At 57.6% G+C, this 230,686-nt stretch carries 204 protein-coding genes and 1 tRNA gene (2 of these 205 only partly in view); 116 read left to right on the forward strand and 89 right to left on the reverse strand.

The window, feature by feature from the left end:
- From choV to OQ273_RS01855, 3 genes are all read right to left on the reverse strand, one after another.
- Positions 1-499 carry the start of a choline ABC transporter ATP-binding protein gene (gene choV / locus OQ273_RS01845; RefSeq protein ID WP_267988768.1) on the reverse strand. It extends 563 nt beyond the left edge of the window, so the window shows 499 of its 1,062 coding nt (coding positions 1-499); the start codon lies at positions 497-499; its stop codon lies off the left edge, out of view.
- Complete coding sequence (gene choW, locus OQ273_RS01850) at positions 496-1,335, reverse strand: choline ABC transporter permease subunit (RefSeq protein WP_267988769.1); 840 nt, start codon at positions 1,333-1,335, stop codon at positions 496-498. The genes choV and choW overlap by 4 nt, the downstream gene beginning before the upstream one ends.
- 129 nt (positions 1,336-1,464) lie before the next feature.
- Positions 1,465-2,409 (reverse strand): choline ABC transporter substrate-binding protein, encoded by a 945-nt coding sequence (locus OQ273_RS01855; protein ID WP_425493323.1) that lies wholly within the window; start codon positions 2,407-2,409, stop codon positions 1,465-1,467.
- A 159-nt stretch (positions 2,410-2,568) separates the two neighbouring features.
- Here OQ273_RS01855 and betI point away from each other — a divergent pair, with 159 nt between their 5' ends.
- The 8 genes from betI to OQ273_RS01895 all read left to right on the forward strand — a co-directional run bounded on the left by betI (position 2,569) and on the right by OQ273_RS01895 (position 11,265).
- Positions 2,569-3,147 carry a choline-binding transcriptional repressor BetI gene (gene betI / locus OQ273_RS01860; protein ID WP_267988770.1) on the forward strand — a complete coding sequence of 193 codons (579 nt, stop codon included), beginning with the start codon at positions 2,569-2,571 and terminating at the stop codon, positions 3,145-3,147.
- A gap of 71 nt (positions 3,148-3,218) precedes the next feature.
- Entirely contained in the window at positions 3,219-3,821 is a 603-nt protein-coding gene (locus tag OQ273_RS01865; RefSeq protein WP_267988771.1) for a thymidine kinase, read from the forward strand.
- A 98-nt stretch (positions 3,822-3,919) separates the two neighbouring features.
- Positions 3,920-4,339 (forward strand): c-type cytochrome, encoded by a 420-nt coding sequence (locus tag OQ273_RS01870; protein ID WP_267988772.1) that lies wholly within the window; start codon positions 3,920-3,922, stop codon positions 4,337-4,339.
- Between the two features lie 343 nt (positions 4,340-4,682).
- Positions 4,683-5,771: a hypothetical protein gene (locus tag OQ273_RS01875; RefSeq protein WP_267988773.1), complete on the forward strand. Its 1,089-nt coding sequence runs from the start codon at positions 4,683-4,685 to the stop codon at positions 5,769-5,771.
- A 10-nt stretch (positions 5,772-5,781) separates the two neighbouring features.
- A complete protein-coding gene (locus OQ273_RS01880) occupies positions 5,782-6,927 on the forward strand; it encodes a hypothetical protein (RefSeq protein ID WP_267988774.1) in 1,146 nt (381 codons plus the stop codon).
- 3 nt (positions 6,928-6,930) lie between these two features.
- Positions 6,931-8,847, forward strand: a complete 1,917-nt coding sequence (locus tag OQ273_RS01885; protein WP_267988775.1) for an AAA family ATPase — start codon at positions 6,931-6,933, stop codon at positions 8,845-8,847.
- Positions 8,847-10,148, forward strand: coding sequence for a DUF6638 family protein (locus tag OQ273_RS01890; protein WP_267988776.1), 1,302 nt, complete (start codon positions 8,847-8,849; stop codon positions 10,146-10,148). The genes OQ273_RS01885 and OQ273_RS01890 overlap by 1 nt, the downstream gene beginning before the upstream one ends.
- Complete coding sequence (locus OQ273_RS01895; RefSeq protein ID WP_267988777.1) at positions 10,141-11,265, forward strand: DUF2333 family protein; 1,125 nt, start codon at positions 10,141-10,143, stop codon at positions 11,263-11,265. Before OQ273_RS01890 ends, OQ273_RS01895 begins: the two co-directional genes overlap by 8 nt.
- 11 nt (positions 11,266-11,276) lie before the next feature.
- Here OQ273_RS01895 and OQ273_RS01900 read toward each other — a convergent pair whose 3' ends face one another.
- Positions 11,277-11,738, reverse strand: a complete 462-nt coding sequence (locus tag OQ273_RS01900) for an Lrp/AsnC ligand binding domain-containing protein (protein ID WP_267988778.1) — start codon at positions 11,736-11,738, stop codon at positions 11,277-11,279.
- A gap of 112 nt (positions 11,739-11,850) precedes the next feature.
- Between OQ273_RS01900 and putA the strand changes: the two genes are divergently transcribed.
- Positions 11,851-14,958 carry a bifunctional proline dehydrogenase/L-glutamate gamma-semialdehyde dehydrogenase PutA gene (gene putA, locus OQ273_RS01905; protein WP_267988779.1) on the forward strand — a complete coding sequence of 1,036 codons (3,108 nt, stop codon included), beginning with the start codon at positions 11,851-11,853 and terminating at the stop codon, positions 14,956-14,958.
- A gap of 6 nt (positions 14,959-14,964) precedes the next feature.
- On the opposite strand, the gene OQ273_RS01910 is transcribed toward putA, so the two are convergent.
- The 3 genes from OQ273_RS01910 to OQ273_RS01920 form a co-directional block, all read right to left on the reverse strand.
- Complete coding sequence (locus OQ273_RS01910; protein WP_267988780.1) at positions 14,965-15,174, reverse strand: hypothetical protein; 210 nt, start codon at positions 15,172-15,174, stop codon at positions 14,965-14,967.
- Positions 15,174-15,464 (reverse strand): putative quinol monooxygenase, encoded by a 291-nt coding sequence (locus tag OQ273_RS01915; protein ID WP_267988781.1) that lies wholly within the window; start codon positions 15,462-15,464, stop codon positions 15,174-15,176. The genes OQ273_RS01910 and OQ273_RS01915 overlap by 1 nt, the downstream gene beginning before the upstream one ends.
- 90 nt (positions 15,465-15,554) lie before the next feature.
- Positions 15,555-16,718 (reverse strand): adenosylhomocysteinase, encoded by a 1,164-nt coding sequence (locus tag OQ273_RS01920; RefSeq protein ID WP_267988782.1) that lies wholly within the window; start codon positions 16,716-16,718, stop codon positions 15,555-15,557.
- A 62-nt stretch (positions 16,719-16,780) separates the two neighbouring features.
- Between OQ273_RS01920 and OQ273_RS01925 the strand changes: the two genes are divergently transcribed.
- The 3 genes from OQ273_RS01925 to leuA all read left to right on the forward strand — a co-directional run bounded on the left by OQ273_RS01925 (position 16,781) and on the right by leuA (position 21,402).
- Positions 16,781-16,990 (forward strand): hypothetical protein, encoded by a 210-nt coding sequence (locus OQ273_RS01925; protein ID WP_267988783.1) that lies wholly within the window; start codon positions 16,781-16,783, stop codon positions 16,988-16,990.
- A gap of 202 nt (positions 16,991-17,192) precedes the next feature.
- Entirely contained in the window at positions 17,193-19,370 is a 2,178-nt protein-coding gene (locus OQ273_RS01930) for an anthranilate synthase (RefSeq protein WP_267988784.1), read from the forward strand.
- A gap of 316 nt (positions 19,371-19,686) precedes the next feature.
- Positions 19,687-21,402, forward strand: coding sequence for a 2-isopropylmalate synthase (leuA, locus tag OQ273_RS01935; RefSeq protein WP_425493324.1), 1,716 nt, complete (start codon positions 19,687-19,689; stop codon positions 21,400-21,402).
- A 586-nt stretch (positions 21,403-21,988) separates the two neighbouring features.
- Here leuA and OQ273_RS01940 read toward each other — a convergent pair.
- Both OQ273_RS01940 and OQ273_RS01945 read right to left on the reverse strand, forming a co-directional pair.
- On the reverse strand, positions 21,989-22,888 hold the full coding sequence (locus tag OQ273_RS01940) for a metallophosphoesterase family protein (RefSeq protein WP_267988785.1): 900 nt from the start codon (positions 22,886-22,888) through the stop codon (positions 21,989-21,991).
- An 80-nt stretch (positions 22,889-22,968) separates the two neighbouring features.
- Positions 22,969-23,952 (reverse strand): glutathione S-transferase family protein, encoded by a 984-nt coding sequence (locus OQ273_RS01945; RefSeq protein WP_267988786.1) that lies wholly within the window; start codon positions 23,950-23,952, stop codon positions 22,969-22,971.
- Positions 23,953-24,186: 234 nt separating this feature from the next.
- Between OQ273_RS01945 and OQ273_RS01950 the strand changes: the two genes are divergently transcribed.
- Positions 24,187-24,726 carry a GNAT family N-acetyltransferase gene (locus tag OQ273_RS01950; protein WP_267988787.1) on the forward strand — a complete coding sequence of 180 codons (540 nt, stop codon included), beginning with the start codon at positions 24,187-24,189 and terminating at the stop codon, positions 24,724-24,726.
- A gap of 12 nt (positions 24,727-24,738) precedes the next feature.
- On the opposite strand, the gene OQ273_RS01955 is transcribed toward OQ273_RS01950, so the two are convergent.
- The 4 genes from OQ273_RS01955 to OQ273_RS01970 are packed head-to-tail and all read right to left on the reverse strand — an operon-like array spanning position 24,739 to position 31,559.
- Positions 24,739-26,805 carry a hypothetical protein gene (locus OQ273_RS01955; protein ID WP_267988788.1) on the reverse strand — a complete coding sequence of 689 codons (2,067 nt, stop codon included), beginning with the start codon at positions 26,803-26,805 and terminating at the stop codon, positions 24,739-24,741.
- Positions 26,806-29,619, reverse strand: a complete 2,814-nt coding sequence (locus OQ273_RS01960; RefSeq protein ID WP_267988789.1) for a DUF4159 domain-containing protein — start codon at positions 29,617-29,619, stop codon at positions 26,806-26,808.
- On the reverse strand, positions 29,616-30,536 hold the full coding sequence (locus tag OQ273_RS01965) for a DUF58 domain-containing protein (protein WP_267988790.1): 921 nt from the start codon (positions 30,534-30,536) through the stop codon (positions 29,616-29,618). The genes OQ273_RS01960 and OQ273_RS01965 overlap by 4 nt, the downstream gene beginning before the upstream one ends.
- Positions 30,537-30,542: 6 nt before the next feature.
- Positions 30,543-31,559 carry an AAA family ATPase gene (locus tag OQ273_RS01970; protein WP_267988791.1) on the reverse strand — a complete coding sequence of 339 codons (1,017 nt, stop codon included), beginning with the start codon at positions 31,557-31,559 and terminating at the stop codon, positions 30,543-30,545.
- A gap of 180 nt (positions 31,560-31,739) precedes the next feature.
- Here OQ273_RS01970 and OQ273_RS01975 point away from each other — a divergent pair, with 180 nt between their 5' ends.
- From OQ273_RS01975 to OQ273_RS01985, 3 genes are read left to right on the forward strand one after another with little or no spacing between them, the layout of a single operon-like run.
- Positions 31,740-32,354 (forward strand): DUF1285 domain-containing protein, encoded by a 615-nt coding sequence (locus OQ273_RS01975; protein WP_267988792.1) that lies wholly within the window; start codon positions 31,740-31,742, stop codon positions 32,352-32,354.
- Positions 32,347-32,979: a CoA pyrophosphatase gene (locus OQ273_RS01980; RefSeq protein WP_267988793.1), complete on the forward strand. Its 633-nt coding sequence runs from the start codon at positions 32,347-32,349 to the stop codon at positions 32,977-32,979. The genes OQ273_RS01975 and OQ273_RS01980 overlap by 8 nt, the downstream gene beginning before the upstream one ends.
- Complete coding sequence (locus OQ273_RS01985; protein WP_267988794.1) at positions 32,976-34,256, forward strand: CCA tRNA nucleotidyltransferase; 1,281 nt, start codon at positions 32,976-32,978, stop codon at positions 34,254-34,256. Before OQ273_RS01980 ends, OQ273_RS01985 begins: the two co-directional genes overlap by 4 nt.
- Positions 34,257-34,275: 19 nt before the next feature.
- Here OQ273_RS01985 and OQ273_RS01990 read toward each other — a convergent pair whose 3' ends face one another.
- Positions 34,276-34,698 carry a PaaI family thioesterase gene (locus OQ273_RS01990; protein WP_267988795.1) on the reverse strand — a complete coding sequence of 141 codons (423 nt, stop codon included), beginning with the start codon at positions 34,696-34,698 and terminating at the stop codon, positions 34,276-34,278.
- Positions 34,699-34,783: 85 nt separating this feature from the next.
- Positions 34,784-35,695, reverse strand: a complete 912-nt coding sequence (gene hemF / locus OQ273_RS01995) for an oxygen-dependent coproporphyrinogen oxidase (RefSeq protein WP_267988796.1) — start codon at positions 35,693-35,695, stop codon at positions 34,784-34,786.
- 166 nt (positions 35,696-35,861) lie between these two features.
- On the opposite strand from hemF, the gene OQ273_RS02000 reads away from it, so the two are divergent.
- Positions 35,862-36,122, forward strand: coding sequence for a hypothetical protein (locus tag OQ273_RS02000; RefSeq protein ID WP_267988797.1), 261 nt, complete (start codon positions 35,862-35,864; stop codon positions 36,120-36,122).
- Here the strand turns inward: OQ273_RS02000 and OQ273_RS02005 are convergent.
- Positions 36,119-36,586, reverse strand: coding sequence for a tRNA (cytidine(34)-2'-O)-methyltransferase (locus tag OQ273_RS02005; protein WP_267988798.1), 468 nt, complete (start codon positions 36,584-36,586; stop codon positions 36,119-36,121). The two genes, OQ273_RS02000 and OQ273_RS02005, sit on opposite strands and share 4 nt — an antisense overlap.
- A gap of 448 nt (positions 36,587-37,034) precedes the next feature.
- Between OQ273_RS02005 and OQ273_RS02010 the strand changes: the two genes are divergently transcribed.
- The 8 genes from OQ273_RS02010 to OQ273_RS02045 all read left to right on the forward strand — a co-directional run bounded on the left by OQ273_RS02010 (position 37,035) and on the right by OQ273_RS02045 (position 48,115).
- Entirely contained in the window at positions 37,035-38,894 is a 1,860-nt protein-coding gene (locus OQ273_RS02010) for an ABC transporter ATP-binding protein (RefSeq protein WP_267988799.1), read from the forward strand.
- A gap of 180 nt (positions 38,895-39,074) precedes the next feature.
- Positions 39,075-41,375, forward strand: a complete 2,301-nt coding sequence (locus OQ273_RS02015) for a mechanosensitive ion channel family protein (RefSeq protein ID WP_267988800.1) — start codon at positions 39,075-39,077, stop codon at positions 41,373-41,375.
- A gap of 74 nt (positions 41,376-41,449) precedes the next feature.
- Entirely contained in the window at positions 41,450-43,321 is a 1,872-nt protein-coding gene (locus tag OQ273_RS02020) for an ABC transporter ATP-binding protein (protein ID WP_267988801.1), read from the forward strand.
- 196 nt (positions 43,322-43,517) lie between these two features.
- The gene (petA, locus tag OQ273_RS02025) at positions 43,518-44,084 is read left to right on the forward strand and encodes a ubiquinol-cytochrome c reductase iron-sulfur subunit (RefSeq protein ID WP_267988802.1); all 567 of its coding nucleotides are present in this window, start codon (positions 43,518-43,520) and stop codon (positions 44,082-44,084) included.
- Positions 44,085-44,098: 14 nt separating this feature from the next.
- A complete protein-coding gene (locus tag OQ273_RS02030; RefSeq protein WP_267988803.1) occupies positions 44,099-45,394 on the forward strand; it encodes a cytochrome b in 1,296 nt (431 codons plus the stop codon).
- Positions 45,395-45,419: 25 nt separating this feature from the next.
- The gene (locus tag OQ273_RS02035; protein WP_267988804.1) at positions 45,420-46,253 is read left to right on the forward strand and encodes a cytochrome c1; all 834 of its coding nucleotides are present in this window, start codon (positions 45,420-45,422) and stop codon (positions 46,251-46,253) included.
- A 99-nt stretch (positions 46,254-46,352) separates the two neighbouring features.
- Complete coding sequence (locus OQ273_RS02040; protein ID WP_267988805.1) at positions 46,353-46,898, forward strand: adenine phosphoribosyltransferase; 546 nt, start codon at positions 46,353-46,355, stop codon at positions 46,896-46,898.
- A 146-nt stretch (positions 46,899-47,044) separates the two neighbouring features.
- Positions 47,045-48,115: a serine hydrolase domain-containing protein gene (locus OQ273_RS02045; RefSeq protein ID WP_267988806.1), complete on the forward strand. Its 1,071-nt coding sequence runs from the start codon at positions 47,045-47,047 to the stop codon at positions 48,113-48,115.
- Between the two features lie 71 nt (positions 48,116-48,186).
- On the opposite strand, the gene OQ273_RS02050 is transcribed toward OQ273_RS02045, so the two are convergent.
- The 7 genes from OQ273_RS02050 to OQ273_RS02080 form a co-directional block, all read right to left on the reverse strand.
- Positions 48,187-48,654, reverse strand: a complete 468-nt coding sequence (locus OQ273_RS02050) for a MaoC family dehydratase (protein WP_267988807.1) — start codon at positions 48,652-48,654, stop codon at positions 48,187-48,189.
- The gene (locus OQ273_RS02055; RefSeq protein WP_267993010.1) at positions 48,651-49,118 is read right to left on the reverse strand and encodes a MaoC family dehydratase; all 468 of its coding nucleotides are present in this window, start codon (positions 49,116-49,118) and stop codon (positions 48,651-48,653) included. The genes OQ273_RS02050 and OQ273_RS02055 overlap by 4 nt, the downstream gene beginning before the upstream one ends.
- 47 nt (positions 49,119-49,165) lie before the next feature.
- Positions 49,166-49,753, reverse strand: a complete 588-nt coding sequence (locus OQ273_RS02060) for a hypothetical protein (RefSeq protein ID WP_267988808.1) — start codon at positions 49,751-49,753, stop codon at positions 49,166-49,168.
- A gap of 43 nt (positions 49,754-49,796) precedes the next feature.
- Complete coding sequence (ychF, locus tag OQ273_RS02065) at positions 49,797-50,900, reverse strand: redox-regulated ATPase YchF (protein ID WP_267988809.1); 1,104 nt, start codon at positions 50,898-50,900, stop codon at positions 49,797-49,799.
- 3 nt (positions 50,901-50,903) lie between these two features.
- Positions 50,904-51,617 carry an aminoacyl-tRNA hydrolase gene (pth, locus tag OQ273_RS02070; protein ID WP_267988810.1) on the reverse strand — a complete coding sequence of 238 codons (714 nt, stop codon included), beginning with the start codon at positions 51,615-51,617 and terminating at the stop codon, positions 50,904-50,906.
- A gap of 32 nt (positions 51,618-51,649) precedes the next feature.
- Positions 51,650-52,318: a 50S ribosomal protein L25/general stress protein Ctc gene (locus tag OQ273_RS02075; RefSeq protein WP_267988811.1), complete on the reverse strand. Its 669-nt coding sequence runs from the start codon at positions 52,316-52,318 to the stop codon at positions 51,650-51,652.
- 231 nt (positions 52,319-52,549) lie between these two features.
- Positions 52,550-53,029 carry a YHS domain-containing (seleno)protein gene (locus tag OQ273_RS02080; protein ID WP_267988812.1) on the reverse strand — a complete coding sequence of 160 codons (480 nt, stop codon included), beginning with the start codon at positions 53,027-53,029 and terminating at the stop codon, positions 52,550-52,552.
- A gap of 223 nt (positions 53,030-53,252) precedes the next feature.
- Here OQ273_RS02080 and OQ273_RS02085 point away from each other — a divergent pair, with 223 nt between their 5' ends.
- Positions 53,253-53,831, forward strand: coding sequence for a TetR/AcrR family transcriptional regulator (locus OQ273_RS02085; protein ID WP_267988813.1), 579 nt, complete (start codon positions 53,253-53,255; stop codon positions 53,829-53,831).
- Positions 53,832-53,850: 19 nt separating this feature from the next.
- Here the strand turns inward: OQ273_RS02085 and OQ273_RS02090 are convergent, their stop codons facing one another.
- From OQ273_RS02090 to lgt, 6 genes are all read right to left on the reverse strand, one after another.
- On the reverse strand, positions 53,851-54,783 hold the full coding sequence (locus OQ273_RS02090) for a ribose-phosphate pyrophosphokinase (protein WP_267988814.1): 933 nt from the start codon (positions 54,781-54,783) through the stop codon (positions 53,851-53,853).
- 99 nt (positions 54,784-54,882) lie between these two features.
- Positions 54,883-55,563 carry a hypothetical protein gene (locus OQ273_RS02095; RefSeq protein ID WP_267988815.1) on the reverse strand — a complete coding sequence of 227 codons (681 nt, stop codon included), beginning with the start codon at positions 55,561-55,563 and terminating at the stop codon, positions 54,883-54,885.
- Between the two features lie 26 nt (positions 55,564-55,589).
- The gene (locus OQ273_RS02100) at positions 55,590-56,741 is read right to left on the reverse strand and encodes a M24 family metallopeptidase (RefSeq protein ID WP_267988816.1); all 1,152 of its coding nucleotides are present in this window, start codon (positions 56,739-56,741) and stop codon (positions 55,590-55,592) included.
- Positions 56,725-57,543, reverse strand: coding sequence for a peptidoglycan editing factor PgeF (gene pgeF, locus OQ273_RS02105; RefSeq protein ID WP_267988817.1), 819 nt, complete (start codon positions 57,541-57,543; stop codon positions 56,725-56,727). The genes OQ273_RS02100 and pgeF overlap by 17 nt, the downstream gene beginning before the upstream one ends.
- 55 nt (positions 57,544-57,598) lie before the next feature.
- Positions 57,599-58,735, reverse strand: coding sequence for a class I SAM-dependent methyltransferase (locus OQ273_RS02110; RefSeq protein WP_267988818.1), 1,137 nt, complete (start codon positions 58,733-58,735; stop codon positions 57,599-57,601).
- On the reverse strand, positions 58,732-59,592 hold the full coding sequence (gene lgt / locus OQ273_RS02115; protein ID WP_267988819.1) for a prolipoprotein diacylglyceryl transferase: 861 nt from the start codon (positions 59,590-59,592) through the stop codon (positions 58,732-58,734). The genes OQ273_RS02110 and lgt overlap by 4 nt, the downstream gene beginning before the upstream one ends.
- A 139-nt stretch (positions 59,593-59,731) precedes the next feature.
- Between lgt and OQ273_RS02120 the strand changes: the two genes are divergently transcribed.
- From OQ273_RS02120 to OQ273_RS02135, 4 genes are all read left to right on the forward strand, one after another.
- Positions 59,732-60,046: an accessory factor UbiK family protein gene (locus OQ273_RS02120; RefSeq protein WP_267988820.1), complete on the forward strand. Its 315-nt coding sequence runs from the start codon at positions 59,732-59,734 to the stop codon at positions 60,044-60,046.
- Positions 60,047-60,374: 328 nt separating this feature from the next.
- Entirely contained in the window at positions 60,375-60,875 is a 501-nt protein-coding gene (locus OQ273_RS02125) for a type III secretion system chaperone family protein (protein ID WP_267988821.1), read from the forward strand.
- Between the two features lie 23 nt (positions 60,876-60,898).
- Complete coding sequence (proC, locus tag OQ273_RS02130) at positions 60,899-61,714, forward strand: pyrroline-5-carboxylate reductase (protein ID WP_267988822.1); 816 nt, start codon at positions 60,899-60,901, stop codon at positions 61,712-61,714.
- A 3-nt stretch (positions 61,715-61,717) separates the two neighbouring features.
- The gene (locus tag OQ273_RS02135) at positions 61,718-62,059 is read left to right on the forward strand and encodes a tRNA-binding protein (protein ID WP_267988823.1); all 342 of its coding nucleotides are present in this window, start codon (positions 61,718-61,720) and stop codon (positions 62,057-62,059) included.
- A gap of 44 nt (positions 62,060-62,103) precedes the next feature.
- Here OQ273_RS02135 and OQ273_RS02140 read toward each other — a convergent pair whose 3' ends face one another.
- Positions 62,104-64,068, reverse strand: a complete 1,965-nt coding sequence (locus tag OQ273_RS02140; protein WP_267988824.1) for an alpha/beta hydrolase family protein — start codon at positions 64,066-64,068, stop codon at positions 62,104-62,106.
- Between the two features lie 464 nt (positions 64,069-64,532).
- Between OQ273_RS02140 and fabI the strand changes: the two genes are divergently transcribed.
- The 4 genes from fabI to OQ273_RS02160 all read left to right on the forward strand — a co-directional run bounded on the left by fabI (position 64,533) and on the right by OQ273_RS02160 (position 67,459).
- Positions 64,533-65,306, forward strand: a complete 774-nt coding sequence (gene fabI / locus OQ273_RS02145) for an enoyl-ACP reductase FabI (protein ID WP_267988825.1) — start codon at positions 64,533-64,535, stop codon at positions 65,304-65,306.
- A complete protein-coding gene (locus tag OQ273_RS02150; protein ID WP_267988826.1) occupies positions 65,299-65,571 on the forward strand; it encodes a hypothetical protein in 273 nt (90 codons plus the stop codon). The genes fabI and OQ273_RS02150 overlap by 8 nt, the downstream gene beginning before the upstream one ends.
- Positions 65,571-66,761, forward strand: coding sequence for an acetate/propionate family kinase (locus OQ273_RS02155; protein ID WP_267988827.1), 1,191 nt, complete (start codon positions 65,571-65,573; stop codon positions 66,759-66,761). Before OQ273_RS02150 ends, OQ273_RS02155 begins: the two co-directional genes overlap by 1 nt.
- Before the next feature lie 194 nt (positions 66,762-66,955).
- The gene (locus tag OQ273_RS02160) at positions 66,956-67,459 is read left to right on the forward strand and encodes a P-loop nucleotide/nucleoside kinase family protein (protein WP_267988828.1); all 504 of its coding nucleotides are present in this window, start codon (positions 66,956-66,958) and stop codon (positions 67,457-67,459) included.
- A 63-nt stretch (positions 67,460-67,522) separates the two neighbouring features.
- Here OQ273_RS02160 and OQ273_RS02165 read toward each other — a convergent pair whose 3' ends face one another.
- The 3 genes from OQ273_RS02165 to OQ273_RS02175 form a co-directional block, all read right to left on the reverse strand.
- Complete coding sequence (locus tag OQ273_RS02165) at positions 67,523-68,905, reverse strand: ATP-binding protein (RefSeq protein ID WP_267988829.1); 1,383 nt, start codon at positions 68,903-68,905, stop codon at positions 67,523-67,525.
- A gap of 138 nt (positions 68,906-69,043) precedes the next feature.
- Positions 69,044-69,742: a response regulator gene (locus tag OQ273_RS02170; RefSeq protein ID WP_267988830.1), complete on the reverse strand. Its 699-nt coding sequence runs from the start codon at positions 69,740-69,742 to the stop codon at positions 69,044-69,046.
- Between the two features lie 37 nt (positions 69,743-69,779).
- A complete protein-coding gene (locus OQ273_RS02175; RefSeq protein WP_425493403.1) occupies positions 69,780-70,169 on the reverse strand; it encodes a MarR family winged helix-turn-helix transcriptional regulator in 390 nt (129 codons plus the stop codon).
- A gap of 342 nt (positions 70,170-70,511) precedes the next feature.
- Here OQ273_RS02175 and OQ273_RS02180 point away from each other — a divergent pair, with 342 nt between their 5' ends.
- Both OQ273_RS02180 and OQ273_RS02185 read left to right on the forward strand, forming a co-directional pair.
- A complete protein-coding gene (locus tag OQ273_RS02180; protein ID WP_267988832.1) occupies positions 70,512-71,402 on the forward strand; it encodes a branched-chain amino acid aminotransferase in 891 nt (296 codons plus the stop codon).
- Between the two features lie 108 nt (positions 71,403-71,510).
- A complete protein-coding gene (locus tag OQ273_RS02185; RefSeq protein ID WP_267988833.1) occupies positions 71,511-72,158 on the forward strand; it encodes an MBL fold metallo-hydrolase in 648 nt (215 codons plus the stop codon).
- Here OQ273_RS02185 and OQ273_RS02190 read toward each other — a convergent pair.
- The 8 genes from OQ273_RS02190 to OQ273_RS02225 form a co-directional block, all read right to left on the reverse strand.
- Entirely contained in the window at positions 72,155-72,673 is a 519-nt protein-coding gene (locus OQ273_RS02190; protein WP_267988834.1) for a BA14K family protein, read from the reverse strand. The genes OQ273_RS02185 and OQ273_RS02190 overlap by 4 nt on opposite strands.
- Positions 72,674-72,827: 154 nt before the next feature.
- A complete protein-coding gene (locus OQ273_RS02195; RefSeq protein ID WP_267988835.1) occupies positions 72,828-73,124 on the reverse strand; it encodes a hypothetical protein in 297 nt (98 codons plus the stop codon).
- Between the two features lie 187 nt (positions 73,125-73,311).
- On the reverse strand, positions 73,312-73,527 hold the full coding sequence (locus tag OQ273_RS02200) for a cold-shock protein (protein WP_267988836.1): 216 nt from the start codon (positions 73,525-73,527) through the stop codon (positions 73,312-73,314).
- Positions 73,528-73,920: 393 nt separating this feature from the next.
- Positions 73,921-74,841: a DMT family transporter gene (locus OQ273_RS02205; RefSeq protein WP_267988837.1), complete on the reverse strand. Its 921-nt coding sequence runs from the start codon at positions 74,839-74,841 to the stop codon at positions 73,921-73,923.
- Between the two features lie 100 nt (positions 74,842-74,941).
- Entirely contained in the window at positions 74,942-75,442 is a 501-nt protein-coding gene (locus OQ273_RS02210; protein WP_267988838.1) for a DUF1499 domain-containing protein, read from the reverse strand.
- 23 nt (positions 75,443-75,465) lie between these two features.
- Positions 75,466-76,599 (reverse strand): PQQ-dependent sugar dehydrogenase, encoded by a 1,134-nt coding sequence (locus tag OQ273_RS02215; RefSeq protein WP_267988839.1) that lies wholly within the window; start codon positions 76,597-76,599, stop codon positions 75,466-75,468.
- A gap of 73 nt (positions 76,600-76,672) precedes the next feature.
- Positions 76,673-76,897: a hypothetical protein gene (locus tag OQ273_RS02220; RefSeq protein ID WP_267988840.1), complete on the reverse strand. Its 225-nt coding sequence runs from the start codon at positions 76,895-76,897 to the stop codon at positions 76,673-76,675.
- Between the two features lie 167 nt (positions 76,898-77,064).
- Complete coding sequence (locus tag OQ273_RS02225; protein ID WP_267988841.1) at positions 77,065-77,871, reverse strand: EAL domain-containing protein; 807 nt, start codon at positions 77,869-77,871, stop codon at positions 77,065-77,067.
- A 153-nt stretch (positions 77,872-78,024) separates the two neighbouring features.
- Between OQ273_RS02225 and OQ273_RS02230 the strand changes: the two genes are divergently transcribed.
- Together OQ273_RS02230 and msrP are read left to right on the forward strand one after the other, a co-directional pair.
- Positions 78,025-79,227: a pyridoxal phosphate-dependent aminotransferase gene (locus OQ273_RS02230; protein ID WP_267988842.1), complete on the forward strand. Its 1,203-nt coding sequence runs from the start codon at positions 78,025-78,027 to the stop codon at positions 79,225-79,227.
- Between the two features lie 134 nt (positions 79,228-79,361).
- Complete coding sequence (gene msrP, locus OQ273_RS02235) at positions 79,362-80,333, forward strand: protein-methionine-sulfoxide reductase catalytic subunit MsrP (RefSeq protein WP_267988843.1); 972 nt, start codon at positions 79,362-79,364, stop codon at positions 80,331-80,333.
- Between the two features lie 385 nt (positions 80,334-80,718).
- Here msrP and OQ273_RS02240 read toward each other — a convergent pair whose 3' ends face one another.
- Positions 80,719-81,615 (reverse strand): LysR family transcriptional regulator, encoded by an 897-nt coding sequence (locus OQ273_RS02240; protein WP_267988844.1) that lies wholly within the window; start codon positions 81,613-81,615, stop codon positions 80,719-80,721.
- Positions 81,616-81,660: 45 nt separating this feature from the next.
- Entirely contained in the window at positions 81,661-82,626 is a 966-nt protein-coding gene (gene trxB, locus OQ273_RS02245) for a thioredoxin-disulfide reductase (RefSeq protein ID WP_267988845.1), read from the reverse strand.
- A gap of 272 nt (positions 82,627-82,898) precedes the next feature.
- Here trxB and OQ273_RS02250 point away from each other — a divergent pair, with 272 nt between their 5' ends.
- Positions 82,899-83,387, forward strand: coding sequence for an Lrp/AsnC family transcriptional regulator (locus OQ273_RS02250; protein ID WP_267988846.1), 489 nt, complete (start codon positions 82,899-82,901; stop codon positions 83,385-83,387).
- A gap of 6 nt (positions 83,388-83,393) precedes the next feature.
- On the opposite strand, the gene OQ273_RS02255 is transcribed toward OQ273_RS02250, so the two are convergent.
- The 4 genes from OQ273_RS02255 to OQ273_RS02270 all read right to left on the reverse strand — a co-directional run bounded on the left by OQ273_RS02255 (position 83,394) and on the right by OQ273_RS02270 (position 89,068).
- A complete protein-coding gene (locus OQ273_RS02255) occupies positions 83,394-84,446 on the reverse strand; it encodes a glycosyltransferase family 4 protein (protein WP_267988847.1) in 1,053 nt (350 codons plus the stop codon).
- Positions 84,447-84,513: 67 nt separating this feature from the next.
- Positions 84,514-84,990 (reverse strand): transcription elongation factor GreA, encoded by a 477-nt coding sequence (gene greA / locus OQ273_RS02260; RefSeq protein WP_267988848.1) that lies wholly within the window; start codon positions 84,988-84,990, stop codon positions 84,514-84,516.
- A 213-nt stretch (positions 84,991-85,203) separates the two neighbouring features.
- A complete protein-coding gene (gene carB / locus OQ273_RS02265; RefSeq protein WP_267988849.1) occupies positions 85,204-88,692 on the reverse strand; it encodes a carbamoyl-phosphate synthase large subunit in 3,489 nt (1,162 codons plus the stop codon).
- Between the two features lie 130 nt (positions 88,693-88,822).
- Positions 88,823-89,068: a helix-turn-helix domain-containing protein gene (locus OQ273_RS02270; protein WP_267988850.1), complete on the reverse strand. Its 246-nt coding sequence runs from the start codon at positions 89,066-89,068 to the stop codon at positions 88,823-88,825.
- Between the two features lie 140 nt (positions 89,069-89,208).
- Between OQ273_RS02270 and ypfJ the strand changes: the two genes are divergently transcribed.
- Positions 89,209-90,129 carry a KPN_02809 family neutral zinc metallopeptidase gene (gene ypfJ, locus OQ273_RS02275; RefSeq protein ID WP_267988851.1) on the forward strand — a complete coding sequence of 307 codons (921 nt, stop codon included), beginning with the start codon at positions 89,209-89,211 and terminating at the stop codon, positions 90,127-90,129.
- 12 nt (positions 90,130-90,141) lie between these two features.
- Here ypfJ and carA read toward each other — a convergent pair whose 3' ends face one another.
- Positions 90,142-91,344 (reverse strand): glutamine-hydrolyzing carbamoyl-phosphate synthase small subunit, encoded by a 1,203-nt coding sequence (carA, locus tag OQ273_RS02280; RefSeq protein ID WP_267988852.1) that lies wholly within the window; start codon positions 91,342-91,344, stop codon positions 90,142-90,144.
- Between the two features lie 299 nt (positions 91,345-91,643).
- On the opposite strand from carA, the gene OQ273_RS02285 reads away from it, so the two are divergent.
- The 8 genes from OQ273_RS02285 (at position 91,644) to OQ273_RS02320 (ending at position 100,128) form a co-directional block, all read left to right on the forward strand.
- Positions 91,644-92,099, forward strand: a complete 456-nt coding sequence (locus tag OQ273_RS02285) for a GatB/YqeY domain-containing protein (RefSeq protein ID WP_267988853.1) — start codon at positions 91,644-91,646, stop codon at positions 92,097-92,099.
- A 410-nt stretch (positions 92,100-92,509) separates the two neighbouring features.
- On the forward strand, positions 92,510-93,229 hold the full coding sequence (locus OQ273_RS02290) for a helix-turn-helix transcriptional regulator (RefSeq protein ID WP_267988854.1): 720 nt from the start codon (positions 92,510-92,512) through the stop codon (positions 93,227-93,229).
- A 198-nt stretch (positions 93,230-93,427) separates the two neighbouring features.
- Positions 93,428-95,401 carry a DNA primase gene (dnaG, locus tag OQ273_RS02295; RefSeq protein WP_267988855.1) on the forward strand — a complete coding sequence of 658 codons (1,974 nt, stop codon included), beginning with the start codon at positions 93,428-93,430 and terminating at the stop codon, positions 95,399-95,401.
- A 509-nt stretch (positions 95,402-95,910) separates the two neighbouring features.
- Entirely contained in the window at positions 95,911-97,941 is a 2,031-nt protein-coding gene (rpoD, locus tag OQ273_RS02300) for an RNA polymerase sigma factor RpoD (protein WP_267988856.1), read from the forward strand.
- 58 nt (positions 97,942-97,999) lie between these two features.
- Positions 98,000-98,407 carry a secondary thiamine-phosphate synthase enzyme YjbQ gene (locus tag OQ273_RS02305; protein ID WP_267988857.1) on the forward strand — a complete coding sequence of 136 codons (408 nt, stop codon included), beginning with the start codon at positions 98,000-98,002 and terminating at the stop codon, positions 98,405-98,407.
- Complete coding sequence (locus tag OQ273_RS02310) at positions 98,404-99,051, forward strand: glutathione S-transferase (RefSeq protein WP_267988858.1); 648 nt, start codon at positions 98,404-98,406, stop codon at positions 99,049-99,051. The genes OQ273_RS02305 and OQ273_RS02310 overlap by 4 nt, the downstream gene beginning before the upstream one ends.
- A gap of 62 nt (positions 99,052-99,113) precedes the next feature.
- Positions 99,114-99,533, forward strand: a complete 420-nt coding sequence (locus tag OQ273_RS02315; RefSeq protein WP_267988859.1) for a ketosteroid isomerase-related protein — start codon at positions 99,114-99,116, stop codon at positions 99,531-99,533.
- Positions 99,526-100,128: a GNAT family N-acetyltransferase gene (locus OQ273_RS02320; protein WP_267988860.1), complete on the forward strand. Its 603-nt coding sequence runs from the start codon at positions 99,526-99,528 to the stop codon at positions 100,126-100,128. The genes OQ273_RS02315 and OQ273_RS02320 overlap by 8 nt, the downstream gene beginning before the upstream one ends.
- 729 nt (positions 100,129-100,857) lie before the next feature.
- Here OQ273_RS02320 and OQ273_RS02325 read toward each other — a convergent pair.
- Both OQ273_RS02325 and OQ273_RS02330 read right to left on the reverse strand, forming a co-directional pair.
- Positions 100,858-101,070: a helix-turn-helix domain-containing protein gene (locus OQ273_RS02325; RefSeq protein WP_267988861.1), complete on the reverse strand. Its 213-nt coding sequence runs from the start codon at positions 101,068-101,070 to the stop codon at positions 100,858-100,860.
- Positions 101,071-101,075: 5 nt separating this feature from the next.
- The gene (locus tag OQ273_RS02330; RefSeq protein ID WP_267988862.1) at positions 101,076-101,636 is read right to left on the reverse strand and encodes a DUF2975 domain-containing protein; all 561 of its coding nucleotides are present in this window, start codon (positions 101,634-101,636) and stop codon (positions 101,076-101,078) included.
- Positions 101,637-101,708: 72 nt separating this feature from the next.
- Here OQ273_RS02330 and OQ273_RS02335 point away from each other — a divergent pair, with 72 nt between their 5' ends.
- Entirely contained in the window at positions 101,709-102,281 is a 573-nt protein-coding gene (locus tag OQ273_RS02335; protein ID WP_267988863.1) for a hypothetical protein, read from the forward strand.
- A gap of 389 nt (positions 102,282-102,670) precedes the next feature.
- Positions 102,671-103,381, forward strand: a complete 711-nt coding sequence (locus OQ273_RS02340) for a hypothetical protein (RefSeq protein WP_267988864.1) — start codon at positions 102,671-102,673, stop codon at positions 103,379-103,381.
- A 22-nt stretch (positions 103,382-103,403) separates the two neighbouring features.
- On the opposite strand, the gene OQ273_RS02345 is transcribed toward OQ273_RS02340, so the two are convergent.
- Positions 103,404-103,919, reverse strand: coding sequence for a DUF4329 domain-containing protein (locus tag OQ273_RS02345; RefSeq protein WP_267988865.1), 516 nt, complete (start codon positions 103,917-103,919; stop codon positions 103,404-103,406).
- A gap of 294 nt (positions 103,920-104,213) precedes the next feature.
- On the opposite strand from OQ273_RS02345, the gene OQ273_RS02350 reads away from it, so the two are divergent.
- Positions 104,214-104,573, forward strand: a complete 360-nt coding sequence (locus OQ273_RS02350) for a hypothetical protein (RefSeq protein ID WP_267988866.1) — start codon at positions 104,214-104,216, stop codon at positions 104,571-104,573.
- Between the two features lie 76 nt (positions 104,574-104,649).
- On the opposite strand, the gene OQ273_RS02355 is transcribed toward OQ273_RS02350, so the two are convergent.
- On the reverse strand, positions 104,650-105,381 hold the full coding sequence (locus OQ273_RS02355; RefSeq protein ID WP_267988867.1) for an SIMPL domain-containing protein: 732 nt from the start codon (positions 105,379-105,381) through the stop codon (positions 104,650-104,652).
- Positions 105,382-105,535: 154 nt separating this feature from the next.
- Between OQ273_RS02355 and OQ273_RS02360 the strand changes: the two genes are divergently transcribed.
- From OQ273_RS02360 to OQ273_RS02435, 16 genes are all read left to right on the forward strand, one after another.
- Positions 105,536-105,612, forward strand: a tRNA-Ile gene (locus OQ273_RS02360).
- Between the two features lie 278 nt (positions 105,613-105,890).
- On the forward strand, positions 105,891-107,309 hold the full coding sequence (locus OQ273_RS02365) for an amidase (protein ID WP_267988868.1): 1,419 nt from the start codon (positions 105,891-105,893) through the stop codon (positions 107,307-107,309).
- Positions 107,310-107,354: 45 nt separating this feature from the next.
- Entirely contained in the window at positions 107,355-108,929 is a 1,575-nt protein-coding gene (locus OQ273_RS02370; RefSeq protein ID WP_267988869.1) for an ABC transporter substrate-binding protein, read from the forward strand.
- 69 nt (positions 108,930-108,998) lie between these two features.
- On the forward strand, positions 108,999-109,979 hold the full coding sequence (locus OQ273_RS02375) for an ABC transporter permease (RefSeq protein ID WP_267988870.1): 981 nt from the start codon (positions 108,999-109,001) through the stop codon (positions 109,977-109,979).
- A gap of 1 nt (position 109,980) precedes the next feature.
- The gene (locus tag OQ273_RS02380; RefSeq protein WP_267988871.1) at positions 109,981-110,907 is read left to right on the forward strand and encodes an ABC transporter permease; all 927 of its coding nucleotides are present in this window, start codon (positions 109,981-109,983) and stop codon (positions 110,905-110,907) included.
- Positions 110,907-112,733, forward strand: a complete 1,827-nt coding sequence (locus OQ273_RS02385; RefSeq protein ID WP_425493326.1) for a dipeptide ABC transporter ATP-binding protein — start codon at positions 110,907-110,909, stop codon at positions 112,731-112,733. The genes OQ273_RS02380 and OQ273_RS02385 overlap by 1 nt, the downstream gene beginning before the upstream one ends.
- Entirely contained in the window at positions 112,730-113,512 is a 783-nt protein-coding gene (locus OQ273_RS02390; protein WP_267988873.1) for a DeoR/GlpR family DNA-binding transcription regulator, read from the forward strand. The genes OQ273_RS02385 and OQ273_RS02390 overlap by 4 nt, the downstream gene beginning before the upstream one ends.
- Positions 113,505-114,794 carry a Zn-dependent hydrolase gene (locus OQ273_RS02395; RefSeq protein ID WP_267988874.1) on the forward strand — a complete coding sequence of 430 codons (1,290 nt, stop codon included), beginning with the start codon at positions 113,505-113,507 and terminating at the stop codon, positions 114,792-114,794. The genes OQ273_RS02390 and OQ273_RS02395 overlap by 8 nt, the downstream gene beginning before the upstream one ends.
- Positions 114,794-115,753 carry a phosphotransferase gene (locus OQ273_RS02400; RefSeq protein ID WP_267988875.1) on the forward strand — a complete coding sequence of 320 codons (960 nt, stop codon included), beginning with the start codon at positions 114,794-114,796 and terminating at the stop codon, positions 115,751-115,753. The genes OQ273_RS02395 and OQ273_RS02400 overlap by 1 nt, the downstream gene beginning before the upstream one ends.
- A gap of 13 nt (positions 115,754-115,766) precedes the next feature.
- The gene (locus OQ273_RS02405) at positions 115,767-116,708 is read left to right on the forward strand and encodes a choline kinase family protein (protein WP_267988876.1); all 942 of its coding nucleotides are present in this window, start codon (positions 115,767-115,769) and stop codon (positions 116,706-116,708) included.
- Positions 116,709-116,783: 75 nt separating this feature from the next.
- On the forward strand, positions 116,784-117,563 hold the full coding sequence (locus tag OQ273_RS02410) for an inositol monophosphatase family protein (protein ID WP_271292084.1): 780 nt from the start codon (positions 116,784-116,786) through the stop codon (positions 117,561-117,563).
- Between the two features lie 300 nt (positions 117,564-117,863).
- Positions 117,864-118,874: a LacI family DNA-binding transcriptional regulator gene (locus OQ273_RS02415; protein WP_267988878.1), complete on the forward strand. Its 1,011-nt coding sequence runs from the start codon at positions 117,864-117,866 to the stop codon at positions 118,872-118,874.
- A gap of 359 nt (positions 118,875-119,233) precedes the next feature.
- The gene (locus OQ273_RS02420) at positions 119,234-120,442 is read left to right on the forward strand and encodes an ABC transporter substrate-binding protein (RefSeq protein WP_267988879.1); all 1,209 of its coding nucleotides are present in this window, start codon (positions 119,234-119,236) and stop codon (positions 120,440-120,442) included.
- A gap of 149 nt (positions 120,443-120,591) precedes the next feature.
- Positions 120,592-121,437, forward strand: coding sequence for a carbohydrate ABC transporter permease (locus tag OQ273_RS02425; RefSeq protein ID WP_267988880.1), 846 nt, complete (start codon positions 120,592-120,594; stop codon positions 121,435-121,437).
- A complete protein-coding gene (locus OQ273_RS02430) occupies positions 121,434-122,273 on the forward strand; it encodes a carbohydrate ABC transporter permease (RefSeq protein ID WP_267988881.1) in 840 nt (279 codons plus the stop codon). The genes OQ273_RS02425 and OQ273_RS02430 overlap by 4 nt, the downstream gene beginning before the upstream one ends.
- A gap of 49 nt (positions 122,274-122,322) precedes the next feature.
- Positions 122,323-123,369, forward strand: a complete 1,047-nt coding sequence (locus OQ273_RS02435; protein WP_267988882.1) for an ABC transporter ATP-binding protein — start codon at positions 122,323-122,325, stop codon at positions 123,367-123,369.
- Between the two features lie 55 nt (positions 123,370-123,424).
- Here OQ273_RS02435 and OQ273_RS02440 read toward each other — a convergent pair whose 3' ends face one another.
- Complete coding sequence (locus tag OQ273_RS02440; RefSeq protein ID WP_267988883.1) at positions 123,425-124,291, reverse strand: helix-turn-helix domain-containing protein; 867 nt, start codon at positions 124,289-124,291, stop codon at positions 123,425-123,427.
- A 187-nt stretch (positions 124,292-124,478) separates the two neighbouring features.
- Here OQ273_RS02440 and OQ273_RS02445 point away from each other — a divergent pair, with 187 nt between their 5' ends.
- From OQ273_RS02445 to OQ273_RS02465, 5 genes are all read left to right on the forward strand, one after another.
- Entirely contained in the window at positions 124,479-125,549 is a 1,071-nt protein-coding gene (locus OQ273_RS02445) for a fatty acid desaturase family protein (protein WP_267993011.1), read from the forward strand.
- A gap of 10 nt (positions 125,550-125,559) precedes the next feature.
- Positions 125,560-125,877, forward strand: a complete 318-nt coding sequence (locus OQ273_RS02450; protein ID WP_267988884.1) for a MocE family 2Fe-2S type ferredoxin — start codon at positions 125,560-125,562, stop codon at positions 125,875-125,877.
- Positions 125,864-127,066, forward strand: coding sequence for an NAD(P)/FAD-dependent oxidoreductase (locus OQ273_RS02455; RefSeq protein WP_267988885.1), 1,203 nt, complete (start codon positions 125,864-125,866; stop codon positions 127,064-127,066). The genes OQ273_RS02450 and OQ273_RS02455 overlap by 14 nt, the downstream gene beginning before the upstream one ends.
- A 10-nt stretch (positions 127,067-127,076) precedes the next feature.
- Positions 127,077-127,868 carry a 3-methyl-2-oxobutanoate hydroxymethyltransferase gene (locus OQ273_RS02460; RefSeq protein WP_267988886.1) on the forward strand — a complete coding sequence of 264 codons (792 nt, stop codon included), beginning with the start codon at positions 127,077-127,079 and terminating at the stop codon, positions 127,866-127,868.
- A gap of 368 nt (positions 127,869-128,236) precedes the next feature.
- Entirely contained in the window at positions 128,237-130,339 is a 2,103-nt protein-coding gene (locus OQ273_RS02465) for a glycoside hydrolase family 31 protein (RefSeq protein WP_267988887.1), read from the forward strand.
- A 388-nt stretch (positions 130,340-130,727) separates the two neighbouring features.
- Here OQ273_RS02465 and OQ273_RS02470 read toward each other — a convergent pair whose 3' ends face one another.
- Together OQ273_RS02470 and OQ273_RS02475 are read right to left on the reverse strand one after the other, a co-directional pair.
- Entirely contained in the window at positions 130,728-132,059 is a 1,332-nt protein-coding gene (locus tag OQ273_RS02470; RefSeq protein WP_267988888.1) for an HlyD family type I secretion periplasmic adaptor subunit, read from the reverse strand.
- Positions 132,056-133,930: a type I secretion system permease/ATPase gene (locus OQ273_RS02475; RefSeq protein WP_267988889.1), complete on the reverse strand. Its 1,875-nt coding sequence runs from the start codon at positions 133,928-133,930 to the stop codon at positions 132,056-132,058. Before OQ273_RS02475 ends, OQ273_RS02470 begins: the two co-directional genes overlap by 4 nt.
- 307 nt (positions 133,931-134,237) lie before the next feature.
- Between OQ273_RS02475 and OQ273_RS02480 the strand changes: the two genes are divergently transcribed.
- The 3 genes from OQ273_RS02480 to OQ273_RS02490 are packed head-to-tail and all read left to right on the forward strand — an operon-like array spanning position 134,238 to position 138,780.
- Complete coding sequence (locus tag OQ273_RS02480; RefSeq protein ID WP_267988890.1) at positions 134,238-135,383, forward strand: FIST signal transduction protein; 1,146 nt, start codon at positions 134,238-134,240, stop codon at positions 135,381-135,383.
- 18 nt (positions 135,384-135,401) lie between these two features.
- Positions 135,402-138,164 carry a PAS domain-containing protein gene (locus OQ273_RS02485; protein WP_267988891.1) on the forward strand — a complete coding sequence of 921 codons (2,763 nt, stop codon included), beginning with the start codon at positions 135,402-135,404 and terminating at the stop codon, positions 138,162-138,164.
- Between the two features lies 1 nt (position 138,165).
- Positions 138,166-138,780, forward strand: a complete 615-nt coding sequence (locus OQ273_RS02490; protein ID WP_267988892.1) for a response regulator transcription factor — start codon at positions 138,166-138,168, stop codon at positions 138,778-138,780.
- 46 nt (positions 138,781-138,826) lie between these two features.
- Here the strand turns inward: OQ273_RS02490 and OQ273_RS02495 are convergent, their stop codons facing one another.
- The 5 genes from OQ273_RS02495 to OQ273_RS02515 form a co-directional block, all read right to left on the reverse strand.
- Positions 138,827-141,406 carry a calcium-binding protein gene (locus tag OQ273_RS02495; RefSeq protein ID WP_267988893.1) on the reverse strand — a complete coding sequence of 860 codons (2,580 nt, stop codon included), beginning with the start codon at positions 141,404-141,406 and terminating at the stop codon, positions 138,827-138,829.
- Positions 141,407-141,454: 48 nt separating this feature from the next.
- The gene (locus OQ273_RS02500) at positions 141,455-142,864 is read right to left on the reverse strand and encodes a nucleotide sugar dehydrogenase (RefSeq protein WP_267988894.1); all 1,410 of its coding nucleotides are present in this window, start codon (positions 142,862-142,864) and stop codon (positions 141,455-141,457) included.
- 270 nt (positions 142,865-143,134) lie between these two features.
- On the reverse strand, positions 143,135-144,562 hold the full coding sequence (locus OQ273_RS02505) for a mannose-1-phosphate guanylyltransferase/mannose-6-phosphate isomerase (RefSeq protein WP_267988895.1): 1,428 nt from the start codon (positions 144,560-144,562) through the stop codon (positions 143,135-143,137).
- A gap of 131 nt (positions 144,563-144,693) precedes the next feature.
- Entirely contained in the window at positions 144,694-146,280 is a 1,587-nt protein-coding gene (locus tag OQ273_RS02510; protein WP_267988896.1) for a glycosyltransferase, read from the reverse strand.
- Positions 146,277-147,728 carry an HlyD family secretion protein gene (locus OQ273_RS02515; RefSeq protein WP_267988897.1) on the reverse strand — a complete coding sequence of 484 codons (1,452 nt, stop codon included), beginning with the start codon at positions 147,726-147,728 and terminating at the stop codon, positions 146,277-146,279. The genes OQ273_RS02510 and OQ273_RS02515 overlap by 4 nt, the downstream gene beginning before the upstream one ends.
- A 1,269-nt stretch (positions 147,729-148,997) precedes the next feature.
- Here OQ273_RS02515 and OQ273_RS02520 point away from each other — a divergent pair.
- From OQ273_RS02520 to OQ273_RS02550, 7 genes are all read left to right on the forward strand, one after another.
- Positions 148,998-150,293 (forward strand): ABC transporter substrate-binding protein, encoded by a 1,296-nt coding sequence (locus OQ273_RS02520; RefSeq protein ID WP_267988898.1) that lies wholly within the window; start codon positions 148,998-149,000, stop codon positions 150,291-150,293.
- 72 nt (positions 150,294-150,365) lie between these two features.
- Positions 150,366-151,271 (forward strand): branched-chain amino acid ABC transporter permease, encoded by a 906-nt coding sequence (locus OQ273_RS02525; protein WP_267988899.1) that lies wholly within the window; start codon positions 150,366-150,368, stop codon positions 151,269-151,271.
- Positions 151,243-152,250, forward strand: a complete 1,008-nt coding sequence (locus tag OQ273_RS02530; protein WP_267988900.1) for a branched-chain amino acid ABC transporter permease — start codon at positions 151,243-151,245, stop codon at positions 152,248-152,250. The genes OQ273_RS02525 and OQ273_RS02530 overlap by 29 nt, the downstream gene beginning before the upstream one ends.
- On the forward strand, positions 152,247-152,999 hold the full coding sequence (locus tag OQ273_RS02535; RefSeq protein WP_267988901.1) for an ABC transporter ATP-binding protein: 753 nt from the start codon (positions 152,247-152,249) through the stop codon (positions 152,997-152,999). The genes OQ273_RS02530 and OQ273_RS02535 overlap by 4 nt, the downstream gene beginning before the upstream one ends.
- A complete protein-coding gene (locus OQ273_RS02540) occupies positions 152,999-153,658 on the forward strand; it encodes an ABC transporter ATP-binding protein (protein WP_267988902.1) in 660 nt (219 codons plus the stop codon). The genes OQ273_RS02535 and OQ273_RS02540 overlap by 1 nt, the downstream gene beginning before the upstream one ends.
- Before the next feature lie 206 nt (positions 153,659-153,864).
- Complete coding sequence (locus OQ273_RS02545; RefSeq protein WP_267988903.1) at positions 153,865-155,397, forward strand: citrate lyase subunit alpha; 1,533 nt, start codon at positions 153,865-153,867, stop codon at positions 155,395-155,397.
- Between the two features lie 4 nt (positions 155,398-155,401).
- A complete protein-coding gene (locus tag OQ273_RS02550) occupies positions 155,402-156,238 on the forward strand; it encodes an HpcH/HpaI aldolase/citrate lyase family protein (protein ID WP_267988904.1) in 837 nt (278 codons plus the stop codon).
- Between the two features lie 100 nt (positions 156,239-156,338).
- Here OQ273_RS02550 and OQ273_RS02555 read toward each other — a convergent pair whose 3' ends face one another.
- The 5 genes from OQ273_RS02555 to OQ273_RS02575 all read right to left on the reverse strand — a co-directional run bounded on the left by OQ273_RS02555 (position 156,339) and on the right by OQ273_RS02575 (position 162,062).
- Positions 156,339-156,755 carry a c-type cytochrome gene (locus OQ273_RS02555; protein ID WP_267988905.1) on the reverse strand — a complete coding sequence of 139 codons (417 nt, stop codon included), beginning with the start codon at positions 156,753-156,755 and terminating at the stop codon, positions 156,339-156,341.
- A 112-nt stretch (positions 156,756-156,867) separates the two neighbouring features.
- Entirely contained in the window at positions 156,868-158,583 is a 1,716-nt protein-coding gene (locus tag OQ273_RS02560; protein WP_267988906.1) for a GMC family oxidoreductase, read from the reverse strand.
- Between the two features lie 167 nt (positions 158,584-158,750).
- Positions 158,751-159,500 carry an SDR family oxidoreductase gene (locus OQ273_RS02565; protein ID WP_267988907.1) on the reverse strand — a complete coding sequence of 250 codons (750 nt, stop codon included), beginning with the start codon at positions 159,498-159,500 and terminating at the stop codon, positions 158,751-158,753.
- An 18-nt stretch (positions 159,501-159,518) separates the two neighbouring features.
- The gene (locus OQ273_RS02570; RefSeq protein WP_425493404.1) at positions 159,519-160,982 is read right to left on the reverse strand and encodes an aldehyde dehydrogenase family protein; all 1,464 of its coding nucleotides are present in this window, start codon (positions 160,980-160,982) and stop codon (positions 159,519-159,521) included.
- Between the two features lie 141 nt (positions 160,983-161,123).
- On the reverse strand, positions 161,124-162,062 hold the full coding sequence (locus tag OQ273_RS02575) for a LysR family transcriptional regulator (RefSeq protein ID WP_267988909.1): 939 nt from the start codon (positions 162,060-162,062) through the stop codon (positions 161,124-161,126).
- Between the two features lie 118 nt (positions 162,063-162,180).
- On the opposite strand from OQ273_RS02575, the gene OQ273_RS02580 reads away from it, so the two are divergent.
- The 8 genes from OQ273_RS02580 to OQ273_RS02615 all read left to right on the forward strand — a co-directional run bounded on the left by OQ273_RS02580 (position 162,181) and on the right by OQ273_RS02615 (position 170,988).
- On the forward strand, positions 162,181-163,305 hold the full coding sequence (locus OQ273_RS02580) for a CaiB/BaiF CoA transferase family protein (RefSeq protein WP_267988910.1): 1,125 nt from the start codon (positions 162,181-162,183) through the stop codon (positions 163,303-163,305).
- A gap of 12 nt (positions 163,306-163,317) precedes the next feature.
- Positions 163,318-163,803: a hypothetical protein gene (locus OQ273_RS02585; protein ID WP_267988911.1), complete on the forward strand. Its 486-nt coding sequence runs from the start codon at positions 163,318-163,320 to the stop codon at positions 163,801-163,803.
- A gap of 281 nt (positions 163,804-164,084) precedes the next feature.
- Positions 164,085-165,239: an ABC transporter substrate-binding protein gene (locus OQ273_RS02590; protein ID WP_267988912.1), complete on the forward strand. Its 1,155-nt coding sequence runs from the start codon at positions 164,085-164,087 to the stop codon at positions 165,237-165,239.
- A gap of 100 nt (positions 165,240-165,339) precedes the next feature.
- Positions 165,340-166,881, forward strand: a complete 1,542-nt coding sequence (locus tag OQ273_RS02595; RefSeq protein ID WP_267988913.1) for a sugar ABC transporter ATP-binding protein — start codon at positions 165,340-165,342, stop codon at positions 166,879-166,881.
- The gene (locus OQ273_RS02600) at positions 166,878-167,852 is read left to right on the forward strand and encodes an ABC transporter permease (RefSeq protein ID WP_267988914.1); all 975 of its coding nucleotides are present in this window, start codon (positions 166,878-166,880) and stop codon (positions 167,850-167,852) included. The genes OQ273_RS02595 and OQ273_RS02600 overlap by 4 nt, the downstream gene beginning before the upstream one ends.
- Positions 167,853-167,862: 10 nt before the next feature.
- Entirely contained in the window at positions 167,863-168,867 is a 1,005-nt protein-coding gene (locus tag OQ273_RS02605) for an ABC transporter permease (protein WP_267988915.1), read from the forward strand.
- Positions 168,868-168,887: 20 nt separating this feature from the next.
- A complete protein-coding gene (locus OQ273_RS02610) occupies positions 168,888-170,342 on the forward strand; it encodes an aldehyde dehydrogenase family protein (RefSeq protein WP_267988916.1) in 1,455 nt (484 codons plus the stop codon).
- A gap of 196 nt (positions 170,343-170,538) precedes the next feature.
- On the forward strand, positions 170,539-170,988 hold the full coding sequence (locus tag OQ273_RS02615) for a pyridoxamine 5'-phosphate oxidase family protein (protein ID WP_267988917.1): 450 nt from the start codon (positions 170,539-170,541) through the stop codon (positions 170,986-170,988).
- Between the two features lie 58 nt (positions 170,989-171,046).
- Here the strand turns inward: OQ273_RS02615 and OQ273_RS02620 are convergent, their stop codons facing one another.
- From OQ273_RS02620 to OQ273_RS02635, 4 genes are all read right to left on the reverse strand, one after another.
- The gene (locus tag OQ273_RS02620) at positions 171,047-171,880 is read right to left on the reverse strand and encodes a universal stress protein (RefSeq protein ID WP_267988918.1); all 834 of its coding nucleotides are present in this window, start codon (positions 171,878-171,880) and stop codon (positions 171,047-171,049) included.
- Positions 171,881-172,027: 147 nt separating this feature from the next.
- Positions 172,028-172,453 carry a DUF2267 domain-containing protein gene (locus OQ273_RS02625; RefSeq protein ID WP_267988919.1) on the reverse strand — a complete coding sequence of 142 codons (426 nt, stop codon included), beginning with the start codon at positions 172,451-172,453 and terminating at the stop codon, positions 172,028-172,030.
- 197 nt (positions 172,454-172,650) lie between these two features.
- On the reverse strand, positions 172,651-172,968 hold the full coding sequence (locus tag OQ273_RS02630; RefSeq protein ID WP_267988920.1) for a TraR/DksA family transcriptional regulator: 318 nt from the start codon (positions 172,966-172,968) through the stop codon (positions 172,651-172,653).
- Between the two features lie 128 nt (positions 172,969-173,096).
- A complete protein-coding gene (locus tag OQ273_RS02635; protein WP_267988921.1) occupies positions 173,097-173,777 on the reverse strand; it encodes a helix-turn-helix domain-containing protein in 681 nt (226 codons plus the stop codon).
- Between the two features lie 187 nt (positions 173,778-173,964).
- Here OQ273_RS02635 and OQ273_RS02640 point away from each other — a divergent pair, with 187 nt between their 5' ends.
- Positions 173,965-174,729 (forward strand): response regulator, encoded by a 765-nt coding sequence (locus OQ273_RS02640; RefSeq protein WP_267988922.1) that lies wholly within the window; start codon positions 173,965-173,967, stop codon positions 174,727-174,729.
- Here the strand turns inward: OQ273_RS02640 and OQ273_RS02645 are convergent.
- Entirely contained in the window at positions 174,726-176,267 is a 1,542-nt protein-coding gene (locus OQ273_RS02645) for a PAS domain S-box protein (RefSeq protein ID WP_267988923.1), read from the reverse strand. The genes OQ273_RS02640 and OQ273_RS02645 overlap by 4 nt on opposite strands.
- A gap of 110 nt (positions 176,268-176,377) precedes the next feature.
- Here OQ273_RS02645 and OQ273_RS02650 point away from each other — a divergent pair, with 110 nt between their 5' ends.
- Complete coding sequence (locus tag OQ273_RS02650; protein ID WP_267988924.1) at positions 176,378-177,034, forward strand: BON domain-containing protein; 657 nt, start codon at positions 176,378-176,380, stop codon at positions 177,032-177,034.
- Between the two features lie 169 nt (positions 177,035-177,203).
- On the forward strand, positions 177,204-177,641 hold the full coding sequence (locus OQ273_RS02655; RefSeq protein ID WP_267988925.1) for a host attachment protein: 438 nt from the start codon (positions 177,204-177,206) through the stop codon (positions 177,639-177,641).
- A 45-nt stretch (positions 177,642-177,686) separates the two neighbouring features.
- On the opposite strand, the gene OQ273_RS02660 is transcribed toward OQ273_RS02655, so the two are convergent.
- A complete protein-coding gene (locus OQ273_RS02660; protein ID WP_267988926.1) occupies positions 177,687-178,850 on the reverse strand; it encodes a site-2 protease family protein in 1,164 nt (387 codons plus the stop codon).
- 333 nt (positions 178,851-179,183) lie between these two features.
- Here OQ273_RS02660 and ppsA point away from each other — a divergent pair, with 333 nt between their 5' ends.
- The 6 genes from ppsA (at position 179,184) to OQ273_RS02690 (ending at position 193,890) form a co-directional block, all read left to right on the forward strand.
- On the forward strand, positions 179,184-181,577 hold the full coding sequence (ppsA, locus tag OQ273_RS02665; protein WP_267993012.1) for a phosphoenolpyruvate synthase: 2,394 nt from the start codon (positions 179,184-179,186) through the stop codon (positions 181,575-181,577).
- 60 nt (positions 181,578-181,637) lie between these two features.
- Positions 181,638-182,555, forward strand: coding sequence for a 1-phosphofructokinase family hexose kinase (locus OQ273_RS02670; protein WP_267988927.1), 918 nt, complete (start codon positions 181,638-181,640; stop codon positions 182,553-182,555).
- Between the two features lie 184 nt (positions 182,556-182,739).
- Positions 182,740-183,774, forward strand: coding sequence for a universal stress protein (locus OQ273_RS02675; RefSeq protein WP_267988928.1), 1,035 nt, complete (start codon positions 182,740-182,742; stop codon positions 183,772-183,774).
- A complete protein-coding gene (locus tag OQ273_RS02680; RefSeq protein WP_267988929.1) occupies positions 183,771-192,179 on the forward strand; it encodes a glycoside hydrolase family 94 protein in 8,409 nt (2,802 codons plus the stop codon). Before OQ273_RS02675 ends, OQ273_RS02680 begins: the two co-directional genes overlap by 4 nt.
- A 102-nt stretch (positions 192,180-192,281) precedes the next feature.
- Positions 192,282-192,932 (forward strand): BON domain-containing protein, encoded by a 651-nt coding sequence (locus tag OQ273_RS02685; protein ID WP_267988930.1) that lies wholly within the window; start codon positions 192,282-192,284, stop codon positions 192,930-192,932.
- Positions 192,933-193,059: 127 nt separating this feature from the next.
- Entirely contained in the window at positions 193,060-193,890 is an 831-nt protein-coding gene (locus OQ273_RS02690) for a universal stress protein (protein ID WP_267988931.1), read from the forward strand.
- Positions 193,891-193,895: 5 nt separating this feature from the next.
- On the opposite strand, the gene ftsH is transcribed toward OQ273_RS02690, so the two are convergent.
- Positions 193,896-195,737 carry an ATP-dependent zinc metalloprotease FtsH gene (ftsH, locus tag OQ273_RS02695; RefSeq protein ID WP_267988932.1) on the reverse strand — a complete coding sequence of 614 codons (1,842 nt, stop codon included), beginning with the start codon at positions 195,735-195,737 and terminating at the stop codon, positions 193,896-193,898.
- A gap of 431 nt (positions 195,738-196,168) precedes the next feature.
- Between ftsH and OQ273_RS02700 the strand changes: the two genes are divergently transcribed.
- Positions 196,169-196,669: a flavodoxin family protein gene (locus OQ273_RS02700; protein WP_267988933.1), complete on the forward strand. Its 501-nt coding sequence runs from the start codon at positions 196,169-196,171 to the stop codon at positions 196,667-196,669.
- 100 nt (positions 196,670-196,769) lie between these two features.
- On the opposite strand, the gene OQ273_RS02705 is transcribed toward OQ273_RS02700, so the two are convergent.
- Positions 196,770-199,484: a cation-translocating P-type ATPase gene (locus OQ273_RS02705; protein ID WP_267988934.1), complete on the reverse strand. Its 2,715-nt coding sequence runs from the start codon at positions 199,482-199,484 to the stop codon at positions 196,770-196,772.
- Between the two features lie 453 nt (positions 199,485-199,937).
- Here OQ273_RS02705 and bfr point away from each other — a divergent pair, with 453 nt between their 5' ends.
- Positions 199,938-200,423: a bacterioferritin gene (bfr, locus tag OQ273_RS02710; RefSeq protein ID WP_267988935.1), complete on the forward strand. Its 486-nt coding sequence runs from the start codon at positions 199,938-199,940 to the stop codon at positions 200,421-200,423.
- 27 nt (positions 200,424-200,450) lie between these two features.
- Here the strand turns inward: bfr and OQ273_RS02715 are convergent, their stop codons facing one another.
- Genes OQ273_RS02715 through hemP form a run of 5 tightly spaced genes read right to left on the reverse strand, consistent with a single transcriptional unit; the run spans position 200,451 to position 204,605 of the window.
- Positions 200,451-201,278, reverse strand: coding sequence for a heme ABC transporter ATP-binding protein (locus tag OQ273_RS02715; RefSeq protein WP_267988936.1), 828 nt, complete (start codon positions 201,276-201,278; stop codon positions 200,451-200,453).
- Positions 201,279-201,294: 16 nt separating this feature from the next.
- On the reverse strand, positions 201,295-202,401 hold the full coding sequence (locus tag OQ273_RS02720) for a FecCD family ABC transporter permease (RefSeq protein ID WP_267988937.1): 1,107 nt from the start codon (positions 202,399-202,401) through the stop codon (positions 201,295-201,297).
- Between the two features lie 2 nt (positions 202,402-202,403).
- Positions 202,404-203,270 carry a heme/hemin ABC transporter substrate-binding protein gene (locus tag OQ273_RS02725; RefSeq protein WP_267988938.1) on the reverse strand — a complete coding sequence of 289 codons (867 nt, stop codon included), beginning with the start codon at positions 203,268-203,270 and terminating at the stop codon, positions 202,404-202,406.
- Between the two features lie 31 nt (positions 203,271-203,301).
- Positions 203,302-204,387, reverse strand: coding sequence for a hemin-degrading factor (locus OQ273_RS02730; RefSeq protein WP_267988939.1), 1,086 nt, complete (start codon positions 204,385-204,387; stop codon positions 203,302-203,304).
- 32 nt (positions 204,388-204,419) lie between these two features.
- Positions 204,420-204,605 (reverse strand): hemin uptake protein HemP, encoded by a 186-nt coding sequence (hemP, locus tag OQ273_RS02735; protein WP_267988940.1) that lies wholly within the window; start codon positions 204,603-204,605, stop codon positions 204,420-204,422.
- A 211-nt stretch (positions 204,606-204,816) separates the two neighbouring features.
- On the opposite strand from hemP, the gene OQ273_RS02740 reads away from it, so the two are divergent.
- The 9 genes from OQ273_RS02740 to OQ273_RS02780 all read left to right on the forward strand — a co-directional run bounded on the left by OQ273_RS02740 (position 204,817) and on the right by OQ273_RS02780 (position 212,043).
- Complete coding sequence (locus OQ273_RS02740; protein ID WP_267988941.1) at positions 204,817-206,913, forward strand: TonB-dependent receptor domain-containing protein; 2,097 nt, start codon at positions 204,817-204,819, stop codon at positions 206,911-206,913.
- 185 nt (positions 206,914-207,098) lie between these two features.
- Positions 207,099-207,521 (forward strand): hypothetical protein, encoded by a 423-nt coding sequence (locus tag OQ273_RS02745; RefSeq protein ID WP_267988942.1) that lies wholly within the window; start codon positions 207,099-207,101, stop codon positions 207,519-207,521.
- Between the two features lie 11 nt (positions 207,522-207,532).
- The gene (locus OQ273_RS02750) at positions 207,533-208,237 is read left to right on the forward strand and encodes a MotA/TolQ/ExbB proton channel family protein (RefSeq protein WP_267988943.1); all 705 of its coding nucleotides are present in this window, start codon (positions 207,533-207,535) and stop codon (positions 208,235-208,237) included.
- Complete coding sequence (locus tag OQ273_RS02755; RefSeq protein ID WP_267988944.1) at positions 208,227-208,616, forward strand: biopolymer transporter ExbD; 390 nt, start codon at positions 208,227-208,229, stop codon at positions 208,614-208,616. The genes OQ273_RS02750 and OQ273_RS02755 overlap by 11 nt, the downstream gene beginning before the upstream one ends.
- A gap of 7 nt (positions 208,617-208,623) precedes the next feature.
- Positions 208,624-209,067 (forward strand): ExbD/TolR family protein, encoded by a 444-nt coding sequence (locus tag OQ273_RS02760; protein ID WP_267988945.1) that lies wholly within the window; start codon positions 208,624-208,626, stop codon positions 209,065-209,067.
- A gap of 233 nt (positions 209,068-209,300) precedes the next feature.
- Positions 209,301-210,215, forward strand: coding sequence for an energy transducer TonB family protein (locus tag OQ273_RS02765; RefSeq protein ID WP_267988946.1), 915 nt, complete (start codon positions 209,301-209,303; stop codon positions 210,213-210,215).
- A 13-nt stretch (positions 210,216-210,228) separates the two neighbouring features.
- Positions 210,229-210,564 carry a heme-degrading protein HmuQ gene (hmuQ, locus tag OQ273_RS02770; protein WP_267988947.1) on the forward strand — a complete coding sequence of 112 codons (336 nt, stop codon included), beginning with the start codon at positions 210,229-210,231 and terminating at the stop codon, positions 210,562-210,564.
- Complete coding sequence (locus OQ273_RS02775) at positions 210,561-210,965, forward strand: hypothetical protein (RefSeq protein ID WP_267988948.1); 405 nt, start codon at positions 210,561-210,563, stop codon at positions 210,963-210,965. Before hmuQ ends, OQ273_RS02775 begins: the two co-directional genes overlap by 4 nt.
- 322 nt (positions 210,966-211,287) lie before the next feature.
- Positions 211,288-212,043 carry an HpcH/HpaI aldolase family protein gene (locus tag OQ273_RS02780; protein WP_267988949.1) on the forward strand — a complete coding sequence of 252 codons (756 nt, stop codon included), beginning with the start codon at positions 211,288-211,290 and terminating at the stop codon, positions 212,041-212,043.
- 75 nt (positions 212,044-212,118) lie between these two features.
- On the opposite strand, the gene OQ273_RS02785 is transcribed toward OQ273_RS02780, so the two are convergent.
- Positions 212,119-212,529, reverse strand: a complete 411-nt coding sequence (locus tag OQ273_RS02785; protein WP_267988950.1) for a RidA family protein — start codon at positions 212,527-212,529, stop codon at positions 212,119-212,121.
- A gap of 91 nt (positions 212,530-212,620) precedes the next feature.
- On the opposite strand from OQ273_RS02785, the gene OQ273_RS02790 reads away from it, so the two are divergent.
- Together OQ273_RS02790 and OQ273_RS02795 are read left to right on the forward strand one after the other, a co-directional pair.
- On the forward strand, positions 212,621-213,799 hold the full coding sequence (locus OQ273_RS02790; RefSeq protein ID WP_267988951.1) for a TAXI family TRAP transporter solute-binding subunit: 1,179 nt from the start codon (positions 212,621-212,623) through the stop codon (positions 213,797-213,799).
- Between the two features lie 69 nt (positions 213,800-213,868).
- On the forward strand, positions 213,869-215,833 hold the full coding sequence (locus OQ273_RS02795; RefSeq protein WP_267988952.1) for a TRAP transporter permease: 1,965 nt from the start codon (positions 213,869-213,871) through the stop codon (positions 215,831-215,833).
- Here OQ273_RS02795 and OQ273_RS02800 read toward each other — a convergent pair.
- Both OQ273_RS02800 and OQ273_RS02805 read right to left on the reverse strand, forming a co-directional pair.
- Positions 215,830-216,951, reverse strand: a complete 1,122-nt coding sequence (locus OQ273_RS02800) for an NAD/NADP octopine/nopaline dehydrogenase family protein (protein ID WP_267988953.1) — start codon at positions 216,949-216,951, stop codon at positions 215,830-215,832. The two genes, OQ273_RS02795 and OQ273_RS02800, sit on opposite strands and share 4 nt — an antisense overlap.
- The gene (locus OQ273_RS02805; protein WP_267988954.1) at positions 216,948-217,961 is read right to left on the reverse strand and encodes a LacI family DNA-binding transcriptional regulator; all 1,014 of its coding nucleotides are present in this window, start codon (positions 217,959-217,961) and stop codon (positions 216,948-216,950) included. Before OQ273_RS02805 ends, OQ273_RS02800 begins: the two co-directional genes overlap by 4 nt.
- 116 nt (positions 217,962-218,077) lie before the next feature.
- Between OQ273_RS02805 and OQ273_RS02810 the strand changes: the two genes are divergently transcribed.
- The 3 genes from OQ273_RS02810 to OQ273_RS02820 are packed head-to-tail and all read left to right on the forward strand — an operon-like array spanning position 218,078 to position 221,390.
- Entirely contained in the window at positions 218,078-219,259 is a 1,182-nt protein-coding gene (locus OQ273_RS02810; RefSeq protein ID WP_267988955.1) for an NAD(P)/FAD-dependent oxidoreductase, read from the forward strand.
- Positions 219,256-220,161 carry an amidohydrolase family protein gene (locus tag OQ273_RS02815; protein WP_267988956.1) on the forward strand — a complete coding sequence of 302 codons (906 nt, stop codon included), beginning with the start codon at positions 219,256-219,258 and terminating at the stop codon, positions 220,159-220,161. Before OQ273_RS02810 ends, OQ273_RS02815 begins: the two co-directional genes overlap by 4 nt.
- The gene (locus tag OQ273_RS02820) at positions 220,092-221,390 is read left to right on the forward strand and encodes an NAD(P)/FAD-dependent oxidoreductase (RefSeq protein WP_267988957.1); all 1,299 of its coding nucleotides are present in this window, start codon (positions 220,092-220,094) and stop codon (positions 221,388-221,390) included. The genes OQ273_RS02815 and OQ273_RS02820 overlap by 70 nt, the downstream gene beginning before the upstream one ends.
- 77 nt (positions 221,391-221,467) lie before the next feature.
- On the opposite strand, the gene OQ273_RS02825 is transcribed toward OQ273_RS02820, so the two are convergent.
- Together OQ273_RS02825 and OQ273_RS02830 are read right to left on the reverse strand one after the other, a co-directional pair.
- Positions 221,468-222,232 carry an SDR family NAD(P)-dependent oxidoreductase gene (locus tag OQ273_RS02825; protein ID WP_267988958.1) on the reverse strand — a complete coding sequence of 255 codons (765 nt, stop codon included), beginning with the start codon at positions 222,230-222,232 and terminating at the stop codon, positions 221,468-221,470.
- Positions 222,233-222,301: 69 nt separating this feature from the next.
- The gene (locus tag OQ273_RS02830; RefSeq protein ID WP_267988959.1) at positions 222,302-223,684 is read right to left on the reverse strand and encodes an FAD-binding oxidoreductase; all 1,383 of its coding nucleotides are present in this window, start codon (positions 223,682-223,684) and stop codon (positions 222,302-222,304) included.
- A 163-nt stretch (positions 223,685-223,847) separates the two neighbouring features.
- On the opposite strand from OQ273_RS02830, the gene OQ273_RS02835 reads away from it, so the two are divergent.
- Positions 223,848-224,546 (forward strand): class I SAM-dependent DNA methyltransferase, encoded by a 699-nt coding sequence (locus OQ273_RS02835; protein WP_267988960.1) that lies wholly within the window; start codon positions 223,848-223,850, stop codon positions 224,544-224,546.
- 72 nt (positions 224,547-224,618) lie between these two features.
- On the opposite strand, the gene OQ273_RS02840 is transcribed toward OQ273_RS02835, so the two are convergent.
- The 6 genes in view from OQ273_RS02840 to OQ273_RS02865 are tightly spaced (at most 31 nt apart) and all read right to left on the reverse strand, a layout consistent with a single transcriptional unit that may run on beyond the window.
- Positions 224,619-225,764: a thiolase C-terminal domain-containing protein gene (locus OQ273_RS02840; RefSeq protein ID WP_267988961.1), complete on the reverse strand. Its 1,146-nt coding sequence runs from the start codon at positions 225,762-225,764 to the stop codon at positions 224,619-224,621.
- Positions 225,761-226,168 carry a Zn-ribbon domain-containing OB-fold protein gene (locus tag OQ273_RS02845; RefSeq protein WP_267988962.1) on the reverse strand — a complete coding sequence of 136 codons (408 nt, stop codon included), beginning with the start codon at positions 226,166-226,168 and terminating at the stop codon, positions 225,761-225,763. Before OQ273_RS02845 ends, OQ273_RS02840 begins: the two co-directional genes overlap by 4 nt.
- A gap of 10 nt (positions 226,169-226,178) precedes the next feature.
- On the reverse strand, positions 226,179-227,039 hold the full coding sequence (locus OQ273_RS02850) for a MaoC/PaaZ C-terminal domain-containing protein (RefSeq protein WP_267988963.1): 861 nt from the start codon (positions 227,037-227,039) through the stop codon (positions 226,179-226,181).
- A 31-nt stretch (positions 227,040-227,070) separates the two neighbouring features.
- Positions 227,071-228,639, reverse strand: coding sequence for an AMP-binding protein (locus OQ273_RS02855; protein ID WP_267988964.1), 1,569 nt, complete (start codon positions 228,637-228,639; stop codon positions 227,071-227,073).
- Positions 228,640-228,648: 9 nt separating this feature from the next.
- Positions 228,649-229,446 carry an enoyl-CoA hydratase/isomerase family protein gene (locus OQ273_RS02860; protein ID WP_267988965.1) on the reverse strand — a complete coding sequence of 266 codons (798 nt, stop codon included), beginning with the start codon at positions 229,444-229,446 and terminating at the stop codon, positions 228,649-228,651.
- On the reverse strand, positions 229,439-230,686 hold the 3' portion of the coding sequence (locus OQ273_RS02865) for a long-chain-fatty-acid--CoA ligase (RefSeq protein ID WP_267988966.1). The gene runs 333 nt beyond the window's last position; the window shows 1,248 of its 1,581 coding nt (coding positions 334-1,581); the start codon falls outside the window, past its right edge — the gene reads right to left on this strand; its stop codon occupies positions 229,439-229,441. The genes OQ273_RS02860 and OQ273_RS02865 overlap by 8 nt, the downstream gene beginning before the upstream one ends.

The raw sequence follows: 230,686 nt of genomic DNA on the forward strand, positions 1-230,686 counted from the left end.
CCCGGCGGTCGGCCCATTGCGACAGGCCGACGAGTTCAAGCTGTTCGGCAACCCGCGCCTTGCGTTTCGCAATCGACATGCCGGAGAGTTCCAACCCGAAACCGACATTGTCGGAAACAGAGCGCCACGGCAAAAGCCCGAACTGCTGGAAGACCATGGCAACCCGTTCCATCCGCAGCTGGCGAAGCTCGCGCGGCGAGCAGCGTTGCGGATCCACGTGGGTTTCGCCGTTGTCGACGTGGGTCTCGCCGCGGATAACCGGATTGAGGCCGTTCACAGCGCGCAGCAGGGTGGATTTGCCTGAACCGGAAAGGCCCATCAGCACGATAATCTCGCCCTCGCGGACGTCGAGGTTGGCGCCTGCGACACCCAGGACCTGACCGGTTTCCCTTTGAATGGTCTCGCGGCTTTCGCCCTTGTCGATGAGCGGCAGCGCGGATTCAGGGTCCGGACCAAAGACAATGTCCACATCCTTGAAACTGACGATCGGATTGCTCATTGCTCTTTCTCCTCGGCACGGAACATGCGGTCGAGGACAATCGCAACGACAACGATTACAAAACCGGCTTCAAATCCGAGCGCCGTGTTGACCGAATTGAGTGCCCGAACAACCGGCACGCCGAGGCCATCCGCCCCGACGAGGGCGGCAATCACCACCATGGAAAGCGACAGCATGATGGTTTGTGTCAGGCCGGCCATGATCTGCGGCATGGCATAGGGCAGTTCGACCTTCCAAAGGAGCTGGTGCTTGGTCGCCCCGAAAGCCTGACCCGCCTCAATCAAAGACTGCGGCGTCGATGAAATGCCGAGATGGGTCAGTCTGATAGGGGCGGGGACAACAAAGATGGCTGTTGCAATCAGCCCGGGCACCATACCGATGCCGAAGAAAACGATAGCCGGGATCAGATAAACGAATGTCGGCAAGGTCTGCATGAGATCGAGGATCGGCCGGATTGCCGTGAACAGCCGCGGCCTGTGTGCGGCGGCTATGCCGATCGGCACGCCGAGGGCCATACAGACAAGGCACGCTGAAAGAACCAGTGTCAGCGTTTCGGTGGTTTGTTCCCAGTAACCCTGATTGACGATGAAGAGCAGACCTATACCCACCAGCGCGGCGGTTGATGCCGACCGGCGCAAGGCATAGGCGATGGCCACAAACACCAGGATGACGATGAGCGTTGGTGGCGTTTGCAGGACCCACAGGATCGCCTCGATGGCGGCCTCGAGCCCGTTTGCCAGCCCATCGAAGAACCAGCCGCCATAATCGGTCAGCCAGTCAACGACGGCCTTTGATACTTTGCCGACCGGTATCTTGTATTCCGTCAGCCATTCCATTGCTGATCCCCCGCACAGTTAGGCTTCTTGTCGTTCAGTTTGGAATCTTGCGTACGGCCTCCGCAAGCCCCCACTTGCGGTACTAAAAAACCGCCCCGTTTTGGCGGGGCGGTTCTTGTTTGTTCAGACCTACATGCCGAGATTTGACTTGACGGCGGCCAGTCCGTCGGCGCCGTCAAAGGTCGTGACGCCCGCGACCCATGTCTCAATCATCTCAGGATGCTGCTTGAGCCATGCCTTGGCGGCCTCTGACGGCTCTTGGCCATCATCAAGGATCGCGCCCATGATCTCGTTTTCCATCTCGAGCGAGAATTTCAGGTTCTTCAGCATCATGCCGACATTTGCGCATTCGTCGACATAGCCCTTGCGTACATTGGTATAAACCGTCGCGCCGCCGAAATCCGCACCGAAATAGTCGTCACCGCCGGAAAGGTAGGTCAGTTCGAAATTGGCGTTCATCGGATGCGGCGCCCAGCCGAGGAAGACGACCGGCTTGTCTCGCTTGTCGTTGCGCGCGACCTGAGCAAGCATGCCCTGTTCGGAGGATTCAACCAGTTCGAAATCCTTCAGGCCGAAAGCATCGGAGGAGATCATGTCGAGAATGATGCGGTTGCCGTCATTGCCCGGCTCGATGCCGTAGATCTTGCCGTCGAGTGCATCCATGCTGGTTGCGATTTTGCTGAAATCGTCGATGCCCAGCTTTGCGCCTGCCGCATTGGTTGCCAGCGTATATTTGGCGCCCTCAAGGTTTTCGCGCACTGTCTCGACGGACCCGTCTTCGCGGTAGGGCGCGATGTCGGCCTCCATGGTCGGCATCCAGTTGCCGAGAAAGACGTCGATGTCGCCATTCTTGAGCGACGTGTAGGTCACCGGTACCGAAAGCACCTTGATGTCGGTGTCGTATCCGAGTGCGTCGAGAACCACCGTGGTTGCTGCGGTGGTTGCAGTGATGTCTGTCCAGCCGACATCGGAGAAGCGAACGGTCTTGCAACTTTCCGGTTCGGCGGCGGTGGCCTGCGCCGAGATGGCGACGGAGAAGCCCAGTGCCAGCATTGCGGTTTTTACGGATGTCATTTTCGGACCTCCCAAAGTCAAAACAAGGTTATAGTGGGGTGCATCGCGCCACAAAGTCGGCTGTTTTGCAAGCTTTTATTGAATGATTGTTCAAAATAAATTGGTTTTTACGGGACACATGCACATAATGTCTTCAGGCATGAGAACACAGGAGCGCGAATGCCAAAAGTAGGCATGGAGCCCATCCGGCGTAAGTCCCTGGTCGAGGCCGCGATTTCGGCCATCCACGCGCGGGGGTCGCTCGACATTACGATCCGCGATATAGCGCTGCGTGCGGGTGTGTCACAAGGGCTGGCGCATCACTATTTCGGCAGCAAGGATGCATTGATTGCTTCCGCCATGCGTCACCTGCTGACCGAATACGGCCGTCAGGTGCGAAGGGAGATGAAGAAGGCGCACGATCCGCGCAGCCGTGTCTCCGCCATCATTCACGCCAGCCTGGGCAGTGAGCAGTTCAGGCCGGAAACCGTGTCGGTCTGGCTGGTCTTTTATGTTCATGCTCAAGAATCGGACGAGGCGCATGCATTGCTTTCGGTCTATTCACGGCGGCTGAGGTCGAACCTCGTCCATGGCCTTGTACCTCTTGCCGGTGAACGGGCGCACCGCATCGCCGAAGGCATCGCGTCGCTGATCGACGGTCTTTACATCCGCAAGGCGCTTGGAAGTCTCGCCGGTGAGATCAGGGCGGAGCAACTGGTCGAAGACTATGTGGACAGAGAGCTAGAAGTTCGGGGATAACGCGGCCGGGCTGATGCAAAAAGCTGTCTTGCGGCGCTATGGTCCGGCCGGAACCATCAGCAGGCCGGGACGTGTCAAAACTCTACTTCAGCTATTCGGCGATGAACGCCGGAAAATCCACACTTTTACTGCAGGCTTCCTATAATTACCGGGAACGCGGCATGCATACGCTGCTTTTCATCGCCGCGCTCGACGATCGTGCGGGCAGGGGCAGGATCGGATCGAGGATCGGCCTTGAATGCGATGCAACGCCGTTTTCGGTAACCGATGACCTTTATGAAATGATAGAAAGGGAGCATCGCATCAAACCGGTTGCCTGCGTCTTTGTCGACGAGGCGCAGTTCATGAGCGAGGAACAGGTCTGGCAACTGGCCCGAACGGCCGACAGGCTGGACATTCCCGTGATGACTTATGGTTTGAGGACGGACTTCCAGGGGAGGCTGTTTCCCGGTTCGCAGGCTTTGCTTGCGGTTGCCGATACGCTCAGGGAAATCCGAACCATCTGTGAGTGCGGCCGCAAGGCCACGATGGTTTTGCGGCTTGGCGCCGATGGCAAACCCGTCCGGGACGGGGAACAAATTGTTGTGGGTGGGAACGAAACCTATGTTTCGCTATGCCGGCGGCATTGGCAAGAAAAAATGGGTTTTTCCAGTAATCAAAGCAATTCAACTTGAGCCGAAAAGTATAGATTCCCGGTCTGCGGCATATTGCCAGCCCCCGCGATTTCGACGGGATTGACCGTTGCATCCCCGCGTGCGGCGGCGTTATTGGTATGCCCGATCTCAGTGACGGAGGCATGTATATGCGATTTGGAGTGTTTACCGCTGCGGCTGTGGGCTTGGCAGTTCTCGCCACACCGGCGCTTGCCGATGGCGATGCGAAGAAGGGTGCAAAAGTATTCCGCAAGTGTAAAGCCTGCCATGTGGCGGATGAAGAGAAGAACAAGGTCGGCCCGCATCTGGTCGGGATTATCGACCGGCCGGTCGCAACCGTGGACGGCTTCAAATATTCGGCAGCCATGGTCGAGTTCGGCGCTGACGGCAAAGTCTGGGATATCGAGACGTTGACGGTCTATCTGAAAAAGCCAAAAGACCTCGTCAAGAAAACGAGCATGGCGTTTGCCGGCATCAAAAAAGATTCCGACATGGAAAACCTGATTGCTTATCTTCAGGACCCGTCCGCAGCAAAATAAGTTCTGCGCAGTCTGTACCGAATAAACGCGCCTTTGCGGCGCGTTTTTCTTTTTTGATGGTTTAACTGTCCCATTATATGTTTAATTTACAGTATATTGCATTTATATCTTAACGTCATTTCGAGTACTCTAAGGGGTGTTATTTTCCCGTTGCAAGCATGATCGATACTTGTAGACACGGGGCTCAGCACCAACATTAATCCTTGCCGCAGATTGGGAACCGGTGTGCAAACCGCTGTTGCCCCGAGGATCGATTTGGGTTTCAAGTACGTAGCCGCATCCGGTCATGATACCGTCGGACAAACGTGCCGGTCAGCGGTCGTGCGAACCATTGGGGACTTACATGGCGACACTGCAAAATCTCGATTCAGAAATCGAAAAGACAAAGGGAATTGTTGAGGAGATGCGCTCGAAGATCGAGCAGTCCGGCTCGGTGCTGGAACAATTCTCCAAAGCGGAAACAAAGCTCGGTGATGCGGAATTCGACATCGAGAATGCACGCATCGAGGATGTACTGCGCCAGCAAAAGGTGATGGAAGCCAACATTGCCGACCTGATCATCGGGCTTGAGGACGCGACGAATGTATTCGGCGCCGAATTTGAAAGCATGAAGAATTTCTCCGGCTGGGAGAAATTCATTGGGATCTTTTCCAAGCAACGCATGCAACGGATGCGTACAGACCGTGTGCGCAATATGTCCCTTGCGGGCAATCTTCAGGAACTGTTGTCCAAGTCCGATGCGATTGTCGGCATCCTGAAGGAGCAAAAGAGCATTCTCGACGAGCGGTACAAGACGTCGGAGGCCAGTCTCGTCAGCGTCATAGACCGGCGCAAGGATGCGATGTCGCAGATGGAAGCGGTGCAAAAGCGCATCGACGAGCTCAATCCGATATTGATGGATATCGAAAACAAGATCGCCGCTTCGACCGACCAGAAGGAACGGACCGAACTGGAAGGTGAGCGCTCAAACCTTGCCAACGAGTATAATGAAGCCCAGGCCAAGGAGCAGGAACTCCTGGCTGAAAGCCAGACGCTTGAACGCTATACCTCGATGTTCCAGACTTTCGTGGATTCCCTCAACAATCAGATCGCCGCGCAAAATACGCTGATCAACAAGCTGACCATCGATACCGAGCAGCGCATCGTTCTTTACAAGGCGCTGGAAGATTCACTGAAAACCGCGGCGCAACAGGACGTGGCCCACAAGATCAACACACTTGGCAGCCAGGTCGATACCGCGGCGGAGGAAACGATGGCCGGGATCGGTTCGGCGGCACAGCGCCATATTGGCGATCTCCTTGAAATGCACGAAAAGAACATGCTGGCGACCCAGGATATCCAGCGCCGCAAGAAACTTGCCGATGACGCCTTTGCACGCCGGTTCTCCGATGTGATGGAAAAGCACAACGCGGCGGATTACGTACGGGCCTGACGGCGTTTTGATGAAAAACAGTACCGGGCAGGCGGCGCAGTATTTCGACGCCATGGACAGCGCCCTTCGCGGGCTCGACACGTTTCTTGGCGACGCCAACTCGCCGCTTTACAAACATCCGCTCATCGGCCGCGTTGTTGTTGCCTATGTCGAGCGGCTCCAGCAGACCTTCGCATGCTGGCGCAATCGTATCGGCTTTACCGAGACGTTCCGCATCTCACGTGCCGAAAGCGGATTTCCGGTTTTCCAGAACGTGCTGGAGCTCGATAATGACCGCAAAACTGCAGAAAAGAGGCTCGCCGCCCTAGCATCAGGCGATGAGTTGCGGCGTGAGATGGTCGATTTCATTTTGCGGCAACGGGCCTTTCCAAAGGCGCTTCAGTCGCGCATGGCCGAGCGGTCCTATCTGGAGACGATCCAGAAGGGTGACGTTTTCATCCCGTTCATTCTGCCCGAGACCATTCGTGTGTCGGTCAACGCGAAGACGCGGCGGCCCTATTATGTGGTACATTGGGGTGTCTTTGACGGCAGTCAGTCCTTGCCGATGGTCTATATGGCGACGATTGAGGATTCCAGCGCCGAACTCAATGAGATGCTGGTTCTGCCGAGCGGCAAGATGAACCCGAAGATCACCATACCATTGCCGGTGGAGGGGCTGCTCAATCCTGACCTGGCACACCGCTTTGATGAGTTTGCGGAGAAAAACAGCGCCTATTCGCTGACGCCGGTGACGATTGCCGGCAATCTGGACAAGGATTTCGAAGAGCTTCACCCCAAGCAGCTTCGGCGATTTGTGCTCGGGCCCTTCTATTCGGCAGGCGTTACCGAGCACAATGACCGGGTTTCCGACATCCTGTCGAAGGTTCGCAAGGCGGATAATGCCTGGATGTTGACCTGGACGGTTCAGGAAGTCGTCGCGACCAGCGAACGCGCCGCCAAACGGGGATTGTGGCGGTCGACGCCGGCGCGCCAGGAGTTTCATATCGAGACCAGCGATCTTGAGGCCACACGCCAGGGCGTGAGCTTTTATGAAAAACATGCACTCGTGCCGCACGATGCCTACCAGGCGCTTTTTGCCGACGGGGATGCGGATGCGATTTTCCGGGACTACAAGGTCCATGTCATTTCCGGTAACCACATCACCAGCGGGGTCTGACCTATGAGCCAGAATGCGGGATTGACCACGATCCACGAGGAAGATATTGCGCGGCATCTTTCGACAGCGCAGGGGATGATTTCACGGCTGGTGGTTCTTGAACGCGGTAGCGGACGATCCGGAACCGGGCTTGCCGGCACCGGCCGGCGGTTTGTTTCAACGGTTTCGACCGGATCGGTAAAGCGCACGCGCGAGGTGGAACTTGCCAAGACCGTTGCAGCCATCCGTCCGGACGATCCGATGCTGTCCATTTCTCAGCATACGTTGCTGTTCAGGGTCCGGCGCGGCCTTGCCGTTGCCCTGGCGCTGTCAGACAGTTTTGCCAAGCAGAGCGCCCTTGAGGCGCTTCAGGCGAAAAACTCGGCGGCACCGCTTTCAGGTGAAGCGGCAACTGAGTTCAAGGCGCTGCTTTCGGCCTCGGCCTATGTCGCGGCCTTTGCCTTTGCCGCCTACCTTCTGCAACTCATCGGCAGCGAGAGCGAACCGGTCAACGATGTGGACGAGCCGGATTTTCTCTTCGACACGCCGCAGGATGCCTTGAAATCGATGCTTGCGGGGCTCGATGCGGCGCTTGCCGAGGCGCGCGACGACGAAGCCCTGACAGCAAGGGCGAGAGCTTTTGCGCGCTCGGCAATCGAAGGGTTGCTGCAGCGCCGGTCCCGGTTTTCCGGACTGGCCGATTTTGCCGAGGTGCATATTCGTATCGAACAGGACGATTTCACGCTGGACGGTTTCGAAGTTACGCCAGGCGAACGCCGTAAACCGCTTTCGATGAGCTTCAAGAAGCCGGAGGAAATCATCGGCAACCACATTGCCAAATATCAGGCGATGAAACTTGCCAAGATGCTGGTTTCCTACGATTTCGACCGGCAGATGAACCCGTTTGTCGAACTGGGCGGTTTTCTGTTCACCTTCATCGGCGACGGCATGCCGGGGACAGGCAAGACGATCCTGATCCAGATGATTGCCGGGCTGATCAACGACTACTGCAAGATTGCCGGTTACCCGTTTCACTACGAGAATTTCGGCGTCGATCAAATTTCGTCCTACCAGGGCAAGTCCGGCCAGAACTGCAAAGCATTCGTCGACAATGTGATCAGCCCGCGAGCGATCGGTTTCGGCACCGTCGACGATATAGACCAGGTCGCTGCGAAACGGTCCGACGACCGCGCCTCCGCCGGACAGCATGAGGTGACGGCAGTGCTGATGGAGAGTTTTGCCGGTGCATCGACGGTGGTGCGCGGCAATTGCGCCTTCGGAATGTTTTCCAACTATCCGGAAAATGTCGATGACGCTCTGCGTCAGCGGGCCGGGGCGCGTTGGCTGGTCGATGGGCCGCAAAGCCGCGAAGACTATATCGATATCTTCGTTCTGCTTGCCGGACGCAACCACGACATTCCGCTTGGCAGGCACGATCTTTATGCCGGTCAGGAAATCAAAAACGCCGTTGCGACATCCTATTCCGGCCATGACGAGCCGAAGGAAGATGGCCTTGTTGCCGTCTGGGAGACCTTTCGAAAGGAGCGCGGCGATATCAAAACCATGGCGGATGTCGGCGAATATCTTTACCGGATCAAGCGGGCCGAACCGCGATTTACCGGCCGTGCCATCAAGAACATCACCGACGCCATCAAGATGAGGGCCATGGATATCGACCTGCCCGACGAATGGTTCGAGACGCCGGATGCTTTCATGCACAAACCCTACGATGCGAAAAAGGCGATGATCGAAGAGCTGCGCGGGCCGTTCTCGATCGAGATGGTGCTGCAGGAAATCAACCGGTATGGGGATTCGGAGTTCCGCTATACGGACAAGTCCGATGATGCGGCCGTCCAGGATATTATCCGCCGCGAGCGACAGCGCGAAAAGGCCGTGCGGGAAATTGAAGCCATGAAACGTGACGGGCATTGGGAGAACTGATGCAGCGCCTCGCCGAACACGATCTGATTCATGGACGATTGCTTGAGATCAGCGAGCCGCATCTGGTTGAGCGCTACAACAGGGCGCTGAAGGCCTTCGGGTTGCCGGCAACGCAGCTGGAACTCCTTCGCATCGATATGACGGGATATTCGCCGGAAGTGGCCGAAGAGCTTGGTGATCCGCTTTATCTTGATCCCAACGCTGTCAACCGGCGCTTCATCATCCTGTCGCCGGCGCAGGAAGGCCTGCCGGTGGTACACACGGCTTTTTCCAACACCGCATCGCTCATGCACGGATTTTTCGACGCCAACCGGCGGGCCATTCATGCGGTGACGATCCGCGATGTGCTCTATGGCGAGATCGAGGAGGATATTGTCGAGGTTCAGGACGTTGAGGACCTGCTGTCAATCCAGGAGGTGCGTTTTAATGTTCTTGCCGCCGACGACATGTTGGGCAAGGCGGAAGAGCTGCGCGAGCTCTCGGACCGGTTGCTCAGCGTGCCGGAAGCATGGCGCGATGATGCAATGATTGAACGCATGGTAGAGCTGGCGCAGCAGACGGGCGATATCCGCAAGAATACACTTGTGCCGGATAAGGTCATCTTCCGCCATGAGGCGTTCTGGTCCGGCCATTTCGGCGGCATATTCGTGTTTCTGGATGGCCGGAACACAACAGTGATCTGCGATCCGAATGCTCCCGGTTTCCGGCGCTCGCGGCCATGGCAGGTCGGCTATATCGCGCTTGACGATCACGCGCGGATTTTCGAGTTTCTTCAGCGCACCGGCCGTATCGAACTGCCGCGTGCCTCCTGGATCGATAAATCCGGATATTTGAGCCACAGGACCGATATGGTCTTGCATGACCTGATCCGCAGGAACGATGCCGAGGCCCGCTTCGACCGGATCGATGCCATCTGGCTGCAGACCTGGATTCACCGTCACGCCGGAGCCGTCGCCGAGGACGGTGTCTATCCGTTCCTGCAGGCGGCCAGCCGCCGGATCGCCGCCGATGGCGAATTTCCGCTTGACGAGGCCGATGCCACGCATCGTTTCCTGTTGGTGCGGGCGCGTGCCGATCACGCCGATCGTTGGCTGGTCAACCGCCTGATCAGCGTGCTCGTGCCGGCGGATTTTGTTTCACGGTTTGTCTTTGACAAGCAGGGGTTCTACAGCGCTTATGAGAGCTATTCCGACGGCTACAAGGACCATGTCGTCAAAACACTGAGCGACACCTATCTGCGGAACAAGAGGGCGTTCCGCGCCCGGCTTTACGGACTAGAAGAGGACAGAAGCGATGTTTGACCCGATCATTGCGTTTTTCGAACGGGTGTTCACCCTGATCGGCCACGGCATCGGCGTCGTGATTGCCTGGATTCTGTGGCCGTTCATGGTTGCCGGGCGCTGGTACCGCAGCAAGGGGTTTATCCTGAAAGCCATTGTCGGCGCCGCCGTGGTCGGGCTCGTTGTTCTTTATGCGATCTTCATTTGGCGTACGTTGTGGATTCGCGATTTCAACCCGGATTACGTGGCCGTCTACAATCTTGATGAGGCCGGCGTAAAAGCCGGCGATCAGCCGTCGATCGAAAACAGCAGCGCGACGACGCGCACCTGCTCGCGCTCGGTGATCGTTGATGTAACGGCGGATCTGATCGATTTCAATGTCGATCAGAATGCCTGGATTTCGTCGACTTTGCTCTACAAGGCGGGTTTCTTCGGTGTGCCCTGGGATTCGACACCTTTTCTGGACAACAAGGCATCCTTTCAGCGCGGTGTTCATCAGGCGGTTCAGCGCACGGCCATTGAGCTGGTGGATACGCTGGGCCGTGTGCGCGGCACGTCGCAGGTGGACCCGGATCTCGACCGCGCGCGCGGACGCATCCAGTACGACCAGTATACTTGGTATTTCAGCCTTTCGCCGTTCGGCCCGCTCGCACCGACGCCCGCCGCTTTCCGGGAGGGGCGCGACAAGCTTCGCGCCTTCAATGACAGGCTGGAGAGCTGCGATGCCGTGTTCGATGCGCGCGCCGACAATCTGATCAGCTTCATCGACCGGATCGCGAAGGATATCGGCTCTACGTCGGCCGCCCTGCGCGACCGATCGGCCGCCAGCAACGCCGGATGGTTCGATACGCGGGCCGACAACCAGTTCTGGTTCACATACGGGCAGCTTTACGCCTATTACGGTATCCTGAAAGCGGCCCATGCCGATTTTGCCGACGTTATCGAGAGCCGGCAGCTCGAGGATGTTTGGACGACGATGGAAGATCAGCTTCGCAAGACGCTGGATCTCAATCCGGTGATCGTCTCCAATGGCAGGGAGGATGGCTGGATCATGCCGTCGCATCTGGCAACGGTCGGCTTCTACCTGCTGCGGGTTCGCTCAAACCTCGTTGAGGTGCGCTCCATTTTGGATCGCTAGGCGGTGTTGCACTAAACCGGCAGGAACGAGGACGATTTGACCTCTTCCATCACCGCATAGGTGTGGGTCTCCCTGATGCCGGGCAGGGGCAGGATGACTTCGGACAGGAAGGCGCGGTAAGCGGCCATGCCGCCGACACGCGCCTTGACGAGGTAATCGAAGCCGCCGGCGACCATGTGGCATTCCATGACGTCATCGGAGCGTTTGACGGCCTCGGCGAAGGCCTCGAAGACATCGTCCGTCGTGCGATCGAGCTTGACTTCCACGAAGACCAGCAGGCCGCGTCCGAGCTTTTCAGGTGACAGGCGGGCCGAATAGCCTTCGACAAACCCCTCGCGAACCAAACGTTTGACCCTTTCCGCCGTAGCTGTCGGCGAAAGATGAACTTTTTCGGCCAGTTCCAGATTCGACAGCCTGCCCTGGCGCTGGAGCAGGCGGAGTATCTTGCGGTCGGTTTGGTCGATGGATTTCATGATTCTCTACTAACTTCATATAAGGTAGTGAATTTCGCTGAATATTTTTTCAACAATAGACACATACGCACATCAAGTCGAGCTAGAATGGGAAAAACACGGGAGAGACGCGATGAATGCCCCGCTATCCACGGTCGTGCCGCAGTTCTTGGCGCCCTATGCCGATGATGATGACACTTTGATCAGGCGCTTTGCCGAGCAATTGCAGCTTGATGACAGGCAGAACGCCGAGATCGACCGGCGTGCAACACGCTATATCCAGGCTATTCGCGACCGATCCGGCTCCATTGGCGGTGTCGAGGATTTCCTGCGCGAATACGGGCTGTCCACTCCGGAGGGGCTGGCCATGATGGTGCTCGCCGAAGCGCTGCTGCGCGTGCCCGATGCCGGTACCCAGGACAAGCTGATTGAAGACAAGCTGAAAGAAGGAAACTGGAGCGCGCAGGACGGGCAGGGCGATACCTGGTTTGTCGCGGCCTCAGCCTGGGCGCTTGGCATGACGGCGCGGGTGATCAAGCCGGGCGAGACGCCGGAATCGCTGCTGCAGGGGCTTGTCAAACGGCTTGGACTTCCAACCGTACGCACGGCGACCAAGCAGGCCATGCGGTTTCTCGGACATCATTTTGTGCTTGGAGAAACGATCACGGCTGCTCTCGGCCGTGCTGAAAAGAGCGAGGAGCGCGGCTTTCGCCATTCCTTCGATATGCTGGGCGAGGGCGCCCGCACCGCGGCCGACGCTCAACGCTACTGGCAGTCCTATGCGGATGCCATCGAGGCGATCGGCAAGGCGGCGGGCAAGACGACATTACCCGATCGTATGGGCATTTCCGTCAAACTGTCGGCTTTGCATCCGCGCTATCACGCGACCCATCGCGAGAGGGTGATGGGAGAACTTGTCCCAAGTGTTCTGAGACTTGCACAGAGCGCCAAGGCGTATGATCTCAACTTCACCATCGACGCCGAAGAGGCGGACCGGCTCGAATTGTCGCTGGAGGTAATGGCGCAGGTCTTCAGCGATCCCTCGCTCGAAGGATGGGACGGGTTTGGTCTTGCCGTTCAGGCCTACCAGAAGCGCGCGCCGCAGGTGCTCGATTTTGTCGATGCGCTTTGCCGTCAAACCGGCCGGCGCATGATGGTGCGGTTGGTCAAGGGCGCCTATTGGGACACGGAAGTCAAGCTGGCGCAGGAACGCGGGCTGGACGACTATCCGGTCTATACGCGCAAGGCGGCGACGGATGTCTCCTACCTTGCCTGCGCCCGGCAGATGCTGGATATGCGCGAACGCGTTTATGCCCAGTTTGCCACGCACAACGCGCTGACCGTCGCCATGATCCTGGAAATGGCAGGCGAGGACCGCAGCGGTTTCGAGTTTCAGCGGCTGCATGGCATGGGCGAGTCGCTTTACGACGCGGTGGCTGAAAACAATATTCCGGTTCCGTGTCGGATTTATGCGCCTGTCGGCGGCTATCGCGATCTGCTTGCTTATCTCGTGCGCCGGCTTCTGGAAAACGGCGCAAATTCATCATTCGTTGCTGTCGCGGGTGATGCCAGCGTGCCCATCGGTGAATTGCTTGAACGTCCGCTCGACCAGCTCGGAACGGCGAACGGGAAAAGCGCCCGGCACAGCGACATTCCGTTGCCGCGCAATATCTACAGGGACCGGCCCAACAGTTCGGGGCTTGAGTTCGGCCACCGCGCCCAACTTCGGCAATTGTGCGAGGGCATGGCCGGCGCTGACACCCTGGTTGCCGCAAAGCCGCTCATTCCGAGCGTCAAGGTACATGGCGGCAGCGTCGATGTGCGCGCGCCGGCTGAACCCGGGCGTGTTGTCGGAACGATTTCTCAGGCGCGGGTGGCGGATGTCGAGGCTGCCATGAAAGCCGCGCGAAAAGGCTTTGAGCGCTGGTCGCGCATGCCGGCCGATGAGCGCGGCGCGGTGCTGGGCACCGCCGGTGACCGGCTTGAGGCCGAACGCGACCGGTTTATGGCGCTGTTGTCGCTGGAAGCAGGAAAGACCCTCGATGACGGCATTGCCGAAGTGCGCGAGGCGGTGGATTTTTGCCGCTACTATGGACATCAGGCGGAGCTGCTGTTCTCAGAACCCCGGCTCATGCCGGGGCCGACGGGCGAGGAAAACCGCTATGGCTGGCGCGGGCGCGGCGTTTTTGCCTGCATCAGTCCATGGAACTTCCCGCTGGCGATCTTTCTCGGTCAGGTGACCGCCGCGCTGGCGGCCGGCAATGCGGTGATCGCAAAGCCGGCGGAACAGACGCCGCTTGTTGCCCATGAGGCGATAAAGTTGCTGCATGCGTGCGGCGTGCCTGAGGATGTCCTGATCTATCTGCCGGGTGACGGTGAAATCGGCGCGGCGCTTGTTTCCCACCCGCATATCGACGGCGTGGCATTTACCGGGTCGACGGCGACGGCGCGGGCAATCAACCGCACGCTTGCCGCCAAGGACGGACCCATCGTTCCCCTCGTAGCGGAAACCGGCGGTCTCAATGCAATGATCGTTGATGCGACGGCTCTGCCGGAGCAGGTCACCGACGATGTCATCATGTCCGCCTTCCGCTCCGCCGGTCAGCGTTGTTCGGCCCTGCGTATCCTGTTTCTTCAGGAGGACGTTGCCGACCGTGTGCTCGAGATGATCGAGGGTGCGACCCGGGAACTGCATCTCGGCCTGCCGCAGAACCCCGACACCGATGTCGGCCCGATTATCGATGAAGGCCAGAGGTCGATGCTCGCCGCACATATCGAGGACATGAAACGGACCCAGACGGTCAGGTTTTCGGGCAACCCACCGGATGAGGGGACCTTTTTTGCCCCGCATATCGTGGAACTGGACAAGGCCTCGGCCCTGCGTGAGGAAGTGTTCGGTCCCGTCCTGCATGTGGTGCGATGGGCGGCGGGAACTCTTGACCGCGTACTCGATGACATTGATGCCAGTGGTTACGGCCTGACGCTTGGTGTACACACACGCATTGAATCGCGTGTTGCCAAGGTGATTGACCGTCTTGATACCGGAAATGTCTATGTGAACCGCAACACGATCGGCGCCGTTGTCGGAACGCAGCCATTTGGCGGTTCGGGGCTTTCCGGCACAGGTTTTAAAGCGGGCGGGCCGCATTATCTTTACCGCTACGCGCAGGAGCAGGTGGTATCGGTCAATACGGCTGCCGCCGGCGGCAATGCAAGCCTCATGGCGATCGATGACGACTGACGTGTTCTAGCTCTTTATCCGCTCCAGATCCCGGCGCACCCACTGCTCAAACGCGTAAGCACCATGGGATTCGGCGATCTCCAGCGTACGGGTCAGGCGTTCGCGCCTGATATCCTGCGCCTTGCTGTCGCCGGTTGCGGATGTCCCGGCTGAGATGTCGGCGTCGGCACAAGAGTGAGGTTCCAGCCACACAGGCTCCGCAGAAACCCCGCTCATCAGCCGATATACGTCATTTCGTGCAAGGTGAAGTCCGCGACAGCGCCTTCCGTGGCTTGCGAATAGGCGGCAAGATGCGGGGCGTTCATGTGGGCTTGCCACAGGTCCCGCGAGGTCCAGTTCTCGTAAAACATGAAATGCGCCGGATTGTCATTGTCCTGATGCAGGTCGTATTGGAGGCAGCCATCCTCGACGCGGGTCGGCGCCACAAGTTTTTCCAGTTCCGACTTTATCAGGTCGATCTTGTCTGGCTGGGCGTAGATATGCGCGACGATGGTCAGCTTTGTCATGTCTGGTCTCCTTATTGTGTTTGGTCCCGATTTAGCCTGTTACGTCAGCGGGATAAACAGGCGTGAGACAATTATCCGTCCGGACTGTTTCTAGCGGTGACGGTCCAGATAGGCCTCGGCGATTTCGGCGTCGATCGCTGGGGGGACCGGAACCACGCAGTCGTCTTTGCTCGCCTTTCCCGATGCGATGTGCTCCAGGCAGCGGGCCTGAAGGGCAAAACCGAGATCCATGGATTCGATGGAATTGCCCAGCGGGCGCGGCCCGGCGAGGTTGGCCATATGGCCACCGGCCAGAATGTGGACCGTGCGCCCGCCTTTCAGATGCAGGGTTTCGATGTCCTGCTCTTCGAAGCGATCCCGTGCCACAACCTGCGGGCTGTGCAAAAGGTCCGAGACGGCGATTTCGGTGGGGAAATGACCGCCATTCATCAAGACGGCTCCGTCCTTCATTGCACCAAGGTCATCGGCCGTAATGACATTGACCGCTCCGGTTTCCGTCACAATCACATCCGCGGTTCGGATGGCATGGTCGCGGGGTGGTGTCAGAAACCCGTCAAAATGAGCCTCTAGCGTTGTGACGGGATCTGCATCGACGACGCTGACATTGGCGCTGGCATTCCTGAAATTGGCCGCGACGCCGCGGCCGCAGGCGCCATAGCCGAACACGGTGACCCGTTTGCCGTTGGTCGACCGGTTGGTCAGGCGCATATAGCTCTCAAACATGCTTTGTCCGACGGCATGACGGTTCTCGGCAAATTGCTTGATGGGGCTGTCATTGATGACGAGGATCGGCCTTTGCAACTGTTCGCGCATGGGGGCCAGACGCATGCGCCCTGAAGTCGTTTCCTCCGTTCCGCCGAGCAGCTCCGGATAGGGTGCCTCCGCGTAGATGGCGAAGAGATCTCCTCCGTTGTCGAGGATCAGATCGGGCTTTTCGGCAATGACGCGGTTGAGTGAAAGATCATGCACCGACTGGTCCATGGTCTGTTCGGCGATCACCTCGATCCCGTGCTGATGCAGATAGTCCACCGTGTCGGGCTGCGTGCTGTTGAGATTGCCTGTTGCGACGATCCTGGCGCCGCCGGCATGGAGCGTGCGAAGCAGGATTGCCGTCTTCGGCTCAAGGTGAATGCCTGTCCCGATTGTCATGTCCCGAAAGGGTTTTGTGCGGGCAAATTCCGCTTCTATGCCCGTTAGCAAGTGGCAGCCTGCCTTGACCCAATCGATGCGCGATCCTTCTTTTCCGGTACTCATGGCGATAACCTGCAATCCGTGATCTTGAACCATGTCTGCGTGTGGTCGCAGCTTAACGGAATGTGCCGGTCAGACAAATCTTCAAGGGCACGCATGGGACGGAGGCCGGCCCGGGGCCTCGGGCCGGTCAGGCGGCGACGCGCGATGCGGATGGGATGAAGGCTGCCGTCGAAGCAGAGTTTGCTGAACGGTTCAATCCGGCGGAGTTTGCGGAGTTGCGCCGGCTGCGCAAGCGGATTGCCGAAGACGCAGGGTCCTCCGGCCCGGTTTGATGAATCGGAAAACACGGCTTGCGCCGGGCGGCGTTGGGCGTTAACACATGGGCATGAACTGCGCACGGAACATCAATGCAAACTGGTGGTGGGCTCGCTTGTAGCGGCCTTTGCCAAGTTGTGCGCAACACTTGCCAAGCCGCTGAGGATAACCCCGGCGGTTTTTTTGTGGCCGGGGCTCAGTTTTTGAGGAACAGACGAGATGACGGCAGCAAAGACCGATGAAACAAGCGACATCATTGTCACACGTGGCGGAGTGGAGATCAGTCGCACGCGCACGGGCATATCCTATGCGGGCGCGATCGATGCCTATATTGACGGACTCGACAGCCGGCGCGGCGCCGTCTTTTCTTCCAACTACGAATACCCGGGGCGCTATACACGCTGGGATACGGCGATCATCGATCCGCCGCTTTCCGTTGTCGCAAAGGGCCGCGGCATGCGGTTCGAGGCGCATAACGAGCGCGGCGAGGCGCTTCTGGATATGGTGGAGCGGCGGTTGGGGCGGCTCTCGGAAGTCACGGTTGATGAGCGCAAGCGCCGTCACATTGCCCTGACCGTTGCCGCTCCCGACCGGTCCTTTACCGAGGAAGAACGCTCACGGGTGCCGACGGTTTTTACCGTGCTTCGCGCGATCACCGATCTGTTCTTCACCGAGGAGGACAGCAATCTCGGGCTCTATGGTGCTTTCGGATATGATCTGGCCTTCCAGTTTGACCATGTTCCGCTTCATCTGGACCGGCCTGAGGATCAGCGCGATCTTGTGCTTTTCCTTCCAGATGAGATTTTGGTGGTTGATCACTATTCTGCCCGCGCCTGGGTCGACCGCTACGACTTTGCCCGCCGGGGGTTCACAACCGCGGACAAGTCGCGGGAGGTGGAAGCACGGCCCTTTGAACCCTCAACGCAAGACCCGCCGCGAGCCGACCACAGGCCCGGTGAATACGCCGAACTTGTGCGCAAGGCCAAGGAAAGCTTCAAGCGTGGCGATCTTTTCGAAGTGGTTCCGGGGCAGATGTTCTTTGAACGCTGCGCAAGCCCGCCATCGGCCATATCCCGCCGGCTGAAAGACACCAATCCGTCGCCCTATTCCTTTTTCATCAATCTCGGCGAAGGAGAATATCTCGTCGGCGCATCGCCAGAGATGTTCGTGCGGGTCAATGGCCGCCGGGTGGAAACCTGCCCGATCTCCGGCACGATCAAGCGCGGGGACGATGCCATCTCCGATTCGGAGCAGATCCTCAAGCTTCTCAACTCAAAGAAGGACGAATCCGAACTGACCATGTGTTCCGATGTCGACCGGAACGACAAGAGCCGCGTGTGCGTGCCGGGTTCGGTCCGGGTTATCGGCCGGCGTCAGATCGAGATGTATTCGCGCCTCATCCATACGGTCGATCATGTCGAGGGCCGGCTGCGTGACGGCATGGACGCTTTCGATGCATTCTTGAGCCATGCGTGGGCCGTCACGGTGACCGGTGCTCCCAAACTGTGGGCGATGCGGTTCATCGAGGAACATGAGAAGAGCCCGCGCGCCTGGTATGGCGGGGCAGTCGGCATGGTCAATTTCAACGGCGATATGAACACCGGGCTGACGCTTCGCACGATCCGTATCAAGGACGGTATCGCGGAGGTCAGGGCCGGTGCGACGCTGCTGTTCGATTCCGTGCCGGAAGAGGAAGAGGCCGAAACCGAGTTAAAGGCATCGGCGATGCTGGCGGCGATCCGGGATGCGGGCCAAAGCAACGAGGCTGCGGCCTCGCGCAGCGCCAGCAAGGTCGGCGAAGGTGTAAAAATCCTGCTCGTCGATCACGAAGATTCCTTCGTTCACACGCTTGCCAACTATTTCCGCCAGACCGGCGCCGATGTGACGACCGTACGCACGCCGGTTGCCGATGCCGTCTTCGACGAGGTCGATCCGGATCTCGTTGTCCTGTCGCCGGGGCCCGGAAGCCCAAAGGATTTCAACTGCAAGGCAACGATCAGGAAGGTCAAGGAACGCAAGCTGCCACTGTTCGGCGTGTGCCTCGGATTGCAGGCGATCACCGAGGCCTATGGCGGCGAGTTGCGGACACTGGCCGTGCCGATGCACGGCAAACCTTCGCGCATCAGGATCAATGAGCCGGGTATCGTCTTTTCCGGTCTCGGCAGGGAAGCGACCGTCGGGCGATACCACTCGATCTTCGCTGATCCGGCAACGTTGTCGAAGGATTTTTCAATCACCGCGGAAAGTGAGGACGGGACAATCATGGGGATCGAACACCGCACCGATCCGGTTGCGGCCGTCCAGTTTCATCCTGAATCCATCATGACCCTTGGCCAGGATGCCGGCATGCGTATGATCGAAAATGTCGTGGCGCATATGGCGCGCCGTAAGGATTAGTCAGCCCGCCGCATTTGCCGCAGGTGATTTGTTTGTTGCCGTCGGCGGGTGAGGCGTCTATAACGCTCGCCATGAAATTGGTACCGGTCAGAGCATTGATGAAGTCTGCTGAAGGTCGCGCTGTCGAGCCGCCTGCGGATTTGCATGGCCTATCGCTTCTTCTTCTCGGCCTTAGTGGCGATCGCCGGGCTCGTTAGAGGAGCGTCCGGCGGTCGATACGCCACCGGCACACGCTCCTTTTCTCAACAGAAATAATGATCAATTCCAGCCCGGCTCAAGGTGCCGAGGTCAGGATGACAGACGAACGAGAGAAAACATGACAGCCACCGATCCGTCGATGAACAACAATGCAAAGAGCGGCATGTCGCATGCGCCGCGAAAATATCAACCCTATCCGCTGACCGGTCTTGACGACCGCACATGGCCGTCAAAGCGTATCGAGAAGGCGCCGATCTGGTGCTCGGTCGATTTGCGTGACGGCAACCAGGCCCTCGTCAATCCGATGGGTCACGACCGCAAATGGCGCATGTTCCAGCTCCTGCTCGATATGGGCTTCAAGGAAATCGAGATCGGGTTTCCGTCTGCGTCCCAAACGGATTTTGATTTTGCGCGCTGGTGCATCGAGGAACATGACGTTCCCGAGGATGTCTCGCTTCAGGTGCTGGTGCAATGCCGCCCCGAGTTGATCACGCGCACCTTCGAGGCGCTTCAGGGCGCCCACAAGCCGATTGTGCATTTTTACAATTCCACCAGCGAGCTGCAGCGACGGGTGGTCTTTGCAAAGGATGTTGCCGGGATCAAGCAGATTGCGGTCGACGCCGCCAAAATGATCACCGATATGGCTGCCGATGCCGGCGGCGGGTTCCGCTTCCAGTATTCGCCGGAGAGCTTTACCGGGACCGAGCTGGAAGTGGCGCTCGAGATCTGCAATGCGGTGACCGAGGTCGTTCAGCCGACACCGGATAACAAGCTGATCATCAACCTGCCGTCGACGGTGGAAATGTCGACACCCAACATCTATGCCGATCAGATCGAATGGATGTGCCGCAACCTTGACCAGCGTGAAAACCTGATCATCTCGCTGCATCCGCATAACGATCGCGGCACCGGAATCGCCGCCACGGAACTGGGTCTCATGGCGGGCGCCGACCGGGTGGAAGGCACGCTGTTCGGCAATGGCGAGCGCACCGGCAATGTCGATGTCGTGACGCTGGCGCTCAACATGTACACGCAAGGGGTGGACCCCAAACTCGACTGCTCGGACATAGAGCGGATCAAGAAGGTCTACGAATACTCCAACCAGATGGTTATCCCGGAGCGCCATCCTTATGTCGGTGAACTCGTCTATACGGCGTTTTCCGGCTCGCACCAGGACGCCATCAACAAGGGTATGAAGGCGATCAGGGCTGCCAATACCGAGACTTGGGAGGTTCCCTACCTGCCGATCGATCCTCAGGATGTGGGGCGGACCTATGAGGCGATCATTCGCATCAACTCCCAGTCGGGCAAGGGCGGTATCGCCTATGTCCTGCATGAGGATTACGGCTTCAACCTGCCGCGTGGTCTACAGGTCGAATTCCAGGGCGATATCCAGCGCATCACCGATGAGCGGGAAGAGGAAATGCCATCCCAGGCGATCTATGAGCGTTTTATGGAGCGTTATGTCGACCAGCCCGGTGGACGGATAACCTATGTCGATCACCACACTTTCCCTTCGCTGGAAACCAAGGGCGTGCGTGAGGTCGAGGCTGTGATCAAGGATCGCGGTAAGGAGATCAAGATTACCGGGCAGGGGACCGGCCCCATCGACGGCTTTGTGCATGCCCTGTCGCTTCACACGGGGCTCGATCTGACCGTCGCGGACTATTCCGAGCACTCGTTGCAGCACGGCGCGAATGCCGCTGCTGTCTGCTACATGGAAATCGAACATCCGGGCGGCCGGCTCTTTGGCGTCGGCATCAGCACCAACATTGTCGCGGCCTCGCTCGAGGCTGTTGTGTCGGCGGCAAACCGGCTGCTTGGTGGTGACTAGACGCGAATCCGCTTGGCGCATGTCCTAGGTCAGGTTGTTTCCACCTGACGTGCGCTTGCAACCAGACCCGACGACTTCACTCCGATGCAGACGCTTTTGCGGGTTTGCCTAGGGGCTGACGGTCGTCGGAGTTGATGTCTCGTGAACAGCCCACACCGGCCTTAAAACTGTTCAGCGGCTATCCGAAGTACTTCAGCGTTGCGCTAAGTGCCAATACTGACAGGACAAGGAGTATCCATATGCCGAAACCCAATAGGGCGGCTGCGTAAGCGCTGCAAACAAGCTGTCCGTTCGGGTCTCTTTTGTATCCGAACGGATTGAAACCTGTTTCGTGTGAATGGAACGAGACGATCCTGATTCTCCCAAGGCTTACCGCTGGAACCACTGCTCTCGCGGTAATGTACCCAAAGAACATAAGAATATACTCGAAGAGCACTTGGAGCAGGATAAGTATCCCTCGAAGCAGAAAACCCGCGATCCTTGTTGTTGCTTCTTCAGACATTTTTCTCCCATGACGTGTATGGAGGTTATGTCGTTACCTTTAATTGAGAGTTCAAGACAGTTTCCGGTAATCATCGGAGTTTGGTTAAAGCTCTTCTGAACGAAAGACTTCAAAACTCCGGCTGTCGGCATCAAGGCCATACCGGTCAAGCCTGCAGGACCATGCGCCCGGCGCGCCGCTGATTGTAAAGAGATTGTATCCGGAGGCCGGCCGATGCCCGCCGAGTGCTTCGCTGGCCGAGGGGACGCCGACCACGGGAACGTCCGCGTCCTTGCCGGGCAGCCGGTAGAGCGTGTCGAGATGGGTGTGACCGTGGAGAACAAGCTCTGCCCCGGCTGACCGCATCACTGCTCCGAAGCGGCGAATTCCAAGCATGCGTTTATAGGTTTTTGCCGCGCCCCGGACCGGCGGGTGGTGGATCATGACAACCCGGAACAGCCCTTCATTCTCCGCTTCAACGAGGTGCTGGCGCAAGGCCAGTGCCTGGCGGCGTCCGAAAATGCCGTTGGCGGAAAAGGGCGGTGTCGCGCTTGCCGTTGAGACACCGATCAGGGCGACGTTGCCGCGCACGCGGCAATAGGGGAACAGGTTGTCTCCGCTGGTTGAAAGGGCTTCATCATCGCCCAGCATGTAGGGCCGCCATGCGTGGGAAAGCGCTTCGAATGCGCCCGGCACATAGGCGTCGTGATTGCCGGGCACCACCGATACGTCCTGCGGATCACCTGTTTCGACGAGCCACTGCGTCGCCGCCATGATCTCCGCCTTGGTCGCCAGATTGACGAGGTCCCCGGTGACGGCAAGATGGTCCGGATCGGCCGCTCTGATATCGTCCAGCAGGGATTCCAGAATATTGCCGAACAGGCGTTTGCCGCGGTTTCGGTGCCAGTTGATATAGCCGGTGATTCGCTTGGAGGCGAGTTCACGCGCCGAAAGACGGGGCAGCGGGCCGAGATGAATATCCGATATGTGGGCGAGACGGAACATGGCGCAGGACATAGCTGCCCGTCGACCGATGGGCAAGAAGTCCGTCGGTTTGACGTTTCCGCCTCAACGCTTTCAGGAAACTACACCGCCTCGCGCCCGTGCGGGGCCATCAGATCAATCTCGGGTCCGACGGGAACGATGCGGGTCGGGTTCACGCTCTCATGGCTGCGATAGTAATGCTGCTTGATGTGAAACATGTTAACCGTCTCGGCAATGCCGGGCATCTGGTAAAGCTCCCGCAGATAGCCTGACAGGGCCGGGTAATCCTGAATGCGTCGCTTGTTGCATTTGAAATGACTGACATAAACGGGATCAAATCGGACCAGCGTGGTAAAGAGCCGCCAGTCAGCCTCCGTCAGGCGGTCTCCCATCAGGTAGCGATTGGCTGCCAGCTTTTCCTCGACCATGTCGAGCGTGTCGAAAAGGGCGTTGAACGCCTCTTCATAGGCTTCTTGCGTCGTGGCGAAGCCGCTTTTGTAAACGCCGTTGTTGATGTTGTGATAGATCGGCTCGTTGATGGCGTCGATCTCGGCCCTCAGCTCCTCGGGATAAAAATCCAGTTGCGCATCAACGCCTTCAAGCGCGTTGAACGCCGTGTTGAACATGCGGATGATCTCGGACGATTCATTCGAGACGATGGTGTTTTCCTGCTTGTCCCACAGAACCGGCACGGTAACACGCCCGCTATAGGACGGATCGGCGGTCGTGTAGACCTGCCACATGAAGGATGACCCGTTGATGGCGTCCGTCGTGCCGCCGTCCCTGTCATGGAACTCCCAGCCGTTCGTTCCCATGAAGTGATCAACGATCGAGAGCCCGATATGCGGCTCGAGGCCCTTGAGCTTCCTGAAGATCACGGTGCGGTGCGCCCACGGGCAGGCATGGGAGATATAGAGGTGATAACGTCCGGCTTCGGCGGCAAAGCCGCTGCGACCGCTTGGACCCGCACTGCCGTCCGGCGTGACCCAGTTGCGAAACTGCGCTTCGGACCGTTTGAAGCGGCCCTTGTTTTCCTTGGTGTTGTACCAGACATCCTTCCAGACGCCGTCAATCAGCATTCCCATACATTTTCTCCAGGTTTACTGCGCAAGATAGGGTTCTGCCTCGGCCAAGCGAAGGCGGATTGATTGAACAGTGTGTTTTACATTGCAATCGCTGCCGGCTTTGTGCTATCCGCCTTCAACGCAAAAAAGGTCAGACCATGAATATTGCCGGAGAACTGCGACGACGCTGAAGCTTTTACGCCCGACAAAGGGTGTGTTTTGCCGTGTCCAGCCGCCAGTCTCCCGGATGAAATCATGTCTGCGATAAAGCCAGCCTATCTGACCGAAAATCCGTCTCACGACGCCATCATCGATATCATCAACGAAGAAGCCTTTGGACCGGGACGTTTTGCGCGTGCCGCTGAACGTGTGCGTGAGCAAGGTCCCCACGACCGGCATCTGTCTTTTGTCGCCGCAGTCGATGAGCAGATCGTAGGCTCCGTTCGCATGACGCCGATTTTGGCCGGAGAGGTTGCCGGTCACTTGCTCGGGCCGCTTGCGGTACGCCCGCAATTCAAGAATCTCGGCATCGGCCGGCAACTGGTGCGTATCAGCGTTGATGCGGTGCTTGCATCCGGAAGCGACGCCGTCATCCTGGTTGGCGACGCGCCCTACTACCGGCCCCTCGGTTTTGAACCGGTGCAGGCAAAATTGCGTTTTCCGGGACCGGTCGACCCCGACCGTATTCTGGTCGCGCCGAAAACCGTAGCAATCCATGCGGGTCTGGATGGCGAAATCCGCTGGCGGCGCGTTGAAGAGCAGGCAAGCGAACTGCCGGCTGCCGAGGGTCTCTAAACCGGACCTGCCCTAGCGGCCTTCGCGGTACCAGGTGCTTCCCAGCGTAAGGAACAGAAGCGCCAGACCGAAGAAACCGGCAAAAAGCGGCAGGCGGTTCACGCCCTTCAGTTCCGTTTCATCTGTGATCTTCAGGACCAGACGGTCCGGTGAGGGGCGAACGCTTCCCTTCACCGGCAGGACCGTCGGCATTGAAAGCTCCGTGCCACCGGCCGACACACGGCGGGCTATTCCGCCGGTTTCCTCGACAAGCGGACGCAGAATTTCCGTTGTCGACACGGTCGCGGCGAATTCCGGAGCGTTGACGGCACCGACATGCACAAGGGCGCGCATATCCGCATTGGCTATGTCGAACAGTCCGTTTTCCTCGACAGGCAGTTCGGCTTCGAAAAGTCCGTCGGCGGATTCTATCAGCGGAACCGTCAGGGTTTCACCGGTGGGCGTCGTGATCACCGCGTCGGGCACTTCTTCGGACATAGTCTGGCGGGTGATGGTCAAAAGATTGCCGCGGGATGTGGCGCGCAGGGACTCTTCCTCCAGCGACGGCTCCTTCATCAGCCAGTGGGCGATGCGCCGATAGAGCGGCACATGTGGCCCTCCGCCCTCAAAGCCGCGGGCCCAAAGCCAGCCGTGATCCGACATCAGCATGGCCACGCGTCCGTCGCCGACACGGTTGAGGATCAGCAGCGGCGCGCCATCGGGACCTTCCAGGATTGTATCGTCCTGCGGCGCATCCACGGCGATCGCCCGGAACCAGCGGCCCCATTGCGGCGGTTCTTCCCCGGAGCCGGGCAGCTCACGTGTGACCGGGTGGCGGCGTCCGGCATCGCTCAGGCGCGGGTAGAACCCGACTTCGGAGATTTCGCCGGTTGGTGTTGCCGGTAGCACCGGCGCCAGCGGTGTCGTGGCGATGGAATCGCGTCCGGCATGCTCCGGCCCGGCGGCTATGAGCAGAGCGCCACCGGCTTCGACATACTGGGTGATGTAGTCGTAATAGAGCACGGGCAGCACGCCGCGGCGCTGATAGCGGTCAAAGACGATCAGATCGAACTCGTTGATCTTCTCCACGAACAATTCGCGTGTCGGAAAGGCGATCAGCGACAATTCGTCGATCGGCGTTCCATCCTGCTTTTCCGGCGGGCGTAATATGGTGAAATGCACCAGATCGACGGAGGTGTCGGATTTAAGCAGATTGCGCCAGGCGCGTTCACCGGCATGCGGCTCACCGGAGACCAGCAGAACCCGCAGGTTTTCCCTGATACCTTCGAGAACGGCAACCGCCCGGTTGTTTGTCAGACTGACCTCGCCGGGAAGAGATCCGACCTCAAGTTCTATGATGTTGTCGCCGGCCCGGTCGATCTCGATAAAGAGCGGCATGGTCTGCCCGACGGGCGCAAGTTCGGTGCTGTAGATTTCGCCATTGACCCGCACCGTGACGTCCGTCACTCCGCGCGTCTCGGCGCCTTCCTCGCTGACCCGGTAGGAGATCTCCTGCGGCTCGCCGACAATTCCGAAGCGAGGCGCATCGACCAGTTCGATGCGGCGGTCGATCTCGCCGGGCGCTCCGGTGATCAGACCATGGACCGGGGCATTGAAGCCGAGTTCCGATGCCGATGAGGGAACATCGTGAACCTGACCGTCGGTGATCATGACGGCACCGGCAATACGCGATGTCGGAACATCCTCCAGTGCGGACGACAGAGCTTCAAAGAGACGGGTCGACGGCGTTTCGGTAAAGGTGTCGTTGCCGACTTCGACAACACGCACATCCATTCTCGTAAAGCCTGCAAGCTGGGTCTGAAGCTGTTCCAGCGCCGCGTCCGTCATGGCGGTGCGTTCCGCTGATGCCTGGCTTTGGCTCCTGTCGACGACAACGGCAACCACGCTATCAAGCGGTTCGCGCTCGGTCTGCAGAACAACCGGGTTGAGTAGCGCAAGGCAAAGGGCTGCGAGCGCCGCAACACGGAACAGAGCGCCGCGCACCCGCTGCCAAGCCGAAAAGACTGACAGAACCGCTGCGGCCGCGGCCAGCAGTCCGATATAAAGGAGCGGGATCAGGGGTGAAAATTCAACCGACATCTACTGACCCAGCCTTTCCAGAAGAGCAGGGACATGGACCTGATCCGCCTTGTAGTTGCCCGTCAGCATATACATCATGATGTTGACGCCGGAGCGGTAGGCATGTTCGCGCTGCACCGGGTCGGGCGGGACGGTCGGGTAGACCGGAATGTTGTTTTCATCGATTGCCCATGCGCCGGCAAGGTCGTTTCCGGTGATGATGATGGACGACACGCCATCGCCACCGCGTGCAGGCCTGTTGCCTGCGGTTTCGGCATCCATCAGCGCTTCCACCCAAAGCGGGCTGCCGCGATAGCGGCCCGGGAATTCGTTGAGGATGTAGAATGCCTTTGTGAGCACATGATCCTGCGGCACCGGCTCTAGCGCCGGAACATCAAGCTCAGCCAATATGGCGCGCAACCGCGCCGTTTCGGGTGAAACGACACCGGCCTGGCCGAGTCCCGCCAGCGCATCGCGGGTGTCGAACAGAACCGTTCCGCCGTTTTTCATGAAGGCGTCAACCCGGCTGATCGCCTCACGCGAGGGGGGTTCTGCATTGACGGTGATCGGCCAGTAAAGCATCGAATAAAGCGCCAGCGGGTCGGTTTCGATATCGACGCCGACGGGTTCGCCGGGCTCAAGCGAGGTCCGATAGGTCAGGAACCGTGTCATCCCGTTTAGGCCTTGCAGGCTTGTCCCATCTGTGCGCCGGTCTCCGGTGATCACATAGGCCAGGTGGGTCCGGTCCAGCGATGCAAGGATGTCGGCGTCTCCCGGTTTTTCGTCCGCTGCACTGGCCTTGTCGGATGTTAAGGTCACGGCAAGCGTGGCAGCAACCAACAGAGCTCCCGTAGCGCTTTGGGCGCGGCGCAAGGAAAGCCGCGAAAAGGCACCGGCCATGAAGAGAACGATCAGGGTGTCGGCCAAAAGCAGCAGCATGGCGGTGGTCAGAAGATAGGGCGCCAGATCGACGCTGCTGCTGCGCACATATTCCGACTGCGTGAGCGGCCCGGAATAGGCAGGCAATGCGAATGGGACAAGCGTATCGCCCTGCGCCATCAGGTTGAGTGCGACAAAGCCGCTTTCCGTGCCGTAGAGACCTGGTGGGTTATCAAAACTTACCGGCGGCAAGGTCCCGGAAAGGATTTTCAGCGGCTGCACCGCGCCCGATGGTGTTGTCACCGAACCGCTTGCCGATAACAGCCGGTAGGGCGGCAGGACCACTTCATCGGTCACACCCTGCTGGCCGACGCTCGAGCGTGACAGGAGGATCGAACGGCGCAACATCTCAACGAAGTGACCGGAGATTGGCAGGTTGGACCACGTTGCCTCGGCGGTAACGTGAAAGAGCACAATGCGCCCGTCACCGAAGGTCCGGCTTGTCACCAGCGGCGTACCGTCGGCAAGGCTTGCCCAGGTTCTTGCTCCAAGGTCCGGCGATGGTTCCGCGAGGACCTGCCGATTGACGGTGACATCGTCAGGTCGGCTCATGCCGGCAAAGGCTCCGCTTTCGGAAAATGCCGCCAGCGGCTGCGGTTCGCTCCACGACAGGGCACCACCCAGCGCACGTTCTCCGCGGCGCAAATCCACCGGCACGAATGGATCGCCGCTGTCGCCCCCGGCAAGACGGGGGCCGGCAAAACGCAGGAGCAATCCGCCCCTGTTGATCCAGCCTGTCAGTGTCTCCTCGACATCTTCCGGCACGGTTCCGATATCAGCCATCACGATGACGGAGGGGCGTTGTTCGACAAGCTCCCTAATGGCGCCGGAAAGTTCCTCGTTTTCAGGAACCATGAGGTCGGCGAACGGGTCCAGCGCGCGCGTCAGATAGTAAAGCGGCGAAAGCAGTGGTTGCGACAGGTCGAGCGGCTCGGCGGACAACAGGCCGACGCGACGCCGGCGGGCGCTCTCATCAAGAAGATAACGGGCACCGGCATTGGCAACGCCGTCGATCGAGATGCTGGCAAATTCATTTCGCAGTTCGAACGGCACGCTGAAAAGCGCTGTACCGGTGGTTGCGCCCGCTTCAAAGCTGAGCTGCCCATTGGCGATGGGGCGTCCCTGGGCATCGTTTGCGGTGACGAAATGCGTTTCCGCATGATCGTCGTCACGCCGCTCCGCGACCACGGAAAATCCGTTGGCCTCGTTGCTGGCAGATGCCAGCGCGATGAGCTGCGTGGTGTCGTTGTCAAACAGGAGAATATCCCGAGGTGCCTTGGTGACCAGGCTTTCCCAGGCGGAACCGGCCTTGTCCGCAGATAGCCCGGATGAAAGCGCGGCAAGTGTGCCGATCTGCGTATCCTGCAACGCCGTAAGAATGGCGGCAATTGCCGCACTGTGATCGCCGTGAAGCGGTCTTGGCGCAATGGCCTGAAGCCGTTCGCGCGCACGGGCCGGTGTGTCGAGCGTCGCGTCATGGGCCTGCTCAGCGGTAAAGACAATCGAGACGGGCAGGTTTTGCGCCTCGGCATCGTCGATCAGTTCCGACGCCACCGACTGACGGTCCTGCCAGTCGCCTGTTGTGGACCAGCCATTGTCCATAACGATGACAAGCGGTCCGCCATCGCTGATGCGGATTTCGCGCGGGTTCATGACCGGCTGGGCAAGGGCGATAACGATCAGTGCGGCAATCAGCAGCCTGAGAGCCGTCAGCCACCAGGGGCTTTTGGACGGCGTTTCCTCTTTTTTCAGGACACGCGCCAGGATCCGCAACGGCGGAAAGACTTCCGTCCTCGGACGCGGCGGGGTTAGACGCAGCAGCCACCAGATGATCGGCAGGGCGAGAAGACCGAACAGGAGCGCCGGTGCGCCGAAGATGATGGGAAGCGCGCTCACGAGGACACCTCGCGCACGCCGCCGCCGGGGACGCCCGACAAATGCGTATGAAGGGCCACCAGGGCGGTCGAGGCCGGCTGATCGGTGTGGTGGGTAATGAAGTTCCAGCCGAGACGGCGCAGGCTGTCGGCAATGCTCTCGCGGCGCGCAAGATAAGTCCGCCGGTACTCCTCATGCAGGGACTCGGCTCGACCGGCGGTCAGTTTTACACCGTCCTCCGGGTCGACGAACTCGGTGCGGCCGCGATAGGGGAAAACCTCTTCCACCGGATCGCAAATCTCCAGCACATGGCCCCTTATGCCGCGCTTGGCGATCGGGGCGAGCTTTTCAAGCACGTCTTCGGCCGGGTCGAGGAAATCGGAGATCAACACAAGATCGCTGTGGCGGTTGATCTGCGATACATCCGGGAATACGGCCCTGTCGCGATGCAGGTCGATGGCCGTTGCCAGGCGCTCGGCAGCGTTGCGCGCCGAGACCGGGTCAAGGACCCCGGGGGAGGCAATGCGTTCACCGGACCGGGCGAGAATTTCCGCAAGCGCCAGCAGGATCACCAGCGCCCGGCTTTGTTTTGAAACCGGCGCGAGCGTCGACTGGAACAGCATCGAGGCCGATGAGTCGCTCCACAGCCAGACGGTGTGGGCCGCTTCCCATTCGCGGTCGCGCACATAGGTGTTGTCGTCCCGGGCCGAACGGCGCCAATCGATGCGTGAAAGGCTCTCGCCCTCAACGTAGGGACGGAACTGCCAGAAATTTTCCCCGATGCCGCGTTTGCGGCGGCCGTGCCAGCCGGCGATGACGGTGTTGGCGACACGGTGCGCCTCGACAAGCAGATCGGGCACATAGGCTGCCCGTTGCCGGGCACGCGCCAGCGCTGAAGTTGTCGAAACGGCTTGTGTTGCCTGTCCGATCGTGGCCAAGGGCGATCAGTCTCCGCCGACTTTCTTGACCAGCGCCGCGATCACGTCCCGGACATGCATACCCTCAGCGCGGGCCGCAAATGTCAGCGCCATGCGGTGCTGCAAGACCGGTTCGGCAAGGGCAAGAACATCGTCCACGGAGGGCGCAAGGCGACCGTCATAGAGCGCTCTTGCGCGCACGCACAGCATCATCGCCTGTCCGGCGCGCGGACCCGGACCCCAGGCCACATGCCGGTCCGTTTCTTCGTTGCCGTTGCCCGGCCGGGCGGCGCGGACCAGCTCGAGGATGGTGTCGATCACCTTTTCGCTCACGGGCATGCGGCGAACCAGAGCCTGGATTTCCTGAAGGCGTGAAGCTGTCAGCACGGCTGCGGCTCGCTTTTCATCGACGCCAGTCGTTTCAAGCAGAACCTGACGTTCGGCTTCCAGTTCGGGATAGGGAACGTCCACCTGCATAAGGAAGCGGTCAAGCTGCGCCTCGGGCAGCGGGTAGGTGCCTTCCTGTTCGAGCGGGTTCTGCGTTGCCAGCACGTGGAACGGCTCGGGCATATCGTGCCGGGAGCCGGCGACGGTCACATGATATTCCTGCATGGCCTGGAGAAGCGCCGACTGGGTGCGCGGCGATGCGCGGTTGATTTCATCGGCCATCAGCAATTGTGTGAAGATCGGGCCGGGGACAAAGCGGAACGAACGCTTGCCGTCGCCGTCCTGATCCATGACCTCCGAGCCCAATATGTCCGAAGGCATCAGGTCCGGTGTGAATTGAATGCGATTGTCGCTGAGGCCAAGAACGGTGCCAAGCGTTGCAACCAGCTTGGTCTTTGCCAGTCCGGGCACGCCAACGAGCAACGCATGCCCGCCCGACAGAACCGCGAGAATGGTCTGTTCCACGACATTGTGCTGGCCGAAAATGACCGAGCCGATTTCACGCCTGACGGCGGCAATGTCCTTGAGGGCCGCTTCGGCCGCCTCGACCACTGCTTTTTCGTCCAGCGCAGGATCGGCATTTTCAACGATGCCCATATGGCAAACTCCGTATCTTTGAACCGGGGACTCGGCTCGCTATATCTCTCATTATCCACTATTTGGCGCGGATCGGATAACCATCAATGGAAAATACTGTGCTTTATCCCTATGAATCGCATGATCTCTTTGAAGCTCTAAGTGATAATATTGTGAATAGGAAAGAAGCTGGACCACACAATGGCAAAGGGTGAGATAGCGGCTGCGGGCAATGCGGCAAGCCTTGAAGCCCTCATTTCCAGGGCTGCGCCGGTTGGAAAGGGGCTTCCGCCCGTCGAGCGCTGGAATCCGCACATTACCGGTGATCTGGATATGGAAATCCGCTCTGACGGCTCCTGGTTGTATCAGGCAACGCCGATCACACGCCCGGCTCTCGTGCGCCTTTTTTCGACCGTGCTGCGTAAGGATGAGGACGGCAAGACCTATCTGGTCACACCGGTCGAGAAGGTGGCCATCCGTGTCGAAGATGCACCATTTACCGCTGTTGAAATGAGTGCCGGAACACGCGACGGCGAGCAGGTTTTGACCTTCCGGACCAATGTTGGCGACATCGTTGAAGCCGGACCGGATCATCCCCTGCGCTTCGAGATTGCTGGCGAAAATGACGAACTGAAGCCCTATTTGCTTGTGCGCGGCCGGCTTGAAGCACTTTTGACGCGCGCCCTTGTCTACGATCTTGTTGAACTGGCCCAAAGCCGCATGATCGAAGGTGCCGAGACTTTCTCGATCAGCTCCGGCGGCGAAGTTTTCGCGATCATGCCGACGGACCGGCTGGAGGCCTTGTCGCATGAGTGATTTTAAGGAGACGGCATTCAGCGCCGAGGCTTTTCGCGCAAGGGCGGCGCGGGAATACGGTGATGCGGATGAGCGCAGATATGGCGATCACATTCTCAATGCGGACGTCATCGAGCACCTTTCGAAGAAGCCGCTGCGCGAGGCGGCTGTACTTGTCCCGCTGGTCGACCACGGTGCGCAATCGAACATTCTTCTGACGCAACGCACCCAATCAATGCGTACGCATTCAGGGCAGGTTGCCTTTCCGGGCGGCGCGATCGATCCGGAGGATGGCTCTCCGGAGATCGCGGCAATGCGTGAAGCGGAAGAAGAAATCGGACTGCCCCGGTCCTATGTGGAGCCGGTCGGGCGGTTGCCGCATTACCTGACCGTCTCCGGTTTTCGCATCACGCCGGTCCTTGCCGTGATACGCGAAGACTATCCGATGACCATCAACCGCCACGAGGTGGATGACGCATTCGAGGTGCCGTTTTCCTTCCTGATGAATCCGACCAACCACATTCGCGAAAGCCGGATCTGGGAAGGCAAGGAGCGCCATTTCTACACAATGCCCTATGGCGAGCGGTATATCTGGGGTGTGACCGCCGGAATCTTGCGCACACTCTATGAAAGGCTCTACGCATGACCGCGACAGGTGAGGCCGCATCGGTCGCGCAGGAGGACTGGTTTCAGGACAAGCGTCTGCATCATGTGCTTGATCTTCTGAACCGTGATGGCGGCGAGGCGCGCATTGTCGGCGGCGCTGTGCGCAATGCGCTCCTGGGCATGAAAGTCGGCGATATCGATATCGCAACCACGCTGCATCCGCAGGACGTCGTGGAGCGGGCGGGTGAAGCGGACATCAAATGTGTGCCGACCGGCATCGACCACGGAACGGTGACGCTGATTGCGGGCGGTACGCCCTTTGAAGTGACAACCTTGCGTGCCGATGTCGCCTCGGACGGGCGCCGCGCAACGGTTGCCTATGGCGCCGACTGGTCCGTCGATGCCCATCGTCGGGATTTGACGATCAACGGGCTCTATGCCGATGCCGATGGCAAGGTGATCGACCTCGTAGACGGGTTGGCCGATATCGAGAGCCGTACGGTGCGGTTTATCGGTGATCCGCAGACCAGGATCAAAGAGGATTATCTTCGTATTCTGCGCTTCTTCCGGTTTTTCGCCTGGTATGGCGGTGGCCGCCCGGACGCAGATGGGCTGCGGGCATGCGCGCGGCTTAAATCGGGGCTATCCGGCCTGTCAGCGGAACGTGTCTGGTCCGAGCTTAAACGGCTCTTTGCCGCGCCGGACCCATCTCGCGCGATGCTTTGGATGCGTCAGAGCGGGGTTCTGAGCGCCATACTGCCTGAATCCGAGAAATGGGGAATCGATGCCATATTCGGCATGATCGAGACGGGCGCGGCGCTTGACTGGACGCCCGATCCGCTTTTGCGTCTGATGGCTGTTGTACCGGACGATCCGGACCGCGTTGATGCCATGGCGCGCCGCCTGCGCATGTCAAACAATGAGCGCGGGCGTCTTGTTGCATGGGCCAAACAGCCACAGATTGTGGAAGGAATAGCCGATGCGGTCTTGCGGCGTCAGCTTTACCGCGGAAACAGCCGCGCGGTGGAAGACCGTCTGCGCATCAGGCTCGCAGCTTTACGCAAGGCGGCGCAGGGCGACGATGCGGCGCTGATCGGGGCAGGAGCCTGTTCGCGCCTTTTGCAGATTGCACAGGAATGGACGCGGCCGGAATTTCCGATAAGCGGAAAAGACCTGCTCAAGCTTGGTGTTGAACCCGGACCCGGGGTTGGCGGCGTGTTGACCACGCTGGAGGATGCCTGGATCGACAGCGGCTTTATCCTGACGCGCGACGAGCTTCTCAAACGTGCTGGCGACCTGTCAGGCGATTTGCTCTAGGTCCGGCCTGCATCCTTCATCAGCCCATATAGGCATAAGCGCAGGTTGCGCCTGCACAGACCTTCGGGCTTCCCACCTGACGAATATCGATGCGCGCAGTCGCCATGCGCCGGCCGTTGGACAGGATCGTGACCGTCGCTTCAATGTCGCCGGTCGATACGGGCCGCATGAAATGGGTGGTCATATCGACCGTCGTCATGATCCGGCCGTCATCGTTGATGCCGATCAGTGTCAAAACGCCGACCGTATCGGCTATGGCGGAAAGGGCCTGACCGCAGACGATACCGCCCGTACGGGCAAGGTTGTCACCGGCTGGAATGCGGAAAACGGCGCCGGCTTCAGATACATCGACCGGTTCAATGTTCAACGCCTTGACCCAGGGGGCAAAAGCTTCCGCAAGAAACGTCTTCATGGCATCAAGTCTGGACTGGTCTGCGCTCATGCCGTTGTTCTCCCATACTGTGTTGCATCCTTTGAAAGGGAGTGGCCTAAAACAGTCAAGAGATCAGGCTTTTGCCCAGTGGATGCTAAGGCCAGCGAACCGCCGGCGGCATTGATGAGAGGATCGAATCGACGTTGCCACCCGTCTTGAGTCCGAAAATCGTGCCGCGATCATAGAGCAGGTTGAACTCCACATAGCGGCCGCGCCGGATGAGCTGTTCGTTGCGGTCGTTCTCGTCCCAGTGGGTATTGAAATTCTTGGTCACCAGTTTGGGATAGGCCACGGTAAAGGCCCGCCCGACATCCTGCACGAAGGCGAAATCGGCATCCCAGCCGCCATCGGCGTCCGACGAGCGCAGCCAGTCGAAAAAGATGCCGCCAACACCGCGCGGTTCGTTGCGGTGCTTGAGGAAGAAATAGTCGTCGCACCATTTTTTGTAGAGCGGATAATCGGCAACCTTGTGCCGCGCACAGGCCACTTCCATCGCCTTGTGGAAGAGTTGCGTGTCGGGGTCTTCCTGAACCCGGCGCCTGTCGAGGACGGGTGTCAGGTCGGCTCCGCCGCCGAACCACTGCGTGGTCGTGACGACCATGCGCGTGTTCATATGCACCGCCGGCACATGCGGGTTGACCGGATGGGCAATGAGCGAAATCCCCGAGGCCCAGAACCGCGGGTCGATTTCGGCGCCCGGGATCTGCTGGCGGAACTCGGAGGAAAATTCACCGTGCACGGTTGATGTGTGAACGCCGACTTTTTCAAACACCCGGCCGGACATCATCGACATGACGCCACCGCCGCCCTTGCCGTCGTCCCGGTGCCATTCGGTCCGTGTAAAACGGCCCGGCTGGTCTTCCGACAACGGGCCGGTGACCGCGTCCTCAAGCTGCTCGAAGGCCGAGCAGATCGCATCGCGCAAGGTCTCGAACCAGATGCGCGATTTCGCTTTTTTTTCCTCCAGAGCAGGCGGATGCCCGAGCGGAAGGTTAGGCCTTTCCATCAACCAGTGTCCCCATTAGTCCCCGGCCCTCATTAGCAGGTCGGATTGAGCGATGCCATAGTCGCTCGGGCGATATTACGAACATAGTGTCGCGTCCGGGTTGTTTCATCTCCCGGACTCGCCAAGTGCGCCAATCAGGCCTATTATCTGGGCTAGGGTGCTGATTATGAAGCGTGTTCCTAAAGTTCCGCCCATGGAGGGGCTTCGCCGCCAGATTCGAAAGAGTCGTGAGGCGAAAGGCGCCTCGGCAGGTGATTCGTTCATCCGCGAGACCTTCCGTCTTCCGCGCAGCGCGGCACGCGCCAAGGCGCGCGAATGGTTCCACGCATGGCCGAAGGCAGCCTACTGGACGGAGGTGGAGAGCTGGCGGCAATTGCCGGGTGATGAGATCGAGTTCACCATGCGCCGCTTGCCGAGCGCGGACTAGTCGGAAATCTCAAGTTGCCGGATTGCCTCGCCCGCCACCATGGCGGCCGCAATGGCGATATTGAGCGAGCGACGGTCAGGCTGCATCGGGATCAGGATGCGGGCGTCGGCCTCGTCATGGACACGCGCCGGGACGCCTGAGCTCTCGCGGCCGAAGAGGAGTATGTCGCCGTCCTTGAAATCAAACCGTCGATAGGAACCTTCGGCCTGCGTTGAAGAAAGAACCAGCCGGCGATCCTCAGTCCTTGCCCAATGCAGAAATGTCTTCCAGTTTGCATGCCGTGTCAGCGTTGCCTGTTCGACATAATCCATCCCGGCGCGCCGCAGCGCCCGATCGGAGATATCGAAGCCTGCCGGTTCAACAAGATCGACGGGCAGTCCGAGGCATGCGGACATGCGCAGGATTGTGCCGGTGTTGCCGGGAATGTCCGGCTGGAAAAGCGCTATTCGTAAATCACTGCTCATGGCCCTCTCTTAGGCAAGTGGCATTGAAACGCAATGGCTGACGCGAGGCCGTGACCGAATTGCAACACAATGGTGCATGATTTGAAATGCACCTGTTGGCACTGGAAAGCCGATTCGAATCGGTGTACTTGTCTGCACCGTGGACCAATTCGAGACAAAGGAGGGGCCATTGGCAGATACAATACGGCAACTCCCACCATCGGCGCGAATGCGCGATGGCTTTGGCTCGGTCTGACGGCGTCCACGTCTTAATCTGACGATCCGCTTCCCAGACTTTCGCTGACCCGCTTTTCGATGCGCACCGCTGTGCGCTGGGTCATATTGTTTTTGGACAGTGACGGTTCGACATCTTTTGTAGCGCTATGCAACGGCGAGGGCCTGCTGGTCCCGTTTCTCATTATCCGGCGCGCACACCGATCACTTTCCGGGCTTGCACAGAGGCTGAATCATGTTTGGCTGGTTTGAAAGACGTTTGAATCCCTATCCCGAGGTGCCTTCCGGACAGCCGCCCCGGCAGCTCCTGGCGTTCTGTTGGCACTATTCCAGGGAAGCTGCCCCCTGGCTCATCATCATGTCGGTGCTGACCGCATTGATTGCGATTGGCGAGGTGTTCCTGTTCAGCTTCCTCGGCGACATCGTCAATTGGCTGTCAGCATCCTCGCGGGAAGAATTTCTTGCAACGGAAGGCGCCAAATTGTTCTGGATGTCGGTCCTGGTGCTTTTTGTGTTGCCCGGCATCGTGTGGGTTCAGTCGATGCTGACGCACCAGACGCTGCTTGGCAACTACCCGATGATCGGGCGCTGGCAGATGCACCGCTATCTGCTGCGGCACAGCCTGGCTTTCTTTGCCGACGAGTTCGCCGGGCGCGTTGCCACGCGCGTCATGCAGACCTCGCTTGCCGTGCGTGAAGCCGTCATGAAGGTTCTGGATGTCCTCGTCTATGTGGTCGTCTTCTTCCTGACGATGCTTGTCATGGTTGCCGCGGCCGATCTGCGCCTCGCCGCGCCGATGCTCATTTGGGTTGCAGTTTATGTGGCCATGATCGCCTATTTCGTGCCGCGAATGAAACGCATCTCGCGCGAGCAGGCCGATGCCCGCTCGATGATGACCGGACGGGTAGTCGACAGCTACACAAATATCGCAACGGTCAAGCTGTTCTCCCATGCCGGACGCGAGGAGGTCTATGCCCGCTCGGCCATGTCGGACTTCCTTGAAACGGTGCACCGGCAGATGCGTCTGGTGACGCTGTTTCACGGCATTGTCTATTTCAACAACGCGCTGCTGCTTTTTGCGATCGGTGCATTGTCGATCAATCTGTGGCTGGCCGATTCGGTCTCCGTGGGCGTGATTGCCGCTTCAATCGCGCTCGCTTTGCGCATATCCAGCATGTCCCACTGGATCATGTGGGAGGTGTCGGCGCTGTTCGAGAATATCGGCGTGGTGATCGACGGCATGTCCATGCTTTCGAAGCCGCATGGCGTGACCGATGAGAAGGCGGCAAACCAGCTTGTCGCCGATCGCGGCAGGATCGAGTTCGACCATATCCGGTTCCACTACGGCAAGGAGGGCGGCGTGATCAACGATCTGTCGTTGACGATCCAGCCTGGTGAGAAGATCGGTCTGGTTGGCCGGTCGGGTGCCGGCAAGACCACGCTGACAAATGTCCTGTTGCGTTTCTACGACCTTGAGGCCGGACGGATCCTCATCGACGGGCAGGATATTTCGGGTGTCTCGCAGGACAGCCTGCGCTCGCGCATCGGTGTTGTCACACAGGATACGTCGCTCCTGCACCGGTCGATCCGTGACAATATCGGCTACAGCAAGCCGGATGCCAGCGATGAGGAGATCATCGAAGCGGCCAGGCGCGCCAATGCCTGGGACTTCATCCAGGGCCTTGAAGACCTCAAGGGGCGCAAGGGTCTTGATGCCCATGTCGGCGAGCGTGGCGTAAAACTCTCGGGCGGCCAGCGCCAGCGTATCGCGATTGCCCGGGTATTCCTGAAAGACGCCCCGATCCTGGTGCTGGACGAGGCAACATCGGCGCTCGATTCGGAAGTCGAGGCGGCAATCCAGGAAAACCTCTTTGCCCTGATGGAGGGCAAGACCGTGATCGCGATTGCGCACCGGCTTTCGACAATCGCCGAACTGGACCGCCTGATCGTTCTGGATTGCGGCGATATCGTCCAGTCCGGCACCCATGCGCAGCTGGTCAAGGCTGAAGGGCTCTATGCGGAGTTGTGGTCGCGCCAGTCGGGCGGCTTCATCGATGCGGAGCCGGAGGCCGCGGACAACGCTGCCGCCGAATAGCCGCCAGCTTCAATTTGTTAATAATGCCCATCCCGGAACACTTCGGGATGGGCTTTTATATGGGCTCCCGCCGGTGTTTCGTGCCCTTTAGGCTGGGCGGTTTGCGGGTGGACAGAATGCGGGTATGGTCGCGTTGGGGAAATGGCATGGGAGCGGGCGGTTTGCGGCCGTAAGAACAATATGAAATCAGCATCTTGCGTTCTCAGGATTCTGCTCCTGGCGATTGCGGTTCTCCTTGGAACCGGAGCCGGTTTCGCCCAGACAGGCATGACTGCGGTCACCGGCGGGAATGAGGAACAGGCACCGGCCACCGTTACGCTGCCGAAAGATCTGACACCGGAAACGGTGCGGGAGCTTGTGTCCAAGCTCAGTGATCAGCAGGTGCGGCAATTGCTTCTGGAGCGGCTCGATGCGGTGGCCCGGCAGGATGAAGCCAAGCCGGAGCCGGGACGCGATGTGCTCGCGTTCCTCGGCAGCTCCTTTGCGGCGGTTGGTGGCCTGGTCGTCAATGCGGTAACTGGACTGCCCGAAGTGTTCTCGGGCCTCAAATCGGCGTCCGGCGAGTTTGCCGACAAGCGCGGCGCCGGCGGTATTTTCTGGACCTTTGCCATCATGGGTGTCGCCATGGCCGTCGGGTTTGCCGCGGAAATGGCGGTGACGCGTTTTGCAAGCAAATGGCGTGAGCAGATAGAGAATGTACAGGCGCCTGAGAGCCTTCAGGAAACACTTGAAGTGCTGGGCAAACGATTGTTCCTGGAGCTTGTCGGTCTGCTTGCCTTCTTTGCTGTGACCCGGCTGATGATCCAGATTCTTGCGCCGGAAAACGACCGGCCGCTTCTGCCGTTGCTCATGGTCAATCTGATCGTCATGCCGCGATTGTCGATCGCCATTACACGCTTCCTTTTTGCACCCACACGGCCCAAACTCAGGCTTGTGCATACGGATGATTGGACCGCACGCTTTATCTTCAGACATCAACTTGGGGTCATACTCCTGATCGGAACGGCCAATGTCATCGTCGGTTTCCAGGAACTTCAGGGTATCTCGTTTTCAGAATCCTCCATCGGCTTCTGGCTGGTGGTCATCTCGGTCTGCTGGCTTGTCTACGTGCTTTATCGCGCGCGCCACGGTTTGACGTCGATCATTCTCGGTTCGGAAGACGACGCAACACGAGGCGAGCGGTTGCTGGCCATGGCCTATCCATGGCTTGCGATCGTCATGGTGCTGCTGACATGGCTGATCATCGAGATGATCCTGGCGGCCGGCCGCGTCGATCTCATTGACGACGGACAGGGTTACATCACTGTCTGTCTGTTCCTGCTTACGCCGATCTTCGACACGATGGTTCGCGGCCTGGTCAAGCATTTGGTTCCGCCTATGCGCGGTGAGGGGGTGTTGGCGGAAGCCGCCTACAGATCGACCAAGCGCAGCTATATTCGCATCGGCCGCGCGCTGCTGACGGCGGTTGTCATCGTGGTGATCGCCAGGGTCTGGGATATCGACTATTCCAATCTCGCCTCCGCCGGACTGGGTGTGCGTATCGCCGCCTCGATGTTTGAAATCCTGTTCATCCTGGCGGCAGGCTATCTCGTATGGGAAGTCGTCACACTGTGGCTGAACCGCAAGCTGGCCGATGAGAGGACAGCTGCGGGTATCGATCTGGAATCCGAAGAGCCGGGTGGCGGTGAGGGGGGCGGTGTTGGCGGCACACGCATGTCTACCGTTTTGCCGCTGGTCAAGATGGTGGCGCAGATTTCCATCATCACGATCACCATTCTCATCGCACTCGGAAATATGGGCGTCGACATCACGCCGCTGCTTGCCGGTGCCGGTATAGTCGGGCTCGCCATCGGCTTCGGCGCGCAGACTCTTGTCAAGGACATCGTCTCGGGGCTGTTTTTCCTGGTCGACGATGCATTTCGCGTCGGTGAATATCTTGAGATCGACGGGACTGTCGGCACGGTTGAGAAGATCTCTGTGCGCTCCCTGCAATTGCGCCATCACCAGGGGCCGGTTCATACAATTCCCTATGGCGAGATACCGAAAATCACCAACAACTCCCGCGACTGGGTGATCGTCAAACTGAAGTTCACCGTTCCGTTCGACACCGATGTGAACAAGGTAAAGAAATTGTTCAAGCAGATCGGAAAGGACATTATGGAAGCGCCCTATGCAGATGATATTATTCAGACTTTCAAGTCGCAGGGTGTCTATGATGTCAATGATGTGGGCATTGTGGTGCGCGGCAAATTCATGGCCAAGCCGGGCAAGCAGTGGATGATCCGCAAGGACGTTTATGCCCGCGTTCAGAAGATTTTTGCCGAAAACGGTATCGAGTTCGCCCGCCGTGAGGTCCGGGTAAAGATGCCCGAAACGGAGGACGGCGCGGAAGCCGGGGACCAGAACACAGCGGCGGCAGCCGCCGAGGCGGCGATCGCGCAGCAGGAAGAGGAAATGCAGGCGGCTGCCAAGCCGACCTGACCGGCGCCTGTCGCGCAGACAATTCCTGCCATGAAACATTGCTGCGGTGAGCGTGCGGTTCTATGTTCGCCGTCATGATCCTTCAACGCGTATTCCAGCTTTTCGAGCGCTGGATCGATCCGTTTTCACCGCAGCAGGAGTTGACCGCCTCAGGCAGTGCGATCGGTTTCTTGTGGCAATTCGTCAGACAGGCAAGGTGGCCGTTCTTCGCCATGCTGGTGCTAGGCGGGGCGGTTGCCCTGCTTGAGGTGGCGCTTTTTTATTTCGTCGGGCGGCTTGTCGATCTGCTGGAAAGCGCTGACCGGGCAACGGGCTGGCAGGGACTTGTCGATCAGCACGGGCCGGAACTCCTCTTCATGCTGGCGGTGGTGCTCATCGGCCGCATGGTGGTGGCGCCGCTTGTTACGCTGGTTGAGGAGCAGACGGTTGTTCCCGGCTTTTTCAATCTTGTGCGCTGGCAGGCCTATTCGAGGATCGCGCGCCAGAGCCTTTCGTTCTTCCAGGATGATTTTGCCGGGCGGGTGGTCACCAAGGTCTGGCAATCCGGTCAGGCTGTCGGCGATTTCATGACGTCGCTTTTTCAGGTCGTCTGGTTTATCGCCATTTATGCGGTCACCACGCTGGCGCTCGTCGCCCAGCTCGACTGGCGGCTGGCGGCGGTGGTCGCGGTCTGGATTGTCGCGTTCGGTTTGATCGCCCGATACTTCGTGCCGCGTATCCGGCGCATGTCGAAGGAAACGGCGGAGGCCGCGTCTCTGCTTAACGGCCGGCTGGTCGACAGCTATTCGAATGTCCAGACGTTGAAGCTCTTCGGCCGCGAGGACGAGAACGACCGCTATATCAGAAACGGTTTTGACAGTTTCATTGCGGCCGTCATTCCCTTTACCCGCAATCTGACGGGCGTGCGGGTCTCGCTCGCCGCTCTGTCAGGCATCATGATCGCGACAATCGGCTATCTGACCATCGATCTGTGGCTGCGCGGCCAGATCAGCATCGGCGCGGTGGCCTTCACCTTGTCGCTGGTCCTGCGCCTCAGTCTGCTTCTCGGGCGGCTGATGACGCAATTCAACGGGTTGATGCGCAATTTCGGCACAATCCAGAACTCCATGGACATGCTCAACAAGCCCATCATGCTTGAGGACAGGCCGGATGCAGCCGAACTTGAGGTGAGCGAAAGCAAAATCCGTTTCGACAAAGTCAATTTTCACTACAGCGGGCAAAGTGCGGTCATCAACGATATCAGCCTGACGGTCGAGCCCGGCCAGAAGGTGGGACTTGTCGGTCTCTCGGGAGCCGGCAAATCGACACTGGTCAATCTTCTCCTCAGATTCTTCGATCTTGATTCCGGCCGCATCACCATAGATGCTCAGGATATCTCCGAGGTGACACAAAGTTCGCTGCGGGCGCATATCAGCGTTGTTACTCAAGACACGTCGCTGATGCATCGGTCCGTTCGTGAAAACATCGCCCTTGGGCGCCTCAACGCCGGCGAGGCCGATATCATCAACGCCGCCCGGCAGGCAGAGGCCTGGCCGTTTATCGAGGGGCTCAAGGATCAACTCGGACGGGCGGGGCTGGACGCCCATGTGGGCGAGCGCGGCGTCAAGCTTTCGGGGGGGCAGCGTCAGCGCATCGCGATCGCGCGGGTTATGCTGAAAAACGCGCCGATCCTCGTGCTTGACGAGGCAACGTCTGCTCTCGATTCAGAGATCGAGGCGGCGATCCAGGAAAACCTGACGCAGCTCATGGAGGGCAAGACGGTGATTGCCATTGCCCACAGGCTTTCCACCATCGCCCGAATGGACCGGCTGGTGGTCATGCATGAGGGCAGGATTGTGGAAGATGGCAGCCACGAAGAACTGCTGCGGGCCGATGGACTTTACGCTCGTCTCTGGACACGCCAATCCGGCGGTTTCATCAGCGATTCACTGGTGGCCGATCGGTAATACACAGGCTTGCCTGCGTACAAAGGGTTAAAAACTTGCGGCAATGTGCCTCTGTGCCGGTCAGCAGGCTGGACATATTCTAATAAGAGGCATAGAACCCGGCAAAATATGGGGACAGTGCCTTGCCTGAGGGGTGAATTGCGGCAAGACGGTGCTCCTCCATGTAAGTCAGTCTGCGCAGAGGATGGTTAAAACCGTGAGCGAACACGATACAACAGCCGAACCGAACCGCCGTGATTTTCTCTATCTGACAACCGGCATGGCCGGTGTCGTGGGCGCTGGAGCCGTTGCCTGGCCCTTTATCGATCAGATGCGGCCGGACGCCACGACGCTTGCCCTTTCGACAATCGAAGTCGATGTCTCCTCGCTTGAGGAGGGCATGTCGATTACCGTGAAATGGCGCGGGAAGCCGGTTTTCATCCGTAACCGGACGCAGAAGGAAATCGAAGAGGCGAATGCCGTTCCGCTGGAAGATCTGAAGGATCCCGATTCGCGCAATGCCAATCTTCCCCCGGATACACCGGCGCTTGACGTAGACCGTTCAGCGGGCGAAGAGCGGGAAAACTGGATCGTGATGATCGGTTCGTGCACCCATCTGGGCTGTGTGCCGCTTGGTCAGGCAGGCGATTATGGCGGCTGGTTCTGCCCGTGCCACGGTTCGCACTATGATACGGCAGGCCGTATCCGCAGCGGCCCGGCGCCGGAAAACCTGTGGATTCCGCCGTTCGAATTTATCTCCGATACAAGAATCAAGATCGGGTAACAGGGGACGTTACGATGAGTGGTGGTCATTCTTCATATGAGCCAACAAGCGGTCTCGGCAGGTGGGTCGATTCGCGCCTACCGCTTCCAAGGTTGGTGTACGATTCCTTTGTCGCCTATCCGACGCCGCGCAATCTGAATTACGCCTATACATTCGGCGCAATCCTGTCGATCATGCTTGTGGCGCAGATCCTGACGGGTATCGTGCTGGCGATGCATTATGCATCGACCACGGCGGGTGCGTTCTCGTCGGTCGAGAACATCATGCGTGACGTCAACTCCGGCTGGCTGCTGCGTTACATGCACTCCAACGGCGCTTCGTTCTTCTTTATCGCGGTCTACCTCCACATTTTCCGCGGCATGTACTACGGCTCGTACAAGGCACCGCGCGAGATTCTTTGGATCCTCGGTGTGATCATCTACCTGCTGATGATGGCGACCGGCTTCATGGGTTACGTTCTGCCTTGGGGGCAGATGTCTTTCTGGGGCGCGACGGTTATCACCGGCTTCTTCAGCGCGTTCCCGGTCATCGGCGAGCCGATCCAGCAATGGCTGCTCGGCGGTTTCGCGGTCGACAATCCGACCCTGAACCGCTTCTTCTCCCTGCACTATCTCCTGCCGTTCATGATTGCCGGCGTGGTGATCCTGCACGTGTGGGCATTGCATGTGACCGGTCAGACCAATCCGACCGGCGTGGAGGTCAAATCGAAGACAGACACGGTTCCCTTTACGCCCTACGCAACCGTTAAGGATGCGTTCGCGACCGTCGTCTTCCTGCTGGTGTTTGCCTACTTCGTCTTCTACATGCCCAACTATCTGGGGCATCCGGACAACTATATCGAAGCCAACCCGCTGGTGACCCCGGCGCATATCGTTCCGGAATGGTACTATCTGCCGTTCTACGCGATCCTGCGCGCCATTACCTTCAATATCGGGCCGATCGACTCGAAGCTCGGTGGGGTTCTGGCCATGTTCGCCTCGATCGCCATCCTCTTCCTGCTGCCATGGCTCGACACGTCCAAGATCCGTTCGGCGGTCTATCGTCCCTGGTACAAGCTGTTCTTCTGGCTGTTCGTTGCCAATGCCATCTTCCTTGGATGGCTGGGCGCGAAACCGGCTGAAGGTGCTTATGTGGTGATGGCTCAGATCGGCACCGCCTACTACTTCCTGTTCTTCTTCCCGATCCTGCCCATTCTGGGACTGGTGGAAAAACCGAGACAGGTGCCGAACTCGATCACTGAATCCGTGCTAGCCAAGCAAGGCAGCGGCAAACCCGAGGCGGCGACAGCCGCACCGGAAGACCGCGCGTAACCCGGCGTCAGAAAGGACAAGAAAGATGAAAAAACTCGTCTCTACGCTTCTGTCGCTGGCTCTGGCTTCGGGCATCGGAACGGCCGCCATGGCGGCAGGCGACAGTGAGTACTCAAAAAAGCCGCGCGAGCAGAGCTGGTCGTTTTCGGGGCCCTTCGGCACCTACGACAAAGGACAGTTGCAACGCGGGCTGAAAGTTTACGTCGAGGTTTGTGCTGCTTGCCATTCGCTTGATCGCATCGCATTCCGCAACTTTACCGATCTCGGTTACACGGAGGATCAGGTCAAGACGCTGGCCGCCGATTATGACGTGACCGATGGTCCGAACGAAGAAGGGGAAATGTTCGACCGTCCGGCCATTCTGGCCGACTATTTTCCTAATCCGTTTCCCAATCCCGAAGCAGCGGCATGGGCCAATAACGGGGCCGCGCCGCCCGATCTGTCGCTGATGGCCAAGGCACGCGCGGCAACCCGTGGTTTCCCGCAATTCGTGTTCGATATCTTCACGATGTACAATGAGGGCGGCCCTGACTACCTCTATTCATTGCTGACCGGATATCAGGATGCACCGAGCGGCGTCGAGATTACCGAGGGGACCTACTATAATCCGTATTTCCTCAACGGCATCTCGCTTGCCATGGCCCCGCCTCTGTCCGACGAGATCGTCACCTATGACGATGGCGCGCCGGAGACAGTTGATCAATATGCCAAGGATGTCACAGCGTTCATGATGTGGGCCGCGGAACCGAAGATGGAAGAGCGCAAATCGCTCGGTTTCAGGGTGATGATCTTCATCCTGATCTTCAGCTGCCTGCTCTATCTGACCAAGAAGTCTGTGTGGTCCCGCGTGGACCATTGACCTGCGGGTAATTACGGATAAAAAATGTCTTTAGGCGGCCCCGGGCCGCCTTTTGCATGTCCGGTGAGGGCCGGAGGGGATACAGGCGGGGACGAAGCCATGGATCAAACGCTAAAACAAACCCTGTTGGATGCGATCAGAACAATTCCGGACTATCCGAAACCGGGAATTCAGTTCCGCGATATCACCACACTGCTTGGCAATCCGAAGGCCTTCCGGCGGTCGGTGGATGAGCTGGTGCATCCTTATGCCGGCACCAATATCGATCAGATTGCCGGCATCGAGGCACGCGGCTTCATTCTCGGCGGGGCCATCGCTCATCAGCTATCGGCGGGTTTTGTCCCGATCCGCAAGAAGGGGAAACTGCCCTATGACACGGTGCGGGTTGCCTACAGCCTCGAATACGGTGTCGACGAAATGGAGATGCACAAGGATGCGGTTTCATCGGGCGAAAAGGTCATCCTTGTCGACGATCTGATTGCGACCGGAGGAACAGCCGAGGGAGCTGTCAAGCTCCTGAGGCAGATGGGCGCCGAAATCGTCGCGGCCTGTTTTGTCATCGATCTGCCCGATCTTGGCGGACGCAAGAAGCTGGAAGATCTCGGGGTCACAGTCCGCACCCTGGTGGAATTCGAGGGCGATTGAGCGCCGAACGGTCCGATACTATCGTCAAATCTGATGTGGCCGCCTGAACGCCATTGTCTGGCGCAGGTTTCATACCCACCTGTACACCCGGAGTTCATGGTTTGCCGCTGGCAAATGGCTTCTGATATGTGGGACAAGGTGGAAAGATGCTGGGAAACCTACAAGCCCTGATACCGGCTTTCGTATTGGCCGGTGTGTTGACGGCCGCTCCGGCCCTTGCGCAGACGCTTGCCGAAAGGCTGCAATCCGAATTTGACGCCGGCGGATTGCCGGGCCTGCATGGCACGATCATCGATCTTGGTGATCAAAGACTGGCAGAGGTCTATTTCGCCGGGCCGGACGAACGCTGGGGCATGCCGCTCGGCAAGGTGCAGCACAATCCTGAAAGCCTGCATGATCTGCGCTCGGTCACGAAGTCGGTCGTCGGGCTTCTCTACGGGATCGCGCTGGCCGAGGACAAGGTTCCTTCGCCCGACGCGCCTCTCTACGCACAGTTCCCTGAATATGAGGATCTCCAGGCGCAGGACGGCCGGGACAAGATCCTGGTGTCCCATGCGCTTTCCATGCAAATGGGTCTACGATGGAACGAGGACCTGCCCTATACCGATCCCAGAAACAGCGAAATTGCCATGGAACAGGCACCGGATCGCTACCGCTATGCGCTGGAACAGGACATCATCGAGGCCCCGGGGACCAACTGGATCTATAGCGGTGGGGCGGTTGCTCTTCTTGGCAAGCTGATCGCCGACGGAACCGGCATGCCGCTGGACGCATTCGCCAGAGAAAAGCTGTTCGCACCCCTCGGCATAACCGAATTCGAATGGATTGCCGGTACGGACGGCGTGCCTTCGGCCGCGTCCGGCCTCAGGCTGAAGATGCCCGATCTGGCCAAGATAGGCAGGCTGGTTGCGCAAGACGGCGTCCATGAGGGCAAAGAGGTTGTGCCCGCGGACTGGTTGAATCAGTCGTTTCAGCCGCGCGCGACCGTCAATGAGTTCACCAAATACGGCTACCTTTGGTATCTGGCGGGTGAGCAACCCAATATTGTCGTCATTGCCGTTGGCAATGGTGGCCAGCGACTGACCGTGCAGCCGGCCGTGGATTTATCCGTTGCGACCTTCGCCGGCCGGTACAATGACCGCGATGCATGGCGGACATCGCTCAAGGTCGTGCTCGACATCGCTGTCCCGGAAGCAAAACGTATTCTTGGCAGGTGAGGCGCTACGTCACCGGCTCGCAGTACCGATCAGCCGCTGTCGGGACAGTAGACAGTGCCGTAAGGTCCAGTTCAGATCCGCACCAGAACGGCGCTATCGAAGCTGATGACCTGTTCACCGTCCTGGTTAAAGCCCTCGGAATGCAATTCGACGATGCCCCATTCGGGTTTTCGTTGGCGTTGCCTTGCCGAACGGTAGGTATTGAAAAACTGAATCGTATCACCGGCATAGACCGGTTTGTGCCATCTCAGGTTCCGGAAGCCGGGCGAGGGACCCATTTGGGGCGGGGATACGCCCTTTTCCTCGAGTTCCCGATGCCATGCATCTCTAAACTCGAGGTTTTTCTTCATCCACACGGCTGTCGTGTGCCATCCGGAGGCGCATAGTGCGCCGAACATGGATTTGCGCGCCGCTTCCGCGTCGATGTGAAACGGCTGAGGGTCGAATTTGCGGGCAAATGTTATGATGTCCTCGGGAGTGAATGTATGCGTCCCAAGGTCATGACGACGGCCGAGTTCGAAGGCGTCAAGGCCACTCATGTGCCGGCCTCCTTGCTGCGCAGGCCAAAAAACCCGGAGTTCTCGCAGGTGCAGACGGTTTCGCCTTTCTGATTGACGATCTCGTGGCGAAGCTCAACCGCACCAAGCCCCGGTTTCGACTGCAGGGCACGCGCCGAGACGACCGTGGACGTTCCGCTAAGCGTATCGCCTGCAAGGACGGGCCGTAACCACTTACAGGAATCCACACCCGGTGCGCCCTGTGAGGTTGAGTTGCCGATATAGCCATCGATGAACATGCGCATGATGATCGCGCAGGTGTGCCAGCCGGATGCTGAAAGGCCGCCAAGGATACTGGCCTTGCCGGCTTCTTCATCAAGGTGCATGGGCTGAGGGTCGAATTCGCTGGCGAAGGCGATGATGTCCTCAGCGCTGACAGGATAGGGGCCGAGAGGGAATTGCCGCCCGGGTTCAAAATCCTCAAAAGCCAGTCTGTCCGATGGGATTATTTGATTGTTCATGGTTGATCTTATGCCGTGAAGCGGGTGCATGATCAATGGTTCGTGTGCATCTCGAAGTAGATCGGCGGACCGAGATAGGCGACAATTGCCAGGAAGAGCAGTGCACGGACCCATTTTGCCTGAAATCTGCGCCACAGAATGAGGCTGAGGGCGATGCCGAGACCCACCTCCAAAACAGAAAAGACGCCGCCGTTGTGGTCGGGATTCCAGTAGGAGACCGGCGAGCGGAAGCGCCAATCGGAGAAGGGCCATAGATGGGCGTGGGCGTCATCGACATGGACGGGAAAATCAGTCACCAGATGAAGCAGTGCGGCAAGGGCAAAGAAAATCAGCGCTGTTGCCGGGCGAAGCCAGCGACTTGCCAGAAGTGCGACGAGTAGAATCAGGACATAAAGCGGCGCGGAGTTGCCGACCGTAACAGCCTCGGACCAAGGCGGCTGAAAATAGAGTTCCGACCACACGCGCTGTTCGGGAACAGCGGCAATCTTGGACCAGACGAACAGCGTATAGATGGCAAGGTCGGGCACCAGGGCTCCGGCAATTACAGCCACATTGCGGGCCGGCTCGCCCTGCCTTGTCAGGATCGCCGCCGCCAGCAGCACGTGGGTCTGGGTATTCATCGCCGCAGACTGCAACAGCCCGTCGCGGCTTGCAATGGCCCGGTCAGGTGTTGAACTTGAACAGCATCACGTCGCCGTCCTGAACGACATATTCCTTGCCTTCGTCCCGGGCCTTGCCGGCATCGCGGGCCGCGACTTCTCCGCCGAGGGAGGCGTAGTCATCGTAAGCGATGGTCTGGGCGCGGATAAAGCCGCGCTCGAAATCCGTGTGGATCACGCCCGCTGCCTGCGGCGCCTTGGCCCCGCGCTTGACGGTCCAGGCACGCGCTTCCTTCGGGCCGGCCGTAAAATAGGTGATCAGGTCGAGGAGCGTGTATCCGGCGCGGATGAGCTTGTCGAGGCCGGGTTCGTCGAGGCCGAGTTCGGACAGGAACTCAGCGGCTTCCTCGGCGTCCAACTGAGCGATCTGGGCTTCGATTTCCGCGGAGATGATCACATGTTGCGCGTTCTGGGCCGCGGCCATCGTGGCGACGGCCTTTGTCTTCTCATTGCCGTTTGCCGCATCCGCCTCGTCAACATTGCACACGTAGAGAACAGGCTTGGACGTCAGCAGATTGAGCGCGTTGAGCAGTCTCAGATCCTCGGCGGCAATCCCGTCCAGCAGCAGCCGGACCGGCTTGCCGTTCTGAAGCAGGTCGAGCGCCTTTTCCATCATGGGAAGGATCAGGATCGCTTCCTTTTCCTTGCCGGTTGCCCGCTTGCGGGTCTGTTCGGCGCGCCGCTCGAGGCTTTCAAGGTCGGCAAGCATCAACTCCGTCTCGATTGTGTCGGCATCGGCAACCGGGTCAATCCGGCCCTCGACATGGGTGATGTCATCATCGTCGAAGCATCGCAGCACATGCACGATGGCATCGACTTCGCGAATATTGGCCAGGAACTGGTTGCCGAGACCTTCACCCTTCGATGCACCACGCACAAGGCCGGCGATGTCGACAAAGGAGATGCGTGTCGGAACGACCTCCTTGGACTGGGCGATCTTGGCGATTGTCTGCAGCCGGCTGTCCGGAACGGCAACCTCACCCGTGTTCGGTTCAATCGTACAGAAGGGGTAATTGGCAGCCTGTGCCGCGGCTGTCTTGGTCAGAGCGTTAAACAGGGTCGACTTGCCGACATTGGGCAGTCCTACGATGCCGCACTTGAAGCCCATTTTCTATTCCTTGTTTCCGAAGAGCTTTTTCAACATACCCGCCATGGGTCCGCTGGCAGGAGGCGCTGCCGGTTTGGATGGCCGCGCCGCGCGGATATGCGACTTGCCTTTGCCTGTCTTTTTGTTTCCCGTTGGCTTGGGGTGGGCGCCATTCCCGGTGGCGAGCGAAATTTTGTTCAAGAAACCGGCGTCGTCACCCGATATCAGCATGGTGACATTATCGGCCACGGCATCCAGCAGCGGGTCTACCCAATCGCCGTCCGCCTTGGCGAAATCGCCAAGCACATGTCCGCTCACCCGTTCCTTTGCGCCGGGATGGCCGATCCCCAGTCGCAGCCTTCGATAGTCCTTGCCGCAATGGGCATCAATCGATTTGATGCCGTTGTGACCGCCGGCCCCGCCTCCGGTCTTGATGCGCACCTTGCCGGGCTGAAGGTCCAACTCGTCATAGATGACGATCAGATCTGAAGGTGAGAGTTTGTAAAAGCGCATGGCTTCGCCGACACTCTCGCCGGACAGGTTCATGAATGTCTGCGGCTTGATGATGAGGATTTTTTCGTCGGCAATCGTGCCTTCCGAAATCTCACCCTTGAATTTTTTCGACCATCCGGAAAACGAATGGCGGCGGGCAATCGCGTCCGCCGCCATAAAACCAATATTGTGGCGTTGCTTCGCGTAGCGGGGTCCGGGATTGCCAAGGCCTGCGATTACCAACATCGCACCGGTCTCCGTGTCGCGAAGGGTGGCGGTTATTCTTCGCCGTCGCCTTCTTCGGTTTCTGCTTCTGCGCCTTCAGCATCTGCCGCTTCTTCTTCGGCGCCTTCGGCTTCTTCCTGCTCTTCACTCTTCAGACCAGCCGGTGCGGCGATCGTAGCGATGGTGAAGTCACGATCGGTGATCGTCGGCTCAACATCCTCGGGCAGGGTGATCTTGGAAATGTGGATACCGTCGCCGAGATCAAGGCCGGTCAGATCGGCAACGAAATTCTCCGGGATGCTGTCGGCCGGGCAGATCACCTCAACGGCGTGGCGCACCACGTTCAGAACGCCGCCGCGCTTGATGCCGGGCGATTCTTCCTCATTGATGAACTGTACAGGCACTTCAACCGTCACGACCGTGTCCTTCGAGATACGAAGGAAATCGACATGCATGGTGAAGTCGCGTACCGGATCGAGCTGATAATCCTTTGGCAGAACGCGGACTTTCTTACCGTCCACATCAATCGTGGCAATGGTCGTCAGAAATCCACCACTGTGGATCTTCAGCGTCACGTCCTTGTAGGGAAGCGCGATTGAAACCGGGGGTTCCTTGCCACCGTAAATAACGGCGGGAATCTTTCCGTTGCGGCGAAGTTCTCGGGCGGACCCCTTACCAACCCGTTCGCGCGCCTCGGCTACAAGCTCATAGCTATTGCTCATGGCTTTTCCTTTCGAGGTTCGACTTTGGAGTGTCTTACGGACTGTTGTGTCCAAAAACATTGAGCGGCCATCGGCCGCCCATCCGCGTTGCCTCCAAGGGTGTCTACGCGGACGCGCGCTATATAGCGAAGGTCTGTGCACTACGCAAGCGCGTTGAAGGCGCTGTGAGGAATAGAAACGGCCGGGCTCTTGGGAGGAGCCCGGCCGATCCCTGTCTGAAAGAGTAAATGCTTACTGAGACTGAAGTTCCTCAGGGGATTTGTCGGCGATATCCGTCCACTTGTCATTGGCGGCGGTGATCAGATTGGCGCGGTCTGCTTCCCAGCGTTCCTGGATGCCGGGGGCAAGATTGAGATAGAGCTTGTTATCGACGATGCGCCACAGATGCGGGTCGCCGTCAAACTTGAAGCCCATTGCCGTTCCAAAGGCGCAATAGCCGCCATAGGCCGGAGCATAGGCTTCGGGATTGGCGACGAAGAGAGCCTTGTTCTCTTCAGTTTCGAAGCGATAGGTGGCGCCGTTATGTTCAGCAGTAATCTGGAAGTCACCCGGGGTCGGTTCGCCCTTGGTGTGGTAGGCGACGGGATCGAAGCCGCGCAGAGCAAGACCGGTGGATGTGGCATTTACATCAACTCCTGCAGCCAGAGCGGATGTCAGCAGTGCAAGGGACAGGGCTGCGCCTGCAATCGTTGTCTTGAGTACGTTGAGCATAATCGTCTCCTCGGTTCGAGCATTTAAAAATCTGAGCGGGGCCAGGCCACCGCGGCCACCGGGTTGATGTCTCGCGTCCGGCTTGAACAGAGTTGTATAATTAGGAACCAATTGGTACAAAACAAATGAATGTGAGCGAAACTTGATTGAAAAACCAAGCTGAGCTCTTATGACATTCAAGGTCAGCCTCGTTCTGCCAAAACAGATCCGGGATAGAGAAAGAATGGCCAGACCACGCGAATTTGACATGGATACCGCCGTCGACGGCGCGATGCAGATATTCTGGCGGCTCGGCTATTCGGCAACGAACCTGCCGGAGCTTCTGCATGCCATGGGCCTGTCGCGCGGATCGTTCTACAAGGCTTTCGGTGACAAACACTCAGCCTATCTCGCCGCGCTCGATCATTATGACCGTACCTGCATCGGTTCTGCCGTGGCACTGTTGGCTGACCGGTCGATAGGAGACGGGGCGGAACGAATTCTCAAACTCTTCCAGCAAACGGGTTGCGGCGAGGGTATCGCGCCGCGCGGCTGTTTCGTATGCAACGCAATGGTCGAACTTGGACCGCATGATGAGGCTGTTGCAAAACGTACCACGGCGATGTCGAACCGTCTTCAATCGGCGATTTTCGGTGCGCTCAGCGATATGCCCGAAAGCAAGATGGACGATTTTGCGTCGCGACACCGCAAGGCTGCGATCATTGCGCGGCTTTATCTGGGCGCTCAGGCCATGAGCAAGACCGGAGACGCCGACGCGGACTGGAAAAACCTTCTCGGCGAGTTGCTGAAAGATCCCGCCTAAAAGCCCCGGCGCCGACCTGTCAATCGAACAGGCTCGAGACGGATTCCTCGGCTGCGGTTCGCGTGACGGCTTCGCCGATCAGGTTCGCAGTGGTTATGACGCGGATATTGTGTGCATTTTGTACCGCGGTCGTCGGCTGGATGGAGTCTGTGATCACCAGTTCGGTCAGCTTCGATGCGGTCACACGCGCCACTGCGCCGCCTGACAGGACGCCGTGGGTGATGTAAGCGGTGACGCTGGTCGCGCCGTTTTCCAGCAGCGCCTCGGCGGCGTTGCACAGCGTTCCGCCGGAATCGACAATATCGTCGATCAGGATGCAGTCACGGCCTGACACATCGCCGATCACGTTCATGACTTCGGATTCACCCGGGCGGTCGCGCCGCTTGTCGACAATGGCGAGCAGGGAATCGAGCCGTTTGGCAAGTGATCGCGCACGCACCACGCCGCCCGTATCGGGCGATACGACCATGACGTTGGAAACGTCGTAGTTTTCCTTGATGTCCCGAGCGAGGATCGGCACTGCAAAAAGGTTGTCGGTCGGGATGTCGAAAAAGCCCTGTATCTGGCCGGCATGCAGGTCGAGGGTGAGCACACGGTTGGCGCCGGCTTCGGTGATCAGGTTGGCAACCAGCTTGGCCGAAATCGGTGTGCGCGGGCCGGGCTTGCGATCCTGGCGGGCGTAGCCGAAATAGGGAAGCACGGCCGTGATGCGCCGGGCGGATGCACGCCTTGCCGCATCGATCATGATCAGCAGCTCCATCAAATGGTCGTTTGCCGGGTAGGCGGTCGACTGGATGATGAAAACGTCTTCGCCGCGCACATTCTCTTTTATCTCAACAAATATCTCCTGATCGGCGAAGCGGCGGACAATCGCATTGCCGAGGGGAATATTGAGATAGTTGCAGATGGATTCGGCGAGGACTCTGTTCGAATTGCCCGAAAAAAGTTTCATGGCGCGTTGCCTGTGCTGATACCCCGATGGCCGGCGTTTTACCGGCCTTTGGAGCGATTGCAAGGCCCCGATGTCTCAATATGTGATTTTACCCAGAAATCAGCCCCCGGATGAGGCCTGGGCGCTCCAGCTTATATACTCGGCGATGGTGCGGGCAGCGATGGTTTCCATGGTCGCCTCCTGGACCACATCCCAAGGATCGGCGGCCGTTCCTTGCGCCACCTCCTGTCCGCGGATGCGATGAAGGCGCGTTCCGGAGCCGTCAAGAATATCCCAGACGAAGGCGACGGTTGTCTTGTCACCATCGGCAAAGGCCGAAAAATAGCCCTTCAGAATGTGGCTGCCATCGTTGGCGTTGACGATCACCAGCCCCCGGGCTCGCGCTTCCGAGCCTAGCTGACGCGATAGCGGACGAACCGCGTTGACCGGTGCGCCGATTACCGGCGTGAAGCTGATTGTTGACGCATTGCGGGCGGCGGCGGGGCTTGTGTTGCTCACCGGCGTGCTGGCGGTGGTCTGGCTGGAGGGGATGGCCGGCTGATTAGACGTAACCGGCTGATTAGACGTAACCGGTTGATCCGACGTAACCGGCTGATCTGACGTAAACTGGTCGGCGGGCTGAGCTGGCGCGTCCGGGTTGACCTGTGTCTGCTGATTGCCGGTGCCCACATCCGCCCGCGGTATCAGCCAGGAATCGTCCGTCAGCCGGGTGCTGTTGCAGCCGGCGAGCGCAAGCGCTGCAGCAGTCATCACAATTGCAACAACGGGCTTCTTACGCACGCTATACCCTCTCCAAACAAACCAGCCTATCGGACGATCAGATCCAGATTGTGGGCCGAAAGGGGCGCCGGGTCGTCGTCGGTCGTCAGATAGGTATGTCCGAGCGTCATGGCGGTCCCGGACTCCGAGTCCATAATAATCATATGGACAAACAATGACATATCCGCCCGGATGTTTTGTTCATTGCCGGAATAGAACATTTCCCGTTCCATCCAGCTTGGGGTGAACCGCGCACCGAGCGAATAGCCGCATGCATTGAGCCGGTGCCTTGTCAGCCCGCGCTCTTCCATGACCTTTGCATGGGTAGAGAAAACATCGCCGAAATTGTGGCCTGGGCGCAGGACCTGTTCAATTTCCTCAAGTGCTTCACGGCACACATCGTAAAGTTCGAGCTGGCGTTCGGTCGGTTTGCCGATAACGATGGTGCGCATCATGGCTGCATGGTAGCGCGCAAAGACGCCGGCCCATTCAAGTGTCAGCTGGTCGTTTTCATCAAGCACGCGCCTGCCGGACTTGTAGCGGCAAAGCAGCGCATCCTTGCCGGAGCCGATGACAAATTCATTTCCGGGATAGTCGCCACCGCCGGATAAGACCGCTCCTTGCATGGCTGCGAGGATGTCGGCTTCTTTGCCGCCCGGCTTGATCAGCGGAAGGGCTGCGTCAAGCGCGGCATCGCCGAGGCCTGCCGCGGTCTTGATATAATCGATTTCTGCCGGGCTCTTGATCAGCCGAAGGCCGGAAACCAGACCGGATGCGTCCACCAGATCGCCAAAGGACTGCAACTGATTGTCCAGCTTGCGGCAATTGGCTCCGGTCAGCCCGTGGGTATCGTATTCAATGCCGATGCGTGAACCCAAAAGGTCAAGATCGTTGAGCAGGTTCTTCAGCTCCATGGTCGGATCCGCGTTGGCACGGTCCGTCCAGATGGAGATGTCCTCGATAATGGATGTATGGCGGGCCTGACGCAGATCGGCCGATCGCGTCAGCAAGCGCATGCTTCCATCCGACTTGACGATCAGCGTCTGGAAGAAGCAGAAGCCGAACGTATCATAGCCGGTCAGCCAGTACATGCTCTCCTGCGCAAAGAGCAGCATGACGTCCAGTTCGTTGTCTTGCATGGCGTCGAGGAGGCGGCGCATGCGCCAGCCATATTCTTCCCGTTCAAAGTGCTGAGCCAATTTGTCCTCCATCGACAATGCCAATTGCTGAAATCTGTCGGCCGTAGTCCGGCTCGCTTCGGTGCGTGGTGCGCCGGTAGGAAAAGAACCGGTTTTCATCTGAATAGGTGCAATGTCCGCTTAAGTGCGCCTCTACACCCGACAGGGCGATGCGGTCCAGAACAAATTTTTGCAGATCAAAAAGACTGTGCCCATCGCGGCCGGACGGGGAAAAATATGCGCTAAAACCGTTATCACGTTGACGGAAGCGGTCGACAAATTCGGGACCGACCTCGTATTTGCTGCCGCTGATGCAGGGGCCGACGCAGGCGCGCATATGGTCGCGCCGGGCCCCGAGCTGCTCCATGGCCAAGATCGTATTCTCGACGATGCCGTCAAGCGCGCCCTTCCATCCCGCATGAGCCGCTGCGACGACACCATTTTGCGGATCCGACAGCAGGACCGGGCCGCAATCGGCCGTCAATACACCGACCGCGATGCCCGGCGTTGCGGTGACGATGGCGTCGGCTTTCGGTCTTTCGCCATCATAGCTTCCATCAACCACAAACGGTTGTGCGGAATGAATCTGGTGGGTGGTGGCAAGGCGATCGGCAGACAGGCCGAACCAATTGCTTACGCGCTTTCTGTTTTCGGCGACATGGGTACTGTTGTCATCCGAGCCGAGGCCAACATTCAGGCCACGGTAAATGCCCTCGGAAACGCCGCCGTAGCGTGTAAAAAAACCGTGGCGGATAGCCGGTCCGGCACCGCTGGTTTCCAGAAGATGGCTGGTGATCGGTTCAGGTTGCTCCCGGTCGAGCATGGCTGGCCTCTCAGCTTGTCATCCGGCGGGATCGTGATCAAAGTGCGCCTCTGTGTCAATCGCCGGGTTTATTTATGATGGAAACATCGCTTGCGGATTTGTGGTCGATCCGCGCGAACGGTGGAACGGCAATGGCCGGGCTGCTCAGGCCCAGAACCTTGAAAAGACTGCCCATCTGTCCTTGCCCGTCACCGGCCAGCCGGTTGACGGCTTCACCGATTTGCTGCTGGCGCGCCGGGCCTTTTTCGGCACCGAGCGCACCGGCCCGCTCAAGAAGACCGAGTTCCAGCAGGAAACGGGACTGCGTCAGGATCGGCCAGACCTCAACATTGCCAGCCGCTGCCGCGCGCGCAAGCGCGGTGAAATCGACATGGCTGGTCAGGTCACTTTCGCCTGGGGCCTCGAAAACATCGACATAGCGGTGATCGCGCACGGCTTGCAGCGTATCGCCGATGCCGCCGCCGATGAAGCCATAGTCAACGGTCAGGGCGCAACCGCCGTCAGCGGCAAGACGTGCCGCGATACGGCTCATCAGCGCCTCGCGGGCCGGAGCGACTTCCACGATGTCACCTGGTTTTGCCGCAGCCGGCGTATCGCCCGGAGCAAGCGAGGCTGTGCCTGCCTGAAAGACCAAATTGGAGTTGTCGTCCAAAGCAACGGTTCGTTCCCTGAAGCCATTGTCTGTATTGATGAATTGCCTGATCGGTATTGCGTCAAAAAGCTCGTTGCTGAAGAGAAGCGAAAAGCCTCTCGGGGTTTCGTCGATATCGGTGTGCCAGTGGTTTTCGAACGGTGCGTCGTTCAAGGTTTGACGCTGTAGCTCGCTCAGCTGCGGGCTGGTTTCGACTAGGTGCCCCGTGGCGGAAGAGGCAAGGTCGGGTGCGACGCCGGCAAGGGTCCGTTGCACATCGGCCATCAGCGTGCCGCGGCCCGGACCGATTTCGATCAGGCGGACATTGTTCGGCTTTCCGTGGGCCTGCCAGCACAGCGCCAGAAAGATGCCGATCATTTCTCCGAACAACTGGCTGATCTCGGGCGCAGTCGTGAAGTCGCCGCGTGTTCCGAAGGGATCACGGGTTTGGTAATAGCCGTATTCGGGATCGCTGAGGCAGGATGAAAAATAGTCGGCGACGCTCATCGGTCCCATGGTTTCAATAAGCCGTGCCAGCTTGCGGGCAAGGGGTGTGGTCACTTGGCTGCGCCGTCCTCGGCCGCCACGGCGCTCGTCGCGGGTGGTTTGGCATAGGCCATGGCGATCACACCGATTGCCACCATGGGCAGGGAAAGCAGCATGCCCATCGTCAGCCAGCCGCCGAAGAGGTAGCCGATATGGGCATCCGGCTCGCGGAAGAACTCAACAAAAATGCGGCTTGCGCCGTAACCGGCGAGGAACGCACCGCCGATATAGCGGGGGCGCGACAGCCGGCCGAAGCGGAAAATGAGGACCATCAAGACAAAAAACAGGATGGGGCCTTCGAGAATGGCCTCGTAAAGCTGGCTGGGATGGCGTGGTTCCGGCCCGCCGGTCGGGAAGACAACCGCCCATGGCACGTCGCTCGGCCGGCCCCAGAGTTCCGAGTTGATGAAATTGGCGAGCCGGCCGAGGAACAGGCCCACCGGCGCGGAGGCGGCGACAACGTCAAACAGGCTCCAGACAAGGATGCCGCGTTTCCTGGCAAAGATGATCATGGCGACGATCGTTCCGATCAGACCGCCATGGAACGACATGCCGCCTTTCCAGACCTCGAGGATACGCAGCGGATTATGCGCAAAAGCGCCGAAATCATAAAAGAGGATGTAACCGAGCCGTCCGCCCAATACGATGCCGACTGCGGACCACAGGAGGAAATCGTCGATGTCGGCCTGAGTCATGGCCGGTTTGTCGTTGAACCAGAGACGTTCGGTTCCGGCCAGGGTGCGAGCGTAGCGCCAGCCGATCAGTATGCCGGCCACATAGGCAAGGCCGTACCAGTGAATGGCGAGCGGGCCGATGGAGATCAGCACCGGGTCGATGTTCGGAAATGGCATCGCAGCCTGAATGGGGTCCATGGTTCGTCCAAAGGGTCGTCACAGGTGAGGCGGACCATGCAGGCGCCAAAGGCTGCGGTCAAGGGTTGCATCCACAGCACCGAGCGCTTACCTGATGATTGAAGGCAAGCAGGTTTTTCAGATCAGCGGAGGCAAGACAATGACCACAGGCCCAAACCGCATTCTTGATGATTTCGCCAAACTTATGACAGACGCGGCAGGCGCTGCGCAGGGCGTTCGCGGTGAGATCGAAACCGCGTTGCGGACGCAGGCCGAACGCGCGCTTAACTCGATGGATGTCGTGCAGCGGGAAGAGTTCGAAGCGGCCCGCGAAATGGCGGCCCGTGCGCGCGACGAGAATGAAGCGCTTCTTTCGCGCATCGATGCGTTGGAAAAGCGCATAGCCGAGCTTGAAGGCGGCGCAAAGCCAAAGACGACACGGCGCAAAACTGCTGCGGCCGGTAAGGCAAAGTAATTTTTTTGCAATGCGGCCGGCCGTTCTGTCGGGCCGCAAAAATCCTTACGGCTGAATCGTTTACTGGTTCAGCCTCAGGAACTGATTCACCACGTATCCACATGCGATTTCACCGAGCCGCCAATTTGGGGGTGGCGCTGTGACTCTGCCGTTATACACTGATTTTAAATGATGATTCGAGGCGGGCCGCAGACTTCCGTTCTGGGTACATAAAAGGAGCGGCCCTGCAATAGTCAGTAGCGTAAGTTTGTTAATCCGGGTTCAGGTAAGAGCACGGCACGAGGCCGCTGTGCTCAAGCGAATCGAAATTCGGGAGAAAAGGTGCGGCATGAGCCTTTTGGAATTTGAATATGAACGCGAACTCAATCCTGTGGACATGATTGAGTATGTCGCGGCAAACAACGATTGGTCGTTCGAGCGGGCAGGCGAAGACGAGATCGCCATGACCGTACAAGGGCGCTGGTCGGACTATCACATTTCCTTTTCGTGGATGGAGGATTTCGAGGCCCTTCATCTTGCGTGTGCATTCGACATCAAGGTTCCTGACAAGCGCGTCAACGAAGTGGTCAAGCTCCTGCATCTGCTCAACGGGCAGATTCTTATGGGTCATTTCGATTTCTGGCAGCAGGAAGACGTCGTGATTTTCCGCCAGTCGCTGCTTCTGGCAGGCGGTGCGGAGCCGACAAACCAGCAGGTTGAAGTGCTCCTTTCGAGCGCATTGGAAACGTGCGAGCTCTATTTCCAAGCCTTCCAGTTCGTCATATGGTCCGGTATGGACGCCAAGAGCGCCACCGAAACCGTGCTCTTCGAGACTGTCGGAGAAGCCTGACGCCTCAGGAGGCTTGAACAGATATGACATCCGGTTCCGTTGTGCTGGTCGGCGCCGGCAATATGGGCGGCGCGATGATGCGCGGTTGGCTTGCGTCCGGTATAGAGCCCGGATCGATTGTCGTCGTGGATCCATCGCCTCAGCCCGCGATGGCCGAATACCTCAAAACAAACGGTATTCGCCATTATGTATCGGCTCCATCCGATGTGACGGCGTTGGCGCTTGTCATTGCCGTCAAGCCGCAAATGATGGGCACGGTGCTGCCGCAGCTCAAGCCTCTTGTCGGGGCCGATACGGTTTCAATATCCATTGCCGCCGGAACGCCGATCGCAACGATGGAGCGGCATCTTGGCGAGACGGCCATTGTGCGCTCGATGCCGAACACACCGGCAATGGTGGGGCGCGGAATTACGGCGGCGGTGGCAAACGGACTGGTCGACAAGGCGCAACACGACCGGGCACATAGATTGCTGGCGGTGACCGGTCCGGTCGAATGGCTCGACGATGAAGGGTTGCTTGACGCCGTTACGGCCGTGTCGGGCAGTGGGCCTGCCTATATTTTTTACCTGGTGGAATGTATGGCGGAGGCCGGCCGAAAGGCAGGTCTGGATGCCGACCTTTCCATGCGGCTCGCAAGGGCAACCGTATCGGGGGCGGGGGAATTGCTTTTCCAGTCCGACGATGAAGCGGCGACACTTCGCAAAAATGTCACGTCCCCCGGCGGAACGACGGCCGCGGCGCTTGAAGTGTTGATGCGCGAGGGTGGAATGCAGGCGCTCTTCGACGAGGCGCTTGCCGCAGCGGCTCAAAGATCGCGCGAACTGGCGGAACACGGGTGAAGCATGGCTGAGACGATTTCATTGGCTGATTTCGAAAAGGTCGAAATTCGTGCAGGCACGATTGTCGAGGCCGAACCCTTTCCCGAGGCGCGTAAGCCGGCGATCAAGATGAAAGTCGATTTCGGCCCGGAAATCGGTATCCGCAAATCCTCCGCGCAGATCACGAAACACTATGAGCCGCAGGCGCTTGTCGGACGCCAGGTGATGGGTGTTGTCAATTTCCCACCGCGTCAGATCGGTCCCGTCATGTCCGAGGTTCTCGTGCTTGGATTTCCGGACGAGGAGGGCGAGGTCGTGCTCGCCGCCATCGACAAGCCGGTGCCGGATGGCGGCCGGCTGTTTTAGGACGTTTCGATTTAGACCGTAAACGCTCTATAGCCTGACTTTTCTCAAGGAATGATCTGTGCGCCGAGCACTGCGTAATCGAAACCGTCGGCCCGTCCGCCCAGGTGCCTTGCCAGGAACCGCTCGATCTGCCGGAACATGAGTATGCGCTGCTGCCAGGTCATGTTCCCGATTGTATGGCCGGCTCCGTCGATGATCGTGTATTGCACATCCTTGCCGGCATCGCGCAGAGCCTCCACCATTCGGTCGGCCTGATCGCGGATGACGCGTACATCGTTTGCACCCTGGATAATCAGCATCGGTCCGCTTGCGTTCTGGGCATTGTAAAGCGGCGAGCGCGATCGAATATCGGCAAGGCTATCGGGATCGTCCGGGTCGCCGATATATTTTCGATACCAGTCCGGCCACCCGGTCCAGTAGACCGGAACTTCCTGCAGCATGGTGGAGATGTCGCTTATGCCGTTGATGTTGATCCCGGCAGCAAAAAGCTCGGGATTTTGCGTCATGGCGGTCATTGTCTTCAGCCCGCCGAAACTGCCACCCATGACGGCAACGCGATCCGGATCGGCAATGCCCTGGTCGACTGCCCATTGACGCGCGTCGACGATGTCCTGATGCATTTTGCGGCTGACTTCACCCACGGCTGCCTCCCGGAAGGCGCGGCCATAACCGCTGCTGCCGCGATAGTTTACGTTCAAAACCGCGTAACCGCGATTGGCAAGCCACAGGGCCAAGTCGTCGGACCCCCAACGCGTTCGGGCAACCGGCCCGCCGTGAATCAGCATTACCATCGGCGCCGGTCCGGCGACGCCCTTTGGACGTGTAAGATAGGCCGGGATGGCAAGACCGTCACTGGCGATGATATCCACAGGCTCCATGTCGGAGAGCTCCGGAGCATAAGCGGCGATCGTCGGGGCTTCGATCATCTCAACCGTGCCCGATGACATGTCGACGAGGTATTTCGTCCAGCCCAGCCTGTCGTCCTCGACCTCCCAGATTGCCTTGGAGAAGTCGCTTGTGGCAGAAACGAGATGAAAGGATGCCTCCTCAGGTGCATCGATCCGGTCGACCATCGCCTTTATGTTCCGGTCGAAAAAAAACCGTTCCTGATATCCGGGATACGTCACGGCCATCAAAGGCTCGCGTGTTACCGGATGGCTTCTGACCCAGCTGATATCGACCTTGTCGTGGGCATAGAGCACGTCTTCATCCCCGGCCTCGACATCCTTCAGGATGAGTGCGCTCTTGTCGCGGCCAAGGTTCGATATTGCGAGCATGCGGCCTTTTTCATCGGGTTCGGCCAGAACATGGAAACTCTCTTCCATGCCACCCTTCGCAATCTCATTCCATCCAGCTTGGGTCTTTGCTTCCAACGTCCAGCGGTTTTGTGCACCAACGACCTTTCGTGCGAAGACATCGCCCTTGCGGTCGAATGACCATGTGACGGCCCGGTCGGAAATCAGATCCAGCGCTTCGGTCTCTCCGCTGTCGAGATTGAGCCGGTAAAGATCAAACTTGCTCCGATCACGTCCATTGTGAGAGATCAAAATCTCCGCCCCGGCATCCGGCGGTATTTGTGCTATCCATGCTTTCACATCCCTGCCGAAATCATAGGTGCGGGGCTTGGCATCCTTCCTGGTCACATCCACCGACACGAGCTGATCGTTCTCCCAGCCGTCCCGGTCGGCCAGGTAAAGGAGGTAGCGGCTGTCCGCCGACCACGCATACCAGCGCACGCGGTCAGGTGTTTGGAACGTATTGGCCGCTTCTTCATTGAGGTCGCGCACCCACAAGGCCGGTTTGAACCACTTGCTTTCAAGCCAGGCCATACGTTTCCCGTCGGGCGAAAGGCGGAAACGCCACCGCGACGAGGCATCTGCATAAAATGCACGCAGCGGCACGAGTTCGGGCAGGTCAGCGTTTTTCAGCGCCGGATGTGATGCTGAAACCGGAGGAAAGACGATGACAACAAGACCGACGGCCACCCCTGCGAGCAGAACGGCGGCCAAGAGAACTTTCCGCAACAAATGCTGACCCTCAACTCTGTTTGGATTGTGCCACTTTCAAACTGAACCATGGCCACAATATTGCCGATGCAGTCAACTTGGTGCTGCAGCTTTTCGGAAGATATATACCCATCAGGCGTTGCCTTTTGGCAGACTGCGACGATGTGTCAGGACGGGGCGCTCCGCTTCGAATTGAAAGCGTGGAGGATGCAGACTATCTGCGGATCTTGGTGCGGACCGCGCTCTCGAAATAAACGCGTGTCGGCCGATAAGCTTTCTACCTGTGTTACTTCTGTCACCTTGCCGAAATACCAGAAAGATGACGCGGACAAGCAACGGGTTTTCGGTGAGGCAATTCAGCAAGAACGATGCGGATTGTGGTGCCCATCACCTTCGGGCTCAAAAGAGGCACCCGGGCACTGCTCAGGCCGATTGTGTCGGAAACCTGTGAAAAGACGGAGTGAGGCATGCTGCCAACATCTGATTTTCTTGCAGGCAAGCGCGGCCTGGTGGTTGGCGTTGCCAACGAACAGTCAATCGCGGCGGGGTGCGCGCGGGTGTGCCGTGGCTTTGGCGCCGATATCGCGATGACTTACCAGTCGGAAAAAGCCCGCAAGTTTGTCCAGCCTGTCGCGGACGCGGTTGAAAGCGAACTGTTTCTGCCGATGGACGTTACCGACATGGCGCAGATGGATGCGGTGTTCGAAGCGATCAGGACACATTGGGGCCGGCTGGATTTTCTGGTGCATTCCGTTGCCTACTGCCCGGCGGACGATCTGCACGGGCGCGTCGTCGATTGTTCCCGCGACGGCTTCGGGACAGCGATGGACGTCTCGGTGCATTCGCTCATTCGTCTGGCAAAGCGAGCCGAGCCTTTGATGTCAGAGGGCGGCACAATCCTGACCGTGTCTTATCACGGAGCGGAACGGGTGGTGGACCATTACAACGTCATGGGTCCGGTGAAGGCGGCTTTGGAAGCGACCGTGCGCTATCTGGCCGTCGAACTGGGTCCAAAGGATATCCGCGTCAATGCGATGTCTCCTGGTCCGCTGGAAACCCGCGCAGCATCGGGGATCGCTCATTTTGACGTGTTGATCGAAGATGCCAAGAAACGGTCGCCATTGCAGCGTCTGACGACGATCGAGGAAGTGGGTGCGATGGCGGCCTGCCTGGTATCGGATCTTGCGCGCTCCGTGAGCGGCAACACCTCGTATATTGACGGAGGCCACCATATTGTCTGATCACAATGTCAGCATGCGATATGTCGAAAATCCGGACCAGTCACTGACGTTCCAGAAGTCCGCCGGTATCGGCGATAGGGTTGGCGTGCGTGTGACCATTGCCGAAAAACACATTGAAAAGAAACGCTTGACCCCGGATTGCCAATGTATGAATGGTGACGGCGAGCTGGCTATCACCGGGCAGGCCGCGGTGCATGCGCCTGAGAGGAAAACCCGCAGGTCCCCGGCGGCAATGGCCGCACTGTTTAACGAGGCAATGCAATAATGACCGGTATCCTGACTTTGAACGCCGGATCGTCATCGATCAAATTCGGTCTCTACAATGATGCACCGGAACCAGAACAGCTGGTTGACGGGCAGGTCGACGGAATTGGCGGTTCCGCGCGGCTTGAACTTCATGCAAAAGCGGCAAAGACCTCGATCGACGTGGACGCGCCCACACAAGCCGCCGCACTTGAGGTGGCGATGCGGGCTTTGTCACCGCATATGAGTGGTCTTGAGATTTCGGGTATTGGCCACCGGATTGTGCATGGCGGTATGGAATTCGTCGAACCGGTCGTGTTGACGCAGGATATTTTGGATGGCCTTGCGGAACTTGAACCGCTGGCGCCGCTGCACCAGCCGCATAATCTGGCCGGTGTTGCGGCAGCGCGGGCGGCGTTTCCGAATGCCGTCCAGATCGGCTGTTTCGACACGGCCTTTCATCGCGGCCATCCCTGGGTTAATGACACGTTTGCTTTGCCGCGCAGTTATTATGAACAGGGCATTCGGCGATATGGATTTCACGGGCTCAGCTACAACTATATCACCGGTGTGATTGCCGAACGGTTTCCGGATTTACACAAGGGCCGCATCATAGTCGCCCATCTGGGCAATGGCGCGTCTATGTGTGCGATACGCCAGGGTAAAAGCGTCGGCTCCACCATGGGTTTTTCCGCGCTTGACGGTTTGCCGATGGGTACGCGCTGCGGTCAGATTGATCCGGGCGTCGTCCTGCACCTGATCACGCAGAAGGGTATGGCACCGCAGGATCTGATGCACATGCTTTATCACGAGAGCGGGCTGTTGGGACTGTCCGGATTCACTGGTGATATGCGGGAGTTGCTGGCTTCAGACCGCAAGGAGGCCAGACAGGCTATCGATTACTACGTGTTCCGGGCGCGTCGTGAAATAGGTGCGTTGTCGGCTGTCCTGTGCGGCGTTGATGCGCTTGTTTTCTGCGGGGGTGTCGGGGAGAACGCAGGACCGATCCGTGAACGCATCGTTGAGGGTCTGGACTATCTGGGGATCGGTATCGATCCGGAAAGGAATTCCGAAAACGCGTTGGATATAGGCAATGGCCGCACACGCGTAATGGTCATTCCCACGGATGAGGAACGCGTCATCGCGCGTGCTGTGCATAGGAAGAAACATCACGGTACAGAGGACAACACAACTCGCCGTCTTTTTGCATAGCTTACCTTAACCCCCGGTCACCCCATATGATTTTGCCTCAGCGGCTGTGATGTCATCGGGGGTCTGCCGAAGATGGCCGACTGAGACAGGGCGATGGTCCATCGCAATGGTGCAGTTCTGTCTTCAATGTTAGCGAACTCTTAGTGCCTCTGGTTCAAACGGCTCTTTGACCAGGCGGGAGGAGGGGAGCAATCATGGCGATTCTTCATATTATCGAAGGCCCTGTCGGCGCAGGGAAAACGACCTACGCGATCCAATTGAGTCGGGATCTTTCGACACCGCCTCTGGTTCTGGACAAGTGGATGGTGACCCTGTTTCAGGCGGACCGACCCGAAACCGGGTTGTGGTCCTGGTATGCTGAACGAAAGACCCGCTGTGTTTCGCAGATACTGTCGGTGGCTTACAGCCTTCTTGATCTTGGACAGGATGCGATTGTCGAGCTTGGCCTCGTTAAGGTCGAGGACCGTTTGAAGCTCTATGAGGCGTTGGATTCGGACGGCCGAACATATCGGGTCCATATCCTTGACACATCGCGGGATGAACGTCACCGGCGCGTCATTCAAAGAAATGCGGTAAAGGGCGAGACATTCGCCATGCATGTCAGCGATGAAGTGTTTTACCTGGCTTCGGATATGTGGGAGCCGGTTGAGGCATCAGAGCAGCAAGGCCGCGAAGGCAGTTTCCATTTCGAAGTCTAACAGTTGCATCTTCGAGCAGCCTGCGCCGGTCGCTACAAAGGTGCTTTCAAGCCTGTTTCCTTGTCATGCGGGGACGCGGATGACGGCCTGGAGGCCTCCCATCGGGCTGTCTGAAAGGGTGATGTCGCCGCCATGGCTGCGAGCGATATCGCGGGCGATGGCAAGGCCGAGGCCGGTGCCGCTGCTGTCCTGATTGCGTGCTTCGTCGAGGCGGAAGAACGGTTTGAAGACGTCTTCGCGCAATTCAGCCGGGATGCCGGGCCCGTCGTCGTCGATGGCGATGGTCAACCAGCCGGTGCGGATTGTTGCCTGTACCTTGATGTTTTGAGCATGACGGCAGGCGTTTGATGCGAGATTGATGACCAGCCGGGAAAAGGCGTTTGGTCGAACCTTGACGAGCGGCTGCCCATCGATTGCGCAGGTGATGTTGCGGCCGTGAAGCCCGGCATGTTCATCGAGCTTTGCGAACAGTTTCTGCAGATCCAGTTCACCGACATCTTCCTGTGCTTCGCCGCGGGCAAAGGACAGATAACCCTCCAGCATCGACTGCATATCGTCGATGTCGTCGTTGAGGCGGGCGGTCTCGGCTTCGTCGCCGACGAGGGCAAGCTGCAACCGGAAACGGGTCAGGATGGTGCGCAGATCATGACTGACGCCGGTGAGCATGGCGGTGCGCTGTTCGATCTGTCGTTCAATCCGCTCGCGCATGCGAATAAAGGCAAGGCCGGCGCGGCGGATTTCATCGGCGCCGCGGGGGCGGAAATCCTCCGGCATCTTCTGGCCCTTGCCGAAACTTTCGGCAGCATCCGCAAGGCTCAGGATCGGCCTGATCTGGCCGCGCAGGAAGAGGATCGCAATGATCAAAAGCACCATTGAGGTTCCGACCATCCACAGAAGGAAAATATGCGTGTTTGATGCATAGGCCTGGCTGCGGCGGGCAAACACACGCAGAACCTTGTCATCGAGCAGGATGCGGATCTCGACCAGGTTGGAATCGCCGATCGTGTCGATCCAGAATGGACGCTTTATCTGCTTGGTGATCTCTTCGCTCAGGATGGAATCCAGAATCGAGAAGAACGGCTTTGATCGCGGAGCCGGCAGCGCACCCTCCGGCTCAATCGCGATGTTGAGCTGCAGCCGATCGCGGGCAATGCGGGTGATTTCATCAAAATTGGCGTCCTGTGGGTAGGTGTCGATCACGTCGATGATTGCGGCGATGTCGCGGGTCACTGCCGTCGACAGGCGCTGAGTCACGGTTTGCCAATGTCGCTCCATGAAAACGAAGGCGATGACCGATTGCAGGATCACCATCGGCAGGATGATGATGAGCAGCGTACGACCGTAAAGACCCGTCGGGATGCGGCGGGTGAACCAGCGTGTGTAGCGCCTTATGCCTCTTGGCGGATAGCGTTCGTATTCGCGCCTTATGGAATCGATCGTCGTCATAAACCGGTCCTGCACGCGCGGCCATTGCCGGGAGCTGCCTGCACCGCGCCGACCCCTTATAGCAAAGAAACCGCGGCCCGGCCTGACAAAATGACGTTAAATGATTGGCCGGGCTGGGGAAAATTAAGGGGGCAGTCCCTACTCTACGCTGAGCCGGTAGCCGATGCCACGCACGGTCTGCAGCCACATGGGATTGGCCGGGTCTTCCTCGATCTTGCGGCGCAGGCGGTTAATCTGGACGTCGATCGTCCGCTCGCCGATATCGATATCTTCTCCAACCAGCTCGTGGCGGGGAATGGTTTCTCCCGGACGCTGGGCGAAATGGACCATGATTTCCTGTTCGCGGTCCGTCAGGCGTACGACTTCCGGGCCGCGTTTCAACTCACGGCGGGCAAGGCCGAATGTGTAGGGTCCGAAGACAATCTGTTCGATCTGCGGAATTTCGGGTGGGCCGCCGCGCTTGAGAATGTTGTTGATGCGCAGCACAAGTTCGCGCGGGTCAAACGGTTTTGCCAGATAATCATCGGCGCCAGCTTCGAGGCCTTCGAGGCGGCTGTTGATCTCCGCGAGGGCCGTCAGCATCAGGATCGGTACGTCGCGTATTTCACGCAGATCCTTGGTCAGCGCGACGCCGGTTTCGCCCGGCATCATGACGTCCACGATCAGCAGATCGAACTCGAGTCCTTCCAGCTTGCGCCGGGCCGCGGCCGCATCCGCAGCGGTGGTGACGCGAAAACCCTGGTCGCTCAGATAGCGGTTCAAAAGATCGCGAATTCGCGTGTCGTCGTCCACGACAAGCAGATGTGCAGCGTTGTCGGAAAGCGCTTCAGCCGTCATGCCGCCTCCTCATCGTCCGTTTCCCAAACCTCTTTGCTCAATCCCGGTCTACCATGCCTTTCAGGAACTGCCTGATAAGCTTTTGCCCCTCGGGATTGATGCCCCTTAGTGCTTCGGTTATGCGGCGAGACTGTGGCCGAGCCAGTTCCAGAGCCAGTTCGCGGCCCTTATGGGTGGGGTAGAGCCGCCTTTGCCGGCGGTCATTCGGACCTTCAACCTGATGAATGTAGCCCGAATCCACCAGTTGCTTAAGGACCCGCGCCAGGCTCTGCTTGGTTATCCGGAGCGTATCGAGCAGATCGGCAACCGTCATGCCGGGCTGACGATTGACGAAGTGGACAACTCGGTGGTGCGCCCGTCCGAAACCGAATTTTTCAAGGATCGCATCCGGATCGGAGGTGAAATCGCGATAGGCGAAGTACAGCATTTCGATGATCTCGAAATCAATCCCGTCACTTTCGGAAAGCGGCCCGGTTATGGTGTCGGCGTCCGGTTCTTTACGTGCCCTGTCGGACGGCATGGCGTCTGTCCCTTTCAAAATCATCCAACTGGCCGACATAAAATTTCAAATATGTCAGCCTTGTTGACATAATTTGATGCTATTGATAGCCTCAAGCTGCGTCAAGGATGTAAAACCCTCCACGAACACGGCCCCGGCGTTTATGCGGCTTTTCAAGTCGAACGCTCAAATCCCGGTTCTTTACGGGCGTTTCTCATATCCGGCGACTACAATATCCAAACAAGCGCGACAGCGCTGGAGGTAACGGCAATGGCATCGGTCCCTTTCGATCAGCTTGAGGGCGAAATCTGGTACAATGACGAGTTTGTTCCGTGGAAGGACGCCAAGCTGCATGTGCTGTCCCACGGTCTGCACTATGCCAGTTCGGTGTTCGAAGGCGAGCGTGCCTATGGCGGTGTGATTTTCAAGCTGCGCGAGCACACGGAAAGACTGCACAAATCCGCTGAACTTCTTGGTTTCGAGATCCCCTACAGCATCGAAGAAATCGACGAAGCCTGCAACGAACTCCTGAAACGCCAGGGTTTTGAGGATGCCTATGTGCGGCCGATTGCATGGCGTGGCAGCGAAATGATGGGCGTTTCAGCACAGCACAACCGGATCAATCTGGCCATCGCGATCTGGCAATGGCCGTCCTATTTCAAACCGGAAGAGCGGCTCAAAGGCATTCGTCTTGACATGGCGACCTACCGGCGCCCGGATCCGGCCACGATCCCCTGCGAATCCAAAGCCGCAGGCCTTTACATGATCTGCACGCTGTCCAAGCACGAGGCTGAATCAAAGGGCTATGCGGATGCGCTGATGCTCGACTGGCGCGGACAGGTGGCTGAAGCGACCGGCGCCAATGTGTTCTTCGTCAAGGACGGGGTCATACATACACCGACGCCTGATTGTTTCCTTGACGGCATTACCCGCCGCACTGTGATCGAGCTTGCGCGCAAGCGCGGCTACGAAGTTGTCGAACGGGCCATTATGCCGGAAGAAATGCAAGGCTTTGAGGAGTGTTTCCTGACCGGCACGGCTGCGGAAGTCACACCGGTTTCGGAGATTGGCGAGTATCGTTTCTCGGTCGGTGAGATCACTACCAATCTGGTGAACGACTATGCGCAGGCTGTTCAGCCGGTGCGCGAGGCGGCCGAGTAGGGCGAGTCTCATCTGTTTATCACAGGGCGCGCGCCAATCCGGTTGCGCGCCTTTTATTTTGCCTTCTTCTTTGAGAACCCAGACACATCAACACTCAGGAATATGACCATGGGCCAGATTCAGGCCGGCATCGTGCCGGTGACCGATTTCCAGCAGAACTGCACGATCCTTTTTGATTCTGACAGCAAAAAGGGTGTTGTGGTCGATCCGGGCGGGGATGTTGCTGCCATCCAGGACGTTCTTGAAAAGAATGACATCACAATCGAGGCAATTTGGTTGACGCACGGACACATTGATCATGCCGGAGGCGCGATGGACCTGAAAGAAGCGCTGGATGTGGCAATTGTCGGTCCGCATGAGGATGACCGGCCATTGCTTGAGGGCCTTGAGGATCAGGCGCGCATGTTCGGTCTTGCCGGCGGTGTACGCAACGTTACTCCTGACCGGTGGCTCGCCGAGGGTGAGAAGGTCTCATTCGACGGGCACACATTCGATGTTTATCACTGCCCGGGTCATGCGCCGGGCCACGTGATATTCTTCAACCGCGATGCAGGCTTTGCCCATGTGGGCGACGTGCTTTTCCGCGGATCGATCGGGCGCACCGACCTTCCGGGCGGCAACCATCAGCAATTGCTCGATTCCATTCGCGACAAGGTTCTGCCGCTCGGGGACGAGGTCGGCTTTATCTGCGGTCACGGCCCCGGCGGACGGATTGGCGAGGAGCGCCTGACCAATCCGTTCCTCAAGGGTCTTTAGCGTGCGATACAGAAGTGATCGTAACCGTCATAACCCCTGAAATTGCCCGTTGCAGGGTTGAATGAACGATAGCGCTGGCTGCAGTAGCGATACCACTCGTCGGTCCAGGGCTCATATTTGCCTTCCGCATAAACCGGTGAAGGCCGGGGGGCGGGCGGGTAATAGTCGTGCGAAGGCCGGTCGTAGGCGCTGGGCGGCGGATTGTATGCGCGTGGCGGCGGCGAGTAACGGCGCTGAGGGGGAGGGCTGCTCAGCAATGCGCCGGTGATCAGCGCGCCGGCGGCAAGGCCCAGAATGCCGTATAGAACGGCGTCGTCACCATTGTTCCTTTCGATGACAACAGGACCGCGCTTGCGTTTGTGTTTGCGAGGCTTGGGACCGTACCAGCCACGATCGCCATAGTGGTCATGGTAGTGGCGTTTGCCATGGTCATGGGCGTAGGATTGTGAGAGCGGCGCAAGGGTTGCGGCTGTGACCGCGAGCGTTGCGACGAGTACTTTGACCGGATTTCCCATCTTACATTCCTCTCAATGTCATCCTGATGTGATGCGTCTCTTACCTGGAATGGCAGCCTAGTCGGCGCTGCCTGAACCGAAGCTGAACACAACTGCACACAACAAAAAGCCGGGCGTCTGCCCGGCGTTCTGCAATGGTGGAATGTTCAACGGGTCAACGCCCGCCGGCAATTGCCCCGCCGACGATGGCGCCAGCCGCAAAACCCAAAAGGCCAAGGGCTGCGGCATTGCTGTTGCCTTTGTGGACGACGGCAGGCGGGCGGTGTTTGTTGTAGCCGCGCGGATAATGGGCACGGGGGCCCTTCTTGTAGTAGCCGGGGGCCTTTTTATAGCTATAGTGCTTGCCGTATTCAGCTGGTTTGCCGGTGCCGGCCATCGCGCCGGTGGCAGGGATGACAGCGGTCGCAAGGACAGCCGTGATGGCAATTGCGGTACGTGAGAAGACGTTCATTGTTTCTGATCCTTGTTTGGAACGGCGGAGAGCAAGGCCCTCTTTTCGGATCAGACCCTATTGGTCGGGCAATGAACGGAAACTGAATGGAAGCCTCTGAAATATTAAAGAAAATTAATGTGGACTCGGCAAAAAAAACGGCCGCCGGCTGTTGCCGGACGGCCTTTACGCGGTGCCTGTGACCGGTTTATTCCACAATCGTCAGATTGACGGCTTTCGGTCCCTTTCCACGACGGTCAGGCTCGGTATCGAATGATACCTTCTGGTTCTCCATCAAGGAGTCCAGGCCTGAATCCTTCAGAGCGGAAATATGAACGAAGATATCAGACTCGCCGCTATCGGGTTTGATAAAACCGAAACCCTTATCGGTATTGAAAAACTTTACAGTGCCAGTCTCGGCCATGCTTTCAGGTCCTCTTTAATGTCCGCAGGCAATCGCCCGCACGTCGTCGGTTTTACCCGTTTTGCGGGTAAGACAGGCAGTTCTCGAAAGTTTCGGAAAGGTCCCTGTTATCGTGATCCCGTGTGCTTTGTTTTTAGCATGATCTGGATTCACCCGGAATTTTATGCGTCTCCGGTCCGCATGGCTATCAGTAGGTTTCCCGTGTTCGCAAATTGCCCGAACGCACGATAGAGTGATGCAGGCGGCAAAAATAAGCAAGAAAAAGTTTTATGACAGATTTGTATTGCAACTCACATGGGCAACGAAAACCCCTGTGCCCGCGAAAGATTTAAGAAAAAATCCCGTTGAGGATCAGCTAGATGCGACAAAATGCGTCAATTGCCAAAGGAGCGTTTAGTCGCGGGCGTGCACAGTTTCGGCAAGTTTTGCTCTGTTGTGGCGCCTTTTCAACCTTGACGGAATAATCTCAACGGCAAGGATCGCCGCGAATATCAATGCACAGCCAAGATAGCCGACCGCGCTTATCTTTTCGCCGAGCAGAACGACGCCAAAGAGCGCCGCGAACAGCGCCTCGGATGAGAGGAATATCGCGGCCTGGGCCGATGTTGTGTAGCGCTGGCCGATTGCTTGCAACGTGAACGCGAGACCGCTTGAAAAAATGCCGCTATAGAGAATTTCCGGCGCAGCATCCAGGATAGCCGGCCAGCGGATGGGCTCGAACAGCATGGCGGCGACAAATGCCAGAACCGCACAGGAGCCGAACTGAATGACGGATAACATCAGCGGACGTGCCGAGCGGGTGCCGTAGACGCCGACAAGCAAGACCTGAAATGCCCAGAACACGGCGCAGATGATCACAAGAACGTCTCCGCCATTGAGCGCTGTGATGCCTCCGCCGCTCAGCAGCCATATACCGGCAAGGGCAAGGAAAGAGGATGGCCAGACGACGGGATGCGGTTTCCGGCGCAGGAATATGACCATCAAAAACGGGACAATAACCACGTAAAGGCCGGTCAGAAAGCCGGCATTGGTAACGGTTGTTGTCAAAAGGCCGACCTGTTGGGTGGCCATGCCGGCGAAAAGGACGACGCCGATCACGACAAAGCCATTGAACTCTCCGGGTTGCAAGGCTGTGCTTGCCCTCTTTGCTTCCAGAAGCGCAAAGGGCATGACAACAATCGTTGCCAGCAGGAACCGCAGGCTGACAAAAAGCATCGGGCCGATGGCGTCCATGGCTGTGCTTTGAGCAACGAAGCCCATGCCCCATACGGCGCCTGCCAGCAGCAGAAGCAGATTTGCCTTCGTCCGGCTCATATTGATCAAAACACCCGATTGTCTGCTCGCGACAGATGCGACGCGCAAACGCCTGCTCTATCAGCGGTCCGGTCCTGCGGCAAGCGATGCGTCGGAGAGGTCAGACTTGGCTGAGATAGGCTTCCAGTCGTGCCCGGTTGGCGCCGAAGTCTTTCTGGCCAAGCTGCGCACGTGCATAAGCCATGACACCCGTTTGGCCATCGGGCATCTCTACAAGCTGGAAGCTGACAAGATCTGGAAAGCGCATCCGCGGGGAATAGGTGACGAAGCGCAGATGTCCCGGGTCGGTTTCGTCATCGACACGGCGGGCCAGCGGATCTGCCGCAGCAACTTGATCGGCAATGCGAGCGGCGAGTTGTTCCGGCTTCTCACTGAAGGCCGGAAGGGTGAAGTCACAATCGTCGCGCAGGTCTGCGGTGCAGGCCAACGCATCGTTCGCAGTCGGACTGCGCTTTACGGTCGACAGATCCACGCGGCCGCGATCCGGATTGCCGGCAATCATCAACCAGCTGCGCTCGCGTCCGTAGAGAATAAAAAATATGGCGATGCAGATGAAGGCCAGAACCAACAGGCCCGCCGCATAGGCAAGGAATTTCAACATGGGCTCCCGGGATCAGACCTGTTTCAGTTGCGCGAAATGCGCAACAAAGCGCCGTCCGGCTCGTCCGTCAAGACCAGGAGGGAACCATCCGGAGCAGTCTTGACGTCGCGCATACGGCCGTATCGTCCCTCCAGCAGGTTTTCCTCGCCGGTGATGTTGCCCGTGCTGTCACGATCGACTCGCACCAGCATCCGATCCTTCAGGGCGGCGACGAGAAAATCACCGTCCCATTCCGGGAACATTGCCCCGCGGTAAACCGTCATTCCACCGGGTGCAATCGAGGGGTCCCAGTAGTGTATCGGCTGCTGATAGCCGGGTGCATCGGAGCCGATGCCGATTTTGGCGCCTGAATAGTGGCGGCCATAGGAAATGACGGGCCAGCCATAGTTGAGGCCTGCCTGGGGCTGATTGATTTCATCGCCGCCGCGAGCGCCGTGTTCAACCGCGAAAAGCGTGCCGGTTTTGCTGTCAAAATCCATGCCTTGCGGGTTGCGGTGGCCTTTTGACCAGAGTTCCGAGCGCGCCTTGTCGTCGGATACGAAAGGGTTGTCCGGGGGAATAGACCCATCCGGTCCGACCCGTAAAATTGCCCCCGCATGGTCCATCAGGTCTTGCGACCGGGCTCCGTCGCCGCGATCGCCGATCGAAAAGAACACCGTATTGTCGTCGGCCACGGCGATGCGCGAACCGAAATGCTGGCCGCGCCGGGTCTTCTGATCCATCGAAAAGATGACATCCACGTTCTCCAGGCGTCCGCCGCCACCGTCGCGTACAAGCTTTGCGCGCGCCAGCGCCGTTCCCGCACCGCCCCTGCCGGGCTCTGAATAGGTGAAGTAGATGGTTCCGCTCTTGTCGAAATCGTTTGCGAGCGCGACATCGAGAAGTCCACCCTGTCCGCCGACGGCAATCTTCGGCAACCCGTCCAGTGGCTGAGAAAGCGCGCCGTTTTCGACGATCCGCAGGCGCCCGGGACGCTCGGTGACAAGGAAAGCGCCATCCGGGAGTGTTTCAACGCCCCAAGGATGCTCAAGCCCTTCGGCAACCGTTTCCACCTTGATGTTGACCTTGTCTGTCGCATAGGTCCCGTCGGCGATTGCCGGTACGGTCGCGACGGTCAGTATGGCGGCCAGGGCGCCCGCCCTCGTCAGTATGCGCATGTCCAGACCCTTTGGTTCAATCGGAAAAGTGTCCAGACCAAGATAGGGTATTGTTTGGCGAGTTAAAGCTCTTTCAGGCCCCCGCTTCAAAGAGGTCAGCGGAAGCGCGCAGTGTGCATGTCTCGACCTCGTGGATGCAGTTTTCAATCTGCGGGCCGTCATCAACGGGTTTGCCCTCGGCGACCAGATTGGTGAACAGAATGGCACAGGCGGCAATTGCCAATACGGTCAGCTTTACTCTCTTGCGCGCATCTTGTGCCTGTTTGCTGGCGTCCAGATAGTTACCATCAAGTTCCATCGTCAGCCTCCCTTAGCTGGGTTTGCCGGACGCAATACTGCCGGCACCGTCAACAAAGAACGGGAAAGGGACGCAAGGGAGACGGAATTTGGGCGCCAATGGACATTTGTCGTGGTAATTTTGTGTTCGGTGGGCAGCGAGCCGAAGGCAGACGAGCTGTTTTGGGGTCAGGCCGCGTCGTGCCGGAAAATCCCTGAAAAGCGTGTTGGCGCTAGTTGCGGCCGTGCCAGAGCAAAACCCTGGACAAAATCAGCGCCGGCGCCCCAGGCAAGTTCCACCTGGAAGTTTTCTTCCATGCCCTCGACCACAACAAGCGCGCCGTCCTGGCGGAAACGGTTTATGGCATCCTTCAGGGCCGAAAAGCCGCTCTGGCTCGCCATTAGCCGCTGGACCCAGGCGGAGTCGAGCTTGACGATGTCCGGGCTGAGCAGCTTGACGCGCTGCGCGTCGGACGATTTGGCGCCGAAATCGTCAACCGCGATCTTGAAGCCATGCTCACGGAGGCATTCGGTCAGATAGTGGAGGCGGTTTGGCGCGGCAGCGTGCCGTTCAGTCATTTCGCAGACAATATGGCGGGGAGGGAAACTGCCGGTCGCCGCATCCTTCTTCAGGCGCGCCACTTCAAGTGCGATCTGCCGGTGGTCATTGTAAACGCCGGGATCAAAATTCAGGAACAGCAGGATGTCTTTCAGGGGATCGAGCGAGGCATTGGCCAGATGTATCCGGCGGCAAAGAGCGTCAACATTGATGCGTTCGCTGTCGCCAATACGGGTAAAGAAATCCGCGGGACTGAACGGACGGCCATTGAAGAAGAGCCGAAGCAGGCCTTCAAGGCCTCTTAATACGAGGGCGCCGGACCGATTGCGACCGATGATCGGCTGCAGTGCCGTCTTCATGACGAACGGCCCGAAGGAGGCAGTGGAAGAGCCGTCCGGTTCGGACAGAATGCGACCGTTTGCGCTGGTTTCGGTCATGTCCTCTCCTCGGAGTCTCTACCTGTGCAAGCCGAATGCTACGGCTGCATTGTTCGAGCGCCTTGAACTTCTCGCCGTGATTCGACATAGGATTATACACGAAACGGGACGTCGTTCCGTGTATGCCCCTTGTCTAGAATGGAGTGCCCCGACATGGCGTTTCTTGCCGACGCGCTTTCACGCGTTAAGCCCTCAGCCACGATTGCCGTCTCGCAAAAAGCGCGCGAACTGAAAGCCCAGGGTCGCGACGTTATCGGGCTTGGTGCCGGGGAGCCGGATTTCGACACGCCTGATAATATCAAGGAGGCGGCGATCGACGCGATGCGGCGCGGCGAGACGAAATACACGCCGGTGTCCGGCATTCCCGAACTGCGCCAGGCGATCTCCGACAAGTTCAGGCGCGAGAACGGCTTGGAATACACACCGGATCAGGTGATTGTCGGTACCGGCGGAAAACAGATTCTTTTCAATGCGCTGATGGCGACGCTCAACGCGGGAGATGAGGTCATCATTCCGGCACCCTACTGGGTAAGTTACCCGGAGATGGTGGCGATTTGCGGCGGTACGGCCGTCTTTGCGGAAACCCGTCTGGAAGATGCGTTCAAATTGACCCCGCAGAGCCTTGAGGAGGCCATAACGCCGAAGACGAAATGGCTTATCTTCAACTCGCCGTCGAACCCGTCTGGAGCGGCCTACAGCGAGAGCGAACTGCGCGCATTGACGGACGTGTTGCTTCGCCATCAGCATGTGTGGGTGCTGACCGACGATATGTATGAGCATCTTTGTTACGACGATTTTCAATTCAGGACGCCCGCGCAGATTGAACCCAAGCTCTATGAGCGTACCTTGACCATGAACGGCGTGTCGAAAGCCTACGCGATGACAGGCTGGCGCATCGGCTATGCCGGCGGGCCGAGGGAACTGATCAAGGCGATGGACATGATACAGGGTCAGCAGACCTCGGGACCCAACTCCATTGCTCAATGGGCCGCGGTCGAGGCGCTGAACGGTCCGCAGGATTTCATCGACCGGAACAAGACAATCTTCGCCGGCCGCCGCGATCTCGTTGTGTCCATGCTCAACCAGGCGAACGGTATCTCGTGCCCGGTGCCGGAAGGGGCTTTCTATGTCTATCCTTCATGTGCAGGTCTGATCGGCAAGACGGCACCGTCAGGCAAGACGATCGAGACAGATGAGGACTTCGTGACAGAGCTTCTGGAAACCGAGGGCGTCGCGGTGGTTCATGGTTCGGCCTTTGGCCTCGGCCCGAATTTCCGTATCTCCTATGCGACGTCGGAAGCGTTGCTGGAAGAGGCTTGCCAGCGTATCCAGCGTTTTTGTGCCGCCTGTCAGTAGAAGGTCGCGCTGCTCAACAGGCAGGACACCATATTGTGAAGAGGCATGAATTGTTTGTGCCGGAAGCCGTTTTATGATCCGCGCCATATTGGCGGCGTGCAGAATCGTGCGCCCCTGCTGCGGGAGGACCGGACTTGCCGAACATCATCCATAAGCCATCTTGGGCGCTCAGCGAGGCCCATGCCACGCCCGAGGACGCATTCTTCAATCGCCGGGACCTCATCAAGGGCTTTGGCCTGGCCGGCCTTGGTATCGCCGCGGCGGCAGCTTTGCAGCCGGGACGGGCGAGGGCGGATAGTGACCCGACAGCCGATCTTTATCCGGCTGAACGCAATACGGCCTTCACACTGGACAGGGATCTGACCCCGGAAGACGTCAACTCGACCTACAATAACTTTTATGAATTCGGCTCCCACAAGCAGATCTGGAAGGCCGCCCAGGCCCTGAAGACAAGCCCGTGGGACATTGAAATCGACGGGCTGGTCGAAGAGCCCTTTACGATCGGTTTTGAAGACCTGGCGTGCCGCGTGTCTTTGGAGGAAAGGCTTTATCGTCATCGCTGTGTCGAAGCCTGGTCGATGACGATCCCGTGGACGGGATTCGCGCTGAAAGATCTGGTGGCGATGGCAAAGCCTTTGTCGTCGGCCAAGTATATCCGCTTCGAGACCTTCCTCGACCCGCAGATGGCGGCAGGACAGAAGCAGCGCTGGTATCCCTGGCCCTATGTGGAGGGTGTGACGATCGATGAGGCGGCAAACGATCTTGCATTCATGGTTACGGGCGCCTACGGCAAGCCGCTTGCCAAGCAGTTCGGCGCGCCCCTTCGTCTGGCCTTGCCTTGGAAGTACGGCTTCAAGTCCATCAAGTCCATTCGCCGTATAAGTTTCACCGATACGCGGCCGGTCAGCTTCTGGGAAGAGGTTCTGCCTGAGGAATACGGCTTTTGGGCAAACGTTAATCCGGGTGTTCCGCATGCGCGCTGGAGCCAGCATCAGGAGCGAATACTCCACACCGGTCTTTATATGAATACGCTCATGTTCAATGGTTACGGCGAGCAGGTCGCCCATCTCTACAAAGGCATGGAAAGAGAAAAGCTTTACATGTAGGCAAAAAAAACGGGCCTTGAGATTGCTCTCCGGCCCGTAAAATCGGAAGGTTTAAAACGAAACCTCCAGAGGGGAACACAGCCGACGAAGATGGCACTGGGAGGAGAAGTCCATCGGAACTCGCCGGCTTCGTTTGATATGTTGATTCCACCGTCGATTTGCAAGGGACTGGCCCGCATGGCAGCTATGCATTTTTGCATGGCTGAACACATATGCGGTATTTCCGGGCCATAAAGCGTCCAGCCAGCTGCGCCTTAGTTTATAAAATTCAGTCAATAACAGCAGTTTTCAGATGCACAATTTGAGATTTCTTACAAGAACCTCAAATCCATGTGGACAGTCCATCGCATCGATCAGGCCTGCAGGAACAAACCAGAGGTCTCGTTCAGTATTTCCAGTTGCGTGCCTTGGAGATCAGGAAATCCCGGAACGCCTTCAGCTTGGCGGATCCGCGCAGCTCTTCGGGATAACAGAAGAAGCCGGAGAAAGACGGTACGTCCGAATCGATGTCGAGTTGCACGAGGCCGTCGGCGTGATTGACCATGTAATCCGGCAGCATGGCGATGCCGATCCCGAGCTGAGCGGCGCGCTTTACCGACGGCATGTTGTTGATCTGCAATTGCGGCACGCGGGGATTGCTCACAGGCCGTCCGGCGACTTCCAGCCAGTTGACGTCGAGCAGATAGTTCGGGGCAGGCTCGCCGAAGGTTACGATGCGATGGTTGTCGAAATCAGAGACGTGTTCGGGCTTGCCGTATCTGTTGAGATAGGCCGGTGACGCGTAGACATGCATATGCACGGTAAAGAGCTTGCGCTGGATGAGGTCGGGCTGCTGCGGCTGGCGGAGCCGGATAGCGCAATCCGCGTGGCGCATGCTGACGTCGAGTTCCTCATTGTCGAGGAGCAGTTGCACCTCGATATCCGGATAAAGTTCCATGAACTCCTGCATCCGGTCGGTAAGCCACACGGAGCCGAGACCGACCGTGGTGGTCACCCGCAGCTTTCCGCTCGGTTTGTCGGTCGTTTCGGAAAGGCGGACCCGAACCGCCTCAAGTTTCAGCAATACGTCATGGGCCGTGCGGTAAAGAAGTTCGCCCTGTTCGGTCATGATGAGACCGCGGGCATGGCGGTGGAACAGCGGAACGCCGATATCCTGCTCAAGCGCGCTGACCTGGCGGGAGATCGCCGATTGGGACAGATGCAGTTTTTCCGCCGCATGGGTAAACGACCCGGCTTCTGCGGCCGCGTGAAAGATGCGCAGTTTGTCCCAGTCAAGCGGCATCGTCTGCTCCCCTTGGACCGCCGCCTGCGCGGCTGCCCTTCTACATTATTCCGCCGCGTCTGCCAGCGGCTCAGCCTCCGCCAGAAACTTCTCAGCTTCCAGCGCGGCCATGCACCCCATTCCGGCGGCTGTAACGGCCTGGCGGTAAATGTCGTCCGTCACATCTCCGGCGGCAAACACGCCGGCGACGTCAGTGGCCGTCGAATCCGGTGCGGTCCACAGATAGTTGTTTGATTTCTGTTTCAGCTTGCCTTCAAACAGGGCGACCGAAGGTGCATGACCGATGGCGATAAACACGCCGTCTGTTGCATGATCGGTGATTACACCTGTTTTGATGTTCTTCAGCCGCACGCCCGTGACCGAAGGAGGCGTTGTGGTTTCGCCTGTTATCTCCTCGAGCTGGCTATCCCAGACAATGTTGATGTTTTCCTTGGCCATCAAGCGCTGCTGCAGGATCTTTTCGGCTCTCAGTTCATCGCGCCGGTGCACCAGCGTTACGGTTTCTGCGAGATTTGACAGGTAAAGCGCTTCCTCGACTGCGGTATTGCCGCCGCCGACAACAACGACCTTCTTGCCACGATAGAAAAATCCGTCGCAGGTGGCGCAGGCTGAAACCCCGAAACCCATGAATGTCTGCTCGGATTCGATGCCGAGCCATTTGGCTTGCGCACCGGTCGCGATGATCAGCGAATCGCAGGTGTATTCCTGGCCGGAATCGGTTTTCAGCCGAAACGGCCGGACATCAAGGTCGACCTCGGTCACCAGATCATTGACGATCTGCGCGCCCACATTTTCAGACTGTTTGAGCATCTGCTCCATCATCCACGGTCCCTGAACCGGATCGGCATAGCCCGGATAGTTCTCGACCTCGGTGGTGATCATGAGTTGGCCGCCCTGTTCCATACCGGCGATGAGGACCGGTTCCAGCATGGCGCGTGCGGCGTAGATCGCCGCTGTATATCCTGCTGGTCCCGAGCCGATTATCAGGACGCGTGCATGGCGGGTCGTCATAGGCGGATTCCTGTTTTTTCAAGTGGCCCGAGCCACCGTTAGCCGTTTGAGTGCCGATCGTGCGAGGTGTCGGCTCATATGCGGCGAATGTACGTAGTGGTACCATGCTTCTTCAAGGGGAACCGAGGCGTTTTCACACAGTTGTGGCGGGAAAGTGTATCACCGTAGGGCAATTGAAGACCGCATCACCCGATGAAGAAATAATCTTGCGTGAGTGCGCAATAACTGATCAAATTGACTTGCCTCTCGTTCTCCAAAAGGAGCGTTGAACCATGCCGTTTCGGGCTGATCTTGACCATATCGACCTGAAGATCCTGCGTGAGCTTCAAGATGATGGCCGAATCACCAATGTCGAGCTGTCCGAACGTGTCGGTATTTCCGCGCCGCCCTGTCTGCGCCGGCTGCGCAAGCTTGAAGAGGCCGGGATCATCGAGGGATACCGGGCGATGCTCAACGGGCCGTCGCTGGGATTCGACCTGGTTGCGTTCTGCATGATCGGGTTGACGCTCCAGTCAGAAGCGAATTTGCGGGCCTTTGCGGACAGGACGCAGCAATGGCCGATTGTGCGCCAATGCTGGATGGTCTCGGGTGAATCCGACTTTCTGCTTCATTGTGTGGCGTCGGACCTGGCGACATTTCAGGATTTTGTCATCGATGAACTGACGGCCGCGGACAACGTCGACACTGTGCGCACGATGTTGACCATTCGCCAGGTGAAAAACGAGGGGCCGATTGATCTAAGCGCCGATATTCTGAGTTAGATCTTCCTAAGATCCGTTCCACAAAGTCTCATAAACGTTGTGAAGGCCGTCGATTTCCCTTTCGATGCCGAACTGCTCCACAGCACGATTTCTTGCATTGCTGCTCTTGAGCGCGAGTTCCATCGGATTGTCGATCAGATCGCGTACCGCCTGTGAAAGGCTGGCGGCATCGACTTTGGAAACAATTGTTCCAGCCTTGTCCTCATCGACGAAACGGGCAAAAAAACCTGTGCGGCTGGCAACGATCGGAACGCCGCTTGCCATGGCCTCAAGCGGTGTCATGCCGTAGCCCTCGTAACGGGGCGGTGCGACCAAAAGAGACAGGGCGCGGATAAGCCCGGCTGTTTCCTCAGCAGGCAACTCGCCGGTAAAGACAATCCTTTTCGACAGACCCGCCGCATCGATCCGCCGTTGGAGGTCGGCAGCGAATGCGCGGTGTTGCGGCGTCGCCTTTCCAATGACAAGTGCCGTTGCATCGGGCAAGTCGGGCAGTAGCCGGATCATGGCGTCAACAAAAAGGTCGGTTCCCTTTTCCGGACGTATGCGGCCAATCGTGGCGATGCCCAAACGTCCGGGATAGCCGGTTGCGCGCCAGGCCTCGTCGCGGTCATCAGCGGGGTGGAAACGCCCGGTATCGACACCGTGATGGACAATGGCCCGAACATTCGGGACGAGGGCTGCCGCTTCATCGGTCGTGGCGATAACAGCGTCCATGCGGGAAATCAGCCAGCGGGGCAATGCCGAATGGCGGCGCTTTGCGGCGGAGGTGAACACGATGCGCACCGGCAGCTTCAACAGGTCCCGTGCGAACAGCGCGGCGCGCATCTCATTGTTGCGGCGGACATGCCAGAGAATGTGCGAGCGCCCGGCCGGTGGTTTGCGTGAGAGGGAGAAGGCCTTCCACGAGGAAATCGGTGCGGGGCAACCAGTTAATGCCCGTCCGACAAGCCGCATATCGTAGCGGCCCGCCTGAAGGCGAGCGACGGCGGCCGCTGTTGACGATACGCCGGTGAAGTTCCGATGCATGTTGGTGACGATCAACTCGGGATGATCGGCCATAAGTTGCCGGCCGGTTCTGTTTTGGACGGTTGATTGCGTTGCCGTTGAAGACCGCGCAGGCCGTCATTCAGCCCCAGCGTACCTCCAGAATCTCATAGGCCTTTGCACCCCCCGGTGCATTGACCTCGATACTGTCGCCCACCTGTTTGCTGATCAGAGCGCGCGCAATCGGCGAGGAAAGAGAGATGCGGCCCTCCTTCACATCGGCTTCCTGATCGCCAACGATCTGATAGGTCTTTTCCTCATCGGTATCTTCGTCGACGAGTTTGACTGTTGCGCCGAACTTGATCGTATCGCCTGACATCTTGCTCAGATCGATCACCTCGGCACGCGCCGTCAAATCCTCGAGTTCGGCGATTCGGCCTTCATTGTGGCTCTGCGCTTCCTTCGCGGCGTGATATTCGGCGTTTTCCGACAGGTCACCATGAGCGCGCGCTTCGGCAATCGCCTCGATAATGCGCGGCCGTTCTTCCTGCTGGCGCCAGCGCAGCTCCTCACCGAGCTTGCTGAAACCACCTTGGGTCATGGGGACTTTTTCAACCATGTCCTTCTCCATCTTTTTGGCGCTGTCTGCGACCGGATTGCGGTGCGATAGCGCAAAAGAAAACGGCCCCCGAACCAATTGGTCCGGAACCGCTCAACACTCCAAGTTGCGCAAACATAGCAGTATTTGATGCAATTTTGCCAGTTTTTTTCATTTTCGCGCCCTCAGGCGCCGTTTTTCAGTGTTCACAATTGTGCGGCGCAATAACCACGATCAAGCGGCAAAATAATCCTGAAGCGGCTTCACCTCAAGATTGCCTGCGGTGAGTGCGGCGATTGCACGCGCCGCGGCCGTGGCGCCCGACATTGTGGTATAGTAGGGCACTTTCTGCATGAGCGCCGCCCGACGCAGCGATTTGGAATCCGACATTGCCTTTGCGCCGGCGGTCGTATTGATCACAAGCTGTATCTCGCGGTTGCGGATGGCGTCTTCGACATGCGGACGGCCTTCCAGGACCTTGTTGATACGCACCGCTTCGATCCCGTTTTCGGTGAGGAAACGGGCCGTGCCGCTGGTCGCCATAATCCGAAAGCCGCTCTCTTTGAGCATGCGTGCCGCCGGCAGGACGCGTTCCTTGTCTTCATCACGCACAGAGACAAAGACCGTGCCGTCGCGTGGCAGTTCTACGCCGGCGCCAAGCTGCGATTTTGCAAAGGCGAGGGCATAATCGGTATCCAGACCGATCACTTCGCCGGTCGAACGCATTTCCGGGCCGAGCAGCGTGTCAACGCCAGGGAAACGGGCAAAGGGGAAGACGGCTTCCTTGACCGCGATGTGATTGAGGTTGCGCGGGTCAGGCCGCTCGCCATAGGCCGCAATGGCGTCGTTCAATTTCTCGCCAGCCATGATCCGCGCCGCGATCTTTGCGATCGGAGCGCCGATGGTCTTGGCCACAAATGGTACCGTTCGCGATGCGCGCGGATTGACCTCCAGCACGTATATGTCGCCGTCCTTGATGGCGAACTGCACATTCATCAGGCCGCCGACATTGAGCGCCCTGGCCAACTCGGTCGTCTGCCGTTCAAGCTCGTCCACGATCTCGGACGACAGCGAATGCACGGGCAGCGAACAGGCACTGTCTCCCGAGTGAATGCCGGCTTCTTCGATGTGTTCCATGATGCCTGATACAAAGACGCTCTCGCCATCGCACAGGCAATCGACATCAACCTCGATCGCGTTTGCCAGATAGCTGTCGAATAAAAGCGGGTTGGTGCCGAGCAGGGTGTTGATCTGACCGGTCTTATCGTTTGGATAGCGCGCCTTGATGTCTTCGGGCACCAGCTCGGGAACGGTCCCGAGCAAGTAGTTCGACAGGCCACTTTCCTCGCGGATGATCTGCATGGCCCGCCCGCCCAGAACGTAGGAGGGGCGTACGACCAGCGGGAAACCGATTTCCGTTGCGACGAGCCTTGCCTGTTCGACGGAATGGGCAATGCCGTTCTTCGGCTGCCGCAGGTCGAGTTTGCGCAGCAGCTTCTGGAAGCGGTCGCGGTCTTCGGCCAGATCGATCGCGTCCGGCTCTGTGCCGAGGATCGGAATACCGGCGCTTTCCAGCGCATTGGCCAGTTTGAGAGGCGTTTGCCCGCCGAACTGAACGATGACGCCGTGCAAGGTGCCTCTTTGCTGTTCCGTGCGCAGGACTTCAAGCACGTCCTCAGCTGTCAGCGGCTCGAAATAGAGGCGGTCGGAGGTGTCGTAGTCCGTTGACACAGTTTCCGGGTTGCAGTTGATCATGATGGATTCGTAACCGGCATCATCCAGCGCGAAGGCAGCATGACAGCAGCAGTAGTCGAACTCGATCCCCTGGCCGATACGGTTCGGGCCGCCGCCGAGAATGACCACTTTCTTGCGATCAGAGACCTCGGCCTCGGAACGCAATTGCCCGGCAAAGGGTGTTTCATAGGTCGAATACATATAAGCGGTTGGAGAGGCGAATTCGGCCGCACAGGTATCGATGCGTTTGTAGACCGGATGCACACCCAGCTTTGCGCGCAGACCGGCAACGTCGCCTTCGCGCTGACCGGTCAGGCCTGCAAGGCGAGCATCGGAAAAGCCCATCGACTTGAGCATGCTCAGATTTTCGACACTGTCCGGAAGCCCGTGCTCGCGCACCCGTTCTTCCATATCGACGATGGCTTTCAACTGCGCGATGAACCAGGGATCGATCTTGCAGCTTTCGTGCACCAGCTCCTCGCTCATACCGAGCCGGAGCGCCTGTGCAACCATGCGCAACCGGTCCGGTGTGGGCGTGCCGAGGGCCGCCTTGATCGCGTTTTTATCGTCCCCCTCGCCAAGGCCCGGTATATCGATCTCGTCGAGACCCGTGAGGCCGGTCTCGAGGCCACGCAGCGCCTTTTGCAGCGACTCGCCAAAGGTCCTGCCGATCGCCATGACTTCGCCGACGGATTTCATCGACGTCGTCAGAAGAGGCTCGGCGCCCGGGAACTTCTCAAAAGCAAAACGCGGGATTTTGGTCACCACGTAGTCGATCGAAGGCTCGAACGAGGCCGGCGTCGCGCCGCCGGTAATATCGTTTTCCAGTTCATCCAGCGTGTAGCCGCAGGCAAGCTTGGCCGCGACCTTGGCAATCGGGAAGCCGGTGGCTTTCGATGCGAGCGCCGACGAGCGCGAGACGCGCGGGTTCATTTCGATGACTACCAGCCGACCATCTTCCGGATTGACGGCAAACTGAACGTTGGATCCGCCCGTCTCGACGCCGATTTCACGCAGCACCGCAATCGATGCGTTGCGCATGATCTGATATTCCTTGTCGGTCAGCGTGAGGGCAGGGGCGACCGTGATGGAATCGCCGGTGTGAACGCCCATCGGATCGACATTCTCGATGGAGCAGATGATGATGCAGTTATCCGCCTTGTCGCGGACGACCTCCATCTCATACTCCTTCCAGCCGAGAACCGACTCCTCGACCAAAACCTCGGTTGTCGGCGAGGCGTCGAGGCCGGCTTCGATGATCTCGAAATATTCGGAACGGTTGAACGCAATGCCGCCGCCGGTGCCGCCAAGCGTGAATGAGGGACGGATGATCGCCGGCAGTCCGACCCGGTCCAATGCCTCTGCGGCGACACCCAAGGCGTGCGCCGTGTAGCGTTGCTTGCGGTCGGTCTCGCCGAGCTGCCATTCGGTTTCAAGCGCGTCTAGGGCGGCGTCGAGTTCGTCACCGCTGAAGCGGGCCTTGATTTCGTTGCGCTTGGCTTCGTGGGCCTGCCGGTCCTTTTCCTTCACACCGGTTGCGTTGGCCAGCATGGAGCGGGGCGTTTCCAGACCTATGGCGGCCATGGCTTCACGGAACAGGGCGCGGTCTTCGGCCTTGTCGATCGCCTCCGGCTTGGCGCCGATCATCTCGACGTCATAACGGTCGAGCACGCCCATGCGGCGAAGCGACAATGCGGTATTCAGCGCCGTCTGCCCGCCCATTGTCGGCAGTAAGGCGTCCGGGCGCTCCTTGGCAATGATCTTGGCCACGACTTCAGGCGTGATCGGCTCCACATAGGTGGCGTCCGCCAGTCCCGGATCGGTCATGATCGTTGCCGGGTTCGAGTTGACGAGGATGACCCGGTAACCCTCCTCCTTCAGCGCCTTGCAGGCCTGGGTGCCGGAGTAGTCGAACTCACAGGCCTGGCCGATAACGATCGGTCCCGCACCGATGATCAGGATCGACTTGATATCGTTACGTTTTGGCATAGCGGCTCATCCGGCAAGCGGGCATCGCTGCACACCCGGCTGTCGGGGATAACATGCAGCATTCCTATCTGGGTTCGAGCGGCCTTATAGGCTAAAGGCCCCGGCAGGGAAACCCGCCAGCGCCTGTTTTTCATGCCTTTTTCGGGCTTTCCCGCCAGGTGTCTGCCGTGAGGTCAGACGCGTCATAGCTATGAACGCCTTTGGCGATCGCGTAGCAGGCGAGAGAAACGGCCAGCGGGATGGCGACGGGGCGATTGTCGCGCAGCCCTTTCTCATAGTATTGGATGACCCGTTTCTTCAGGCCGAGGGCTCGGGCTGCATCCTTCTGGCTCAAGCCGAGCGCCTTGCGCCACCGTTTAAAATCTTCCGGTTTCAAAATGCGTATCCGTCAAAATTCTGTTGAGGCAGATTGCCGCACATCGTGCCCATTTATCGTATATATGTGACAGCTGTTCGTTCGTGCCAGTGGTTAAGGTGCAATGCTGGCGGCATGGTAAATCGGGATGAGGAGACGACATGCGCTGGAAAGGTCGCCGCCAAAGCAGCAATATTGAAGACAGGCGTGGCCGTGGCGGTGCTCGCCGCGCAGGTCCGGCATTCGGACGCGGAGGCGGTCTGCGCTTGCCGACCGGCGGGAAGTCGGGCGGCGGAATATCGATGATCGTCATTCTGATTATCGGTTACGTGGTCCTGAAATATCTCGGCATCGATCCGGCTGTGCTTTTGACACAGGGCGGGATCGAACCGCGTATCGAGCATGTGCAGCGGCAGAACTCCGAGCGTCTGTCGCCGCAACGGCAAGACGAGATGACCCAGTTTGTGGCGACGGTTCTGGCGGAGACGGAAGATACCTGGAACAGGCTGTTCAGTGTCAGCGGTGTCGATTACAGCGAGCCGACGCTGGTGCTTTTTGAGGGGCGGGTCAGTTCGGCCTGCGGCTTTGCGAGCCTTGCCTCGGGGCCGTTCTACTGTCCGTCGGATCAGAAGATTTACATCGACCTGGCGTTCTATGACCAGCTTGCCAACCGCTTCAAGGCTTCCGGTGATTTCGCGCAGGCCTATGTCGTTGCCCATGAGGTCGGACACCATGTGCAGAACCTGATCGGCGTACTGCCGGAGTTCAATCGCCGGCGCGCATCCATGAGCCAGAGCGAGCAGAACCGGATGTCGGTTCGTGTCGAATTGCAAGCCGATTGCCTGGCCGGGATCTGGGCGCATTATACGGAAGAAAAGGGCCTCATCGAGCAGGGTGACCTGCAGGAAGCGTTGACCGCCGCGCATCAGATCGGGGACGACACGTTGCAGCTCCAGACACGCGGCTATGTGGTGCCCGAGAGCTTCAATCACGGAACGTCGGAGCAGCGCAAAAGATGGTTCCTGCGCGGCTTCGAAAGCGGGCGCGTGGATGCTTGCGATACGTTCAGCGGCGATGTGTAAGCGGCGCCTGGCCTATTCGGCGAGCGCCGCTTCGCCGCGCTTTTCACGGATGAGGTTGATAAAGCGCCGGAACAGATAGTGCGAATCCTGCGGCCCGGGAGAGGCTTCCGGGTGATGCTGTACGGAAAACACCGGCTTGCCGGTTACCTGCAGCCCGCAATTGGTCCCGTCAAAGAGCGAGATGTGGGTTGCCTCGACACCTTCGGGCAGGGTCTCTCCATCGACCGCGAAACCATGGTTCATCGACACGATCTCGACCTTTCCGGTGGTATGATCCTTGACCGGATGGTTCGCGCCATGGTGTCCCTGGTGCATCTTTGCGGTTTTGGCGCCAAGCGCCAGCGCCAGAATCTGATGCCCAAGGCAAATGCCGAAAACCGGGATCCCCGTATCCAGGAGCGTCCTGATCGTCGGCACCGCATGGGCGCCCGTGGCAGCCGGATCGCCCGGTCCGTTGGAAAGGAAAATGCCGTCCGGGTTCATCGCCAGAATATCTTCTGCCGATGTCGATGCCGGTACGACCGTGACGCGGCATTCAAGGCCGGAGAACAGTCGTAGAATGTTGCGTTTGATACCGAAGTCGATGGCGACGATGTGAATGCTTTCCGCACCGGCGGTGTTGCGGTTGAACCCTTCATTCCAGACCCAGGGCTTTTCATCCCATTGGGAGGATTGTCCGCTTGTGGCGTCGATAGCCAGATCAAGTCCGACCAGCCCGTGCCAGGCTTTGGCCTTTTCCTTCAGCGCGTCCACATCGAACTGGCCGTCCGGGCTATGGGCGATCACGGCATTGGGCATGCCGTTTTCCCTGATCCACACCGTCAGCGCGCGGGTGTCCAAACCGCACATGGCAATAATACCGCGGCTCTTCAGCCAGGAGTTGAGATGCTCGGCAGACCTGAAGTTTGACGGATCGGTGATATCGGCCTTGAAGATGGCGCCGACGGCACCGTTGCGGGCGGTTGGATTGAGGTCTTCGATGTCCTCGCTGTTTGCGCCGATATTACCGATATGCGGGAATGTGAAGGTGACGATCTGGCCGCTATAGGACGGATCGGTCAGGATTTCCTGATAACCGGTCAGTGCCGTGTTGAAGCAAACCTCCGCCTCGATTGCTCCGGTTGCGCCAAGGCCTTGGCCCTCTATGACCGTTCCATCCGCCAGCACGAGCAGTGCTGTGGGAACGGGTTTTGTCCATGCCGGTGTCGTGTTCATTATCTGTCTTCTTCAGGCTTTCAGGAGCTGCGATCGGACCTCGCCCTTGACGAACGTGCCGGGTCACACCACTTAGGCGATGACTGCACCCGACAATTTGGATCAGGACGCTTCATCTTTGTTTGAATGTTCTTGCAGATGTGGGAACATAAACGAGGCCAAAAGGCGCGTCAATGCGAGCCGTCCATCGGATCACAAATTTAAAGTGCAATAAAATCATACAGTTAGGACCTTGAGTTTTGTTTGCAATGGCAGATGGAACAGAATATGGTTCGCCGCAAAATGCAGGAGAAACTGTAATGCGTGAGATGTTTGCTTCCACGCTTCGAGAAGCGCTGAAGGCCAAGGATACCCGCCGTGTCTCGACGATCCGGCTTATCCAGGCTGCAGTGAAGGACCGTGATATTGCCAATCGTGGCGCTGGCAAGGATCCGGTCTGCGACGACGATATCATGCAGATTCTCGCCAAGATGATTAAGCAGCGCGAGGAATCTGCCCGTATCTATGAAGATGCGTCGCGCCTTGAGCTTGCCCAGCAGGAACGCGAAGAGATCGACGTGATCCGTTCGTTCCTGCCGCAGCAGCTTTCCGACGACGATGTACGCAAGGCGTGCAAGCGGGTGGTCGAAGAGACCGGCGCGAGCGGATTGCGTGACATGGGCAAATGCATGAATGCCCTGAAGTCGGAATACTCCGGCCAGATGGATTTCGCCAAGGCATCGGGCGTGGTGAAGGGTTTGCTGCATCACGAATAGTCCGCCTGGCGGCCGTGATGTCATTGCGCCTCAGGAATTGACAGCCCCACTGAACAGCGGTGCGGAGAGCGTTGTCCGTGCCGCTGATTCGCCGCTTCTGCGCAACGAATTGCGCCGGACGGGGCCGCAAAACCCTTATGGTTTCAGTGTATTTTCCGGCTAATTGCTATTTGGGATTGCAACTAAATGCAGATACGATGCTTTTTGTTGCAATTGCGGCCCACAAACCAAAGTTCCATTATGCGGAAACCGATCCGGAGTTTATACAGATGCGGTCTAACTGACCATGCGGCGTGGGCGCGTCGCATGATATTTTCGAAACAAGGAGTACTATTTGGGCGGCTAGTATTTGAGGCGAGCGGGTAAGGCGTTGCCCGTATCTAATACCAAGAAAAAACTTTTAAGAGATAATGTCCCCTGAAAATTCCCATGGTGGTATCCTATCGGATATCAGCAGGCTGAACACATCCTTCGATGTCTTCAAATATCTTCGTAAGACGACGGAGCGGTTCAGACTGCGCTACTTCTGTGTAATGGCTCTGCCGGCCGATATGACCGGCAGTTTGAGCGAGCACAGCATCATCAACAATTGGCCGCCGGAGACGATAAAGGCCTACGACCGCCTCGGCATGATCAGCGTCAGTCCGATTGTCGCACGACTCATTCGGCACACGACACCTGTCATTTGGCATATCGACGAAGTGCTCAACGAATGCGTGTCGAAGGACGCGGCGGCGGCCAGAGAGATATTCTACGAGCAGGGCTTCGTCCGCGGTGTCAATTTTGCGGTGCACGATACATCCGGACGGCGCGGTTCTGTCGGATTTGCCGGCGACCGTGAGGAGCTGGGATGTGAAGAGGTGCTCAAACTGAGCATGATAAGCATCCATGTCTATGATCACCTCAGTGCGCTTTTGACGGAGAGTGAGGTGGACCCGGCGCCCCTTTCGGATAGGGAACTTGAATGCTTGCGCTGGACCGCCGACGGGAAGACGAGCAGTGAGATTTCGACGATCCTTTCCCTCTCGGAGCACACGATCAATCACTACCTGATCAGTGCGACGAAGAAACTGGACGCGGTGAACCGTACGCAGGCGGTTGCCAAATCAATCCGCAAAGGCTGGATCTGACACAAGTCGCGGCGGGCCGAGCGGGCCTGTGAATTGTGGGCACGACAGCAATGAGCCGTGGTGCGGCCCGCTCGACGGCGCTATATGTTGAGCCAGCGGGCCGGACTCCGCATGACAGCAAACGGGCCCGGCCTTATCCGATGCGTTTCCGCGCATCCGTGGCCGAAGGCGTATCGCCGGTCTCAGGAGCCCCTTTTGATGCGGTTTGACAATAGTTTCCTCGACGAGTTGCGCGACCGGGTGCCGATTTCGGACCTGATCGGCAAGCGTGTCTCGTGGGATAAACGCAAGACCAATGTATCGCGGGGGGACTGGTGGGCCTGCTGCCCGTTCCATGGAGAAAAGACCCCGAGCTTTCACTGTGAGGATCGCAAAGGGCGTTACCATTGTTTCGGCTGCGGTGTGTCGGGCGATCATTTCAGGTTTCTGACCGAACTGGACGGGATGTCCTTTCCGGAGGCCGTCCAGCAGGTGGCCGATATGGCAGGCGTGGCCCTGCCGGCTCCAGATCCGCGGGCTGCACAAAGGGAGCGCGAGCGGGCGACCCTTTCGGATGTTATGGAGCTTGCGACCCGGTTCTTTCAGGACCGTCTGCAAGCGGCCGACGGTGCGCCGGCAAGGGCCTATCTGCGCGACCGCGGACTGTCGGGCAAAACCATCGAGACCTTCCGGCTGGGTTTTGCGCCGGACAGCCGCAACGCGCTGAAGGAACATCTGGCATCGAAGGGTGTCGAGAAGGAACAGTTCGAGGCCTGTGGTCTGGTTGTCCACGGGCCCGATATTGCGGTCTCCTATGACCGGTTTCGCGACCGCATCATGTTTCCGATCCTCAGCGCGCGCGAAAAAGTCATTGCCTTCGGCGGACGGGCCATGTCAGCAGACGCTCCGGCAAAATATCTCAATTCCAACGAGACCGAACTCTTTCACAAGGGCAGGGTGCTTTACAATTTTGCCCGGGCGCGGCGCGGGGCGCAGGGTGCGGACGGGGCCGGGACCGTCATTGCCGTTGAAGGTTATATGGACGTTATCGCCCTGCATCAGGCGGGCATCGAGCATGCGGTTGCACCGCTCGGAACGGCATTGACCGACAATCAGCTTGAACTCCTTTGGCGCATCACGCCGGAGCCGGTCCTGTGCTTTGATGGCGACGAGGCCGGAACTCGCGCCGCCAACCGTGCGGTCGACATTGCGCTGGCCGGATTGCGGCCGGGGCGATCGGTGCGTTTTGCCGTGCTCCCGGCGGGCAAGGACCCGGACGATCTTGTGCGTGACGAAGGGCGCGCGCCCTTCGATGCCGTCATGAAGGCGGCCCGGCCGCTCGCCGACATGGTCTGGATGCGCGAGACCGCAGCGGGCGTCTTTGACACGCCGGAACGAAAGGCAGCGCTTGAAGCGGCGTTCGGGCGCGTGACCGCGGCGATCGGCGACGAGAGCGTGCGGCGTCACTATGTTCAGGATATGCGCGAGCGGCTCAACGCTTTTTTCGAAAGTCGTCAGCCTCAACAGGGTGTGCGTGACGGGCGTGGCGGTTTCAGCCGCGGCGCCGGTAGACAGGGCGCCCAGCGTGGCGCGAGAGCTGCCCGGCGCTATGCCATGACCAATCAGCTGGCGCGCTCCACACTTGTGCGCGGCCTTTCGGCGGTTCCGTCCCTCAGGGACAGCGTCATCGTCTTCACGCTCATCAATCACCCGGCGCTGATCGCCAGCGAGTTCGATGACGTGTCCTCCCTGGAATTCGATCATCAACTGCTTGACCGGCTGCTTGGCCGGCTGATGGATTTCGGCTCCGAGGGCGAAGCGCCGCAAGGCGAGGCGGTGCGGGCGCAGCTTCATGCCGAAGGGTTCGAAGAACTGACGGGCCAGATGGAGCGGCAGATCCGCAATGCGCGCATCTGGACTGCGACCGGCGAGGCCGCCCTTGAGGATGCGCGGGAGGGCTTTCTTCAGGCGCTGGCGCTCTACCAGCGTTCACGGGCTCTCAGGCTTGAGAAGGTCGAGCTGGAACGCGACATCGCCGAAGCCACGGAAAGCGGCGATGGGGACGCGCTTCCGCAGCTAATGCGCTCGCTGCAATCGGTGCAGAACGAGTATAACCGGCTGGAGCAGCAGGAGGCGATTATTGACGGCTTCGGCGTGCTTTCCGGACGGGTGCGCGGAGCCGCCGGAAATTAGCCCTTCATGCTCTTGTATTGAATGGGGCGCCCCCTAAATAGTTTTTCAGGCAGAATGCGGACAGGCGCTACGGGCCTGCTCCTGAAATCAGATGAGGCTGCCGCACACAACACCAGTTTCCGGGATGCAGATGTGTCCGGGACGGTTTTTTGATTTTCCGCCGTAAGGGCGACGTGTTTGGGTGAATAGCGCTGTTTTTTGGAGATTCTGCTCAAAAAACAGGCTTTTTTCGCCCGCTGCGCTTGACGGACGGACAAATTAACGGAATCACCTCAGTGGCGAGAAATTTCAATTGGTCAAGCAAATTGAAAAGTTGTGCACTGGCGCAGAAACAGCGGATCGGGTGCGGCGGTCACGGCTCAGGCTTCGGGCACAGCCACCATCCATGGTTAATCGGGAATTAAACATCACACCTGTATTGAGTTCATAAGCCGATTCGGTCGGAACGGTTCGGCACCGCTGGATGCCGGGCCGGGCGATGTGATGTGCTAAGGAAAGTGACGGATTATATGGCAACGAAAGTCAAGGAAAACGAGGACGCCGAGGCCGAACGCGAAACAACCGGTGACGGACCGCTTCTCGACCTTTCTGACAGTGCTGTCAAGAAAATGATCAAGGCCGCCAAAAAGCGCGGCTATGTGACAATGGATGCGCTCAACGCCGTCCTGCCTTCTGAAGAAGTAACCTCCGAACAGATCGAAGACACCATGTCGATGCTTTCCGACATGGGCATCAATGTCGTCGAGGAAGAGGAAGAGACGGAAGAGGCGGCTGCTTCGAACGAAAGCGGCAGCACCGGGACGGAGGTCGCGACGACCGGCGGAACGGCAGTCGCGACGACGCGCAAGAAAGAGCCGACGGACCGCACCGACGATCCGGTGCGCATGTATCTGCGCGAGATGGGCTCCGTCGAGCTTTTGTCGCGCGAAGGCGAAATCGCCATTGCCAAGCGCATAGAGGCTGGCCGCGAAACCATGATCGCGGGCCTTTGCGAAAGTCCGCTGACCTTCCAGGCGATCATCATCTGGCGCGACGAACTGATCGAGGGCGAGACGCTGTTGCGCGAGATCATCGATCTGGAGACGACCTATTCCGGCCCCGAGGCGAAGGCTGCACCGCAGTTCCAGTCGCCCGAGAAGATCGAGGCCGACCGCAAGGCGGCGGAAGAAAAGGAAAAGGCCAAGAAGGCCCGTGCGTCCGATGACATCACCGATGTCGGCGGCGAAGGCGTCTCGACCGACGACGACGATGACGAGGATGATGAATCCAACCTGTCGCTCGCCGCGATGGAAGCGGAATTGCGCCCGCAGGTGATGGAGACGTTCGACGTCATTGCCGACACCTACAAGAAGCTGCGCAAGCTGCAGGACCAGCAGGTCGAGGCGCGCCTGGCCGCGACCGGCACGCTGTCGCCGGCGCAGGAGCGCCGCTACAAGCAGCTCAAGGAAGAGCTGATCGCGGCGGTCAAATCGCTGGCGCTCAACCAGAACCGTATCGATGCGCTGGTTGAACAGCTCTACGACATCAACAAGCGTCTGGTGCAGAATGAAGGCCGGCTGTTGCGGCTTGCCGAATCCCACGGCGTCAAGCGCGAGGACTTCCTGCAGCAATATCAGGGCGCCGAGCTCGACCCGAACTGGATGAAGTCGATTTCCAACCTGACGGCCAAGGGCTGGAAGGAATTCTCCAAGGCGGAGAAGGATACGATCAAGGCGATCCGCGGCGAGATCCAGAACCTTGCCACCGAGACCGGCATCTCGATCCTGGAATTCCGCCGCATCGTGCACATGGTACAGAAGGGCGAGCGCGAGGCGCGTGTCGCCAAGAAGGAAATGGTCGAGGCGAACCTGCGTCTCGTTATCTCCATTGCCAAGAAATACACCAATCGCGGCCTGCAGTTCCTGGATCTTATTCAGGAGGGCAATATCGGCCTGATGAAGGCGGTGGACAAATTCGAATATCGCCGCGGATACAAGTTCTCCACCTATGCGACATGGTGGATCCGGCAGGCGATCACCCGTTCGATTGCCGACCAGGCCCGCACGATCCGTATTCCGGTGCATATGATCGAGACGATCAACAAGATCGTTCGTACGTCGCGCCAGATGCTGCACGAGATCGGCCGCGAGCCGACGCCGGAGGAGCTTTCTGAGAAACTTGCCATGCCGCTGGAAAAAGTGCGCAAGGTTCTGAAGATTGCCAAGGAGCCGATCAGCCTTGAAACGCCGGTGGGCGATGAGGAAGATTCGCATCTCGGCGATTTCATCGAGGACAAGAACGCCATCCTGCCGATCGACGCTGCGATCCAGGCAAACCTGCGTGAGACGACGACGCGCGTGCTCGCCTCGCTGACGCCGCGCGAAGAGCGCGTGCTGCGCATGCGCTTCGGCATCGGTATGAACACTGACCACACGCTGGAAGAGGTCGGCCAGCAGTTCTCCGTGACCCGCGAGCGTATCCGCCAGATCGAGGCGAAGGCGCTGCGCAAGCTCAAGCACCCGAGCCGGTCCAGGAAGCTGCGCAGCTTCCTCGACAGCTAAGAGACACAGCTAACGAACCAGGGGCGGCTTTCGGGCCGCCCGTTTTGTAAGCAGATCGATGCAGACGCAGATCGCAATAGAAACAAACGGGCAGGGGCTCTACGAGTTCACCCGCGAGGCTGTCCGGTTTGTATCCGAGAGCGGGGCGGAGACTGGCCTGCTCACCGTCTTCGTGCGCCACACCTCCTGTTCCCTGACGATCCAGGAAAATGCCGATCCGGACGTCAAACGCGATCTCAGCGAATTCTTCGCCCGGCTCGTGCCGGACAATATGGACTGGCTGCGCCACACGATCGAAGGGCCGGACGATATGCCCGCCCATATCAAGAGCGCGCTGACGCAGGTGAGCCTTTCCGTTCCCGTAGCGGGCGGCGCGCCGCTGCTCGGCACCTGGCAGGGCATCTATCTCTTCGAACACCGTCGTGCGCCGCACCGCCGCAGCATCGTGTTACATCTGTCGCCATGACGCTGCCGGTCTTTTACAGTTTCCGCCGCTGCCCTTACGCCATGCGCGCGCGGCTTGCGCTGCGCTCCAGCGGCACGGCGGTGGAACTGCGCGAGGTGCTGTTGCGCGACAAGGCTCCGGAATTTCTGGATGCCTCTCCCTCGGCCACAGTGCCGACGCTTGTTCAGGGCGATGGCGATGTGCTCGACGAGAGCCTCGACATCATGCTGTGGGCGCTGGACGGCAATGACCCGGAGGGCTGGCTGACGCCCGAGACCGGCTCGCGAGATGCGATGCTGGCCCTGATCGAAGCAATGGACGGCCCGTTCAAAGAGAGCCTCGACCGCTACAAATACGGGACGCGTTATCCGGGCTGCGATCCGCTGGAAGAGCGGGCGAAGGCGGCGGCCATTCTGCGCGGGCTGGAGGAGCAGTTGCAGCCCGGCGGCTATCTCTTCGGCGGTCGGATAAGCCTGGCCGATATGGCGATCCTTCCCTTCATCCGCCAGTTCGCCAATACCGACCGCGCCTGGTTCGACGGCGAGGACTGGCCGGCCTTGCGGGTATGGCTGGAGCGTTTCGAAACGTCCGAACGCTTTGCCGCGATCATGGACAAATATCCCAAATGGCAGTCGGGTGATGCGGTGACTGTGTTTGGCGACTAAGCCTTATTTTGTACAGGTGGTGCCGCCTGCTAATGTCACCTCAGAGCAAATGAGGATTGCCCGTGGCCGAACAAGAAACCCAACGCCTGATCAAGGCCTATCTCGACGCTTTTAACGCCAGCGACAGCGAGGCGATGCTGGCGCTGCTTGCCGAGGATGTCATTCACGATATCAATCAGGGCGGGCGCGAGATCGGCCGTGAGAAATTCCGCTGGTTCAATGCCGGAATGGCGCGGCATTACGCCGAGGAACTGAGCGACATTGCCATCATGGTCGCACCCGGCGGCGGCCGTGCGGCGGCGGAGTTCACCGTGCGCGGCACCTATCTGCAGACGGCCGAGGGCCTGCCGCCGGCGAACGGCCAGCGCTACAGCCTTTCGGCCGGTATCTTCTTCGAGATCGATGACGGGCTGATCTCCCGCGTGACGACCTATTATAATCTTGCCGACTGGATCGCCCAGGTGAAGGCGGACAATGACTGAGATCACCCTGCGCACGCTGACCGGCGCGGCGCTGACCGATGCGCTCGACGATCTCGCCCATCTGCGCATCACAGTCTTTCATGAATGGCCTTATCTTTATGAGGGCGACATGGACTACGAGCGCAATTACCTCGCCAAATTCGCCGGCTCCAAGGGCGCCGTGATCATCGGCGCCTATGATGGCGACCGGCTGGTCGGGGCGGCGACCGCCGCGCCGCTCGCCGATCATTTCGACGATTTTGCCGGACCTTTCTCGAAACACGGCCTCAAGGCCGAGGACTTTTTCTACTTCGGCGAGTCGGTGCTTTTGCCGGAGTATCGCGGACACGGTATCGGCGTGCGCTTTTTCGAGGAACGCGAGAAGGCGGCACAGGCTGAAGGCTTCGACCGCATCGTCTTTTGCGGCGTGATGCGCCCCGACGACCACCCGATGCGCCCGGCAGACTACGTGCCGCTCGACACGTTCTGGCGCAATCGCGGCTATGAAAAGATGGACGGGATCGTGTGCGACTTCCCCTGGCGCGATATCGGCGACGGGGAGGAAACCCGCAAGCCCATGCAGTTCTGGTCACGGACGCTGGCGGAAGATGGTTGAGGGAAGAGTGTTCGCAAGGATCTATTAATGCCCCCATGCGGAATGCGTTGCAACTTATGATTTAGCAGTAAATTCTGACATGCTAGTCGAAAGGGCCTGCCGCCTCTTCTGCACGCGGCTTTGGTTGTTTGATTTCGCAATCACTTGAGTGGTGAGATATCGCCAAGGGCGGGGAAGCAATCAATGAACTTAAGCAATGACTGACTAGCCAAATTGCAAACGACTTACCGTTGAATGAGAAAATAATGATGACCAAAGATATAAAGAGAGAGTATGCATATATATTTAATAAAAAGAAATTTTCTACATTTATGCAACTTTATATTATTATTTATATACTAATATTGATAATATCGTACTATATAAATTTCATATTTGAGTTTTATAAAAATATTTCTCTTTTCTACGTTTTTACACTAATATTTTCTATGGCTTTATTTGTTACTCTTTCAATTCTTTCGAATGAAAACGGCAGTACATTTTATGGAAAAATGATGATTTTAACGGAGAAACTTCTGATAAATCCATTTGCCTTCTTCTTGTTTATTGTTGTTATGTTTGTGTTGAGTCCCTTTTTTATAACCGTTGACGAGAAGATCATTCACTTTTCCGGCGGAATTTTTTATCCATTCATAGTTGCGGCCTCTCACGCGCTTTCGTTAGTTTTGTTGCCGGAGATAGTGATCGGAATGCGGGGAATGTTCAGTCCTGGCAAAGATAAGACTTAACTCAGTCCCCATCATCCTTATATTCCAGAATATCACCCGGCTGGCAGTCGAGGGCCTTGCAGATCCGCTCCAGCGTGTCGAACCGCACGCCCTTGACCTTGCCGGATTTCAGCAAGGAGATGTTCTGCTCGGTGATGCCCACCATTTCGGCCAGCGTGCGCGAGCGCATTTTGCGCCGCGCCAGCATGACATCCAGGTTCACGACAATCGGCATGGCGATCACACGAAACGGCTGTTTTCATCTGAGATGCGCGCGGCCTCCTGCATGACCCAGCCGATCACCAGGAGCAAGCCGCCGAGCAGCAGGAGCAGATAGGTGTCGCTGGAGGCGGTGACAGAGAGTTGCCGGGTGCCGGGCGGGTTGTCGAGCGTCAGGACGAGACTGCCCAGCGAATGAACCAGCGCCGTCAGCACGACATTGACAAGCATCGCCAATCCGACATTGCGGATATGGGCGGCCGGCGCTGGGCTGAACACTTCGCCGCGCGCATAACAGTCAAAAAGCATCCTGATATTCCACAATCCGTAAAGGCTGACGCCAAGCGGCAGGGCGAGGAGGAGAATGAGGGATATGCGTTTGAACAGGGTGATGCCCGTGGCGATCGGCATTCCCGGATAGGCTGTCATGACCATCGTATCGAACCAGTCCGGCACAGCTAGGACGCTGAAAGTAAAGCCGACAAAGAGGATGATGCCGAGCGTCGCAAGCCGCTTCAGCCAAAGGCTCAGCCTGACGACACGGCGGAAGGTTGCATCTGTTGGGTTGGTATCGACCGACATCATTTACTCCTATTGACTCAATAATAATTTATCGTAAAACAATAAGAAAATCGTGTAAAGCAGGAAATTGATATGCGTACTCTGTTTGTCGTTCTTCTGGCGTTTGGCCTTGCGGCCTGTGGCCATGTTCCGCTCTCTTCCATACCGAAACTGAAAAGGATGGACTTCATGACCATGGAGGTCGAGGTCTTGCGCGTTGCTGTCGAAATGCCGGACGGGCTGCGGGTGCGCCCCGGCTCCGCGATCATCAATCTCGGCCTCAATGAATCGGCCGGCGAACCGGCCTTGCAGGAGCGTATTGTGCTGCAGCAGGTCCCGCTGTCGCAAAGCGCCGGGCAATTGGCGGGCCTTGCTCCCAACGCTCAAGTTTTCCGAATTGCCGAGGCCGATATTCCCCGCCTCGAAGCGATGCGCGAGACGACGCGGGCACGCAGAAAGGTGGACCCGGACGACACCAAGGGAACGCTCACCGTCACCTCCGGCGCCTGCCGCACCGCCACCCTTCCGTCCGGCCCGCTTCCGGTGACGACGAAACTGAAAACCGCGCCGGACGAACCCTATTTCACCCTGACCCGGAATGTCGATCTGCGCACGCTGGTCCCGGCGCGGCAGCTTCAGACGGAAGTGCCGCTCTGCCAGTCCTGATGCCGGGCCGAGAAGGTTGATCGAATAGAGGGCGGCCATAAAAGCCCGTTAACGCAACCGTGGGGATTTGGTTGCAACCCATGATTTAGACGGTCATTCTTACGCTGACCCCTGATGTGACTGATTTCCGGACCTATGACGTGGAGGCTTTATCGCGTGGATAAAGACCAGATTGCCGCACGAACGAAACCCGCGGGCCCTCTCAGAACGTTCATTCGCATAGCCGTCACAGTTCTTCTGATCGTATTTGTATTCGCTCATTTTGTGCATTTTGCACCAAGGGCGGTTTTCTGCTCGGAATGGAAGATAGACAACCCGGATCAGTGGGAGCGCATGTGTCACTGGCAGAACAAAATACTCATAGTCGACAAGTTTGTGGGTGATGTTTGGTGAGCGATCACACTGCTGGCAGTCGGACTAATCCTGTGAGGCGAGTGTGGCTTGCTCTGATGTTCTGCCTTGTGATCACGCTCACTGGTTGTCTGGATCATTACAGCTGGCGCCAGAAGATGACGATAACAGTGGAAGCGGACGGGAAGACCTATTCCGGTTCCAGTGTAACGCAGGTCAACTTTCGCAGAAACGATCCGATCAGTTCTGTGAACGGACCTGAGTGGGTTGCCAGCTTCCGGGGAGAGGCGCCGTTTGTCGAGATTCCTGGTCGAGGTGTGCTATTCGCACTGCTCAATCCGCCTGACAAGTACACCTACACTGAGGATTTAGCACTTAAAGCGTTCTCAGGTTTTCCGCGGTCCGAACATTTCGAAGATAGGCTCAAGCGCTTGCGATCCGATCTGAGTAAGTCCGTCACTTTGCCGGCAAGTCTCTACCCATACTTTGTGTTGTTTACCGATGTCTCTAACCCCCGAAGCATTCGCGATCTTGATGTAAACGAGGCTTCAATCTCCAGTTTTGACGACATCCGCCTAATGAATGTTACGCTGGAAATCACCAAAGAACCGGTCACAGAAGATCAGGTATCCTCGGTGCTAACGTGGTTGAATGATCCCAGCGTGATGGAGAATCCCGGATGGTCAGAATTGCCGGTTTCGGCTCGCAAAGTCATAGGTAGGTTGCTGTCACACTACCCGAGACTATGACACTGTACGATCGCCATCATTCTCAACATTCCCCCGTATCCTCCGCCGCACGTTCCACCAAACCCTTAATCGTATACTCAGCCTCCGGCTCAAAGGCCGGGCAGGGGCGGAAGGCGGGGTCTGTGTGAATGCAGCCGGGGCCGCAGAGTTCCACCGTGATCTCCTCTTCCAGCAGATTGAGCCAGACGCGGCCGCCGGGGGTGGCGACATAGCCGTCGATACCCTCCATGAAGTCGGCGGTGAGATCGTCGACTGAGGGGACTTCCGTATCGGCCTCCGGCGAGAACGCGCCGTGGGTGTGGTAGGAGGCGATGATGTCTGCATCGTCCGGGCCGATTTCCGGCGTACAGCCGTCGGGTCCTCCCTTGCGGGCCGGGGTGGCGGCGAGTTGGCCTTGTGAATCGTGGAAGAACAGGCCGCAATATTCGGCCCTGTCGCGGATCGATCGCGGCTGAATGCTGTCCAGATGCTTGATGGCGAAAGCATCGACTTCCTCCATCGGCCCATCGCTGGATTGAGCCGTTGCATCAATGCTCATCAGACATGCGACAGCGACGACAATATAAGCCCCCCTTGCGCGGGGGATTCCTTTCCCCGCCTGCTCATATCGGACGGAAACTGCCAGGCGGGCAAGATGGCCAAAATGGCCGCCTGAAAGAAAATTCGAGATTTTTTCTTTCCCTAATATCCTGTTCTTAAACAATAAATCCCTCCATCTGCAATGATGAACGCAATATGAACGGGCGGTTCCAAAAGCGTTCAGGCCAACATTACTAAATTGTCATCATCGCATCACAGCGATCCTGAAAACCCAGAGGATGGAGAGGACAAAATGTTCGCAAGAATTGCAAAAGCAACCACGCTGGCGGCATTGATCGCCGTTGGTGCCACCGCCGCCACGACCAGCCAGGCTTCGGCCGGCAATATCGAATTCGGCATCCAGTTCGGCACGCCCGGCTATGGCTATTACTACGGCTCGAACCCTCGCTGGGGCGCACCGCCGCCGCGCTACCGCAAGGGCAAATGCAAACCGCGCCGCGCCGTCAACAAAGCCTGGCGCATGGGTGTCAACAACCCCCGCATCGTGCGTCGCAATCAAAAGCGTGTTGTCGTTAAAGGCTGGCGCCACGGCTACAAAACCAAAGTGGTCTTCGCCAACGCCCGGCACTGCCCGGTCATCCGTTTCCGCTGATCGCCGCCCACCCACCGGTCAGCGGGTCATCCCCGGCAACGGCCTGTAAACAGGCCACCGCCGGGGATTTTTGTGTCTACTGGTCGATCTCGAAACTGACATTGACCGTCACCCGGTAGGTGTTTTCACCGGAGGCGACGGGCACGGCGGCATCGGCCGATGCCTTCATCGCCATCTCCGCGCGCGCCATCGGTATAGGCTGCGGGCGGTATTGCTGTTCGCTGATCTGGGTGATGCGGCCAAGGCCCGCGCCGGCAGCTTCCACCAGCGTCGTTGCCTTGGCGAGCGCGTTTTTCATGGCGTCCTTGCGCGCCTCGGTGATGGCGGCGGATGGATCGTCATTGGTAAACATGATGTGGCCGCCTTGGTTGACACCCAGCGTGACGGATTTGTCGAGCAGGGCGCCAAGCTTGTCGAGATCGCGGATGCGTACCGTCAGCGTGTTTGAGACGCGGTAGCCAGTGATTTGCGGCTCCACCGGCTCGTTGTTCTTGCGGTCCGGGTAGAAATATTGCGGGTCGATGGAAAAGCCCGAGGTTTGCAGGTCGCGCTGTTCGACGCCATCGGCGCTCATGGCGGCGAGCACCTCCGCCATCGCGGAGTTGTTGGCGTTGAGTGCGTCGCGGGCGGTCTTGTCCTGGCGCATGACGGTCAGCGTCATGACTGCCATATCGGGCACAAGGCGGGCCGTTCCCTCGCCGGTGACGGCGACGATACCGGGTTTTTGCCCCTTATCATCGCTGGCGAGCGCCGTCACGGGCAGAACGGCAAGGGCAAGGGCGAAGGTCAGGCTGCGTCGAGAAATCATGAATAACCCCAGATAATTGTCATTGGCAGGGCTGTCTTAGAAAGCCATTGCGGCAATGTCTTGTCGGGTCCCTTGTCGTGCGGTGCGAATTGGTTTAATCGGGTCCGGTCCGCGCGCGCGAGAGGCGCTTTGGACCGGCCATTCGCGCCGGGTGGGGCCTGTAGCTCAATTGGTTAGAGCCGGCGGCTCATAACCGCTTGGTTGGGGGTTCGAGTCCCTCCGGGCCCACCACATGGCCTTCCTAGTGCCGTAAAAAGTCCAGATCGCTGACGTGTGCCGGCGGCAGTGCCGGTGCGCCGGAAAGCGCCGGGCGTGGGCTTCCAAAGCTCTGAATATCCGCACCCCAAGCGAATCGGAAATTGCCGCGCGATGTTGCGATGGGCCGTGACCTGCGGCCTGCATACGCCGCCTAAATCCAATAAACCCACAAACACCACTTGATTTTCGATGATCCCACTGCTACCAATTATCCCACATTTCCCACAAAGCGGGATTGATCTGGGGAAGAAATGGCAAAGTCCGTGACAAAAACAGCCAGGGAAATTGCAAGGGGAGAACAGAGTTCTCGTTCAATTGTCGAGAGCTGTTTGTCCGCCATAAAAACCAAAAACTCCACGCTCAATGCGTTTTCCGATATTTATGAAGACGAAGCCCTATCGCTCGCGGAAGAGCGAGATGCGGAACGCAAAAAGGGAGAGCTTCGCGGGTCGCTTCACGGAGTTCCGGTGGGTGTGAAGGACCTGTTCTACATAAAGGATCGACGAACCGCGCGCGGTTCTGCTGCATTCTCAGAGTTTGTTCCATCCGAAACGGCGCCGATAGTCGAAAGGCTCGAGGCTGCTGGCGCCATTGTCATTGGCAAGACAACAACCACCGAAATGGGTTGGAGTGGCTCGAGCGTCTCGGAATACTATGGTTCGACAAGGAATCCCTGGAACGCCCAACTGACGAGCGGAGGATCATCAAGTGGGTCTGCATCGGCACTCGTCTCCGGGATGGTGCCGATGACACTCGGATCTGATGGCGGCGGCTCCGTCCGAATTCCCGCCGCCTTTTGCGGTCATTTTGCGCTGAAGGGCAGTCTTGCGCGCATTCCGACATATCCGTGGAGTGCAACAGAGATGCTTTCGCATGCCGGCCCGATGACCTTGACGGCTACCGACTCCGCCTTGCTCTTCGATATCTTGAAGGGGCCTGATCCGCGCGACCATCATGCGCTGCCGGATGACGGGTTGTGCTATTGCGGCGCCGAGGTCGACATGGCCAGACTTCGAGTGGCTTATGCGCCGACCCTGTTCGGGGTTGATGTTGACGATGAGGTCGACCGTGTCATTCGGCGAGCTGTTCAACGTTTGAAAGATGCTTTCGGCATCGCTGTTGAGGCGGTATCGCCCGACTGGGTCGATCCGATAAAAATATTCGAGACATTGTGGGTGGCCGGTCGCGGCGTTGCTTACGGAAAAAAAGCGAACGGTGCAGGAAGCAGTTTTGGATCCGGCTTCGCCAACCTCGTCAGGCAGTCCTGCAGGATCGACCTTGAGGACTATCTGGACGCAACCAAGGCGCGGGCGGTCTACGCTGCCGGTGTACACCATTTCTTCGAACGTTTCGATATTTTACTGACCCCGACAATCCCCATTTTGCCGTTCGATGCTGAGCTCGAAGCGCCGGAAGGCATGGGCAGCAACTCGGACGTTCTGCCCTGGACGGGTTGGACGCCGTTTACCTATCCGTTCAACATTACCGGCAACCCAGCAGCTTCTATCCCTGCAGGCTTGTCGAGCACCGGAATGCCGGTCGGTCTACAGGTCATCGGCCGCCGGCATTCCGATGCAACTGTCCTGGCGTTCTGCCGGGATCTTGAAGAGAAGGCTGGCTTCTTCGTCATGAAGGGTGACCTGCCCGAGCTGGTGGAGGCCGTTGAATGAGCCCGAAGCCACAACAAACCAACCACAACGACAGGGGAATACAACATGGCTATTGATAGGCGTGAGTTCCTGAAGAGGTCGTCAATGGCCGCAGCCCTGGCTGCGTCCGGCGCGCCTTTGATAAATGGAGCCTTCTTTTCAAGTCCCGCCTATGCGGGGTCGGACAAGGCGATCAATTTCCTTTCAGCCGAAAACCTGACCGGTAACTGGGACCCAAGTTCCCACACCACGCTTGGTCAGATCAATTTCGAGGGCTTTGTGTTCGGGTACCTGACGCGCGCACCAATGCGGCCTCAGAATCCCGATGAGCTGGTGATGGAACTCGCCGAAAGCATGGAGCTGCTGGATGAACACACGCTTCAGTTCAAACTCAAAAAGGGCGTGACTTTTCACAATGGAGAGCCCTTCACCGCCGCCGACGTCAAGGCGACATTTGAATATGCGTCAAAACCCGACCGTCCGGCGCAATGGTATCCGGGTCCGGTAACGGTAGATGTTGTCGACGACCACACAGCCAACGTGAACACAAAGGCGCACGGATATCCCGCCAGCCTGTTCTGGTTCCTCTCAGCCTTCCTTCCGATTATGTCGGCAAAGGATGTGGCCAACCCGACACGATTGTCCGAGTTCCCGAACGGAACCGGTGCTTTCAAGTTCGTCCGGCAGGATGGCAACACTTCCGTGCTGGAGGCCAACCCCGACTTTGTACTCGGCGCACCAAAGGTGCCCGGTGTGAATTTCACGTTCGTTGGCGATGCAACAACACGCATGTTGTCGTTGTTGTCCGGTGAAGCCGACATTATCGAGAGGCTTGAAGCGGAGCAGGTGCAAACGATTGAATCCAAGCCCGGATACTCGCTCAACCAAGCCGTATCGGTGGAAAACAAGTATCTCTGGTTCCGCTGCTCAAAGCCGCCGTTTGACGATTGGCGCCTGCGCCGAGCGGTGTGCCACTCGATTGATCGAAATCTCATTCTGGAAGTACTTGGTGTTTCCGGGACTCCCTCCAACGCCTGGATATCACCGGTCAAGTTCGGATATGTGGATACACCCAACTATCCCGAATACGACCCCGATATGGCCCAGAAGTTCCTGGCAGAAGCCGGCTTCCCGGGAGCCAAGGGACTGCCGAAACTCGAATACATCACCTCCGTTGGTTTCTATCCGAAAACAAAGGAATACGGTGAAGTCATCACGGCGATGCTGCAGGAGCAGGGCTTTGACATTGAGTTCAGCGCTATGGAAATCGCTGCATGGGCCGACAGGCTTTATGACCGTCCAGGCGGCGGACCCGGTCATATGATCGATTGTGGCTGGGCGACGGGTTCGCCTGAACCTGATCTGGTTTTGCGCACACATTTCCACTCCTCGTCGAAGCGGATCTGCGGCATCGATGATCCCGAATTGGATGCGGTACTCGACAAGGAGCGCGATGCCACGGATCCCGCTGTACGCAAGAAGATCATCCAGGAGGAAGTCATGCCAATGTTGGCGGACAAGGCGCCTGCGTTGAGCCTCTTTACATCCGTATTCATCCACGCGTTCCGTGATGAATTGAAGGGCATGTATATCTATCCGAACGGAATGATGGACGCGGTCAACGCAACGAACGAAGCCTAACTCAAGTGCAACGGGAGCCGATCGTGTAAACCCGATCGGCTCCTGCCCAAAACTGGGAGCTGGCGGACCTTGTATCTTCTGAACTTTCTCATTCGGCGTTTGCTGCAGGGCGTACTTGTCCTTTTGATCGTGACCTTCGCGATCTTTACCCTGCTCAGGGTTGTCCCTGGGGATCCCGCGCGCTTGATCGTCGGTGGAATGGCCCCCGATGAGGTGGTCGAGCAGAAGGCAGAAGAGCTTGGGCTCAATGACCCGATTCCCGTGCAGTTCGTTCGTTATCTGGGCGACATCGTCAGGGGCGATTTCGGCAACTCATTCTTGCGACCAAAGAGCGGTGCCACTGTCGGTGCGGCCGCTCACGACGATCCGACAAGGGCGGATCGTGCGGAGGTCCTCGATCTCATACTTGAACGAATACCGCTTACGCTACAGCTCGCAGCGCTTGCGATTGCATTTGCGCTGATTATTTCGTTTCCGCTTGGCGTTGCAGCCGGCCTGAACCCGGGAAAGTGGCAAGACAAGCTCGCATTTTTTGCCGGTTCAGTTTTTGTCTCAATCCCAAGCTTCTGGCTTGGCGTTGTCCTGGCTCTGTTACTGTCTGTGCAGTGGGGCATTCTGCCGTCCATCGGATACAAGGGTTTCGAATACACAATACTGCCGGCATTTGTCCTGGCGATCGAGATGTCGCCGTTCATCATTCGAACGCTCTCAGTTTCCATCGCTCAGGTCATGCAGGAAGAGTTTATCTCCGTCGCTCCACTTCGAGGCTTGAGGCGAGCCCGTATTGTCGCGGCTCATGCCATCCGCAATGCATCAATTCCGCTGTTGAACCTGTTCGGCATTCAGCTGGGCATCCTTTTGGGGGGAGTTCTGGTGATTGAGTTAATCTTCGACTACCCGGGGCTTGGCCGTTTGACGATCAACGCAGTTCTTCAACGTGATTTTCCGATTATTCAAGGCGTGGCAATCTTCATCGCCGGCCTGTTTGTTTTCATCAACATCGCCGTCGATCTCGCCGCCAGTTTTATCGACCCGAGGTTGGAGTACTGAGATGACGGATGTGGTGACAAAAACCGCCGTGCCGCCGCAATTGGCTGGAGCCGCCAATCGTCTCTCACCGACACAGAGGATGCTCAAGGAGGCCTGGACACGCACGTCGTTCAAGGTCGGGTTGTTCGTCTTTGTCGGGTTGATCGCTGCAGCGCTGATCTATCCGGAGTTCAGCTCAACCGATCCGACAAAGATGAATATTCGGGCGCGCTTCGTGCCCCCGCTGTTTCTCGGGGAGAACTGGAGTTGGGCTCACCCGTTCGGCACCGATCATCTCGGACGCGATCTGTTTTTGCGTTGTCTCATTGGTCTTCGGTGGTCGGTCCTGATCGGCTGTTCCAGTGTGATCATGATGTTTGCCATCGGTTGCGGTCTGGGCATGTATGCAGGTTTCAAGGGAAACTGGACTGACACCATCATCATGCGGATCACCGATGCACAACTGTCAATTCCGTTCATCATTCTCGCGATAACCATACTTGGCGTCTCGCGTCCTACGGTCCCCGCCATTATTCTTGTGCTCGGTCTGTCCAGTTGGCCACTTTATGCGCGTGTTGCCCGCAGTGTGACTCTGTCGGAGAAGGGCAAGGAATATATCAGGGCTCAGCGCGTTCTCGGTGCCACAGACTGGCGTATCCTCATTTTGTTTCTGGCGCCTGCGATATTGCCTCCCATAGCATTTGTCGCAGTGCTCGACGTGGCAAGAATGATGATTTTCGAAGCCATTCTCGGCTTCATTGGACTGGGCATCCAGCCGCCAACTCCGTCGTTTGGCAGCATTATCGCAGACGGTCGAAAGTACCTCATAAACGCATGGTGGATTGCCACCATGCCAGGTGTTCTTCTGCTGGTGACGCTGACAAGTCTCAACTTGATGGGCGCGGCGCTCGAAAAGGCGCGTAATGATGTGCTGCGGGGGGCAGCGTGATGTCTCACAAGAGCCTGGCCCTCCAAGCTCAAGGTCTAAGCGTTGGCTTGAGTTATGATCCTTCTGCGAAAATCTTGAATGACGTAAGTTTCGATCTGCAGTCCGGCAATGTTCTCGGTGTCATTGGCGAGGCCGGATCAGGCAAAACGGTCCTGGCACGGGCTTTGATCAATGGACTTTCCGACCCGCTGAAGATCAGCAACGGCGCTGTGTTGTTTCATGGAAGCGACGTCCTGCGATTGAGTGATGCGGAACTGACCGGCATTCGTGGCAATCGTATTGGATACATCGGGTCCAACCCCACCGGAGCTCTGGATCCTACGGTGCCAATTGGAAATCAGATCGTTGAGAAGCTGCGATCGGTTCGCCCGGAGCTCTCGAAAACAAAGGCAACGGAACATGTACTGGATGTATTGAGTGCGGTGCGCATCCCTTCGCCGGAGGTTCGGTTTCACGAGTTTCCATTTCAGTTTTCGGGCGGCATGATGCAACGCGTGATGATCGTGGATGCGTTGGTGACAAACCCTGAAGTTCTGATTGCCGACAATATTACCCAAGCGCTTGATGTGACCGTGGCAGCGCAGATCATTCGCCTGATCAAGGAGCTGAGGGATCAGTTTTCGACCGCGATCCTTTTTATCTCATCCTCCTTGCCAGTCGTAGAGACCATTGCCGATGAGGTTATGGTTCTCCAGGCAGGTAGAATTGTCGAGACAGCCGAGCCCAAAAATCTGATTTCGAGCCCGCAACATGGGTACACAAAATCGATTTTGGAGCGCCTGCCGCGGATATGGGGCGAAGACATTGAGCCTCCCAGGGCGCAGGTCGCACCCACGCTTATGTCGGTGACGGATGTCTACAGAACTTACCATGTCCGCAAGAAAGGCTCTTTCAGCGGGACAAATGCCGTTCAGGCGGTACGTGGGATGTCGATAGATATCCGGCAGGGGGAAAATATCGGCATTGTCGGCGAGTCGGGCTGCGGAAAGTCAACGCTCACACGATTGCTCGCCTGGCTGGAAGAGCCGGACAACGGAGCGATAACTTTCGAAGGTAAGGATCTGTCGCAACTCAGCCGGCAAGAACTGACCAAGATGCGTCAGTCCTTTCAACTTCTTTTGCAGGATCCCTACAGCTCGTTGCCTTCGCGCATGTCAGTGGGACGCATCATAGCAGAACCTCTTCTTATCCACGGAACCTGCCCAAAGGCGGAGATCAAGGATCGTGTTCGGGCAGCGATGACCGAAGTCGGGCTTGATGCTGCGATCGAGAACGAACTGACGGTGGGGCTTGGTGCCGGCGACCGGCAACGCATAAATATCGCGCGTGCTCTGGTGCTTGAGCCAAAGCTCATGATTCTTGATGAGACACTGTCGGCGCTCGATCAGATTGAGCAGTCGAAGCTTTTTGAGCTTTTTGACAAGCTTCAGAAATCACACGGATTTACCTACATATTCATCTCACATGATATGGCGCTTGTGCGCAAGGTCTGCCATCGCATCGCGGTCATGTATCTCGGCCGCGTCGTTGAGTTGGCGGACAATCAGACATTGTTTGAAAATCCGTCCCACCCATATTCGAGGGCGCTGTTGAGCGCCGTTCCCACCTTGGACGACCATCCGTTCAAGTCGCAGGAATACCTCTTGGAAGGGGAGCCACCCAGCCCGGTCCACATACCACCAGGGTGTTCTTACCGCACCCGTTGCCCGCGAGCCTTGGAGATATGTAAAACTGTCGATCCAAGCGCAACGGAATTGCCCGGCGGCGGGCAGGTGTCTTGCCATCTTGCCGATGACAATCAACGGTCCTCGGCGGCGGCTGGATGAAACAGAGACGGAAGAGAACAATGCTCAACAGCCATCGTCACGAATACATTCTGGAAAAACTTCAGGCGAGTGACAAGGTAACGGTCGCCGATCTGATGACGGGGCTGGATGTTTCCGATGAAACGGTTCGGCGTGATCTGAAGGATCTGGAATCGAAGGGGCTGCTTCGTCGCATACATGGCGGAGCGATTGGGGTCGCAAAAATACGCGATGAACCGATCCGGGAACGTGCTCGGAAATCGGCCAAAGAGAAGATTGTTATTGCCCAACGGGCCGTAGAGCTGATCTCAGACCATACGTCAATATTTCTGGACACCGGTTCAACGACCGAAGCTCTGGCAAAGCAGCTCGGCCGGTTCACGGATCTGAAACTCTACACCAACTCCTTGAACGTGGCGCTGGCAGCCCGTGAGCATTTTGGCGTTTCGGTCTTTGTTACTCCAGGTGAACTTCGCAAAGTCGAACTTGATCTCGTGGGCTACGATACTGTCGATTACATACGGAACTACCTTTTTGACACGGTTTTCATGGGTACCGCAGGAGTTGACGGTGAACGCGGGTTTATGGATTTCGAAGAGGATGAATCCCGAATTCGTCAGGCCCTGATGAAAAGTGCGCGCAATAAGGTGATGCTCGCTGACGGCAGTAAATTCGGAAAGACCGCCAATATCTGCACGGCCAGGTTTGAAGCGATCGATCGTCTCGTGACAGATGCCAAGCCGGCGAAGAACTTTTATTCCGTCTTCGAACGATCCGGGATGGACGTGACGCATGGATAGTGTCTTTTCTGACCACAGAGCGCTTCGGCCCCTCCTTTTGGAACTGCTGAATGCGTTTGGAGAGTTCGGCAAGGCCGAAGACGGCGGGTATTCGCGCCTTGCAGCAAGTCCAGAGGAAAAACTGGCGAGAGATCATTTATGTGAGTGGCTGAGAGCGCATGATTTTGCGGTTCTCGTTGATCCCATCGGGAATATCTTCGGTGTTCTTGATCTCGGTGAGGTCGATACCGCACGTGCTTTTTTCTGCGGGTCGCATCTCGATAGCCAGCCCAACGGCGGGAACTATGATGGTTGTCTGGGGGTGGTGTGCGCCTGCATCGCCGCGCTCTTTTTGAAAGACAAGATTGACAGGGACGAGATCAAGCCAACTTTTCGCTACTACGTCGTGGTGTGCTGGACGGGTGAGGAGGGCGCGCGCTTTCAGCCAAGTCTTATTGGCAGCAGTGTCTTTTCAGGTGCCCTCAGTCTTCAGGATGCATGGCGCCTGAAGGACAGCGAAGGTGTAACTCTGAAAGATGCGCTGGCAGCATCAAATTATCTGGGCGCCGACAGCCCTCCGTCGCCTGACCATTATCTCGAACTGCACATAGAACAGGGCCCTGAACTTGAGAAATCGGGAGACCCAGTCGCGTTGGTTGAAGCCTGTTGGGGCGCAGAGAAACTTCGCGTTCTTGCAAAAGGAAAGGCTGCCCACACAGGCCCGACGCCGATGGATGAACGCAACAATGCATTGCTTGCGGCTTCACAACTGGTCGTCTATGCCGAGGAAATTTCCCGACGCTGCGGGGAAACTCTTTATAGTTCAGTCGGCCGCATGGAGCTGGCGCCAAATTCTCCCAATACCGTTGTCGAGCGGGCTGAGCTGTGGCTTGAGTTTCGTTCGCCCGGTGAAGCCGCGTTAAGCGATGCGGTGTCCCAGTTCAAGGATTGTATGTCCGCTGTCTCCGGGCAAACAGGATGCGACCTCTCCATAGTCTCACGCGAGAGCCGAAACATCACTTGCTTCGATGAAGCTTCTATCAGCAATGCCGAGTGTGCTCTTGGTGCATCCAACACCGGCTATCTGAAGCTGAAAACAGTCGCTGGACACGATGCGGTCCGGCTACAGGCTATCTGCCCTTCGACACTTCTGTTTGTTCCATCGAAGGGCGGTATCACACATTCACCGTCCGAATACACAGCCGATGAGGATGTCTGCGCCGGGTTCGACGCCATGGCAGTTGTTCTTGCAAGTCTGATTGCGCGACCGGCGGGAGCTTCCGCTTTCAGGAGGTCTACGTAATGAAAACGCTAGGTTCACCTGGTAATGCGATGGATGAGGCTGCCGAGATGGTCTTGCATGCATTCAGCGTAACAAGGGGACCGGGTGCCACTTATGAGGCAAGCATCGGCTCGGTCGTGTCGCCGGTACACCGGGGTGTCGAGAGCGCTTGCTACAATGTGGATGCGGCCGGCAGCGAGTTTTTTCTGAAAATTCGATATCCGGATATGGCGGACTTGTTTGATGAGACAGTCGTGCACGCAGGTGCCCGACGTGCATCCGATCTTGCGGTCGGAGCGTGTCTCGTAGACGCCCATGAAAAGTCCGGAAGTTATCTTTTTGAACGGCTGGACGAAAACTGGCGTTGGGGCAAAGTCGATGATTTTAGAGACCCTTCGGTCCTTGAAAACACGGTCATTGCAAAAAAGAAGATCCATGGAGGTGATGCGCTGCCGTCAGGCCGTTCTGTCTTTGACACTATCGAATATTACCGAGCCATTGTGGAAGCCGAAAACATCAAGGTCCCGAAGACATCCGCGCGTGTTTTGGAGAAGGTGCGTGAGTGTGCCAAAGCTTTGGCTGCCGCCGGCATCTCTCCGTCGCCCGCGCATGGAGACGGAGTCGCCTCGAACATTATGATTGCGAAATCCGGAGAAGTCTGTCTTGTCGATTTTGACAGCACCGGCAATCATGACCCCTATTTCGATCTTGGAAGTTTAATTGTTGAGATTACGCAGTTTCCGGAGGTGGCGCGCGCCGTGCTGGAAATCTACGACGGCCAGTGCCGCGATGCGCAATTCGGACGCTGCATGCTTTACGGCATTGCCGATGATCTGAAATGGGCACTCTGGGGCTTTATCAGCTTTGCAAGGTCATCCCGCTCGCATGTGGAGTTTGTCAAATACGCGGAATGGCGGATGTTGCGTGCGCTTTTCAATGCAGAAGGTCCAGACTTCGACCGCTGGATGGCAAAGCTTTGAGGAGGTTCATGTGATGTCGCGTCGTCATCTGGGTAAGGCTACCAATGAAGCTGAAAGCAAAGTTGAGGCAGCGATCAGGGCAGTACAGGGTTGGACACTCGATGGGCTTTCCTACGAGCCAGTCCCCGGCGGTATCAGCAATGCAAACTGGCGCATATTTCTGGCCGATCAGGAGCGAACCTATTTTCTGAAGGTGCCCGGTGAAGGCACGGAGCACTTCATTCAAAGAACGGCTGCAAACGAAGCAAGTACCAGGGCTTTCGAGGTCGGCGTCGGGGCCGAGGTCATTCACTTTGACCCGCAATCCGGGGTGGAGGTGTTCGAGTTCATCGATGGCCTGAGAACGTCTACGAATGGAGACTTCCTGGATCGGACTGTTCGTTGCAATGCCGTTAAAGCTTTGAGAGCCTTCAACAATGCCAGGGGACTTGCGCTGCAAAAGACGACCATGGACATGATCGAGGAGCACTTTGATCAAGCCTTGGAATTTGGTGGTTATTTTCCGCAGGATTTCACTTGGATTAACGCCAAATACCGACAGGCCAAAGACGCTCTTATCGCTTCCGGCCTCGATCTGGTCCCATGCATGAATGATACGCTTGCCGGCAACTTTCTCCTGGACGCTGAGAACAATGTCACGCTTGTTGACTTCGAATATGCCTCAAACAACGACCGCTGTGCTGAACTTGCGCTTTGGTTCGTCGAGATGTGCTTTGATCCCGACATCGAGAATGAAGTCATCGAGGAGTATTTTGGATCGGTGGATCCAAGGATCAGCACACGCATAACGATTTTCAAGGCGCTTGTTGATTTGAAATGGGCGACATGGGCAATGGTCCAGAACCGGCTATCCGCACTTGATTTCGACTATTTCAAATATGGTGTGTGGAAACATATGCGCGCACGCCATGTGATGCGCGACCCAAGATGGGATGACTGGTTAAAAGCAGTTTAGCCAAGCCAGCTCCGGATATTTTTTAACCTGAAACCGCGTCACCGAACGTGAGAAATGTAAGCGGAAACGGAAATGATGAGCGCGGTGCTGGAAACGGCAAATGAGGTACAAAGGGAAGCGGCGGTCACGGCTATGAAGCATTTCCGCTCCGGTCTGGACGTTGATCTCAAGTCCGACGAAAGCCCTGTCACCGCCGCCGATCTGGCCATTGAATTCGATGCCCGTGCCCGCATCGAAGCACGCTTTCCCGGTCACGCAATTCTGGGTGAAGAATATGGGGCAGGGGACCTGACCAAGGATCATATTTGGGTCATCGACCCGATAGATGGCACCCGATCCTTCATCTCTGGTCATCCGGCATTCGGGTTTCTCCTCGCCTATCTGGAAAGTGGCCACAACCAGCTCTCCATGGTGTCCATGCCGGCGTTGAATGAGATTTTTGTTGGACAGGCCGGGCAGGGGGCAACGCTCAACGGCACTCCCATTTCCTGTTCGAAGAAGACGGACCTGTCGAAGGCGATTCTTTACATCAATGAGGGTGAGAAGCTCTTTGCCGATCATCCGGAGATTCATAAACGGCTTGTGAAATCGGGACACACAAGACGGTTAGCCTATGATTGTTATCCCCATGCGATGATGGCTGCAGGCTTTGTCGATTGTGTCGTCGACTACGATCTGAAGCCCTTTGACTTTCTTCCGCTTGCCGGTGTGATCGAAGCCGCTGGTGGCACCATCACCGACTGGCAAGGCAATACTCTTGACTTCAATTCGGACGGCAGGGTCGTCTCGGCCGCGACGCCGGAGCTGCACCGCGATTTGCTTGATATTCTGTCTTCGAACGATCCGAACGCGTGAGAGCGGCGACCGTGTATGTCCGAAACGATGATCACCTCCCGAAAACCAAGGATACCCACCGTTTGAGTTCGCCATGGCTGAACACGGCCGTGGATTTCTCGATGCCGTCGATAGCCAGGCGGAACTGATTTGTGTCTCTGGGACATGTTCTTGTGACCTGCGTCCGAGGGTATTGTGTGGACAAGGTGGGGTTAGAGAGCCGCAAAGTCGTCGATACAAACGTCTGCACTTTCGCAAAGGCACTATTCAACCGGGGGGATATAAAATATCTCTGTGCGAGGTATCAGGAGCGGAGTGTCAATGGCGAAGGTTGGGATCAAGCACCTTGCGGAGGAGTTGAACGTGGATGTGTCCACGGTGTCCCGCGCTTTGCGCAATGATCCAAGAGTTAAGCCGGAGACCACCAGGATGGTCCAAAATCTGGCGAAAAAGCTGGGATATCGTCCGAACTCGGCCGCAAGGGCTTTGCGGGGAGGCAAAACCGGCAGGGTGGCCGTTTTGCTCTCTCCGCCGCAACAGCGTTTTGCCAGCCCGGTTTTTCTGGAACTTCTTGCGACCCTGGACGGTTACCTCAGACAGGAGAAAATGTCGCTTGCCGTCTTTGCCGCGCGGGATTGGGATGAAGAGGTGGAGATTGTCCGCTCGGTTGTGGACGATCGCATGGCCGATGCGATCATTCTCGGCCGCACGCGGGTCAACGACGAACGGATCAGATATCTGCTGGACCAAAATGTACCGTTTGTCAGCTTCGGACGCTCGTCCTGGCCGGATGAGCACTCCTGGGTTGAGATCGACTATCTTGAGGCCGGGCAGATCGCGGTTTCCGCCCTGTCGGAAAACCGGCCGGACTCGCTGACCATTGTCGCTGCGTCGGAGGGGCTTCGTTTTGCGGACAACTTCGTCAGGGGCGCCCTTGATGAAGCCAGAGGCCGCGATCTGGATGACATAGCCGTGCGCCGGGTGGAGATGTCGGAGAGCGAGGGAGAAAGACTCGCCAAAGAGGTTCTGACTGAAGCGAGCCGATCTGCATTTGCCTGTATTCAGGATTCACTTGCTTTTGGATTTTATCGTGGCGCTGCCCAACAAGAGCGCAAGATCGGCCGTGAGATTGCGCTTTTCGGCGGCCAGAATTTTCCGGGTGCGGAACATACCGCCCCACCGCTATCGACCTTCTCGACACAGGACAAAAAGGTTGCCGATCTATTGAGCCGGGTCATGATCCGGCGATTGGGCTCGGAAGGTGCGTCTGCCCCACAACACCACACGGTTTCTCCGGAGCCCTTGTTACGGTCATCCCATTTCCTGGAATAGTATCGGTCCGCAACCGACAACCGCGCACTTGCCCGGGTTTGAGTGACCGGAACTCCAGTTTTCCCTAGGGTGCGATATGAAATTCCAATCGTTTGCATAGCTAAAAAACAAAAATACAAACGTTTGTATTGACGATTTAGAGTAAAGCCCATAGTGTCCGGTTATTGGGAGGAGGTTGGCTGAAAATCTGTTTGTGGCGACATGCGCGCCCTTCCGGCACTTCTCGTTTTTATCCGGAAGTGAACACCTGAATTCAAACTGCGTCATTGATACCCGGATATGTTTCAGCGAAAGGCTGGCCCGGCTGTCTGACATAAAACGAAACGCCATAACCATCCTAGCCTTGAGGGAGGAATGATATGAAAAGACTTTTAGTGGCGGCAGTCGCGGCGACGGCAATTGCATCCGCATCGGTCGCGGCCTTTGCCGAAACCAAACTCGATGTCTGGCACGTGATCAATATCGACAAGGACATGGTCCATGACGGGATCAAGTCCTTCAACGAAATCGATCAAAATGTACAGGCGGAAGAACGCATCGTTCCGTTTGCCCAGCTTGAACCTGAACTCTTGAAGGCAATCGCCACCGGCGATGTGCCGGACGCGGTGATGCTGGCAAGCAACTCGGTTCCCGCATTTGTGGTTGGAAACGCGCTGATGGATCTGACCGAAATGGTTGCCGGCTCAGACAAGGTGAATGGCGAGGACTATCACCCCGGTCCCTGGAACTCCGCGCAGTGGGACGGCAAGGTTTACGCGGTGCCGCGCGCGGCGAATACACTCGCCCTCTACTACAATAAGGACCTGCTCGACGAGAAAGGGATTTCCGTTGAATCACTTGGTACATGGGATGGTCTGATTTCGGCCGCAGAAGCGCTTACCGTTCCCGGCGAACGGTTCGGCCTTGCATTCTCAGCGATTGCGACGGAAGAGGGAACGTTCCAGTTTCTGCCTTGGCTGTGGCAAGCCGGCGCGGATATCGATACGCTCGATACACCCGAAGCCGCGTCTGCCCTGCAGGTCTGGGTCGATCTTGTGAAGAACGGTCATTCGTCAAAAGACGTTCTGACGATGCGCCAGTTTGAAGGCACATCCACGTTTATGGCTGAAAACGCGGCCCTGGTCATCTCCGGCCCTTGGGAGCTGCCGCGGATCGAGAAGGACGCCAAGTTCAACTGGGGGGTGCGCACACTACCAGTCAAGGACGGCGTGAATATCGAAGCCTCTGCGCTTGGCGACTATAACTGGGTTATTCCAACCGGGGCCAAGGATCCGGGCGCGTCGTTCAAGTTCATCGAATACATGACCTCCGAGGACGTTGTAAAAAACGCCTGGGACAGCGGACGCCTTTCCGCCCGCGCCGACATCGACGTTCTGGTCAATCAATGGCCTGACGCCTTTGCAACCTTCAACGAGCAGATGAAGTCCGCGCGTCAGCGCGGCCCGGATCCGAAATATGGTGAGAAATCCCGCGTGATCCAGAAGGCCATTCAGCAGGCGATGACCGAGGAACTGACCGTTGAAGCGGCCCTGACCGAGGCTGCAGCGGCCATTGCAAAGATCAAGTAACGCCTAAGACCAGTGCCGATCACTCCGACGCGTGGATTTCGGAGTGATCGGCGCCTCCCGATACGGTAAAAAGCATGGCAGCTATGTTGCTGCTCGGTTGAATCCATCCGCACACATGCATCCAAGACCGCAATGAGGAAATGGGAAAAATGGTAAGAGTTTTTCTGGCCTTGCCCATGGCCTTTCTGCTGATCCTCATCGGATTTCCGGTTCTCTACAACGTCCTGATGAGTTTTCAGGACGTAACGTTGATGACGCTTCCACAATTCATGCGTCCCTGGATTGGAATCAGCAACTACACCACCTTGTTGGGAGAAAAAGTCACCTATGAGGTGTTGGCGAATACGTTTGTCTTTGTCGGCGGCAACGTGGTGTTCCAGATCGCCATAGGCCTCAGCCTGGCGCTGTTTTTTGAACTGAGCTTTCCGGGTGCAAAGTTCATGCGTGGCCTGTTTCTGGTCGCATGGATGCTGCCGCCGCTGGTGATCGGCTCGGTTTGGAAGTGGCTCTTTGCCACGGAATCCGGCGCCATCAATGCGATATTGGGCTCCAATATGAACTGGCTTTCGGACCCGTCAACGGCGCTGTGGGCCGTAACGACAGCGAACATATGGTTTGGAACGCCGTTTTCGATGATCCTGCTGTCCGCCGCGGTGTCCAATGTTCCAAAGGAACTGCTTGAGGCGGCCTCGCTGGATGGTGCCGGCCCGATCCGCCGCTTCATCTACATCACATTGCCTGCAATCTCGGCCAGCCTTCTGGCTGTCGTGAGCCTCACAATCATCTATTCGATGCGCGCCTTCGATGTGATCTGGGCCATGACAAAGGGCGGGCCTGTGGATTCATCGACCATTCTGCCGCTCTTTTCCTATCGGCTGTCCTTTGACGAGTTCAAGTTCGGCGGCGGTGCCGCGGCGGCAAACTTCGCCTTTATCATCGTGTTCATTGTGGCGCTCATCTATGTGCGCTCCATCAAACATGAGAAAATACTATGAGAACGTTTGGCACCTTTACCGGGTACCGGAGCCTGATTCTGTTTGCGATCGGTATCACGCTGGTTTCGATTTACCTGTTCCCGGTTTACTGGATGGTGATCTCAGCACTCAAAACCTCCACGGAAATCTTTGTTCGCCCGCCGACTTTTGTGCCGGAAGCTCCGACGCTTGAAAACTTCCTCTGGATTGCCGAACAGCCGAAGCTGCTGACATTCCTGGCAAACTCATTCATCATTGCGACCTTCACCACCATCATCACCTTGATACTCGGATCCATCGGTGCTTACGCCATGGCCCGCTGGCGTTCATGGGTGGTCGATGCGGCTCTGGTGCTTGTGCTGGTCATGCAGGCATTTCCGGAAGCTCTTTTGGCGACACCACTGTTCCTTTTGTTCAAGCAGGTAGACCTGTTGAACACCTATACCGGCGTCATTTTGGCGACATCCACCAAAACGCTCACACTCGCGCTTGTCGTGCTTCGCCCGATGTTTGCACAGGTGCCAAAGGAGCTGGAGGAAGCGGCGTTCGTTGACGGTTGCAATTCCTTCCAGTCCTTTATCCAGATCGTCTTGCCCATCATGCTGCCCGGACTGCTGGTGATCGGAGCGCTGTGTTTCATCCTCGCCTACGGACAATTCGTCTACCCGCTCTCGCTGACGACACGCGCTGATTTGCATCCGGCAACCGTCGGTCTTTATGGATTTGTCGGTGCTGAATATGCGGATTGGCACCGAGTCATGGCTTATGCAACGATCGTCGTCTCTCCGGTTGTCGTGCTGTTTCTGCTGCTGCAACGGCGCATCGTTGGCGGACTGACCGCAGGAGCCCTCAAATGACCGTTCGTAGAAAATCAAAAGGCTGTCGGAAAAGATCGGAGCTCTGCCAATGGGCCGTCTAAGCATAAAAAATGCCCAGAAGGCATATGGGACCGTCAAGGTCCTGCACGGGATCGACCTTGATATCAATGATGGTGAGTTTGTTGTCCTGGTCGGTCCTTCCGGTTGCGGTAAATCGACCCTTTTGCGGATGATCGCGGGACTGGAATCGATCAGTGGCGGTGCGATCGAAATTGCTGATCGGGAAGTGAACAATGTCGCGCCAAAGAACCGTGACATTGCGATGGTTTTTCAGAACTATGCGCTTTACCCGCATATGACTGTTGCCAGGAATATGGGCTTCTCGCTCAAGATGCGCGGCCTGTCGCGCAAGGAGATCGACGCAAGGATCAAGACGGCTGCCGGCATACTCGGTTTGGACCAGTTGCTTGATCGATATCCCAAGCAGCTTTCAGGTGGTCAGCGGCAACGGGTGGCGATGGGCCGCGCGATTGTTCGCGATCCCGCTGTTTTTCTTTTCGATGAGCCGCTTTCAAACCTCGATGCCAAGATGCGCATCAGCATGCGCGGCGAGATCAAGGAGCTTCACGAGCGCCTAAGGACCACCATCGTTTATGTTACCCACGATCAGATTGAAGCCATGACCATGGCCGACCGAATAGTGATCATGAAAGATGGCGCCATTCAGCAAGTTGGCACGCCAGACGATATCTACAGCGATCCTGCCAACCTGTTCGTCGCCGATTTCATCGGCAGCCCGGCAATGAACCTGATGCAAGGCCGGATTGAAGACGGCGCCTTCAAGTCGGGATCGTCGCTTGTCCTTCAAGTCCAGCAGCCACGCTCCGATGTCGGGCAGATCGTTCTTGGTGTTCGGCCGGAACAGATACAACTTGGTCAGGAAGGTGTCGCGGCAACGGTAAAACGGGTGGAGCCAACGGGATCGGAGACCGTTGTGACCCTCGATGCAGGCGGCGTGACCGTGACGGCCCTGTCCCGATCAGAGAAACATTACCAGGTGGGAGATGCCGAAACGTTCGGTGTGTCTCCCGCGGCATACCGTTTCTTCGACGCGAGCTCCGGACAAAAAGTCTGACGCCTGTCCGGATAAGGTCCGGCGGATCCGGCTGTGTTTGTCGTGGCGGCCTGTCCTATTGACGCTCTCCGGCGTTGGGAGAAATGCCTTCAGTCGAATGCCAGGCCTCGCGTCTCGCCTGCGTTGGCGTCATCCCGGTTCGATCTTTGAAGAGCCGGGAGAAATGGTAGGGATTGGCGAACCCGACCCGCTCCGCGACTTCGGACACGTTCAGTCCCGTGTTTCTCAGAAGGCCATGACCTCTTGTCACCCGCTCATTCCAGAGCCATTGAGCGGGTGTGGGTTTGCCATGTGTTCTGCATAGCCTGACCAGGTAACTCTCCGTCACCTTGGCGGCCCCGGCCATGTCAGTCAGGGATATTTGCCGTGCATAATTCTGTTCGATAAACCGCGCCAGCCTGGCCAGCGGGCGAGGCCTGTTGTAAATCTCCTGCCCGGTCTTGTCTTCCGACCACTGATCGGCAAAGGCGGTGAGATAAGCCTTCACAAGAAGCATCTGCACATCCGGCCAGGATCGATCGGATATCAACTGCGGGGTTTCCTCCATATGGATGCCCGGTCCATTCCTGACAGCTTCGAACAGCCCTCGCATCAATGGTGTTTCGCTTGCAAATTTCGGCAGTATCCCACGCAGATCAAGCATTTTCGATGTTGCGTGATCGCCTTCCGGTGAAATCGCGATCCACCGGTGACTGGAGGCCTGATGCTTGTCGAACACATAGGTTTCGCGAAATCCCGGCCATTGACAGCAGACCTGGCCGGGATGAAGCGTGATTTTTGTGCCGTCCGTATCGATTGAAACGGACCCGTGATCCAACATCACCAGTTGTAAGCCGGTCTGTATCCTGGGCCCCAAAGAGCGGCCCGGAGCGTAATTGATCTGACCGGTCTCAATTCGCTTGATCTCTCCAATGTCAATCATGGATATTTTTCGGCTCCTCTCAGATATGGGAAATGCATAGCTGATCAGACATTATTTTTGCAAGTGACGACCTCCCAGTGCCCGGCTCTCGAGGATTGGATCAAGGCTTGCAGATCTCAATCCGAGGCACGAGAGCCGGGCCACATGGAGGCCGGCTGGCTTGAGGAGGCTGCGGACAGTGAAGACAATGAGGGACTACTCGCTTGTGGGTGCAAGCACGAAGTCGGCCGAAGAAACCGGTTTGGTGTCGGCCGAGTGGTATATGTCGGATGTACCCCGCAAGACGATGAAAGACCTCATGCGCCGGACTGACGGCCCCGCTATCCGTGACACGATCATCTGGTTCGGTTTGCTGCTGGCGACAGGCGTTGGAGCCTATCTGCTATGGCCGAGCTGGTGGTGTCTGCCTTTGTTTATCACTTACGGTGTCCTCTACGGCTCGGTGTCGGATTCCCGTTGGCACGAGTGTTCTCATCGGACCGCATTCAAGACAAGGTGGATGAATGACGTCATCTATGAAATCGCCTGTTTCATGATCATCCGGAACCCGACCGTTTGGAGATGGAGCCATACGCGCCACCACACGGATACCTATATTGTCGGCCAGGATCCGGAAATTGTCGTTATGCGGCCTCCGGATCTGTTTCGAGTGATCCTGAGCTTCTTCGGCCTTGAGGGCGCACTTGGCAACGTCAAGGACATGTTCCGGTATAGCGTCGGCATCATCAATGACGAAGAGAAGAGCTTTATTCCAGAAACAGAGCGCTACAAGGTTGTGCGCACAGCCAGAATTTGGGTTCTGATCTATGCCTCCGTCATTGGTCTGGCAATCTGGTCACTGAGCATCCTCCCGCTGATGTTTGTCGGGCTTCCGCGCTTTTATGGCGGCTGGCATGTGCCGCTGACCGGACTGCTCCAGCATGGCGGGCTTGCAGACAATGTTCTCGATCATCGGCTGAACTCCCGGACCGTCTACATGAACCCGATCAGCCGATGGATCTATTGGAATATGAACTACCACATCGAGCATCACATGTTTCCAATGGTCCCGTACCATCGCCTTCCCGAACTCCATGAGCTTTTAAAGAACGACATGCCCGCGCCTGATACATCGATGTTGGCAGCGTACCGAAAAGTCATCCCGGTGTGGCTGCGCCAATTGAAATATGAGGACCACTTCCTGAAGCGGGAACTGCCGCCGACTGCAAAGCCCTACAAGGAATTCAAGGAAGAGCTGCCAGCGGCTGCAAATGCATGAGGGAGGAACAATGGGAAACTGGGTAGAGGCGTGTGCTGCGGATGATATCGATGGGGAGGACTTGATCCGTTTTGATTATGACGGTCATTCCTATGCCATTTACCGCAGCCCGGAGGATGAGTATTTCGCCACCGACGGCTTGTGTACCCACGAACAGGTGCATCTGGAAGATGGTCTCGTGATGGGCGATACCATCGAATGCCCCAAGCACAACGGTGTCTTCAACTATAAGACCGGCGAAGCCAAGGGCGCACCCGTCTGCGTGAATTTGAAGACTTATGCGGTAAAGGTCGAAGGCGGCTCGGTATTTATCGATGTCGGCCGCTGACGAGGCAATCGCCATTGTCGGCGCCGGGGAATGCGGGGTCGCGGCGGCCTTCGCGCTGCGCGATCTCGGACACCACGCCGGCATTTCCCTGATTGGAGATGAGCCGCACATACCGTACGAGCGGCCGCCCTTGTCAAAGACGGTACCGGCATCACTGAAGCCCATTCGTGACAGCAGCGATTATGATGCTGCGGACATTACTCTGCTGAGAGGTCATGCGGTTGCCGGAATTGACCCGGAAGCCCAATGCCTCCGTTTCTTCGACGGGGGCACGCTTCAATTTGAAAAGCTGCTTCTCGCAACAGGTGCAAGGCCTCGCGTGTTTCCCGGCCTTGAACAGGCTCGGACCTTTCGGACGCTCGATGATGCGGACGCGATCCTTTCCGCCCTGTCCGCTCAAACGCGGCTTGTTGTCATCGGCGGCGGGTTTATCGGTCTGGAACTGGCCGCCTGTGCCCGCTTGCTTGGAGCGAGTGTCACCGTTCTTGAAGCAGGCGCGCGGACCATGGCGCGTGCCGTGCCGCCATCCATCTCCGACTATGTGGCCACTCGACATAAACAGGAAGGTGTCGACATTCGTTACGGGGCACATGTGAGCGATATTTGCGGCGGTGAAGTTCGCTGCCTGGACGGTCGGACCTTTGCCCATGATGTTGTCGTTGCCGGCACGGGATCGTGGCCAAATGTGGAACTGGCTGCGGACGCAGGCCTTGCCATCGACAATGGTATTGTCGTCGACCAGAAGTTTCTGACATCAAGCCCGGGAATCTATGCCGCCGGCGACTGCTGCTCTTTTCCTTACAATGGGCGGCATATCAGGCTCGAGAGCTGGCGTGCGGCGCGGGAGCAGGGACGTAGCGTGGCGGCAAGCATGCTGGGCCATGACATCGCCCACGAAGACATCCCATGGCTATGGTCGGATCAATATGACCTTGGCCTCCAGGTCGTCGGCCTTCCGGCGGGCACGGAGATTTCCGCCCGTCGTCCGGTCGCGGATGCCCATGGTTTCATCGATATTCAATGTGACGGACGAGGCCGGATCGTATTCGCGGCCGGTGTGGGGAAGGGCAACAAGATCGCAAAGGACATGAGGCTGTTGGAGATGATGATTCGAAAGCAAGCCAGGCCCACTCGCGCCGCGCTGGCAGATCCGTCAACCAATCTTAAGGCGCTTTTGAAAGCGGCATAGGGAGACAAACATGGGCAGGCCAACCGTCGCGGACATTCGCGCACTCAAGGGCAAACGCAAACTGAGCATGCTCTATGTTCAGACAACCGATGAAGCGGCGGCGGCGAGCAAGGCCGGCATTGATATGCTGTGCGTTCTGTTGACCAACTGGACGATGGAAATGCGCGAGGCGGCAGGCGACTGCTTCGTGCAGGTCGGTTTTCCCTACTACAAAATCGTCACGATCGAAGAGCATCAACGCGCGGCCAGGGACGCGCTGGTCATCGGTGGCGACAGTATTTACTGTGCGTCCTCCTATGCCACACTGAAGACCCTTGCAGATGACGGCATCCCCGTTGTTGGGCATGCGGGATTGATCCCCCAGAAACGAACCTGGACGGGTGGCTGGAAGGCCGTCGGCAAAACGGCTGAAAGCGCGAGGCAGGTCTTCGATCATGTCAAGAAGATTGAAGAGATCGGCTGTTTCGGTGTGGAGCTTGAAGTGGTGCCAGATCGTGTTGCGGAAGAAATCGCAAAGCGGACCAGTCTGGTCATTCTCGGTATGGGTGCCGGACCCCACTGCGATGCCCAATATCTGTTTGCCGATGATGTGCTGGGATGTACCAGGGGCCGTGTCCCCAGACACGCTAAAACCTATCGCGATTTTGATCGCGAATACAAACGTTTGCAGGTAGAGCGCATCGCCGCGTTTCAGGAGTTCAAGCAGGACGTCGACGGCGCGGCCTATCCCGCAAGCGAACACATCGTGCCGATCAGCGACGATGAGCTGAAGAGCTTCAAATCCATGTTGGATGACGCCTGACGCAGTATTCATTTGAACACGGACGTGCTGAATGGGCTCGAGCCTCCAGTCACAAACTCTACCCGTTTCGGTGTATATTGGAAGTTGATCCTCTGAAAGGATCATGAACTCATCATTTCGTCCATCACCCGCTTTCGGTTTCAATGGGTTACCGCGTAAAGAGAAAATACAAACGTTTGTATTGACCGGTTTTTGAAGAGTGGCTATCGTTCACAGATGGGAGGAAACCGGTGACACGCTTTCGTCGCCTGCGCATCGCGTGTGTCGACCGACAACCCTCAATAGTTACCAATACCGTGCTGTGCCGCAATGAGCTGCAGGGTCGGAGACCTGTGCGCGTGGCTCGCGATCTGTTGCCTGGAGGGCCAATGACAAGGAAAATTGCTTCACCGTTTACTGAAGATAACGGCGCTTTGGTCGCCCGCTTTCTGGGGGAGACGCTCCACATCATGCCGTGGGGTGATGATGGGCTTCGCGTACGCGCATCTCCCGGACCCGTGATCAGAGAAGCACCGGTGAGTGCCCTGGTGCGTGGAGAGGGGGGGAGCGGGGAGAGCCCGCCAAAAATTGATATTGATTGCGAAGCCGCTTCCATCACGAACGGACGAGTGACTGCTCGTCTCAAGGTGGTGACGCGATATGGCGCCGAGATCAAGCGTGAAGTTGTGGTCAGCTATGTGCGCTCGGATACGGGCGAGGAACTGCTTGCTGAAACGCGAAGCCATTTTGCAGGCCCGAAGACGCGCAACTTTAAAGGCCAGATCGGCGGGGCCTTCAAACTGGAAGCGACTTTCAAGTCCTATGACGATGAGTTTCTGCACGGTCTCGGCCAGCCGCAACATGGCAAGGCCAACCTGAAAGGTGTGTCAACGACACTTATGCAGCAGAATGCACATGCCGTTATTCCCTTCGTCATATCGTCGCGCGGATACGGTTTCCTGTGGAACAACCCGGCCGTGGGGCGTTGCGAGTTTGCTTCCAACATCACTCGGTGGACCGCAGAGGCAACACGGTGTCTGGATTACTGGATCACCGCGGGCGACAACGACCGCGAAGTTCTCAGCGCCTATCACAAGGTTACCGGGCATTCGCCCGTTTTGCCGCAATGGGCCACCGGTTTCTGGCAATGCAAACTCAGATATCGCACCCAGGAAGAGCTCCTGAACGTAGCCCATGAATACAAGCGCCGCGGATTGCCGCTCTCTTGCATCGTGATCGACTTTTTCCACTGGACCCGGCAAGGCGACTGGAAGTTTGATCCTGCGGAATGGCCGGACCCGAAGGGTATGGTCAAGGAACTGCGCTCAATAGGTGTTGAGCTCATGGTGTCGGTCTGGCCCACAGTCTCAGTGACATCGGAGAACTACAAGGAGTTGAATGAGCGGGGCATGTTGATCACCACGGATCGGGGTGTCGATGCTGTGGTCGGGCTAATCGACAAAGATCCGTTCGGACCAATGTATCTGACCTATTACGATGCCTTCAATCGCGAAGCCCGCGATTTCCATTGGTCCACCGTCAAGCGCAACTATGTAGACAATGGCATCGATCATTTCTGGATCGATGCGTGTGAACCGGAGATGCGCCCGGCCAATCCTGAGAACGTGCGCACGGCGCTCGGCAATGGCGCGGAGGTCATGTGCGCCTATCCGCTGTTGCACGAGAAACGCTTTCGCGAGGGGCTGAACAAGGAAGGCCGCGATGGCGTGTTGCTGTGTCGTTCTGCCTGGGCCGGCTCTCATGCCCACGGGGTTATTCTCTGGTCGGGAGACATCTGGTCGAACTGGGAGTGGTTCCGTGCGCAAATCCCCGCCGGTTTGCACTCCGGAATGTCAGGGCTCGGATGGTGGACGACGGATATCGGCGGATTTTACGACGGGCAGGGCAATCGCCCCGAATTCCGTGAACTGCTGGTGCGGTGGTTCGAGTTCGGTGTCTTTTCGCCCATTTGCCGTCTGCACGGCTTTCGCATTCCGGACGATATTCCAGCACCGGGGCCGGGCGAAGAGGTTACGTATGGTGAAGACACGGTTCGCCTGTTTATCGAATCCGGAGGTTCGAACGAAGTTTGGTCCTTCGGCGGAGAGGTGGAAGCCGTTTTGACGAAGCTGCTGCAGGTCAGAGAAGATCTGCGACCTTATCTGCAGGATTGTTTTGTAGAGTTCTCCAAAAGCGGCATGCCGGTGATGGCTCCCATTTACTTGCATTTTGAAGAGGAGATCCGGTCACGTGAAGATGCAGGGCGATACATGCTTGGGCCGGACATACTGGTCGCGCCTGTGCTCGATGCAGGAACGGAGACGATGAAGGTTGCCCTGCCTAAAGGCGAGGATTGGGTACATGCCTGGACAGGAGCCGAATATCGGGGTGGCGAAGTCGCTGATGTCGCCTGCCCTTGGGGTGAGTGCCCCGTCTTTGTACGCGCGACCGCCTCCTCAAAGGTGAAAGATGCATTCCCTGCGCTTGGCTGAGGCGTGAACGACGCGGATTGCGCGTAGCGACAGAGAGGCTAGCCAGTGCCCACTTTCAGGTGACCCAATTCCTGATTGCGGGAGGAAATTCCCTGTTCTTGAAATGTCAGGATCGCATGGGAACATCCCGCCTTCCGGACAGCAGTGGCAAAAACAGTGAGATATTGGTGCCGAACATGCCGATTTTCCCTGCATCTTTCCGATAGCGTGGAGTTTCAGCGGAGACGGGCTCGCGGCTGACTGTGTCCATCACCATTCAGTCTCTGCGCGATGAAAAGAAAAATGATTGTTCATGACCTGGGGTTAGAAGTTCGTTGGCATCGAAGTGTCGGATGCGAACAGGAGCTGGGACAATCGGGGACCAGGTCACCGGCGATGAAACGTTCAGTCATCTCTCGCGAAAGGCGCGGTGGAACGAGTCTGTGATTGGCTTTACGAGATATTCCAGGAACGTACGCTTTTCCGTGGCAATAAGCACTTCTGCGGACATGCCGGGATAAATCTGGCCGGAAGCCAATTCCACGGGCAGATCGTCCGTAATGGACAGCCGGGCAGCAAAGTACTCCCGGCCTGTTGCTTTATCCTGCAACCTGTCCGGTGAAACGAAGACCACCGTTGCCTCAACCTGCGGCGTCATGCGTGTATTGAGTGCCACAAGCCGCAATTGTGCGTCCTGTCCAACACGAACCGCGTCGATATCTTCAGGGTCGAGCCGGGTTTCAACAATCAACTCCGAACTTGTCGGCAACAGTTCAGCGAGGACTGCTCCCGCACCGACAACACTGCCCGGTGATGTGTGCGGAAGGTGCACGATCAGACCATCGGCAGGTGCCGTGACAACCAGCCGCTCGAGCACATGCCAGGCCGCTACGATCTGCTCCTCAAGACGGCCGATCTCCGTGCTCATGTTGCTCAATTCCGACAACGCCTGCTCCACCCGCTCGATATCGACGCGAACCAGTTGTTCTTCGGCCTCGACGATACGCGATTGCGCTTGTTCGGTCTCCGACACCAGCGACCCGATCTGCCCGACGAGGCTGGCCTGTGAACGCAGCAAGGCTGTGTATTCGCTTCGTTTCGCCAGACCTTTGTCCAGCAAAGTACGCTTGCGTTCGATTTCCTCAATGATCAGCGCCTTTTGTTCCTCAAGTGCAAGGCGTTGGCTTTCGTAACCGGCAATGCTTTGCCTTGCCGCCGCAACCCGTTGACGAAGGATTACCTCCTCGGATTGGTAGCGTGACAGCCGAGCCCGAAACTCGTGAGCCTGTTCATCCAACAGGTGCTGCAGCTTGTGGCGGTCGGCAAGGACAAGCAGGCTGTCATCAAAGACCATCGCCGCTGATTTGTCGCGCTGGCTTTCAAGCCGCGCCTGCCGCGCCAGAAGGCCGATCCATCTTTTGATGTGCATGTTCAGTTCCGCGCGCTTTGCGGTGTCATCCAGGGTAACCAGGGGTGCACCGGAAGCGACGCGTTCCCCTTCGCTCACATGCACCTTGCTGATAATGCCGCCTTCAAGATGCTGGATTTCATTGTTGTTTCCCGCCGCTTCGACGACGCCCGGCACAATCACCGCTCCGGCAAGCGGTACGCCGGCCGCCCAGATGCCAAATCCGCCCAGGAAAAGTGCGATCAGGGCGTAGCCTGTCAGGGATACTGCACGAATGCCGGTGCGTATCGTGACGGCCCAGTTTTCGTTGTTCTTTGCGTCGTTGGCTTTCATTGCAGATCGACCGACGTTGCCGTCGCTCCCTTGTTTGTTGCGGTGACTGAAGCAATCGGCGCAACGTCCATATCGGCTTTCGATGATGGGCGCTGCATACGGGTTTGCTCCGCGGCAAGTTGGGGTTTGGATCCTGAACCAAGGCGCTTCAGGACATCTGACCGTAAACCGTAATCCTCGACCGCCCCTGCGTTGAGGACTAGGAGCCGGTCGACCTTGCGCACAATTGCTTTGCGCTGCGTGACAATCAAAACGGTGGTTCCCGCTTCGCGTGCCATATCAATGGCGCGCTCGAGCGCCTTCTCCCCGGCATCGTCCAGATGTGCGTTGGGTTCGTCCAGAACAAGCAGACGCGGTTGCCCGAAAAAGGCGCGCGCCAAACCGATCCGTTGACGTTGACCGCCGGACAGTGTCAGTCCCCGCGGCCCGATCATCGTGCCATAGCCGTCCGGCATGGTCTGGATCAGATCATGAACCTGAGCCCGTTTGGCGGCATCGATGATGGCGGCATCGCCGGCATCGGGATCAAACCGGGCAATGTTCTGCGCGATCGTTCCGGGCAGGAGTTCGATATCCTGTGGCAGGTAGCCAATATGTTGCCCCAAGCTTTCGGGCGCCCAATGCGTTATATCGGCGCCGTCGATCCGCACGCAGCCGTTACCGGGCGTGATCGCCCCGACAATCATCCTGGCCAGTGTCGACTTGCCTGCGCCGCTTGGCCCCACGATACCGACGGCGGCACCTGCGGGTACCTCAAAACTGATCCGGTTGAGCAGTGTGCGCGGCGTGCCCCGAGCGCCCGTTGTGGCCGCATATTGCACGTCTTCCATCCGCAGTGTTCCCTTCGGGGCCGGCAGTTCGATGTGCTCATGCGCTGTGGCTTTCTTGGCGATCGCCTTGTTGAAACGGCGCCATGCAGCGTGAACGTCGACATATTGACGCCAGCCACCAATCAGCTGGTCAATCGGCTGCAATCCGCGCCCCGAAATGATTGACGCCGCAAAAATCATGCCGGCCGTCATTTCCGAGCGCAAAACCAAAAGCGCGCCAAAACCCAGGACCGCAATCTGGAGAGACAGGCGGACAAAGCGCGAAAGCCCTGCAAACATCGCGTTGGTTTTCGAAACATGATCAGCCTCGCTGAGAGATTGTCCATGCTGCAGACCAAAGACTTCGATCACGTTGTTTGTCATACCCATCGCTTGCAACGTGTCCGCGTTGCGCACGAAGGACTGAGCGGTCGACATCGCGGCCATGCCTCTTTCGGTTTCTTTCCCAGCCCGTTTTGCAGTCACCATCTGGTTGGCGATGGCCAAGCCCGCCAGGAGCAAAGCGCCAACCGCCGTTAGCGAGAACAGCATGGGGTGGATAAACCAGAGCAATGCGATGAACATCGGTGCAAATGGCAGATCGAACAGCGCAAACACTGTGCGCGATGCAATAAAGCTGCGTATGGAAGCAAGATCGCGCAGCGACTGGATGTCGCCCAATGGCGCGCGATCCGAACGCATCGCTGCCAGCATTGCCTTGCGCGTGTTGGCGATATCGAACCGCGCTGCAATGCGGGCGGCATAGATGCTGCGTACGACCTCCAGTCCGGCCACGAGTCCGAGTGCGAATACAGCCATGATGGACAAATAGATGAGCGTCTCCCGGCTGGCCGATGGCAGCACGCGGTCGTAAACCTGCAGCATATAGATCGGCACCACGAGCATCAGCGCGTTGATCGCAAACGAGAAAATTCCGATCTCCGTGAACGGGCGCTTCAACCCCGCGCGCTGATTGTCGCGGACCCGGACCGGAACGCCAGAGGCGGTTTCGATCTTTTCAGTAATTTCGCGATCGGTTGTTGCTTCATTTCCGGTTGTCATCACAGGCGCCTCCAAAAACGCGACTGGCCCTTAGATACCGGTTCTGAGGCTCGATGCACGGGCGCATCGGCATGGCGCGATATGCCGAAGGATATCGGATGCAAGGGCCCGCGCCTTCCGGGGCGCGTCCACGTCCGCAAAGAAGCCAACACTTTGGTCTGAAAGCGCAGAAATACGCGTCTGCCCGTGCCAAATAGCGCCGAAAACGGTCTGAACTATACTTTTGGATAGGGTACTATTCCGATGCGCCTCACGCACGGGAATAAAGAGGCGCTATCTGCATTGAACAGCATTTATGGAGGCGAATTTGAAGATCACCGTGGAGAGTGCGGCAACGGCGGAAGACCTGGCCCGGCAACTCAATGCCGGTCCATATGACTTTGTGTCCGTCCATAACAATCATGAGGCAAAGCCGGCGGCATTGCAGGGCCTTAGTAATCTTCCGCGCCTGCATGGTGCCACCTCTTGCCTCGGTGCCATGACACAGGCCGGTATGGTCGAGGGGCTTTCCGCCTTTGCGATCAAGGATCCCGTAGGTGCCTATGGCACGGCGCTCGCGAGTCTGGAGGACGATCCGAGGGCCGCGGCCCGGGACGCAACCAACAGGGCGCTCATGGATGCGGACCGGATTGGCGAGCGGCCCGAGATCATCTGGGTTTCGGCAACGCCGGGCACTGAGGAGGACGTTTTGGCCGGCATAGAAGATGTCACGGGCCCCGAGGTGCCGATCATCGGCGGCAGCGCTGCTGACAACAGCGTCGCCGGAGACTGGTATGTCTTTGACCAGGCGGAAAAGTGCAGTGCGGGTGTCGTGGTGTCGGTCCTGTTCCCCTCCCAGCCCGTGTCCTTCGCCTATCAGAACGGCTATTCACCATCTCAGCATTCCGGCCTTGTCACACGTGCCACCGATCGCACAATACACGAGATCGATGGCCGGCCTGCGCTTGATGTCTATGGCGAATGGACCGGCGGCGCGATCTCAATCGACAAATCCGAAGAGAGCGTGCAGACCATTCTTTCCGAAAGCACGCTGTGGCCGCTTGGCCGCGAAATCAGCCAGGTCGGTCAGGTGCCCTTTTACCTTCTGGCGCACCCGGCCTATGCGGATCAATCCGGTGACCTGCAGCTCTTTGCAACAGTCGCCGAGGGCGAAGAACTGACGCTTATGAACGGGACCGTCGAAGGCCTCATAGAGCGCGCCGGCCGGGTGGCTGCGCTCGCCCGTGCAAGTGGACGCACGACGGACAAGCCGATTGACGGCGCCCTGATGATTTATTGCGGCGGGTGCATGCTGTCAGTGCGCGATCAAATGCCCGAGGTCGTGGCCGGGGTGAATGCGGCGCTTGGTGATGCGCCGTTCCTGGGCGCCTTTACGTTTGGAGAGCAAGGCAGCCTGCTGAGGGCTGGAAACCGCCATGGCAATCTGATGATTTCCTGTATAGTCTTTGGATAGAACAACCAGGGCGGATTTATGAAACAAGATGAGCGGTTGCGCGAGGCGCTGCTCGAACTGCAACTCCTCAGCGACAGGGAAGCCCGGACGCTGGCGGAGACACAAACACTTCTGGAGTGTCTGGAAGCCTATTCGACCGCGCCCAGCCCCGCCGCAGCGCTGGCATCGATATTCGTCTCGCTGCAGCAAAAGATCGATGCTTCGGCTTCAATGGTTGTGCATGCGAAGGCAGACGGAAAAATCTCCGTCCTGGCCAGCAACATACCCGAGCTGATCGATACCGAACTCTCCGCGCCTATCGATCTGTTTGCGCGGCCGCGCAACGTGACAAACCTCAGCATGATCGGGGTTTGGAAAGGCCGTCTGAACTTCTATAATTTTGCCGGACTGCTGGTCGTGCCTGCCCGGGACGAAACGGCACTCCTATGCTTGCGGGATAGGCCCTCGGCCTTCGGCAAAGACAGTCTCAGCCTTGTGACGAGGCTGGCGGGACTTGCCGCGCAGGCGGTCCAGAACAGCAAGATCGCGGCGGAAAACAATTTGCTTGCAGCAACGATCGCCGGTTCTTCATCGGGTTTTGCTATTTCCGATGCTGCCGCCGACGACCGGCCGCTCATCTACGTGAACGCTGCATTTGAGAAGCTGTCGGGCTACCGGGCCGAGGAGGCGCTGGGGCAAAACTGCCGGTTCCTGACTGCCGAACCTGAGGATTCGCCGGAACGAACAAGACTGCGCGAAGCCGTCAAACTGCGCACAAGCGGCAAGTTCCTTCTGCGCAACCGGCGCAAGTCGGGCGAACTGTTCTGGAATGAGCTGACCCTGTTTCCCGTGCGCGACAGCGCAGGCAAGATCAGCAATCTGGTTGCCACCCAGTCCGATGTCACCGAACGTGTGGAGGCCGCCCAGGAGCGCGACCGGGCGCGGGCCAGCATGGAGGGTGCGCTGGCCGCGACGGGCGACGCCTTCCTGGTCCTGGAAGCAAATGGGCGCGTGTCCTTCACCAATACAGCAGTCAACGACCTGTTTCCGGCGCCGAAATACAAATGGGCGATCGGGTCGGATTTCGAGGACAATTGGGCCGATTACCTTGACGAGGCGAGGAATCAGCCGGGGCGCATTACCCGCCTGTTTAAGGATGCCGACTTTGCGGTGCTGGCCGGGATGTCGGGACCGCAGGAGTTGGACCTGCCGGGTGGCCGCAGCGTCCTGCTTCGCACGGCGCGGCTTGACGACGGAGGTCTTGTGGTTTCAGCCACTGACGTAACGGCGATGAAGTCCGCCCAGCAATTGCTGGCCGAACGTCTGGCTTCCATTGAAGCGGCAACCGATGGCATTGCTGTGACCAACGATGCTGGACGCCTTACCTATCTCAACTCCGCTGCAGCCGCTCTTTTGGGTTTCGACTCGGCCTCGAACGGTTTGGGCCGCCGATGGTTTCGCCAGTATACCGACTCGGTTTCAGTGACAGCCGGTCAACCATTCGAGGCAACGCTCACGCGCGATGGAGGCGCCCAAACCCTCACCCACGAAATCACCGGTTCGCCACTTGAAAATGGTGGTGCCGTCATCGTTGTTCGCGACATCACCGACAGCCTGGAAACGGAGGCGCGCGAAGAAGAACTCATGCAGGACCTTATCCGGCTGCAGCGGCAGGAAGCAATTGCCCAGCTGACGGCAGGGGTTGCGCATGACTTCAACAACCTGCTTTCGGCGATCAATGGTTCTGCCGCGCTGATCGGCACGTCGGAAAACCTTCCGGATGATGTCCGGCCTCATCTGGAGCGCATTACGGCAGCCGGCGCGCAATCGGCCAAGCTTGTCAACCGGCTGCTTGACATCGGTGCCGGTTCCGAAGCCGGAGGCGTGTTCGATCTCTCCTCCGTTCTGGCCGATCTGACAGAGCTGGTTCGTCCGAGTCTGCCGCATAGCATCACGTTTGATGTCGTTGCGGCCCGGTCCGGCGTGGCGCTGAGGGGCGCGCCTGACGCGCTGAGTCAGGTTCTGATCAATCTGTGCATGAACGGGCGCGATGCAATTGGCGCAGAATCGGGCCAGATCGAACTCAATGCCTCGCAAGTCAAAGGAAGCGATGTGCCGCCGGTGACCGTGGGTCAGATCGACGAGAATGGCCGTTATGCCTGCCTTGCAGTACGCGACACCGGCGCCGGCATGGATGCTGAAACGGCGGATAGTATTTTCAAACCTTACTTCACCACCAAGGGGCGTATGGGCACGGGTCTGGGCCTGGCCATTGTTGCCATGCAGGTCCAGTCAGTTGGTGGGGCCATAGATGTGGCGTCTGCGCCCGGCCGCGGCACGACGGTTTCGGTTTATTGGCCGCTCGCCTCCTTGCGCCGTGATGCGGCAGACACGGCACATCAGGAATTGTTCGATCTGTCAGACATGACGGTCATCGTTGTCGACGACGATCCCGATGTCGCGCATGTCATTTCCAGATATCTTGAAGCCAATGGCGCCGAAGTGGCGACGTGCCAGGATCCGCGTGACGCCCTGACAGCGATCACCGAGGATCCGGAGAGCTGGTCGGCGTTAATCACTGATTACGACATGCCTGCTATGAATGGCGGCGAATTGGCGGCCCGTGTGCGCGATGTGGCGCCGGATTTGCCGATCATTGTCGTCACGGCGCTGGCCCGCCGGCTGACCGACCCGCGTCTGGTGAATGGTCAGGTGACCGGTATCCTTTCAAAGCCGGTGGAACTGGACCAGTTGTGCGGGACGCTTGCGGAGGCGCAGGCGCCCGCGAAAGAAGGGGCATAAGATGCGACTGTTGCTGGCCGATGATCATGATCTGGTGCTTGAGACACTCAGCGCCTTTTTGACCGCCCAGGGCGAGTTTGAGGTGGAAACCTGCGGTTCCCTCGATGCAGCCTGCGAAAAGATGGCCAATGACATCCTTTACGACCTTGTTCTGCTCGATTACTCGATGCCCGGCATGAACGGGCTCGAGGGTCTGGCGCGAGCCTTGGAGACATCGTTCGGAAAACCGGTTGCGATCATGTCCGGCACGGCAAACAAGTCCGTCGCCCAGGAAGCGATCGATGCAGGCGCCATCGGGTTCCTTCCAAAAACCATGGCGGCCAAGTCACTTGTCAACGCCGTCCGGTTCATGGCGATGGGCGAGACCTATGTTCCGCTCGACTTCATCAACGCGGAAGACGAGGTATCAGACGCGCCCCTTGCAAAGCTACTTTCCGAACGGGAGCTGCAGGTCCTGGGCGGCCTGTGCAGAGGGCTCTCCAACAAGGAGATTGCCCGCGAACTGGACCTGCAGGAAGTGACCATCAAGCTGCATGTGAAAACGCTGAGCCGCAAGCTGGAAGCCAAGAACCGCACACATGCTGCCATGATCGCAAAAGAGGCCGGGATCGTTTGATCCCGGCCTCTGATTTCAGATGCATTCCCGGTTCAACGGGCTGCTGTCAGAGCAGAACACTGTCGGCAAAAACGTCCAGTGTGTCGAACTCGTACTGGGCCTGCACATAGACGGTGGCGCCGCCCAGATCGACAAGCAGACTGCCGTCGTCGTTCTGCTGAACGTTGTTGGCGATCCATTCACCGCCATCCGCTTCAAGGCCGAGGCCGCGCAGGTCCAGTATGTCTGCGTCAGGTCCCGTGCAAACGAAGTCCGAGATGGTATCGCGTGATCCATCAAGGTCTTCAGCACGGAAGATGAAACGGTCTGATCCGCCACCACCCGAAGCGACATCCTCACCGGCGCCAAGATAAATGCGGTCTGCACCTTCTCCGCCATTGAGCACATCGTCTCCGGACCCGCCGTTCAGATAGTCCTTGCCATCTCCGCCGCGAAGGTCGTCAGCGCCGGACCCGCCCTTGATGTAGTCGGCACCGTCGCCGCCTGTCAGGCTGTCATCGCCCTTACCGCCGTCGAGTTTGTCATCGCCGGTGCCGCCGTCGAGCGCATCGTTCCCCGACCCGCCTTTCAATGCGTCATTGCCGATGCCGCCCTCAAGCGTGTCTGCTCCGGAACCGCCTTCAAGGCTGTCGTCACCGGCTCCGCCGCGCAATGTGTCATCGCCGGAACTACCGGTGAGTTGGTCTGCTCCATTGCCGCCGTCGAGCATGTCATTGCCCGATCCGCCATCAAGACTGTCATTGCCGGCCTCGCCATAGAGCATGTCGTTCTCGCGGCCGCCGGACAGCACATCTTCGCCGAGGCCACCGAACAGCGTGTCGAGCCCTGAGCCACCCGAGAGCGTGTCGTTTCCGCCACCCCCCGACAACGTATCGTGTCCGGCGGAACCATCGAGCAGGTCATCACCCTCTCCACCAAAGAGAGAGTCATCGTCTTCCGGCAGGAGGTTGCCGAATTGGTCGAAGCGCAAGCCGTCATCGTCATAAAATGACTGGATCGCCGAGTTCTTCTGCGGTCCGGCGCCTCCATAAAGAGCATCGGCACCGTCATCGCCATTGATCGTGTCGCCCAATGACGCGCCGACCAGCAGGTCCGTACCATAACCGCCGTGGATTTCGTCGTTTCCTGCACCGGCATCGATAGTGTCATCATAGCTCTTGGCGGCGTCTTCGGCCTCGTACAGTTCCGGTCCTCGAATGAGCACCATGGCAGACGGGTCGAAATTGGTGAAGGGATCCATCGCCCGCGGATCGACAGCGCCGTCATTGCTGTAGGCCTTGGGCGCATCGGATACGAGCACAAGCTGCGCTGCGCCGTCATCGGTCAACTCGACCCGGTAGATGCCGCCGGACGTGCCTGTGGCGTCGTTCATGTCGTGATCGCCGCCATTGCCGCCGGCATAGAAGTTGCCATCGCCATCAATGACGAATGCACCGAACGTAATTGCCGGAACGCCGTCGACCATGGTCCCGTCAATCTCGGTCCCGGTCACTGCCCGGGTCGAGAATTGCGGCTCGCCGCCGCCTGCCACTGCCGAGACATCGATTTGCATCAGTTTGGCTTCACCGCCCTCGGATTTCGGCTTGACCAGCCCGTAAAAGCTCTGGCTGTCGGTGTCGAAAGCTACGTCCCACACCTTGTCACCGATCATGTCGGTGGGGAATTTGAAGGTTTTCGCCAGCGGGTTTCCATCCGTATCACGCTGGTCGACATCGACCATGGTCACCCGGTCGAAATCCGCTTCAAATACCCACAGATTGCCCTTGTCGTCAAAGTCGCCCGTCCATGAGCGGTAGGGCGTTTCACCGACACGGTAGGCATTGCCCTCGGCATCGTACATGACGAGATCCGTTTTGGAGACAGCTTCGCCGCGCGCGTCGACACCGTCCTTGACCGCAATGCCGTAAATCAGGTCGTCCTGCTGGTTGAAACCGATCGCATTGACAACGACCGTCGCCTTGGCACCGGCGGGCGTGTAAGTCTCCGATTCAGGATCAAAGACATTCAACTGACCGTCCATCACCTGATAGATGTTGGCCTGGCCTTCCGCAAAGGCCTTGACCGTGACCTGTTCGCCGCCAAGCTCCACCTGCTTTTCGTACCAAAACACTGGTCCGTCGGTGTTGATCTCATATCCGGGCCCGCTGTTGCCAGGCAATGCACGGAACGTCAGTTCGCCTGGCTCCCCGGTGCCCTGGAAGTCTAGGACAGCATCCGAGAAGACAGCACTGTCGGTGTTGACCGTTCCAATGACGGTGTTGTTCCAGAGCACCTCAACCATGCCGGAGATATTGCCGGATGCATAGTTGGCTGCCACCTCGAATGACACTTCATACTGAGCGCCCTTCAAAGTGTTGACCGTCTGGGTCATCTGGCGGTTGCCGGCATCGTCTTCGCCGACGATCCAGTTGCCGCTTGCGCCATACTGGTCGAAGCTGGTTGCACCGTCAGTGTCTTTGAGCAGGTTCTCGGCAGCAAAGTCACCATAGATGGTATCGCCTGTGGCTTTGCCGTCGATTTTATCGTCACCGGCAAGACCGATGATCAGATCCGCAGATGCGGTTCCGGCGATCACGTCGTGTTGGGCAGTGCCCAGCACAGGTTTTTTCTCATCTGGCGTCAACATATCATTACTCCATGTTTTTCAGTTGGTTATGAGAAATTGCGGCAAGGGTCACCAACCGATGCCGCGATACTCCGAACAGGTCGGGAGTTTTTCAAAAGCGCGCACCACGTCGATGACAGGTGTCTTCGAATGTTCCATCGCCCGGCGTGTCAGCGTCGCATAGAACGGGTGGCGCTGTGTGACGATGATGGCGTCGGCCTGCTCGGCCACGTCAGCGGCGTCTTCGGCGAGGAAGCTGCGCAGTTCTTTGGCCAATGCGGCCAATCCGGGGCTGCCATGCTTCACATAGCCAAGCTGGCCCTCAATATTGGTCGCGGTTGTAATAGCCGGGTCGTGGGCGATGATTTCGACCCCTTCGGCGCGCAGGGCGGCAATCACTTCGAGGATCGGGCTTTCGCGCAGATCATCGGTGCCCGGTTTGAACGCGATGCCAAGAACACCGACCCGTTTGGCGCCGGTGGCGCGCACCATCTGGATTGCCTCTTCGATTTGTGCGTTGTTGGAGGTGCCGAGATTCTCGATCATCGGAACCGATACACCGGCCGATTTGGCGATATGGGCGACCGCGCGCACCTCTTTGGGCAGGCAGGAGCCGCCATAGGCGAAGCCGGGCTTGAGGTAGTAGGGTGAAAGGTTCAGCTTCTGGTCCTGGCAGAAGACATCCATCACCTCGTGGCTGTCGACACCCTGCGACTTGGCCAGACGGCCGACTTCGTTGGCAAAGCAAACCTTTGCCGCATGCCAGACATTGTCGACATATTTGACCATTTCGGCGGTTTCGATCGATGTAAGAATCGGGGCCTCATCAACCGGCGCATAGATCTGGCTCAGAGTATTGGCCGTGCGGTCGCAGGTGGCACCAATGACCGTTTTGGGTGGGGCGTAGAAGTCATCGACGGCGACACCTTCGCGCAGAAACTCCGGGTTGAATGCAACGCCGAAATCCTTGCCGAGCGTCTTGCCCGATACGGCCTCAAGGATTGGGGTCATCACTTTCATGGTGGTGCCGGGCGGAATCGAGCAGCGCATCACGAAGACATGGAACTTGGATTTTCGCGCCAGGCCGGCAGCCATGGACTTTGCTGCCGCCTCAATGAAACGGTAGTCGCAGCCGCCATCCGGCGCAGTCGGCGTGCCGACTGAAACAAAGGTGACATCCGTGTCTTCGACGGCACGGGCAAGATCGTCAGTTGCAGTAACCAGTCCGTCTTCCACTCCTTCCGTCAACAGACGCTCAAGGTCCTTTTCGTGAATCGGAGACCGGCCAGCCGCGATATCGCTGACTTTTTCAGGATCGATGTCGACACCGACCACGCGGTGTCCGAGGCTTGAGAGGCAAGCGGTCGACACCGCACCGACATATCCGAGCCCGACAACAGAAATCGCCGGTTTGGATATGACGGTGTGGAACGGGAGGGGCCGGGCACCGGCGGTGGAGAAGGGAGCAAGATTGGTCATGGCTACGTCCTTTCGAGACTGCTTTCGTCGTGATTTGACGTCAATCTAACTCACTCTTTTCATTGATGAATTTGCTGAAAAGACTAGTGGAAGGAGCAAAAGCCTGACACGCATGTCCGAAAGGATAGGCACCTGCGCAAAGGCATCGCCTCAGCACAAGAAAGGCCCGCGGAAGGCGAAACCTTCGCGCGGGCCAGGTGTGCAAGTGAACAGTGAAACAGAACCAAAGTTGAGGTCTGGCGGGAGGAACCGGTTTGCCTGGCTTTGCCGTCAGGCGGTAGCCTCCTCCACGCGGGCATAGATGTCCTCGTAGCGGGTGATATCGTCCTCACCCAGATAGGCGCCCGACTGAACTTCGATCAGTGTCAACGGCACCTTGCCCTGGTTTTCGAGACGGTGAACGGCGCCCAGAGGAATATATGTTGACTCGTTTTCTGACAGCATTGAAACGGTCTCACCGACCACCACCGTAGCGGTTCCTTCAACAACGACCCAGTGCTCGGCACGGTGCTGATGGCTCTGCAGGCTCAGTCGGCCACCCGGTTTGACCACAATGCGCTTGACCTGAAAGCGGGCACCGAGCGACAGCGTCTCATAGTGGCCCCAGGGTCGCTCGCAACGGCGGAACTCATCCGCCTGCGGTGCTTCGATCAGTTTCAGTTCGGCAACGACATCCTTTACCTGTTCACTGTCATTCATGTTGGCGACAAGGATTGCATCATCGGTTGCAATGGCGGCGATGTTTTCAAGGCCGAGCCCGACAATCCGCGTATCTGCGCGATCAGACCGCAGCATGGAGTTGGAGCAGCCGATCTGCGTGGCCGAACCTGACAGTGCATTGCCATCGCTGTCCTGATCCGAGGTGCCGTGCACCGCCCGCCAGGAGCCAAGGTCTGACCAGCCGCAATCGACCGGCACTACGTGCAAAGAGTCCGCTGCCTCCATCACCGCATAATCGACGGAAATGCTTTCGCAGCGGCTGTAGGCCTCAGCGCCCAGACGAAAGAAGCAGAGATCCTTTGCGCCCGTCGCCAATGCGGCCCGGCAAGGTATCACGAGCTGAGGCGCCAGTGTGTCAAAAGCTCTGATAATCGTGTCGACACGGAACATGAAGATCCCGGCGTTCCAAAGGTGCCGCCCGCCCTCGACGAGTTCGACGGCAACACCGCGCCCCGGTTTTTCGACAAAGGATTTGAGCGGTTGGCTTTTACCGGCACGTGGCGGCTTGCTGAGTTCAAGATACCCGTAACCCGTTTCCGGGCTGGAGGGTGTGATGCCGAATGTGACGATCTCGCCATTCTCAGCTGCCCTTACCCCGGCATCAACTGCCTCGGCAAACGCGGCACCATCGAGGACCTGGTGATCGGACGGCGCAACCAACAGGATTGTATCGGGTGTGTCCTCATGGCACAGGGCGGCGGCCAGGATGGCCGGAGCCGTGTTGCGCGCATCCGGTTCCAGAAGAATATCAGCGCCGTCAATGCCGATCTGGTCAAGTTGATCGGCAACGATGAAACGGAAATCGGTGCCGGTCACCACCATGGGCGGGGCGAACCGCTCTCCGGACAACCGAACAACGCTTTCCTGAAACAGACTGTGGTCACCGACTAGGTTGGTGAACTGCTTGGGGTAGCTTTTACGTGAGGCAGGCCACAGGCGTGTGCCGGAACCGCCGGCCAGAATAACGGGGACAATCATGGGTCAAACTCCAGTAAAGATTTAACTGCAGTCTTTCTAACGGTTTGAAATCACGTAATCTTCTGCACGGGAGTAGAGGGTGTGGCCTCATTGGGATGGACCGCTATGCGAACGGATAGCCGGCGGCCCGATCAAATCGGCGTCGGCAGGAGGCCGATATACATGGCAAGAACGGTGATAAACGTGGAAACCGAGACGACGAGTTGGGCCTTGGCAATGGCGCTCTGCAGTCTTGCCACCCAGCCCATTGCGCTACCGGCCGTCTGGTTGCCCCGGTTGGACCATTTCTGCTTGGAGAGATGGAAAATCATGAAAATCTTCACCGATGCATTGATAACCTGATTGAGGTAGAGAATGAACGGCCAGCTGAGATCGACCTCGCGGCTGTAACGGAACAGAAAAAGGCACAGAACCAGACGGCTGAACGCGACCCAGATCAGGCATGACCACAGATAGAACGGGTCTTGCAGGGCTGCCAGAATGGCAAGTGTTGGAGACACCATCATGGTCCACATGGCGATCCGCTGATCAACGACGCACCACCAGATAAACGGGTTCACCTTGCGTGGGCCAAGGGCGATCGCCCGGCTGCCGTTGCGCAGCATGTTTCCCGACCATCGCCGGAAGTTCTGGACCATGCGCTCAAGACCGTTCTCCTTGATGACCTCGATCGTGTAGACGGTCGCGTCCGGCACATAGGTCATCTTCGCACCGCAGGTGAGCATGTGATACCAGGTCGATTTGTCGTCGCCTGACAGAAAACGGAAGCGTCCCCACAGCCAGTGATCGAGATGGTCTGCTTCGATGGTGCGGATGAAGCGCTCCGAGCGCATGTGCTGCGCGCGGAAAACCGACATGCGGCCGGTCAGTGTCAGCACCTTGCCGGACAAGGCATGGCTCTGCATGGCCAAACGCCGTTGAGCAAAACGCATGTTGAGCCACGCGCCAATCCACTTCGGCCCGTAGCAGATCACTTCCTCGTCGGTTGTCAGTGCCTGAAGTTCGGGATCGGCGCCGAACATTGAAAGGGTTTTTTCCAGCACGTCATTGCCGAAAAGCGCATCACCATCCATGAAGATGACCAGGTCATCCGGATCGACACCGTTGCGGTTGATCGACCGAAGAATCATGCCGATCGCCATGCGCTTGCCGGGCTGGTTCTGCCGCAGGAAAACCAGTTCAGCCAGATCATCCGGGATGTCCTGAGCGTGGGTTTCCATGAACGAACGGATGATCAACTCGTCATAGGCCGAGCCTGTGCCGACATAGATCGTTGTGGGAATCTGCTCGCGGCGGATCTGGCCGAGAATTGACCCGATCACGCGTTTGGTGATGGCCGGTTCCTCATAGTAGGTGGTCATCTGGATATGCAGCCGACGAGGCCGCCAGCCGCTTTTCCAGACTGCTTCGGCTTCAGCCCGCATGCCGGGCCAGCGCAGGCGCCGGTAGATTTCGGCCCGGACGGCGTGGGTGAACCACCAGCCAAACCGCCATATACCGAGAGTGGCGAGAACGACCGTGATGTGCATGACACCCGGCTCGAAGAATCTGTTCGGCACAGCAAACAGCAAAAAGAAGATGATCTGGGCGAACACGAGCAGACAAAAGATCTTGCCCGCAGACCAGCGTTGGAGGCCTCGCGGCGCGGGGCCGGTCAAACCGCGCAGGCGCGCGGTCAGATCCTTGTCGAAAGCGTATTCGCTCCCGGGCATGCTCATTGGAACATGTCCAGAGCGGCATGGGCCTGTTCCAAAACCCAGTCATCGATACGGGTCAGCCGGTCGCGATGAATGGTCAGATTGACCGGCGCGTCGGCGGGAAACGTCTCACGCAGCGTGTCGGCATCCATGCCGGTCGGCGCAATGGTCACCAGCATGCCAAACGCGTTGGGCTGACCCGGATCGGGGCCGGCGACGACGTTTGAAACACGTCCTTCAGCACTCAATACCTCATCGCCGTTTGCAAAGGAGATCCCGACGCGCTGGCCAAGATGAACACGGTCCGCCACCTCGGAGCTGACCCAGCCCAGCATGGTGCGCGGCTCGTTGTGCTCAATCTGAAGGACGGCCGCATTTTCAGTCACAAACTGGTCCTTGTGCGCTGCGATCTGCAGGACAATCCCGTCGAAAAGCGCGACGACGCGCGCCTCTTCCAGACGTTTTTTGCGCAAAGCTTCGATCTCGCGCAGATTATTGAGCTCGGTTTCAAGTTCGCCGATCAGCGCATGCAGACGTTCGGCGATGACCGTGTCCGGTGCAAACGCCGGCGCGAGTTCGACATTGATGTCACGCAGCGAAAGCCACAGCTTGTGCATGTTCTCCGTGTCGCCATCGGCAAAGAATTCGGCTTGATAGCGCGCAGCAAGGGCGTGGCGCGCTGTGATAGGCAGGGCCGGCTCACCTTCAAGCCCCATCGCCACACGCAGGGCCGCCAGGGCTGTTTTGGCCTTCTGAAGTTTGCGTGCGACCGTGTCGCTCAATTGTCGGGCATTGGCGATTTCATCGTCGAGATTTGCGCTGCCGAGAACCATCAGGACATCGCCGGCGTGTACATGATCGCCTGGTGCCACACGGATTTCCCGCACGAAAGCGTCGGTCGGGGCAACGTGGGGCATTACCGGTGCAACCACACGCCCGCGATCGACGTCGATCCTGTCGAGAAGTGAAGCAACCTGGCCGCCCATCAAGCCGAACACCAAGGTGGCAAGTACGGCGTAGACGCACAGGTTCCAGGCAATGCGAAAGGCACGGGGCAAGGTCCTTGAAACAGCGACCGTCTTTTCAGCCTCCGTTTCCTCCATCGGGACAAGGTCAACCGGCGTGTCGAGGCTTGTGATGACATCCTCGGTCGAGGCCATCCGCCCCGACAGGATCGAGCGGTAGAACACGGCAAGCGTCTCGCGCTGCCGGCCTGTCAACTCTTCAAATGTCAGAAACCGGGTGCCCGGTTCAGTGCCCAGTTTGATCGGGAACCGGATATCGACGCCCTGAAACGGGATCGAGAGAGTTGCGTCCGTGGGCAGGATGTCGCTGGTGCCGGGAAACTCAAAACCCCGTAACGACCAGTTCTCGACCGTCACGGTTTCGCCCGTGGCCAGCTCAAGGCCAAGCGGCGCGCGTACCTGGAACGACAAGTCGGCCATTGGGCGTTCGTGACGGATATTCACCTGCTCCACTCCTTTCGATGTACAGGTTTGATACCGCACTTGAGAGAGTGTTTGGTTGTGGGAACGGTATAGCGGGAGTCTCAGAAGTATAGTTTGACCGCATCGTGGGCTAAAAGCGCGGCGATGCGATGCATAGGCTCCGGAGGCATACCTCTCGACAAAGCGAATGCGATCAAAAATGCTCCGCCAAAATCTTGCGTCCGCTTCTGGTATGTTTGCCAGCAGGTTTTAATGGAATTTGAGAACGGTTCGACGGACCCTCGAAGCCGGCCCAAACAGACCGGCTCAATCATGCCCGCATTATCCCTAACGCGGCTGGATTCGTGTTAACCTTTAAAGGTTAGACTTTAGCTTTCTGTACCTCACGCGCATCGAGGAAGGCCATGAAGAAGATTTATGAGCGCCCGGTCATCAAAAGGCTGGGCAGACTTGAATTGAACACAGCCGCAACAGTGACGTCCGGGGTTGGACCTACGGGATCGGTCACGAGGCCGACTATCCCCGATGACGCGGGCATTATTTTTATACATTGAATTTCCGGGACGTTTCAGCGGCGGGTCCGCCATACATGTCAGCGCCGAGTCCAGCTAACCGACGATCCGGATGCTGATGACCTGCACTTGATCTCTGCGCGTCGGCGATGCGGTTGAAGCGGCGCCAACGGGTAAACCCGCTCGGTCACTCCGGCTGACAATCGACTATTTTCCAGTTGCCGCAACGGTTGTGGGACCATTGGGCGTGCGATGGTTGTTGTAGGTCTGCCAACCGGAAACGGGCACATCTTCCAAACATGTGCCGTCGGTCGTATGACGAATATTCTCGGAGAGCCCCCCAAAGAGTCCCACCGACCGGCATTCATCGACACGCAACCCAGAGAATCCGGTTTTCTGACCTTCGACAACTGTATCGGTGTAGCCCTACACGTGCCCGCGCATATGCGGGATCCCGGCATTGACCCAAAATAACTGACGACCCAAAGCTGCGACCCGGAGAAGCCGCCGTTTTACCAATGTCCTCCGGCGAGCCTCGTGGTTCGTAAGACAGCATACAGGATGCATCTGTTTGGTCACCCCTGCGGTGTCGTGGTTCCTTCTTGTTCCCACGATTACCCGGTGACAAATCCTATTACGCGCTGCTGGTTTGTGCGATCCCGCACTATAGGCATACCCTATAGCCACAAGTAAAAATGAAGGTCTTCAGAGTAAGTGGTGGCCACTGTACTCTTGTAGTGGAATCGGGCCTGAACCGACTTCGACAAGGGAGGACACAATGAACTTCAAGAAACTTTTGCAGTTGGCCGTTCCGCTGGTGTTTGCGGCGACATCTGCCTTTGCGGCGGAAAAACCCGAAAAGCTCCATATCGGAATCACGGCGTTTCTTTCCGGTCCAGCCGCGGTCTTCGGTGTCCCGGCAAAGGCAGCAGCCGAGATGATGATTGAAGACATCAATGAGGCCGGCGGTATCGGTGGTGTTCCATTGTCTGCAACCTTCATCGATGAAGGTGCCGGTGGAGAGGCGTTGCTTGCCGAGTACCGGCGTCTGGTTCAGGACGAGGGAGTAGATGCAATGTTCGCATCCATCTCCTCCGGCAATTGCAACAAGATTGCTCCACTCGCCGATGATCTAAAAATCCTGAACATTATGTGGGATTGCGGAACGCAGCGGATATTTGAAGAGAACGATTACCGCTATGTGTTCAGGACTCAGTCAAACGCGACGCCGGAGATGTTGTCGGCGGTTCTTTACCTTCTGAAAACCAAGCCTGACTTCAAAACGATTGCGGTTGTCAACCAGGACTACTCGTGGGGACGCGACAGCTGGGAAATCTTCTCAACCGCCTTGAAGACGCTTAAGCCGGATGTCGAAGTCGTTGCGGAGTTTTTCCCGAAATTCGGCAGTCCTGATTTCTCGACTGAAATCTCCCGTCTGCTGGCCTTGCGGCCGGACGTTATTCTTTCAACGTCCTGGGGCGGCGATCTCGACACATTTGTCCGTCAGGCCAGCCAGAGGGGTCTTACCAACAATTCAACCCTGGTTCTTCCCCTTGCCGAAAGCTCACTCGAGAGACTGGGTGACGCCCTGCCATCCGGCCAGATTGTGGGAACCCGCGGAGACCACTATTTTCTCCATCCGGAAAAACTGAGTGACCCGGCATTCACCGGCTTCGTGGAGGAGTTCAAGGATGCGACCGGTTCGTATCCCATCTATCCCGTCTATCACATGAGCCAGGCACTCAATGCCTTCAAAGGCGCCTATGAAAAGGCCATGGAAGCAAACGGAGGAGAGTGGCCGGACAAGGAGCAGGTTGTCGATGCGATGACGGGTCTGACATTTGTCGGCCTTGGCCGGGAGGTGACGATCCGTGAAGACGGGCAAGGCGTGGAAGATCAACTGCTGGGCACGACCGTCAACTCGGACGATTATGACTTTGCGACGCTCGGTCAGATCATGATCTTCGATGGCGATCAAATCACGACACCGGTCGGAAAAGTATCTGCCGATTGGCTTAAGGCGCTCAATCCTGACTTTATTGATGCCGTTAACGTCGACACGTTTGAGCAGTAAAAAGGACTTCAATGAGCGGGCAGCCGACAAAATGTGCTGCCCGCCTTTGTGGAAAGTCTGGAGCTCAGCAAGATGAATATTCAGCTGATTGCATTGGCTTTTTTTGACGGCGTTGCTTATGCGGCGCTCGTTTTCATGGTGGCGGTGGGCCTGACGCTCATATTCGGAGTGATGCGCATCCTGAATGTCGCGCATGGCTCCTTCTACGCCATAGGCGCATATTTTACCGTCTCCGTTGGTGGTGCGATATTTGCCGCTGGATACTCTCACTGGCTGGCATTTCCGCTCATGATGGTAACCGCGGCTCTCGTCGGCGTGGTCATCGGCGGCCCGATTGAACGATTTCTGTTAAAGAGGATATACGCGAAGGAAGACGTCCTGCAGCTGCTGGTCACCTTTGCCGTCTTCATGATCTTTGAGGACGTTCAGCGTCTGATATGGGGCGCTCAGCCCTATTTTGACAGTTCGGCCCTGACGCTGATGGGCAACATCGAGGTGCTCGGAATATCCTATACCGCGTACCAGCTTTTGTTTCTGCCCATTGTGGCCGTCGCTGTGCTGATTGGCCTGAGGCTTTTTCTCAGGAAAACCCTCGCGGGAAAGCTGGTTCAAGCAGTGACAGAGGACCGCGAGATGGCGACAGCCATCGGAATTGATGCCGACAAGGTCTTTCTGATTACCTTTGTCATCGGCGCCGCCCTTGCGGGTTTTGGCGGGGCGCTGGCATCGGCAACCACATCCGTTGTGCCCGGTATGGGCGCGGACATGATCGTTCTTTCATTCGCTGTCGCGGCCACGGCCGGTCTTGGTCAGGTGGAGGGAGCTGCGGTGGCCGCCCTTCTGATCGGTTTGGGCAGGAGCTTCGCGGTTTATCTGATGCCGGAACTCTCCGTTCTGGTTCCGTATCTCATCATGCTCGCTGTCCTTCTGCTGCGTCCGGAAGGCCTGTTTGGCAAGCAACAATTGCGAAAGATTTGAGGAAGAAGTGCTCAACTACCGCTTCGTAATCCCGCTGGGCCTGATTGCTCTGGTAGCAGTTCTTCCAGTCTTTGTGCCGTGGGCAAAGATCGTGCTGACACTTGCATTCGCCAAGGGATTGGCTGTGCTTGGTATCATCGTCCTTTTGAGGGCGGGACAGGTCTCATTTGGTCATGCCCTCTATTTCGGCGTGGCTGCCTATGCATCGGCATTCCTCGGAAGGCAATTCGCCGGCGGCGAGCTGATTTCCATGCTGCTCGTGGGCTTGCTGGTGTCAGGAGCACTCTCGATTGTCGTCGGTCTGTTTGTCGTACGATACAGGGGCATCTTCTTTGGAATGCTGAACCTGGCATTCTCGATGATCCTCTATTCCGTTCTGGAGAAATTCTATCACCTTACCGGTGGGTCGGACGGTATGCAGGTCGCCCGGCCGACGGTTCTGGGTCTCAGTCTCGAAAGGGATAACTTCGAGGTTCTTCTGTTCTACGGTACGGTGCTTGCCGCGATTTCGGCAGGTTTCGCCGTTCACAAATTCCTTCGATCGCCAATCGGTCAAATCTACCAGGCGATAGCAACCAACGAAACCCGACTTGAATATCTTGGTGTGTCAGCGCGAAACACCCTTCTGACCGGGTATGTCATCTCCGCTGTTCTTTGCGGTCTCGGCGGTTCAATCATGGCCGTCGCCCAAGGAATTGTTACCCCTGAATATACGTGGTGGATACGCTCCGGCGAGTTTGTTTTTATCGCCGTACTGGGCGGATCCGGGTCCGTTGGCGGCGCATTCATAGGCGCGATCACATACGAGCTGGTTCGCACTTATGCGGCGGCCTTTGCCGCAGATATCTGGCAAATGGTGCTTGGTTTCTTCCTCCTGGGCATCATTTTGTATGCGTCCCGCGGTCTCTACGGACTTTACGATGATCTGCTAAAGCCGCTTGATCTGAAGCTGGCCCGATCCAGGGGAGCCGGCAAATGACCAGAAACACGGTTTTGGAAACCAGAGGCCTTGAAATCCGATTTGGCGGCGTGGTTGCCGCCGACAACGTCAATGTGCAGATTTTTGAAGGGCAAAATCTGGCAATTATCGGACCGAATGGGGCGGGCAAGACGACGTTTCTCAATATCTGCACGGGATATGTCAAACCCACTCATGGAACCGTCGAGTTTTTCGGCAAGGATATCACTCGAAAGTCACCGCGGCAGATCACACGTCTCGGTATTGCGAGGGCTTTTCAGATCCCTCAACTGTTCGCCGATCATACGGCTCTGGAGAACCTTCTCATTGCGGCGTCGGCGCGCACACGAAACTGGGCTCCCTTTCAGGATCTGGACGATATTCCGGAAAAGGATGAAATGAACGACCTTCTGAGACTGGTCGATTGTCAGGACGTCGCCAATCAGTTGGTTTCGGAGCTGCCGGAAGGCAAGAGAAAACTTGTCGACATTGCCATTGCACTGGCCCTGAAACCAAAATTGCTGCTCCTCGATGAACCAACGTCAGGGGTTGCATCGGCGGAGAAGTTTCAAATTATGGATATCCTTCATCATGCACTTGCCGAGGCGCAGGTCACAAGCGTTTTCGTTGAGCACGATATGGCAGTTGTCGAAAAGTATGCAGACGAGGTTGCTGTATGGTCACTCGGAGCGGTGCAAATGCGTGGTACGCCTGAGGAAATATTATCCAACCCGGAAGTGCGCCGCGATGTCATTGGTGAAGTGTTGTAATGCTGGAGTTTTCGTCCGTTAACGTCTCGGTCGGTGGCGTCAGAATACTGCGGGACCTTCACTTCGAGGTTGGTGAAGCACAAACGGTCGCTTTGATCGGTCACAATGGCGCCGGTAAAACCACGACTCTTCGCACTGTCATGGGATTGATTGAGAAGACCGGCACGATTGAGTTTGATGGCGTCAGTTTGGACAGTGTTGCGCCGTCGGGCCGACCGGGATTGGGCATCGGCTACGCGCCGGAAGATCGCCGTTTGTTTTCATCCTTCACGGTTGAAGAGAACATTCTGCTTGCGGGAGAGGTCGCGGGCCTTGATGCAGGTGAAATGCAGCGGCGGAGATCCCGCATTGACGAAATTCTGCCGGAACTACGGGAGCTTGGAAACCGGCCAGCCGGTGGTGTTTCCGGCGGCCAAGGCAAAATGGTTGCGCTGGGCCGTGCGTTGATGATCGGTACCAAGCTGATCATGCTTGATGAGCCGTTCCAAGGTTTGGCTCCGGCCCTCGCCGTTCGATATGCGGATGCTTTGCGACGCCTGAGAGATGCAGACAGGTCCGTCTCGATGATAATCACAGAGTCAAATCCTGCCCTCCTTGACGATTTTGCTGATCGCGTCTTGATGATGGAACGCGGAGAAATCACGGAGAAAGCACGGTAGCGGTTGATCCGGGTTTCCAGAAATCACAAGAGCCCTGCGCCGTTGCCGTCAGGCAACAGGGCCCGTCCATGGCCAATCCCGATGATACACACCGACATTTCTGAGGCTGCCGCATCATTTGGGTTCAAACAGGAAAAACTTGAGGTTGAAACAGGTGCAATCGACGCTCATTTCAAAGGGCACATGATTGGAGATGATACCGGCCGATGACAAAAGGCGTAAAACACAAAGACCGATTGGCATTGGGCGCGACAAATCAGGGTCCACTTGCCGGAATTACCGGCAACAGTGTTGTTCGAGCAGCTTTGCAAAAGACATCCGGGCCAAAGGAGCGCGCCGGTGAACTGCTTTTGTTGTCGAGTATCGATGAGGTCTTCGAAAGGTTTGACATCGACAGCGGTTCAACCCTGGCGTTTCATCACCATTTCCGCAATGGCGACCGCGTTTTGCAGGCTGTTGTCGATTGTGCAGCAAAACATGGTGTTGACGATCTCACCATTGCCGCAAGCTCCATTTTCCCTGTCCATGCCGGGCTCGTACCGCACATTGAAAGTGGCGTCATAACGAACATTGTGACCGACTACATGACAGGTCCGGTTGCAGATGCTGTCACCGCCGGATTGCTGAGCGGAACCGTTGTTTTCCAAAGTCATGGGGGTCGAGCGAGAGCAATTTCGTCTGGAGAACTTCCAATCGATTTTGCATTTGTGGGAGCCTCTTGCGCTGATCGTTCAGGAGCGGCAACCGGCCGGCAAGGTCAGCTGGCTTGCGGACCACTCGGATACTCAATGGTCGATGCGGCCCATGCCAGGGCAACCATAATCCTGGCGCATGAGATATCTGTCGAGGCGATCGGCAAAGTTGATATTCCAGCATCTCAGGTCGACGCCGTTGTGCCGTATCCCTATCCCGGCCTACCTGATGGCATTTCATTTGGATCAACAGTTCCCCTTCGCAGCCCCGAGGCCGATCTGATTGGCCGGCGCACTGTCGATGTCATTCGAGCGGCGGGCCTGTTTCGCGACGGATTCTCGTTTCAAACCGGCGCCGGTGGGTATCCACTTGCTACGGTGCCGCACATTGGCCGCCTGCTCGAAGAAGAGGACCTTGTAGGAGAATTTGTGTCCGGTGGCATAACTGGTGCGCATGTGGAAATCGCGCGACAGCGACATGTGAAGTACATCAAGGATGTTCAGTGTTTTGATCAGGCCGCCGTGGCCTCTTCCACGACGGATGTTTTTCATCTGCCAATGTCTGCTGCCGAGTATGCCTCTCCAATTTATCCGAACCCGATCGTGGATAATCTCTCGGTCATGGTTCTCGGTGCCTCGGAAGTGGATGCGAACTTCAACATCAACGTCATCACGGGTGGAAATGGCAGGATCATAGGCGGTCCGGGTGGCCATCCTGATGCTGCGTCCGGAGCAAAACTGACGATCGTGACAACACGCCTGGCCGGAGGAGGCTATGCAAAACTGGTCGAAGAGGTGGGCTGTATTGCGACACCGGGAGATGACGTGGATGTCGTGATAACAGATGTCGGAATTGCCGTGAATCCTAAGAAACCGCAGCTGGTTGAAGATCTTGAAAACTCCGGCACTCGAACAACCCCAATCGCAGAACTGATTGATCAGGCAAAGGGTCAGGCGTCGCGGACCCGAAAGCAAAATGCCGGAGAGGTTTGCAGCCTGGTGGAGGATCGGAACGGCCATTTACTGGACGTCATATTGGGAGACTGAGGCATTGAGTTTGAAATCGATATTGTTTGTTCCTGCGCTTCGGATTGATTTGCTCGAAAAGGCTGTGAAGGGAGCCGCCACGGCGATTTGCATCGATCTGGAGGACTCCATTGCTCCGGAATTGAAATCAGAGGCGCGGGCCAGACTCGGCGATTGCATTTCCCTGTTGGGGTCGGCTTCCAAAACGGCGCTTCTGCGCGTGAACAGTGAGCCGGAACTCCTGTCAGCCGACTTGAAGCATCTTTCCCCTGAATTCGACTATGTTGTCCTTCCCAAGGTCGTCAGTTCCGGACAAGTGGACGGTGTCGGTTCGGAGCTTGATCGACTGTTTGGGGGCGGGGGACCGGGGATCGTCGGTCTTGTTGAATCCGGGGCGGATCTCGACCGGCTTCGTCAGGATACCGAACCTCTTCATGCGCGTGTCGCGGGAATGGCCCTGGGAACCGAGGATCTTTCAGCTGACTTTTCGACCAATGCGGATGCCGAAATCATCCGGCACTGTTATTTTGAGCTTGGCATTTTGTGCCGACGTTGGAATGTCTCCCTGCTCGGATATCCCGGTTCCATTGCCGAATACAAAGATCTGGAGCGGTTCCGCCTGGGGGTGTGGCGAGGCGTCGAAGCTGGTGCAAGCGGAGGGTTTTGCATACACCCGTCCCAAGTCGACGTCCTCAACTCTGCCTTTAGCCCCTCGGACGAAGCGGTAGCGAATGCCCAACGCATTGTCGATGCGTTTGAAGCCGCGATTGCAAAGGGTGAAGGCGTTTGTTCCCTTAACGGGAAGATGATTGACCGACCGATCTATCTGAATGCGAAAGCCGTTCTGTCCCGCGCGATGTGAGGAACTCCCTCAAACGGACGCGTATCTTATTTGCTCACACGACGAAGGGACCGAACGATCCGATGGCCCGCAGTCACGTTTCAAGGAGCACCAACCCCTCTTAGTTCCCTGACAAGGAGGTTAGATAAGCTGCTATATCGATCCCACCTTCCGCCAGCGCATAGGGCATCTTGGAGCGGATATCCAAGCCGGTTGCTTCCTCCAGAAAGACATTCGGGTTCGCTACGAAATCTGCAAAGTTCTGTGGTGTCCAAACCAGACCAGCCTCGCGCGCTTCAATAAGCCCGGGACTATATTTGTATTTTTCGAGACCGGCAGCAGGCCGCCCGATCACACCGTATAGATTTGGCCCGGCACTGCCACCGCGCACAAGGCGCTCTGTGCCAATTCGCACCTCATGGCAGGCTTTACAGTTGCGATATAGTTTCTCGCCGTTTTGTACATCGCCTTCAGCCATCGCCAGGGTGGTGGAAGCGACTAACATCGCTGTGCTTAGAAGCCTATGAGAAATAGTCATGAAACAAGCCACCGTAAAAAAGCTTCAAGGGCGCAGCGCCCATCGGGAGGTAATGGGCGCTGCGTGGAGCAATGCCGATATACGGCACATGCCCTGGGGAATAACCGAAGCCCTAGGCGGACTGTGCGATCATGTCACCAGCTTTCCATCCAATGACCATGGAAGGTGCGTTTGTGTTGGAGGTCGTGATTGACGGCATCACGGATGCATCGGCGACACGAAGTCCTTCAATACCGTAGACTTTGAGTTCCGGATCGACGACGGCAGCATCTCCCACACCCATCTGACAGGTTGATGTGGGATGGAAGTAGGTGTTGAGCGATTTGCCCAGGAATTCCCTCCATTCCGCATCCGTCAGATCTCCATCCTTCTGCGGAAGTGACTCGCGTTTGCGGAACGGATCATAGGCCTTGTCCGCTCCGATCTCCCGGCAAATCTCCGTTGCCCGGCGATACGCAACCCAGTCCTGCTCTTCCTTGAGGTAGTTTGCCTCAATGAGCGGTGCGTCCGACGCAAGGTTGGATTGCAGTTTGACAAATCCGCGCGAATGCGGACGGGCAACACCGGACAAGATGCAGTAACCATCCGTGTAATCGAGCTTGTGTCCGGTTGAAGCGAACGGAACCGAGACATAGAGCATGATCATATCCGGAGCCGTTAACCTGCTGTCGGAACGCTCCCACATATAGACTTCCGAATGGTTGTAGTGGGAAACCGGTACCGGGCCGCTTGCCTCGTAGTTCACCCCGGCACCAAGAACGTGGTCCTGAAGGCCTTGTCCGACCGGAAGATCCACGACTGCATCAATGCCGACCGCCTTGAGGTCTTCGGCGATGCCGATACCCGACAGCATGAGCAGTTTGGGGGAATCGATTGCACCTGCAGACAGGACAACTTCCTTGGCGGCATTTACAGATACAGGCTCGTCATTGTGAAGATAGGTGACGCCTGTACACTTCGTGCCATCCAGGTTGAGTTTTTGAACCGGCGCATCGGTCAGAACCGTAACATTTTTCATGTCCATGACCGGCCGCAGGAACGCGGTGGCGGAAGACTGACGTCTTTGATCCTTGATATTGAAATCCACCCAGGCCTGGCCCGACATGCGTTCCGAGTTGAGGCTCGGCGTTTCCTTGTAGCCAAGGCTGGAGCAGGCATCCATAAAGGCTTTGGCGCCTTCGTGCTTATGTTCGTCTTGCGGCTGGGAAATGAAGATCGGTCCGCTGGTGCCTCGGTTGTCGCCGCCGGGTTCGTAGGTTTCCATCGCCATGAAATGCGGAAGCATCTCTTCAAACGACCAACCGGCGTTGCCGTCATAGGCCCAGCTGTCCCAGTCGCTGCGATGACCGCGAGCAAATATCATTGCGTTGAGCGCAGACGTGCCGCCAAGAACGTTGCCGCGCGGCCAGAGATGAGTCCGTCCGTCAGCAAAGTTCTGGGGGGTCGTCTCAAACCACTTTGTGGCGTCCGTGCCCAGTGAGGCGGCCCACAACCGGGAATCGTGAACTTCCTCCAGATCGTCATTGCGACCGGCTTCAAGGACCAGGATGCTGGCACCCGTTTTGGCCAGTTGGTGAACCACTGCCGCACCGGCCGAACCGGTACCGATTACAATATAGTCGAATTCTCCAGCTGGTTTGTCTGTGCTGGTGGTTGATTGAGCCAGGGCCTTGCCGGACCAAGATGTGGCCAATGCACCGGCCATGCCGGCAGTCACGCCCAGCGCCATTACTTTTTTGATGAATGAGCGCCGGCTCATCGCTCCCGAGTTGAATTCCAGGACGGCTTCTTCCAAAGCGCCAGGTTTATTTGAAGAAAAATAGGACATATGCTCCTCCCATGGAGCCGGAGGGTGGCCTCAGGCTCTGTTGCTGCGGACTCTCGTCCAGTTGTGGACCGAAGTCCGTTCACGAGTGGCACGTCGGGGTTAGTTGGACCTGAGCCCGGCGTGTCATGTTTTGCTCAAATCATCCGAGCAAAATTGGATCGTCCATGTCAGATCGTTCTGCCACCATCGACCTCCAGGATTACGCCGGTGATGAAATTCGCTTCGTCCGATGCCAGGTATAGAGCAGCGTTTGCCATGTCTTCCGGCTCGCACAGTCGGCCAAGCGGAATCGTCGATAGGAATTTCTCCCGGTTTTCCGGTGTGTCGGGCATGCCCATAAATGTTTCCAATAGAGCCGTTGCGCCCATGACCGGCGCGAGACAACAGACACGTATTTTGTCGGGAGCAAGTTCGACCGCCAGACCCTTGGTGAGGAGATTAACGGCGCCCTTTGAGCTGTTGTACCAGGTCAATCCGGGTCGCGGACGTATGCCGGCGGTTGAGCCGACATTGATCATGACACCGCCGCCTGCATCTCGAAAATGCGGTACGATTGCCTTGGTCATGTGAAAAATGCTGTCCACATTGACTTCGTAGACGCGTTTGAACGTTTCGAAATCAACATCCAGCAAGGGTTGATTTCGATGGCTCCAACCAGCGTTGTTGATGACGATATCGATCTGCCCAAAAGCCTTGATCGTTGTCTCTACGCTCTCAGCGACATCTTCTGCTTTCGAAACATCACAGCGGATTGGACAGGCGTGGTTGCCGATTTCCCCTGCCACGTCTCTGGCACCGGCTTCGTTAAGGTCAACGACGGCAACCTTTGCGCCTTCCCTGGCGAACCGTCGCGCGATTTCCCGACCAAAGCCGGACGCCGCTCCGGTAACAAGTGCCGTTTTTCCTTCAAGTCTCATAGTTTCTCCGATCGCCACTCAACCATGGTTCTGAACTATCGTTTTGAGCTGCGAGAATTCATGCAGCGCCGCAAAGCCCTTTTCACGCCCGTGTCCAGATTTTCTGACGCCGCCAAACGGCAGTTCTATCCCGCCACCGGCGCCGTAAACGTTGAGGAATACCTGGCCGCATCGCAGTGCTTTCGCCATACGCATCTGGCGACCTCCGTCCGCGCTCCAGACCGAGGCAACCAGGCCATAGTCGGTATCATTGGCAATGCGGATCGCATCCGCCTCGTCCGTAAATGGGATGCAGGAAAGGACCGGGCCAAAAACCTCTTCCTTGGCAAGCGGGTCATTTTCCTCGACCGGCCCGAACAATGCGGGCGCAACAAAGTGCCCTTCGGAGGGTGCGTTTTCCGACAGCTTTCCCCGGGCAAGCAGCGGCGCCGCTTTGTCTCCCGCGTTGTCGATAAACCTCTGAACACGCTCTTTCTGCTTTGCAGAGATCAGGGCTCCGAGGTTGCCCGCTTCAGACCACGGAGCAGCGATGAGATCTTCGAAGCCCTGTTTCAGACGGTTTGTAACGTCTTCGAATATGCTCTTCTGGATGAGCGCCCGCGAACCCGCAGAACACGTCTGCCCTCCATTTTGAACGATTGCGTTGAGCAATACCGGGATAGCTGCGTCCAGATCGGCATCTTCAAACACGATTTGAGGAGATTTGCCGCCAAGTTCCAAGGTGCAGCCGATATGGTTCCTGGCGGCTGCGGTTTGAACCATGACGCCAACCTCGGGCGATCCCGTAAAGGAAATGAAATCCACGCCCGGATGTGCGGTCAGTGCAGCTCCGGCTTCATGACCAAGTCCGGTAACCACATTTATCGATCCGTTTGGAAAACCGACTTCAGTCGCCAATTCTGCAATTCTAAGGGGGGCAAGGCAGGCTTCTTCGGCAGGTTTGAGCACAATCGCGTTGCCCATGGCGAGGGCCGGGGCACAGGAACGCCCAAACATCTGGGCAGGGTAGTTCCAGGGAATGATATGTCCGGTAACGCCAAAGGGTTCCCGAATTGTCTGGACCTGAAACCCGGCCATGAACGGGATCGTTTCGCCATGTACCTTGTCTGCCGCTGCCCCATAGAACTCAAAATACCGGGTGGTCGCGATCATATCGGCTTGCGCTTGGGAGAAAGGCTTACCCGTATCCATTGCCTCCAATCTGGCCAGTTCGTCGGCATTTTCCGACACTTTGATTGCAAGCGCGTGGAGCAATCTGCCACGGTCAACAGCCGTAAGCCTGGACCATTCCCCGCCGTCAAAGGCACTTCTGGCCGCGCGCACGGCCATATCTATTTCTCTTGTTCCACCAGCCGCAATATTTGCGATTACTTGTCCGTCACTAGGGCAGTGAAGCTTTATTGTCTTGTCGCCATCGGCCGCAACTTGCTGCCCGTCAATCAGGCAGTGCTTGACAGGTGTCGCGGAGCGGGGATTGTTTATTTCCATCTTCTTTCCAACTTCCTGCCGTTTGCTGGCGGCATAAAACAGTTGCGAAGAATGGTATTGAGATGGGCGCGTTCCCACAACGTAGTGGTTTGCAATCACCCATATAGGTATAAGCTATAGCCGGAATCCAACGCCTCACTTCGCGCAGAATTCCCCCTTCCAGATGTCGCGCTCAACAAGTTCCTTGACGACTGAGACCGTCAGTTTCTGCACTTCTCTTGAAGCCCTTTTGAGAACCTTGTCGGGATTTCTGACCAGATAAACCGATCGACGTATTGTGGGCTCGACGATCGGAGCGCTGACCAGTTCACCCTGGTTTTCGAAATCGTAGGCTGCCGCCGGGGCCAATATCGTGCTGGCGCTGCCTCTCGAAACCAGGGATTTGATCTGGGTCAGAGAGTCCATCTCTACCACCACATTCAGCGTTTTGCCGGAGGACTTGCAGAAGCGGTCAATCAAGATTCTCAACCCGTGCGATTTGGACGGCAGAACCAGCTCCACCGTTTTCAGTTTCTCCATGGGAACAGGGCAGCCGGGAGGCGTATCAAAGGGCCAATTGTCTTTGGCGGAATAAAAGTACATATCCTCATTCAAGAGCAGTTTACTCTGACTGCTGCGCAAGTTGTTGGTGTCATAGAGAATTGCCAAATCAATACTTTGGTCGTCGACCCAGTCCTTGATAAAACCGCTCATCGCATCAACGGCCCGAAATCTGATCTGAGGATAATCGTTTCGGATTGTCTCGACCAAAGGAACAGACAACACCATGGAAACGGAACTGGGAAATCCAAAAACCACCATTCCGGTTGGTTCGGTGCCGGCAAGGCGCACGTCTTCCATTGCGACGTCAACATTGCTGAGTATTTTTTTGGCGTGTTCAAGAAATGTTGCGCCGGCCTCTGTCAGCGTGACACCACGCGATGACCTGATCAAAAGCTCGGTGCCGATACGCTCCTCCAGATTTTTCACCTGTTGTGAAAGCGATGGCTGCGCAATACCGATTTCCGAAGCTGCCGAGGCCAAAGACCCTTGTTCCGCTACCTCAATGAAATAGCGCATCTGTCTTATTTCCATGGCTGAAACATCCTCAATAGTGACTATAGTTATTTCCTATGGCCCGTCAAGGAAACGCATATTTGCAGCTTAGTGGAGGTTAAATCACACTCAGGATGGTTCAACTGAAAGGGCGAAGATGCGCGATTTGGAGTCACTGCTGGTCATAACGTTGGAACACGCAGTGGCGGCACCTTACGCATCCTGCAAGCTCGCGGATGCGGGAGCCAGAGTTATAAAGGTGGAGCGCCCGGAGGGCGATTTCGCCCGGAACTACGATCAGCTGGTCAACGGATTGAGTGCCTATTTTATCTGGATAAACCGGGGCAAGGAATCGATCTGCCTGAATCTGAAAGCGGCTGAGGACCTGAAACTGTTCAAAAACATGCTTGCCGCCGCCGACGTGTTTATCCAGAATTTGGGGCCCGGTGTGATTGAGCGGCTGGGCATCGATATCAAGCAAGTGCGGCGCGACAATCCCAAACTCATCGCCTGTTCTATTTCCGGGTACGGCAAGGAAGGTCCAGCGAAAAACCAGAAGGCGTACGATCTTCTCATTCAGGCGGAGAGCGGGCTGAGCGCAATCAATGGAACCGAACACGGACCTGCAAGGGTCGGTGTATCCGTTTGCGATATTGCCGCTGGAATGACAGCCTACCAGGCGATTTTACAGGCACTCATAGCACGGTCCAGGACCGGTGAAGGCCGTGAGATCGAAGTGTCGCTGTTTCATGCGATGGCAGACTGGATGAATGTCCCGTACCTTCAATTCAAATACGGTGATAAGCGGCCCACGCGCATGGGGCTGTCTCATCCGACCATTGCTCCCTATGGCGCCTTTGAATGCAGTGACGGCAAAGTGCTGCTGCTGTCCATTCAAAATGAAAGAGAATGGGCCTCTCTTTGCGAGCTCGTGCTTGAGGACAAAACACTTCCGACGAGAGAGGGCTTCGACAGCAACTCAGCCCGCGTGAACAACCGCGAGCAGGTCGACCGCTTGGTTGCCGAGGCGGTTGCCAGGAGAACCAGGGCGCAGAACATCGAAACGCTCAAATCTGCTGGAATTGCCTTTGGGCGATTGTCTGAAATGGAAGACGTGGTCAAACACCCTCAACACAAATTTGTGGCAGTGGAAACAGAGACCGGAGTTGTTGATCTCCTGGCGCCCGGCGCATCGGTCGTGGGAGAAGAACACGTCTTTGCGCCTGTCCCGAAAAGGGGGGAGCACAGCGAACAGATTCGCGACGAATTTGGTTCGAATTGACACCCATCACATATGCTGGCGGACATTTGGATGCCCAAAGCTGATCGTATTTTTGATGAAATAGACCACCAGTCCTTCCCACAAACAGCCCTGCAGATCATTGCAGAACAGGGAGCAAACCGCCGAGCGTTGGGCAGGGTCGGACTGCATCTGGCCGATTTTGCCTATGGCCTGACAATGTCAGCAAAGACGCGGCGTGAAGAAGCCCTGAGCGAGGAGAGCGACGGGACGTTCGAGCTTTTCTTGAAACGTCTGACAATGAGTGGCGATCCCTACGCCAAAGGTCTGGCCTATGACACGTGGTCAGTGTTTTCACCGACGATTGAGCGCGTTGAGGTCACGTTGAACAGGCAGGCCCCGCGAGTCATCGCGGCAGGTCAGAGCATCGAAATCCTGCCCGGCGAAGTGGTCAGCTTAAAACCGCTGAATGACAGCGTTGAGATATGTTGTCTGTTTGGTATCGCTCGCAGGTTCCTGCCGCCGGCCCGTAGTCTCTAGAACAGCTCTGAGACCGTTGCCGCAGCTCTGATCCCAAGTAAACAGGCTCGGGCGACCGTTCCTATTACGCCTATTTATTCAGATGGTTAGAAGTATTCGGGTCGAGGTTTGCACTGAAGGCATAGGTATTTCCTATAGCCTTCATCGCAAATGATGCGCTTCCTTGTGAGCGGCGACAATGCACGAATAACCGCATAGGCAGTCGACTGCCTGCGAATAACTCAAAGTTGGCCGGGCGCATGGTGTTTCCCGACAACTTCAATCAGGGAGGAGACATTTCAATGTTGAAACGCTTGGCTGTTGCCGCGTTGTCTTTGCCACTTGCGCTGTCGCTTAACAATGCGGCAAATGCGGAGGGGCTTGATGAATTGCCACCGGAACTCGCTGCTGCCTATGAAGGCGTCGATGAGGGGCAACCGGTCGGACCGTCGAAATACCGCGACTGGACACCGCGTTCGGGTCCGCCCTGGAAGATCGGATATGCAAGTTCCTATGCGGGCAATACCTGGCGTGCCGAAGGCATGACGCGACTGATGGATGTGATGCTTCCGCAGTATAAGGAAGCCGGTCTCGTATCCGAGGTTAAAGTAACGCAATCCGACCTCAACGATGCGCGTCAAATCCAACAGATACGCCAGTTGGTTGACGAGGGTGTGGATGCAATCATTATCTGCTGTTCAAACCCCGTTGCGTTGAACAAGGCCGTCAAATACGCCTATGACAAAGGCGTCGTCGTGTTTTCATACTCCGGCTACCTGACGTCCGACTTTGCTCTCAATGCATCATCAAACTACACAGATGGCGGCTACCAGATCGCCAAGGCGCTGATCGAGGAAGTTGGCGGCAAGGGCAACTTCCTGCTGGTTTCGGGTATTCCTGGCGCCGCTTCATCTGAAAGCTTCGATACCGGCGCGAGACGCGCTCTGGAAGAATTTCCGGATGCGAAACTTGTTGGTCAGGTGGCAGGAAACTGGACGGACCAGGTTGCGCAGACCGAAGTTCAGAAGTTCCTTGCGACCAACCCGGCAAAAATCGACGGAATCATTGCGCAGGGCTCGCAAGAGACCGGGATATTGAAAGCCGTCCTTCAGTCTGGCCGCGATGTGATGCCGATCTCTCTTGCCGGTTCGGCCGGTGCCGCCTGTTATCTGAAAAAGAATCCGGGATGGATCAGCCATGCTTTCCAGATTTGGCCTCCCGGCGATGAAATGGAGCTTGGCTTCAACTCAGTCATTCGCACGCTTCAAAATCAGGGCCCGAAAGTACAGTCGATCTTGCGGCCGGTCTATCGTGTCGAAGCTGCCGATTACGTAGCCTCCCTTCCTGAAGACTGCTCAATCGACAGCACCGCCTACATCCAGCCGGGTATCGATATCTGGTTCGACAACGAGCGGGCTGCCGGCTACTTCCTCCGCCCGAAAGATCCGCTTGAGTAGGCCTGTTGTTCTCAGATCAAACAACGAGGTCGGCAAGATAGCTTCTTTGCCGACCTCACTTCGCGATTGTCGCATTCAAAAAGACCGGGCACACGCATAAATGCCACTTGTAACACTGAAGAACATCTCAAAAAACTTCGGCGAGACTCATGCGCTCCGCGGTGCGAACCTGGAAACCAGGTTAGGGGAAATACACGCTATTGTCGGCGAGAATGGCAGTGGCAAGAGCACCATGGCCAAGATCATATCGGGTGTCATTGTGCCAGACGCCGGATCCGTGGAGGTTCTTGGCGTTCATCCAAAAAACCCCAATGACGCCATCGCGGCCGGTGTCTCCACGATCTTCCAGGAAATCATGCTGGCGGAAGACCTTACGGTCTATGAAAACACCTTTGCCGGCAGCGACAGCCTTTGGACCAAAAAATACTCGGTTGCCGAAAAGCGAAAAATCACAGGAGAGATACTGGGCAGGCTGGTGGGCGAGCCGGTCAATCCAGACGCAATCGTGCGAACTCTGCCGTTGAACATCAAACAATGGATCGTCATCGCCCGAGCCATACTGAACAGGCCAAAGGTTCTGATCTTTGACGAAAGCTCCGCCGCACTGGATCTGGAGGCTACAAACCGGCTCCATGATGAGATGCGCAAACTCCGTGATGACGGATCCTGCGTGATACTTGTCACCCATCGCATAGCTGAGTTGGTCAAGATTACCGACAGTGCGACCGTTCTGCGCGATGGAGAAACCGTTGGCCGCCTTTCGAAGGAAGAAATTACTGAAGAGAACATCCTGAAAATGATGTCCGCGTCATCTTCCGCGGAGGCCTCTACTCAAGCCAGAAAGGTGATTTCGACCGAGCAAAAGCCGGTCCTGTTTGTTGAGGGCTGCAAAGTCACGCCAGACGCGAAGCCGTTTGATTTCAAAGTACACGCCGGTGAAATCGTTGGTATCGCCGGATTGGATGGAGCCGGGCAAACCGAGTTCTTGAGGCAATTGTCCTGTATCGAAGCGCCGGCGGCGGGTCAGGTTATGGTCTGCGACAGCTCGGTAGAGACTCATGAGTTGGCATCGCTGGCGGAAGCGGAAGACGCCGGCATCACCTATGTGTCCGGCGACAGAAAGCTGGAAGGCATTTTCCCGAACCTTTCGGTATTCGAAAATTTCGGCGTCGCGCTTATGGACCGGCTGACCCGCAGGAGCGGGGTCATCGCACGCGATCTGATCGGTGCCAAACTGGATGTTGAAATGGAAAGGCTGGCGATCAAGCTTGGGCACAAGTCCGACAAAATTTCGACGCTCTCCGGCGGCAATCAGCAAAAGGTTCTTATCGCGCGCGCCTTTGCCAGATCACCGCGTGTCATTGTCCTGAACGACCCTGCCAGGGGTGTCGATGTCGGTACCAAACAAGATCTCTACAAACACCTGCGTGAATTCGCCTCCAATGGCGGTGCTGTCGTCTACCTCTCATCTGAAATCGAGGAATTCTACAACTTCGCGCACAGGGCAGACGTTTTTGTAAACAAAACCATTTTCGCGTCGTTCAAAGAACAGGACATCAATGAAGACCATGTCCTGTCTGCCATGTTTGGAAGAACCGGCCACATTGAATTTGATGCACAAGTGGAGGCTACAGTCAGATGACTCAGATCCTTCATCACCTTCGAGGTCAATTCAGCCATCTTATCGTGCCGGCAGGCCTGGTCGCCGTCCTGCTGCTGATCTGCGCCTTCAGATCGCCGCAGCTGTTCAGCGCTGTCGGGGCGGCCGGAGCAATCCTTGTATCCGCACCCCTTATTCTCGCAGCAATGGCCATCACGCCAATTGCCATGGCCGGAAGGGGCGGTGTTGATCTGTCGATCGGACCAGCCATCGGCTTCATCAATGTAACGATCGTCACCTGGCTGACCAGTTGGGGCTTTGAAAGCCCGGTGGCGGTGTTTGTATTCGCGATCGTCGTCGGGTGTATCTGGCAAATTCTGCTTGCTTCGATGATCGTATTCGTTCGCGTCTCACCGATCATCGTTTCCCTGGCAGGATTCATGATTCTGTCAGGTGTCAATCTGGTCATTCTGCCGCGACCAGGAGGTCTTGCGCCGGACTGGCTCTCCGACTGGGGATACGGCACCGAGCTTTTCAGCCCGGTCCTGTTTGTTCTGATCGCGGCCTTCGTTCTGTGGTTCCTCTTTCAACGAACCGCGATGTTCCAACACATCCGATTGATGGGCGCTGACGAAAAGACAGCGTACACGGTTGGCATCAACATCAACGTCGTGCGGTTTGCGGCGCATCTGTCTGCAGGCGTTTTGACCGGCCTCGCGGCTGTCTGTCTGACCGGCCTCATAGGTTCAGGAGATCCGTCGCAGGGCAACACGCTGACCCTGCAAGCCATTACCGCTCTTGTTCTGGGTGGCACGTCACTTGCCGGCGGAAGGGGCGGCGTCGTCGGGTCGATCCTTGGTGCGATAGCCATGTATCTGATTTTCGTCGTGCTGAGCTCTTTCGATTTTGGAGCTATCTCAGGTTTCATGACGCAGATGAGCTACGGCCTGATCCTCGTCCTGTCGCTGCTGCTGACCCTCGTTGCCACCAGGCCGAAACCAGCGGCCGTTTGAAGAGGTTTTGATGGACATGCAACGACAAAACCCACTCACAGCCATCATGAGTTCCGACCACAAGGGCATCTTCCTCGGAGGCGCGCTTCTCGTCATTTTATTTTCGGCCGGGGCCTTTCTGGTCGAGGGCTTTGCCTCTTCAAACAATATCAGATCGATCCTGTTGTTGGCCGCGTTCCTCGGACTGGCTGCCCTTGGACAAACAATGGTGGCGCTGGTCGGGGGACTGGATCTGTCCATCCCGTTTGTCATCGGCGCGTCGAATATTCTGCTCGCATATCTGTTTGGAACCGGTATCCCGGCTGTGTTCTGCATCCTCATCATCGCCGTGATGGGACTTGGTATCGGTCTTTTGAATGCTGTGCTCAGCTACCGGCTCCAGGGGCAGGCTTTGATTGTCACCCTGGGCGTTGGCTTCGCCGTCGTGGGAGCGGCTCAGATTTTCACGACACTTGGGTCTCAGTATTCCGGCACCGTCTTCAGCGAGGTTCCGAAATGGTTTGCAACCATTGCATCCATCAACGGCAAGACACTGGGCCTGCCCATCCCGCCGGTTGTCATCATCTGGGCTCTGATTTCCGGGCTTGTCGTTTTTGCCACCAACCGGATGCGCCGAGGCCGGGAAATCTATGCAATTGGCGGGAATCGAACGGCCGCTGCGAGATTGAGAATCTCGGAGTTCAGAGTTTGGCTGCTCACCTACGGCGTTTCCGGGCTTATGGCGTCAATAACCGGAATGCTGCTGCTTGGTTTTTCCGGCGGCGGTTTCGCCGGCGTTGGAGATCCGTATCTGTTTACGACTGTTGCGGCAGTCGTCGTCGGTGGAACCTCACTGCTCGGAGGTTCAGGGGGATATGGCGCAACGGTTATCGGCGTTCTTGTTCTCCAGGTCCTGACGTCGCTCCTGGTTGGCCTGGGCCTTAACTACGCTGCCCAGCAAACCGTATTCGGCCTTCTGATATTGCCGATGGTCGCCATCTACGCGCGAACCCCGCACATTCGAATGCAAATCTAAACTCTAAGGAGGAGGAAGAAATGAACGTGCAAGTCAATCCAGCTGAAATGAAAATCGACTTCGGCGGACCGTACGTGATGTCTATCGGGGGCAAACTTGTCGGCTCCAACGAAACATTCGAAGTCTATAATCCAGCCACCGGGGGCGTTGTCGCCAATGCGCCTGCGGGTACCCGTGAACAGATGGAAGAAGCCATTGCGGCAGCCAAAGCCGCTCAGCCCGCTTGGGCTGCCCTGAGCTTCAAAGAACGGGGCGCCTATATCGAGGCATATGCTGATGCCCTTGAAGCCAATAAGGAAGACATCATCACCTTGCTGACCACCGAGCAGGGCAAACCCCGGCATTCCATGGCGACGGTGGAGGTCGATGCGGCCATTTACTGGGTTCGCGAGGTTGCAAAAAGAGAGCTCAAGAACGAGGTCATCGAAGATACCGAAGACCATGTCGTTGAAGTCGCTCATACGCCGCTCGGTGTGGTTGGAGCGATTACTCCGTGGAACTTTCCGATCCTTCTGGGGCTTTGGAAGATTGCGCCCTGCCTGTTGACCGGCAACACGATGGTTATGAAACCTTCGCCCTACACACCCTTGGGCACGCTTCGCTTTGGCGAAATCGCGCAACAGATCTTTCCCGAAGGCGTGCTCAACATTGTTTCCGGTGGAAACGAGCAGGGGCAATGGATGACGGAGCATCCGGATATCTCCAAGATCTCCTTTACGGGTTCGACCGCAACCGGAAAGAAGGTGATGGCGTCTTCCGCGTCAAACCTGAAGCGCATCACGTTGGAACTGGGCGGCAATGATCCGGCAATTCTGCTTCCGGAGACCGACTATGAACCCCTTATTCCGGTTCTGTTTGATGCCGCATACGGCAATGCCGGCCAGTGGTGCATCGCGACCAAGCGGCTTTATGTCCACTCATCGCAGCAGAAGCAGTTTGTAGATGCTTTCGTGGCGTACGCCTCGACCAAGACCGTTGGAGATGGCATGGATCCGAACACGGATATCGGTCCGATCCAAAACACCATGCAGTACAACAAATTGCGATCCTTATTCGCTGATACCAAGGACAAGGGCTACAACATTCGCCTGGGCGGAGAGATTGACGAAAGCCTGGACGGGAATTTCGTGCCCATAACCGTTGTAGACAATCCGCCGGAAGACAGCCGCGTTGTGCAAGAGGAGCCGTTTGGCCCCATTCTTCCGATCATTGCCTATGACGATGTTGATGATGTCATCGAAAAGGCAAATGACACGGAGTTTGGACTGGCCGCTTCAGTGTGGGGCCCCGATCGTGATGAAGCCATCGAAGTCGGCAAGCAAATCGAAGCGGGCACCGTCTGGGTCAATGAAATCCACATTCATGGGATCGACATCCCCTTCGGCGGTCACAAACAATCCGGCATGGGTGTTGAAAATGGTCGCGAAGGCCTTGAAGAGTTCACCAATACGAAGACCTACATGTTCAAGAAATGACAGGTACTTCACGCATATCGCGTTCCTGCCCGCCAGGTGACGGGTGATCTTGCCGGTGGACAAGTGTTGTTCAACTCCTCGTCCACCGGAGATTTATCCGGCGGCCTCGTTTCGGGTACGGTGTGATTGACCTGCGTCAACTTGGCGGCGGCTGTCGATGCTCTAATGGACTCCAACGCTGAAGACGGAGCTCATTATGGACCAGGAGAAACGCAATCAGGTCGTCTCGATCATCGATGACGTCAACGATATGACCATCGCCACGGTGCGTGACGACGGATTTCCGCAGGCAACGACGGTCAGCTTCATGAATGACGGGCTGACGCTTTATTTCATGACCACGAGCGACAGCCAAAAGGCCTCGAATATTGCAAAAAACAACAGGGTGTCGGTCACCATTAACCGGGATTACGGGTCCTGGGACAAGATCGAAAGCCTGTCCATGGGCGGTTTGGCTCTTCGGGTCACCGACCCGGCCGAGCAGGAGAAGATCGGCGAGCTGCTTATGGAAAAGTTCCCTGAAGCTGCCCAGTACGAACCTGAGGACACTGATGTCGAGTTGGCTTTTTTCCGGGTCGAACCCCGGGTCGTCTCGCTCCTGGATTACTCGAAGGGTTTCGGTCACACCGAAACTTTGACCGTGTAGGCATCGCGCCTCGGCCTGAAGCGGCAATAATTGCTGCGCAGGCAGGTGGAGCGAAGCGCTAGTGCATCATCAGGACGGGCACGTCGGTGTTGTTCAATACATGGCGCGTGACGCCGCCGAACACCTGTTCACGCCATCGGCGGTGGGAATAGGCACCCATGATAAGGATGCTGCCCGCCGTTTCTGCCGTTTTGTCGATCAGGAACTGTCCGGTCTTTTTTCTGCCGGGGTCATGCATTTCGATATCGACAGCCTTTGCGTGCAGCAAAAGGTATTCCTCTAGCTGTCTGAGAGTGTGCGCGCCGGAGTCGCTGCCGACTGTCACGACGACAACCTGTTTTGCGGCCTCAATGAGTGGCATTGCCGCCGAAATCGCATGGGAGGCTTCCAGACTTTGGTTCCAGGCTATGACGATGCGGTTTCCAAGATCCTTGTCGGCCGGCCGGGGTGGGGTCAGGAGCAAAGGCTTTGAAGATTGCGACAACATCTGATCGAGCAGAAATTGCCAATAACGGCCCGCCGGCTGGTTGATGCTTCCCAGCACGGCAAGGTCTGAAAAGAGCGTATAATCGAGGAGCGACGTGCCGGGAACTTCGGACGTGCCGGTGAATTTGGCAGTTACCTTCTTGTAACGCGCGGCGTGCGCTTCAAAGGTGTCCTGCGCCAGTTGCTGTACTTGCTTCAGCTTCTGTTTTTCCTGTTCCTCGAGAGCTTCGATTTCGTTCTCCGACAGGCCCCAATTGTCCATCCAATCTCCCATCGAGCGGTCATGCCGTGGAGATATGCCCTGAACCTGGGCTTTGTGATGGGCGGCCAGAACGAACGCAAAGTCCGCCGTTTGTGTCATGTCAACACTATGACTGACGGGCAGAAGGATTCTCTTTATGGACATGGGCGCTATCTCCTTTCGGCCGGTTGTTGGCCGTCATGCATATTTGCATGTGTCCTGTGGGAAGAGTTGATCTGCGTCAGCTTCCGCTCACGAAAACGGGTTTTCTTCATGCAGGAGCGATCGGTCGCGCAGATGACCGTGATGCATCTAGGGCCAGAGCTTTCTGATCTGCTTCGGCATTGCGTTTTTGACATCATCGATCTCGCCGCTGGAGACGTGGGCACCCAGAAGTCTGAAGACGGCGCTTACGGCTGTTTCCGTATCCTCGAGGGGTTTTTGATCGAAAACAGTGTCGACGCGCTTGAGAAAATCTTTCTTTTTTCGCGGGTGCGCCGGTGTTGTCGACGGGTTCCAGCCTTCGTAATAGATACCCCGTATCAGGACGGGCAATTGCGCTGCCAGCTGGGCGGCTTCATCGACTGAAAGCCAATCGCGCACGGCGTGAAGCGTCGTGCGAAACAGCATGTAGGCTCTGTGCCTGTCTTCAAGACCCAGATCCCGGGAAAGTGTATTGAGCCACTCGTTCAAGGTATTTGGTGCATGATCGATTGATTTGATGCCGGTCAGTTCCATAGCTCATCCAATGGCTTGTTGTTGACGGGACCAGAGACATCCATCATGTCGTTTGTCCGTTTCCACGGGTTGACGCAGGTCAATTTCGAACTCTGATCCAGCCATCGATCTGCGATCGTGACGACTTTGCCGACAAAGCCCACGGTCACACGCAATACGCGTTGCCAAAGATGCGCTTCAGGAACGCGGCTCGATCATCATTCCATGCAGTTGCGGCATAGCGTGGCATAGGGAACCGCGTCCAGCCGCTCATCGGAGATGGGTTCGCCGCATTTGAGGCATTCGCCGTATATGTTGTTTTCCATCCTTTTGATGGCGGCGTCGATGGCTGCAATTTCTTCCTGACCGGCAAGACCCTGCAATTCGTGCACTTCGTCGAGTTCACGTTCCGTGGCCCGTTCCTCGGCATTGGGATTGACGGGATCGTCAAGCCAGTCCTCGATTTGTTTAAGCCGGTCCTCCAGCTCGGCCCGTTTGGCGAGAAGCCGCTTACGTCTTGTTTCAAGGTTTGTCATGTTTTTGTCCGCACCTATGTCCGGAAATCACAGTTTGCAGTTTTCGGATGGAGAGTTTGAGACTGACCGTTCCGCTTCTCCGGCCAAGTTGTTTTTCACTGTCTTCGGCGAAACCGTAAGTTCAAGACCTAGTTGCGTTCCGCAAGCGTTTTCAGAAGAACCGGTTGGCGAATGCAAACGCGGTGTTTTCTGGGCAACTCGATGTAACCACCCTGGCGAAGTACGGTCAGCGTGCGGCTTATTGTCTCGTGAGACAGGCCGAGGAAGTCCGCGATGTCCGACCGGCTCATGGGCAGGTCGAAACAGGTCTTGCCGTCGCGTTTTTCGCCGACACGAAGGAAGAGCGTGTAGAGGAAGGAGGCGACTTTCTCCGTTGCCGATTTGCGGCCGAGCATGATGAAATGCTCCTGCATACTGTTTATTTCCGACGCCGCATGGTGCAGCAAACGGTTTGTGAATTTGGTGTGGCCGGCTTTTTCCGCCGAGGCGGTATTGCCTGGATATACCCGCAGGCGGACCTTGCTTACGGCTTCGCAATTACAATGGTGGATGCCGTCGTGGCTGAGCCCGATGACATCTCCTGGATAGCCGAAGGACAGAACCAGGCGACGTCCGTCAAGCAAAACCTTCGACGTGCGGACAACGCCCTCAATCATCTCGTAGATGAAATCCGCTTCATCGCCTTCGTAGAACAGCGAGTGTCCGGCCGTGATATTGATTGTCCTGGTAAGGGGCGGGTAACCGCCGGCCGCTTCGGTGTCCGTTATGGTGTCGGTATCAAGTGTGCTAACAGGTGACGTGACATACATGGTGCACTCCGCAGGTAAACCGCTAACATGCGGGCATTCCACCTGAGGTTGGTAACGTCAGTATCCCATGTTTGTATCAAAATGTATGTGATCGTAACTTTGTCGTTATTCGCCGGTAGGCTGACTGGAATTGGCGGCATAGACAACAGTGAGTGCAAGCCGGGTTCATCCGGCGGATGGGGTAAGCATGGCTGTGAAAAAGACCGGGATTCTCGTAGTAGATGACGAACCGAAGGTACGTCTGCTGTTGCGCCGGCTATTGGAGATGGAAAACTTCTTCGTGGCTGAAGCGGGCAATTCGCGCGAGGCTCTTGATTGCATGGACAAACATTCAATCGACCTGGTTACCCTCGATCTCAATCTGGGCAGCGAAAACGGTCTCAATGTTGCCTTGGCGATCCGCGCGAAAAGAGATGTTCCAATTGTCATGGTGACGGGCAAGGGGGATATCATCGATCGCGTTGTCGGGCTCGAGATGGGAGCCGATGATTACATTACGAAACCCTTTCACGGGCGCGAAGTCGTGGCGCGTGTGCGTTCCGTTCTGCGCCGCAGCGGCGGACGAGCGGCCGAAAGGGAGCCGGCAACGGGTGAATCGAAGCCAAAATCAGACAGTGCGGTCTACCACGTCAATGGCTGGACCATCTGCCCATCCAGCATGGAACTTTTTGATACCGATGGTTGCAGGCACAGTCTGACCAGTCAGGATTTCAAACTTCTGACCGTTTTTCTCAAAAATCCGAAACGGGTCCTGTCCCGCGATCAGATCATGGATCGAACGCACGGTTCGAACTGGACGCCCTATGACCGTACGGTCGACAATCAGATTGCCCGCCTGAGAAAGAAAATTGAAAAGGACCCGAATAACCCAACAATCATAAAGACGGTGCGGGGCGTCGGGTACATCATGACAGCCGACGTTGAGATGTGCGAAAGCGAAGCCGTGCTCTAGTCATCAGCTTCAATTACGGTCCGCAAAACCCGGGCCAGATCAGCCTGACGATAGGGTTTTCGCAGGAGGCTGAGCGAGCGGTTTGAAAGCCTGTCCGCATTCAACAGATCCTCGGCAAATCCGGAGGTCATCAGTATGCCGATGTCCGGGTGCATTTTTCTCGCCGCATCGACAACCCCGTAACCAGAGAGCCTGCCGGGCATGACCAGATCGGTGAAGACGACATCGATATCCTTCCGGTTCTTCAATATGTTGAGGGCTTCCTGTCCATCACTGGCCGAAACCGTTCGATAGTTGAGGATTTCCAATCGTTGGACGGTCAGCTTGCGCACGCGGGGGTCGTCTTCCACGACAAGAACGAGCTCGCCTCTACCTTCCAGTGAGTGCTGATCCGCGATGTCATCCTGAGTGTGTTCAGCTTCTGCAACACCGTCGTGCCGCGGCAGATAAAGGTTGACCGTCGTTCCGAAGCCTTCCTCGGAATAAATGGTCACGTTGCCTCCCGATTGCTTGGCAAAACCGTAGACCGTTGACAGGCCAAGCCCCGTCCCGCGACCGGACTGCTTGGTTGTAAAGAAGGGCTCGAATGCTTTTTCGAGCACGTTTTCGGTCATGCCCACACCTGTGTCGCTGACTGAAATGCGAATGTAATCGCCCGGTTCCACGCCGATTTCACGCGCAGAGTAATGCTCGTCGATCACCGTGTTGCTGGTTTCTATAAACAGGCTTCCGCCGGCGGGCATTGCATCGCGGGCATTGACGGCGAGGTTAAGCAGCGCTGTTTCCACCTGTCCCGGATCAGCAAGGGTCGGCCACAGGTCCTTTGAAAGCCGCGCATCGAATTCGACATGAATGCCAAGCGTCCGCCTGAGCATGCTGAACAGGTTTTCAACCAGCGCATTCACGTCCATGACTTTCGGCCGCAAGACGCTGCGCCGGGCAAAGGCCAGCAAAAGATCCGTCAGATTGGCTCCAAGCTCCGCCGCTTCACTCGCCTCCTTAAGGAGTTCCAGGTTGGTGCTGTCTTGCAGCTTTCTCTCAAGGAGTTCGAGATTTCCGGTAATGATTGTCAGCAGATTGTTGAAATCATGAGCTATTCCACCCGTCAGTTGACCGATGGCCTCGAGCCGCTGCGATCGCTCGAGTGCCTGTTCCGTGTTCTTTCTGGCCGTCAGGTCATGAATGATTCCGCAAAAATACACCTTGTCGCCGTTCCGGTATTCGCCGACCGCCAGATGGATGGGAAAGCTGGTTCCATCCATCTTTCTGCCGATAACCTCCCGGCCTTTGCCTATGATGTGCTTTTCGCCAGTCTGGATATATCGGCGGATATTGTCGTTATGCTCCCGAGCCCACTGCTCAGGCATGAGCATGCTCACATTGTTGCCGATCAGGTCCTTCAGCTCGTAGCCGAACAGCTGCTCGGTCGAGCGGTTCGCCGACTGGATCAGTCCGTCGCTGTCGATCGTGATGATCGAATCCACCGCGGCCTCAAGCAGGGCCTCGGTAATGCTGGCCTGTTCGTGCGGTGTTTTCATGGTCTGAGCCAGTAGTGGTCTGAGGAATTCACCAATTGATGCACATCAAGCGATGCGTGTGCAACTGCGCCATTGTACCGGTTCTCCTTCAAGTTTGAGGAAAGCAGATTATGGTTTCGGATTCCACTCTAACAAAACGCGTGCTCGATGAGCTTCGCTGGGACCGCAGTGTCGACCAGTCGCACATCGGTGTATCGTCGGCCCATGGTGCGGTCATACTGAGCGGGCATGTGCCCAACTATCCAGAAAAGATCGCGGCCTGCGAGGCGGCAAAGAGGGTCAAAGGCGTTCTCGCGGTTGCGGACGAGATCGAAGTCGATCTTCCCGCGGAGTGGCGGCGCGATGACGCAAGCATAGCCGAACGCATCGCACATGTGCTGGGCTGGGGCGTCAATGTGCCACAGGATCAGGTCAAGGCGAGTGTCAGAAACGGCTATGTGACGCTTTCGGGAGAAGTTGACTGGCAGTATCAGCGCGCCCAGGTGCTGCAACAGATAAGGCATGTTGCCGGTCTGCGCGGCCTGACCAGTGAGATCAGGATCAAGCCGCGCGCAACCGCCGTCAGCGTGCAAAATCAGATTGAAGAGGCCCTTTACAGACATTCCCAGGAAGAGGCGAAGACGGTTTGTGTAACCGTATCGGGAGATGCGGTTACGTTGAGCGGACACATCGCTGCACCTTATCAACGGGACCTTGTCAAGGAAGCCGCCTGGTCCGCACCGGGGGTGCGGCATGTCATCGACAATATGGAACTACGCCAGGCATGAAGCCAGGTGTCTTAGGCTATGGCGAAACGGTGCGACGCCACCGGACCGGTCGCTGATCTGGTGAGCCAAGTGGTTGGCCGGTCGGCGGCATAATTGATTCTCGTCAATAAGTCGCTCCACCACAGTTCCATTCTGGCAGTCCCCCCGTGATGATTTGTGGAATGTTCCTATGAAATCGAGAATAACTTGGATCTTGACGGTGAACAGTAAAAGCGCCCGTGCAGTTGTGTACAGGGGACCGGGACTGGGCCTGACGCTCTTACCGGACAGGTATTGGGAATTCGCAGAACCAGAGGGACATACGGATCGGCAAGGCCGCACCTTCAGCCGCACCCAGGCTATTCGTCACAAGCTGGAACCGCACACCAAGGCGCTGAACGACCGCGACAGATTTGCCAAGCAACTTGTCAGGGACCTGGCCGGCAACCTGCGCAGCGGCCAGTTCGAAAGTCTGATCATATGCGCGGCACCCTCCATGCTCGGCAGCTTGCGCAAGAGCTTCACCATGCCTTTGCAGCATTGTGTCCGGGCGGAAGTCGCGAAGGACCTGAACGGCGTTCCGGTTCACGAACTTGCCTCCCACCTTGGTGACGTGCTGCCGGTTTGAGATTTTTAACGCATCTCAATTTTGCGGTCCGATTATCCGCTAGCTTCACGCGTGCGACCGTCCCTTGAGTTCTTCTATGCGTGCAACGCCCAGCCCTTGCAAAACGGCCAGATAGGCAAGCAGGTCTGAAAGCGAGATCACCCCGTCAAGCCTGCCGGCATGGCCAACCAGCATCTTTCGGCGGTTGGTACGGACCATTTTTTCGAAAAGCTCATCCACCGGCATGTCGACCGATACCGTATTGTCCGGGCCGCCCGCGACCATGATGTCTCCAAGGCGGGTGGTCGGCCAATTGTCGCGTTCAATCTCGCGCACGAGCGAGGCGTCCACGTAGCCGAGCAGGTGATTTCCCTCCAGCACCGGGACGAAACTGACGTTTTGCGCAAGCATGATATCGTTCACGGTGACGTCCAGCGTGTTGTCCACATCGGCTGCAATCGGCGAATGTGTCATCAAAGCTGAAATGGTCTGTTCTTTCAGGGCAGCCTTGATAATGAGTTGCTGGTAGCTGCTTCTGGATCCGGAAACGATGAAGAAGCCGATGAGGATCTGCCACAGGCCCGCAACCGAACTCGCGGTGAAGAGCGACAACACGCCCGACACGATCAGGAAGATGCCAAACACCGTGCCGAAGCCGCTGGCGATCCGTGTTGCTTCGAAGACGTCGCCCTTGAGGTGCCAAAGCGCAGCCCTGAGGATACGGCCGCCATCCAGCGGAAAAGCGGGCACAAGATTAAAGATGGCCAGAACAAGATTGACGAAGCCGAGATAGACAAACACCACGTGCAGCGGTTTCGAGGCGCCGTTGCCGTCAAGTGCGACTATGGTCAGATAAAATAGAGCCGACAGTGCGAAGCTGGCGACCGGTCCAGCAACTGCGATCCAAAACTCCGATTTCGGGCTGCTCGGCTCCTGTTCCAGTTCGGCCACGCCGCCAAATACGAAGAGGGTTATGCCACCCACCTTAAGTCCAAAATGGCGGGCAACAAGCGAGTGGGCGAGCTCGTGCAGTATGAGGGATGAAAAAAGGCCGATCGCAGCCAATACGGACAGCGCGATATAGTCATATTGAGACTTGCCGGGAAGCTGTTGCGGGAAATAGGCGACCGTCAAACTCCAGACAATCAAGGCCGCGATCAATAACCAGCTTGAATCAACCCGTATCTGAAACCCGAACAGCTCAAACAGTTTCACGGAGTTCTTGAACATGGTTTCACCATCCCGATGGCCGATACCGCGACGGTGCACCAAAAGCGGATTGAGTTTTTGATTTTCATCAAATTTGCCGGGATAGCGGAAAGTCTACCCACCGGATTCCGGCCTGTAAAAATCAGTCCTGTTCCGGTTGATCCGAAGAAAGCCTCAATGGCGTCCGCGAAGGCGTTTCGGACCTGTTGGACCGGATTCGGTTTCCAGGCGGTTTTTCCTGCGCTGGATTCGGTCATGCCGGCTTTAAGAGCAATTGATCAGCATCAATTGCCTGCCGCAGCATCCGACATATCGTGGCGGGCAATCGATTGTACATCACATATGGGCTGGGCGATGAACGAAGACCGGTTGGTAATTTGGCTGGATGAGTGCGGACGCAAGGACATTGATCTTGTGGGCGGTAAAAACGCCTCTCTCGGGGAAATGCTCGACGCGATGAAAGCGAACGACATTCCGGTGCCGCAGGGATTTGCCACCACATCTCACGCATATCGCCTGTTTGTTCAAGAAAACGGTCTTGAAAAGATCATTACCGAGGCCCTTTCTGACTTGGCGGATGGTGTGTCCAGCCTGCAGGAGACCGGTGCGCGCATACGCTCGGAATTCATGCATGCCCGATGGCCGCACCAGGTGGCCAAACGAATATTGAGCGCCTATGCGCGTCTGTCGGAACGCCTGTTGATTGACGGCGCGGATGTGGCGGTGCGTTCCAGCGCCACGGCCGAGGATCTGCCGGAGGCAAGCTTTGCCGGCCAGCAGGAGAGCTTCCTGAATATCAGGGGTGAAGAGGCGCTGCTTGCGGCATGCAAGAGGTGCTATGCGTCGCTGTTTACCGATCGGGCCATCACCTACAGGAACCTGCATGGGTTTGACCATCTGAAAGTCGCGCTCTCCATCGGGATCCAGGCCATGGTGCGATCGGATGTCGGATCGTCAGGTGTGATGTTCACGATCGATACCGAAACAGGATTCGACAAGGTCGTTGTCATCAACGCCGCCTGGGGTCTGGGCGAGAGCATTGTGCAGGGAAAAGTCGAGCCGGATGAATTCGTAACGTTCAAACCGTTTCTGGATCACAAGCGCCGCAAGCCTATCCTTGAGAAACGTCTCGGCGCAAAACAGATAAAGCTCATTTACGGCTCAGGTGACGAAGCAACACAATACGTCCCGACGTCCGTCGAGGCGCAATCGACCTACTGCCTTTCAGACTCGGAAGTGCTCACCCTGTCGCGCTGGGCCTGTGCGATTGAGCAACACTATGGCGTTCCGATGGATATCGAGTGGGCCAAGGACGGCACAAACGAACGGCTCTATATCGTTCAGGCCCGGCCGGAGACCGTCCAGTCGCGGAATGATTCATCCTTGTTCACGACCTATGAGATTGCCTCGAAGGGCCAGCAGATTGTCAGCGGTGTCAGCGTCGGGGACGCCGTTGCCACCGGCCGGGTTGTTCTGCTTGAGAGCCCCGAGCAGATTTCTGAATTCGTCGATGGCAGTATTCTTGTGACGGGCGACACCGATCCCGACTGGGTTCCCATCATGAAACGGGCGGCCGGAATCGTGACCGACCATGGAGGGCGGACATCGCATGCCGCGATCGTCAGCCGGGAACTTGGGCTGCCAGCGATCGTCGGGACAAGGGATGCAACGCGGCGTCTGCATACCGGGCAGGACGTAACGCTCTCCTGCGCCGAGGGTGACGTCGGATTTGTCTATGAAGGCGTGGCGCAAATCAGCCGCAACACCATATCCGCAGAAGATATTCCCGAGACGGAAACCCAGGTCATGCTGAACCTGGCCAATCCCGGCGCTGCGTTTCGCTGGTGGAAGGTGCCCGCAGACGGTGTCGGGTTGGCTCGTATGGAATTTGTGATCGGAAACCATATCAAGATACACCCAATGGCGCTTGCCCGGTTTGACGAGGTGAAGGATGAGCAGGCCAGGAGCGAAATCGAATCCTTGACTGCCGGATACCCGCGCAAACGGGATTTTTTCATCGAAAAACTGGCGGTCGGCCTGGCTCGCATCGCCGCGACGGTTCACCCAAAACCGGTCATTGTCCGAATGAGCGATTTCAAGACCAATGAATACGCCAACCTCATAGGAGGCCGTGTGTTCGAACCGGTCGAAGAAAACCCCATGATCGGCTTTCGCGGCGCATCGCGATACTATTCCGAGAGCTATGAAACCGGATTTGCGATGGAGTGCGAAGCCATCGCAAAGCTCAGAGACGAGCTTGGTTTTGACAATGTGATCGTCATGATCCCGTTTTGCAGGTCTCCGGCCGAGGCGGACAGGGTTCTTGAGGTCATGGCGTCAAAGGGGATGAAACGTGGCGATAACGGGCTTCAGGTGTTCATGATGTGCGAGGTTCCGTCCAATGTCATACTGGCGGATGCGTTTGCCCGGCGGTTTGACGGATTCTCAATCGGATCGAACGACCTGACGCAACTGACCCTTGGTGTCGACAGGGACAACGAGATCTTGTCGGACCTCTTCGATGAGGAGAATGACGCCGTCAAATGGATGATCTCCAAGGTGATCGTCGACGCCCACAAACTGGATACACGTGTCGGTTTGTGCGGGCAGGCGCCGAGTGACAAGCCCGGCTTTGCCGAGTTTCTTGTCCGGTCCGGGATTGACTCCATATCGGTGACACCCGACAGTTTCGTCAGCGTGAAAAAACACGTGGCGTGCGCCGAGCAGCATCTCCGTGATACAAAGTGATTGTGAAACGGCTTGCCGTATCCGAAAGCCCACCAGACGAACGGTTCCTTAGGTCGCAACATGTCCGATATTCTGTGTATTGCGCTCAATCCCACCGTCGACGTGTCGTGTGAAGCCGAGCAGGTCCGGCACACATTCAAGGTTCGCACACACAACCAGCGCCACGACCCTGGCGGAGGTGGCATAAATGTGGCCCGCGTGGTTGCCGAATTGGGCGGGTCCGCCGAGGTCATATATCTGTCCGGCGGCGCAACCGGTGCACTTCTTGATGACTGCATGGAGAAAACCGGATTGCCGAGGCACAACATAGTGACCGAAGCTCCGACACGGGTGTCTTACATGGTCCGCGAGATGCTGACCGAACTGGAGTATCGATTTGTTCCCGAGGGACTTGAGATCAACCCGGCAAGCGTCGAGAAGGTGGTTGAACGGGTGGCAGCGTTCGAAGGAGACTACGTTGTTGCGAGCGGAAGCCTGCCGCAAGGATTGCCTGATGACACCTATGCCAAAATTGCCGAATCCATGCGCGATGCGGGAACGCGATTTGTCCTCGACACATCTGGAGCCGCTTTGCAAAGCGCATTGGATGCGGGCGGCCTGTTTCTGATCAAGCCGAGCATCGGTGAACTGCAGAAGCTTGTCGGTCGCAGGCTTGACGAGGATGACGCACAAAATGCGGCGATGAACATCGTGCGCGGCGGTGGCGCTCGCTACGTGGCCGTCTCGATGGGCGCCGAAGGTGCGTTCCTTGCCAGTGAGACCGGCGTTTTGCGATTGCATGCCAGACGCGTCAATGTGCAATCGGCTGTCGGTGCAGGCGACAGTTTCGTCGGGGCCATGGTTCATTCCCTGGCGGCGGGGCGCGATGTGGAGGCTGCATTCCGGTTGGGCATGGCAGCCGGTGCGGCAGCGGTCATGACGCCGGGCACACAGCTGTGCAGGCGCAAGGATGTTGAGGCGCTTTTTGACGGGCGGTGAGCCAACCGCGCCAATCCTTGATCTATTCCGTCTCCTCGACCCGACAAGAATTGATCGGCGTCAATTTGAGTTCGACAATTCGAACAATAATCGGTTGCAGAGCGGCAATAGGGCGTTCGCCCCGCGTCGGTTAGCCCGTTGAAAAACCGACCCGCTCGACCTCGCACAGCAGGGAGAGCCAACGTTGCAAAGCAAGCCAGTCGAAGACACGGATCAGAACGAGCAGCCTTTTGCTTCCGAAAACGGCAACAACGGACTGGTGCCGAATGTTGTCGCATGCGTCGACACGTCTCCGGTATCGCGCAAGGTCGTGTCACACGCCAGAACAATCGCCCGCGCCCTTGGCGGCGAGTTGTCTCTTGTTCACTTTGTTGAAACCGGGACTGACAATGCACAGTCACCGTCCGATCCCATCGAGTGGGACATTCGTCGCCGGAAAGCCAATCTCTTCCTGTCCTCCTTAGCCAGCCAGTTCGAATCTCGTCAAAGGCCCCTGGCATTCAACGTGCTTGAGGGAAATTCGATCGATCAGATCGAATGCCCGGGTGGACATGCCTTTAACATCACCGCCTTCTGTCGAAGCAGCGAAGTTTCAAAACGCACCATCGGCGCAACGGCGCGTCGCATCGTTGACGGGTCTGCCGGGTCGCTGTTGCTCGTGCCAAACACCGTGCCTCAGACGGAGGAGGTTACCTATTCAAGGATCCTTGTCCCGCTCGACGGATCATCGCGGGCAGAAGCTGCCATTCCGGTCGCCATGCGCATCGCGAAGCATGAAAAGGCGGAGATCGTGTTGCTGCATGTTACGCCGAAAATTGACTTGATTGGCGGCGCAGGCCAGCGGGTCAAGGACATGGAGCTTCAGGAAGAGTTGACGAGGAGAAATGCCAGACTGGCTCGCGAATATATTGAGCGGACACGCGCATCGCTTCTGGGAAGCGGGATCGACGTCAGATGTGTGCTGCTGAAAGGCGGTGATGCCAGGCGCCGCATCGAAGATTCCATAACCTCCCTTTCGATCGATCTTCTGGTCATGTCCTCGCACGGACAAAGCGGCTATTCCGATGTTCCCATTGGTGATGTTTCGAATTTCGTTTTGAGCAGGACATCAATTCCGGTTCTGATCGTAAGGCGACCGCATTCCACTGACCTGACACATGTTTATTCAAGCGCGGAGGCCAGCGGCATCCGGAGGCCAGCCGGAACCTCAGGAATATGATGGATGCGGTTTCCGGGCCTGAAAACGAGATGGGGCGGGCGGCTTTCGAACTGGCAGGATCGCAGGTCCTGTTGTCCGCCGTAGAACCACAGTCGGATATATACGCAAAACTCAGCGAACTGACTGGCTGGCTGGACCGGCTGCGGACATATTGCCTTGACGCACCTGCCGTCCACAGCAGGGCCGCCGACTGGCTGCTTGATAATGACTATCAGGTTCTACGCGCCATCCGGCAGGTGCAGAGCGGTCTTCCGGAGCATTTTTTTGGCCGTCTTGATGTCGTTCAATCGAATTCGGGCGTGATCCGGCCCCGAATTTTCGACATCGCCCACTCGATATCCGCTGTTGATGGAATACAAATTTCGATGCGGAACCTTGTGCAGTATCTGAACGCGTTCCAGGAAAAGGACGGGTTATCGATCGCCGAGCTATGGGCCTTTCCATCCGCTCTCAGGCTGGCCAGCCTGGAGATGCTTGCGGTCGCGTTTTTCCGGCTCGATGAAGATCTGTCGTTTCCCTTTCGTGTAGACGAACCGGATGAAACGACGGATCCGGCAGATCTTGTCGCGCGATCGATTATCAATCTTGGTGCGATACATTCCATACGATGGCAGGACTTTGTTGATCAGACGAGCCTCGTCGAGGCTGTGCTGACATCCGATCCGGCGCGGGTTTATCGGCGCATGGAATTCAGCTCCCGCGATACTTACCGCAAAGTCATAGAAAAAACGGCCGCGCACTCTTCTCTGGACGAGGTCGAAGTCGCGCGATGCGCGGTCAAGCTGTCGTCGCCCTTTGAAGATGACGATCCGCGAAAGCATGTGGGCTACTGGCTTGAAGGTGCGGGGCTTGCGGAGCTTGAAACCCTTGCCGCAAGCCGGGTACCTGCCATTGAGAGGATCGGCCGGAAGCTGCAATTTCTGAAGGGCGGCCTTTATGCTGCATCTTTGGTGACGGTTGCCGTGTTGGCTCTGTGTGTGCCGGTTTACTATCTTTATCTTGTCAGCGCCCCGCCTTGGGCCTGGATATTGGCGACGGCGCTGTCATTCATTCCCGCGTCCGTTTTGAGCGTGTCGCTTGTTCATTGGGCGATCACCCAGTTGGTGCGACCCAGGCAACTGCCGGCATTCGATTTCAGTAAAGGCATACCGGACGAATACGCGACCACTGTGATCGTGCCAGTGATTGTGACGAAGCCGGATGAAATTCTGGCAATCGTTTCGCGACTTGAGACAAGGCGGTTGGCAAATCCGGACAAAAACCTTCGCTATGTATTGCTTTCGGATCTTTGTGACGCCGATCACGAACGGCTGGATAGCGACGACGCCATCGAGCAGGGACTGGTGTCCGCGTTTCATGACCTCAACCGTCGACATGGCCAGGCTGGTTACGAACCGTTTGTCCTGATGCATCGCCACAGGGTGTACAACACCGGCAACGGGCGGTGGATGGGCTGGGAAAGGAAGCGGGGCAAACTCGAACAGTTCAACCGGTTCGTACTGGGCGACCCGTCAACGGCATTTTCCGTCAGCGTCGGTTCACTCGAGGCGCTGCGGCAAAACCGCTACGTCATTACACTCGACGCCGACACCATGCTGCCGCCCGGTGCTGCGGCCCAACTTGTCGGAACGCTCGCCCATCCCTTGAACCGGGCGGTGGTTGATGAGCGCTCGGGGCAGGTCCTTTCGGGGTATTCCATCCTGCAGCCACGCATGGAGATGTTCCCGTCGGTCGGATCTGAAACGCTGTTTTCGCACCTTTACTCCGGCGACGCCGCGATAGACATCTATACCAGGGCGGTTTCGGATGTTTATCAGGACATGTTCGGCAGCGGCAGCTTTGTCGGCAAAGGCATCTATGACGTCAAGGTGCTGCAGGGACGCCTTGAGAACCGTATCCCGGAAAACGCCATCCTCAGTCATGACCTTTTTGAAGGCTTGCTTGGCAGAACCGCGCTTGTCACCAATATCGTCCTTTATGAAAGCTTCCCGTCCACCTATGCGGAGTATGTGCTGCGGCTTCACCGGTGGGTGAGGGGAGACTGGCAGTTGCTTCCCTGGTTAAGGCGGCGCGTACCGATGGCAGACGGCACACGCGCGAACAACCCTTTTTCATTGCTGGACCGATGGAAGATCATCGACAATCTTCGGCGCAGCCTCGTGCCGCCGGCGTTGCTGCTCTTTTTCATTGGCGGCTGGATGGTCCTGCCTGGAAGCGCGGTCCTGTGGACCCTTCTGGCGGTTGCGGCCCCGGGCACCTATCTTTTGGGTGAGCTTTTTTCCGGCCTTTCCCGTGCCCTGAAACGGGGTTTTGCCGGCGAGTTGCTCCACAGATTGCGGGAAAACAGCGGCCGGTGGTTTCTGGCCATAACATTCCTTGTCAGCGACACGCTGATTTCCATTGATGCGATTGTCCGGACCGTATGGCGCGTCGGTATCAGCCAGCAAAATCTCCTGGAGTGGCGCTCGGCCGCCCATACAGCGGAGTGGGTCTCCAGCCATAGTCCGCGTAGCGCAATATGGAAGCTGATGTGGCCGTCATCGGCTCTGTCCGTTGTGCTTTTTGCCGTCCTCATCCTGTTTCATCACCATGCTCTGTCGGCTGCGACACCATTGCTTGTCCTGTGGTTGCTGGCTCCTGAAATCGCGATCTGGACCAGCAAAACAAGGCGCATTCGGCGGGAGGCGCTTGATCAGCGCCAGTCCGGCTTCTTGCTGCGGATTGCCCGGCGCACCTGGCATTTCTTCGAGATGTTTGCCGGACCGGAGGACAATTGGCTGCCGCCGGACAACTACCAGGATGCACCGCGTTCAGCGACGGCGCACAGAACGTCACCGACAAATATCGGCTTGTATATGGTTTCGGCCCTGTCGGCCCGCGATTTTGGCTTCATAACGACCGATGACTTTGCCTCCAGGTGCCGCAACGTCCACAGCACGCTGGATCGGATGCAGACCTACCGTGGACATCTGCTCAACTGGTACGACACGCGGAGCCTGGAGCCTCTGGAGCCGCGTTATGTCTCCACGGTCGACAGCGGAAACCTTGCGATCAGCCTGCTGGCGGTCAAAAACGGATGCCGGCAGATCATAGACAGCCCGGTCATGGACGGGTCATTGTGGCGCGGTCTTGATTGCGTTCTCGACCTTCTTGAAGAGGCTGCCGGACGCCTTTCCGCGTGGGAATCCGGGAATTGCGAACGCAGCTTGAGCGCCGTCAGGTCTCAGATTGCCCTGGCCACCGGTTCCATGGACGAGTGGCTTCCGGCTCTGGAACGGCTCGACGGGTTTTGGCCCGAGCTCGAAAATGCAATAGGCGGGGCGATTGAAGCCAGCACGTCAACGACGGCGTCTGATCTGGAGGAAATACGGGTATGGGTTGAACGCTTTGAGCATCACCTGCGTGCGCTGCGCCGGGCGATGGGTATCTATCTGCCCTGGCTGGGCAAGCTGGAAACAGCCCCGGAACAATACTCCGCTCTTGCCCGACAAATCCGCGGCTGTCTGGACCCTTCCTCTGCCATAGGCGAGGCGCGTTCCAAGAGTATTCAGTGTCTGGAACTCATCGACGGCTTGAGCGATGAGGATCAGGCCGATGAATGGCTGCGGGGGCTACGTCTTGCCATCGAACACGGTCTGCAGCGTCAGGAGCTATTGCAGTTCAGTCTGGAGGATATTTGCGACCTTTGCGACGAAAAATCCTACGGGATGAATTTCGCCTTTCTCTACGATCCGGAAGTGAGGCTGTTTCGGATTGGCTACAATCTCAGCAGCGGCCAGATGGACACCAGCCACTATGACCTGCTGGCGACGGAAGCGAGGCTGGCCAGTTTTTTCGCCATTGCAAAACACGATGCACCGATCGAACACTGGTTCTATCTCGGCAGGCCGATCACAAGGCTGCGCGGAAAGCCCTCTATTCTTTCCTGGAACGGGTCGATGTTCGAGTATCTCATGCCGCCTCTGTTCCTTCCCGGCAAGCGCGACACGCTCCTTGGAGAGAGCGAGGCAACGGCGATCGAGTATCAACGCCACTATGCCAAGCGACGCGGCGTGCCGTGGGGCATCTCCGAATCCGCATTTGCAGTTACGGATGCCGATGGCAACTATCAGTATCGCGCATTTGGCGCTCCGGGGCTGGGTATCCGCAGGGGTTTGACCAGCGATCTGGTTATTGCTCCTTATGCCAGTGCGCTTGCCCTTTGCATCTGGCCCAACGCCGCCGTCAAAAACCTGCGGCTGTTCGAACAACTGGGTGTTCTGGGAATACACGGTTTCGTGGAGGCTCTGGACTATACACCCGACAGGGCGGACGCACATGGGGGCTACGTCCCGGTGAACACCTACATGGCTCACCACCAGGGAATGATCCTTGCTGCCATAGCGAATGTGCTGGGCAAAGACATTCTTGTCCGACACGTACTGAGTGAACGGCGCCTTCAGGCGGTGGAATATCTGCTGCAGGAAAAAGTGCCGTGGACCGTATCGACGGAACCGGGCAGGGCAGACGAAATCTGGTCGCAACCGGAAGAACCCAAGAGCCTTCCGGGGCCTGCATCATGGATTCCGACCCGTACCGGCACCGTTCCTCAGTTTCACCATATCGGCAACGGTCACATGTCCATGAGAATATCCGACGCCGGTGGCGGTGGGCTTTCCTTGAACGGAACTTCGCTGACGCGCTGGCAGCCGGATCCGACACGGGATCACTATGGATACTGGATCTACGTTCAGGATGAAGAAAGCGGTTCCATCTGGTCTGTCGGACGGCGTCCCGCAGGCCGTGATGCCGATGAGGAAAGGGTCGTCTTTCACCAGCATATGGTTGAAATGATGCGGCGCGCGGATCGGCTCACGGTTCGGATGGAGGCAACGGTCGCTCCTTCGGACAATGTGGAAATCCGGCAGGTCACCGTTACGAATGAGGATGAGGTCGACAGATCGATCCTTTTGACGAGTTACGCGGAAGTGGTGCTGTCGCCGCCGCGGGATGACGAACGCCATCCCGCGTTCAGCAAACTGTTTGTGCACAGCTCCTACAATGCCAGGAAGCGGTGTCTGCTATTCGAACGCAGGCCGAGGAGGCCAACGGATTCCCCTCCGGTGCTCCTGCACACCATTGCCGGCGATGAAGCCGATTTCGACATCGTCTCCTACGAAACCGATCGCAGATCGTTTCTTGGCCGATGCCCGGATGGTGACAGGCCGGAGGCGCTGCGTTCGGGATGTTCACGATCAACCGGCTGGACGCTCGACCCGGTCATGTCTATGCAGGTGCGGCTCAGGCTCAAGCCGATGCAGACCCGGTCATTTTCGTTTGTAACGGTGAGCGCAAAGTCGGCCCGGGCGGCCATGGACATTGCCGACAAATATCGCACGCGTGACTTTGGCTGGGTATTTCGTGACGCATCGCGCACCTATTCCCGGGAGTATCGGCGTCTGGAAATCGACTCGCAGAAGGCGCCCCAGCTTCAGGCTCTGTCGTCCTTGCTGGCACAGAATTGTCCTGCCTTGCGTCGAGCACCCGGATCCATCACGTCGAACCGCTTTGGCCAACCTGACCTTTGGCAGTTTGGCATATCGGGCGATCTGCCGATCCTGTTGATCAAAATCGAGGATGAAGAAGGTTTCGACCTTGTCGATCTTCTGGTTCGTGCGCAGCAACTGTGGCGGCGGGGCGGATTGGAGGCCGATATTGCTATCCTGCGGATTGGCAGTTCGGGTTATGAGGAGCCGGTTCGCGAGCGAATCCTGTCGGTCTTGCGCGATGCCCATGCCTACGGGTTTCTTGGACGAAATGGCGGCGTTCACCTCATCTCCGCAAGTCACATCGACCCTAAAAGGCGTTTCGCCCTGGAGGCTTCGGCGAGCGTTGTTCTGGAGCCTGAGAAGCTGAGCCTTGAAGAGGCTCTGGATGCTGTTCTGGAGTCCCGCGCGCCGCCACCGCGGTTTGAACCGGCAGTTCCAATACGGTTCATCACGCCCCGACAACTGCAGCGGCCAGGCGGTCTTGAATTCGACAACGGCTTTGGCGGGTTTGATAAGGACAATGGCGAGTATGTCGTCTTTCTGGAGCCGGGCGAACGCACGCCGGCGCCCTGGTGCAATGTGCTGGCAAACGACACATTCGGAACCATCGTCAGCGAATCCGGCCTCGGGTTCAGCTGGGCAGAAAACAGCGGCGAAAACCGATTGACGTCGTGGAGCAACGACCCGGTTTGCGACACGCCCGGCGAATTTCTCTATCTGCGTGATGAAGCCAGTGCCGAGTTCTGGACAGTCACCGCAGCACCGCTGGGAGACAAGTCCGCGTGTGAAACGCGGCACGGGGCAGGGTTTACGAGCTATCGGCAGAACAACCATGCCCTCGAGCAGGAAATGCTGGTGTTCGTTCCCAAATCCGATCCGGTCAAGATCGTGCGCCTGAGACTGAACAATCTTGCGTCAGAGACCCGCAGGATCACCGCAACCTATTTTGCCGACCTGTTGCTGGGCGCGGTGGGCAGCAGTGCAAAACCGCATATTGCCTGCCAATACAGTCCTGGCTGCAAGGCGATATTGGCGAACAATGCCTGGAACCCGGAATTTGCATCGCGCGTCGCCTTTCTGACCGCCTCCCTGCCACCGCATTCAATGTCCGGCGACCGGTATGATTTTCTCGGCCATGAGGGGGACCATGCCAACCCTGCTGCCCTGCGGCACATGGATCTGGGAGGCCGCTTTACAGCTGGAGGCGATGTGTGCGCGGCCTACCAGGTGCATCTGGATATCGCGCCGGGCGAGACCGCCGAGGTTTGTTTTGTGCTTGGTCAAGGAGAAGACGGCACCGCAGCCGAGGCGCTGGCCGGGAAATGGACCTCTCCGGCAGTCGTCAACGGGGCGCTGGAAGAGATCGATGACCTGTGGGCCAAGCGGTTCGCTGTTGCCTTTGTCGAAACACCGGACCGGGCTTTCGACCTGATGATGAACCGCTGGTTGCCATACCAGAACATGTCGTCACGCTATCTGGCCCGCGCGGGCTTCTACCAGGCGGGCGGAGCGTTCGGATACCGGGACCAGTTGCAGGATACTCTGGCGTTGCTGCACAGCGATCCCGATCTGGTCCGCAGCCACTTGCTCAGGGCTGCCAGCCATCAGTTCGAGGAAGGAGACGCTCTTCACTGGTGGCACCCGCCCTCTGGCCGCGGCGTTCGCACGCATTGCTCCGACGACTATCTGTGGCTTCCCTTCGTAACCGCCCGCTATGTGGAGGCGACGGGTGACCGGTCTGTGCTTGACGAACCGGTGCCGTTTCTGACCGGTCCGGAACTGCGGGCGGACCAGCACGATCATTACGCCCTGTTTGATGTGGGCGACAGCGCGAGCCTTTATGAACACTGCAAACGGGCACTGGAGCGGATGATGCCGACCGGCCGGCACGGCCTGCCGCTGATCGGTACCGGTGACTGGAATGACGGCATGGATCGTGTCGGCTGGAAGAAGAAGGGTGAAAGTGTCTGGCTTGCCTGGTTCCAGATTGCGATTATCTCGCATTTTGTCCCGATCATGCGGCGCAGGGGGGATGCGGCCGCCGCCACCCGTCTACGAGACCATGCCAAGAAACTCAAAGAGGCCATAGGCAGCAGCGCCTGGGACGGAAAATGGTTCCTGCGTGCGTTCGATGATGATGGCGAGGTTTGGGGGTCGAGCAGTATTGATGAGTGCCGGATCGATTCCATAGCCCAGTCCTGGAGCGTTCTTTCCGGTGGACCGATCAGCAAGAAAAAGGTTGAGGCAATCGGGTCTGCGAAGAAACTGCTCATCGATCCGCAAAACCGCCTTGTCAAACTGCTGGACCCGCCTTTCGAAAACACCACGCGTGATCCGGGTTACATCAAGGCTTATCCGCCGGGTGTGAGGGAAAACGGCGGTCAATATACACATGCGGCGGCCTGGCTTGGCCTGGCCTGCGCCAAGCTTGGCGATGGCGATGCCGCCTGGCAGGTTTTTGATATCATCAATCCGATCCGCCGCGCGGACAAAAGGGAGGCGGCCGACCTGTATCGCCGCGAACCCTATGTGCTGCCGGGCGACGTCAGTGCCCTTGCTTCGCGGGAAGGCCAGGGCGGCTGGTCCTGGTATACGGGCGCTGCGGGATGGACCTGGCAACTGGGCATGGAAGGCATTCTTGGCGTTCGGATTGAAAGCAAGGCCTTCACGATCGATCCGAGCCTTCCGCGACAGTGGCGGAAGGCCAGGGTCGTGCTCAACAGGCCCGATGGTACGGTTATAGTGACGATCGATGATCCGCAGGGTGTAGGCCATGGCGTAAAGTGGATAAAGGCGGGCGGCAGGACCGTGAAGGGAAACAAGATCGGTTTTCCAGGCCCCGGCAGAACGCTCAAGGTGACTGTTCGGCTCGGATAGCCGGCTTTGCGGATCTGCACATGCAAAAATTGATGCACGTCAATCATGCCGGCTGCCAGTTGCGCATCATGGAGGTCCATAAGCACCAATCGGAGACTGTCCATGATCGATGATGCAACCTTGAAGCAAAATGTTCTCGATGAACTGCAATGGGATGTCAAAGTAAATCACGCGCATATTGGCGTCGTGACGTCCGACGGATCCGTGACGCTGAGCGGACATGTGGAAAGCTATCCCGAAAAAACGGCCGCCGTTGATGCAACGAAGAGGGTTCGCGGCGTCAAGGCGCTGGCCGATGAGATCTCGGTGCACCTGCCGTCGGAAAGGCGGATTGACGACAGCGATATCGCGGGACGCCTGGCGCATGTTCTGGAGTGGAACGTGTCCATTCCGGACAGCAATGTGCAGGCCAGTGTTCATGCGGGTCATGTCACATTGACAGGTGAGGTCGAATGGCAACGCCAACGCCGGCACATTGAAGAGCAGGTCCTGCACGTCAGCGGCATAACGGGAATCTCGAACAAGATTACCATCAAGGCAGGGCCGACACGGTCGGACGTCAAGCAGGAAATCGAGAACGCCCTCTTGCGCAGTTCAGAAAAAGAGGCCGATCAGATCAAAGTCACGGTTTCGGGCAATACGGTGACCCTGGAAGGATATGTGCGCGATTTTCATCAGCGCGACCTTATCGAAGATGCAGCCTGGGCTGCGCCGGGGGTGCTTTATGTCGTCGACAATATCCGTATCGAATAGGCATTGTCTGCCTGCATTTCCGAAGCCCCGTGACACTGGGTGATCTGCCGAACTCCGGCGGATCACCATCCATGGTTCACGGTCGCCGATCTTGAGTCTGCGTCAGTAACCGGAAGCTTTGTCGTCAATGAAACCCAAGACCCTCATGACCGTGCAATCGACAGATATGCCGGCCGAGTCCATTGAACCCATGCTTTCACTGGCACACCGCATGGATGCCCATTTGAACATCGTTGTGGTCGGTCTGGTTCAGACAGGACCGGAGATATTTTACGGTGGCGCTCCCGAATACTATATCAACGACCGCAGATCCGAGATGGTTCGCACAACCGACAAGCGGGTCGACGCACTGGAGCAGCTGGCACGCAAGGCTGGTGTATCTGTTTCGGTCATCGCGAACAATCTGGAGCGATCGGCCATTTCCGTCGTTGTTGGAAAGCACGCTCTCTTTTCAGACATGGTGCTCATTCCGCATGCGCGTGTTCCGGGCAACCCGATTTGCACGGAGGCCTTCAACGGCATCCTGTTTACCGCAGGTATTCCCGTCCTGGTGTTGGGAGAGGACGAGGACGTTCGATATCCCTTCAAACGTATTGTCATCGCCTGGAACTTCGAGCCCGAAGCGGTTCGGGCCATCCACCGAAGCCTGCAGATTCTTGAGGATGCGGAGGATGTCAGGGTTGTCCTGGTGGATCCGGACCACCGCATATATGGAGCAAGTCCGGGAGATGACATCGCAACGTTCCTGACCCGGCATGGTCTCCCGGTCACGGTTGATGTGATCTCAAGCGCCGAGAAGGATGTTGCAGACGCTTTGCTGAAACATGCGGCCGACAAGGACGCGGACCTTGTTGTCATGGGTGCATACGGGCATTCGCGGTTCCAGCAATGGCTGCTTGGCGGCACGACCCGGGACATCCTGCAGAATGCCTCTTGTCCGGTGTTCATGGTCCACTGAGAACGTCAGGCGGATTCCTGCCTTTCCGTCTCTGTGTGTCTTCGTCCATCCAGATCAAGCGGCGCAAAATCCTCCGGTGTTATGGTCTCCTTTTCGAGCAGCAGATTTGCACCCTCTTCAAGATCCTCGCGCCGCGCGGTCAGTATTTCCCTCGCGCGGCCGTAGGCCGTATCAATGAGTTCGCGCACGGCGAGGTCGACCTCCCGGGCGGTTGCCTCCGAGTATTCCCTTGGGCGCATGCTGAGCGCATTGTCTCCCAAATAGCTTGCACGCTGCTCCTCCAAGACCGCCTGACCGGTCTTTTCCCACATGCCGAACCGGGTCACGATCTGCCGCGCGACATCCGTGGCCTTGGCGAGATCGTCCGCGGCGCCCGTGGATATTTCGCCGAAGACAAGATCCTCCGCCGCGCGGCCCGCCAGCAGCACGGTCATGCGGCTCTTCAGTTCATCGGTCGTGATCAGAAAGCGATCCTCGGTCGGCCTTTGCAAGGTGTAACCAAGTGCGCCGATGGATCTGGGTATGATTGAAACCTTGTGAACGGGATCACTGCCGGGGAGGGATGCGGCGGCCAGTGCATGCCCCATTTCGTGATAGGCAACACGCCGGCGCTCGTCCGGATTGAGAAGGCGGGAGCGTCGCTCCGACCCGGCGACTATGCGTTCGACCGCGCTGGTGAAATCCTCCATGGTCACGGTGTCCGCACCGCGCCGGGTCGCCACGATGGCTGCCTCGTTTACAAGGTTGGCGAGATCGGCCCCGGTAAATCCGGGGGTCAGCCCGGCGACCTCACCGACATCGAGGTCCTGTGCAAAGGTAACCTGTTTCAGATGGACCCTCAAAATGGCTTCGCGGCCGATTTTGTCGGGCCTGTCCACGACGACCTGCCTGTCAAACCGGCCGGCCCGCAGAAGTGCGGGGTCAAGTATTTCCGGCCGGTTGGTTGCGGCCAGCAGGACAATGCCGGAGCGCGGGTCAAAACCGTCCAGCTCCGCAAGGAGCTGATTGAGCGTCTGTTCCTTTTCGTCATGACCCCCTCCGACATTGCCAAGCGGCGAGCGCGCGCGGCCCAGTGCGTCGAGTTCATCAATGAAGATGATGCAGGGCGCTGCCTTGCGGGCCTGTTCAAACAGATCGCGCACACGCGCGGCGCCGACACCCACAAACATTTCAACAAACTCGGATCCCGATATGGAGAAGAAAACAACACCGGCCTCACCGGCGACCGCGCGCGCCAGAAGTGTCTTTCCGGTACCGGGCGGGCCGACAAGCAAGACCCCCTTGGGCACGCGGGCGCCGAGGCGTTCATATTTCTGCTTGTCTTTCAGAAAGGAAACGATCTCCTGGAGTTCGGCCTTAGCCTGGTCGACGCCGGCCACATCCTCGAAACTCACTCCGGTCTCGGTCTCCACGTATACCTTCGCCTTTGACCGTCCGATATTCATTGCGCCGCCCATGCCCTGACGCTCGGCGATGCGGCGGAACAGGAAGAACCAAACCCCGAGGAAAAACAGCATCGGGACGATCCATGACAGAAGATTGGTCAGCCAATTGCCGTCCGCTGCACCGGAATACTCAACATCCGCCTGGTCCAGGATCTCGGCAATGTCCGTGCCGACGCGATTGGTGACGAAGTAGCGCTTCCCGTCTCGGGGGATCTTGAACTCGCCCTGCAAGCGGGTATCGGAAACCAGAACGCTGGCGATCTGATCGCTGTCCAGCAGAGTTTTGAATTCGCTATAGGATATGCGACTGGTTTCCTGGGCACTGATCCACATCTGCACGAAAACAATCGCAACGAGAGCAAACAGTATGTAGGCGAAATTGAGCTGTTGCTGTTTGTTCATCCGAGGTTCCTTAGGTGGTGTGCGGCGCTGGTATGGAATTTACAGCAGAGCAGCTCACGCCCATTGATCCGGATCAAACACATGATGAAACCGTGTTAAATCCTTGAAACCATTGAAATAGAATGAAAGTTCCCTATATGTTCTGTAATGAATGTCAGAGTGAACATGGATCTGGAGACGTGTTGCGAACAGAATGCGGATCAAAAACCCCGTCGCTGCCTGATGTGCGGCAAGATGTTCGACAGCTTTGGACCCGGAAACCGCATCTGCAAAAAGTGCAAGTCGACACAGGCCTGGAAGCGCGGCATTTGATGCCGTCTGCCAGGTTGCGATAAGTCTGGTCGGGCCAAAGGGCCGGATTAGCCGCAACTCGCCCGGCAAAACTGACGCAGATCAAGAACAACCCGGGCAAAACTGGTTTGCTTGCGGGTATGACCAAGATTCTTGTCGTCTACTATTCCTTGTCAGGCCACACCAGGCAGGTTGCAGAGGCAGTTGCGGAACTGACCGGCGCCGATATTGAGATGCTGCAGGATGTGAAGCGTCGATCGGGTCTGTTCGGCTATATCAGATCTGCAATCGAGGCCGTGCGCGAGCGAAAACCGGCCATCCGGCCGACAGAGTTCGACCCATCACAATACGACCTTGTTGTCATTGGAACGCCTGTATGGGCGGGCAAGATATGCGCGCCGATGCGGACATATCTCGTCGACACGGTCAGCGATTTTCCCCCTGTGGCCTTTTTGTGCTGCCAGGGTGGCAATGGGGCGGAAAAGGTCTTCAGGCAGATGTCGGAACTGTGTTTCAGAAAGCCCGTTGCCACGCTGGTCGTAAACGACCGCGAACTGGCATCGGGAGCCCATCTGTCGAGGATGGATTCATTTGTTCAATCGCTGGTGTCCAGTGCAGACAATCTGAAGCTGGTCGAGTAGTTTTTCTGCTTCTATCCCGGCTTGCCGGAGTCGGGAAAACTGGTTCCTTCAAATATTGCCCTTCAGGATGCGATGCCCGGGGCCGTTGTGTCACGGGCTGTCAGCGTTTCCATCCAAGTACCCGTCGGCGCAGCCATTTTTCACATTCAAGGATGAACAGCAGCGCGGTACCGAACAGGATGATCAGTGCGCCGTGTTCCAGGGATATCGGCGCTGAGCCCAGTGTCGCATTCAAGAACGGTGTGTATGTAAAGGCCAATTGCGCCAGCACGGTTAAGACCATACCGATCCATATCGCCGGTGTGCCGGCCAGACCGGAAAGCGTCAGCGATGCCAGGTGCAGATAGCGCACCGAAAACAGATAAAAGATCTCCATGACCACAATGGCGTTGACCGACAGGGTCTGCGCGTAGGGCAAGCCCTCGGTTTCGGCGGTGGACAGGAACAACCAGAACACGACCGCGGCCATCAAGACTGATACGAGGCCGACACGCCACACCATTTCAGTGTCGAGAAGGGAGGCCCGGCGGCCGCGAGGCGGTCTGTCCATGACGGTCGGCTCGGGCGGCTCGAACGCCAGTGTCAATCCGAGCGCTACCGCCGTCACCAGGTTGATCCAGAGGATCTGCACCGGTGTTATCGGCAGTGACAAACCGAGGAGTATTGCCGACATGATGATGAGCGCCTCACCGCCATTGGTCGGCAGGTTCCAGGCGATCACCTTGCGAATGTTGTCATAGACCGTACGACCCTCGCGTACCGCGGACGCAATGGTTGCAAAATTGTCGTCGGCCAGCACGACCTCCGCGGCCTCCTTGGCGGCCTGCGTACCCTTGATTCCCATTGCTATCCCGACATCCGCACGTTTGAGAGCAGGGGCGTCATTGACACCGTCGCCGGTCATGGCGACCGTTTCGCCATCCGCCTGAAGTGCCTGCACGAGGCGTAGCTTGTGAATGGGTGCGGTGCGGGCAAAGACGCTGGAACTCTTGACGGCTGCGCGCAGTTCGTTGTCGTCAAAACCGTCAATGTCCGAGCCGCTGAGAACCTTGCCGTCTGAAGCCATGCCGAGCTGATCCGCAATTGCCTTTGCCGTCAGCGCATGATCGCCGGTGATCATCTTGACGGTGATCCCGGCACGCCGGCACTGGCGCATTGCGCTGACGGCCTCGGGGCGCGGCGGATCAATGAAGCCCGCAGCGCCGAGCAGATTGAAACCCGCTCCCATATCGGGAGAATCCGGCAAAGTGTCTCCGCTCCATTCCTTGCGGGCGAAAGCGAGGACCCTGCGACCCCTTTGCGCCATTGCATCGAATGCCGCATTCCATGCCGAGATGTCCAGGGGGTGCCGACCCTCCTGTCCCGCCTGATGGCTACACATGGCAAGCACAACATGCGGAGCGCCTTTCAGGTAGATAAACGCAACGTCATCGGACTGGTTGAGTGTCGCCATGAAGCGGTTTTCAGCCTCGAAAGGCATCTCATCAATTCGCCGATGGTGTTGACGTTCAAGCGCCGTGTCAAAGCCAGCTTTTGCCGCGAGCGCAAGGAGCGCGCCTTCCATCGGATCTCCTGCAACACTCCAGGTTTGTTCGGCCGAGCAGTTCAGCTCGGCATCGTTGCAAAGCAGCCCGGCACGGATCATTTCGAATGCGGGGTGGTCGGGCTTGAGGCTGATAGCGGCGTTTGCAACGCTGATGTCGCCGACGGGGCCGTAACCTTCACCGGTGACATCCAGTGTTTCCAGATCGGGACCGGCAACGAGATTGCGCACAACCATCTCGTTTTGGGTCAGGGTTCCGGTCTTGTCGGTGCAGATCACGGATACGGCGCCGAGCGTCTCAACCGCCGGCAACCGGCGTATGACCGCGTTCCGCGCCGCCATGCGACGCACCCCGGTGGCGAGCGTTATGGTGATAACGGCAGGCAGGCCTTCCGGAATTGCAGAGACTGCCATGCCCACCATTGCAAGAAGGGCATATTCCGGCGCGTAGTCGCGCATAAGCACCGCGAAAGCGAAGAACACGGAGCAAAAGGACAGTATGATGACGGTTAGAATCTGGGCGAAGCGATTGATTTGACGAAGCAGCGGTGTCTGCGTCTTTTCGATGCTTGCAAGGGCCGTGCCGATGCGGCCGACCTGCGCCTGCTTTCCGGTGGCGACGACAACACCGGTGCACCGCCCGGCGGCAATCAATGTTCCCGAATACGCCATCGACGTGCGATCGCCGAGGGGCGTGTCACGATCAACAGGATCCGTCTGCTTGGTGGCCGGAACGGATTCTCCAGTCAGCGCCGCTTCCTCAACCCGAAGACCCCTTGCTTCAATCAGTCGCAGATCGGCCGGCACACGGTCGCCTGCCGCCAACAATACGATGTCGCCAGGAACGAGTTCGCCGGCCGGGCGACCTTGGGCCTTGCCGTCGCGCAGAGCCAACGCCTGCAGCGGCAACATGGCGCGTACGGCTTCAAGCGCTTCTTCCGCCTTGCCTTCCTGCCAGTATCCGATGGCGGCGTTGACGATAACCACGGCAAGGATAACGATCGTATCGGTCCAGTGACCGAGAATTGCCGTTGCGCCGGCAGAGCCGATCAAAACCCATATGAGCAGATTGTTGAATTGTCGAAACAGACGTTGCAGCGCACCTGGGCGGGGGACATCCGGAAGTACGTTTGCCCCGAATCGGGCACGCCGCGCCGCAGCTTCCTCGTCGCTCAACCCCTCAGGTCCCGTTTCAAGCTGCCCAAATGCGCTTTCCACGGGAAGGGTGTACCAAAGCTGGTCGTCGAATGGGCGGTGCGCACTGGCCGACATCACATGCCCTCTTTCAAAGCTGCTTGCGAGGTTATGACAGTTCGAGTCTCGGAAGAATGCTGCGGCTCTTCCAAACGTATTGATGGATTACGGGCCATGAATGGCGTGCGACAGGACTATAGACCGGCGAATGCATGAAGAGAACAGGCGTTTCAGCGCAGACTGTGTCCGTTGCGGCTTTTTCGAAATCATTCGTGTGCCGTGTGATGCGTGTTTTCCTCTTTTTGTGACCAACCATTTGCGGTTATGGGCGCAAGAGCTAGATTTTAGAATTGTTGTAAAGTAGAAGGTCGGGGTGCTCGCATTTCCAGGCAAGCCTGTCTTCGCTCGTTATGGGGAACAAGACTGCAAATGTCTTGCCCGGATAGCGGCCCATCCGCGAAGGCAGGACTACCCAAATTACGAAACCACGGTGCGAGAGAAATCGCAGGATCACGTAAAAGGGAGACCAAAATGAAGGGCAGCAAAAAGGTTATCGACTATCTCAACGATGCACTCAAACATGAGCTGACGGCGTCAAGCCAGTTCTGGCTGCATTACCGCCTCATGGACGATTGGGGTTTCGGCAAGCTTGCCGCCAAATGGCGTGAGGAATCGATCGAGGAAATGCAGCACGCGGACGATCTGATCGTGCGGATCATCTTCCTCGAAGGCCATCCGAATTTGCAGACCCTCAACCCTTTGAGGATCGGCGAGAACGTCAAGGATATTCTTGATGCGGATCTTGTCGCCGAATATGAGGCGCGGGCGCTTTACAAGGAGGCGCGCGATGTGTGCCGGGAAGAGGGCGACTACGTATCAATGGCGCTTTTTGAGAAACTGATGTCCGACGAGGAAGGACATATCGACTTTCTTGAAACACAGATCGATCTCTACAAGACGCTTGGCGAGCAGCAATACTGCCTGCTTAATGCGGATTCCGCAGACAAGGCCGAGTAACGCTCAACACCGGACGAGGCCGCGCGGTTATGACCGCGCGGCACTTTGACCAGCAGAGGCCACGCCGTTGGCCATGGCTGATTGCGGCAGGACAAATGTTGTGTCCCGAGGTGCCTGATCGACCTGCAGGTCGCAGTCGAAGACGGACCGGAGCAGATCTGTCTTGATGACCTTGCTCGGCGCTCCGAATTCGACGCATCGGCCCCCTTTCATGGCCAAAACCTTGTCGGAATACATAGATGTCAGGTTCAGGTCATGCAGGACCGCAAGAACCCCTCCGCCTTTGCGGACATAGTCCCGTGCGATATCCATGATGATGAGCTGATGGCGGATGTCGAGGCTTGAAATAGGCTCATCGAGAAAGAGAAACCGCGACCTGTTGTCGAAAACCGGTTCCCAGACCTGGCACAACACGCGGGCCAGTTGCACTCTTTGTTGTTCTCCGCCCGAGAGTTCCTGGTAGAAACGCCCGACGAAGCCTTCAAGGTCGACGCGCTCCAGTGCCTGTTCAACCAGACGTTCCGCGACTTGAACGGGGACGCCTGAACGACCGGTCGTCAGGCCGAACCGTACGACCTCGCGAACCGTAAACGGAAAGGACAGGTGCGAAATCTGTGGCAGAACCGCCCGCCACAGAGCCATTTCCCAAGGTTGATGCTTCGCAATCTCGCGTCCATAAAACCGAACGGAGCCAGAATAGGCGAGATCACCCGATACGGCGCGCAAAAGCGTTGTCTTGCCGCTTCCGTTCGGCCCGATGATCGTCGTGATCTCACCTGCCGATGCCCGGAAACTCGCGTTTTCGACGATTGGCTTGCGGCCGATATGAACTGTTGTTTTGTTGACTTCGATCATCGTTAATCTCGAAAGCTCACAGATCCAGAACGCCGCGTCGGTTCAGCAGTATCCAGAGGAAAAACGGCGAGCCGACCAGGGCGGTTATGATGCCGATCGGAAGTTCGGCCGGTGCAACGATTGTCCGGGCTGCGGCGTCTGCTGCCAGGAGCATGCTTGCTCCAAGGAGCGCCGAAGCCGGCAAAAGGAACCGATGGTCGGGTCCGATCAGCAGACGAAGCAGATGGGGAACGACAATGCCGACAAAACCGATAATTCCGCTGACGGCGACAGCTGCCCCGGTTGCCGCGGCAACAAAGATGATTGCCATCACTTTGAATCTCTGGACCGACAATCCCATATGCCGCGCCGCCGCCTCGCCAAGGGTCATGGCATTGAGGCCGCTTGCCAGAAGCGGGCTGACAACCAAAATCACCAGGATGATTGGACCGGCTGCGAACACTTTCGTCCAGTTTGCTCCGGCGAGCGAGCCAAGGCTCCAGAAGGTCAGGTCGCGCAATTGCTGATCATCGGCAAGGAAAATCAAAATTCCGGTCGCCGCACCGGCCAGCGCCGCCAGGGCAATTCCGGCAAGCAGCATCGTTGCCACCGAGGTCATGCCATGCCGTGTCGACACCCGATAGAGCAAGAGCGTCGTCAGCAAACCACCGACAAAAGCCGCAAGCGGCAGCGCATATATGCCGGCGAGAGTTGCAAGCGGCGCGAGGATTGTCGGTCCGAGGACGATCATCGACACCGCACCCAGGGCTGCTCCTGAGGAGACGCCAACAATGCCGGGGTCGGCAAGCGGGTTGCGGAACAGGCCCTGCATGACTGCGCCGCACACAGCCAGGCCCGCACCGACCAGAATGCCCATGGCTGCGCGGGGCAGGCGGATATCGTTGATGATGATGTGATCGCGCTGGCTCAGTTCCGGTTCGATGCCGAGAAATGGAGCGATCCAGGATTTTACCACTGCAAGCGCGGACGCGTCTGAAGCACCGGTGGCGAGGCTGAACAAAAAGGTTGCGCAGAGCAGGCCTAGCAGCACCACGATCGACGCACGGGCGCGCTGCGAGCGGTCTCCTTCTGCAATTTGCCTTGTAGGTCGTGATCGGCCGGAAGCCGGCGCTCGTTGCAACATTGTTAATTGTCGTTGCCATTGAGCGAGGCCGAGAGCTCGCGAACAGCCTCAGCGGTGCGCGGGCCAAAACCCAGAAGGTACTGGCCGCCCATTTCCACGATAGCCGCGTTTTTTCCTGCCGGCGTCGCATTCAGCGCCGGGTGTCCAAGTACGGATTCGCGGTTCATCTGGTGATTGCCGGTCCGGCTCATGACGAGAATGATGTCGGGCGCAGCAGTGATGATGGCTTCATCATTGACCTGCTTGTAGCCGCTGAAGTCGGAAAGCGCGTTTTCGCCGCCGGCCATTTCGATGATCGCGGCGGCGCTGGTATTGGCACCTGCCGCCAGAACCCGGCCGCCCTGGAGGCTGAGAACAAACAGCACCCGCCGCTGTTGCGAGACCTGTGCCGCCTGTCGCTGGGCCCGGCTGACATCGGCCTCCACCTGTTTGGCCAGGGCCTCGGCCTTGTTCGCGACGCCGAGGGCGTTTCCGACGGCAATGATCTTTGCGACGATGCCATCGCGATCGAACCTTTCGGGAATTGTTACGATCGGTACACTTGCGCCCTTGAGCGCTTCAAGTGCCTCGGGAGGCCCGGACCCTTCGAGTGCGAGGATCATGTCCGGACCAACGGAAAGAACCCCTTCCGGCGAGAGGGCGCGGATATAACCGACATCGGGCAGTTTCGTTGCGTCCTCGGGATAGTTGCTGGTGGTGTCACGTGCGACCAGCCTGTCCTGTTCGCCGAGAGCGAAGACGATTTCGGTTATTGAGCCGCCGATTGAGACAATGCTGCCCGCATCCTTGTTTGCGTGGGCCGCTGACACCGCCAGGAGCAAGAACAGAATGACGACATCGCTCAAGGACTTTATCTTTTGCAAAAACATGATTGCCTCTCGGAAAATCACAAGTGGCCGGTTAGGCGACTGCGTTTGAAATTGCGGACGGATCGACAGCACGTTTGGGCAGGTTCTCCATCACCAGCCTCCAGTCGTTGCGCTCATCTGCGCCTTCCCGGCGTACGCCGAAGAACTGAATGATCAGGTCACCGTTGCCGTTATAGGCTTCCAGGGAGGTCACGTGCCCGTCCTTGTTGGGTTTACGAACTGCCCAGAGCTCGTCGATATGATCGGCCCGAAGATGAAGGTGAAAACCCGGATCCAGGATGTTGAGCCACGGTCCCATCTGCTTGATCTGATGGATGGGACCGCTGTGGATCTGGACAACACCGGGGCTGGCGACAAAGCACATGATCGGGATGTCTTCGGTCACGCATATGTTCAGTGCGGCGAGCAGAGCGCTTTTGTGGAGTTGCCAGGCGAATTCATCGTCGATTGCACTGACCGCCTGATGCCGTGTCAGGTTCAGCCGGCGCAGGATGCCGGCAAATTGATGAACGTCTTTCATTGCCGCCCAACGGTTTCGCATATCTGCCAAATCGGCGTCGTGGACAACTCTTGGCCGGCTGCCTGTTTGCGGACGAGGCTTGATCCGCAGAACCTCATTCTGATCGTCACCTTTGAGCTGCGCGACCAGACGGTTGAAGGCCTTCAGGTCGGAGTTCGGTCTCAGATGGATTTTGTGAACCGCATCGCCATAGGCGTCGAAGAACTGGAGGCTGCGGGTGGTGTTTTCCGCGGCGTGTTTTTCGACCGCAAATCCATGCACCCATGCCGCACCCTTGATGCGCAGGTCGATGTCCTCGCCCAATACGATTGCACCTCGATCGCTGGTGCGCACCCCATCATAGACGCCGATTTTCTCGTGCACGGCGCTCTCATTTCGGGTCAGCGCCATGACTTCGCCAAGGGATTCAAGTCCGTTCAGAATATTGTTGATGCGCATTTCAAGACGGGTGCTGCGCTGCCCGCACCACGAGGCAATGATGTCGGCCTCAGACACGCCAAGTTTTAATGCGAGATCCCGCTCACGCATTTTGGGATTATCCAGACAGGCCTGCCTGATGCTTTCGGGGCCGCTGTCTGCTGTTGTCATTTGTGCCATCGTTATCGTCCAACCGGTATGAGTGAAGTGCGTTATTTGTTGAGGATGAGCTTTCCATGGCGTGTGATCTTCAACCGGTAGATCGCACCATGGTGATCAATGTTGAGTTCTTTGGCGCCAAGGAAAAGGTCCTGGCTTTTCAGCGTCCTGACAGCGGTTTGACTGTTTTCAGCCTCTCCTTGCCGCGTTGTCTTCGGTTCCCAGCTCGGCTGTTGCATTTTCAAATCTCCGTCCCGGTCCTTCGGGTTGCTATGAACGCAGGCAGTACATTGCCGGCACCAAACTTGACAAAAAAAATCATATTAATTAGGCAGTGCAATACCGGAGTGGGATTGTCAAGTTTTGGCAAGGATAATTCCGGACCAAACCAGAGTAATCAGCCAGCAAGCCGGTCGGTCAGCGAGCTCACGAAATCTTTGAGGGTTCGAAATGGGTATTATGGGGCGCAGGGCTACGGTTCTGCTTGGCGGTGTAGCAATTGTTCTGTCAGCGAGTGGTTATTCTGCTTCGGCACAGGATGCCGAAGATGGGCAGGCCGCAGAAACAACAGTCAACAGTGACGAAAAAAAGGGCCGCGTCACGCGGCTCGACAGGCTTGTTGTCGGCGCGGGCGTAGAGAAGGTCGCTATCGACACGCCTCAGGCTGTCACGGTTGTCGATCAGGCCGATATCGACAGTCTCCAGGCAACGGTGATTACGGATGTTGTTGAGAATGTGCCGGGTGTGAATGCGACGGGTGGAAGCGGTGCCTTTGGCCAGAATTTCAACATAAGGGGTGTTGGCGCGTCGGAATCCGGCGGGGAAGAGGGCCGCATTATCTTTAACGTTGATGGTGTCAACAAGTTCTTCGAGCAATACCGTATGGGCGGCTTCTTCACCGACCCGGAACTCTACAAACAGGTTGAGATTCTCCGCGGTCCGGCATCATCCACACTATACGGCTCCGGCGCGCTGGGGGGCGTTATCAATTTCACCACCAAAGATGCGTCTGACTTTCTTGGCGATGAATACAACACTGTCGTCAGGCTGAAAAACGCTTATGAAACCAATGCGGAGGCCTATCTAGGTTCGGCCGTCTTTGCACATCGCTTCAACGATCATGCCGAAGTGCTCTTTGTGGGCGATTATCGAACCAGCAGCAACTACACAAGTGGTGACGGGACGGAAATCACCGGAACCGGAACCAATCAGCCAAACGGTCTTGCCAAGGGGACATTCACCTTCGGCGAAAACATGGAACAGGAACTTCGCATTTCCTATCAGCAATATGAAGCCAACGCGAAGAATGTCCGGTATGACCAGCTCAATGGTGGCGCCACCTTTTTCCCGATCCTGGACCAAAGAACGGTCTCCGACAAGACCGCAATCATTGCCTACAGCAATGACGCTTCCGACAATCCGTGGCTCGATCTGAACATGCAGGTGTCCTATTCGGACACGTTCAACGAACAGGTTTGCACCACCGATCCAGCCTGCGCTTCGTTTGCAGATTCAGATTATGGTTATGAGACCTATCAATTCAACATCGACAACACGTTCGAGCATATCGGCGGAAGTTTTGAGAACTATCTGACAATCGGAAATCAGACGGCCCATCAGAAGCGGACTCGTGACGGTTCGGATTCTGCCTCCCATGCCGAAGGAACAGACTTCCAAACCGGTTTCTTCCTGCAGAACGAGTTGATCTGGAATGACCGGTTGACCGTTATCGCCGGGTCGCGCTTCGACTATCAAAATTTGTCGCCGCAGACCAACACGGTCATTCCTGCCGGCACGCCGGACAAGGACAATTTTGGTTTCTCGCCGAAGATCGCCGTGCTCTACAAAATTACCGATGCGTTTTCGATGTTCGGATCTATTGCGCATACTGAAAGGCTGCCGACGCTAGACGAGGTATACCAGCTCAGCGGCGGAACATTTCAGCTCGATCTGGAGCCTGAAAAGTCCAACAATTTCGAGGCTGGCCTTGCCTATTCCGGCTATGACCTTCTCAGCGAAGGAGATTCGCTACAGTTCAAGACCACCGGCTTCTACAACGACATTACCAACTACATTGAGGACTTTGGCCGCTTCGCGGTGCCACGCTTTGTCAACAGTGGCAATGTGGAGATATACGGCGCGGAGGTGGAAGCAGCCTATGTGTCGGACTACTTCTATTCCAATGCCGGCTACTCCTATGTACGGGGGTTCAACAAGTCGACCGGTGGTTATCTCAACACCGTCGCGCCCCATGAATTCTTCATCACCGTTGGCAAGACAATGCCGGATTACGGACTGGATTTCGGCTGGACGAGCCGTTTTGTAGCCGCCCAGAATGAAACGGTGTCGCGGTCGAGTACACCGGCGTTTGACGTCCACGATTTCTATGTCAACTGGGTTCCTGTGGAAGGTCCTCTCGTGGGTTGGGAAGGTCGCTTCCGCGTCGACAATGTCTTTAACGAGCAATATCAGGAGTTTCTTGAGGGGTTTGCCGCGGAGGGCCGGACCTTCAAGTTCACGCTGGTCAAGGAACTTGGCTGGTCGTGATCGGCGCATCTCCAGCATGCCGAGCAAAGCGGCGGGCTTCGGTTCGCCGTTTTCCGGTGCGGCCATATGCAGCAAGGGCGTATGGCTCTTGACCGCGCCACGCATTTGTGCTGATAAATTGAGTATAAAAGTCAACTTTAAATCAACCTCGTAAGATGCCTGTTGCAGCAGATGGACGAACGGTCATGAAGACGCTCTTTGCCACTACGATCGCGGTTTTTTCCATTCTTTCACAGGTCGCTTCTGCGGATGACAAGGCACCGGTTCTTTCACTTGAGTTGAACAAACTTGCCAAAAGCGAGAGCGGGTGTCTGGCGACCTTCATGGTCAAGAACGGTTTTGAAGCACCCTTGGAGAAGGTTGCGTTCGAGATCGTCCTTTTTAACGGCGATGGGCTGGTCGACCGGATGATGGTTCTGGATTTCAGCCCGCTTTCAACGGGCAAGACAAGGGTGCGGCAGTTCGACCTTGCCGGTGCTGACTGCAATAGCATCTCGCGCGTTCTCATCAACGACGCGGCAGCTTGCAAGGGGGCGTCCGTCGCGGCAACAGCGTGTCTGGAAAGCCTTGAGACGAATGCGCGCCCCGATGTTGAGTTCGGCAGCTAACGGGTGGGACAATGATTTTTTCCGACATGTTCAAAAACGGTGCTTCCCTTATCGATCTCGGCGGACCTGTCGTTGCAATATTGCTTTGCATCTCTGTCGTGGCGCTGGCTCTGATCCTTTTGAAATCTGCGCAGTTCGCCTGGCAGCGTGTGGGACGCCGTAAGCGGCAGGACAAAGCCTATTTCCTCTGGGCGCACGGCAGTCCGGCCGAAGCGCTCTCCTTGCTTGAAGGCGATCGGTCGGCGCTCGCCGACGTCATGAGTGTTGCAATTCGTCTTGGGTCGGACAGTTCGATCCCCAAGGATGTGGTGGAAGAAGAGGCCGGGCGTGTTGCTCTGGGGCGCCTTTACGGGCTGCAAAGGGGCTTTCGCGCTCTCGACGCGATTGTTCAGGTTGCCCCTCTCTTGGGCCTGTTTGGCACCGTTCTTGGTATGATTGAAGCTTTCCAGACACTGCAGGGCGCCGGCAATGCCGTCGACCCTTCGATCCTTGCCGGCGGCATCTGGGTTGCGTTGCTGACCACCGCGGTCGGCCTTGCCGTCGCCATGCCGGTCTCGCTGGTCCTGACCTGGTTCGAAAGCCGGGTGGAAAATGAACGGGTCGCTATCGAAACCATGGCGACGAAGCTGCTTTCACAGCAACAGATCATGTCTCTTGGAGGCGAGCAGGCACAGCGTATCGTCAACCTGGCGGAGCGTGTGGGCCATGCGCATTGACCGTGCCATAAAGCGACGAAAGAAGCTGTCGCTAACGTCTCTGATCGACGTGATTTTCCTGCTTTTGCTGTTCTTCATGCTGTCTTCGACGTTCACACGCTTTGCCGAGGTCGACATTGTTGCCGGTCGCGCCGGAACGCCGGTGGCGACCACGAAAGCCCCTGATATCTTCATCCGCCTCGAGGCCGGCGATGACTGGAAAATCAACGGGGCGGCACTCGACATTGATGCGGCGATGATTGAGTTGCAGCGGCTTGAGGACCTTGGCGCATCGACTGCGGTCGTCGTGGTGCGCCCGCAGGTCTCTTCGCAGGAACTGGTCGACGCGTTGGAGCGCATCTCGAAGTCCGCAAATCTCAAAGTCGCGGTTGCGGGGTGATCTGACGATGCAGTTGCCAGCCCCCAGGCCGAAGCCCCAAAGGGAAAACACGATCGCGTTGATCAATATCGTTTTCCTGATGCTGATCTTCTTCCTGATCGCTGGCACGCTCGCGCCGCCGATGGATGGGGATGTCGAGTTGATCAGAGCGGCGGACGCGCGCGCGGTCGAGCCGCCGCGTGCACTCTTTGTTACCGAAGCTGGCGTCCTCAAATATGAAGGGAACGTCGTGACGCCGGAGGGTTTCGTTGAAAGGAAGAAAGCGGAGTCTTTTCAGGGCGATCAACTCATATCCGAAAGTTCTGAATCGGGACGGGGGCTTAAAGGCCCGGTGATCAAGATTGCCGCTGATGGTAAGTTGCCGGCAACAAAGCTTGTTGAGATTATTGACCGGTTGAAGACCGCAGGCGCCGGCAAGATCGCGGTGATCACCGAAAGGAAATCACGGTGAGTTTGCGCTGGTGGCATTTCGGTCTGGCCCTTGTTGCGTCGCTGGTCATTCACGGCGCTGTCGATATCTGGCTGCACGACGGCGAAGATTCGGTGAAGGCTGCCGGATCGGCCAACGCGCAGATCGCCATCATCGGCAACGCGACGGCAGACATGCTGGTCGAAGGCGGTGAGATGGAAGCGGCGGAGGCTGCACCGCTTGCTGCCGCTTATGCGAATCCGGTTCAACAGACCATGATCAAGCCCGAGGAGGCCGTCGCGCCGCTTGCACATTCACCGCTAAGGTCCCCCGCATCAATGACAGTGGCTTTGCCGGCTTCCCACAGCACCGCGCCGATCATTGCGTCAGCGCCGGTGGATGTCACTCAGGCGGAACGTCTATCGAGCACCAATGCTCAATCTGAGTTGGAGCAGAATGCTGTTGAAGCTTCAAAATCTGCGGTGAAACAAGCGTCTGTCGACGCGGTACAAACGAAGCCCGTTGCCGAGACCGAACGGAACCCTGTCGAGCCTGCCGATCTGCAAGAGCCAACCACACAGCCGGTTGAAGCGGCCACAAGCCTCGCTCCTGCCCCGGCTCAGCCGGTGAAACCGGCACCTGACATCAAGGTTCAGGAAGTCAAACCGGTGGAGACTGCGGCTTTGATCAGGCCGATTGAGCCGGTTGCGACGCCCAAGAAGAAGCCGGCCAGGAAAGAAGTCAAAAAACCGAGCAAGAAAAAAACGGTCAAAAAGGGCAATAAGGGTCAAAACAAGAAGAACGCGAAACAGGGCCTGGCCGATGGTAAAGAGTCGGGCAGACGGGATTCGGCAGGCAACTCAAAAGCAGGAAGCCGCAAGGGTTCTGCGGGCAATGCAGCTGTCTCCAACTATCCCGGAAAAGTGTATCGAAAACTGCGCCGCTCGCTTCGTTACCCGAGCAAGGCACGTTCCAAAAAACTGCGAGGAACAGCACTGGTGCGTTTCGTGGTTGGCCCTGGCGGACAGGTGACTGCTTCCGGTGTTGCACGCAGTTCCGGGTCAAAGCTCCTCGATGCCGCGGCGCTTGCGACGGTGCGGCGTGCTGCACCCTTTCCAAAAATCCCGCCGGCATCAAATAGAAGAAGCTGGAGCTTCACGGTCCCGCTGGAATTCAAACCACGAAGATAAGGAGAATGCATCCATGTTCATCGCCATGAACCGGTTCAAAATAGAAACTGGCTCGGAAGGAGCATTTGAGACCCTCTGGAAGGAGAGGGAATCCCACCTGAAGGATACGGCCGAGTTTGAGGAATTCAAACTTTTGCGTGGACCAGTCGATGAGGAAGGCGGCTACACGCTTTATGCCTCCCACACCACCTGGAGCAGCCGGGCGGCTTTCGAAGCCTGGACTAAATCTGTCAGCTTCCGCAAGGCTCATGAAAATGCCGGCAAAAGCGATATCCAGTATCTCGGGCACCCTCAGCTTGAGACCTTCGAGACGGTGGATGGCACTTTCTTGTCGGCTGATGCGGCATGAAAGCCGGCATGGGCTCGGGCGTAAGGCGCGGCGGGCGCAGGCCGTCACGGTTCGACCACCGGTCCATGCATGTCAACCGGCAGGCCCGATCCTGGCAACTGTCCGAAAGCAGGTTGCTTTACATCAGCGCTGACGGCCTGCCGGACCATGCGCGCGATGTTGCCGACTGGTTCGGCGCCCAGTTCACCGAAGCCGGTCCGGACTGGCGGCCGGATGTCGAGTCGGTCGACTGTGTACTCTGCCCCAAACGGGCCCTGAGTGCGCGCGATCGTGCTGATCTGCGACGCCGCTGCAGCAAGGCTGGTATCCCGCTTGTTTGCCTGAACGGAACCAGCCGTACCTGTTTCAGACATGCACTTTTGTCGCTCGTCAGAACCGAGGCTTCAGGTGCAAAAAGCTAAGCATCAGCAAATGAGTGCCTGATCCTGTTTTGAGCCTCGTGGCTGAGAAAGGGAAATGGCTCGCTCCAGCCCTTGCCTGGCCGCCGAGCTCCTCCAATCCACACGGCGGGATTTAACCAAGAACTTCGAAGTTGCCAAAGGTCAGATCGGCGGATTGTCAGTCCCTGCAATCTGTTGCAGTTTTTTGAACTCATGTTGCTGACGTTCCGTTCATGATATCTGGAGAGGACACCGGCCCGATATCGACGGCGAAACAAGCGCATGGCCATTCGGCTTTGTCCTTTATCGGGTGTCGGATTGACACGCAAAGGGATATCTTTTCATGACCTTCAAGGAACGCATGCTTTCCGGTCAGATTCTGGTCGGGACTTTCCTGAAAACCCCGGCCCATGAAATAATTGAGGTGCTGGCCAAATCCAGGCTGGATTTTCTGTGTCTTGATGCGGAGCATGCGCCCTTTGACCGTGGGCGCATGGATATGTGCCTTGCTATGGCCCGGGCACTCGATATTCCCACTTTGGTGCGCGTGCCGGTTGGAGAATCGGTGGAACTCCTCAAGGCCCTCGACAGCGGTGCCACCGGTGTCGTCGTTCCCCATGTCGACAGCGTTGAGAAGGCCAGGCGCATCGCGCGCGCAGGCCGGTTCGGTCACGGTGGGCGTGGATATGCCGGCTCGACCCGCTGGGCCGGTTTTGCGACGCGGCCCATGGCTGATGTGCTCAAGCAGTCCGAGGAAGAGACCATTGTCATCGCCCAGATCGAAGAGCCGGAGGGTGTTGACGCCGCAAATGAGATCGCTGCGGTTCCGGGTATTGACGGTCTCTTCGTCGGTCCTGCTGATCTGGCGGTCTGCTTTGGCACGACCGATTTGTCCGGTCCTGAGGTTGTTGACGCCATGCGCAGAACCGGGGAGGCGGCAAAAGCCCATGGTAAAGCCCTGATGACCTTCGCAGGCTCCTCGGCGGCCGGTCCGGGTTTGCGCGAGCTGGGTGTCACGATGTTCTTCGTGGCGTCAGAACACGCGTTCATTCTGCATGGTGCGAATGCAGAGGCCGACGCGTTTCATGATCTGGACTGAGCCCGCGCGCGTGACGGGCTGATCTTTGAAGAAAACCCGGCTTCAAAAATTTGAGGCTTGACCGGATAAGGCCGGTCAGGCCTGTTCCAGTGCGTTTGCATTTCGTGCGCGTGCTGTGACCACGAGTTCAACTTTCAGGTCCGGATTACCCATATCGCACGCGCAGCAGCATCGAACGGGCAGGTTGTTCTGATCGACCCATGAATCCCAGACTTCGTTGATCTCGGCAAAAAAACGCATGTCGCGCAGCCATATCTGCACCAGAAGAAGGTCCGACTTATCCGAGCCCAGTTTTGCAAGACGAAATTCAACCTTTTCAAGAGCTTGACGCATCATTTGCGCTGCGTCCAGATTGGGATCGTAGGGCTTTTCCGGCGTAGCGACGAAGTATGCGACCCCATTATGGCTTATGATTTCGCTGGAGCGATCAAGGTCGTTGCTCCTGGATCCCGGATTTCTACCGCTTCTGACGATTGGGTCACTCATGGTGATCGAGCCTCTCAAGTGATTGTTGCACTCGTGTGCATACTCGGTTAATGTGGTGCTCACAAGAGATGTCATGAGGAGGATTCAAGAAATGTCGATCTACAATCGCGCCACGCGAATGGCTGCCGTGGTATTGGCTTCATGCGTTTTGGCAGGAACGGCTCTGGCAGAAGAGGTTTCTTTGCCCAAGCAGATGACCTGGACGAACTACAACTCAAACTCGATCATCTTTGCCCAGGCTGTGGCTATTGGCGAAATTCTCGAAAAACATCATGGCATGAAGCTGAATGTGACGCCGGTAAAATCCGGCTATGCGCGTGTCCTTCCGCTGTTGAACGGACGGGCGGACATGATGCTCACGGGAACAGATGGTTTCTTTGCACAGGAAGGTGTCTTCGCCTTTGCAAAGAAAGAGGCGGGCCCCATGCCGCTTCAACTCGTGCTTTACAATGAAATTCAGCCTGGCAACGGCGTTGTCGGGGCAGGTGATGCCGGGATCAACACGCCGGCCGACCTCAAGGGCAAGCGTGTAGCCTATCTTCAGGGTTCGCCATCTTCAAACAAGGTTGTCGAGGCAACACTGGCCTTTGCCGAATTGACCTGGGATGACGTCATCAGGATCCCGGTCTCCTCGTTCTCGGATGCGCATGACGCCATTATCAACGGTCAGGCGGATGCCGCGCCCGGCAATATGATCTCCGGTTCGATCGAGCGCATTGCAAACTCACCCCGCGGTATTCAATGGGCGCCCACACCCCATTCCGACGAGGAAGGCTGGACGCGGATGAAGGCTGTGGCTCCCTATATTCAAAAGGCTGTCATGACCAAGGGAATCGGTATTCCCGAGGGCGGATCGGTCGAGTTCAACGGCTATGGATTTCCCGAATGGCTGGTCATGGAGGATATAGATGCCGATACGACCTATAACCTCGTCAAGGCCATGGACATGCACTATGACGAAATCGCCGGTTCCGCACCCCGCTCGGACGGTTACGAGCTGTCGCGTCAGAACATGCAGCAGTCCTGGCCCTGGCACGAGGGGGCCGTTCGCTACTTCAAGGAAAAGGGCATCTGGTCCGATGCCGATGAGGCCCATAATCAAATGATGCTCAAGCGTCAGATGGTATTGGCCGATGCCTGGAAGGCATTTATGGACAACAGCCCGCCTTCGGACGAAGCCGAGTTTACGGAAGGCTGGGGCAAAGCCCGGGCCGCGGCACTGACCGAAGCCGGCTTGCCTGTCATCTACTATGAGATTTCCGGTGGCTAAATAGATCGAATGTCGACTGACCGGCCCATTGCGGGCCGGTCGCCGCCGAAATCGGAGCGCTTTGAAATCATGACCAGGGCCGAACAAACTGTGGAGCAATCCAAACCGCTCCAATACAATCCAGTTGTTCGCTATCTGACCATTCTTGCCGGGTTGGTTGCAACCGGCCTTGTCACCTACAAGGTGTTCGGAATCGGCATCATTGTCGGGGTAATCCCGACTGAGGCTTTTTATTTTTACGCAATGTTCGGCATCGTGGTGCCGCTTGTCTTCCTGCTTTTCCCCCTTGGGGGCGCCGGAAGTCCACTTGTTTTCAGGCTGCTGGATATCGTTTTCTTTTTGGCGATGCTCGTGTTTGGCTCAATCTTTGCGTTCAAGGCCGCCAGGATAATCGACTATGGCTGGGAATTTGCTGCACCGACCTGGGCATTGTGGATTGCCCTGGGAATGTGGCTTCTGACCATAGAGGCCTCCCGGCGAGCGGCAGGCACAGCCGTTGCCGTTGTCATCGCAATCGGTTCATTTTACCCGGTTTTCGGCGGAGCAGAGTGGCTAGGGCCATTGCAGGTTCGCAGTGTCAGCCTGCTCGATACGGCCGCATTCCATATCTTTGGTGGCGAGAGTGTTGTCGGCGTACCGTTGCGGGCACTCGTCAATATTGTGCTCGGCTTTCTGGTTTTTGGCGCTGCGCTTCAGCATACCGGGGCCGGTAAGTTCTTTCTCGATCTGTCGTTTGCGCTTCTCGGGTCGACACGGGGAGGGCCGGCAAAGGTATCCATCATCGCCAGCGGCTTCATGGGCTCGATCAGCGGCAGTGTCGTGACCAATGTTGTCACAACCGGCGTGCTGACCATTCCGGCGATGCGACGGATAGGCATCCCGGCTTCGAAGGCGGGAGCGATTGAGGCCTGTGCATCAACCGGCGGGGTTTTGATGCCACCGGTCATGGGGGCCACGGCTTTCGTGATGGCCACCTATCTGGAAACTCCATACCAAACCATCGCGCTGGCCGCCGCCATTCCGTCGTTTCTCTATTTCTTCGGCCTGTTTGTTCAGATGGACGGGTTCGCGGCACGCCACGGTATCGTCGGGATGCCCCGCGAGGACCTGCCGAAACTGCGCAATGTGATGCGTGAGGGTTGGTATTACCTTCTCGTCATCGTGCTGATGATTTGGCTTTTGTTCTTCCTCAAGCGGGAATCTCTTGCTCCGTTTTATGCAACCGCGGTTCTGATCACCATCAATCAGATCCTCCCGAAGCAGCGTTGGAGCCTGAAGGACTTCGGAGAGTTCCTGTTCAGCGCTTCCAGACTGATCGTTGAGATCGGAACCATTCTTGCCGGGGTAGGGCTGCTGATGGGATCGCTGATCCTGACGGGGAAAATCGGCTCGCTGGCGTATGATCTGGTCGGGTTTGCCGGGGGTAATATGCTCCTCCTATTGCTGATGGGGGCGCTGACGAGCATGATCCTGGGGATGGGCATGACCATCACCGCCGCCTATTTGTTCCTGGCGATTGCCCTTGCGCCTGCTCTGGCGGACAGCGGTCTCAACGTTTTGGCGGTTCACTTGTTCATGCTGTATTGGGCAATGATTTCATACATTACCCCTCCTGTCGCTTTTGCTGCATTTGCTGCTGCGCCGATCGCCGGATCAAGTGCCATGCGAACGGGATTTGAGTCGATGAAGTTTGCTTCGGTTATTTACTTCATTCCGTTCTTCTTCGTTCTGAACCCGGCGCTGATCGGGCAGGGAGATATCACCAGCATTGCCGTTACCGTGCTGACTGCGACGGCAGGCGTGGTGCTGATCGCAGCGGCACTGCAGGGCTACCTCATCGGATTTGGGTCTCTGGTCGGGTCAGTATTTGCGCTGCCGGCGCGTGCGGGCCTTTTCCTCACCGGCTTGATTTTGCTGGCGCCAGGAGGCGACCTGCTGGGTGTTACGGCGACCCAGTTGACCGTTGCTGCAATCGCTCTCGGGATTGTATCACTTGCGGTGGTTCGCCTGACCCAGCGCGCTGCTGCAATCTAGCGATTACCGGATCGGAGATAGGTCTTGATGTCCTCAACGCTTAGTCCGGCCAGACCCAAGGCTTCCAGGGTCAGCCCTTTTGCCCAGTAGTCTTCGCCGAGAATGGCGTTGAGAATATCAACCAGTCCACGGTGAAGCGGGGCGGGCGCACCCAACATCTCCGAAAGGCGGACAAAGGGGATATGGGCAAAGGGCAAATCCCAGCTTAGCCAATGACGCCATATGTCCGGATCGAGATCCGGCAGGGCATGGTAGAAGGGCGCGTTGTGTATCGCTTCCTGTACCGATGAGCCGTGACCGCCGTAGAGCACGTTGATCTGGTCGGCCAGAGACCTGAACGGATATCCGAACCGGTCCAAAACCGGCCGGCGCTCCTGGTCTAGAGCCTCTGCCAACTGCCCGGCGGCAGCCGAATTGCCCTCCTGGTAGAACCTGATCTTCCGCTGCTCTTTTTTTGCAACATCAAACAATCCGATGCCCGTCAGGGCGATCGCCGGATGGACAAGAAAATTCATGCTTTCGAGATTTGTTTCCAGGACATCCTGTTTGACGTCGAATATCGGCAGAATCGATCCCAGAAGTGCGGCACAATGCGCGGTATTTTCTGACGGAAAGACGCCAAGCGCCAATGATTTGCGGACAACATGCGGTGTGATTACACCATCCATTATCCCGCCGGCATGGGTGGGTGAGGTGCATTCGCTCAATGTCACGTCGGAAATGCCGTGTTCACGCAATATGCGTGCCGTGCGAAATGCGGCCCAGTATCCATGTGTCTGAACATGGATATGCTGTCCTTTCGAAAGTGCCGGTGCAAAGGTTGCAATTCTGCGCTCGATGTCCGTCGGAGGCGTGTCGACAAATATGATCTCGGCGTCGGATACGGCGTCGATGGGCATTTGTGCCAGCCGAATGCCGTGAACAGGGCCGGTTGTCTCTGATAAAAGGTGCGCGGTCTCATGGCGAATGGAAAGACCTAGATTGAGGTGATGCTCAATCGTGTTTTGCTCATCTTTGCTGGCTCCCGCGAGCGTGACGTCGTGGCCAAGGCAGGCAAGGTCGGCAGACAGTGTCAGGCCTATGGAAAGCGGCGTGTTGCCGATAACTGCTATTCTCACCGGTTCGTGCTCCGCCGGGACGAGGATCTTGGAATGAGACGGCAGGCAAAGGCTTCTTCGGTCTCGCCGGTCGGCTTGTCGTTGACGATATTGTCCACCATGCGAGCAACCGAGGTCAGCATTGAATCAAGAGGGAGCTCGATCGTCGTCAGGTCATACGCACCCCAGGCGCTGTTTGGCGTTCCATCAAAGCCGACAATCAGAACATCCTCGGGAATGCGTGCATGGTAGGCTTTGCGGGCCTGGTCAATTAGTCCGAATGCAAGCAGGTCGTTGGCGCACAGGATTCCATCAGGCCATGTGTCGGCGCTGAATATCTCGTCCGCGGCCTTTGCGCCTCCCTCATATCTGTAATTTCCGGAGACGATCTTGAAAGGTTCAAGACCGGCCTGTTCCAGGCCACTCAGAAAACCGTTCATGCGCTGCTCGGCCGTTGCCGTACCGGCAAGGCCACCAACGATTGCAATCCGGCGGCAGCCGGATTTCACAAGATGTGTTGCGGCGAGGTGCCCTCCCTGCCGCAGGTCAGGCGCGACACTCGGCAGGTCCACCTCTGCAAGGGAACGGTTAAATAAAATGCAGGGCGTGTCCAGGCCGCGGATCGCACTCTGGACGTCCTCGGTTACGTTCAACGCCGTTATCAGGATTGCGGCGACCTGATATTCCTCTATCGCCTGCCAGTACTCTTTCGTTGCTGCATCCTGGCCGATCTGAAAGACAATCGGAACCAGTTTCATATCGCGTAATCGTTCAACAATCTGTTGTGTTGCAAGAGCGTGAAACGGATTGATCAGATCACCGATTACCACTGCAATGATGTTGCTCCGCTGCGAAATCAGTGAACGTGCCAAGGCGTTCGGCCGATATCCTATCTCGTCGGCGCATTTGTATATTTTCTGCCGGGTTTTCTCCGAAACATTTGAATCGGGTGTATAGGCGCGGGAAACCGTGGAGCGCGACACCCCGGCAAGGCGTGCGACGTCATTTGATGTGGCTTTCTGCTTTTTCACGTTACGCCCACCTCCTCATCACGCCTTAATAGCGCGCAACGACAGGTTCGGCAAACCAAACGGGGGAGATTCTTACTTTGGTTGCACTCGTGTGCATAACTTTCTATGATCTTATAATGAATGCAAATAACATAAGAGATTTTAATGTTGTATCAGCCGATGTCATCATTGTCGGATCGGGCCTTGTCGGCGTTCTGATCGCGATAAATATCGCACTCGAGGGCAGACGTGTATTGGTCTGTGACAGGAGCGAGCTTTTTTCACAAGCATCGGCTTTGAATGCAGGAGGTGTGCGGCGAATCGGCCGTTCAAAGGAAGAGATGCCGCTGGCGATGGCGGCGCATGATTTGTGGCGAAAAACAAGTGGAACGCCCCTTGCCGGCGCCTTCAATGCCGTCGGGCATCTGATCCTCGCGGAAACGGATGACGAGGCGGAAACGCTCCACGTGCACCTGAAGAACGCGCGGGATGCGGGAATGGGACGCGTCGAGTTGATGAGCGCGGCGCAAATATCCAACCGTGTTCCCGGTCTTCATACAAATGGCCTCACGCTGGGGTTGTTCACACCCGATGACGGATATGCTGAACCTGACGGTGTGGGACAATCTGTCATTCAGGCCGCAATTGAAACTGGTGTCGGGTTTTCCGCGCAAACGAATGTGACCGGTCTCGCGTCAATTAACGGTGGTTTTGAACTTGAAACCGATCGCGGCAAACTCAGGTGCGCGAAAATCGTGAATGCGGCTGGCTATGGCGGTTCGGCCATTGCGGGACTGGCCGGTGACGATTTTCGTGTTGAAACCCGAGCGCCGATCGCGTTGGAAACGGCGGCTGCGGATGTGGCGTTGGGACCCGTTGTCCAGACCGTTGGCCGCAGACTGACACTCAAGCAGGTGCGCGATGGCCGTTTCCTGATCGGAGGCGGACATCGTGGGGTTCCCTATCCTGACGAGGGACGCGCCGAAAGCATCAGCGATGAAGAAGAGCAAAATCTGGCGACCGCCCGCTCCCTGCTTGGTGCACTTGATGGTGTCGAGGTGACGAAATCATGGGCGGGGCTTGAGGCATACAGCACCGATGGTTTGCCGATCATCGGCCGTTCGGCGAAACATCCCGACATTATCCATGCCTTTGCTTTCTCGGGACATGGTTTTCAGATCGCACCTGCAGTGGCGCAGGTCGTGGCGGATCTTGTTGCCGAACGGGAGCCGAGAACGGATATATCCGGTTTGGCTGCGGAACGTTTTTCCACTCAGGATGCTGCGGCGGACATTATGCTTGAGGAGGGCGATCAATGAACAAGGCGACAGCGCGTCAACCCGTGGCCGGGTTATCCGCGCCAAAGGGGCGGCTACCAATGGATCCGCCATCGGCACCATCCTCGATCTTACCCTCGGGTGCGTGCGATTCCCACCTCCATATCTTCGGCGAAGCGGAATGCTTTCCGCTGGCGACGAATATCTATGAACGTCCCGCCGAGGGCACGCTCGATGATTGGCTCGGGCGTCTCGAAAGACAAATGCAAGTGCTGGGTCTGGAGCGGGCTGTCCTTGTCGGATCCGTTGCCTATCGCGAAGACAATCGCCTTCTCGTCGAAGCGCTGCGGCGGGGTGGCGGAGCCTTCCGAGGCATCGCACTGGTCGGGCCGGATGTCTCAAAGACAGAGCTTCGCAAACTGAAGGCCGAAGGTGTCTGTGGCGTTCGTGTCAACATGCGGCACCCCGGCGCTTTGGACCATGAAGGCCTGAAGCGCATAGCGCCGCTGCTTGGCGAACTCGGACTGCATGTGCAGATCCTGCTGGACTGTCAGGATCAGTTTGACGCCCTTCAGGACGATTTCAGGGCATTTGGTATCAAGGTTGTGGTCGATCACATGGCGAGCTTTTCTCCGCAGGCTCCCGCGCCATATTCGAACGGCTTCCTTCGGGCGATGGAGGAGGGGTGGCTTTACGTCAAGCTTTCCGCTCCATACCGGCGGGAAGACATGCCGTATATTGAGAGCCAAAATGCTCTCATGGCTCTTCTTTCCGCCCGGGATGACCGTATCGTTTGGGGGACGGATTGGCCGTATGTGATCTACAATGGCCCGCAACCTGATGCCGGCCGTCTTGTGGATTGGGTTCTGAGCGTGTGCTCCGAAAGGCAGATACAACGGATTTTTGCACAGACACCTGCCGAACTCTATTTCTCCAGGCACTAGACTTGAAAACCGCAATCGTCGGCGCCGGAATTGTCGGCTCAGCAATCGGCTTCAGATTGGCGGGTTCGGGTCACGATGTGACGTTTTTTGACCCCGCCGCCGGAAAACGATCGACGTCCTACGGAAATGCCGGCCATATCGGAACAGCATCAGTTGTTCCATGGGCATCACCAGAAAATCTGAGCTCTGCATTTCGAAATCATGCCGACCCGACGCATCCCCTTACATTGAGATTAGTTGATCTTCTCGGGCAGCCACGTTGGCTTGCCAGGTTCCTTTGGGCCTGCCGGCGATCCAGTGCCAGTCAAGCAATGCATGCGCTGGCCTCGATACTGTCGGTTTCGGATGACTGGCTCAATCTACTCCTGAAGGATGCAAATGTTGAAAAGTTGCGCGAGAAAAAAGGCCTCTTGCATGTCTATCTGTCGGAGGAGACTGCCCGGGGTGCCAGGGATGCGCTTTCGCGCCGACGGGATATGGGCATCGCTGTAACAGACTTGAGGACCGATGAACTGTTCGAGCTCGAACCGGGGCTGATTGAGTCTGCATCGCGATCCGGGGTTGTCGGAGCCACCTTGTTTCCCGATGTGGCGCAGATCACCTCACCGCAGGCGTTGCTTGAGGCCTTTCGCAAAGGGTCTATGGCAGGGATATGCGCCGAAACGGTTGTTGATGTCACGGCCGGTTCCGCCGGCGTTATGATCAAAACGGATCTGGACGAGCATGCTTTCGATGCCGTTGTCATTGCGGCAGGTCTGGGCAGCGCCAGCCTTGCGCGTCCGCATGGCGCGAGAGTGCCGTTGATCGCAGAAAGAGGGTATCACGAGCAGTATGATGTTCCTGCCCGGTTTCGAAGGTCTGCGCTGCTGGTCGACATGCGTGTGGTCGCCTCGCCGATGAGGGAAGGCGTCCGGTTGACGACCGGCGCCGAGTTCACGCGGTCTTCGCGAAAACCCGATTTTGATCGCATTGCCCCGGTTCTCGACAAGGCAAAACCGTTCCTTGGCATTGCTGACAACAAGCCAAACCTTTGGTCCGGCGATCGGCCCAGCACACCTGACTCAATGCCTGTGATTGGGGCCGCGCCATCAAGCAATCGGGTTTTTCTTGCCTATGGCCACGGACATCTGGGGCTGACCATGGCCGCAGTAACAGCGGAAATTGCACGGGCGCATTTCCACAATGAAATGAGTCCCATATCTTTAGCGCCCTTTCGCCCCGACCGATGAGCTGAGGCGTTTAAAACCCCACTACAACAATATGTTAGCGTAAACACCTGTTGCGCGACCGAAGGAAACCGAAGCGGTTAGTCCTCTACCGGCCCGACGAAGTTCTTGTAAGCAATGGCGGCCAGCCAGCCCGCATCGACGGGCAGCGTTACGCCAGTGATCGCCGCGGCCCGGTCCGAACACAGGAAAGCGATTGCGTCGGCGATGTGTTCAGGCATCACGAACATCGGTAGCGCGCCGGCATTCAGGATCGCCTCGCGGTCTCGCTGGCCGGCTTCAATACGCTGTTTGAGGACCGGGGTCAGTGTGAAGGTCGGCGCAACACAGTTGACCCGCACCATGTCCGGGCCCATCTCGGCGGCCAGGAGCTCCGTCAGGCTGACAATGGCGGCCTTACCCGGCGCATAAGCCGGCAGCGGTAATGGCATGGCTCCGTTTATTGAGCTCAAATTGACAATCGCCCCTGTCTTGCGGGCCCGCATCCGCGCTCCGGTCGAGCGACACATCATGTAGGTGCCGCGGTAATTGACCTGCCAGATCCTGTCGTGCTCCTGCATGCTCATGCGGCGCGAGGACATGGCGTTCTGCAAAACGCCGGCGGAATTTACGAGGATTTCGATCGGTCCGAGGTCCGTTTCAACCTGCTCGACCGTCCGGTCGACATCTGCTTCCTTGGCCACATCCAGCGTGATGGCCATGCCGCCGACTTCCGCTGCCACAGTCTTTGCCGCTTCTTCGTTGCGGTCGGCAATGGCGATGCCGTGCCCTTCCTCAGCAAGCTTGAGCGCCGTCGCATGGCCGATCCCGCTTCCGCCGCCCGTGATCAAAGCCACTTTTGCCATGTCGTCTCCTTCCCGCTTGTCCGCCGGGTGAGCCGGCTTTGCCGGTTCAGGTGCCATATGTTTCCGATGCTAAAATGAATCCGGCAAGACTTTGCCCGGATTCATGATCGCTTTGGGGTCCAGGCTTTGCTTGATCGCTGCCATCACATTGACGGCATTGCCTGACTGGAGCAGCAGTGTTTCGCGCTTGCCCTGTCCAATCCCGTGTTCACCGGTGCAGGTGCCCCCGACCTTGATCGCCCTTTCGGAAATCTGTTCCAGCAGCTTATGCGCCTTGGCCGTTTCATCCGGGTCCAGCGGATCGATGCCGATCAGAACATGGAAATTTCCGTCGCCCACATGCCCGACAATCGTTCCCGGCAATCCAAGCTCGGCCAGATCGTTCTGTGCGGCCTTTATGCTTTCGGCCAGGTGAGAGATCGGAACGCAGGCGTCCGTCGTGTGGCCTGATTTTCCGGGCATCGCCGCAACAGCGGCCCAATAGGCATCGTGGCGGGCTTTCCATAGTCTGCCGATCTCGTCCGCATTCGAGGCAGCCTTGATATCTTTGGCTCCTGCGTCGTCCAGCAGTTCGCGAAACACCTTGAACTCGGCCTTTACGGCATCTTCCATACCTGCAAACTCGAAGAACAAGGTCGGCGCTTCTGTCAGGTCCAGTTTTGAATAGCGGTTGCAGGCGCTGATCTGCGCGGTGTCGAGAAGTTCCAGCCTGCCGACATTCAACCCGCACTGAACGCACGATATGACCGCATTGCAAGCGGCCTCGATGGACGGAAATGTCGCGACGCCGGCCACGATGTGTTCGGGGATGCCGTGGAGCTTTACCGTGATCTCGGTTATCGCGGCCAACGTGCCTTCGGACCCGACCAGAAGCCGGGTCAGGTCGTAGCCGGCGGAGGATTTCTTGGCGCGGGTGCCGGTTCTGATGATCTCTCCATTGGCCAGAACACATTCCAGCGCCAGGACGTTTTCGGCCATTGTGCCATATCTGACGGCATTGGTTCCCGACGCCCGCGTCGACACCATTCCGCCGATGCTCGCATCCGCACCGGGATCGATCGGAAAATGCAGTCCGGTTGCCCGCAGTTCCTCGTTCAGCCGTTTGCGTGTCACGCCGGGCTGCACAACCGCGATCAGGTCCTCAGGGACAATTTCGAGGATATTCGCCATCTTTGAAAAGTCCATCGACACGCCGCCCCTGGGAGCATTGACATGTCCCTCCACGGAGGTGCCCGCCCCAAAGGGGATAACGGGAACGCCATAGGCGTTGCAGGTTTTCAGCACAGAAGCGACCTCTCCCGTGTCGTGGGGAAAGACGACACAATCCGGAAGCTGTGCCTCAAGCCAGGTCGTGGAATTCACGTGGTGACGCCGCATTGCTTCCGACGCCTCGAACCGCTCCCCGAATTGCTGTTTGAGGACCCCCAGACAGGCTTCGTAATTCTGCTGCACTTTAATCCTCCGCTGTTTGCGCCGGGCGGATCATATTTGGGAAAACCGGATATATGTAGCCTAAATTCTTGCCAGTCATTATGACGAGAGCCTGCAGAAGGTGGATAGCTCTCACGGGGTCTGTCTTTATTCTGATCCGAACGCGCATGTGATTGAGGTTTCAATGGCTGAGAGCGACGGCGTATTCGAAGACCCGCTTTATACCGATCCGCAATTTGCTCAGCTTTATGACGCCAATTTCGGGCCTGAGCGCGCCGACTTCGATTTCTGCAAGCGGTTGGCGGCGGATGCTGGTTCGGTCCTGGATCTGGGATGCGGCACTGGCGCGTTGCTGGCTGCTTTGTCCAAGGGGCGCAATTTAACGGGTGTCGATCCGGCCAGCGCCATGCTTGAGATCGCGCGCCAGCGGCCGGGCGGGGAGCGTGTTCAATGGGTTGAAGCCGATGCCCGCACAGTCCGGCTGGAGCGCCGCTTTGATCTCGTTCTGCTGACGGGACATGCTTTCCAGGTTTTCCTCACCCGCGAAGATCAGCTGTCTGCGCTTGAAACCATCGCACACCACTTGTCGCCCGATGGCCGCTTCATATTCGACACGAGGAACCCGTCGCTAAAATCCTGGAAACGCTGGACACCTGAAGATCGGCAGCAGATCGAACACCCGGAACATGGGAACGTGGAAACCTGGAACAACGTATCCGAGGATCCTGCTACCGGGATCGTGAGTTACGAGACATATTACCGGATTCTTCGAACCGGCAGGACGCTGAGCACCGTGTCGCAGATCGTGTTTCCGCAAAAGGACGTGCTGGACGAACTGCTCGATGCGGCGGGTCTTGCTGTCGAGCAATGGTATGGGGACTGAGCGGGCAATCGGCTCGATCCGAAAAGACCGGAGATCATCCCTTTTGGCCGGTTGCGCTAGGCCCGCTCCGCCTTACCATTGCCGCTCGTTTGTCAGCACGACGGTCGCGGCGGCTGAGAACATGCCGCCGACGCCGTGAACGAGCGACAGTTTTGCGCCGTCAATCTGCGCAGGCGAGACACCGCGCATCTGGCGCACGCTTTCCTGAAGGGCGTACATGCCGTACATGCCGGAATGCATATAGCTCAGTCCGCCGCCATTCGTGTTGAGCGGCAGCTTGCCGCCGGGTCTTGTGTGCCCTTCCGCAATAAAGGCTCCTGCTTCGCCGGGCGCGACGAAACCAAGGTCTTCCAAACCATAGATCGGAAGGTGCGCAAAGGCGTCATAGATCATCAGATGGTCGACATCCGCATGGGTGAGGCCGGCGCTTTCAAAAGCCAACCTGCCGGACATGCGAAACGCCCTGGATGAGGTGAAACTCTCCATCTGGCTGATCATCGGGCCTTCGGCGCTCTCGCCGCCCATGCCGCGCAGATAAACCGGTTTTGTCGGGAAATCTTCGGCCCGCTCGGCGCCCGTCAGCACGAGGGCGCCGCCACCATCGCTGACAAGGCAGCACATGAGCTTGCGAAACGGATAGGCAATCATGCGCGAGGTCAAAACATCATCCACCGTGATGGGATCCCGCGCTGTTGCCCGGGGATGCATTGCCGCCCATTCGCGCTGGACCACCGCGACCATGGCCAGTTGTTCTTCCGTCAGCCCATGATCCTTCATCTTGCGCATCACCGGCAGTGTGAATTTTGTCGGCGGTAATGCCGCGCCATAGGTGTTCTCGAATTCCTGTTGCTGCATTGATGGGAAAAGGGGCCTGTGCGAACGATTGTTTGAACGACCGCTTTCGCCATGGGTGATCAGAACTGTTTTGCACAGCCCTGTTTTGATGGCTGCCGCAGCATGGCGCACCAGGGTAATAAATGAACATCCACCCACTGATGTTCCGTCGGCCCAGGTGGGCGTGATGCCAAGATACTGGGCGATCTCGGCTACGTCGTGGCCTGCCGTTGCGATCCCGTCTATATCGGACGGCTTCAGCCCGCATTCTTCCAGAGCATTGAGGGCGGCATCGGCGTGAAGCCCTGTCTGGCTGAGTTCCGGCACCTTGCCGAGGCGCGTTGTTTCGGCCGCACCGACAATGGCGATCTCTGCACGGCTCATGAGGGGCCTCCCGCGGGACGGAATTGCGGAACGGTGACCTCGCCGCGCGTCTCGAATGTCACTTCCAGCGCCATGTCGAGATCAAGCGCATCCGGGTCTGCCGGCGTATCCAGCAGGTTGGAGACCATGCGCACGCCTTCCTCCAGTTCGACAACCGCGACGACATATGGCGGTTCATAGCCCGGTGCCGGCAGGTGGCTGATGACATAGGAATAAAGGCGCCCTTTGCCGGAGGCCGCAATCACGTCGACATCGCGGCTGCCGCAGGCCGGACAGAACGGGCGCGGCGGGAAAAAGGGTGCATCGCATGGAATGCAGCGATTGATGAGCAGTTTGCCTTCCTTTGCCCCATCCCAATAGAACTGTGTCTCAGGGTAGATGGTCGGTACCGGTTTGTCGGTCATGTCCAGTTCCTTAACTCAAACGGGCCAGGCCGTTGTTCAGCACAACGACGTCGCGTTCCAACACGCTGGCACGGAAACTCACGTCATCGCCATCGACCCAGATCTCCGTGCGGATCGTCTCGCCCGGATAGACGGGGGCCGAGAAGCGCTGTTGCATATGGGAAAGCGCCGTGAAGTCACCGTCGCGCAGGGCCATGGGGATGGACCATGAGACCACGGCCATTGTGCAAAGCCCGTGCAGAATAGGCCGCTCAAAGCCGGCGCCTTTTGCAACCTGCGGGTCGGCGTGCAGCGGGTTGAAATCTCCGCTCAAGCGGTAGATCAACGCATTTCTGGGTGACGTGCTGAAATCGTGATGGGTATCGGGTGCACGCTCGGGCAGGCGATGCACCGGTTTTAACGGGCCGCTGGCGCCGCCAAAACCGCCATCAGCGCGCGCAAAGACCGTACTGGCTACCGTTGCAAGGTCCATTCCCGTCGCCTTGTCCGAAATCATCCGTTCCGAGTAGATGAGCGCACCCTTGTCTGCGCCCTTGTCGACAATGTCGACAATGTGCGTCTTGCCAAGGACCGTTCCCTCTTTCGGAAGAGGGGCATGCAAGGTCAGGCTTTGCTCACCATGAAGGATTTTCTGCCAGGTCAGTCCCGTGTCAGGCTCCATCGCCCAGAAGCCCGGATAGGCCAACACATTGACCATCGCAGGCAGGGGGGCAAATCCCTCCGACCTTTCATACACGGCCTTAAGGTCGGCCGGCGCCAAAGGGTCGGCTCCAAGCCCGACGCCAAGCGCAAAGAGGGTGCAGTCCTTTGCGGTGTAGCTGTGCTCAACCACCGGAAACTCTCGCGCCATCAAGGCGTCCCTGTCGATCATTCGGCAGAACCTTCCACGTTTTTCACCAAGCTCATCCCGAGGAGTACTGCTTGCGCAACACCCGCCGCAGGATCTTGCCCGACGCGGCCTTCGGAATGGCCTCAACGACCTCCAGCGCCTGCACGATCTTGTATCGGGCAAGCCGCCCGGCGAGGTGTTCCTGCACGGTCGTCAAATCCAACGCAGCGCCTTTTGGGGTCACAATCAGCGCCATCGGCACTTCGCCCTTTTCCTGATCCGGAATGCCGAAGACAGCGGCTTCAAGGATATCGGGATGTGCGATCAGGGCCGCTTCCACTTCAGCCGGCGCGACGGGAAATCCCTTGACCTTGATCATCTCTTTCAGCCGGTCGACGATCCGCAGATGCCCGTCAGCATCGACGGTCGCTATATCGCCAGTGCGAAGCCAGCCGCCTTCGGCGATCGTCTCAGCCGTGGCCCCCGGATCGTTCAGATAACCCTTCATCACTGATGGGCCTTTGATCCACAATTCGCCGGGCTGATCAGGACCAAGATCATCCTGCGTGTCCGGATCGACGATCCTGCACGATGTATTGGCAACCGGCGTGCCGAGTGTGTCCGGTTTGGCTCCGCCTTTCAGGTGAGAATGGCTGACACCGCTGACCTCGGTCATGCCAAAGCCCTGAAGGAACGAGCAGCCGAGCCTATTGCGAATGCTGTCGCCGATCTCGTGTGACAGTGGCGCTGCGCCGCAGCCAATTTCCTTCACGGCAGACAAATCGAAACGATCGACGAGCGGGTTCTTTGCAAGCGCGATGGCAATCGGCGGAACCACCCAGAGGCGCTGTGCGCCGCTGTCTTGCGCGACCTGCAGATATTTTTCCAGGTCAAATCGCTGCATCAGATGCTGATGCGCGCCGGAAGCAGGATAGACCATCTGGCATAGCACCAATCCGAAGATATGGAAGAAAGGAAGGAAGCAAGGGGCTGTATCGTCGGGTCCGATACCGCGCGCCTGACACCATTGGGCGGCGTTGGCGACAATATTGCGGTGTGTCAGCATCACGCCCTTCGGCAACCCGGTGGTGCCGGACGAAAACGCAATGACCGCGATATCCTCACGCAGATCAACCGGAACCTGATGGTCAAGGGGCGGTCCGATTACCTCGGTCATAGCCAAGACACCCGTTTCGGCGGCTCCGATCGCCACGATCTGTTGAACGTCGGTGCCTTGTACTGCCTGTTGCGCGTTTTCCATGAAAGCGTCGTCGACAAAAATCATGCGCGCGCAGGATTGTTTGAGCTGATAGGCCAGTTCCTCCGGGGTGTAGGAAGGATTGGCCATGGTCAGCGTTCCGCCTGCCATCGCCACCGCGTGGAAAAGCACGAAAAAGTCTATGGAATTGGGCGCCATAACGGCGACGACATCACCCTTTTTCAGGCCAAGCGCGACCAGCCCGCCGGCAAGAGCGCGTATGTCGCGCATGGCCTCGCAGCCAGTGATCTCCCGCCCGGTGTTGACTTCTGTGAAGACCGGTCTGTCCTCACGCAGCGCAAGGCCCTGGAAGACCCATTCGGTTATGGACATCTCAGGGATATCAAGCGTGGACGGACTGCTGAAAACTCTGTGTTTTTCCATCTTTAGCGCTTACTTGAAGTTGAAAGCCGGCGGCGTCTTTGATGCAAACCGGCCGATCGCATCCAAATGGTATTCGCTGGTCAGGCATTTGGCCTGGGCATCAGCCTCCATTTTGAGAATGGTGTCGCTGTCGGCCTGCATCGCATGGGCCATGATTTCCTTGGTCAAGGCATAGGCAGTCGGCGAGACATTCTCCATCATCGCGGCAATTTCCTTGGCCCGAGGCAGGAGCTTTTCTGCAGGCAGGACCTCCATGCACAAGCCGAGCCGCAGGGCCTCCTGGGCATCGACCGTCCGCGCCGTGAAAAACATCTCGCGCGCCCGTTGCTGTCCGACGACCCGGGGCAGGGACCACATCAGGTTGCAATCCGGCACCGCGCCGACTTTTGTAAAAGAGGCTGAGAACAGCGCGCGATCGGACGCCAGAACGATGTCGCCGCAAAGGGCAAGGCCGAGCCCGGCACCGAAGGCCGGGCCATCTACGGCTACGATCACCGGAACGGGCAGGTCGCGCAGTTTCTTGAACCAGACATGCAGTTCCAGCATGCGGTTCCGCATGTCCTCGGCTGTGTTTTTGTGGCCAGAACGGTGCCGCTCAAGCATTGCCTTCAGATCGCCGCCGGCACAAAAGACACCGTCCGATCCGGTAAAAATCAATGCGCGCAGGTCAGTGGCCTCTGTCAAGGTCTGCAGAGCGTCGCTCAGGCCCGATTTGATCTCGTCCGAAAAGGCGTTGCGGGTATCGGGCCTTGCCATTTCCAAAAGCGCAATGCCGTCGCTGCGCGTCAGGCGAACCGGATCACTCATCTGTTGTCTCCGAAATCTTTGCCCGAATTTTCTGTTTGTCGATCTTGTTTGTGTGGCTGAGTGGAAGGGGGCCATCCCATATGCGGATTGATTTGGGCACCTTGTATCCGGCGATTTTGCCGCGACAATAGGCAATCAGATCGTCCCCGGTGACCCGTGCGCCGTCATGCAGGGCCACGACGGCAACCACCATTTCTCCCCATTTGTCGTGAGGCAGGCCAAGAACTGCCGCAGAGGCCACGTCGGGATGTTTTGACAGGCAGTTCTCGGTCTCGATCGGATAAACGTTCTCACCGCCGGTGATGATCATCTCCTTGGTGCGGCCAACCAGATAGATATACCCGTCTTCGTCCTCATAGCCTGCGTCGCCGGTATGATAGAAACCGCCGCGCATCGCTTCGCCGGTCTCTTCGGGCTTGTTCCAGTAACCGTTCATGATCTGCGGGCCCCGCACGGTCAGTTCGCCCGTCTCTCCCTGTTTCACCGGCTTATCGTTTTCGTCGACGATCCTCAGATCGGTTGTGTGGATCGGACGGCCGACCGAGGCGAGTTTCGGGATTACGCCATCAATGGGTTCATGATCCTCCGGGCGCAGGACGCACAGGTTCGGTGCCGCCTCCGTCATGCCGTAACCCTGGCAAAAGGTAACATCCGGGATTTGTTCCAGGCATTGGCTGATAACGCCGATGGGCATTGGCGCCGCGCCATAGGTCAGGCAGCGAAGCGACGAGAAATCAAATGTGGGAAAGGTCGGATGATCGAGGATCATGCGCAACATTGTCGGCACCATGGTCATTGTGGTGACCTTTTGGTCCTGGATCAGGCGCATGGTCTCCTCGACCTCGAATTTCGCCTGAATGATCTTGGTCGTGCCGTAGACGATCGATGTGAAGACACGGCTGCCGGTGCCCAGATGAAACATCGGCCCCGACAGCAGGAGCACATCGTCCGAACGGTACTTGTAGAGCGGCCCGGTGCCGGTGGCGTTCGCCTGCATATTGGAATGGGACAGCATGACGCCTTTCGGCTGACCCGTCGTGCCGGATGTATAAAACAGGATCATCGTATCGTCGGAGGCTGACGCCAGATCGTCGAAAGCATCCGCAGCGACGTTTCCGGCCTGTGCGATGAGATCATCATAGTTCAGTGTGTCCGGCGGCAGAACCGGGGCAGGGGCATCCCAATCGGCAAAGATAAGCGTCTCCAGTGACGGGCAACGTTCCATCAATGCAGCCGCCTG

This window comes from Hoeflea prorocentri, from assembly GCF_027944115.1.
In the GTDB taxonomy this organism is placed as follows: Bacteria; Pseudomonadota; Alphaproteobacteria; order Rhizobiales; family Rhizobiaceae; genus Hoeflea_A; species Hoeflea_A prorocentri.

Coding starts and splice junctions, on each gene's coding strand:
- OQ273_RS02495 (WP_267988893.1), bottom strand. CDS start 141,406: ATGTTGACGCCAGATGAGAAAAAACCTGTGCTGGGCACTGCCCAACAC.
- OQ273_RS02745 (WP_267988942.1), top strand. CDS start 207,099: ATGAAGACGCTCTTTGCCACTACGATCGCGGTTTTTTCCATTCTTTCA.
- OQ273_RS02520 (WP_267988898.1), top strand. CDS start 148,998: ATGAACTTCAAGAAACTTTTGCAGTTGGCCGTTCCGCTGGTGTTTGCG.
- OQ273_RS02180 (WP_267988832.1), top strand. CDS start 70,512: ATGGCATCGGTCCCTTTCGATCAGCTTGAGGGCGAAATCTGGTACAAT.
- OQ273_RS02290 (WP_267988854.1), top strand. CDS start 92,510: ATGTCCCCTGAAAATTCCCATGGTGGTATCCTATCGGATATCAGCAGG.
- OQ273_RS02670 (WP_267988927.1), top strand. CDS start 181,638: ATGTCCGATATTCTGTGTATTGCGCTCAATCCCACCGTCGACGTGTCG.
- lgt (WP_267988819.1), bottom strand. CDS start 59,592: ATGGACCCCATTCAGGCTGCGATGCCATTTCCGAACATCGACCCGGTG.
- OQ273_RS02020 (WP_267988801.1), top strand. CDS start 41,450: ATGATCCTTCAACGCGTATTCCAGCTTTTCGAGCGCTGGATCGATCCG.
- OQ273_RS02580 (WP_267988910.1), top strand. CDS start 162,181: ATGCGCGATTTGGAGTCACTGCTGGTCATAACGTTGGAACACGCAGTG.
- OQ273_RS02685 (WP_267988930.1), top strand. CDS start 192,282: ATGATCGATGATGCAACCTTGAAGCAAAATGTTCTCGATGAACTGCAA.
- OQ273_RS02200 (WP_267988836.1), bottom strand. CDS start 73,527: ATGGCCGAGACTGGCACTGTAAAGTTTTTCAATACCGATAAGGGTTTC.
- ypfJ (WP_267988851.1), top strand. CDS start 89,209: ATGCGCTGGAAAGGTCGCCGCCAAAGCAGCAATATTGAAGACAGGCGT.
- OQ273_RS02445 (WP_267993011.1), top strand. CDS start 124,479: ATGAGGGACTACTCGCTTGTGGGTGCAAGCACGAAGTCGGCCGAAGAA.
- ychF (WP_267988809.1), bottom strand. CDS start 50,900: ATGGGCTTCAAGTGCGGCATCGTAGGACTGCCCAATGTCGGCAAGTCG.
- OQ273_RS02005 (WP_267988798.1), bottom strand. CDS start 36,586: ATGAGCAGTGATTTACGAATAGCGCTTTTCCAGCCGGACATTCCCGGC.
- OQ273_RS01980 (WP_267988793.1), top strand. CDS start 32,347: ATGAGTGATTTTAAGGAGACGGCATTCAGCGCCGAGGCTTTTCGCGCA.
- OQ273_RS02045 (WP_267988806.1), top strand. CDS start 47,045: ATGCTGGGAAACCTACAAGCCCTGATACCGGCTTTCGTATTGGCCGGT.
- OQ273_RS02510 (WP_267988896.1), bottom strand. CDS start 146,280: ATGAGCATGCCCGGGAGCGAATACGCTTTCGACAAGGATCTGACCGCG.
- OQ273_RS02345 (WP_267988865.1), bottom strand. CDS start 103,919: ATGAGCATTGATGCAACGGCTCAATCCAGCGATGGGCCGATGGAGGAA.
- dnaG (WP_267988855.1), top strand. CDS start 93,428: ATGCGGTTTGACAATAGTTTCCTCGACGAGTTGCGCGACCGGGTGCCG.
- OQ273_RS01910 (WP_267988780.1), bottom strand. CDS start 15,174: ATGAGCGGGGTTTCTGCGGAGCCTGTGTGGCTGGAACCTCACTCTTGT.
- OQ273_RS02845 (WP_267988962.1), bottom strand. CDS start 226,168: ATGACCGACAAACCGGTACCGACCATCTACCCTGAGACACAGTTCTAT.
- OQ273_RS01895 (WP_267988777.1), top strand. CDS start 10,141: ATGTTTGACCCGATCATTGCGTTTTTCGAACGGGTGTTCACCCTGATC.
- OQ273_RS02720 (WP_267988937.1), bottom strand. CDS start 202,401: ATGTTGCAACGAGCGCCGGCTTCCGGCCGATCACGACCTACAAGGCAA.
- OQ273_RS01970 (WP_267988791.1), bottom strand. CDS start 31,559: ATGGGCATCGTTGAAAATGCCGATCCTGCGCTGGACGAAAAAGCAGTG.
- OQ273_RS02155 (WP_267988827.1), top strand. CDS start 65,571: ATGACCGGTATCCTGACTTTGAACGCCGGATCGTCATCGATCAAATTC.
- OQ273_RS02250 (WP_267988846.1), top strand. CDS start 82,899: ATGCCGTTTCGGGCTGATCTTGACCATATCGACCTGAAGATCCTGCGT.
- OQ273_RS02395 (WP_267988874.1), top strand. CDS start 113,505: ATGGATAGTGTCTTTTCTGACCACAGAGCGCTTCGGCCCCTCCTTTTG.
- OQ273_RS01870 (WP_267988772.1), top strand. CDS start 3,920: ATGCCCGATCTCAGTGACGGAGGCATGTATATGCGATTTGGAGTGTTT.
- OQ273_RS01875 (WP_267988773.1), top strand. CDS start 4,683: ATGGCGACACTGCAAAATCTCGATTCAGAAATCGAAAAGACAAAGGGA.
- putA (WP_267988779.1), top strand. CDS start 11,851: ATGAATGCCCCGCTATCCACGGTCGTGCCGCAGTTCTTGGCGCCCTAT.
- OQ273_RS02640 (WP_267988922.1), top strand. CDS start 173,965: ATGGCTGTGAAAAAGACCGGGATTCTCGTAGTAGATGACGAACCGAAG.
- OQ273_RS02175 (WP_425493403.1), bottom strand. CDS start 70,169: ATGCTGTACTTCGCCTATCGCGATTTCACCTCCGATCCGGATGCGATC.
- OQ273_RS02625 (WP_267988919.1), bottom strand. CDS start 172,453: ATGGAACTGACCGGCATCAAATCAATCGATCATGCACCAAATACCTTG.
- OQ273_RS01955 (WP_267988788.1), bottom strand. CDS start 26,805: ATGTCGGTTGAATTTTCACCCCTGATCCCGCTCCTTTATATCGGACTG.
- OQ273_RS02010 (WP_267988799.1), top strand. CDS start 37,035: ATGTTTGGCTGGTTTGAAAGACGTTTGAATCCCTATCCCGAGGTGCCT.
- greA (WP_267988848.1), bottom strand. CDS start 84,990: ATGGTTGAAAAAGTCCCCATGACCCAAGGTGGTTTCAGCAAGCTCGGT.
- OQ273_RS02540 (WP_267988902.1), top strand. CDS start 152,999: ATGCTGGAGTTTTCGTCCGTTAACGTCTCGGTCGGTGGCGTCAGAATA.
- hemF (WP_267988796.1), bottom strand. CDS start 35,695: ATGGAAAGGCCTAACCTTCCGCTCGGGCATCCGCCTGCTCTGGAGGAA.
- OQ273_RS02690 (WP_267988931.1), top strand. CDS start 193,060: ATGAAACCCAAGACCCTCATGACCGTGCAATCGACAGATATGCCGGCC.
- OQ273_RS02790 (WP_267988951.1), top strand. CDS start 212,621: ATGTCGATCTACAATCGCGCCACGCGAATGGCTGCCGTGGTATTGGCT.
- OQ273_RS02705 (WP_267988934.1), bottom strand. CDS start 199,484: ATGTCGGCCAGTGCGCACCGCCCATTCGACGACCAGCTTTGGTACACC.
- OQ273_RS01940 (WP_267988785.1), bottom strand. CDS start 22,888: ATGTTCCGTCTCGCCCACATATCGGATATTCATCTCGGCCCGCTGCCC.
- OQ273_RS02320 (WP_267988860.1), top strand. CDS start 99,526: ATGACTGAGATCACCCTGCGCACGCTGACCGGCGCGGCGCTGACCGAT.
- OQ273_RS02125 (WP_267988821.1), top strand. CDS start 60,375: ATGAGCCTTTTGGAATTTGAATATGAACGCGAACTCAATCCTGTGGAC.
- OQ273_RS02595 (WP_267988913.1), top strand. CDS start 165,340: ATGCCACTTGTAACACTGAAGAACATCTCAAAAAACTTCGGCGAGACT.
- betI (WP_267988770.1), top strand. CDS start 2,569: ATGCCAAAAGTAGGCATGGAGCCCATCCGGCGTAAGTCCCTGGTCGAG.
- OQ273_RS02470 (WP_267988888.1), bottom strand. CDS start 132,059: ATGAAAGCCAACGACGCAAAGAACAACGAAAACTGGGCCGTCACGATA.
- OQ273_RS02755 (WP_267988944.1), top strand. CDS start 208,227: ATGCGCATTGACCGTGCCATAAAGCGACGAAAGAAGCTGTCGCTAACG.
- carB (WP_267988849.1), bottom strand. CDS start 88,692: ATGCCAAAACGTAACGATATCAAGTCGATCCTGATCATCGGTGCGGGA.
- proC (WP_267988822.1), top strand. CDS start 60,899: ATGACATCCGGTTCCGTTGTGCTGGTCGGCGCCGGCAATATGGGCGGC.
- OQ273_RS01985 (WP_267988794.1), top strand. CDS start 32,976: ATGACCGCGACAGGTGAGGCCGCATCGGTCGCGCAGGAGGACTGGTTT.
- OQ273_RS02240 (WP_267988844.1), bottom strand. CDS start 81,615: ATGCCGCTTGACTGGGACAAACTGCGCATCTTTCACGCGGCCGCAGAA.
- OQ273_RS02075 (WP_267988811.1), bottom strand. CDS start 52,318: ATGAGCAATAGCTATGAGCTTGTAGCCGAGGCGCGCGAACGGGTTGGT.
- OQ273_RS02855 (WP_267988964.1), bottom strand. CDS start 228,639: ATGGAAAAACACAGAGTTTTCAGCAGTCCGTCCACGCTTGATATCCCT.
- OQ273_RS02090 (WP_267988814.1), bottom strand. CDS start 54,783: ATGAAACTTTTTTCGGGCAATTCGAACAGAGTCCTCGCCGAATCCATC.
- OQ273_RS02545 (WP_267988903.1), top strand. CDS start 153,865: ATGACAAAAGGCGTAAAACACAAAGACCGATTGGCATTGGGCGCGACA.
- OQ273_RS02330 (WP_267988862.1), bottom strand. CDS start 101,636: ATGTCGGTCGATACCAACCCAACAGATGCAACCTTCCGCCGTGTCGTC.
- OQ273_RS02565 (WP_267988907.1), bottom strand. CDS start 159,500: ATGAGACTTGAAGGAAAAACGGCACTTGTTACCGGAGCGGCGTCCGGC.
- OQ273_RS02035 (WP_267988804.1), top strand. CDS start 45,420: ATGAAAAAACTCGTCTCTACGCTTCTGTCGCTGGCTCTGGCTTCGGGC.
- OQ273_RS02840 (WP_267988961.1), bottom strand. CDS start 225,764: ATGAGCCGTGCAGAGATCGCCATTGTCGGTGCGGCCGAAACAACGCGC.
- OQ273_RS02195 (WP_267988835.1), bottom strand. CDS start 73,124: ATGAACGTCTTCTCACGTACCGCAATTGCCATCACGGCTGTCCTTGCG.
- OQ273_RS02650 (WP_267988924.1), top strand. CDS start 176,378: ATGGTTTCGGATTCCACTCTAACAAAACGCGTGCTCGATGAGCTTCGC.
- OQ273_RS02050 (WP_267988807.1), bottom strand. CDS start 48,654: ATGAGTGGCCTTGACGCCTTCGAACTCGGCCGTCGTCATGACCTTGGG.
- OQ273_RS02085 (WP_267988813.1), top strand. CDS start 53,253: ATGGCCAGACCACGCGAATTTGACATGGATACCGCCGTCGACGGCGCG.
- OQ273_RS02230 (WP_267988842.1), top strand. CDS start 78,025: ATGGCGTTTCTTGCCGACGCGCTTTCACGCGTTAAGCCCTCAGCCACG.
- OQ273_RS02555 (WP_267988905.1), bottom strand. CDS start 156,755: ATGACTATTTCTCATAGGCTTCTAAGCACAGCGATGTTAGTCGCTTCC.
- OQ273_RS02400 (WP_267988875.1), top strand. CDS start 114,794: ATGAAAACGCTAGGTTCACCTGGTAATGCGATGGATGAGGCTGCCGAG.
- OQ273_RS02590 (WP_267988912.1), top strand. CDS start 164,085: ATGTTGAAACGCTTGGCTGTTGCCGCGTTGTCTTTGCCACTTGCGCTG.
- OQ273_RS02680 (WP_267988929.1), top strand. CDS start 183,771: ATGATGGATGCGGTTTCCGGGCCTGAAAACGAGATGGGGCGGGCGGCT.
- OQ273_RS02850 (WP_267988963.1), bottom strand. CDS start 227,039: ATGATCGACAGGGACGCCTTGATGGCGCGAGAGTTTCCGGTGGTTGAG.
- OQ273_RS02325 (WP_267988861.1), bottom strand. CDS start 101,070: ATGCCGATTGTCGTGAACCTGGATGTCATGCTGGCGCGGCGCAAAATG.
- OQ273_RS02810 (WP_267988955.1), top strand. CDS start 218,078: ATGAATGCAAATAACATAAGAGATTTTAATGTTGTATCAGCCGATGTC.
- OQ273_RS02170 (WP_267988830.1), bottom strand. CDS start 69,742: ATGACGGCTGAAGCGCTTTCCGACAACGCTGCACATCTGCTTGTCGTG.
- fabI (WP_267988825.1), top strand. CDS start 64,533: ATGCTGCCAACATCTGATTTTCTTGCAGGCAAGCGCGGCCTGGTGGTT.
- OQ273_RS02380 (WP_267988871.1), top strand. CDS start 109,981: ATGACGGATGTGGTGACAAAAACCGCCGTGCCGCCGCAATTGGCTGGA.
- OQ273_RS02560 (WP_267988906.1), bottom strand. CDS start 158,583: ATGTCCTATTTTTCTTCAAATAAACCTGGCGCTTTGGAAGAAGCCGTC.
- hemP (WP_267988940.1), bottom strand. CDS start 204,605: ATGCAACAGCCGAGCTGGGAACCGAAGACAACGCGGCAAGGAGAGGCT.
- OQ273_RS02700 (WP_267988933.1), top strand. CDS start 196,169: ATGACCAAGATTCTTGTCGTCTACTATTCCTTGTCAGGCCACACCAGG.
- OQ273_RS02660 (WP_267988926.1), bottom strand. CDS start 178,850: ATGTTCAAGAACTCCGTGAAACTGTTTGAGCTGTTCGGGTTTCAGATA.
- OQ273_RS02465 (WP_267988887.1), top strand. CDS start 128,237: ATGACAAGGAAAATTGCTTCACCGTTTACTGAAGATAACGGCGCTTTG.
- OQ273_RS02420 (WP_267988879.1), top strand. CDS start 119,234: ATGAAAAGACTTTTAGTGGCGGCAGTCGCGGCGACGGCAATTGCATCC.
- OQ273_RS02485 (WP_267988891.1), top strand. CDS start 135,402: ATGAAACAAGATGAGCGGTTGCGCGAGGCGCTGCTCGAACTGCAACTC.
- OQ273_RS02385 (WP_425493326.1), top strand. CDS start 110,907: ATGTCTCACAAGAGCCTGGCCCTCCAAGCTCAAGGTCTAAGCGTTGGC.
- OQ273_RS02370 (WP_267988869.1), top strand. CDS start 107,355: ATGGCTATTGATAGGCGTGAGTTCCTGAAGAGGTCGTCAATGGCCGCA.
- OQ273_RS02780 (WP_267988949.1), top strand. CDS start 211,288: ATGACCTTCAAGGAACGCATGCTTTCCGGTCAGATTCTGGTCGGGACT.
- OQ273_RS02310 (WP_267988858.1), top strand. CDS start 98,404: ATGACGCTGCCGGTCTTTTACAGTTTCCGCCGCTGCCCTTACGCCATG.
- OQ273_RS01930 (WP_267988784.1), top strand. CDS start 17,193: ATGACGGCAGCAAAGACCGATGAAACAAGCGACATCATTGTCACACGT.
- OQ273_RS01950 (WP_267988787.1), top strand. CDS start 24,187: ATGTCTGCGATAAAGCCAGCCTATCTGACCGAAAATCCGTCTCACGAC.
- OQ273_RS02185 (WP_267988833.1), top strand. CDS start 71,511: ATGGGCCAGATTCAGGCCGGCATCGTGCCGGTGACCGATTTCCAGCAG.
- OQ273_RS02835 (WP_267988960.1), top strand. CDS start 223,848: ATGGCTGAGAGCGACGGCGTATTCGAAGACCCGCTTTATACCGATCCG.
- OQ273_RS02740 (WP_267988941.1), top strand. CDS start 204,817: ATGGGTATTATGGGGCGCAGGGCTACGGTTCTGCTTGGCGGTGTAGCA.
- OQ273_RS02305 (WP_267988857.1), top strand. CDS start 98,000: ATGCAGACGCAGATCGCAATAGAAACAAACGGGCAGGGGCTCTACGAG.
- OQ273_RS02165 (WP_267988829.1), bottom strand. CDS start 68,905: ATGACGACGATCGATTCCATAAGGCGCGAATACGAACGCTATCCGCCA.
- OQ273_RS02355 (WP_267988867.1), bottom strand. CDS start 105,381: ATGATTTCTCGACGCAGCCTGACCTTCGCCCTTGCCCTTGCCGTTCTG.
- OQ273_RS02610 (WP_267988916.1), top strand. CDS start 168,888: ATGAACGTGCAAGTCAATCCAGCTGAAATGAAAATCGACTTCGGCGGA.
- OQ273_RS02120 (WP_267988820.1), top strand. CDS start 59,732: ATGACCACAGGCCCAAACCGCATTCTTGATGATTTCGCCAAACTTATG.
- OQ273_RS02605 (WP_267988915.1), top strand. CDS start 167,863: ATGGACATGCAACGACAAAACCCACTCACAGCCATCATGAGTTCCGAC.
- OQ273_RS02645 (WP_267988923.1), bottom strand. CDS start 176,267: ATGAAAACACCGCACGAACAGGCCAGCATTACCGAGGCCCTGCTTGAG.
- OQ273_RS02255 (WP_267988847.1), bottom strand. CDS start 84,446: ATGGCCGATCATCCCGAGTTGATCGTCACCAACATGCATCGGAACTTC.
- OQ273_RS02760 (WP_267988945.1), top strand. CDS start 208,624: ATGCAGTTGCCAGCCCCCAGGCCGAAGCCCCAAAGGGAAAACACGATC.
- hmuQ (WP_267988947.1), top strand. CDS start 210,229: ATGTTCATCGCCATGAACCGGTTCAAAATAGAAACTGGCTCGGAAGGA.
- OQ273_RS02450 (WP_267988884.1), top strand. CDS start 125,560: ATGGGAAACTGGGTAGAGGCGTGTGCTGCGGATGATATCGATGGGGAG.
- OQ273_RS01880 (WP_267988774.1), top strand. CDS start 5,782: ATGAAAAACAGTACCGGGCAGGCGGCGCAGTATTTCGACGCCATGGAC.
- OQ273_RS02190 (WP_267988834.1), bottom strand. CDS start 72,673: ATGGGAAATCCGGTCAAAGTACTCGTCGCAACGCTCGCGGTCACAGCC.
- OQ273_RS02620 (WP_267988918.1), bottom strand. CDS start 171,880: ATGTCCATAAAGAGAATCCTTCTGCCCGTCAGTCATAGTGTTGACATG.
- bfr (WP_267988935.1), top strand. CDS start 199,938: ATGAAGGGCAGCAAAAAGGTTATCGACTATCTCAACGATGCACTCAAA.
- OQ273_RS02390 (WP_267988873.1), top strand. CDS start 112,730: ATGAAACAGAGACGGAAGAGAACAATGCTCAACAGCCATCGTCACGAA.
- OQ273_RS02225 (WP_267988841.1), bottom strand. CDS start 77,871: ATGACCGAAACCAGCGCAAACGGTCGCATTCTGTCCGAACCGGACGGC.
- OQ273_RS02715 (WP_267988936.1), bottom strand. CDS start 201,278: ATGATCGAAGTCAACAAAACAACAGTTCATATCGGCCGCAAGCCAATC.
- OQ273_RS01975 (WP_267988792.1), top strand. CDS start 31,740: ATGGCAAAGGGTGAGATAGCGGCTGCGGGCAATGCGGCAAGCCTTGAA.
- OQ273_RS02455 (WP_267988885.1), top strand. CDS start 125,864: ATGTCGGCCGCTGACGAGGCAATCGCCATTGTCGGCGCCGGGGAATGC.
- OQ273_RS02210 (WP_267988838.1), bottom strand. CDS start 75,442: ATGTTGAAATTCCTTGCCTATGCGGCGGGCCTGTTGGTTCTGGCCTTC.
- OQ273_RS02215 (WP_267988839.1), bottom strand. CDS start 76,599: ATGCGCATACTGACGAGGGCGGGCGCCCTGGCCGCCATACTGACCGTC.
- OQ273_RS01855 (WP_425493323.1), bottom strand. CDS start 2,409: ATGACATCCGTAAAAACCGCAATGCTGGCACTGGGCTTCTCCGTCGCC.
- OQ273_RS02435 (WP_267988882.1), top strand. CDS start 122,323: ATGGGCCGTCTAAGCATAAAAAATGCCCAGAAGGCATATGGGACCGTC.
- OQ273_RS02285 (WP_267988853.1), top strand. CDS start 91,644: ATGCGTGAGATGTTTGCTTCCACGCTTCGAGAAGCGCTGAAGGCCAAG.
- OQ273_RS01920 (WP_267988782.1), bottom strand. CDS start 16,718: ATGAGTACCGGAAAAGAAGGATCGCGCATCGATTGGGTCAAGGCAGGC.
- OQ273_RS02615 (WP_267988917.1), top strand. CDS start 170,539: ATGGACCAGGAGAAACGCAATCAGGTCGTCTCGATCATCGATGACGTC.
- OQ273_RS02600 (WP_267988914.1), top strand. CDS start 166,878: ATGACTCAGATCCTTCATCACCTTCGAGGTCAATTCAGCCATCTTATC.
- OQ273_RS02350 (WP_267988866.1), top strand. CDS start 104,214: ATGTTCGCAAGAATTGCAAAAGCAACCACGCTGGCGGCATTGATCGCC.
- OQ273_RS02535 (WP_267988901.1), top strand. CDS start 152,247: ATGACCAGAAACACGGTTTTGGAAACCAGAGGCCTTGAAATCCGATTT.
- OQ273_RS02440 (WP_267988883.1), bottom strand. CDS start 124,291: ATGATTGACATTGGAGAGATCAAGCGAATTGAGACCGGTCAGATCAAT.
- OQ273_RS02410 (WP_271292084.1), top strand. CDS start 116,784: ATGAGCGCGGTGCTGGAAACGGCAAATGAGGTACAAAGGGAAGCGGCG.
- OQ273_RS02815 (WP_267988956.1), top strand. CDS start 219,256: ATGAACAAGGCGACAGCGCGTCAACCCGTGGCCGGGTTATCCGCGCCA.
- OQ273_RS02575 (WP_267988909.1), bottom strand. CDS start 162,062: ATGGAAATAAGACAGATGCGCTATTTCATTGAGGTAGCGGAACAAGGG.
- OQ273_RS02205 (WP_267988837.1), bottom strand. CDS start 74,841: ATGAGCCGGACGAAGGCAAATCTGCTTCTGCTGCTGGCAGGCGCCGTA.
- OQ273_RS02030 (WP_267988803.1), top strand. CDS start 44,099: ATGAGTGGTGGTCATTCTTCATATGAGCCAACAAGCGGTCTCGGCAGG.
- OQ273_RS02525 (WP_267988899.1), top strand. CDS start 150,366: ATGAATATTCAGCTGATTGCATTGGCTTTTTTTGACGGCGTTGCTTAT.
- OQ273_RS01900 (WP_267988778.1), bottom strand. CDS start 11,738: ATGAAATCCATCGACCAAACCGACCGCAAGATACTCCGCCTGCTCCAG.
- OQ273_RS02825 (WP_267988958.1), bottom strand. CDS start 222,232: ATGGCAAAAGTGGCTTTGATCACGGGCGGCGGAAGCGGGATCGGCCAT.
- OQ273_RS02730 (WP_267988939.1), bottom strand. CDS start 204,387: ATGGCACAAATGACAACAGCAGACAGCGGCCCCGAAAGCATCAGGCAG.
- OQ273_RS02425 (WP_267988880.1), top strand. CDS start 120,592: ATGGTAAGAGTTTTTCTGGCCTTGCCCATGGCCTTTCTGCTGATCCTC.
- pth (WP_267988810.1), bottom strand. CDS start 51,617: ATGTTGGTAATCGCAGGCCTTGGCAATCCCGGACCCCGCTACGCGAAG.
- OQ273_RS02775 (WP_267988948.1), top strand. CDS start 210,561: ATGAAAGCCGGCATGGGCTCGGGCGTAAGGCGCGGCGGGCGCAGGCCG.
- OQ273_RS02765 (WP_267988946.1), top strand. CDS start 209,301: ATGATCAAGCCCGAGGAGGCCGTCGCGCCGCTTGCACATTCACCGCTA.
- OQ273_RS02475 (WP_267988889.1), bottom strand. CDS start 133,930: ATGACAACCGGAAATGAAGCAACAACCGATCGCGAAATTACTGAAAAG.
- OQ273_RS01990 (WP_267988795.1), bottom strand. CDS start 34,698: ATGAGCGCAGACCAGTCCAGACTTGATGCCATGAAGACGTTTCTTGCG.
- leuA (WP_425493324.1), top strand. CDS start 19,687: ATGACAGCCACCGATCCGTCGATGAACAACAATGCAAAGAGCGGCATG.
- OQ273_RS01915 (WP_267988781.1), bottom strand. CDS start 15,464: ATGACAAAGCTGACCATCGTCGCGCATATCTACGCCCAGCCAGACAAG.
- OQ273_RS02135 (WP_267988823.1), top strand. CDS start 61,718: ATGGCTGAGACGATTTCATTGGCTGATTTCGAAAAGGTCGAAATTCGT.
- carA (WP_267988852.1), bottom strand. CDS start 91,344: ATGAACACGACACCGGCATGGACAAAACCCGTTCCCACAGCACTGCTC.
- rpoD (WP_267988856.1), top strand. CDS start 95,911: ATGGCAACGAAAGTCAAGGAAAACGAGGACGCCGAGGCCGAACGCGAA.
- OQ273_RS02635 (WP_267988921.1), bottom strand. CDS start 173,777: ATGTATGTCACGTCACCTGTTAGCACACTTGATACCGACACCATAACG.
- OQ273_RS02405 (WP_267988876.1), top strand. CDS start 115,767: ATGTCGCGTCGTCATCTGGGTAAGGCTACCAATGAAGCTGAAAGCAAA.
- OQ273_RS02630 (WP_267988920.1), bottom strand. CDS start 172,968: ATGACAAACCTTGAAACAAGACGTAAGCGGCTTCTCGCCAAACGGGCC.
- OQ273_RS02500 (WP_267988894.1), bottom strand. CDS start 142,864: ATGACCAATCTTGCTCCCTTCTCCACCGCCGGTGCCCGGCCCCTCCCG.
- OQ273_RS02655 (WP_267988925.1), top strand. CDS start 177,204: ATGAAATCGAGAATAACTTGGATCTTGACGGTGAACAGTAAAAGCGCC.
- OQ273_RS02795 (WP_267988952.1), top strand. CDS start 213,869: ATGACCAGGGCCGAACAAACTGTGGAGCAATCCAAACCGCTCCAATAC.
- OQ273_RS02725 (WP_267988938.1), bottom strand. CDS start 203,270: ATGTTTTTGCAAAAGATAAAGTCCTTGAGCGATGTCGTCATTCTGTTC.
- OQ273_RS02460 (WP_267988886.1), top strand. CDS start 127,077: ATGGGCAGGCCAACCGTCGCGGACATTCGCGCACTCAAGGGCAAACGC.
- trxB (WP_267988845.1), bottom strand. CDS start 82,626: ATGACGACCCGCCATGCACGCGTCCTGATAATCGGCTCGGGACCAGCA.
- OQ273_RS02080 (WP_267988812.1), bottom strand. CDS start 53,029: ATGCTCAACGTACTCAAGACAACGATTGCAGGCGCAGCCCTGTCCCTT.
- OQ273_RS02430 (WP_267988881.1), top strand. CDS start 121,434: ATGAGAACGTTTGGCACCTTTACCGGGTACCGGAGCCTGATTCTGTTT.
- OQ273_RS02785 (WP_267988950.1), bottom strand. CDS start 212,529: ATGAGTGACCCAATCGTCAGAAGCGGTAGAAATCCGGGATCCAGGAGC.
- choW (WP_267988769.1), bottom strand. CDS start 1,335: ATGGAATGGCTGACGGAATACAAGATACCGGTCGGCAAAGTATCAAAG.
- OQ273_RS02220 (WP_267988840.1), bottom strand. CDS start 76,897: ATGGAACTTGATGGTAACTATCTGGACGCCAGCAAACAGGCACAAGAT.
- OQ273_RS02505 (WP_267988895.1), bottom strand. CDS start 144,562: ATGATTGTCCCCGTTATTCTGGCCGGCGGTTCCGGCACACGCCTGTGG.
- OQ273_RS02860 (WP_267988965.1), bottom strand. CDS start 229,446: ATGAGTGATCCGGTTCGCCTGACGCGCAGCGACGGCATTGCGCTTTTG.
- OQ273_RS02585 (WP_267988911.1), top strand. CDS start 163,318: ATGCTGGCGGACATTTGGATGCCCAAAGCTGATCGTATTTTTGATGAA.
- OQ273_RS02060 (WP_267988808.1), bottom strand. CDS start 49,753: ATGAATACCCAGACCCACGTGCTGCTGGCGGCGGCGATCCTGACAAGG.
- OQ273_RS01890 (WP_267988776.1), top strand. CDS start 8,847: ATGCAGCGCCTCGCCGAACACGATCTGATTCATGGACGATTGCTTGAG.
- OQ273_RS02015 (WP_267988800.1), top strand. CDS start 39,075: ATGAAATCAGCATCTTGCGTTCTCAGGATTCTGCTCCTGGCGATTGCG.
- ftsH (WP_267988932.1), bottom strand. CDS start 195,737: ATGAACAAACAGCAACAGCTCAATTTCGCCTACATACTGTTTGCTCTC.
- OQ273_RS02160 (WP_267988828.1), top strand. CDS start 66,956: ATGGCGATTCTTCATATTATCGAAGGCCCTGTCGGCGCAGGGAAAACG.
- OQ273_RS02750 (WP_267988943.1), top strand. CDS start 207,533: ATGATTTTTTCCGACATGTTCAAAAACGGTGCTTCCCTTATCGATCTC.
- pgeF (WP_267988817.1), bottom strand. CDS start 57,543: ATGCTCGACCGGGAGCAACCTGAACCGATCACCAGCCATCTTCTGGAA.
- ppsA (WP_267993012.1), top strand. CDS start 179,184: ATGAACGAAGACCGGTTGGTAATTTGGCTGGATGAGTGCGGACGCAAG.
- OQ273_RS02335 (WP_267988863.1), top strand. CDS start 101,709: ATGCGTACTCTGTTTGTCGTTCTTCTGGCGTTTGGCCTTGCGGCCTGT.
- OQ273_RS02415 (WP_267988878.1), top strand. CDS start 117,864: ATGGCGAAGGTTGGGATCAAGCACCTTGCGGAGGAGTTGAACGTGGAT.
- OQ273_RS02365 (WP_267988868.1), top strand. CDS start 105,891: ATGGCAAAGTCCGTGACAAAAACAGCCAGGGAAATTGCAAGGGGAGAA.
- OQ273_RS02490 (WP_267988892.1), top strand. CDS start 138,166: ATGCGACTGTTGCTGGCCGATGATCATGATCTGGTGCTTGAGACACTC.
- OQ273_RS01885 (WP_267988775.1), top strand. CDS start 6,931: ATGAGCCAGAATGCGGGATTGACCACGATCCACGAGGAAGATATTGCG.
- OQ273_RS02040 (WP_267988805.1), top strand. CDS start 46,353: ATGGATCAAACGCTAAAACAAACCCTGTTGGATGCGATCAGAACAATT.
- OQ273_RS01945 (WP_267988786.1), bottom strand. CDS start 23,952: ATGGGAATGCTGATTGACGGCGTCTGGAAGGATGTCTGGTACAACACC.
- OQ273_RS02000 (WP_267988797.1), top strand. CDS start 35,862: ATGAAGCGTGTTCCTAAAGTTCCGCCCATGGAGGGGCTTCGCCGCCAG.